The sequence below is a fragment of the Streptomyces sp. Da 82-17 genome, from assembly GCF_046098215.1.
Classification (GTDB): domain Bacteria; phylum Actinomycetota; class Actinomycetes; order Streptomycetales; family Streptomycetaceae; genus Streptomyces.
Genome location: NZ_JBJURH010000007.1, coordinates 56,162 through 280,688, shown reverse-complemented (window position 1 = coordinate 280,688; position 224,527 = coordinate 56,162). Strand labels below are relative to the sequence as shown.

Here is a 224,527-nt window from a genome sequence, read left to right as displayed (position 1 = left end):
CGCGGCGCGCAGGCGTCGAGCGCTTCCCGTACGGATCGCGCCGAGCCCGGGCCGTGGTGCCGCACCCCCAACAGCCAGGGCCCGTCCGGCCGTTCACAACCTTCGTACTGCGGGGCGCCGCCCTCACCCCCGTGTAGGGCGGCGCCCCTGTCCATGGGCCGGGCGGGCGAGCTCGTCTGCTGTTCCGTCGTGGAACTGCTGCTCACGCGCTCACCTCCCGGCACGCGCGGTAGAAGTCCTGCCAGCCGTCGCGCTCGCGGACGACCGCCTCCAGGTACTCCTGCCAGACGACTCGGTCGGCGGCCGGGTCGCGGACGACGGCGCCGAGAATCCCGGCGGCCACGTCGGACGGCCGCAGCACCCCGTCGCCGAAGTGGGCCGACAGCGCGAGGCCGTTGGTCACCACGGAGATCGCCTCGGCCGTGGAGAGCGTGCCGCTGGGCGACTTCACCTTCGTACGTCCGTCGGCCGTGACGCCGTCGCGCAGTTCGCGGAAGACGGTGACGACGCGGCGGATCTCGTCGATGCCGTCCGGCGCCGCCGGCAGGTCGAGCGAGCGGCCGAGCTGGTCGACGCGGCGCGACACGATGTCCACCTCGGCCTCGACGCTCTCGGGCAGGGGCAGCACGACCGTGTTGAAGCGGCGGCGCAGGGCGCTCGACAGCTCGTTCACCCCGCGGTCGCGGTCGTTGGCCGTGGCGATCAGGTTGAAGCCGCGCACGGCCTGCACCTCTTGCCCCAACTCCGGTATCGGCAGGGTCTTCTCGGACAGGATCGTGATCAACGTGTCCTGCACGTCCGCCGGAATGCGGGTGAGTTCCTCGACCCGCGCCGTCATCCCCTCCGCCATCGCGCGCATGACCGGGCTGGGCACGAGCGCGTCCCGGCTGGGGCCGTGGGCGAGGAGCTGCGCGTAGTTCCATCCGTACCGGATCGCTTCCTCCGGCGTGCCTGCCGTGCCCTGCACGAGCAGCGTGGAGTCACCGCTGACCGCGGCCGCCAGGTGCTCGGACACCCAGGTCTTCGCCGTGCCGGGCACACCCAGGAGCAGCAGGGCGCGGTCGGTGGCGAGCGTCGTCACGGCGACCTCGACGATGCGCCTCGGGCCCACGTACTTCGGCGTGATCACCGTGCCGTCGGGCAGCGTGCCGCCGAGCAGGTACGTGGCGACGGCCCAGGGCGAGAGGCGCCAACGCGCGGGCCGAGGGCGGTCGTCGGCGGCCGCGAGCGCCTTCAGCTCGTCGGCGAACGCGTCCTCGGCGTGCGGCCGCAGCACCTCCGCAGCGCCGTTGGAGCCGTTCGAGCCGTTCGAGCCGTTCACGGCGGTGTTGACGGGCACAGTCATGGATCCCCCTCCAAGTGCGCAGGACTGAGCACCTCGACAGATCGCCGGGCCGCGGCCCGAGCTGATCGCCGGTTGTGGTTCCCACCGTGCACCACGCCACTGACAATCGACCGTCTTCGCAGGTCAGGGCCGATTGTCAGTGGCGGGCCCTAACGTCGCAGACATGAATCAGCAGGGGGTGCGCTGGACGGCTGATCAGGTGCTGGCACTGGCTCCTGACGCCGCGTCACGCAAGGCGGGAAGCAAGCTCGGCGCGGCCGGTCCGTGGTCCGAGACGGGGAGTTCGACCGAGGGGGCGGTGTGGGGACTCTGCAAGGGCAGCGGCAGCAAGCCGTACCGGACGGTGGTGGACACCAAGGGCCCGGCGTACCAGTGCAGTTGCCCGAGCCGGAAGTTCCCGTGCAAGCACGCGCTCGGCCTGCTGCTGCTCTGGGCCGGGCCCGACGGGGCGGACGGCACGGTTCCGGAGGGGCGTCCGCCGGAGTGGGCGGAGGAATGGCTGTCCCGCAGACGCGAGCGGGCCGCCGAGAGCGAGGACCAGGCAGGGGGAACTACAGCTGAGGCCAAGGGTGTTGATGCGGAGGCCGCGCGGCGCAGGGCCGAGCGGCGGGCGGAGCGGGCGACGGCGGGCGCGACGGAGTTGGAGCAGCGCCTGACCGACCTGCTGCGCGGCGGCCTCGCAGGCGCCGAGCAGGCCGGGTACGGAATGTGGGAGGAGACGGCCCGCCGGATGGTGGACGCCCAAGTGCCCGGACTGGCCTCGCGTGTACAGGAGTTGGGCGCGATCCCCGGCTCCGGCGCGGGCTGGCCGGTGCGACTGCTGGAGGAGTGTGCCCTCCTCCACCTCCTCGACCAGGCGTGGCTGCGCCGCGAGGAGCTCCCCGCACCTCTGGCGGCCACGGTCCGCACCAGACTCGGACTGCCGACGTCCGCCGAGGGCCCGCCGGTCCGGGACCGCTGGCTGGTGCTCGCGCAGTACGACTCGGCGGAGGCCAAGCTGACCACCCGCCGCATCTGGCTGTACGGCGCCGAGTCGGGGCGGACGGCACTGCTGCTGTCCTTCGGGGCCGCGGGACGCGCACCGGAGCTGTCGCTTCCGGTGGGCCTGGCGCTGGACGCGGAGCTCACCTCCTATCCGGGGGCCGGCCAGCTGCGGGCCGCGCTCGGCGAACGCTTCACCCCGCCCGAGCCGACGCCGTTGCGCCCCCAGGGCACAGGCGTCGCCGACGCGGCGGCGGCGTACGGCATCGCGCTGCGCGACGACCCGTGGCTGGACTCGTGGCCGGTCACGCTCCGGCAGGTCGTTCCCGTACGGGACGAGGCGGGCGGTGACGAGGGGTGGCAACTCGCCGATGAGACCGGCCAGTTGGCTGTGCCGTTGTCGGACAAGGCCGTTTCGCGGCCGGGGCTGTGGAAGCTCGTCGCGATATCGGGCGGCGCGCCCGTGACGGTCTTCGGCGAATGCGGGCACGGCGGCTTCACACCGCTCACGGCCTGGCCCGCGGGGCGCGGGGCCGAGGCGATATCGCTGAGCTGAGGGCGCGGGCCGCAGTCGGCCCTCGCACCCGTACCCGTACCCGTACGCGCGCGTACCCGCCCGTGCGTATACGCGTTCCCGTGCTCGTACGCGTTCCCGAACATCGGCGGTTGCCGACACCCCTCCCTCTCGCCCCTCAACTCCCGTGCCGCTCCCGCGAGATCCCCCTTGTCCTTGGAGAACCGCATGAACGCCAGCACAACCGCCGACGCCGAACCGAAGCCCACCACGAGCCCCACGGCCTGGGAGGACCTCGTCACCTCCGCGCTGCTCGGGACCGATCGCCGCAGGCCGCCGCTGGACGTGCCGCCCGGGAAGGACCTGCCGGGGGCGCTGCTCGACGCGGCGGCCGTGGAGACGGTGCGCCGTCGGGCAGGGCTGCGGCCCGCGCGTGCCGCCGCCCTGCCCGAACGGTCCGCGCCCGACCCGCGGCCGCCGTTGCCCGCGGCCGCGCGGCATCGCCTCGCGCTGCTCCTGGCCGACCGGCCTGGACCGGGAGGTGGTCGGCGCGGCACGGCCCCCGATCTGACCGAGCTGCTGCCGCAGTGGCTGGCGACGGCGAACGACCACGGGTACGCGGCGCCCGCCGAGCTGCTGCCCGCCCTGCTCGACGCCGCCCGGGGCCGCACCGACCTGCGGCCGCAGGCCCTGCGCTTCGCCGGGCCGAGGGCGTTGTGGCTGGCGCGGCTCAACCCGGACTGGAAGTTCGCGCTCCGCGCGGCGCCGGGAGGGGGCTCGCTGCCCGACGTCCGGGATGCGGGCGCGGTCCAACGCCTGTGGGGCGAGGGGCTGTTCGCGGAGCGGGTCGCCCTGCTGGCGGCGGTGCGGGCGGACGATCCGGCGGCGGCACGTGAGCTTCTGGGCGGTACGTGGTCGACGGAGCGGGCCGAGGACCGGCTGATGTTCCTGGACTCGCTGCGCGCCGGGTTGTCCGACGGCGACGAGTCGTTCCTGGAGCGTGCGTTGTCCGACCGCAGCCGGAACGTGCGGGCGACGGCCGCCGAGCTCCTGTCGGCGCTGCCCGGTTCGGCGCTCGCGGCGCGTATGGCGAAGCGCGCGGCGTCCTGCGTGGCGATGGATCCGACACGCAGCGCCATCACGGTGGAGGCGCCGCACACGTGCGACGCGGCGATGGAACGCGACGGAGTCGTCCCGCACGCACCGTCGGGCCGCGGCCAACGCGCCTGGTGGCTCGGCCAGTTGGTGGAGGCGACGCCGCTCGCCACGTGGCCGGCCCGGCTCGGCGGGCGCAGCGCGGAGGAGATCGCGGCGCTTCCCGTGCACGACGACTGGCAGCCTGAGCTGCACGCCGCGTGGTGCCGTGCGGCCGTACGTCAGCGGGACGCCGGGTGGGCGCGGGCGCTGCTGGGCGCGCCGTCCGCGCCCGAGGCGGGCGGGCCCGGCGCGGTGTCACTGGCCGAGCGCGCGAAACTCCTCGCCGTGCTGCCGGCCGCCGAGCGGGCGGACTGGGTCGCCGGTTTCATCGACGCGCACGGACTGTCGGAGGCGTTCCAACTGCTCGGCGTCTGCACGCTGCCCTGGTCGGGCCCGCTGGGCCGGGCGGTCGTGGACGCCCTCAACATCGCGCGGGACGCGGGCAGTTACCCGTGGAGTTTCAGCGGGGTGATGGGCCTGGCGGAGCGCTGCCTAGACCCGGCCGAGACCAGCCGTCTGGAGTCCCTCACGGCGATATCGGACGAACCGGAGGACGGGGCACCGGGCGCGGTGGGCTACTGGGCGGAGGCCTTCCAACGCCTCGTCGGCACGCTGAGGCTACGCGCGGCGATGCTCAGCGAGCTGGCCCCGCCCGGAAACGCGCCACCGCCCGGAAACGCGGCACCGCCCGGAAACCCAGCCCCGCCCGGAAACGCGGCCTCGGCGGACACGACCGCCGAAGTCGACGCGACCTCAACCGCAGCCGCACCCGCCGCCCAGCCCTGACGCGCCCGGCCTCTGCCAGGCCTCGAACCCCAAGCCTCAGACCTCGGCCCCCAAGCCCCAAGCCTCATGCCTCAGACCCCAAGCCTCAGACCTCAGACCTCACGCCTCAGACCTCACGCCTCCGCACCCTGCGTGACGTTCGCCCGTACCCACTCGACGATCGACGCGGTCGTCGCGCCCGGGGTGAAGATCTCCGCGACGCCCTGTTCCTTCAGGGGCGCGATGTCGTCCTCGGGGATGATGCCGCCGCCGAAGACCTTGATGTCCTCCGCGTCGCGCTCCTTGAGGAGCTGGATGACCTTGGCGAAGAGCGTGTTGTGGGCGCCGGAGAGGATCGACAGGCCGATGGCATCGGCGTCCTCCTGGATGGCGGTGTCCACGATCTGCTCGGGCGTCTGGTGCAGACCGGTGTAGATGACCTCCATACCGGCGTCGCGCAGCGCCCGCGCGATCACCTTCGCCCCGCGATCGTGCCCGTCGAGCCCCGGCTTGGCGACCACCACGCGGATCGGACCGGCTGCCACACCCATCACTGCCTCCATGTACCGACTAGCTCCTCAGGAGTCCGCCACCAGCCCTGCGACAGCCCCGAGGCGTCTCGCGAAGGTGAACCAGCAGAGGAACGATGTGAACGAACGTTATCTCCAGGATCCCGTACGCGGCAGTTTCCGGTGTGGAGGGAGGGGGAAATCACATGGTGAGACACGCACACCGGGTGTCGCTCACGGTGACGGCGGGGTGACCGCCGCGCAGCGGGAGCGCGTACGGGGGAGACGGGAGTGGAGGAGCACGCAGAGCTGACATAGGAACGGTCGCCGTCGGCGCCGCCGGGACGCTGCTCCCCAGGGCCGGCACGGCAACCAAAAGGGCACACGGGGGCTCGGAGCCGACCCTCGCGTGCGGTTCGGGAGGTCTGCCGTGAAGGTGCTGCCCGTACTGATGTCGACCCTCGAAACGGCACTGCGCCACCCAGGCCTGCAGCGCCTGACCCAACTCCCCCAGCTCCCCCAGTTCCGGCAACTGCCCCAGCTCCCGCAGCTGCCCCAGGTCCCCCTCCTCCCCTGCTCCCCCTGCCTTCCGCTCTCCGCCGCGCTGCTCAAGGCGTCGGTGCTCGATCTGGCCGTGCTCGCCGGGCATCTGTTCCTCTACCCCACGGGCATCTGGCAGGAGCAGGCCCAGGAGCCCGCGTCGTTACGGAGAGACACGGACGAGGACAAGGGCGAGTACGAGAACGAGCCCGTGCGGTTGCCGGCGAGCGCCACGGCCGAGCGGCCCGTCGTACTGCTGCACGGCTTCATCGACAACCGTTCGGTTTTCGTGCTGCTGCGCCGCGCGCTGGCCAAGGAGGGGCGGCGGCACATCACGTCCCTCAACTACTCGCCGCTGACACTCGACGTCCGCGAGGCCGCCGAGCAGCTCGCCCGGCAGGTGGAGGAGATCTGCGAGCGGACCGGGCAGCCGGACGTCGACGTCGTCGGGCACAGCCTGGGCGGGCTGATCGCTCGTTATTACGTGCAGCGGCTCGGCGGGGACAGCCGGGTGCGGACGCTGGTCACGCTCGGCACGCCGCACAGCGGGACCAGTGTCGCGCCGTGGATGAGCGCGCACCCGATCGTGCGCCAGATGCGCCCGGACTCCGACGTGGTCGAGGAGTTGAGAGAGGCCGCGCCGAACTGCCGTACGCGGTTCGTCTGTTTCTGGAGCGAGCTCGACACGGTGGTGGCCCCGCCGGAGTCGGCCTGCATGGACCATCCCGAACTTGCGGTGCAGAACGTACAGGTGACGGGAATCGGGCATCTTGCCCTGCCGGTGCATCCGGCGGTCGCGGCCGGCATCCGGCAGGCGATCGACGGAGAGGGAGAAGGAGGCGGAGAGGGCGAGGGAGGCCAAGTCGCCGCGTCGGCCGGCGGCGCGCCCGCGGTCGTCGCCTGACCCGACGCCGGCCGAACCCTGCACCCCCGCGCGCACCCCGCGCACCCCGCACGCCCCGCGCACACGCCGCCACACTGCGTTGACCAGCGCAGAAACCCGGTCAACTCCCTTGACGGCGCGTCAGATTCGGCGGCGGAGGCGACCTCGAGGCGTACGAACGTCGAACGCTCCTCGAACGCAGCGCCAAAGCTCTGCCCACAGTCCGCCGAAAGACGGCCGATTGCCCGTTTCCTGAAGGCGGGAAACCCCCCGAAGATTGTCGCCGTCGCGTACCGCCGGGTACAGTCCTCGCACTGCTCTGCCCCCTGCTGTCGAGGCGAAAGAGAAGTTGGTGAACGACCAGCACGGCTATGCCGCCGGTTACGACGGCTACACCACCGGTGCCTTCGACACCACCTCTTTCGACGCCGACCCGCTGTTCGGCGCGATGCCGGGTGAGACCGACGCATACGACGCCGGGCAGAGCGGCCAGTGGGACAACGGCCAGTGGTCGGCCGGCGGCCAGGCCGGGTACGACCCGTACGCGGGCGGCGCCCAGCAGGCCATGACGCAGACCGGTCTGCAGGACACGGCGCTGCACGACAACACCCCCCAGGACGCGGGCAGTTACGCGACCGGCAGCTACGACACGACCGCCATGTGGGCGACGGACGGATACCAGCCGCTCGCCGACATCCCCGCCCAGCCGGGACCGCAGTCCGCCGAGCAGTGGGACGCGACCGGCCAGTGGCAGGCGTCGACCTTCGAGCAGCCGACCGGGCTCGAGCACGGCCAGCAGTTCCTGGAGACGGGCGCGTACGACGCCACCGCATGGAACGTCGACGCGGCCGCGCCCTCCGCTCCGACCACCACGGACGCGTACGACCCGTACGGCACCGGCACGTTCGACGCCCAGGCCTTCGACGTGCAGGGCCTCGACGTACAGGGCCTGGACGCCCAGGGCTTCGAGCCGCAGGCCGCCGCCGCACCCGTCTTCGATCCGCTCGCCTTCGAGACGCACGGGCTCGACCCGCAGAGCCTCGAGGCGCAGCACCTCGAACCGCAGGCGTTCGACACGCAGCACTTCGACCCCCTGGCCTTCGAAACTCAGGCCCAGCCTTTCGACGCCACCGGGTTCGAGACCCAGACCTTCGACGCCCAGGCTTTCGACGCCCAGGCCTTCGAGCAGTCCGGCCAGGACGAGCACGCGGTCGCCGAACACCCCGCCGCGGGGCCCGAGTTCGGCCACACCGACCTCGCCGAGTCCGACGTCACGGAAGCCCCGGACGCCGCGCACCCCACGGACTCCGGCCCCGCCGGTGCCTCCGGCGCCTCCGCCGACGAACCGCTCGTCGCCCCGATCGCCCCGGCCGGCGCCCCGCCCCGTAGCCGCAGTCGGCGCCGCGCCCCCGCGAAGCGTTCCGCGCTGCTGACGGTCGCCGTGCCGTCGGTGTGCGCGCTCGGCGTCGCGGGCATCGCGGCCGCGTCGGTGGCGGGCGGCATGAGCGAGGACCAGGCCGACACGCAGGCGCAGGCCGCGCCCGACCCGACCACGGTCAAACCGTCCACGGCCAACAACAAGCTGGACACCCAGCTCGCCAACCTGTCCGCGGACGCCGACGACTTCGCCGACCGCGCCAGCCGTACGCAGGAACGCATCGACCTCAGGGAGCGCCAGGAGGCCGAGCGGAAGCGGAAGGCCGCCGAGGCTGCACGCAAGGAGGCGATGCGGCCGAAGTTCGCGCTGCCGGTGGAGCAGCGCGGGCTGAGCTCGTACTACGGGCAGTCCGGCATCAACTGGATGTCCACGCACTCGGGCATCGACTTCCCCGTCTCGTACGGCACCCCCGTCATGGCCGCCGCGGACGGCACCGTGCGTACGCAGTGGAATCCCGCGTACGGGAACATGGTGATCGTGACCGCCGCCGACGGCACGGAGCTGTGGTACTGCCACCTCTCCAGCACGAAGATCCGCAGCGGTTCCGTGAAGGCCGGCGACACCATCGCGTACTCCGGCAACTCCGGCAACTCGACCGGCCCGCACCTGCACTTCGAGGTGCGCCCCGGCGGCGGCTCGACGATCGACCCGCTGCCGTGGCTGCGCAGCCACGGACTCGACCCGACCTGATCCCCGCGCCCCGGCCCGACCCCGGCCAGCCCGCCGCGGCCACAAAGACCGGACCGGTGCCTTCAGGGCCGACCGCGGTCGGGACCGGCCCAAGTCGGACCGGCCCCGTTCCGACCGTCAGAGCTTCTCGACCGGCGCGTATCTGAGCAGCAGCACCTTCGGCTTCGGGTCGCCGAAGTCGATCGTCGCGCGGGCCTTGTCCCCCGCGCCCTCCACGCCGACGACCGTGCCGAGGCCGAACTGGTCGTGCGTGACCCGGTCCCCCGCCGCGAGCGAGACCACCGGCTTGTCCCCGGACGTACGCCGCGTCGCGAAACCGGACGGGCCGCTGCGGGAACGGGAGGACGAGAGCGAGGAGACGACCCCGCCGGCCGGGCCGCGCGACGGCGGCGGCGCGGCAGGACCGGTGCGCTTCCAGTCGAGGTGCTGCTCCGGGATCTCCTCCAGGAAGCGGGACGGCGGGTTGTACGACGGCTGGCCCCAGGCCGAGCGCATCGTGGACCGCGTCAGGTAGAGGCGCTCGCGGGCGCGGGTGATGCCCACGTACGCGAGGCGGCGCTCCTCCTCCAGCTCCTTGACCTGGCCGAGCGCGCGCATGTGCGGGAAGACGCCGTCCTCCATGCCGGTCAGGAAGACCACCGGGAACTCGAGGCCCTTCGCGGTGTGCAGCGTCATCAGCGTGATGACGCCGGAGCCGTCCTCCTCCTCGTCCGGGATCTGGTCCGAGTCGGCGACGAGCGCGACCCGCTCCAGGAAGTCCGCGAGCGTGCCCTGCGCCTCGCCGTCCTCGTTCTCCTGCTCGAACTCCAGGGCCACGGCGGCGAGTTCCTGCAGGTTCTCGATGCGGGTCTCGTCCTGCGGGTCCGTCGAGGACTGCAACTCGGCGAGATATCCGGTGCGTTCGAGGACGGCCTCCAGGACCGTGGCCGGGCCGGCGCCGGACTCCACGATCGTACGGAGCTCCTCCATCAGCGTGTTGAAGCGGCGGACCGCGTTGGCGGAGCGGGCGGCCATGCCGTACGCCTCGTCGACGCGTTTCAGGGCCTGCGGGAAGCTGATCTTCTCGCGCAGCGACAGGGCGTCGATCATCGCCTCGGCGCGCTCGCCGATGCCGCGCTTGGGGACGTTGAGGATCCGCCGCAGCGGAACCGAGTCCTCCGGGTTGGCGAGGACGCGGAGGTAGGCCAGGACGTCCCTGACCTCCTTGCGCTCGTAGAAGCGGACGCCGCCGACGACCTTGTAGGGCAGGCCGACGCGGATGAAGATCTCCTCGAAGACACGGGACTGGGCGTTCGTGCGGTAGAACACCGCGACGTCTCCGGCCTTCGCCTCGCCCGCGTCGGTGAGGCGGTCGATCTCCTCGGCGACGAACTGCGCCTCGTCGTGCTCGGTGTCCGCGACATAGCCCGTGATGCGGGCGCCCTCACCGGCGTTGGTCCAGAGGTTCTTGGGGCGGCGGCTCTCGTTCCGCTCGATGACGGCGTTGGCGGCGGAGAGGATCGTCTGCGTGGAGCGGTAGTTCTGCTCCAGGAGGATCGTCGTCGCGTTCGGGTAGTCCTCCTCGAACTGGAGGATGTTGCGGATGGTGGCGCCGCGGAACGCGTAGATCGACTGGTCCGCGTCACCCACCACGCACAGCTCGGCGGGCTCGATCGCGGGGGCGCCGTCGGCCACCGGCTCGCCGTTCCCCACGAGTTCGCGCACCAGGGCGTACTGGGCGTGGTTGGTGTCCTGGTACTCGTCGACCATGACGTGGCGGAAGCGGCGGCGGTAGTGCTCGGCGACGTCCGGGAACGCCTGGAGCAGGTGGACCGTCGTCATGATCAGGTCGTCGAAGTCCAGGGCGTTCGCCTCGCGGAGGCGCTGCTGGTACATCGTGTACGCCTGCGCCAGGTTCTTCTCGAAGCCGTCGGCGGCCTGACCGGCGAAGGTCTCCTCGTCGATGAGCTCGTTCTTGAGGTTGGAGATCTTCGCGCTGAAGGACTTGGGCGGGAAGCGCTTCGGGTCCAGGTCGAGGTCGCGGCAGACCAGGGCCATCAGGCGCTTGGAGTCGGCGGCGTCGTAGATCGAGAACGAGGAAGTGAAGCCGAGGCGCTTGGACTCGCGGCGCAGGATCCGCACGCAGGCGCTGTGGAAGGTCATCACCCACATCGCGTTGGCCCGCGGGCCGACCAGGTCGGAGACGCGTTCCTTCATCTCGCCGGCGGCCTTGTTCGTGAACGTGATCGCGAGGATCTGGCCCGGGTGGACGTCCCGCTCCGCGAGGAGGTGGGCGATGCGGTGGGTGAGGACGCGGGTCTTGCCGGAGCCCGCACCCGCGACGATGAGCAGCGGGGTGCCGGAGTGCACGACGGCCGCGCGCTGGTTGTCGTTCAGCCCCTCCAGCAGGGTCGCCGGATCGACCGCGGGGCGGGGGGCGCCGTCGCGGTAGTACGCGTCCCTGGGCGGGGGCGCGTCGAAGCGGCCGCCGAAGAGGTCGTCCGGAATCTGCTCCGGCGCGGGCTCCTCGGGCGGCGGCGGGGGCCCGTCGTCCTTGGGCTGGAGGTCCGCCAGGAAGCTGTCGTCAAAGAGGCTGCTCATCGCCTACCGAGTCTAGGCGGACGCACTGACAGCCCGACCCCGGTTCCCCGAGCCCACCCCCGCCCTCCCCCGGGCCGCCCCTCTGCCGTACGGCGAACAGGCCCGGTCGAGCCGTGTTCACCCGCTCACACAGAGCGAAAGTCACGAAAATGTATCGGGCCTATCGGACACCAACCTTCACAGCTGGCACACGAGTTGGCTACTTTGCTGGCGGGCCGCACGTCCCCCCGCCGGCGAAAAACGCCGGGAGCGCGCGGCCTGCGCCGAGTCCGGTGCGCCCCACGCGGGCAGCCGGAGCCGGGGACCCACCTTCACATCCGGGGTGAATCGGTCCCGTACAAGAGCACAACGTACGAGACCGTAGGGCAGCCCTTCCGAACCATCCGCCCGAACCCGACAGCTAACCCGGTAGGCGGCCAACGGAAGGAGCGCCTCCTTTGGCGTCGCACCGCAAGCCGCGGTCCAGGCCGGGTCTGATACGGACGTCCCAGGCCGTCGGCATCACCACCGCCGCTCTCACCTCCGTCGCCCTGCTGTCGCAGACCGCGGGCGCCGCACCGGCCGAGCCGAAGCCGTCCCTCGAAGAGGTCCAGAAGAAGGTCGACGACCTGTACCGGCAGGCAGGCGTCGCCACGCAGAAGTACAACGCCGCCAAGGAGCGAACCGACCGGCAGCGCGGCGAGGTCGACGGGCTGCTCGACCAGGTCGCCGAGCGCACCGACAAGGTCAACGAGGCGCGGCGCGAGCTCGGTTCGCTCGCCGCGGCCCAGTACCGCCACGGCGGCACCTCGGAGACCGCGCATCTGCTCCTCGCCGACGACCCGCAGGAGATGTTCGACCAGCGGCAGCTGATGAACCGCCTCAGCGACCGGCAGAAGCGCGCCGTCGACGACTACGAGGCGCTGCAGCGCGAGGCCTCCGCCGAACGCGGCAAGGCCCAGAAGAGCCTGGAGACGCTGACCGAGTCGCAGGCCGACCTCCGGGAGAGCAAGCGGGCCGTGCAGGCCAAGCTCTCCGAGGCACGCGAACTGCTGTCGAAGCTGACCGCAGAGGAGAAGGCGCGGCTCGCCGCGATCGAGCGGGAGAAGGAGGCCGCGGCCAAGCGCAAGGCGGAGGAGCTCGCGCGGCAGCAGGCCGAGGAGGAGCGCAGGCGCCAGGCCGAGGAGGAGGCGCGGCAGGAGCAGGAGGAACAGGAGCAGGACTCCGGCTCGGGCTCCGACTCCGGCTCGGGCTCCGGTTCGGATTCTGGTTCCGGCACGGACACCTCGTACGCCGCCAAGGCGGAGAAGGTGATCGCCTTCGCGGAGGCGCAGATCGGCAAGCCGTACGTGTGGGGCGCGACCGGGCCCGACTCGTACGACTGCTCCGGGCTCACGCAGGACGCCTGGCAGGCGGCAGGGATCTCGCTGCCGCGCACCACCTGGGACCAGGTGAAGGTCGGCACGACCGTGAAGACGGCCGACGCACAACCCGGTGACCTGGTGTTCTTCTACGACGACATCAGCCACGTCGGGATCTACATCGGCGACGGCAAGATGATCCACGCCCCGAAGCCGGGGACGAACGTACGCGTCGAGTCGATCTACTACATGCCGATCCACAGCGTGGTGCGGCCGGCCTGAGCCGGTTCTGCCCGGTACGCGCAAGGGCCCGGACCGTTTTCCGGTCCGGGCCCTTGCGCGTGTGTGCGGAGCCGCTACGTCCAGAGCGTCGCGAGGAAGATGTTGACGGTGGTGAGCGCGCCCACCGTCACGAACATCCCCTTGTCCACCTTCTCCTCGTCGCGCTTCACGTAGACGAGGCCGAGGATCACGATCAGCAGGGCCAGCTTCACGCCGATCTTGATGTTGTTGACCGTCTGGTCGTCGGCCTGGTTGAGGCCGACCAGGGCCACACCGGTGACCAGCATCGTCAGCGCACCGTGCAGCATCGCGGGGGTGAACCGTGCCGTGCCCGCGCCCATCGCCTTCATCTGGGTCAGGAAGCCGCCGAGGAGGGAGGCGATGCCGATGATGTGCAGGGCGACGAACACGTTGATGAGTACGTCCATGGAGCGGAGCCTAGCCGGGCACATATCAGCACTCGGCAGGGAGGTCTCGGCGTACCGCGAAATCGGTCGCAGGAGCGTCAAAAACCGGCACCACGCGCGCGTGCGGCCGGTCAATTGCAGTCGGGCGGCACTCTCTGCGGCCAGTTGCGCACATTCCGTCATCGGCCCGTGACTCCGAGGTTTAGCGTCCTTGGCCAGGTGACCGGCACGCACCAACGCCGCCCCCGCCCCGTAGGGCGGCAGCCGGTCGCCCCCGCCGAGAAGTCCGGCGGCGGCCCGCTCCCCCTGTGCGGGTCGCCGCCGGACGCGTGAGGAAGTGGATCAGTGGCCGCGCAACCCAGGCAACGCAAGCACCGAAAACCCAAGCAGCGCTCGATCAGCGGCCATACGGCCCGCACCGCCGCCACCCTGGCCATCGCCGGAGCGGCCTCCGGTGCGGCGCTCCAGGGCACCGGGCACGCGGAGCCCCGGCTCACCGCGGCGCAGGTGAAGGCCAAGGTCGACAAGCTGTACCACGAGGCGGAGATCGCCACCGAGAAGTACAACGGCGTCAAGGAGCGGGCCGAGGCCGCCGAGGACCGCGTCGACGAGCTGCAGGACGAGGCCGCCCGCAGGACCGAACGCCTCAACTCCGCGCGTACCGCGCTCGGTTCGGCCGCAGCCCAGCAGTACCGCACCGGCGCGATCGCGCCCTCCCTGCAGCTCGCCCTCGCCTCCGACCCGGACGGCTACCTGGACCGGGTGATGCGCGCCGACCGCGCGGGTGCACGGCAGGCCGCCGACGTCCGGCGGGTCCAGGGTCAGCTGCGCGATCTGGACCGGCTGCGCGCCGAGGCCGACCGCGAGAGCGGCGAACTCTCCGCGCACCGGGCGAAGTTGCGCCAGCACAAGAAGGACATCAACGGAAAGCTGGCCTCCGCCAAGCGCCTCCTCGACCGGCTCACCGCCGACGAGCGCCGCCAGGTCACGGAAGGCCTGCACGGCGCCGACTCGGGCGCCCGCGCCTCCCGCGACCTGCCGCGCGGCCCCCTCAAGGCCCCCAACTCGCGTGTCGCGCAGGCCATTTCGTACGCGTACGAGGCGATCGGCAGCCCCTACGTGTGGGGCGCGTCCGGGCCGAACTCCTTCGACTGCTCCGGCCTCACCCAGGCCGCCTACCGTTCGGCGGGCGTCTCGCTGCCCCGGACGACGTACACGCAGATCAACGCCGGGCAGCGCGTCTCACGGTCCGAACTCGCCCCCGGTGACCTGGTGTTCTTCTACTCGGGCATCAGCCACGTCGGCCTCTATGTGGGCAACGGGCAGATGATCCACGCGCCCAACCCGAACGCTCCGGTGCGGCTCGCGCCGGTGGACTCGATGCCGTTCGCCGGGGCTACTCGGGTGGCTTGAGAGGGCTCGCACTCGCCGCGGCGGTGCCGCCCTTGTCGGCTACCGCTCGCCCGGCCTCAAGTCCCCCAGCGGGAGCCACATCTTCACGTCGTCGACCCGCTCGTCGCCCACCGCGATACCGCCCGGCAGGCGCCCCCACTCGCGGAACCCGAGGCGTGAGTACAGCTCGACGGCCGAGTGGTTGTCGCCGCGCACCCCGAGCGTGAGCAGTTCGAGGCCCATCGCGCGCGCGTGCTCCACCAACCCGGAGACCAGGCGCCGGCCGAGCCCGAAGCCGCGCGCCGCGGGGTGCGTCATCAACTGCCGGAGCTCACCGCTGTGCCGGTACGTCGACACGGCGCCGCGGCGCTGCCACAGGCCGCAGCCCGCCACCCGCCCGTCGACCGTGGCGACCGCGAACGCCGCGTCCCCCGCCCGCACATCGGCGAGCACCGCGCCCAGCCAGGCGTCCGTCTCGTCCCGCGGCGGCGGGGCGAGGTAGCCGATGGCGCCGCCGTCCGCGGTGACGTCCCCTATCAACCGGTGGATTCCGACCTGGAGTTGAGCCTCCTCCTCGGTCGGCCAGACAACGGCGAGCTGCGGGCGGGTCCTGGCGGGAGCGCCGGAGGAGATGTTCATGGTCAGCCATGCTAGGGGGCACGACGAACGTTGTCCGAAGCCGTCCACCGGGCCGAACCGGCGGTGGGTGCATGGGCGGTTCGGGGTTGGGCGTGCGGGGCGAGTGCGGGTTGCTCGGCAGCGGGTGTGTGGGCGGTTCGACGGTGGGCACGTGACCGGTTCGACAGTGGCCTTGCGGGCGGTTCGACGGTGGGAGCGCGGGCGGTTCGACGGTGGGCGTGCGGTCGGTTCGACGGTGGGCGTGCGGTCGGTTCGGCGGTGTCCACGGGTCCGGTCGGGCGTTGTCCACAGGCCCGTTTCCGCGTTGTCCACAGGCTCTGCGGATGCGAACGCCCGTGCGGTACGTTCACACCCATGGCCCGTCTGCCCCTGCCTCCGCCGCCCCCGCCGCCGCATCTGCGCGTGTGGCCGGACCGGGCCGCCCTGCTGCGGGATCGCGGTGCGGCGTTGGAGGCGTTGCGGCGCCGTCGCCTCGGCCTCGTCCAGCTCGGCCAGTTGTGGCTGATGGGTCTGCTGGCGCTGTGCGGCTGGTCGGGCGTCGCGGGCGCCGTGCAGCAGGCCTCGACGTCCGGGGGCTCCCCGCTCGACGTGCTGGTGGCCGGGTTCGTCGCGGTGATCGGCCTCGCCATCATCGCCCCGGCCGTGGTCGTCACCGTCATGTGGCACCGCAGACAGCGACGGATGCGTCAACTCCTGGACGCCTGGGCCGAGTTGGGCTCCGACCCGGCCGCCGACCAGCGGCTGCGCTCCCCTGCCCTGAGCCTGGCCTGGATGCTGTTGTCGTTCGTGCTGTGCGGGCTCGGCATCGCGAGCTCCTACGTCTCGGCCGCCACCGCAGCCGGGTCGGACGCGATGTTCCAGGTGTTCCTGGGCATGGGCGGCGGAGTGATCCTCTGGGTGACCGGACTCCTCGGCATACGCCAGGCGTTCGGCCACCGCCAGTGGGTCATCTCCCGCCTGGGGCGCGGGAGTTCGGCGAGACAGAGGCCGAGACCGACTCCGGCTCCGGCTCCGGCTCCGGCTCCGGCTCCGGCACCGTCGGCGCGGCCGCGCTAGACCAGCCGCCTCGCCGTGGCCCAGCGCGTCAGCTCGTGCCGGTTCGACAGCTGCAACTTCCGCAGCACGGCCGACACATGGGACTCGACGGTCTTCACGGAGATGAACAGCTGCTTCGCGATCTCCTTGTACGAGTACCCGCGGGCGATCAGGCGGAGCACCTCGCGCTCGCGCTGGGTGAGGCGGTCCAGGTCCTCGTCGACCGGCGGGGCGTCCGTCGACGCGAAGGCGTCGAGCACGAAGCCGGCCAGCCGCGGCGAGAACACCGCATCGCCCTCCTGCACACGGAAGATCGAGTTCACCAGCGCCGTGCCGGTGATCGTCTTCGTCACGTAGCCCCGCGCCCCGCCGCGGATCACGCCGATCACGTCCTCGGCCGCGTCCGACACGGACAGGGCCAGGAACCGCACCGGGTTCTCCGGGTCCGCCATGAGCGCCGCGCTGCGCCGCAGCACCTCGACACCGCCGCCGCCCGGCAGATGGACGTCGAGCAGCACGACCTCGGGCCGCGTCGCCTCGATGACCGTGACGGCCTGCTCCACGTCGGCCGCCTCGCCGACGACCTCGACGCCCGTGGTCTCCGTACGGCCGATCTCCGCCTGGACTCCGGCGCGGAACATCCGGTGGTCGTCGACGAGGACGACCCGGACCCGGCGTCCGGGCTCACGCTCCGGCTCGCCCTGCGTCTGTTCGGTCGCGTCACTCATGCCGTGGTCGCCCTCTCCATCTCCAACTCCACTTCCGTGCCCCCGCCGGGCACCGCGCGCAGCCGCGCCGTACCGCCGTTGCGCTGCATGCGGCCGATGATCGACTCGCGGACCCCCATACGGTCCGCGGGCACCGCGTCCAGGTCGAAGCCGGGGCCGCGGTCGCGCACCGAGACGAACACCGTGCGCCCCTCGACCTCCGCGAAGACCTGCACGGCGCCGCCCTCGCCACCGTACTTGGCGGCGTTGACCATGGCCTCGCGCGCGGCCTGGAGCTGGGCGGTGAGCTTGTCGTCGAGCTCGCAGTCCCCGACGACGACCACCTCGATCGGCACGCCGTGCTTGTCCTCGACCTCGGCGGCCGCCGTGCGCACCGCGTCGGCGAGGTTCTCCGGCTCGTCCGCGTCCTCCTTGCCGGTGCCCTCCGGCTTGTAGAGCCAGGTGCGCAGGTCACGCTCCTGGGCGCGGGCGAGCCTGCGGACCTCGCCCGGGCTCTCCGCGTTCCGCTGGATCAGGGTCAGGGTGTGCAGCACCGAGTCGTGCACGTGCGCGGCGACTTCGGCGCGCTCCTGCGCCCGGATGCGCATCAGCCGTTCCTCGGACAGGTCCTGGGTCATACGGACGAGGTACGGGCCGGCGAGCAGCGCTATCCCCACCAGGACGGCCAGCGCGGCCTGCAGCACCGCGCCGAGGTCCGACAGCGAGCCCTGCAGCACGAAGATGCCGGTGACTCCGGTGCCGACGAGGACGACTCCGGCCGCGGTGCGCGCCAGGTCGAGGGTGCGTCTGCGACGGCCGACCTCCATCCAGCGGGCCCTGCGGGCGTTGTCCGCCTGCCGCCAGACCAGGGCGACGCCCGCGGCCATGAGCAGGATCGGCCACAGATAGACCTTGCCGGGGCCGCTCACGTCGACGCTGCTCACGAAGATCATCGCGACGACGACCATCGCGAGCAGGGCGATCAACTGCCCCTTGTCGACCTTGCGTACGACCAGTCTGCGGCGGCCGTCCGGGCCGACCTCCGTGGTGACGGCGTGCTGCCGCTCGGCCGCGCCGACCGCGCCGCCGACCCCGCCGACCCCGAGGGGGACGAAGAACCAGAACGCGGCGTACAGCAGCGCCCCCAGGCCGTCGGCGAGGAACAGGCCGACGAACACGAGGCGCACCCACACGACGGGCAGCCCGAGATGGCCCGCGAGCCCGCGCGCGACACCGCCGAGCCAACGCCCCTCGCCGCTGCGGTAGAGCTTGCGCAGCGGCTGCGGGTCCTCGGTGGCGGGAGCGGCGGTCGGCATGTCTTCGATGGTCACACGGTGCGCGGTGGAAGACATCAGGGTCCGTCCCCGAGACGACCCTGATCTCCGACCCGGACGTACGCCCGGGGCTCGCGGCCTCCCGGTCACGCCCCCGAGAGGCTCTCGGGGTCGGATCTCAGGGACGGACCAGGGTCGTCCCGACTGCCGCGGGCCGTCCCGCCCCGGCACCATGGACGCATGAACGATCAGGACCTGGCCGGGACGCATCCCGCCGAGCCGAGCGAGCCGCGCGTACTCCGCCGTGAGCGGGCGCACCGCGTGCTCGGCGGCGTCTGCTCGGGTCTGGGAAGACACTGCGACCTGGACCCGGTGATCTTCCGCATCGGCCTCGCCGTGCTCGCGGTGACGGGCGGCCTCGGCCTGATCTTCTACGGCTTCGCCTGGCTGTTCCTGCCGGTCGACGGGGACGAGGAGACGGAGGGCCGCAAGCTGCTCACCGGCCGCGTCTCCGGCGCCGGGCTGTCCGCTCTGCTCTTCGCGCTCGTCGGCTGCGCCATCTTCCTGTCGATGCTGAACAACGCCGGGGTGCTGACCTTCGCCGCGATGCTCTCGCTGCTCCTGGCGGGCACGGCGTACTGGTCGCAGGCCCGCCGCGCCACCGACCCCGACCCGGTCACCGCCCAGGCGGTCGCCGACGCCCCGCCGGAGGCCCAGGCCCCGCCGATCGCCACGATCGCGTCGTGGTGGCGGGACCCCGTCGACAAGGACGGCAAGCGCGGAGACAGCCCGGGGTACAGATGGGGCCCGATCGACTACGTCTCGGGGGAACGCGACGGCGATCTGTTCCGGTCCGGTGCCCTGGGGCTCGACTGGCGGAGCAAGCACGGCCCGTGGGCGCCACCGCGGCCGCCCGAGCCCAAGCCGCGCGGGCCGCGCTGGATCGGCGGCTGGACGTTCCTGCTCGCCCTGGTCGCGGGAGCGCTCGGCACGGGTCTCACGTGGGACGGGAACGGCGGCGCCGGTTCGCTCGGCCTGAGCCTGCAGGCCGGCCTGGCGTGCGCGCTCGCCGTGTTCGGCCTGGGCATCGCGGTGAGCGCGTTCCTCGGGCGGACGGGCGCGGGCTCGATCGTCCTCGCGGTACTCACGGCGGGCCTGCTCGCGGTGGCGACGGTGCTGCCGGAGAACATCGGCACGACCTGGACGCGTACGGACTGGCGCCCGGCCGGCACGGCGCAGCTGCGGCCGCAGTACGAACTGGGCTCGGGCGTCGGCACGCTCGACCTCAGCGGACTCGAACTGCGCAAGGGCCAGTCCGTGTCGACGTCCGCGCAGGTCGGGGCGGGCCGTGCGGTCGTCCTCGTGCCGAAGGACGTGACGGTGCGGCTGCGGGCCGAAGTGGGCGTCGGCGACATCCGGTTGCCCGGCGAGGCGGCCGACGACGTGGACGTGGCGCCCGGCCAGGACCGCACGACCACGCTCAGACCGCCCGAGGGCACACCGGAGGCGGGCACGGTCGAGCTGAGACTCGAAGTCGGCGTGGGCCAGGCGGAGGTGAGACGTGAGACGACCTGACGAGGAGGACCGCCGACTCGACGGCCCGGACCCGCACGAGGAACAGCGAGGCCACGACGACGTGAACCCGCACGACGAACGGACAGGCCCCGACACGGCGGGCCGGCACGGCGAGCAGGCACGCCCCGACGAGGGACGCCCGCACGACGATCCGAGACCCCCCGCCGAAGTCACCCGGCCCGACGACCGGAGGCGCCTCGACGGCCCCGCCCCGCACGACGACCAGGGAGGCACGGACAGCCCCGCCCCGCACGACGACCAGAGAGGCACGGACAACGTCGACCCGTACGACGACGGCAGCCACGCCGACAGCCTCGACCAGCGAGCCCAGCCCCCGTCCCGCAAGCTGCTGCACGAGTTTCAGCCGGGCAGGTTCGTCGCCGGGATCGTCCTGCTAGCCGCGGGCGTGGCCTACGCGGGGGACGCGACCGGGGCGTGGCACGTCGCCTGGTTCGTGCTGATCCCGCTGGTGTGCGGCGGACTGTTCGTCGCGGCGGTCGTGGCCGCCGTGGCCTACGGGATGCGGCGTCGTCGCTCGCGCAGCAGGGCGTCCAGGGAGAACGTCGGGGCGCCCGCGAGGACGAGCGGCAGCCAGGCCATCAGGTAGGCGAGGTCGTTGCCGTAGTAGTACGGCTCGACGGCCCAGCTCACCGTCAGCCACAGGCTCAGCGAGATCAGCGCGCCGCCGAGTGCGGCGAGCCGGGTGAGGAGGCCGACCAACGTGCCGATGCCGACGGCGAGTTCGCCGATGCCGATGGCGTACCCGAAGCCGAGCGGGCTCTTCAGGGCGAGGTCCACGAGGGCCGGGATCGCCGACGAGTCGCGGACGCCTTCCATGGTCTCGGCGATGGAACCGGAGCCGGAGGCGGACATGAAGGTGGCGTCGGTGAGCTTGTCGAGACCGGCGTAGATGAAGGTGACGCCGAGGAAGATCCGCAGAGGGAGGAGAGCGTGCCGGGTGAGGGTCGCCTTCAGGCTGTTGCCGTCGGCTCGTGCGATGTACGGGTCGCTTCGCATGCCGTGCGCCATGGTGCCCGCCGCCTCTCGTTGATCCGCCAACAGTCCATACGTACGGCAGAAGGGCGCGTGTCACCAGTACCTGGAGCCGAACGGAGCGTTCCGGTGGGGCGACGTCAGTCGGTCACCTCGACGACGCAGCGGTTGCTCTCCACTCCGGCCGCGGTGATGACCTGCACTTCCACGCGGCCGGGCGGGATGTCCACGGGGACCGGAACGGTGAGTACCGAGTCGGTGGGATTGGTGAAGCCGCCCGGAACCGGAACGAGCGGGACGTGGACGTGCACCGGTCCCACGCGGACGACGACGCGGGCGAGCCGGTCCGGGGCGCCCGCGCCGGGCGGTACGAAACCGGCGCCGCGGATCTCGATGTCGTCGCCGGTGCGGACGGGCGCGTCCAGGTCGCCGGGCTCGCGGGCGCGCACCACGGACAGGATCACGGGCCGCCCGCCCTCGGTGAGCTTGCCCGCGAGGTACGTGCCGGCCGAGACGAGCACCAACAGGCCGAGCCCCCACGGCAGATCGGGAAGGCGGCCGGGCTCGCGGGCGAAACGCACGGCGGCGAAGGCGAGGGCGCCGGCGCTGACGAGGACGTAGCTCACGTCGGTGAAGCTGCCGCGGCCCGCGTCGTCGGTGACCAGGTCGGAGATGCGGGGCCGGTCGGCGGGCACCTTCTGGAGCCGCTGCGCCTGGACGCGTACGACGACGATGCGGCGCACCAGGACGGCGATGCCGGAGACGACGGCGACGACGGTCAACAGGCCGCTGCCCGCGCCGAGTTGGAGGCCTTCGAGCAGGGCGGAGCGTTCCCGGGCGGTGTCCGCGAGGGCGAGGCGGAGGGCGAGGACGAGGACGGTGAAGCCGGTCAGGAACAGCCAGGCGGCGGCGACGGCACGGGAGGTGGAGAGCCGGTTGTCCTCGCCGACGAGGGGCGCGAGAACCCCGCCGTGCGCCTGGTGGGCGCGGCCGACGACGAGCAGGGCGCCGCCGGTGAGGGCGGCGGCGAGGGCGCCGGCGGTGCGGGCGGCCGTCCAGCCGGAGCCGATGGCGGTGAGCGTCTGGGCGAGCAGGAACAGCGCGCAGGCGGCCCCGACCGCGATCAGGGTGCGCCGCCACATCTGCCGCAGCCAGGCCCGGCCCTCGGCGCGGCCGCGCTCGGCGACGACGGCCGCGGACTGGGTGAGGGCGTCGGAGGCCCACTGCCGGGAGGCGGCGGGCGAGTGGGCGAGGGCGGCGGGCAGCCCATCGCCGGAGGCCAACTTGTCGCGCTGGGCGAGGAATTCGGCGACGGCGCGTCGATGTCCGGTGCGCGCCCCATGCGGGCAGTCACCGCAGGCGCAGCCGCCGTCGTGCGCCCCCTTCTCCGTCACTTGCACTGCCACGTGCGCTCCCCATCACTCCAACGATCCTCTTGACCGCCAACACCCTTGAATCGATGGGGAATTGTGCCGCACCACGCAGGCCTCGGGGGCGCCTTGTCAGGTCAGAGGGGGTGAGAGACGCGGCGCGATGTTGACTCGATCTTCGCCGAGGCGAAAGACACCGACTGCCGATGAGCTGACACCCACCGCCGACCGCCCACCGCCGACCGACGACCGACGACCGCCGACCGACGACCGCCGACCGCCGACTACGACAGCAGATCCGGCTCGCCCCGGCTGATGTCCTGCCACAGCGGCTGGTAGTTGATCCACGCCACCAGATCCGTACCCAACTGTTCGCGCAGCGCGACCGCGTCCTTGTGGCCGATGAGGACGGGGCGGCCGGCGGCGCGCGCCTCCAGCTGGACCTGGCAGGACCGCTCCATGGAGATGAACCACCAGGCGGCCGCGTCGACCGAGTCGCCCACGGTGAGCAGCCCGTGGTTGCGCAGGACGGCCGCCTTGCGCCCGCCGAGGGCGGCGGCGATCCGGCGGCCCTCGTCCGCGTCGACGGCGGCGAGCGTGGCGGCGTCGTACAGCGCGTGGTCCTCGTAGAACGCGCAGGCCTCCTGCGTGATCGGGTCGAGGAGCTCGCCGAGCGCGGAGAGGGCGCGGCCGCGCAGGGAGTGGCAGTGGGCGACGGCGACGACGTCCGGCCGGGCCTCGTGCACCTGCGCGTGCACGGTGATCGCGGCCTGGTTGACGTGATGGCGGCCGTCGAGCACCTGGCCCGCGCCATCGACCAGGAGGAGGTCGCTGACGGTGATGTGCTTGAAGGGCATGCCGAAGGGGTTGACCCAGTAGCAGTCGGTGAACTCCGGGTCCCGGGCGGTGATATGACCCGATACGCCGTCCTCGTACCCGAAGCGGCCGAAGAGGCGCAGGGCGCCCGCGAGCCGTTCCTTGCGGTGCCTGCGCTCGTCCTCGACGGTCTCGTGCACGGGCGGCAGCGCGAACTGCAGCTGGTCGACGGGTATCGGCGTGGGCGCGGGCATGTCGTCCCTCCATTCCTGGTGTACGGGGCGGAAGTTACCGTCGGTCAACCGAAGTGACCAGGGGCGTCCTGTGAAAAGAGTGCGCAGCCACAGCTCGCCGGGACCGGGCGCACAACCGTGTGGCCCCCTCGGAGGTCTGCCTGGGCAGACCACACGTTCCACAGGAGGATCCGTGCGCCACCGCCCCCACACCCTGGCCGCCGGCTGTGCCCTGGCCGCCGCCCTGCTCACCGCGCCCCTCGCCCTCGCCGCCCCGGCCGCGGCCGCTCCCGCCGCTGCCGCCCCCATAGGCACCCAGCCGCGGGCGGACTTCGACGGCGACGGCCGCACCGACCTCGTCTCCGCCGCCCCGTCCGCCACGGTCGGGGGCCAGGAGCGCGCCGGGTACGTCTCGGTGGTGTACGGCGGGGGCCGCGACCAGACGCTCACCGCGGCCTCCCCGGCGGGCGGCGCGGCGTTCGGCGGGGCCACGGCCGCGCGGGACCTCGACGGCGACGGGCACACCGACCTGGCGGTCCAGGACCGCAGCAGCGTCGTCGTCCACTGGGGCTCGGCGCAGGGGCTCAGCGCACAGGGCACCCCGCTGCCCGCGACCGCCCGCGCCGGCGGATTCCCGCTCACCGAGGGCGACTTCGACGGAGACGGCCACGCCGACCTGGTCGCCCGCGACAGCGACCCGGACGCCGAATGGGGTCAACTGCGGATGCTGTACGGCCCGTTCGAGCGCGACGGCGCCCCGGCACGCACCGCCGGCCTGGCCACCGGCCGCACCTTCGAGCCCACCGGCATGGTCGCGGGCGACATCACCGGCGACGGCCGGGACGACCTGGTGACGACGCACGCCTTCGAGGAGATGTCGGAGTCGAGCCAGTTCTGGGCCGGCACCGCGAGCGGCCTCGCGACCACCGCCAAGTCCCTGCCCGACGCGGCCGCGGCCACCATCGGCGACGTCGACAAGGACGGCCGCGGCGACCTGGTGATCCGTACCGTGCCCGGCGGCGTGGTGGAGAACCTGCCGTACGACGCGGGCACGATCAAGGTCCTGTACGGCACCGCGTCCGGGCCCTCGACGACCCGCACCACGACCCTCACCCAGAACTCGGCGGGCGTGCCCGGCGCGAGCGAGGACGGCGACCAGTTCGGGTACGCGCTGGCCGCGGGCGACGCGAACGGTGACGGCTACGCGGACATCGCGGCCGGCGTGCCGTACGAGGACCTGGCGGGCGCGGCCGGCGGCGGGAAGGACGCGGGGTCCGTGGTGCTGCTCAAGGGCGGCGCCTCCGGCCTGACCGGCTCCGGCGCCAAGGCCTACCACCAGGACACGGCGGGCGTGCCCGGCGTCGCGGAGGCGGGCGACCGCTTCGGCGCCTCGGTCGCGCTGCCCGCGGGCCTCGGCCCGGTCGCGGGCGCCCCGGACGAGGACACGGCGGCGGGCCAGGGCTCGGGTGCGGTCTGGCTGCGCCTGGGGCTCTCCGGCACGTACGCGGTGAACCCGGGCGACATCGGGGCCCCGGCGCCGGGCGCGGCCTTCGGCACGTACCTGCGCTGAACCGCGGCGAGCGACAGCACCTGCGCTGGCGCAGGCGTAAGGCAGAACGGCCGGGATGTCCGACAGAAGGTGTCGGGTATCCCGGCCACACTGGCCGCATGACGCTCACCCCGAACCGCACCTGGGAAGCCTTCGCCACCGCCGAACCCGAGCTCGCCGCGACCGTCGAGGAACGCTTCGGCGCGTTCACCCACCACGTCCTGGCCACGCTCCGCAAGGACGGCTCGCCGCGCACCAGCGGCCTCGAAGTCCGGTTCCTGGACGGCGAGTTGTGGCTCGGCATGATGCCCGGCTCGCTGAAGGCGCACGACCTGCGCCGCGACCCCCGCTTCGCGCTGCAGGCCAACCCGGGCGCGGGCCAGGACATGGGCGGCGGCGACGTACGCGTCGCGGGCCGCGCCGTCGAGGTCCACGAGCCGGAGGACCGCGCCCGCTACACGCGGCAGGTCGAGCCCCCGGACCCGGACGCGTTCCACCTCTTCCGCGCCGAACTGACCGAGGTGGTACGGACGTTCATCGAGGACGAGCGGTATCTGGCCGTACAGATCTGGAAACCCGGAGAGCCCCTCCGTACCGTCAGGCGGACGTGAGGGGCTCTCTGCCGTTCAGGCGGTGGGGGTCACTCCCACTCGATGGTGCCCGGCGGCTTGCTCGTGACGTCGAGGACGACGCGGTTCACATCGGCCACCTCGTTGGTGATCCGGGTGGAGATCCGCGCCAGGACGTCGTACGGCATGCGCGTCCAGTCGGCCGTCATGGCGTCCTCGGACGAGACCGGGCGCAGCACGATCGGGTGGCCGTACGTCCGGCCGTCGCCCTGCACGCCCACCGAGCGGACGTCGGCGAGGAGGACGACCGGGCACTGCCAGATCTCGCTGTCGAGGCCGGCGGCGGTCAGCTCCTCGCGGGCGATGGCGTCGGCCTCGCGCAGCAGGTCGAGCCGGTCCTTGGTGACCTCGCCGACGATGCGGATGCCGAGGCCAGGGCCGGGGAACGGCTGGCGCTGGACGATCTCCTCGGGCAGGCCGAGCTCCTGGCCGACCATCCGGACCTCGTCCTTGAACAGCTTGCGCAGCGGCTCGACGAGCTCGAACTCGATGTCGTCGGGAAGGCCGCCCACGTTGTGGTGGGACTTGATGTTGGCGGTGCCGGTGCCGCCGCCGGACTCGACGACGTCCGGGTAGAGCGTGCCCTGCACGAGGAAGGCGACCTCGGGGCCGTCCTCCTGGAGGATCTCCAGCTGGGCCTGCTCGAAGACGCGGATGAACTCGCGGCCGATGATCTTGCGCTTCTCCTCGGGGTCGCTGACCCCGGCGAGCGCGTTCAGGAACCGCTCGCTCGCGTCGACGACCTTGAGGTTCGCGCCGGTCGCGGCGACGAAGTCCTTCTCGACCTGCTCGGTCTCGCCCTTGCGCATCAGGCCGTGGTCGACGTACACGCAGGTGAGCTGCGAGCCGATGGCCTTCTGCACGAGCGCCGCGGCGACCGCGGAGTCGACGCCGCCGGAGAGGCCGCAGATCGCGCGCTTGTCGCCGACCTGGGCGCGGATCGCCTCGACCTGCTCGTCGATGACGTTGCCCGTGGTCCAGTTCGGCTCGATGCCCGCGCCGCGGTAGAGGAAGTGCTCCAGGACCTGCTGACCGTGCGTGGAGTGCATCACCTCGGGGTGGTACTGCACGCCGTACAGCTTCTTCTCGTCGTTCTCGAAGGCCGCGACCGGCACGACGTCCGTGGACGCCGAGACGGTGAAGCCCTCGGGGGCGGCGGAGCAGGCGTCGCCGTGCGACATCCACACGGACTGCTCGACCGGGGTGCCCTCGAACAGGGTCGAGCCGGCCTTCGAGACGTGCAGCGGCGTGCGGCCGTACTCGCGGGCGCCGTTGTCGTCGACGGTGCCGCCCAGGGTCTGGGCCATCAGCTGGAAGCCGTAGCACATGCCGAAGACGGGGACGCCGGCCTCGAAGAGGGAGCGGTCGAGGCGCGGGGCGCCCTCCGCGTACACCGACGAGGGGCCGCCGGAGAGGATGATCGCCGCGGGCTTCTTGGCGAGCATCTCGGCCACCGGCATGGTGCTCGGGACGATCTCGCTGTAGACCCGGGCCTCCCGCACGCGGCGGGCGATGAGCTGGGCGTACTGCGCACCGAAGTCGACGACCAGGACGGTGTCGGGGGCGGCAGCTGACGAAGGTGAAGACACTGCTGGCACTGCGGGCCTTCCGGCGGTGGGGAGGGGGGCTCTACTTGTCGATTCTAACGGCGCGCGGGAGTGCCTCTTCGTCTCACCATCCGAACCCGGGCCCGGCCCGCCTTGACCGGGTGTGCGTGCGTACGGCAATACTGTCCCCGTGACCCAGCAGACCGCCGCGTACTTCGCGTTTACCTATGGCATCCGGCCCACCGGCTGCCATGGTCGTGCTGCTTGATCCACTGAAGCGACTTCCCAGGCGCCCCGGGCCGACAAGGCTCCGGGGCGTCTGTCGTTTCCGGGGCCTTCTCCCCCGGGGCGCGCCCCCTCGACCACGAGAACCGGAGCCCCGACCATGACGACCCTCACCACCGCCACGACCGCCCCCGCCGTTCCGGCCCCCGCCGCCGCGCAGAACGCCGGACAGAACGCCGGGCAGAACGCCGAGCGGACCGGTGCGCACACCGTGGAGGCCGCCGAGCTGATCGGCAGCGAGCGGGAGCGCATCGACGCGCTCGACGACCGGATCATCGGCCTCGTACGGGAACGCATGGCCGTCTCGGCCGTGATCCAGGAGTCCCGGATCGCGTCGGGCGGCCGGCGCGTGAACCTCTCCCGCGAGATGGAGATCCTCGGCCACTACAGCGACGCCCTCGGCAAGCCCGGCACCGCGCTCGCGATGACGCTCCTCGAACTGTGCCGCGGCCGGGTCTGAGCACACCCCTGGCAGGACCCGCGCGGCGCAACGGCGTTCGGGCGGACCTGAGTTCGGGTGCGACCTCACCCGTACGGCGCGTGACCGGTGCGCGGCGGGCTTCGTTGGTCCCGATGTCCGTGCCAGCCAGGGGCGGGCCCGTAAGAACCACGCGTGGCTCCGCTGGAGCGATGAGACGTACGGATGGTGCCGGCGTCGTGGGACCTCGCTCCAGATGTGACCGGTCGGCAGGGGACAGCAGCCCGGTCACGAGGGAAGATCGGCCGGCTCCGGGGACGCCCGGAGCCGGCCGACGGTCCGACGGCCGTGGCCAGTATTGGCCGAAACGGTTGCGCGGTCCCCGGCTCATCCAGCACGATGCCTCACAGGCGCTCCACCAGGCGCCGAGATCCACAATTGAATTGCCATTGGTCGAGACCACTTGAGCGCCCCCTGTGCGCCGGGTCGCCGACCGGCACCCCGAAACCAGCGGCGCACCCCCCGGCGCCGCCCCACGGCACCGACGCTGCCCTGACGTCGGTGCTGTCAGCGAAGGGCCCCGCAGCTCGCACTCTGCGGGGCCCTTCGTCGTGCGCTCGGCGCCGAGGCTCAGCCCGCGGTCTTCTCCAGCTTGGCGAGCTGCGCGTCCACGACGGCCTTCGGCACCTCGGTCGCGTCATCGCCCTGCATGTTCGCCGTGTAGAAGGTCAGCACGGTCGAGCCGCTGCGGACCACGGTGAACGCGATCGCGCCCGACTCCCCGTCCGACTCCCCGGTCAGCGCGTACGCGACCGACTCGTCGCCCGCCTTCGGGGCCGGCTTGGCCTCGATGCCGCTGTAGCCGGTGTCCGCGGCCTCGAACTTCTCGCAGTCGTCCAGGGCCTCGCGCACGTCGCCGAGGATCTTCTCCGCGTCGGACTGCTCGTGCGCGAACAGCGCCACCGACGACAGCGCGGTGAACTTGGCGTCCATGCCGCCCGCGGCGACCCGGGCCTCGGCCTCCGGCTCGGTGCTGAACGTCACCATCCGCACCAGCGGGTCGCACGGGCCCGCGTCCGGGATCTCCTCCGGCTTCGGGTAGTCCTTCTCCGGGATCTTCTCGAACATCAGGCCCTTGACGTCGTCCCCGGAGAGCAGCGCCTTCTCCAGCTGGGCCGCGGTCAGCGCGGGCGCGCCCTTGTCCTGCGCGCCTTCCGCGCCGCCCTCGCCCCTGCCCTTGCCCTCACCGGACGCCGAGCTGCCGCTGTCCGCCGCGGGCTTGTCGGCCCCCTTGCCGTCGGCCCCGCCCCCGCACGCGGCGGTGAGCCCCAGGACGGCCACGAACGACGCGGCGGCCACCACCCTCGACATACGACTCTTCAACTTTTCCCAGCTTTCGGCTCGTCGGCGGCGATCGAGTTCTCCGCCCGCACACCGTCGACCACTCGGCGACGGCAGACAGATGACCAGCCGAAGGGCCCCCGAGTTGCACGACCCGGACGTGATCCAGGCCACATAAAGATCCTGTGAGTTCGCGTGCAACCATTCCCCCGCTTCACAGGTCATGCATGCGTATCAACGGCCACACCCGCGCCCCACCGCGGAGGCCTCTCCACCTCCGTACCGCACGAGCGGTACGCCGGACTTTCCGAGGTCTTCATGAAGCTTCGCCGTGTCATGGCCACCGCGGCCGCTACGGCAGTCATAGCCCCGCTCGCGCTCCTCTCCGCGCCGGCCGCGTTCGCGACCGACGAGCCCTCCGCCGTCACGGAGACCTCGCCCGGCACCGAGCCGACCGAGACGGCCGAGCCGACCGAGCCGACCGACCCCGAGCCGACCGAGTCGGAGACGACGGCCCCGAGCGAGGAGCCCACCGCGACCACCCCCGGTGAGCCCGAGCCGACCGAGCCGGAGGAGAAGCCGACCGCGACCGCCTCCGAGTCGGCCCCGGAGCCGACCGAGTCGGAGACCGAGGAGCCCACCGACGAGCCGACCGAGCCGTCCGAGTGCGCCGACTCCAAGGTCGACGTCGACATCAAGGGCCTGCCCGGCAAGATCGCCCGCGGCTCCGGCTGGCACAAGTTCAAGATGACGGTCGCGAACAACTCCGACACGACCGTCAAGGACCTCTTCTTCGTCGCCGGTGCGTCCGCCGACAAGGAGGGCGAGAACATCTTCAAGACCCGTCAGGTCGAGCTGCAGGCCCTCAACCCGGAGACGGGCGCCTGGGAGCAGATCGGCACCGACGGCCACACCGCCGGCTTCGTCGGCTGGACGGACTCCCTGGAGCCCGAGTACCAGGTCGACATCCCGCTGCGCCTGAACGTCAAGCAGAGCGCCCCGGTCGGCGTCGGCTTCTCGCTCGGCGGCAGCGTGTACAGCGACGAGGACGCCGAGTGCATCGGCTTCGGCCAGGTCGCGTACAAGTTCCAGATCGTCGGCTCGGGCACCCCGACCGAGGGCACCAAGCCGCAGGAAGGCGGCAAGGTTCCGGTTCCGGCCGAGAAGCCCAGCAAGGACAAGGCCGCCAAGGTCACCGGCAGCCTCGCCGAGACCGGTTCGAGCTCGGCCCTGCCGACCATCGGCATGATCGGCGGCATCACGCTCGTCGCCGGCGCGGGCGTCGTCTTCGCCGTCAAGCGCCGCCGGAGTGAGGGCGCGGTCGCGTAACAGCGCCGAACCCCGCATACGGCAAGGGACCTGCACTCGGAGGGGGGTGCAGGTCCCTTGTCCTTGGTACGTACGCGCCTGCGGGCGGGGTGGTCCGGCTACTTCTTCGGGGGGACCGCCGGTATGTCGAGGAACGGGAGCTTCAGCGCGCCGAAGGCGTCCGCGGGGACCGCCGGGGACTTGGGCTCGACGGCGGCGAGGCGCTCGTACGCGCCGCCCTGGGCCGGGCGTCGGTCCTCCTCGCCCTTGTTCGGCCAGAACGACATGGCGCGCTCGGCCTGCGCGGTGATCGTCAGGGACGGGTTCACGCCGAGGTTCGCGGAGACCGCGGCGCCGTCGACGACGGAGATCCCGGGGTGCCCGTACAGGCGGTGGTACGGGTCGATGACACCGCTCGCCGGGTCCGCGCCGATCGGGCAGCCGCCGAGGAAGTGCGCGGTGAGCGGGGTGCCCATCAACTCGCCGATGTTGGACCCGGCGAAGCCGTTGATCTCCTCGGCAAGCAGCGAGGCCGCCTTCGTCGCCGCCTCGATCTGGTTCGGGTTGGGCGCGCCGTGGCCCTGACGTGCCGTCAACAAGCCCTTGCCGAGGCCCTTTTCCTTGCGGTACGTGGTCAGGGAGTTGTCCAGGGACTGCATGACCAGGCCGATGATGGTCCGCTCCGACCAGCGCCGGTTGGACAGCGAGCGGATCGACTGGATCGGATGCCGGGCCGAGTTGGCGAGCCAGGCCGCCACCCGCCTTGAGCTGTAAGGGACTTGAAGAATCGTCAGGCCGCCCATGGCGTTCGAGCCCTTGCCGTAGCGCACCGGCTCGATGTGGGTGTCGCCGTCCGGGTGGATGGACGACGTGATCGCGACGCCCTTCGTGAAGTCCACCTTGGCGACGCCGTGCCGCTTCTTGTAGCGCCGGTTGTCGGTCAGCGCGCCCACCAGGGCCTCGGAGTTGGTGCGGGTCAGATCGCCGAGCCGGTCCGAGATACGCGGCAGCAGGCCGGTGTCCTTCATGCGGTGCAGCAGCGTCTGCGTGCCGTACGTACCGGCCGCGATGACGACGCGTTCGGCGCGGAACACCCGGCCCTTGCCCTTGCGCTTGTCGTTCGTCGGCAGCGTGGCCACGGCGAAGCCGCCGCGGGAGTCCTCGGTGACCGAGACGACCGAGGTCATCGGGTGGATGGTCGCGCCCGCCTGCTCGGCGAGGTGCAGATAGTTCTCGTTCAGGGTGTTCTTCGCGCCGTGCCGGCAGCCCGTCATGCACTCGCCGCACTCGGTGCAGGCCTTGCGGGACGGGCCCGCGCCGCCGAAGTACGGGTCGGGCACCTCGCCGCCCGGCTCGGCCTTCGCGGCACCGGTGGCGTCCTTGCCGTCGCCGTAGAACACGCCGACCGGCGCCATGTGGAAGGAGTCGCCGACGCCCATCGCCTGGGCCGTCGCCTTCAGGTGGACGTCGGACGGCGTCATCGTCGGGTTGAGCCGCACGCCGAGCATCCGCTGGGCCTGGTCGTAGTACGGCTTCAACTCCTCCTGCCAGTCGGTGATGTCGCGCCACTGCGGGTCGTTGAAGAAGGGCGCGGGCGGCACGTACAGGGTGTTGGCGTAGTTCAGGGAGCCGCCGCCGACGCCCGCGCCGGCGAGCACCATCACGTTGCCGAGCAGATGGATGCGCTGGATGCCGTACAGGCCGAGGGCCGGGGCCCAGAGGTAGTTCTTCAGGTCCCAGGAGCTCTTCGGCAGCTCCTCGCGGGTGAAGCGGCGGCCGGCCTCCAGGACGCCGACGCGGTAGCCCTTCTCGGTCAGGCGCAGCGCGGTGACGCTGCCGCCGAAGCCGGAGCCCACGACGACCACGTCGTAGTCGTAGGGCTCGTCCCGCTCCGCCTGGTTCTGGACAGAGCTCTGGACACACTCGTCCTGTGACACCGGTACCTCCGTAGAAACGTGCGGGTCAGCCGCGGGGCAGACGGGAGATTGAAGACAGGGCCCAGGGGTGGGTCAGCGCAGGCGGAAGGCCTTCATCGCGCGCAGGCTGCGGCTCATGAACGCCGCGTACTTCTCGTCGTCCATGCCGAAGGACGGGGCCATCGGCATGATCCGCTGGGTGGCCACGGTCTGCGCCTCGGTGTACTTGAGGATGCCCTCGGAGCCGTGCCGGCGGCCGAGGCCGGAGTCCTTCATGCCGCCCATCGGCGACTGCACGCTGCCGTACGCCGGGGCGTAGCCCTCGTTGACGTTGACCGTGCCGGTGCGCAGCCGGGCGGCGACGGCGCGGCCACGGCGGCCGTCCTTCGTCCACACCGAGGAATTCAGGCCGTACGACGTGGAGTTGGCGAGCTCGATCGCCTCCTCCTCGTCGCTGAAGCGGTAGATGGAGACGACCGGGCCGAAGGTCTCCTCGTGGCAGACGGCCATCGGGGCCTCGACGCCGTCGAGGATGGTCGGCTCGTAGAAGTACGGGCCGATGTCCGGGCGGGCCTTGCCGCCCGCGACGAGCGTGGCGCCCTTGGCGACGGCCTCCTCGACGTGCCGCTTCACGGTCTCCAGCTGCCGCTCACCGACGAGCGACCCCATGTCGGCGCCGTACGCGAGGGACGTACCGAGGCGCATGGCGCGGGTGCGGGCGGCGAAGCGGGCCACGAACTCGTCGGCGATCGACTCGTGGACGTACAACCGCTCGATGGAGATGCAGAGTTGGCCCGCGGACGAGAAGCAGGCGCGGACGGCGCCGGCGGCGGCCTTGTCGACGTCGGCGTCCTTCAGGACCAGCATGGCGTTCTTGCCGCCGAGTTCGAGCGACACCCCGACGAGGCGGGCGGCGGCGCCCTGGGCGACCTCGCGGCCGGTGCGGGTGGAGCCGGTGAACGAGACGTAGTCGGCGTGCTTGACCAACTCCGGTCCCACGACCGGGCCTTCGCCGAGCACGACCTGGAACACCTCGGCCGGCAGGCCCGCCTCGATCAGCAGGTCGCGGGCCCACAGGGCGGTCAGGCAGGTCTCGGTGTCGGGCTTCATCACGACGGCGTTGCCGGAGACGAACGCGGGCAGGGCGTCGCCGACCGACAGCTCGAACGGGTAGTTCCACGGCGCGATCTGGCCGACGACCCCGCGCGGCACCCGGTTCTCGACGACCTTCGTGAGCGTCGGCACGGCCCCGGTGTGGCTGCGCGGACGCAGGTACGAGGCGGCCTTGCGGCCGTAGTGCCGGGCGGCGACGGCGACGGCCTGCACCTCCTCATGGGCGTGCAGCCGGGCCTTGCCGGTCTCCAGCTGGATCAGGTCGAGGACTTCGGCCTGCCGCTGCAGCACCAGGTCGTGGAAGCGCAGCAGGACCGCGGCGCGCTTGCGGACCGGCGTCGCCTCCCAGGCGCGCTGCGCGGCGCGGGCGGCCTTGAAGGCGAGCTCCACGTCCTCGGGCGTGGACTCCGGCAGGTCCGCCAGCTTCTCGCCGGTGAACGGCGTGTGGTTGGCGGTCCGCCCCGAGCCGACGACGTCACGGGTGAGCTGGGCGACCAGCTCGGGCGTGACCACATCCGCCGCGGTACGCACGCCCGCGGGCGCCGGAGCGATGGGGTTGGTGCCGGTGCCGGTGTCGGTCGTGCCGTGCGTGTCGTTCGTGCCCTGGGCGGGAGCCTGCGAGTCCGTCATGGGCGTGAGCGTACGACCCGCGAAACCTTTTGGGTACCCGTCGGTAACGAGGTTTCACGGAGTACGCACATCGTGCCAGTGGCTGCTGGCAGCAAAGGGGCTGATCAGGGCTGTTGTCGGGGTCGGGCGGGAATTTTCAGAGCTTTTGGATGTCGAGCTTCTCGATCACGGACTTGGCGACCTCACGGCCGCGCTCGGTCAGGTCGCCCTTGCCGGGGTAGTCGATCCGCACGCGGTACATGTCGCCGTTCCTGGCCTTGTAGTAGAAGATCTTCAGCTCGCGCGGCAGCTGCACGTCGCTGCTCGCGGGGGCGTCGGCCGTGTACGTGATGAGGTTCTCGGCGGACTCGCGCTCCTTGTAGGTGGTCTTCTTGACCTTGCTCGTCGGCGCCGGCGCGCCCTCGTCGGACGACTCGTCCACCACGTCGACGGAGTCGCCCTCGGCGTTCTTCTCGTCCTCGTAGGCCGCGCCCGGCGCGGAGCCCGGGATCTCGCCGAGGTTGTCGTCCGCCTTGCGGTCCAGGTCGACCGAGACGTGCAGCGCCGCGCTCGGGTCGCTGAACTCGAAGAGCGTGCCGTCGTCGTTGTTCAGGCTGTCGGCGGGCAGCTTCACGTACGCCGCGGGCAGCGAGACGCTGACGCCGATCGCCTTCAGGTCGTGCGTCTTCCAGTCCTCCTCGTCGGACACGGACCCGGCGAAGGGGTCGGCGACGACGAGGGCGGCCGTGGCGACCGAGGCCAGGACGACGGCCACGCCCGCGAACAGCACCTTGCGGCTGACACGCACACCGTCGACCGGTCCGCGGGCGGTGCCCGAGGGCTGCGTACGGGTCGGCTGCGGCGGGCGGGCGGCCGACTCCAGGAGCCGGCGGATCTCCGCCGCCTGCGGGCGCTGGTTCGGGTCCTTGATGAGGAGCCGGTTGATGGCGTCGGCGAGCGGGCCCTTCGCGGCGTTCGGCGCGGCCGGGGTCGCGTTGATCACCGACTGGAGCGTGGCCGGGGTGTTGTTGCGGCGGAACGGCGAGACGCCCTCCGTCGCCGCGTAGAGCACCACGCCGAGCGACCACAGGTCGGAGGCCGGGCCCGGGCGCTGGCCCAACACCCGCTCGGGCGCGATGAATTCGGGCGAGCCGACGAAGCTGCCGGTGTCCGTCAGGTTGGTCTCGCCCTCGATCTGGGCGATGCCGAAGTCGGTGAGGACGACCCGGTCGTGGCGGCCGAGCATCACGTTGTCCGGCTTCACGTCGCGGTGCAGGACGCCCGCCGCGTGCGCGGCCTCCAGGGCGCCGAGCACCTCCAGGCCGATCCGGGCGGCCTCGCTGCCGCTGAGCGTGCCCTCCTGCAGCACGTCCCCGAGGGAGCGGCCCTGCACGAACTCCATGACGATCCACGGCTGGCCGTCCTCGACCGCCACGTCGTGCACGCTCACCACGGCCGGGTGGTCCAGCTTCGCCGCTGCCCGCGCCTCGCGGCGCATCCGCTCGAAGGCGTTGGCGCGCTCCCGCTCCGGCAGATGGTCCGGAATGCGCGGCTCCTTGACCGCCACCTCACGGTCGACGGTCTCGTCCTTGGCCCGCCACACGGTGCCCATGCCGCCGTGGCCGAGCTTGGAGAGCAGGCGGTAGCGGCCCGCGATCAGCCGCCCGGCGCCCGGGTCGGGCTCCGCCTGCGGCTGGGACTGCGGCGGCTGCGGGGGCTGCTGGGGCGCGACCTGCGTCGGGACGGCGTGCGCCTGCGGCGGCGGAGGCGGGGCCGGCGCGGCCGGGGGCTGCGGCCCGCCGTGCTGCTGCCCGCTGCTCTGCTGCCCGTACGCGGCGGTCTCCTGCTGGGCGTGCTGCTGCTGCGCGTACGGGTCGCCGCCGTACGGGCCCGGGGCGCCCGGCGGGGGCTGCGGCGGCTGCAGGCCGTAGCTCGTCGGGTCGTTCGGTCCGTAGGGCGTTCCCCCGTGGTTGCTCATGGGCCCATCTTTACCGTGGCCCCGGCCCGTCCTTCCACCCGGGAACGGCAGCGGTCACTGACCCGTGACCCGGGCTGCCGGATTGCTTGCTGTACGCGGCATTTGCCCGGCCCTGCCGCGAGGGTTCGGTGCCGCTCTTGTGACGCTTTTCGCACGCCTCGCCCACCCTCCGGGCGACCGCTCTCACCCCGCCGACGAGACCCGTACGAACGTGTCCAGGGCCCGGTCGAGGTGCCGTCGCGCCTCCTGCGTACGGCCGGAAGGGGCCGAGACGGACAGCTCGTACAGCCGGCCCGCCTCCTCCCAGGCGACGTGGACCTCGCGGCGCGCGCCCCAGCCGTCGCCGGGGCCGTCCCAGGTGAACTCCCCGCGCCCGGCGGCCCGTCCGTCGTGCCGAGTCTCCTCCAGCGCGGCCGCGCGGAAGCCGGGGTGCGTGCGCGGGCCCCGCTCGTGCGCCTCGCGGAGCGCGGCGAGCGGGCCGCCCGGCACGGGGTCGGACTGCCGTACGCCGATCCGGAAGGCCCCGCCCGGCGAGCCGTAGAAGACCGACGGCGGCTCGGCCTCGCGCACATACCCCTCCGGGACGGCGAGGGCGAAGCCCGCCGGGTCGCGCACCTGGTGGTAGCCGGCGGGCGCGGAACCCGTGGCGGTCGGCACCCGGGTGACGGTGACCGTCGGCGTGGGCGTCGGCGACCCGGAGGGGTGCGTGCCGGCCGTGTCCGAGGCGGGCGGCGGCCGGTCGTCGCCCCGGTCCGCGTTCCCGCGCAGCAGCAGCGCGGCCGCGGCGGCGCCCGCGCCCGCGACGACCGCGACGAGCACCCCCGCGAGCAGCGCGGCCCGCGCGCGCGGCAGCCTGCGCGCGGGCGCGGGGCCGGAGCCGCCGACGGCGCCCGGTGTGCGCCGCGCGCCCGGCAGCACCTTGACCGCGGTGCGCAGCGGCGCGAGCGCGGGCGGCAGCCCCCCGAGCGCGCCCCGGCGCTCCGGCGCGTACGGGACGACGCCGGTCTGCACATACGCCCGAAGGAGCCGTTCCGCCTCGGCCGCGTCGATCCGCCGCTCCGGGTCGCGCTCCAGCAGCCCGCGTACGACCGGCAGGAGCGGGCCTGCGACGCCCGGCAGGTCGAGCTCGTCCATCAGGACCGCGGCGACGATGCCGCCCAGCGTGTCGCGGTGGAACGGCGAGCGGCCGGTGAGCGCGGCGCAGAGCAGCACGCCCAGGGACCACAGGTCGCACTCGGGTCCGGCCGCGCCGCCCGACATCCGCTCCGGCGCCGTGTACTCGGGCGAGCCGACGAACGAGCCGTGCTCGGTGAGCGTCGAGGCCCCGGCGACCTGCGCGATGCCGAAGTCGGTGAGCACGACGCGGCCGGACTCGGCCTCCATCAGGACGTTGCCCGGCTTGAGGTCGCGGTGCAGCACGCCCCCGCTGTGCGCCGCGCGCAGCGCGCCGAGCAGCGCGAGGCAGAGCCGCGCCGCCTCCTCGGTGCCGAGCGGCCCGTCCCCGTCGAGCCGGTCGGCGAGCGAGCCGCCCTCGATCAGTTCCATCACGATGTACGGCCGGCCGTCCTGGACGAGGACGTCGTACACGACGATCACATGCGGGTGGTGGATCTGCGCTATCGTCCGCGCCTCGCGCAGCGTCCGCTCGCGCAGCTGCCGCGCCTCGTCGAAGGAGAGCGAGGGGTCGAGCACGACCTCCTTGACGGCGACCTGCCGGGCGAGCAGCTCGTCCGTGGCACGCCAGACAACCCCCATGCCGCCCCGGCCCAGTTGCTCCCCCAACCGGTAACGGCCCGCTATCAAGCGGCTGTTGCCCCGCTCGCTCGCGCTCGCCATGACTTCATCATGCCGCACACCCGTACGGTCAACCCCTCACGTCACGACGGACCGTCGCCGAGGCTATGGGTGTCGGCCACTGTGGTTATGGGTCCAGGTCACGCCCGTACGCGGGAGCCGGGGGCGGGGGCTACGGCTGCCAGCCGCGCAGCACGTGCTCGAACTGCTCGCGCGTACGGTCCCAGTCGGCGGCGGGGCCCGCCATGTAGATCGCGTACTCGGTGCCGTCCTCCGCGATGTACAGCTGGTCGATCGCCCGCCGCTCGCCCTTGCCCACGCCGTCGGTCTCGGTCCAGCTGAACTCCCAGATCGCGCCCGGCCGTCCACGGAACGTGTTGGACTCCAGCTGCACCCGCTCGTACGTGGGCAGCCGGCCCATGCCCTGCTTCTCCATGGCTTTGGCGTGGACGTACGAATTCTCCTCCGGCGGCACCTCGTTGACGCCGATGCGCAGCAGGTGGCGGCCGTTGTCCGGGGTGTAGTCGATCTGGTCGCCGAAGGTGCGGCGCTTGAAGTCCGGGGGCAGCAGCAGGCTGAACCCGGCGACGTCGTCCTTGATCCGCACCCAGTCCTTCGGCACGGCGCCCTCGGTGCGCTCCTCGGCGCCACTGCCCTGCGTGCCGCCCTGCGGTCCGCCCCGGTCGGCGAACTCCAGGATGCCGAAGGCCGCGCCGGCGCCGACGAGTCCGGCGGCCACGACCACGGCCAGCGCGTTGCGCCAACGCCGCCGGGGGCGCTGCGGGGCCTGCGGTTCGGCCGTCCCCGTGGGGGTGGTCGGGCCAAGTGGGGTGTGGGAGACGTGCGTTGGGGCCGGGGGGAGGTCGGCGAGCGGGGCGGGCGCGGGCGGGGTGGGGTACTGCGGGGCGGCCGCCGCCTGGGGTGGCGTGGGCGTCGCGGGCGGCGCGCCGAGGCCCTGCGGAACCTCGTACCGCCGCGTCCTGCCCATCTCCTCCGCCACCGAGGCGCTACGGCCCTCCGCCACCTCCGTCAGGAGCCGTTCGGCCAGGTCCGCGTCGGGGCGGACCTCCGGGTCCTTGTTCAGGAGCGCCGCGATGACCGGGGCGAGCGGACCGGCGTGCTCCGGCGTGCCCGGCTCGTCCACGACCACGGCCTGCATGGTGGCCAGCGGCGAGTGCCGCCGGAACGGCGAGTACCCCTCGACCGCCGCGAACAGCAGCGCGCCGACCGCCCACAGGTCGGCGGCCGGGCCGGGGTCGGCGCCGCGCACCCGCTCGGGCGCCAGATAGTCGAGGGAGCCGACGAGTTCACCGGTCTTCGTGATCGTCGAGTCGCCCTCGATGGCCGCGATGCCGAAGTCGGTGAGCAGCACCCGGCCGTCCGCGGCGAGCAGCACATTGGCCGGTTTCACATCCCTGTGGAGCACGCCCGCCGCGTGCGCCGCGCGCAGCGCGCGCACCACCCACGCCCCGATCCGCGCGGCCTCGACCGGCGGGATCCGGGTCCGGTCGCGCAGCGCGTCCGCGAGGGAGCCGCCGTCCACCAGCTCCATGACGATCCAGGGGCGCTCGTCGTACTCGATGACGTCGTGCACCGTCACGACCGCCGAGTGGTTGATCCGCGCGGCGGCCCGCGCCTCCTTCTGCGTACGGGCGAGGAGCACGGCCCGGTCGGCCTCGGAGACGTAGAGCGCGGCCGTCAACTCCTTGACGGCGACGGTGCGGTGGAGCACTTCGTCGTGGGCGCGCCACACCTTGCCCATGCCGCCGCGCCCGAGGCACTCGGCGAGCCGGTAGCGCCCCGCGAGTATGCCGCCCTGTGCCGTGCCTTCGGTCTGATCCACGTTCCCCCGCCCGTCCTTCTCCCCGGCCCAGCGTAAGGAACGAGCCGCGCCGTCCGGAAGGCGGTGGGGCGTTACGGGGCCGCGTGGCGGGGCGACCGACCGCCGCGGGTCCGGTTTCGCCTCACTTGCCCGGGCGGAACAGCGGGCGCACGCGGTCGTTCGGCGGGCGGTACGCGGCCGTTCGGCGGGCGGGCGCGCTCACTTGCCCGGCCGGTACGAGGCGACCGCCTGCTCGTGCAGCCGCGTCACCTCGTCCCGCTCGGACTCGGGGCCCTTGACGAGCACCACGTGGTACCGCCCGTCGATCAGCAGCGCCGCGTTCCGCACGTACACCTCGGCGCCGTCGTCGTCCGTCCACGTGAACTGGCCCTCGGCGCGCACCTGTCCACCGACGTCGACGCGGCGCATGCCCGTGGACGTCGCCCACGTCGAGTCCCGGAAGGGCTGCAGCTCGGCCTCGCGCTCCCGCTGGTAGTAGAGCGGGTCGCTGCTGGCGCCGGTGGCCTTGTCCCGGCCGGGGACGACGAGCAGCTCGAACTTCCCGTCCGCGTACGTCACTTGGCCGCGCCCCGTCACACCCACGCGCTGCCAGCCCTTGGCCACGGCCACCCGGAAGCCCGCCCGGTCCTTGCGCAGCGCGAAACCCTCGGGCACGTCGGGACCCGAGGCCTGCGGGTCGGGCCGCTGCGAGGTCGGCGACTCCTCGTTGCCGTCGCCGGGGCCGCCCTGCCCGCCGCCGGAACCGGGCTCGGCGGGCGCCGAACTGGCCGTCCCCGCCTGCCCGTCGGCGCCGTCGCCCGCCCCTTCGCCGCCGGCCGGCTCGGCCTTCGGCATGAACAGCACGGCGTACGCGACCGCCGCGACGAGCCCGAGCAGGATCAGCGCGAGCAGCACCCGGCCGAGGCGGCGCGGAGCGCCCGACTGCTGCGACCGCGCGCTCCTGCTCGGCTTCGCGTACGCGCCGCGCGCCTTGGCCGACGGGTAGTGCTCCTGCAGGTCCGCCGAGGCGAGCGCGGCCCGGCTCGCGGACGCGGGGGCGGGTGCTGCTGTGGGGCGCGCGTTCCGCTTGTGCTTGCTCTTGTGCGCGCCCTTGTGCCGGTTCTTGCGCTGCCCCGCCTTGCGCTTGCGCACGAGCTCGCCCCTGCGGCGTACGACGGGGAGCTTGGTGTGGTCGAAGGGCGGGGCCTGCACCACGTTCTGCCCGGCCTCGGGCTCCGGCGCGGACCGGACGAGCGAGCGCAGCCAGCCGCGCAGCTCCTCGAACTCCGGCCGCTCGGTGGGGTCCTGGCGCAGCAGCGACTCGACGACCGGCCGCAGCGGCCCGCAGTCCTCGGCGAACGCGGGCGGCTCCCCGCACACCAGCTGCACCAGCTCGTACGCGCTGTCCTCCGGGTACGGGGCGTGCCCCTGCACCGCGCGGAACAGCAGCGCGCCGAGCGCCCACAGGTCGGTGGCGGGGCCGACCGGCGCCGCCAGCTGCCAGTTCTCGTGCACCGCCCCGGCCTGCTCGGGCGCCCAGCGCTCGGTGACCGGCCCGACGACGGTCATCCGCGCCTGCCGCGCCCGCTCGGCGGCCAGGGGCGTGGCGGGGCCCTTGCGGGGGGCGGGCGGCTTGTCCCAACTGGGCGTGCTGTTCGTGGAGTTGGGCTGCGGCTGGGGCTGGGGTTCCGACGGCTGCTCGTTCCCCGACGGCTGCGCGGGAAGGCTTCCCCGCCCCGGCTGGGGCCGCCCGGCGACTCCGTACGGGTCGACTATGCGGCCGGGCGGGGTGGCGGGTTCCGCGGCCTCGGCCCCCCGGCCGTCCGTCAGGCGCGCCGCCGCCCCCGCGCGCGTGCCCGCGCGGTACGCGGCGATCGCCCCGGCGCGTGCGGCGCGGGCATCGGGAGCGTCCGGAGCGCCGGGGGCGTCGGGTGCCGCGGGGCCGGAGCCGTCGGCCTCCCGGCGCTGACCCGGAACGTCCGGTGCGGGCCCGCCCTCGACGCTCTCCGCCGGCACGCCCTCCGTGCCCTCTTCCTCCGGCACCGGGTCGTACCCGCACAGCGCCTCCTCGGCGGCGCCCGCCGCGAGCCCGGTGAGCATGACGCGGCCGTTGTCGCAGACCAGGACCGTGCGCATGGTGATGTTGCGGTGCGCCCAGCCGTGCGCGTGCAGCGCGCGCAGCGCGGTCAGCACCTCGGAGGCGACCTCCGCCGCGCGGTACGGCGACAGCGGCCGCTCCGTCACCAGCGCGGCCAGCGGCAGCGCCGAGACGAGCTCGCTGACGATCCACAGCGAACCGTCCTCCGCGAACACGTCGAAGACCTGGTCCAGGCGCGGGTGGTCGGGGATCCGCGCCGCCGCCTGCGCCGCCTCGATCGCCCGCCGCACGGCAGGATCGGCGGGCCTGCGCGTGGCCCTTCCCGGCCCATGCCCCTCGTACCCGCCGTGCTCGTCGTACGCGCCGTGGCCGCCGTACGCGTCCTCGCGCCGGGTCTCGTCGACCACTTCCGCGTCGACCGTCTCCGGCAACGGCACCTGCCGGACCAGGACTTCCTGCCCGCTGTACGTGTCGAAGGCGCGGGTCTCGGCGAACTCGTACGCATCCGAGGGCGGCAGCGGCAGGCGGTAGCGGCCGGCAAGCACCCGGCCCGCATAGTCGTCCACGTCGCCTCCCCGTCAGCGCGCGCAACTCAACGCCCTTGCGCCGACCGCCATATCGCTCCCCGAACCTTCACGATACGTGGCCCCGGCCCGCCGTGCCGCCGGGTCTCGGCATCCGAAGTCCGGCCGTGTCCTGAAGCGTCCGGGACGCCGTCAGTCCTTCGGCGCGAACGTCTTGAACGCCGTCTCGCGCAGGGTCTTGCACTCCTTGTCGTTCCAGGCGTCGGCCTTGCACGTGATCATGATCGAGTAGCCGCGCGAGGCGTCGACCTTGAAGCCGCGGTTGAGGACCCGCACGCGCTGCCCCTGCTGGTCGCGCTCGAACTCCCAGTCGGCGACGGTCGGGTAGCCGTTGAACTCGACCTCCGCGATGCGGATGTGCCGGTAGTTCGGCATGCTTCCGCTCACGGCCGACCTGAGCTGCCGCCACGCCTTGGCCGCGTCGTCGCCGGGGCTGCGGTTGAAGTCGACCTGGACGCGCGGGAATCCGCCGTTCTCGCTGAATATGGCGCCGGAGTTCTGCCCGGCCGTGCCGGTGCGACGGAAGTCCTCGGGCATCGCCATGTCGAACATGAACTGGCCGTTGGACACCTTCGCGTACCCGGCCGGAATCCCGCCCTCCGCGGGGTCCTCGCCGCCCTCTTCCTTGCCCTTGTCCTTGTCCTCGCCCTGGTCCTTGCCCTGGCCGCCGGCGCCGTCGCCGGTCTTGCCGTCGTTCGCGTCCGGGTCCGGCTTCGGGTCGGCGGACTTGTCCTGCCCGTCCTTGCCCTGGTCGCCCGCGGCGCCGGCCGAGGCGGACGCCTGGCCCTTCCCGCCCGGCGTCTCGTCACCGCTGAACGCCACGGCGAACACCGTGCCGAGCACGGCGAGCGCGACCACCACCGCAAGGACGAGCAGCGTCCGCTTCGGCACCACGTCGGTGAGGGAGGCACGGGTGGACGCGAGCCCGCCCCCGCCGCCCGGGGCCGCGCCGGAGCCCTTGCCGGCGGAGGCTCCGGCCGCCCCCGAACCGGCAGCTCCGGTCCCGGCCACCCCGGTTCCGGCGACTCCGGTCCCGGTGACTCCGGTTCCGGCCGCGCCCTTCGCCCCCGCCGCGCTGTCCGCCCCGGCCTCGGCCTTGGCTCCGCCCCCGGCCGAACCGGCCGACCCCGCACCGGAGTTGGCGACCCCACTCGCCCCCGTACCGGCCTTCGTTCCCGTACCGGCCTTCGCGCTCGCCGCCGCGGCCGACGCCGCCGCCGCGTTGCGCACCGACCGCAGCGCGCCGCGCAGCCGCTCCGCCGCCGCCTCGCCGCGCCGGGCGCCGCTCTGCTCGGGCAGCTCCGGCAGCGGCACGACACGGGTCGCGGCCACCGGGTCGTCGGCCTGCGGCGCCAGGTCGTCGTCGGGCGCGTGGATCACGTCGTTGAGGAGGGCCCGCGCGCCGGTGTCGTCGAGCCGCAGGTCCGGGTCCTTCTCGAGGAGGCCGTAGATGACCTTCTCCAGGCGGCCCGCGTTGCGCGGCGGTTCGAGCGCCTCCGTCATCACCGCGGTGAGCGTCGCGATCGCCGAGCCCTTGTCGTACGGCGGAACGCCCTCCACCGCCGCGTACAGCAGACCGCCGAGCGACCACAGGTCCGCCGCCGGGCCGGGCTTGTGGCCACGGGCCCGCTCCGGCGAGATGTACGACGGCGCGCCCACGAGCATGCCGGTCGACGTGATCGACGGGTCGCCCTCGACCTGCGCGATGCCGAAGTCCGTCAGGACCACCCGGCCGTCGTCCTTCGCGATCAGCACGTTGGACGGCTTCACGTCGCGGTGCAGGATGCCCTCGCGGTGCGCGGCACGCAGCACGTCGAGCACGGCGAGGCCGACCTCGGCGGCGCGGCGCGGCGTCAGATGGCCGTCCTGGCGCACCACTTCGGCGAGGGAACTGCCCTCGATCAGCTCCATCACGATCCAGGGGCGGTCGTCCTCGTTGACCACGTCGTAGACCGTGACGGCGCCGTTGTTGCGGATCCGGGCGATCGCCTTGGCCTCGCGCAGCGTGCGCGTGATCAGCCGGCGCTTCTCGTCCTCGTCGATGGCCGAGGGGAAACGCAGCTCCTTGACGGCGACCGTGCGGCCGAGCGTCTCGTCGACCGCGCGCCAGACCGTGCCCATGCCGCCGCGACCGAGCATCTCCCCCAGCCGGTACCGGCCGGCGAGGAGGCGCCCCTCGTTCTCCTGCGGCTGCTCAGCCTCCGACATGCGTCCCCTCTGCAATCAACCCGCCCTGGCAGAGCGTCCATTGTCTCTCATGCCCGGGGTGGGGGAAGGCCCGGGTCCAGGCCATGATGGCCCTGCACGGATCGAGGGACCGACATGACCGACAAACACTCCCCACACACCCCTCACAACTCGCCCACCCCGGCCCCGCACGAGCCCCACGCCACGCGCACGGCCCCCGGGCGAGCCCGACGCCTGCCCCGAAACTCCCCTGAGGACCCCCGCCACACCCCTGAGGACGCCCGCCGACCTGCACGCGCCCGCCGCCCCCGACTCCGGCTCGCCGCAACGGGAGTTGTGGCCCTGGCCGTGGCCGCCGCCGTCGCCCTGGCCCCCGGCAACGGCCCTCTCCCCTCCGGCCGAGACACCCTCCCGCCCGGCCGAGGCACCCTCGCTCCCCCGACCACCCCCGGCCTCGCCGCCCTCCCCGCGCTCGCCGACCGCACGCACACCCCGGGAGCCGCGGCCCTCTCCCAACTCACCACCCCCGCACACACCGCGAAGCGCTACGAGTCCACCGGAACCGCCGACACCGCCACCAATCGCCCCATCCACCGCACGGACCGCTTCCGCGTCGGCAGCATCACGAAGTCCTTCACCGCCGTGGTCGTCCTCCAGCTCGCCGCCGAGGGCAGGCTGTCCCTGGACGACACCGTCGAGCACCACCTCCCCGGCCTCGTACGCGGCCACGGCAACGACGGACGCGAGCTCACTCTGCGTCAACTCCTGCGTCACACCAGCGGCTTGTTCGCCTACACGGACGCCCCCGGCACCCGCACCACCGAACTGGACCGCCGCTACACCCCCACCGCCCTGCTCCGCACCGCCCTCGCCCACCGCCCCCTCTTCGCCCCCGGCACCGACTGGTCGTACTCCAACACCAACTACACGGTCCTCGGCCTCGTCATAGAGCAGGTCACCGGCCGCGGCTACGCCGAGGAGGCCCGGCGCCGGATCATCGACCCGCTGCGCCTGACCGGCACCTCCTTCCCCGGCACCCGGCACCGCCTGCCCGCCCCGCACGGCCGCGCCTACTCCGGAACTCCCGCCTCCCCCGAGGACGTCACCGAGCTCGACCCCTCCGGCGCGGGCGCCGCCGGCGAGGCCATCAGCACCCTCGACGACCTCAACCGCTTCTACCGCGCCCTCCTCACCGGCCGCCTCCTGCCCGCACCCCAGCTCGCCGCGATGCGCAGCACCCGCGCGTCCGACGGCGCCTACGGCATGGGCCTGATGCCGACCGAGCTGTCCTGCACCACGGTCTGGGGCCACAACGGCCGCATACGCGGTTCGTACGCCGCCACCGCCGCGACCGCCGACGGCCGCCACGTCCTCACGTACCGCCTCAACTCCGACTGGTCCACGGCCCGCAAGCCCGAACGGACGCTCCTGGAGCGCGAGTTCTGCTCCACCGACCGCACGGCGGGGCGGACCTGAAGGCTCGGCGGACCTGAGGCCCGGCGGACCTGAAGGCTCACAGCGGCACGATGTCCGGCGCCCCCAGCCGTGCCGCGTCGGCCGTCAGGTCGTCCGGCTGGAGCTGCGACTCCCGCTCCGCCTCGACCCGCTTCTCGTAGTGCTCGACCTCTCTGTCGATCTGGTCCGCGTCCCAGCCCAGCACCTTCGCCATCAGCTCGGCCGCCTCCCGCGCACTGCGCGTACCGCGGTCGAACGTCTCGATGGAGATGCGCGTACGCCGTGTCAGCACGTCGTCCAGATGCCGGGCGCCCTCGTGCGAAGCCGCGTACACGATCTCCGCCCGCAGGTAGTCGTCCGCGTACTGCAGAGGTTCGCCGAGGGACGGGTCGTCGGCGATCAGGTCGAGCAGTTCCTCCGTCAGCGCTCCGTACCGGTTCAACAGGTGCTCCACGCGGACCACATGGAGCCCCGTCCGCGCGGCGATCCGGGCCCGGGCGTTCCACAACGCCTTGTACCCCTCCGCGCCGATCAGCGGGATGTCCTCCGTGACGCACTCCGCGACCCGCTGGTCCAGGCCGTGCACCGCCTCGTCGACCGCGTCCTTCGCCATCACCCGGTACGTGGTGTATTTGCCGCCGGCCACGACCACGAGCCCGGGCACCGGGTGGGCGACCGTGTGCTCCCGGGACAGCTTGCTGGTGGCGTCCGACTCCCCCGCGAGCAACGGCCTGAGCCCCGCGTAGACGCCCTGCACGTCGTCCCTCGTGAGGGGCACGGCCAGGACCGAGTTCACATGCTCCAGGAGATAGTCGATGTCCGCGCTGGACGCGGCCGGATGCGCCTTGTCGAGGTCCCAGTCGGTGTCGGTCGTCCCGATGATCCAGTGCCGGCCCCACGGGATCACGAACAGCACGGACTTCTCCGTACGCAGGATCAGCCCCGTCGTCGAATTGATCCGGTCCTTGGGGACGACCAGGTGAATGCCCTTGGACGCGCGGACGTGGAACTGGCCGCGCTCGCCGACCATGGCCTGGGTGTCGTCCGTCCAGACTCCGGTGGCGTTGACGATCTGACGGGCCCTGATCTCGTACTCCCCGCCCGCCTCGACGTCCTCCACGCGCGCGCCCACGACGCGTTCGCCCTCGCGCAGGAAGCCCGTGACCCGGGCCCGGTTGGCGACCTTCGCGCCGTACGCCGCGGCGGTGCGGACCATCATCGCCACGTACCGCGCGTCGTCCATCTGCGCGTCGTAGTACTGCATCGCGCCGACCAGGGCGTCCTTCTGCAGACAGGGCGCGACCCGCAGGGCGTGGCGGCGGCTGAGGTGGCGGTGCATCGGCAGGCCGCGGCCGTGTCCGCGCGACATCGACATGGCGTCGTAGAGCGCGACGCCCGATCCGGCGTACAGCCGCTCCCAGCCCTTGTGCTGCAGCGGATAGAGGAACGGGACGGGCTTCACGAGGTGCGGCGCGATGCGTTCGAGCAGCAGGCCGCGCTCCTTCAGCGCCTCCCGCACCAGCGCGAAGTCGAGCATCTCCAGATAGCGCAGGCCGCCGTGGATGAGCTTGCTCGACCGGCTCGACGTGCCCGACGCCCAGTCACGGGCCTCGACCAGGCCCGTGGACAGGCCGCGCGTGACGGAGTCGAGCGCGGTGCCGGCGCCGACCACGCCCGCACCGACCACAAGCACGTCGAGTTCCCGTTCGGCCATGGCCGCGAGTGCTTCCGCGCGCTCGGCCGGTCCCAGTGTCGCTGTCCTCACTGCTGCCTCCCGTCGCCCCCGTGTGGTCGGGCTCACAACGTCGATTCTGTCCGCAGTCACGGACTTCAGCCACCGCCTGTGGACAACACTCCGAAGTCCGTCGGCCCGCAATGCCGCATAACGGTCATATTTACTCCTAACCTGACATTGCGCTGGTCCACTCTGTCCACAGGACTTGCGTTCTCCTCCCGCTCCGGCTACTGGGAAGGACGGCCCACGCCATGCCCGCAGATCTCGCCGTCATCGGACTCGGACATCTCGGCCTGCCCCTCGCCCAGGCCGCCGTCGCGTCCGGGATCGAGACCATCGCCTACGACCCGCGGCACACCGCCGACCTCGCCGCCGGCCGGCTGCCCGCCGACGAGGGCGCCCTGACCGCCGCCGATCTGCGCCGGATGCTCGCGGGCGGCTTCCGGCCGACCTCGAACCCGGCGGAGCTCGGCCGCGTGCGCACGGCCGTCATCTGCGCGCCGACCCCGCTGGGCGCCGACGGCGCGCTCGACCTGAGCCAGGTCGCCGACGCCGCCCGCGAACTCGCCGCCCGGCTGCGCCCGCACACCACCGTCATCCTCGAGTCCCCCGCGTACCCCGGAACGACCGACGAACTCCTCCGCCCGCTCCTCGAAAAGGGCTCAGGGCTGCGCGCGGGCCGCGACTTCCACCTCGCCTACTCGCCCGGCCGCCTCGACCCCGGCAGCCGCACCCACGGCTACGCCAACACCCCCAAGGTCATCGGCGGCCTCACCCCGGCCTGCACCGAGTCCGCCGCCGCGTTCTACGGCCGCCTCACCGACAAGGTCGTACGCGCGCGTGGACCCCGCGAGGCGGAGACGGTGCAGCTCCTGGAGACCAACTACCGGCACGTCAACATCGCCCTGGTCAACGAAATGGCCGTCCTCTGCCACGACTTGGGCGTCGACCTCTGGGACGTCATCCGCTGCGCCGAGACCAAGCCCTTCGGCTTCCAGGCCTTCCGCCCCGGCCCCGGCGTCGGCGGCCACGGCATCCCCCTCGACCCCAACTACCTTCCGCACCACAGCCGTACGCCCGGCCACCCGCTGCGCATGGTCGGCCTCGCCCAGGAGATCAACCACCGCATGCCGCAGTACGTGATCCAGCGCGCGGCCACCCTCCTCAACGAGCACGGCAAGTCCGCCCGCGCCGCGCGTGTGCTGCTCCTCGGCGTCACGTACAAGCCCGACCTCGCCGGCCGACAGGGCTCCCCCGCCAACGAGATCGCCACCCGCCTGATGGAACTCGGCGCCGCCATCAGCTACCACGACCCGTACGTCCCGCACTGGAACGTCCTCGGCCACCCCGTCCCCCGCGCCGACTCCCTGTACGAGGCCGCCGCCGACGCCGACCTGACGATCCTGCTCCAGCCGCACCGCACGTACGACCTGCAGAGCCTCACGGTGAAGGCGCAGTTGCTGCTCGACACCCGCGGCGCGACCCCGGTCGGAGCCGCCCACCGGCTGTGACGAGAACAGTCACTACAAAGGGAGGGCCCTACCGCTCGTGCGCGGTAGGGCCCTCCCTTTGTGGTGCTGCTTTTCAGCGGCGGTGCACCGAGTCCGCCACCGTGACCTCGACCCGCTGGAACTCCTTGAGCTCGCTGTAGCCCGTCGTGGCCATCGAGCGGCGCAGCGCGCCGAAGAAGTTCATCGAACCGTCGGGCGAGTGCGAGGGACCGGTGAGGATCTCCTCGGTCGTGCCGACCGTGCCCAGGTCGACCTTCTTGCCGCGCGGCACGTCCTCGTGGACGGCCTCCATGCCCCAGTGGTGGCCCTTGCCAGGCGAGTCCGTGGCACGGGCGAGGGGCGAGCCCATCATCACCGAGTCCGCACCGCAGGCGATGGCCTTCGGCAGGTCGCCGGACCAGCCCACGCCGCCGTCGGCGATGACGTGCACGTACCGGCCGCCGGACTCGTCGAGGTAGTCCCGGCGCGCGGCCGCGACGTCGGCCACCGCGGTCGCCATCGGGACCTGGATGCCGAGGACGTTGCGCGTCGTGTGCGCGGCGCCGCCGCCGAAGCCGACGAGGACACCCGCGGCACCGGTCCGCATCAGGTGCAGCGCGGCCGTGTACGTGGCGCAGCCGCCGACGATCACCGGGACGTCCAGCTCGTAGATGAACTGCTTGAGGTTCAGCGGCTCGGCGGCGCCCGACACGTGCTCGGCGGACACCGTCGTACCGCGGATCACGAAGATGTCGACGCCCGCGTCCACGACGGCCTTGGAGAACTGGGCCGTGCGCTGCGGCGACAGGGCGGCGGCGGTCACGACGCCGGAGTCGCGGACCTCCTTGATGCGCTGGCCGATCAGCTCTTCCTTGATCGGCGCCGCGTAGATCTCCTGCAGGCGACGGGTCGCCGCCTCCGGGTCCAGCTCGGCGATCTCGTCGAGCAGCGGCTGCGGGTCCTCGTAACGGGTCCAGAGGCCCTCGAGGTTGAGCACGCCGAGGCCGCCCAGCTCGCCGATGCGGATCGCCGTCTGCGGCGAGACGACCGAGTCCATGGGGGCCGCGAGGAACGGCAGCTCGAAACGGTAGGCGTCGATCTGCCAGGCGATCGAGACCTCCTTCGGGTCCCGCGTACGCCGGCTCGGCACGATGGCGATGTCGTCGAACGCGTACGCCCTGCGGCCGCGCTTGCCGCGCCCGATCTCGATCTCAGTCACGTTGTGTGGCCTTTCCACTCTCCGGTCTGCGTCTTCCAGTATCCCCGACACACATGCCGAGGCCCGCGGGCGCAGTACCCACGGGCCTCCAAGCGTGCTCCCCGTACGCGCTCGACGGTCAGCGGCGCGCGTAGTTGGGCGCCTCGACGGTCATCGCGATGTCGTGCGGGTGGCTCTCCTTGAGCCCGGCCGAGGTGATCCGGACGAACCGGCCCTTGGCCTTGAGCTCCGGGATGTCGGCGGAGCCCACGTACCCCATGGAGGCGCGCAGGCCGCCGACGAGCTGGTGCGCGACCGAGGAGAGCGGGCCGCGGTAGGGCACCTGGCCCTCGATGCCCTCGGGCACGAGCTTGTCCTCGGACAGGACGTTGTCCTGGAAGTACCGGTCCTTGGAGAAGGACTTGGCCTGGCCGCGCGACTGCATGGCGCCGAGCGAACCCATGCCGCGGTACGACTTGAACTGCTTGCCGTTGATGAACACCATCTCGCCGGGCGACTCCTCGCAGCCCGCGAGCAGCGAGCCGAGCATCACCGTGTCGGCGCCGGCGGCGATGGCCTTGGCGATGTCGCCGGAGTACTGCAGGCCGCCGTCGCCGATGAGCGGGACGCCCGCCTCGTGGCACGCCTTGGCCGCCTCGTAGATCGCGGTGACCTGCGGGACGCCGATGCCGGCGACGACGCGGGTGGTGCAGATCGAGCCGGGGCCGACGCCGACCTTGACGCCGTCCACGCCGGCGTCGATCAGGGCCTGGGCGCCCTCGCGCGTCGCGACGTTGCCGCCGACGATGTCGACGCGGATGTTGCTCTTCAGCTTGGCGATCATGTCGAGGATGCCGCGGCTGTGGCCGTGCGCGCTGTCCACGACCAGGAAGTCGGCGCCGGCCTCGACGAGCGCCTGCGCCCGGTCGTACGCCTCGTCGCCCACGCCCACCGCGGCGCCGACGACCAGACGGCCCTCGGCGTCCTTCGCGGCGTTGGGGTACTTCTCGGCCTTCACGAAGTCCTTGACCGTGATGAGGCCCTTGAGGATGCCGTTGTCGTCGACGAGCGGCAGCTTCTCGATCTTGTGGCGGCGCAGCAGCTCCATGGCGTCCTCGCCGGAGATGCCGACCTTGCCGGTGACCAGCGGCATCGGCGTCATGACCTCGCGGACCTGGCGCGAGCGGTCCAGCTCGAAGGCCATGTCGCGGTTGGTGACGATGCCGAGGAGCTTGCCGGAGCCGTCGGTGACGGGCACGCCGCTGATGCGGAACTTGGCACACAGCGCGTCGGCCTCGCGCAGCGTCGCGTCCGGCGAGACCGTGATCGGGTCGGTCACCATGCCGGACTCGGAGCGCTTCACCAGGTCGACCTGGTTGGCCTGGTCCTCGATGGAGAGGTTGCGGTGCAGCACGCCGGCGCCGCCCTGACGGGCCATGGCGATGGCCATGCGGGCCTCGGTGACCTTGTCCATCGCGGCGGAGAGCAGCGGGATGTTCACCGACACGTTGCGCGAGACGCGCGAGGCGGTGCTCACCTTGTTCGGCAGTACCTCGGAGGCGCCCGGCAGCAGCAGGACGTCGTCGTATGTCAGCCCGAGCATCGCGAATTTCTCGGGTGCTCCGTCGACGTGGTCACTCATGACACCTTCCCCAATGCTCTTGCCAGGCGCGGACCACCATGCTAACGGCCCGCGGGGCCTCTTCATTCCACGATCCCATCACAGCCGACGGCGATCATTGGACGTTCCTACGACCGGGAGGTGCCGCGCCCCCTGCTCCGCGCTCACTGCTCCGCGAGGGCGCGCAACCGGCTCAGCGCACGGTGCTGCGCGACGCGGACGGCGCCGGGCGACATGCCCAGCATCTGCCCGGTCTCCTCGGCGGTCAGGCCGACGGCGATCCGCAGCAGCAGCAACTCGCGCTGGTTCTCCGGAAGGTTGGCGAGGAGTTTCTTGGCCCACTCGGCGTCACTGCTGAGCAGCGCCCGCTCCTCGGGCCCGAGGGAGTCGTCGGGCCGCTCGGGCATCTCGTCGGACGGCACGGCCGTCGAGCCCGGGTGGCGCATCGCGGCCCGCTGCAGGTCGGCGACCTTGTGCCCGGCGATGGCGAAGACGAAGGCCTCGAAGGGCCGACCCGTGTCGCGATAGCGAGGCAGGGCGAGCAGGACGGCGACGCACACTTCCTGGGCGAGGTCCTCCACGAAGTGCCGTGCGTCACCCGGAAGTCGGGACAGGCGGGTGCGGCAGTAGCGCAGCGCGAGCGGGTGCACGCGGGCCAGGAGATCGTGCGTGGCCTGCTCGTCACCCTCGACCGCGCGTCGTACGAGTGCACCGATGGCCCCTTGGGCAGCAGCAGCCTCGTCGTCACGCATCGGTCCATGGTGCCTCGGCGTCTGCCGATCTGTGGCACCGCGTCCGTAGTTGTGCACCGAAGCGTTATGAGCAGGCGCGCCGGAACTCATCTCCTGCGCCCTCCCCTCCCGCTCGATCGAATCGTCCCCGAGGAACTCCACACCTCAAGGATGCGGCATCGCGCGGGAAACGGGGCACGCCGCGGTCCGAGCGGTCCGAACCGCGAGCCATCCGGCGTCCCGCCCGCACGAGGGCGGACGGGACGCGCTGACGACGAGACGGAACCCGCGCGGCGGCGCACTTCTAGCGGACCAGGCCCCAGCGGAAGCCGAGCGCCACGGCGTGCGCACGGTCCGAGGCGCCGAGCTTCTTGAACAGCCTGCGCGCATGCGTCTTGACCGTGTCCTCGGAGAGGAACAGCTCACGGCCGATCTCGGCGTTGGAGCGGCCGTGGCTCATGCCCTCCAGGACCTGGATCTCACGCGCGGTGAGCGTGGGCGCCGCGCCCATCTCGGCGGAGCGCAGCCGCCGCGGGGCGAGCCGCCAGGTCGGGTCGGCGAGGGCCTGCGTGACGGTCGCGCGCAGCTCGGCACGCGAGGCGTCCTTGTGCAGATAGCCGCGGGCGCCGGCGGCCACGGCGAGCGCGACGCCGTCCAGGTCCTCGGCGACGGTCAGCATGATGATCCGGGCGCCGGGATCGGCCGAGAGCAGCCGGCGCACCGTCTCGACGCCGCCCAGACCGGGCATGCGTACGTCCATCAGAATCAGGTCCGAGCGGTCGGCGCCCCAGCGGCGGAGGACTTCCTCGCCGTTGGCCGCCGTCGTCACACGCTCTACGCCCGGCACGGTCGCCACCGCGCGGCGGAGCGCCTCTCGGGCAAGCGGGGAGTCGTCGCAGACGAGGACGGATGTCATGACTGTCCCCCGCGGCCCTCACAGCTGCTGCGCGTCACCTTGAGCCTCCAGGCTGGTACGAATCGTCACCTGTGCGATTGACGCCCTCGGACACCTGCCCGAGCGCTTCTGTTTTCAACCGCCTCGCACTCTCAACGACGGTCACTCGAAAGAGTTACGGGCCGGTGAGCCATCTTCGGCACTCTACGTGAGGGCTCGGACACGGCACAGCTACCGCAGGTCACCGAAGATTCGCCTTGAGCTATGCCCCATTTAGCGCCTTTTCTTCCCTTTTCCTGGTGTCTGTGACTAGATTCGCCATGAGTCATATTTTCATCTACTCAGACAGTAGATGTACGGTCATGGGTCCAGAATCCGCTCGACAGAGGTTGCAAGGGGACAAGCAATGGCAGATTTCTCCCGCCTTCCCGGACCGAACGCCGATCTGTGGGACTGGCAGCTCCTCGCAGCCTGCCGTGGGGTGGACAGCTCCCTGTTCTTCCACCCGGAGGGCGAACGGGGCGCCGCGCGAAGCGCTCGTGAGAACTCGGCCAAGGAGGTCTGCATGAGGTGCCCGGTGCGCGCCCAGTGCGCCGCGCACGCACTCGCCGTACGAGAGCCCTACGGGGTCTGGGGCGGGCTCACCGAGGACGAGCGTGAGGAGTTGATGGGACGGGCGCGCAACCGGCTGGTCACGGCGTCCGCGACATCGGGTGCGGGCGGCGCGGTGCGCTGAGGCGAGCCCGCGAAACACGCGAAGGAACGTTTCTTCGGAGTCCTTCGCCGGAAGCCGCCTGCGTACGGGCGGCACAGGGACGGGCCGGCGTGGGCGGGCCGGGTGGCCGCCGCGCTCGGGGCGCTCAGCGGGTCGCGGCCCTGGCGAGGTGGTCGAGCGTGGCCGCCACCGCCGGGACCTGCTCCAGGTCGGGCAGGGTGAGCGCGACGATCTCCCGGCGCACGGCGGGCTCCACCGCGACCGCTCGGGCGCCCTTCGGGCGTACCGACTCCAGGGCGAGTTCGGGGAGCACCGCGACGCCGAGGCCCGCGCCGACCAGGCTGATGACCGCCGGATAGTCGTCGGTCGCGAAGTCGATGCGCGGGGTGAAGCCGGCGCCCTCGCAGACCTCGACGAGCTGGCGGCGGCAGCGCGGGCAGCCCGCGATCCAGGGCTCGTCCGCGAGTTCGCCGATGGCCACGGACGACGAGCGGGCGAGGCGGTGCCCCTGCGGGACCAGGCCGACGAGCCGGTCCGCGAGCAGCGGCCGGACGACCAGGTCGCCCCACTCCTCCGCGGCCTGGGCGCCCTCGTACCGGAAGGCGAGGGCCACGTCGCAGTCGCCCTCGCGGAGCATCTCGACCGAGCGCGGCGGCTCGGCGTCGACGAGGGAGACGCGGGTGCCGGGGTGGGCGGCGCGCAGCGCGGCGAGCGCGGTCGGCACGAGCGCGGAGCTGCCGCTGGGGAAGGAGACCAGGCGGACGCGGCCGGCGCGCAGGCCTGCGATCGCGGCGACCTCCTCCTCGGCCGCGGTGAGCCCGGCGAGGATGCCCGCGGCATGCCTGACCAGGGCTTCTCCGGCCTGGGTCAGGCGCATTTCGCGGCCCGTGCGGATCAGCAGCGGGGTGCCGGTGGACTGTTCGAGTGCCTTCATCTGCTGGCTCACGGCGGGCTGGGTGCAGCCGAGCTCGCGGGCCGCGGCCGAGAAGGAGCCGGTGGCGGCCACGGCGCGCAGGACACGGAGATGACGGGCCTCGATCATGACATCGAGCATAAGTCACTCTTGGAGCAGGCGGAGAATAATGCGTCGACGCTTTGGCTTCGGCTCGCCTAGCGTGCCCGTATGAAGCTTCTTTCGGTGAATGTGGGGCGGCTCGCGGCCGTGGAGTACACGGACGCGCCCTCGGGCGCGACCGGGATCGACAAGCGGCCGGTCGAGGGGCCGGTGCGGATCGCGGCGCCGGGCCCGAAGGGCAGCGGCGGCAGCGGGCTCGCCGGTGACGTGGTCGCCGACCTGCGCCACCACGGCGGCGACGACCAGGCGGTGTACGCGTTCGCGCGCGAGGACCTGGACGGCTGGGAGCGCGAGCTCGGCCGGCCGCTCGCGGACGGCGCGTTCGGCGAGAACCTCACGACGTCCGGGCTCGACGTGAGCGGCGCCCGGATCGGCGAGCGCTGGCGGATCGGGCGGGACGTGGTCCTGGAGGTGACGTCCTCGCGGATCCCGTGCCGTACGTTCGCGGGGCATCTGGGCGAGAAGGGCTGGGTGCGGAGGTTCACGCAGGGCGGGGCTCCGGGGGCGTATCTGCGGGTGATCGAGCCGGGCGAGGTGCGGGCCGGGGACGCGATCGAGGTGCTGCACCGGCCCGACCACGAGGTCACCGTCGCATTCCAGTTCCGGGCCGCGACGACCGAGCGCGCGCTGCTGCCCCGACTCCTCGCGGCCGGTGCGGCGCTCCACCCGGAGGCGGCCGCGAGCGCACGGCAGTACGTGGAGAAGTACGCCGACAAGACCCCCGGGTCGAGCCCGGCCGGGGATTCCGCTTAGGCCTGCCGCAGAAGGGAGTTGAGGGCCGGGCGGGTCAACGGGGCCCTTAGCCTTGGCCCATGACTACCGCTCTGATTACGGGATCGACCGCGGGCATCGGCGCCGCCTTCGCCCGGCGCCTCGCCGCCGACGGCCACAACCTCGTCCTCGTCGCGCGCGACATCGCGCGGCTGCGGGAGCAGGCCACCGAGCTGCACGACCGGCACGGCATCGAGGCCGAGGTGCTCTCCGCCGACCTGGCGACCGAGGAGGGCATCGCGGCGGTCGAGAAGCGGCTCGGCGACCGCCGCGACCCGGTGGACCTGCTGATCAACAACGCCGGCTTCGGCAACAAGGGGACCTACCTCGAGGTGCCCATGGCCGACGAGTTGACGATGTTGAAGGTGCACATCGAGGCGGTGCTCCGGCTCACCTCGGCGGCCGTCGAGGGGATGCGGGAGCGCGGCCGGGGCGGTGTGGTCAACGTGGCGTCGGTGGCGGCGTTCGTGCCGCGCGGTACGTACGGCGCGTCCAAGGCGTGGGTCGTGCAGTTCACGCAGGGCGCGGCGAAGGACCTGGCCGGTTCCGGGGTGCGGCTGATGGCGCTGTGCCCCGGTTTCGTGCGTACGGAGTTCCACGAGCGGGCCGGGATGGGCACGGACAACATCCCGAAGTGGATGTGGCTGGACGCCGACAAGCTGGTGGCGGCGGCGCTCGCGGATCTGGCGCGGGGCAAGACGCTGTCGGTCCCGGATCCGCGGTACAAGGTGATGATGGGCGCGGTGAAGGTGGTTCCGCGGAACCTGCTGGGCGGGCTCACGTCGAAGACGGGCCGCAAGTACGGGCCGCAGTAGTTCCCGGTCCGGGGAGAGCGCGGCGGAGCCGCAGGCTCGCAGGGCGCGGGGAACTGCGCGAGCGGCCACGACGGAACCCGCGCCCCGCAACGCACAGAACCCGGCAGACGCAGCGCGGAAAGGCCTGAGGCCCGACACCCAGGACGGGTGTCGGGCCTCAGGTGCAGCTCAACCCAGCGGAGCGTCAGTGCGCGTGGCCGTGACCGTGGCCGTGGCCCGCGTCGGCCTCTTCCTCTTCCTTCTTCTCGACGACCAGGGTCTCGGTCGTGAGGAGCAGGGAGGCGATGGAGGCGGCGTTCTCCAGGGCGGAGCGGGTGACCTTGACCGGGTCGATGACGCCGGCCTTGACCAGGTCGCCGTACTCACCGGTGGCGGCGTTGAAGCCCTCGCCCTTGCCGAGCTCGGCGACCTTCGAGGTGATGACGTAACCCTCGAGGCCGGCGTTCTCGGCGATCCAGCGGAGCGGCTCGACGGCGGCGCGGCGGACGACGGCGACACCGGTGGCCTCGTCACCCTCCTTGCCGAGGTTGCCCTCGAGCACCTTGACGGCGTGGACCAGGGCGGAGCCACCACCGGAGACGATGCCCTCCTCGACCGCGGCGCGGGTCGCGGAGATGGCGTCCTCCAGACGGTGCTTCTTCTCCTTCAGCTCCACCTCGGTGGCGGCGCCGACCTTGATGACGCACACGCCGCCGGCCAGCTTCGCGAGGCGCTCCTGCAGCTTCTCGCGGTCCCAGTCGGAGTCCGTGGCCTCGATCTCGGCCTTGATCTGGTTGACGCGGCCCGCGACGTCCTCGGCGTTGCCGCCGCCGTCGACGATGGTCGTGTCGTCCTTGGTGATCGTGACGCGGCGGGCGGTGCCAAGGACGTCCAGACCGGCCTGGTCGAGCTTGAGGCCGACCTCCTCGGCGATGACGGTGGCACCGGTGAGGGTGGCCATGTCGCCGAGCATCGCCTTGCGGCGGTCACCGAAGCCGGGGGCCTTCACGGCGACGGCGTTGAAGGTGCCGCGGATCTTGTTCACGACCAGGGTCGACAGGGCCTCGCCCTCGACGTCCTCGGCGATGATCAGCAGCGGCTTGGAGCCACCGGCCTGGATGACCTTCTCGAGCAGCGGGAGCAGGTCCTGGATCGAGGAGATCTTGCCCTGGTGGATCAGGATGTACGGGTCGTCGAGGACGGCCTCCATACGCTCCTGGTCGGTGACGAAGTACGGGGACAGGTAGCCCTTGTCGAAGGCCATGCCCTCGGTGAAGTCCAGCTCCAGACCGAAGGTGTTGGACTCCTCGACGGTGATGACACCGTCCTTGCCGACCTTGTCCATCGCCTCGGCGATGAGCTCACCGATCTGCTTGTCCTGGGCGGACAGCGCGGCGACGGCGGCGATGTCCTCCTTGGAGTCGATCGGGCGGGCGGTGGCGATCAGGTCGTCGGAGACGGCCTTGACGGCGGCGTCGATGCCCTTCTTCAGGGCGGCCGGGGAGGCGCCGGCGGCGACGTTGCGCAGACCCTCGCGGACCAGGGCCTGGGCGAGCACGGTGGCGGTGGTCGTACCGTCACCCGCGATGTCGTTGGTCTTGGTCGCCACCTCCTTCACGAGCTGCGCGCCGAGGTTCTCGTACGCGTCCTCGACCTCGACCTCGCGGGCGATGGTCACGCCGTCGTTGGTGATGGTGGGGGCGCCGAACTTCTTGTCGATGACGACGTTGCGGCCCTTGGGGCCGATCGTCACCTTGACCGTGTCGGCAAGCTTGTTGACGCCGCGCTCGAGGGCGCGACGGGCGTCCTCGTCGAACTTCAGGATCTTCGCCATGGAGCTTTGTCAGTCCTCTCGAAAACGAACGGCGCCCCCGGCGCCCGGCTTCTTACGGTCGCGGGGGCCAGGGGCGCAGTTCAAAGCAAAACCGGTGAATTACTTCTCGACGATCGCGAGCACGTCGCGCGCCGAGAGGACGAGGTACTCCTCGCCGTTGTACTTCACCTCGGTGCCGCCGTACTTGCTGTACAGCACGATGTCGCCGGTCTTGACGTCGAGCGGCAGGCGCTCGCCGTTCTCGAAGCGGCCCGGGCCCACGGCGAGGACGACGCCCTCCTGGGGCTTCTCCTTCGCGGTGTCCGGGATGACCAGGCCAGAGGCCGTGGTCTGCTCGGCGTCGAGCGGCTGGACCACGATGCGGTCCTCGAGCGGCTTGATGGCAACCTTGGAGCTGGCGGTCGTCACGATCCGACCTCCCCCTTCGGAGATCTCACGGGGTTAACTGTCTGAGGTGGCGACCAGGTGGATCCGTCGTCGCGGGTGCCGGACCTGCCCGTCGCTGTGTTGGCACTCTCCCACGGGGAGTGCCAGAGCCGACACTATGACCGCGATTAGCACTCGGTCAAGCGGAGTGCCAATCCCGGCGCCGCGCCGTCCCCCGCCGGCGGCCTCCACGCCCGCGTCCGGCGGCGGAACCGCCCGTACGCCGTCCCCGTCTTGGAGCGCGTGACGAACAACGGACCGATAGGCGGACAGACCGGACAGGGTGCCAGGCGCGCGGTCGGGCGCCGGCCCGCGCCCGCGGCGCTGCGGCGCCGGCGCCACGAGGCCCTGCTCCTGCTGTTCACGGTCGCCCTCGCGGTGTTCGGGCACGCCTCGGTCGGCCTGGCCATGGGCGGCCGACTCCCCACCGGGATCGCCCAGTTCACCGCGAGCCTGGTGCTGCTCGCCGGGGTCGGGCATCTCGCGGTGCGCCGCTTCGCGCCGTACGCGGACCCGCTGATCCTGCCGCTCGCGACGCTGCTCACCGGGCTCGGCCTCGTCCTGCTGCACCGGCTCGACATCAGCTACGCGGAGAAGTTCCGGAACTCGGAGCCCACGGCGGGCGGCCAGTTGGTGTGGTCGGTGATCGGGGTGGCGTGCTGCGCGGGGGTGCTCGCGCTGCTGCGCGACCACCGGCGGCTGCAGCGGTACGTGTACCTGACGATGGCCGTCGCGCTCGTGCTGCTGATGGCCCCGGCGTTCTTCCCCGGGGACACGTACGGCGCGAAGCGGTGGATCTATCTGGGCGGGATGTCGTTCCAGCCGGGCGAGTTCGTGAAGATCATGATCGCCGTGTTCTTCGCGGGCTACCTGACGCTCAACCGCGACGCCCTCGCCCTCACCGGCCGCCGCGTGCTCGGCGTGCGCCTCCCGCCGGGGCGGCAGCTCGGGCCGATCCTCACGGTCTGGGTGATCAGCCTGCTCGTCCTGGTCTTCGAGCGGGACCTCGGCACCTCGCTGATCTTCTTCGGCCTGTTCGTGGTGATGCTGTACGCGGCGACGCGGCGGACCGCGTGGGTGGTGTGCGGCGTGACGCTCGCCGCGGTCGGCGCGTTCGTGGTCGGCTCCCTGCAGCCGCACGTGCACGGCCGGGTGCAGGCGTGGCTCGACCCGTTCGCCGCGCTCACCCCCGAGGGCCGGGCGGCGGGCGCGTCCGACCAGCTGGCGCAGGCCCTGTTCGGCTTCGGCAGCGGCGGCCTCACGGGTACGGGGCTCGGCCTCGGGCACCCCGAGCTGATCGGGTTCGCGGGGCGCAGCGACTTCATCCTGACCACCGTCGGCGAGGAGTTGGGCCTCACCGGGGTGATGGCCGTGCTGCTGCTCTACGCCCTGCTCGTGCAGCGCGGCCTGCGGACGGCCGTGCTCGCCCGGGACCCGTTCGGGAAGCTGCTCGCGGCCGGGCTCTCGGCGGCGCTGATGCTGCAGGTGTTCGTGGTCGCGGGCGGGGTGCTCGGGCTGATCCCGCTGACCGGCAAGGCCCTGCCGTTCCTGGCGAAGGGCGGGTCCTCGCTCGTCGCGAACTGGCTGCTGGTCGCCCTGCTGCTGCGGATCAGCGACAGCGCGGGACGGCACCGGGAGGCCGCCGACCCGCCTGCCGCCGCGGCGAGTTGAGTCACAGGTAGTCCTCCAGGCGGGCCACCGTGTACCCCTGGGCCTGGATCGTGCGGAGCAGCCGGGCCGTCGCCTCGGTCAGGGACGCGCCGTCCGGGTCGGCCGGGCCGGGGTGCTGCGCGAGGACGATGTCGCCGGGGGCGAGCTCGGGCCCGTCCGCGTCCGGGTGGCCGTCGAGCCGCAGCGTCGTCCGCCACCGGACCACCGCGGCGATCCCGCAGTCGGCGGCGGCGCGCAGGGTGTCGTCGTCGTACTCCCCGTAGGGCGGGCGGAAGAGGCGGGGGCGGATGCCGAAGCGCTGCTTGAGCTTGTCCTGCTGGCCGCAGATCTCCCAGCGCTGGCCCTCGTAGGAGAGGCCGGGCAGGTACGGGTGGTCGAGGGTGTGGTTCTGGACGGTGGCGCCGACCGCGCGGAGCTCGCCGAAGTGCGCGTAGCCGGGGCCGAGCACGCGGTCGGTGAGGAAGACGCTGACGGGGAGCTTCAACTCCCGGACCATGCGCACGAATCGGGGGTCGCGTTCGACCGCGTCGTCGAAGGTCAGGAACACCACCTTGTCCTTCGTGGGGACGCGGTCGACGACCGGGGGCAGGCCCGGGCCCCCGGGCATCGCGTGCGCGCGCCGGAGCCGGGGCTTCGGGGCGGGGGCGAGCGGTGCGTCGAGGCCCCAGCGGCGGGCGGTGGCCGTACTGACCGCACGCTCCCGGAAGCCGCTCTTCCGCCGCTCGGCCGACTGGTGCGCCCCGGCCTTCCGCCGCTCGGCCGACTGGTGCGCCCCCGGCCCGGCGAGGCCCGGCTCGGCCCGGGCCGCCCTGCGTTCCTCGACCTTCTGTGCCGCCTTCCGGCCGAGCCGTTCGATCGGGTCGACGGACTGGGCGCAGCCGGTGAGTGCCAGCGCACCGGCTGCAAGGAGCCCGGCGAGCAGCCGGTGCGCGCGGCTCACCGGGCGGCCCGGCCGGGTCCGGACTCCGCGGGTCCGGACTGCGCGGGTCCGGACTGCGTGGGCAGGTAGTCCTCCAGGCGCGCGATCGCGTACCCCTTGTCCGTCACCGTCTTCAGGAGGCGGCGGATCATGTCGGGCATCGTGCCCTTCCAGTCCTCCTTGCCGCGGAAGTGGGTGAGGATGATGTCGCCGGGGTGCAGGTCGCGGTCCCACTCGCGCCAGTCCATGCGGTCGGCGAATGCCTCGGCGTTCCACAGCGGCACGGACGTGATGCCGCAGGCCTTGGCGGCCTTCAGGGTGTCGCGGTTGTAGTTGCCGTAGGGCGGGCGGAAGAGCTCGGGGCGCTTGCCGTAGCGCTTCTCGATGACGTCCTGCATGCCGCAGATCTCGCGCTTCTGCTGCTCGTAGGAGAGGCCGGGCATGTACTTGTGGTTGAGCGTGTGGTTGTTCAGGCCGACGCCTCTGGCCTGCATCTTCTTGAAGTAGCCGTAGTCGTCCTCGATCACGTAGTCGCTGAGGAACGCCGTGTACGGGATCTTGAGTTCGCTCATCATCCGGAGGAACCGGGGGTCCTTCTCGGCGCCGTCGTCGATGGTCAGGAAGACCACCTTGTCCTTCGTCGGGACGGTCGTGTAGACGGGCGGCAGGTGCTTCTGGCCCGACACCTCGAAGCCCTTGCGGGTGGTGATCTCCGGCTTCTTCGCGGGCGGTTCGGGCGGGGTCAGCGGCATCTTGGCGACGCCCCACTTCTTCACCGCGGCGACCCGTGCGGCGTGCGCGGCGGCCTGCTGCTTCGCACGCTCGGCCTGCTGCTGGCCGTGGGCCGGCTCGACGGGCTCCTGGCCTCCGCCGCCCGCACAGCCGGAGGCCAGGGCCGCGGCGGTGAGCACGGCCACGCCTGCCCTGATCCGCAGCGAGCGGCTCGACGCGATCCGGAGGGCACGACTCGGCGCCCACTTCGTACCGAACTTTTCGTTTTGTCGTACTAGTTGCATGGCGTCGGATCCTGTCAGCGCGGGTCCGTCCGACTGAGCCGACACCGCCGCCGGGGCGGGCACGATCCACCGCTTGGCCGACAACCACCCGAAGCGGGCCGTGACCGACAATGGCCGGGTGAACGACCTCGACCCGCTCGCCGCCTTCGAAGCCCTGCTCACCGACGAGGGCCAGGCCCTGCTCGACGCACTCCGCGACCACGACCCCACGCAGGAACTCGCCCTCGCCACCCGGCTGCGCCGCGACCACCCCGCCGAGCTGGTGTCGGCGGCGCTGGGCCAGGCGCGGCTGCGGCAGCGGGCGGTCGCGAAGTTCGGGGCGGCGGACGCGGCGCGGATGTACTTCACGCCGGACGGCGTCGAGCAGTCGACCCGCACGGGCGTCGCCGCGTACCGGGCGGAGCGGTTCCGGGCCCTCGGCGTGCGCAGCCTGGCCGACCTGTGCTGCGGGATCGGCGGCGACGCGATCGCGCTCGCCCGCGCGGGGATCTCCGTGCTCGCCGTCGACCGCTCCCCGCTGACCTGCGCGGTGGCCCGGGCGAACGCGGTGGCGCTCGGGCTCGGCGAGCTGATCGAGGTGCGCTGCGCGGATGTCGCCGAGGTGGACACGTCGGCGTACGACGCGGTGTTCGTGGACCCGGCACGGCGCGGTGGCCGCGGCCGGGTCTTCGACCCGGAGGCCTACTCGCCGCCGCTGTCCTGGGCGGTCGAGGCGGCCCGGAAGGCGCCGTACGCCGCGTTGAAGATCGCGCCCGGGGTGCCGCACGAGGCCGTGCCTCAGGACGCCGAGGCGGAGTGGATCTCGGAGCGGGGCGACGTGAAGGAGGCCGTGCTGTGGTTCGGCGGCGGTGTCGTGCCCGGCGCCATGGCCGCGACGCTGCTGCCCGCCGGGGTGACGCTGCGGGCCGAGCCGGCGGCGATGCTCCCGGACCCGGAACCGCGCCCGGTGGGCCGGTATCTGTACGAGCCGGACGGCGCCGTCATCCGCGCCCATCTGGTCGCCGAGGTGGCCCGCGAGGTGGACGGCGGCCTGATCGACCCGATGATCGCGTACGTGACGAGCGACGCCGCGCACGCCAGCCGGTTCGCCGCCGGGTACGAGATCACCGACCAACTGCCGTTCAACGTCAAGAAGTTGCGGGCCCTGCTGCGGGAGCGGCAGGTCGGCGTGCTCACCGTGAAGAAGCGCGGCTCGGCCGTCGAACCCGAGGAGCTGCGCCGGAAGATGAAGCTGTCGGGGCCGAACGCGGCGACGGTGTTCCTGACCCGGGTCGCGGACGCCCCGACGATGCTGGTCGGCCGCCCCCTCACCCCGGACGGCTGATCAACTCCCCAGCTCCGCCGCCTTCTTGAGCAGCAGCTCACGCTCCCGGGCGTTCCGGGCGAGGTCCGCCGCACGCTCGAACTCGGCCCGCGCCTCGGCCGTACGGCCGAGGCGGGCGAGCAGGTCGCCGCGGACGCTCGGCAGCAGGTGGTAGGCGCGCAGGCCGGAGGCCGCGGCGAGCGCGTCGACCAGTTCGAGGGCGCGCTCCGGGCCGTGCGCCATGGACACGGCGACCGCGCGGTTCAGCTCGACGACCGGGGACCGGGTGCGGGCGGCGAGCAGGTCGTAGAGCGCCACGATCTGCGCCCAGTCGGTCTCCTCGTACGTCAGCGCCTCGGCGTGACAGCCCGCGATGGCGGCCTGGAGGGTGTACGGGCCGGGAGCGCCGCCGCAGGCGTGGGCGCGGGCGAGGGCGTCGAGGCCGCGGCGGATCAGCAGCCGGTTCCAGCGGGTGCGGTTCTGGTCGGCGAGCAGCACGGGCTCGCCGTCGGGCCCGGTACGGGTCGTCGCGCGGGACTGCTGGAGCTCCAACAGGGCGGCCAGACCGTGCACTTCGGCCTCGTCGGGCATCAGACCCTGCAGCACGCGCGCGAGCCGGAGCGCGTCCTCGCAGAGCGCGGGCCGCAGCAGGTCGTCCCCGGCGGTGGCCGCGTACCCCTCGTTGAAGATCAGGTAGATCACCTCGAGGACGGAGCCGAGCCGGGCCTCGCGGTCCGGGCCGTACGGCACCTCGAAGGCGACGCCCTGCTTCGCGAGGGTGCGCTTGGCGCGGACGATGCGCTGGGCGAGCGTGGCCTCCGGGGCGAGGAAGGCGCGGGCGATCTCCGGGGTGCTGAGGCCGCCGAGGAGTTTCAGGGTGAGCGCGATCCGGGCCTCGGCGGAGAGCACCGGGTGGCAGGAGATGAAGACGAGCCGCAGCAGGTCGTCGTCGATGTCGTCCGGGTCGGCGGGCTCCTCGGGCGGCGGCACCGACTCCAGGTCGCGGCCCAGCTCGGCGAGCTTCTGCGCGTACCGCTCCTTGCGGCGCACCAGGTCGACGGCGCGGCGGCGGGCGACGGTCAGCAGCCAGGCGCCCGGGTTGTCCGGAACGCCCTGCTCGGGCCACTGTTCGAGGGCGGCCACCAGGGCGTCCTGCGCCAGCTCCTCGGCGAGGCCGACGTCCCGTACGACCCGGGTGACGGCCGCGATGACGCGGGGCGACTCGATCCGGAAGACGGCCTCGACGGCGGCGTCGGCGCTGCGGGATCGGTCTGCTCGGCGGGTGGCCGTGGGGTCTGCGGAAGGTGCGTCGTCCGTCACGGCCACCCATCAAAGCATCAGCGCGCCGCCGGACGTCAGCCTTCCTCGATCTCGCGGACCTCGGCGGTGATGGTCCAGTGGTCCTCGTGGGTCTGCAGGAACCGCTTGGTCCACTCGATCGCCTCGGCCTTGTCCTTGCACTGGGAGATCGAGTAGCCCCCGATGACCTCCTTGGTCTCCGTGAACGGCCCGTCGGTGTACGAGATCCTGCCGCCCTCCCAGTGCACCCGGGTGCCCTCCGAGCTGGGCAGCAGGCCGGCCGTGTCGAGCATGACGCCGGCCTTGGTGATCTCCTCGAAGAGCTTGCCCATCCGCTCCTGCAGCTCGGGGCTCGGGCCGTCGGCCGGGGCGTTCTTCTCGTCGATGCGGATCAGCGTGAGAAAGCGCGGCATGGTGACTCCTCGGTGTACGGGACAGGGGCGGTTCCCCTGCCTCTCACCCAAGCGTCGAACGGGGTGCGCGGGAATCGACACACGCCGCGAAAAAACTTCCCGGAGTCTTCTCCCGTACGGTCTACGGCTCCACGCCCACCGACTCGAACCGCCACCGGTGGACCGGGCGGCGCACCAACTCCGCGTCCGGCTCGGGGAGTTCGGGCAGCTCGGCGTCGGGTGCCGCGTCCCACCAGGTGATGACGAGGACCCGGTCGCCGCTCGCCGCGAAGGTCTCACGGCGCAGCGGGTCGGCGGCCAGCCACTGGGCGCGGGCCCACTCCAGGAGCTCCGCGCCCCGGCCCTCGGCGGCGCGGGCCTCCCACATCAGGGCGACGGTCATGAGTAGAGGTTGTCCTTGCTGATCTCGTGCACGTGGTCGTGATCGTGGGTGTGGGCACGGCCGTGCTCGTGCTCGTGGCCGTCCTCGTGCGACCGGCCCGGCACGTGCGGGTCCGTCACCGGCAGCGACGAGTCCGCCGGCAGGTCCCAGTCGGACGCGGCCCGGTTGCGGGCGACCATCTCGGCGCCGAGGGCCGCGACCATCGCGCCGTTGTCCGTGCACAGCTTGGGCCGCGGCACCCGCAGCCGGATGCCGGCCGCCTCGCAGCGCTCCTGGGCGAGGGCCCGCAGCCGCGAGTTGGCGGCCACGCCGCCGCCGATCATCAGGTGGTCGACGCCCTCGTCCTTGCAGGCGCGGACGGCCTTGCGGGTCAGCACGTCGACCACGGCCTCCTGGAAGGACGCGGCCACGTCCCGTACCGGAACCTCCTCGCCCGCGTTCCGCTTCGCCTCGATCCAGCGGGCCACGGCGGTCTTCAGGCCGGAGAACGAGAAGTCGTACGCCGGGTCGCGGGGGCCGGTCAGGCCGCGCGGGAAGGAGATGGAGTTCGGGTCGCCCTCGCGCGCGTACCGGTCGATGACCGGGCCGCCGGGGAAGCCGAGGTTCAGGACGCGGGCGATCTTGTCGAAGGCCTCGCCGGCCGCGTCGTCGATGGTCGCGCCCATCGGCCGGACGTCCGAGGTGATGTCGGAGGAGAGCAGCAGGGAGGAGTGGCCGCCGGAGACGAGCAGCGCCATCGTCGGCTCGGGCAGCTTGCCGTGCTCCAGCTGGTCGACGCAGATGTGCGAGGCCAGGTGGTTCACGCCGTACAGCGGCTTGCCGAGGGCGTACGCGTACGCCTTCGCCGCCGAGACGCCGACGAGGAGGGCGCCCGCGAGTCCGGGCCCGGCGGTCACGGAGATGCCGTCGAGGTCGCGCGCGCTGACGCCCGCCTCCTTCAGGGCCCGCTCGATGGTCGGCACCATCGCCTCCAGGTGGGCGCGGGAGGCGACCTCGGGGACGACGCCGCCGAAGCGGGCGTGCTCGTCGACGCTGGACGCGACGGCGTCGGCGAGCAGCGTCGTGCCGCGCACGATGCCCACGCCGGTCTCGTCGCAGGAGGTCTCGATGCCGAGAACGAGTGGCTCGTCAGCCATGGGTGTCGCTTCCTTGCACTGGTACGGAGGATGCCGGGTCGGCGTGACGCATCACCAGGGCGTCCACGTTCCCGGGTTGGTAGTAGCCGCGCCGGAAGCCGATCGGCTCGAAGCCGAAGCGCTCGTACAGCTTCTGGGCGCGGGTGTTGTCGACGCGCACTTCGAGGAGCACCTCGGTGCAGTCGAAGGCGGTGGCGGTGCGCAGCAGGTCGGTGAGGAGGGCGGCGCCGAGGCCGCTGCCCCAGTGGTCGCGGGCGACGGCGATGGTCTGCACGTCGCCGAGTCCGCCGGCGGCGGCCAGGCCCGCGTACCCCACGATCCGCTCGTCGCCGTCGACGGCCACGATGAACCTCCGCGTCGCCAACGGGCCGCGGGAGTGGGCGAGTTCGGACCAGAACATGCCGCGGGACCAGGCGTCCTCGGGGAACAGTTCACGTTCGAGCTCCAGCACCGGCTCGATGTCCCACCAGCGCATCTCGCGCAGGACGGGAGTCCGGGCGGCGTCGGATCCGGTGGCTGCGGACGTCACTTCGGGGTGACCACCTTGTAGTTCTTCGGCACCTGGGCGTCGGGCCGGCGCAGGTACAGCGGCCGGGCCGGCTCCAGCTCCCGTCCCGCGGCGAGCCGTTCGGCGGCGAGCGCGGCGAGGGCGCCGGCCGAGACGTGCTCGGGGCCGCGGGCGTCGGGGAACGTGTCCGGGTAGAGCCGCGCGCCGGCGCCGACCGCGGGGAGCCCGGCGACCTGCTCGGCGATCTCCGCGGGCCGGTCGACGGCCGGGTCGGTCAGGCGGGTGCGGGGGTCCGCGTACCGCGCCCAGTAGACCTCCTTGCGGCGGGCGTCCGTGGCGACGACGAAGTCGCCCTCGATCCCGGCCGCGTACGCGAGGCCGTCGAGCGTGCACACACCGTGCACGGGGACGCCGAGGGCCGAGCCGAAGGTCTCCGCGGTCATCAGGCCGACACGCAGGCCGGTGTACGGGCCGGGGCCGACGCCGGTCACGATCGCGGTGACGGCGTCGAGCTTCACGCCGGCCTGGTCGAGCACCCGGTCGACGGCGGGCAGCAGCAACTCTCCGTGTCGGCGCGCGTCCACCTGACTGGACTCGGCGACGACGCCGTCCCCGTCGTGCAGGGCGACGGTGACGGCGGGGGTGGCGGTATCAAGAGCGAGCAAGAGCACGCAAACAGCCTACGGCCCCCGCGCCCCGGGCACGCTGCCCAGGCGAGTGCTTCACCGGCTGCTACCGTCAGCGCACAAGTCCGTATATACGAAGGGTGGAGCACGGTGGCACGCAGCAGCTCGGGAATCGTGGCCGGGCTCACCGCGGCAGCCCTCGCCGCTGTCGGCTTCCTCGCCTACCAGGCCTCGGCGACCGCGCCCGAGACGCTGGGCAAGCCGAAGCAGGACGCTCCGTCCGAGGCCCCGCACAACCCGAAGCCCGAGGCCGACCCGAAGGCGGTCCCGGCGGCCTCGGGCAAGGGCACCCGGGTGGTGTACGCGCTGAAGTCGGACCGGGTCTGGCTGGTCGGCGCGGGCGGCAAGGCCAAGCGCACCTTCGAGGTCACGCCGTCCTCGGTCGACCCGCTGCCCGGCGAGTACTCGGTGACCACCCGCTCCGGCTCGGTCGTCGGCTCGGACGGGGTGCCGATCGAGCACGTCGTGCGGTTCGCGAACGTGGACGGGGTGGCGATCGGCTTCAGCGCCGCCGTCGACGGCTCCGTGCCGAAGCCCGACCCGACGCAGAAGACCGGCGGCATCCGGGAGACCCGCGCCGACGGCAAGGCGATGTGGTCGTTCGCGACGGTCGGCACGAAGGTCGTCGTCGTTCCGTAGCGTCGCCCCGGCCCTGCGGAACGTTCCCCTCAGGCGGCGTCGCGGTGGCCGTGCCGGTCGCGGCCGTCGTCGCGCGTGGGGTCCGGGATGCGGGCCGTCGGGCGGTCCGGGGCGGGCGGCGGCGTCGACACCGTTCTCGCGGCGGCGCAGGACGCGAGCAGGGCGCTCATCGACAGCCCTTGCGGCTTGGTCTCACGGGGGTCCGACGCCGACATGGTGCCTCCCGGTCTCAGAGGGCAACGAAGTTAGGCAACCCTAACCACGTCGTGGTATCCATGTGACCACGCCGGACGCCTCCCGCGCAACATCTTCCCGACAGCCTGTCGGAACGTCTCCCCGAAAGTCTCCGCCCCCGCCCGTCAGGCCGCGAGCGCCGCGAGGTCCGCCGTGCGCCAGCGCTCGCCGATGCCGGTGAGGCGGACCTGCCGGACGTCGTCGTCGGTCTCGCCGGTCGCCCGGTCGATGGCCACGTGCAGCCGGTCCTCGGACAGCTCCTCGACCTTGCCCTCGCCCCACTCGACGACGATCACCGAGTCCGGCAGCGAGACGTCCAGGTCCAGGTCCTCCATCTCGTCGAGCCCGCCGCCCAGGCGGTACGCGTCCACGTGCACCAGCGGCGGGCCGTCGCCGAGGGCCGGGTGGACGCGGGCGATCACGAAGGTCGGCGAGGTCACGGCGCCGCGCACGTCGAGCCCCTCGCCGAGGCCGCGGGTCAGCGTCGTCTTGCCGGCGCCCAGCTCGCCGTTGAGCATGACCAGGTCGCCCGGGCGCAGCAGCTTGGCCAGGCTGCGGCCCAACTCCCGCATCTGCTCGGGGGAGTTGACGGTCAGGCGGACGGTCTCGCCGGGTTCAGCGGTCGGCGGCCGGGTGTGCGGTGCTTCCATAGCAATCCACGGTAGCCCCTGCGGCCCCGTGCCCGGCCCGGCCGCGTACGCAGGACGTACGCAGGACGTAGGCAGGACGCACGCAGGACGCACGCAGGGCGTACGCAGGGGCCGTGCGGCTCAGACCGCCGTGCTGCGGGCCTGTTCGCGGGCGCGGACGAGCAGGTCCGCGAGGCGGTCCGTCACCGTCTCCGGGTGCTCCAGCATCGCCAGGTGCCCGGCGTCCGGCACGATCACCAGCTCCGCGTCGGGCAGCAGGTCCGCCATGGCCTCGCTGTGCTCGCTCGGCGTGACCAGGTCCTTGTCCCCGGCAAGCACGAGCACGGGCAGCGCCGCGAAGTGCCGCAGCGCCTCCGCCTTGTCGTGGGCGGCGAAGGCCGGGTAGAACTCCGCGACCACGTCGATCGGGGTGCCCTCGATCATCCGCTCGGCGAACCGCGCCACGGCCGGGTCCACGTCCCGCGACGCGAACGAGTACCGCTTGATGATCCCGGCGAACAGGTCGGCCGTCGCCCTGCGCCCCTTCTCGACCAGCTCGGCCCGCTGCCCGAGCGCCTTGAGCACCCCAGGAAGGACCCGCCGCACCGCGTTGACGCCCGCCACCGGCAGGCCGTAGTTGACCTCGCCGAGCCGGCCCGACGACGTGCCGACGAGGGCCACGCCGACGACCCGGTCCCGGATCAGCTCCGGGTACTGCTCGGCCAGGGCCATCACCGTCATGCCGCCCATCGAGTGCCCGACGAGGACCAGCGGGCCCTCGGGCGCGGCGGCGTCGATCACGGCCTTCAGGTCGCGGCCGAGGACGTCGATGTCGACCGGCGTCCCGGCCTCCGCCTGGGCCCGGCCGCGGCCCGAGCGGCCGTGGCTGCGCTGGTCCCAGTAGACGGCCCGGACGGTGCCGCGCAGCGCGGCGCGCTGGAAGTGCCAGGAGTCCTGGTTCAGGCAGTAGCCGTGGCTGAACACCACGGTGACCGGGGCCGGGTCGCGGCGGCCGAAGAGGCGGCGCCGCCGGGGCGCGGCGTCCTGCGCGGCCGGGTCGGCCTCGTCCACCTCGTAGTACAGCTCCGTGCCGTCCTCCGCCGTCGCCCGGCCCGGCTCGCCGCGCAGCGAGCCGTACGGCCCGGTGGAGTCCAGGGCGAGCCGGGCCTTCTTGCGCATGCCACGGCCGACGGTGAGCCGCTCGAGCGCGACGCCCGCGGCGGCACCGGCGGCGACCACGCCTATCGCGGCGCCGGCGAACCCCGCCCGCCGCCAGCTCGTGCCCGCCGCGTCCGCCGCCGCGCTCACGGCCGCCCCCGCACTGGTCTCGCTCACCTGCCGCTCCTGCCTGATCGTCTGCTCCTGCGTACGCCCTACTCGTTCACATAGACGCGCGGGACGCGGGATCCGATCCTCGTGACGATCTCGTACGCGATCGTGTCCGCCGCCTGCGCCCAGTCCTCGGCGGTCGGCTCGCCGCGGTCGCCCGGGCCGAAGAGGACCGCCTCGTCGCCGGCCGCGGGCTCGTCCCCGTCCAGGTCGACCACGAACTGGTCCATCGCGATCCGCCCCGCCGCGCGGCGGACCTTGCCGCCGACCAGGACCGGGGCGCGGCCCGACGCGTGCCGGGGCAGGCCGTCGCCGTAGCCGGCGGGGACCAGGCCGAGGGTGGTGTCGGCGGGGGTCGCGTAGTGGTGGCCGTAGCTCACGCCGTGGCCCTCCGGCACGTGCTTGACCAGGGCGAGAGACGCGGCGAGCGTCATCACCGGGCGCAGCCCGAAGTCCGCGGGCACGCCGATCTCGGGGCTCGGGGAGATGCCGTACATGGCGATGCCGGGGCGCACCAGGTCCCAGTGCGACTCGGGCAGCGTGAGCGTGGCCGGGGAGTTCGCGATGTGCCGGACGTCGGGACGCAGGCCCGCGTCCTCGGCGTACGCGACGGCCTGCGCGAAGGCGGCGGACTGCGCGGCGATCGACGGGTGGCCCGGCTCGTCCGCGCAGGCGTAGTGCGACCAGACGCCGGTGACCCGGATCGCGCCCTCGGCCTCGGCCTTCAGGGACTCCTCGACCAGCTCCGGCCAGTCGGCGGGCTGGCAGCCGCCCCGGCCGAGGCCGGTGTCGGCTTTCAGCTGGACGCGGGCGGTGCGGCCGGCCTCACGGGCGGCGGTACGGACCTCGCGCAGCGCCCACATGCCGCTCACCGAGACCTCGACCTCGGCCTCGATCGCCTCCCGCCACGGGCCGCCCGGGGTCCACAGCCAGCACAGGACGCGGGCCTCGTCCGGCGCGATCCCGGCGGCGCGCAGGGCGAGCGCCTCCTGCGGGGTGGCCGTGCCGATCCAGGTCGCGCCCGCTTCGAGGGCGGCGCGGGCGCAGGGCACCATGCCGTGCCCGTACGCGTCGGCCTTCACGACCGCCATGAACTCGGCCTGCGGCGCTCGGGCACGCAGCGCCCGCACGTTGGCCCGCAGAGCGGCCAGATCGATCTCGGCGCGCACGCGCATGGGTGTCTCGTTCATCGTCCGCCCAGTCTCTCGCACGGCCCCGGTGTACGTCGTACGGGGCTCGCCACCGGGGCTCCGCCCCAGGCCCCCGGCTCCTCAATCGCCGGAGGGGCTCCCGGGGGCCGTCGTTCGGCTTCCCCATCGTCGTGGTCGCTCGCGCAGTTCCCCGCGCCCCTGTGGGCAGGGGCGGAGCCCCTGATAAGGGGCGCGGGGAACTGCGCGACCAGCCACGACGGTGCGGCAGACGAAAAACGACTCGGGGCCCGGGGCGCAGCCCCGGAGCTGTCCGCTGAGGACTTTCGGGAAGGGGCGGGTAGGGGAGAACTCAGCCGGACGCCACCTCGCGCCACGCCTCCCCCAGCGCCCCCGCGACCTCCCGCGCCCCCACCGGCGCCCCCCGCGCCGCGAGGCGTCCCGCGAGGCCGTGGAGGTAGGCGCCCGCCGACGCCGCGTCCACCGGAGAGAGCCCCGCCGCGAGCAGCGACCCGGCGAGGCCGGACAGCACGTCCCCGCTCCCGGCCGTGGCCAGCCACGACGTGCCCGTCGGGTTGACCCGCACCGGCCCGCTCCCCGCGGCCGCGACCAGCGTCGTGGACCCCTTCAGCAGCACCGTCGCCCCGTACTCCTCCGCGAGCCGCCGCACCGCCGACAGCCGGGACGCCTCGACCTCCATGCGGTCGGCGCCGAGCAGCGCCGCCGCTTCCCCCGCGTGCGGGGTGAGCAGGGTCGGGGCCGTGCGGGCGCGGACCGTGGCGCGGTCGGCGAGCCGCAGCCCGTCGGCGTCGATCAGGACGGGGACGTCGGCGGCGAGCACGTCCCGTACCCGGTCCGCGTCGTCGCCGAGGCCGGGGCCGACGACCCACGCCTGGACGCGTCCGGCCTTGGACGGCGGCCCGGCGTGCACCAGCGCCTCCGGGAACCGGTCGATGACCGCGTCCGCCGCGGGCCCCACGTACCGCACCGCCCCCGCGCCCCCGTGCAGCGCGCCCGCGACCGCGAGGACCGCCGCGCCGGGGTACCGCTCGGAGCCGGCCGCGATGCCGACGACCCCGCGCCGGTACTTGTCGCTCTCGGCGCCCGGCACCGGCAGGAGCTCCGCCACGTCCGCGTACTGCAGCGCCTCCAGGTCGGCCTCGGCGGGCAGTTCGAGGCCGATGTCGACCAGGCGGACCGCGCCCGCCAGCTCGCGCGCGGGGTCCACCAGCAAACACGGCTTGTACGTGCCGAACGTGACCGTCGCGTCCGCCCGCACCGCGGCCCCGCGCACCTCCCCCGTGTCCGCGTCCACGCCGCTCGGCAGGTCGACGGCGACGACGAACGCCTCGGAGGCGGCGGCGAGTTCGGCGAGGCGGGCCGCGTCCGGGCGGAGTCCGCCCCGGCCGCCGATGCCGACGATCCCGTCGAGGACGAGGCGGGCGGCCGCGATGTCCCGCTCGGGCGCCGCCGACACCCGGCCGCCCGCCGCGAGCAGCGCCCGCAGCCCGCCCGCGTGCGCCTTCTCCGGCGCGAGCAGCACCGCCGCGACCCCGGCGCCCCGGCGCGCGAGCCGGGCGCCCGCGTACAGCGCGTCACCCCCGTTGTCCCCGCTGCCGACGAGGAGCACGACCCGCGAGCCGTACACCTTCCCGAGCAACTCGGCGCAGGCGGCCGCGAGTCCGGCCGCCGCCCGTTGCATCAGCGCGCCCTCCGGCAGCCGCTCCATCAGCTCCCGCTCGGCCGCCCGTACCGTCTCGACCCTGAACGCAGTACGCATACGAGGATGCTCACCCTTCCGCGATCACCACGGCGGAGGCGACCCCCGCGTCATGGCTCAACGACACGTGCCAGCCGCGCACGCCGAGCTCCGCGGCCCGCCGCGCGACCGTTCCCTTGACGCGGAGCCGGGGCTGCCCGCTGTCCTCCACGTACACCTCCGCGTCCGTCCAGTGCAGCCCGGCCGGGGCGCCGAGGGCCTTGGCCAGCGCCTCCTTGGCGGCGAACCGGGCGGCGAGCGAGGCGATGCCGCGCCGCTCGCCGCTGGGCAGCAGCAACTCCCGCTCCACGAAGAGCCGTTCGGCCATGGACGGGGTGCGCTCCAGGGAGGCCCGGAAGCGGTCGATCTCGGCGACGTCGATGCCGACTCCGATGATCATTCGACGGTGACCGACTTCGCGAGGTTGCGCGGCTGGTCCACCTCGTTGCCGCGCGCCGTGGCCAGTTCGCAGGCGAAGACCTGCAACGGCACCGTCGTCACCAGCGGCTGAAGGAGCGTCGGCGTGGCCGGGACGCGGATCAGGTGGTCCGCGTACGGCACGACCGCCTCGTCGCCCTCCTCCGCGATCACGATGGTCCGGGCCCCGCGGGCGCGGATCTCCTGGATGTTGGACACGATCTTGTCGTGCAGGACCGAGCGCCCGCGCGGCGACGGCACGACCACGACCACCGGCACGCCCTCCTCGATCAGCGCGATCGGCCCGTGCTTGAGCTCCCCCGCGGCGAAGCCCTCGGCGTGCATGTACGCCAACTCCTTGAGCTTCAGGGCCCCTTCGAGCGCGACCGGGTACCCGACGTGCCGCCCGAGGAACAGCACCGTGTTCCGGTCGGCGAGCGAGCGCGCCAGCTCCCGCACCGGCTCCATCGTCTCCAGGACCTGCTCGACCTGGCCCGCGATCTGGGACAGCTCCCGGATCACCGCGTGGATCTCGTCGCCCCACTTCGTGCCGCGCACCTGGCCCAGGTAGAGCGCCACCAGATAGCAGGCGACGAGCTGGGTGAGGAACGCCTTGGTGGAGGCGACGGCGACCTCGGGACCGGCGTGCGTGTACAGCACGGCGTCCGACTCGCGCGGGATCGTCGAGCCGTTGGTGTTGCAGATCGCGAGGACCTTCGAGCCCTGCTCGCGGGCGTGCCGCAGCGCCATCAGCGTGTCCATCGTCTCGCCGGACTGCGAGACCGCGACGACGAGCGTACGGGCCGCGAGGATCGGGTCCCGGTACCGGAACTCGCTGGCCAGCTCCACCTCGCAGGGGATCCGCGTCCAGTGCTCGATGGCGTACTTGGCGATCAGGCCCGCGTGGAACGCCGTGCCGCACGCGACGATCACGACCTTGTCGACCTCGCGCAACTCCGCGTCGGAGATCCGCAGTTCGTCGAGGGTGAGCGAGCCGGCCGCGTCGATCCGGCCGAGCAGGGTGTCGGCGACCGCCTTCGGCTGCTCGGCGATCTCCTTCAGCATGAAGTAGTCGTAGCCGCCCTTCTCGGCGGCCGAGGCGTCCCAGTCGATGTGGAACGTGCGTACGTCCGCGGGGTTCCCGGCGAAGTCCGTGACCGTCACGCCGTCCCGGCGCAGCTCGACCACCTGGTCCTGGCCCAGCTCGATCGCCGAGCGGGTGTGCTCGATGAACGCCGAGACGTCCGACGCGAGGAACGCCTCGCCCTCGCCGACGCCCACCACCAGCGGGGAGTTGCGCCGCGCCCCGACGACCACGTCCGGCTCGTCCGCGTGCACGGCGACCAGGGTGAACGCCCCGTCCAGGCGGCGGCACACCAGGCGCATCGACTCGGCGAGGTCGGCGCAGGACGAGTACTCCTCGGCGAGCAGATGCGCGACGACCTCGGTGTCCGTCTCGGAGTCCAGGCGGTGGCCGCGCGCGGCGAGTTCGTCCCGCAGGGCGGCGAAGTTCTCGATGATGCCGTTGTGCACGACGGCCACCCGGCCCGCGTTGTCCAGGTGCGGGTGCGCGTTGGCGTCGGTGGGGCCGCCGTGCGTGGCCCACCGGGTGTGCCCGATCGCGCTGGACCCGGTCGGCAGCGGCCGGTCGACCAGCGCCTTCTCCAGGTTGACCAGCTTCCCGGCCTTCTTCGCGGCCGCCAGAGACCCGTCGGCGGCGACCGCGACGCCCGCCGAGTCGTAGCCCCGGTACTCCAGCCGCTTCAGTCCGGCGAGCACCACGTCAAGCGCCGACTGCGAGCCGACGTACCCCACGATTCCGCACATGGACCGCAGCCTACGACTCCCCGCCCGCCGATCCCCCGTCAGCCGTGGCGCGATATCCGATCTCGGGCATCCCGCAGCAGTTGCAGATACTCCAGCTCCTCGCAGCGCGGCTTGCTGCCCGGCTCGTAGAAGTCGAGGCTGTCCTGCGGGTCCTCGGCGAGGTCCTCGTCGGGCAGGTCGAGCTCCAGCTCGCTGCGGACCGCCTCCGCGTACCCGTCGAGCTCCCCTCCCCGGGATCTGCGACGGACGAAGACACGGCTGCGTACGGACATGACGCCCCCTCGGACCGAGGGCGTGCGGCTCGCCCGCCCCGGAGCCCGGACCGTACTCCCGATCCCCCAGCCGGTCTAGACCTTCACACCGGCGTGCGGGCGCGCACGCGAGCGCACGTGACGCACCCCACCCGCCATCGCGTTCATCCAGCCGCAACAATGTTGTCGTGATCTCTTCGCCGCCCCGAAGCGCCCACCGCAGTGCGCACCGCCGCGCAGAGCCGACGCCGTACGTCGACCTGACGCGCGCCGAGTGGAGTGCCCTGCGCGAGAAGACGCCGCTCCCGCTCACCGCCGACGAGGTCGAACGGCTGCGCGGCCTGGGCGACGTCATCGACCTGGACGAGGTGCGCGACGTCTACCTGCCGCTGTCCCGCCTCCTCAACCTGTACGTCGGCGCGACGGACAACCTGCGCGGCGCCCTCAACACCTTCCTCGGCGACACGGGCGGCGGCCACGGCACGCAGTACGGCACGCCGTTCGTCATAGGCGTCGCCGGTTCGGTGGCCGTCGGCAAGTCCACCGTGGCCCGCCTCCTGCAGGCGCTGCTCGCCCGCTGGCCGGAGCACCCGCGCGTCGAACTCGTCACCACCGACGGCTTCCTGTGGCCGATGAAGGAGCTCAAGGAGCGCGGCCTGCTCGCCCGCAAGGGCTTCCCCGAGTCGTACGACCGCCGCGCCCTGACCCGCTTCGTCGCCGACATCAAGGCCGGCAAGGACGAGGTCACCGCACCCGTCTACTCCCACCTGATCTACGACATCGTCCCCGGCCAGCGCCTCACCGTGCGCCGCCCCGACATCCTGATCGTGGAGGGCCTGAACGTCCTGCAGCCCGCCCTGCCCGGCAAGGACGGCCGCACCCGCGTCGGCCTCGCGGACTACTTCGACTTCAGCGTGTACGTGGACGCCAAGCCGGAGGACATCGAGCAGTGGTACCTCAACCGCTTCAAGAAGCTCCGCCAGACCGCGTTCCAGAACCCGGACTCGTACTTCCACCGGCACACGGCGGTCTCCGAGGAGGAGGCCCTCGACTACGCCCGCAGCATGTGGCAGACCATCAACAAGCCCAACCTGCTGCAGAACGTGGCCCCGACGCGCGGCCGCGCCGACCTGGTGCTGCGCAAGGGCCCGGACCACAAGGTGCAGCGGCTGCGGCTGCGCAAGCTCTGACGGCTACCCTGCGGGCATGCTGCACGTCCGCCTGATCACCCCGTCCGAACGGACCGAAGAGGTCGTCGACCTGATCGAGCACACGGTCGGCACCACGCACCTCGCGGTCCTGAAGGGCGCGGCCCGCTCCCCCGACGGCGATGTCGTCCTGTGCGACGTGGCCCGCGAGGCCTGCGACGGACTCATCGCCGGGCTCAGGAAGTTGGAGATCGACGAGTGCGGTTCGATCGCCGTCGAGAACATCGACCTGTCCCTGTCCGAGAGTGCCGACGAGGCCGAGGAAGCAGCCCCGGGCGACCCCGCGGACGCGGTGATCTGGGACCAGCTGACGGAGGCCACCCACGAGGAGTCCACGCTCTCCGTCAGCTACGTGGCGTTCCTCGCCATCGCGATGATGCTCGCGGCCTGCGGCGTGATCCTGGACAACGCGATCCTGATCGTCGGGGCGATGGCGGTCGGCCCGGAGTTCGGGCCGCTCGCCGGGCTCTCCACCGCCCTGGTGCGCAAGTCGCCCCAGCTCGTGCTGCGTTCACTGAACGCGCTGTTCACCGGCTTCGCCGCGGCCCTCGTCCTCACGTCGGCGTTCGCCTGGCTGATGGACGGCCTGGGCCTGTTCACCCGGGACATGCTGGAGGCGGACCGGCCCAACACCGAGTTCATCTTCCGGCCGGACTGGATGTCCTTCGTGGTGGCCTTCCTGGCCGGCATCGCCGGCACGCTGTCGCTGACCTCCGCCAAGTCCGGCGCCCTGATCGGCGTGGCCATCTCGGTGACCACCGTCCCGGCCGCCGCGAACGCCGCCGTCGCCTTCAGCTACAAGGACTACGGGCAGACGGCGGGCTCCGCCGGCCAGCTCCTGGCGAACCTCGGCGGCATCGTCCTCGCGGGCACGCTCACGCTGCTCACCCAGAAGTGGCTCTGGGCGCGCGAGCGCGAACGTACCCCGACAAAGGCGCGGCTCGACTAGCCCAGCGCCGACTTCACCACGTCCGCGAGGCGCCCGGCGACCGCGCGGGCCTGCTCGATGTCGGCGGCCTCGACCATCACGCGGACCAGCGGCTCCGTGCCCGAGGGGCGCAGCAACACCCGCCCGGTGGCACCCAGTTGACGCTCGGCCTCGGCGACCGCGTTGGCCAGCTCGGCGGACGTGGAGACGCGGGACTTGTCCACGTCCGGGACGTTGATCAGCACCTGCGGAAGGCGCCGCATGACGCCCGCGAGCTCCTTGAGGCTGCGACCGGTCTGGGCGACGCGGGCCGCGAGCATCAGCCCGGTGAGCGTGCCGTCGCCGGTCGTGGCGTGGTCGAGGATGATCACGTGCCCGGACTGCTCGCCGCCGAGCGCGTAGCCGTTCTCCTTCATCGACTCCAGCACGTACCGGTCGCCGACGGCGGTCTGTACGAGCTGGACGCCCGCTTCCTCCATCGCCAGCTTGAAGCCCAGGTTGGACATCACGGTCGCGACGACGGTCTCGCCGCGCAGCGCGTCCCGCTCCCGCATCGCGAGGGCGAGCACGGCGAGGATCTGGTCGCCGTCGACCTCCGCGCCGGTGTGGTCCACGGCCAGGCAGCGGTCGGCGTCGCCGTCGTGCGCGATGCCCAGGTCGGCGCCGTGCTCGACGACGGCGGCGCGCAGCAGCTCCAAGTGGGTCGAGCCGCAGCCGTCGTTGATGTTCAGGCCGTCCGGGTCGGCGCCGATCGTGACGACCTCGGCACCGGCCCGCGCGAACGCCTCGGGCGAGACCCGCGCGGCCGCGCCGTGCGCCTCGTCGAGGACGATCTTCAGCCCGTCGAGCCGGTTCGGCAGCACACCGATGAGGTGCGCCACGTACCGGTCGAAGCCCTCGTCGTACGTCCTGACCCGGCCGACGCCGGCGCCGGTGGGCCGCTCCCAGGGGGCGCCGGTGCGGTGCTCCTCGTAGAGCGCCTCGATCCGGTCCTCCAGGTCGTCGGCGAGTTTGTGGCCGCCGCGCGCGAAGAACTTGATGCCGTTGTCCGGCATGGCGTTGTGGCTGGCGGACAGCATCACGCCGAGGTCCGCGCCGAGCACCCCGGTGAGGTACGCGACCGCCGGGGTCGGCAGCACGCCGACGCGCAGCACGTCGACCCCGGCGCTGGCCAGGCCCGCGACGACGGCGGCCTCCAGGAACTCCCCGGACGCACGCGGATCACGTCCGACCACAGCCGTCGGCCGATGGCCCTCGAACGTGCCCGCCTCGGCGAGTACGTGCGCCGCCGCCACGGAGAGTCCGAGCGCCAGCTCGGCCGTCAGATCCGCGTTGGCGACACCGCGCACACCGTCCGTGCCGAAGAGTCGTCCCACTGGTGTCCTCCGTACTTTCCTGAAGCCTTCGGAACGTTACTGGTGCTCCGAACATTCGCTGTTGAGCGCTTATGTCGTTATACGCCCAACGCGGTTGATAACACGAACGCCCCGGCAGCACAGAGCGTGCCGCCGGGGCGTTCGAGATGCAGTGTGCAGGCAGCGATTAGCGCTTGCTGTACTGCGGGGCCTTACGGGCCTTCTTGAGACCGGCCTTCTTGCGCTCGACCGCACGGTCGTCACGCTTCAGGTAACCGGCCTTCTTCAGGGCGCCGCGGTTGTTCTCCACGTCGGCCTCGTTCAGGGCGCGGGCGACACCGAGACGGAGCGCACCGGCCTGACCGGAGACGCCGCCACCCGCGATACGGGCGATGACGTCGTAACGGCCGTCCAGCTCGAGCACCTTGAAGGGCTCGTTGACTTCCTGCTGGTGGACCTTGTTCGGGAAGTAGTCCTCGAGCGTGCGCCCGTTGACCTTCCACTTGCCGGTGCCCGGGACGATCCGGACGCGGGCGATGGCGTTCTTGCGACGGCCCAGGCCGGCAGCCGGCTGCGGGTCGCCGAAGCGCGCGGCGTTGGACTCCGAGGTGTACTCGCCCTCGACGGGCGCGTCCGACTCGGTCGTGTACTGCTCGGGGGTCTCGATGTCCTCGAGCGGCTGCTCAGCGGTGGTCTCGGCCACGATTCTCCTCAGATCTTTCTTTACGTCTTAGGGGCTGTGGCCGGAATTACTGCGCGACCTGGGTGATCTCGAACGGCACCGGCTGCTGGGCAGCGTGCGGGTGCTGGTCGCCCGAGTAGATCTTCAGCTTCGAGAGCATCTGACGACCCAGGGAGTTCTTGGGGATCATGCCCTTGACGGCCTTCTCGACGGCCTTCTCAGGGTTCTTCTCGAGGAGCTCGTCGTAACGCACGGAGCGCAGACCACCCGGGTAGCCGGAGTGGCGGTACGCCATCTTCTGGGTCTTCTTGTTGCCGGACAGGTGGACCTTGTCGGCGTTGATGATGATGACGAAGTCGCCCATGTCCATGTGCGGGGCATAGGTCGGCTTGTGCTTGCCCCGGAGGAGGTTCGCTGCCGTAGTCGCCAGACGGCCCAGGACGATGTCCTGCGCGTCGATGATGTGCCACTGGCGAGTGACATCGCCGGGCTTGGGGCTGTACGTACGCACGGTCGTAGCCTTCGCTTCTTCTGTGGTTGGGTCCTGTCAAGGCCACCACGGACGATCACGACAGCCATGACCGCACTTCGGTGACGCATTCCGAGTGCTGGTCGCTGGTCATCGGCCCGGTGGACCGGCGTAACGACTGCCCCGTGAGATTGGGCAAGCCAGTACGCATAACGAACTGGCAGAATACCCGCGCTGCCCCGGACGGGTCAAAACGCAGGCCTGGAGACCGGCACCGCCGACTCCCCCGCTGGACGCGGATCTGCCGTATCCACCGTAACCGACGCCCGGCGCGCACAGCGCACGGCCGCCGTGACGGCCAGCAGGCACAGCGTCACCGCGTCCTTGAAGGCCCGCCGCTCCCCCGACTCCAGCCACGGCCACACGAACCCCGGCACCTGCGGGACCAGGGCCAGCCAGAACCACGGCGACCGCGCAGGCGCCCCCGCGACGACCACCCCGGCGAGCAGGAGCGGGACGACGACGAGCAGGTAGTGGTCGTACGACGGCCGTGAGACCAGAAACGCCGACAGCATCAGCAGGACCGCGACCTCCGCGAGCCGAGCGGGCCCGCCGTCCCCGCACCGCCACCGCCGCCAGGCGCACCACACCCCGCCGCCAGCCCCCGCGAGCCCGACCGCGGAGGCCACCGCCTGCGGCACCCCGAGCCGCGGCAGCACGGCCGCGGGCGAGGCCTCGTAGAGCCGTACGAAGGCGTCGTCGCCGGAGAGGAGGAAGGGCAGGGTCCGGGTGAAGAACCCGGCCGGGTCCGGCATCGCGAGCGCGGCCAGCACGGAGGCGACGGCGGGCACGAGGACGGTCACGGCCAGGGCACGCCCCCGCCGGGCCAGGACGAACAGCAGCAGCACCGGCACCAGCAGCGGCTTCACGGCGACCGCCGCACCGACCACCGCCCCCGCGCCCGTCCAGCGCCCGCGGTGCGCGAGGAGCAGCGCGAGCGGCAGCGCCGCGGCCGAGACGACGGTCCAGTTGCCGAGCTGCACCAGGTGCCCGAACGGCGCGAACCCGAGGGCGAGCCCGCCGAGCCCGAGCACCGCGAACCGGCTGCGCCACGGAATCCCGTACAGCCGCAGCGCGCTCGCCCAGCCGACGAGCAGCGCGCCGACGACGACGGCCGGGGCGAGGTACCGCAACACCCCTGCGGGGACGAGGACTTCGGGCACGGCGGCGAGCACGGCGCTCGGCAGATAGAGAAAGTGCGGGTCGGCGTACGGCGATCCCCCATCGAGCCACACCCGCGCGGCCCGCACCACGATCGCGTTGTCCATCCCCCCGCCCCCGGCCGCCCGCCCGACCCGCACGACCATCCCCGCGAGCACGCCCCCGACGGCCACCCACGCCTGCCAGGGAGCAGCCCGCCAAAACCACACCAGAACACCTGATTTGACCGCATACATGCAGCTGAGGCTAGGTCGCGAAGCCCACATCACCCCTGCATAACGCGCGCCCCAACCAGGACCGCTCAGCCCTTAGGATGCGGGCCATGAGCTTTGGGCAAGGGGGGCCGCAGTGGAGCCCCGGCGCACCGCAGGAACCGCAGTCGTCGCAGGCGCCCGACTGGGCTGCGCTGGCGGAGGCCTCTGAGGCCCGCAACAAGCGCAAGAAGTGGCTGATGATCGGCGGCGGCGCGCTGGCGACCGCCGTCATCGCCGGGATCGTCGCGACCGCCGTGGTCTCCGCCAACAGCAAGAACGAGGCGAAGAACCCGGAGGAGCTGCCCGCCTCCGAGGAGATCCCGAACAGCACCTCCTCGGCCGGGCCGACCTTCGCCGAGACGAAGGCGCCCCCGCTGCCCGAGCCGAAGGAGTTCATCTCCGACGCGAAGAAGGACAAGGCGCCGCTGTCCGTCGACTCGCTGTTCCCCGGCACGAAGTTCACCAAGGGCTCCGCGGTCTACAAGAAGGGCGCCACGGCCTCCACCAAGCAGTGCGCGGACGCCACCCAGGGCAAGCTCGGCGCGGTCCTGAACGCCAACGACTGCGAGCGCCTGCTGCGCGTCACGTACTCGCGCGGCGGCGTCGCGGTGACCGTCGGCGTCGCCGTCTTCGAGAACGAGAAGCTGGCCAAGAGCGCCAAGGACCAGGCGGACAAGAACGGCAACGTCATGTCCCTGCCCGGCAAGGGCGTCCCGTCCTTCTGCCGCACGTCGGTCTGCTTCACGACCATCAACTCGTACGGCCGCTACGGCTACTTCACCACCGCCGGCTTCACCGACGGCAAGGCCGTCACGGAGAAGGACGAGAACGTCTTCGCCGTCGCCAAGGATCTGCAGGGCCTCGCGTTCCAGCAGATCCACAAGCGCGGCGAGATGCAGGCCTCAGCAGCAGCCGGTCTCGGCTAGCCCGCCGGAACTCCCGGGCAGCGAACGCTTGTTGCGCGCCTCGCGGTTGCGCGCGGCGAGCAACTCGTCGGCCGGGTAGCCGACTTCCTCCAGGGTCAGGCCGTGCGGTCGTACGACGTGCACGGCCGAGTCCCGCACCCGCGCGGCGAGCACCTTGCCCGGCCAGTCGGTGTCCCGGTGCCCGTCGCCGACGAACAGCAGCGCGCCGATCAGCGAGCGCACCATGTTGTGGCAGAACGCGTCGGCCCGCACGGTCGCGGTGATGATCCCGTCGTCCCCGCGCACCAGGCTCAGCTCCTGCAGCGTGCGGATGGTCGTCGCGCCCTCGCGCCGCTTGCAGTACGCGGCGAAGTCGTGCTCGCCGAGCAGCTGCCGGGCCGCGGTGTTCATGGCGTCGACGTCCAACTCCCAGTCGTGCCACAGCACATGGCCCCGCAGCAGCGGGTCGACCCCGCCGGGGTGGTCGGTCACGCGGTAGGCGTAGCGCCGCCAGATCGCGGAGAACCGCGCGTTGAACCCGGCCGGCGCCTCCTCGGCCTTCCACACCCGCACATCGTGCGGCAGCCGGCCGGCGAGCCGCCGCAGCAGCTTCTCCCGGTGCTCGGCCCACAGCTCCTCGGGCAGGTCGACGTGCGCCACCTGCCCGCGCGCGTGCACCCCGGAGTCGGTACGGCCGGCGACGGTCAGCTCGAAGGTCTCCTTCGACCGCGTCACCGTACGCAGCGCGTCCTCGATCTCGCCCTGAACGGTCCGCTGCCCCTCCCGCTGCTTGGCCCAGCCGGAGAAGTCCCTGCCGTCGTACGACAGGTCGAGCCGTACGCGGACGAACCCGTCGGCCACTTCATCACTCACGCAGAACTCCCTCTCTCACCCCAAGCGAAAGCGGGCCCACCCCCACAGGGGCGGACCCGCTCAAGAAACCGGAACCGAATCGGCTCAGGCCTCCGTGGACTCCGCAGCCTCGGCGTCCTTGGCGGCACGCTTCGTGGCGGCCTCGGCCTCACCGGTGGCCTCCTGGGCCACGGTCAGGGCCTCGACCAGCTCGATGACGGCCATGGGCGCGTTGTCGCCACGGCGGTTACCGATCTTGGTGATGCGGGTGTAGCCACCGGGGCGGTTCTCGTACCGCGGGCCGATCTCGGCGAAGAGCGTGTGGACGACGCTCTTGTCCGTGATGGTCTGCAGCACCTGGCGACGGTTGTGGATGTCGCCCTTCTTCGCCTTGGTGATCAGGCGCTCCGCGACCGGACGCAGACGACGCGCCTTGGCCTCGGTGGTGGTGATGCGGCCGTGCTCGAAGAGGGCCTTGGCGAGGTTCGCCAGAAGCAGCTTCTCGTGCGCGGCGCTGCCGCCGAAACGGGCTCCCTTGGTGGGACGCGGCATGGTTCTTCTCCTAGGTGTCTGCCCCGGCCGTATCAGGTACCGGAGTCAGTGTCCGAGCGAGCAGGTTTGCCCGTCGGAGACCCGGGCCCCGTGAGGGGCGCGGGGAACTGCGCGACCAGCCACAGCGGGCCGGCAGCCGAAAGCGGACCGTCGGTCCCGAGCCCTCAGTACTGCTCGGTCTCCACGAAGCCCGCGTCCGCGTCGTCGTCCGCGCCGAACGCGTCCGCCGCAGCGGTGGGGTCGAAGCCGGGAGGCGAGTCCTTGAGCGCCAGGCCCATACCCGCCAGCTTCGCCTTGACCTCGTCGATCGACTTCGCACCGAAGTTGCGGATGTCGAGCAGGTCGGCCTCGGAGCGCGCAACGAGCTCACCCACGGAGTGGATGCCCTCACGCTTGAGGCAGTTGTACGAGCGGACCGTGAGCTCGAGCTCCTCGATCGGCAGCGCCAGGTCGGCGGCCAGGGCGGCGTCCGTCGGGGACGGGCCCATGTCGATGCCCTCGGCGTCGATGTTCAGCTCGCGGGCGAGACCGAACAGCTCGACCAGGGTCTTGCCGGCGGACGCCATGGCGTCACGCGGGCGCATGGCCTGCTTGGTCTCGACGTCGACGATCAGCTTGTCGAAGTCGGTGCGCTGCTCGACACGCGTGGCCTCGACCTTGTACGTGACCTTCAGCACCGGCGAGTAGATCGAGTCGACCGGGATACGGCCGATCTCCTGGCCCACCTGCTTGTTCTGCACGGCGGAGACGTAGCCGCGACCGCGCTCGACGGTCAGCTCCATCTCCAGCTTGCCCTTGCCGTTGAGCGTGGCGAGGACGAGGTCGGGGTTGTGCACCTCGACACCGGCCGGGGGCGCGATGTCGGCGGCGGTGACCAGACCCGGGCCCTGCTTGCGCAGGTACATCACGACCGGCTCGTCGTGCTCCGAGGAGACGACCAGCTGCTTGATGTTGAGGATCAGGTCGGTGACGTCCTCCTTGACGCCCGGCACGGTGGTGAACTCGTGCAGGACACCGTCGATGCGGATGGACGTGACCGCCGCACCCGGAATCGAGGAGAGGAGCGTGCGGCGGAGGGAGTTGCCAAGGGTGTAACCGAAGCCCGGCTCCAGCGGCTCGATGACGAACCGGGAGCGGAACTCGTCGACGACCTCTTCGGTCAACGAGGGACGCTGAGCAATCAGCATGTTGCGAATCCTTCAGTCAGGGGCGCCCGCTATTTGACGCCCGACTAGTACTGCAAGGGTACGGGCGGCACGACCCGAAGGAGCCGTACCGCCCGAAATCCTCAAGCGAGAACGCGAAGCGTCAGACGCGACGACGCTTCGGCGGACGGCAGCCGTTGTGCGGGGTCGGCGTGACGTCCTGGATGGAGCCGACCTCGAGGCCGGTCGCCTGGAGGGAGCGGATGGCGGTCTCGCGACCGGAACCCGGGCCCTTCACGAAGACGTCGACCTTGCGCATGCCGTGCTCCTGGGCGCGACGGGCAGCCGACTCGGCGGCCATCTGCGCGGCGAACGGCGTGGACTTGCGGGAGCCCTTGAAGCCGACGTGGCCGGCGGAGGCCCACGAGATCACGTTGCCGGTCGGGTCCGTGATGGACACGATCGTGTTGTTGAACGTGCTCTTGATGTGCGCGTGGCCGTGAGCGACGTTCTTCTTTTCCTTGCGGCGCACCTTCTTGGCAGCGCCCTGACGACCCTTGGGGGGCATCTCTTACTCCTACGGGAGGTGGTCGGTCCTACAGCGAAGACCGCTGACTAGCGTCCGCTGCGGACTACTTCTTGCCCGGCTTCTTCTTACCGGCGATGGCGCGACGCGGGCCCTTGCGGGTGCGAGCGTTGGTGCTGGTGCGCTGACCGTGCACGGGCAGGCCACGACGGTGACGCAGACCCTGGTAGCAGCCGATCTCGACCTTGCGGCGGATGTCGGCCTGAACCTCACGACGGAGGTCACCCTCGGTCTTGATGTTGTTGTCCACGTACTCGCGGATCTTGACCAGGTCCTCTTCGGCCAGGTCACGAACGCGGGTGTTCGGGTTCACGCCGGTGGCGGCCAGCGTCTGCTGGGAGAGCGTCCGGCCAATGCCGAACACGTAGGTGAGGGCGACCTCCACGCGCTTTTCGCGCGGGATGTCAACACCGGAAACGCGTGCCATTTAATGGCTCCAGTTGATTATTCGGAGGTCTTCCACAGGGCCGCTCCCGCCCGCCGTCCGCCCCGAGGGGCTTCGGTACGAACCGGGTCCCCGGCCTCCGACCGGGGGTGTCGCCCTCCATCACTGAAGAGAGGCGGGTCCTGCGTATGTACGTATCGCTATGCGTCGCGCGAAGATCTGCGGATGCAGACCTGCGTCAGCCCTGGCGCTGCTTGTGGCGCGGGTTGTCGCAGATGATCATGACTCGGCCGTGACGGCGAATCACCCTGCACTTGTCGCAGATCTTCTTGACGCTCGGCTTGACCTTCATTGGGTGAGGTTCTCCGGGTCAGGTGCCACCACCCCGCGAGGAGCGGGATGCAGGCAAGATCTACTTGTACCGGTAGACGATCCGGCCACGCGTCAGGTCGTACGGAGACAGCTCCACCACGACCCGGTCGTCAGGGAGGATGCGGATGTAGTGCATGCGCATCTTGCCGCTGATGTGTGCCAGGACCTGGTGGCCGTTCTGGAGCTCGACCTTGAACATGGCGTTCGGCAGAGACTCGACGACAGTGCCCTCGATCTCGATGGCACCTTGCTTCTTGGCCACGCTTTGCCCTTCGAATCGACTACCTTGATCGACTTCCTCGCTCCGCCCGTCTGACCTGCACTGAGGCAAGCAGGCATGCGGATACACGAGAGCCGACGAGTCAGTCTACGTCAGAGCACTCGGAAAGACGAATCCAGTGAGAATGCCCCGAACGAGAGATCCTTAAGCGGACCGCTACGCCAACGGGTCCGGAGCCGTCGTGATCCCGTACTCCGCGAGCTTCGCCTTGCCGCCGTCCGGCGCCGTCAGGACCAGCGGGCCCTGCTCGGTCAGCGCGATCGAGTGCTCCCAGTGCGAGGACCAGGTGCCGTCGGTCGTGACCACCGTCCAGTCGTCCGACAGCACGTTGGTGCGCGGTGTGCCGAGGCTCACCATCGGCTCGATCGCGAGGCACATGCCGGGGACCAGCTTCGGGCCGCGGCCGCGCCGGCGCTCCACGTAGTTCAGGACGTGCGGGTCCATGTGCATCTGCGAGCCGATGCCGTGGCCGCCGTAGTCCTCGATGATCCCGTACTTGCCGGTGGCCGGGCGGGGCTGGCGGCGGATGTACGACTCGACGGCCTTGGAGATGTCGACCAGGCGGTTGCCCAGCTTCATCGCCGCGAGGCCGGCCCACATGGACTCCTCGGTGACCCGCGACAGCTCGATCAGTTCGGGCGCGTGCCCGGAACCGACGAACGCCGTGTACGCCGCGTCGCCGTGCCAGCCGTCGACGATCGCGCCGCAGTCGATCGAGATGATGTCGCCGCTCTCCAGGACGACGTCCTCGCTCGGGATGCCGTGGACCACGACCTCGTTCTTCGAGGTGCAGATCGTGGCCGGAAAACCGCCGTAGCCAAGGAAGTTGGACTTCGCGCCGTGCTCGTCGAGCACCTTCCGGGCCACGTCGTCCAGGTCCTTCGTGGTGGCGCCCGGGACGGCCGCCTCACGGGTGGCCGCGTGGATGGCGGCGACGACAAGCCCCGCCTCACGCATCTTCGCGATCTGCTCGGGAGTCTTGATCTCCACCATGACCTGCTGTGCCTTCCGCCGCTGTTCTCGGTACTACCGCTGGATCTCAACAGTACGGCCGCGGGGACCAATCGGTCACCGCGGCCGTACTTCCTGCATGCTGCTGTGTGGTTGTGCCGCTCGTACTAGGCGGACTTCTGCAGCGCCGCCATCGCCCGCTCCGTCACGTCGGCGACCTCGCCGAGCGCGGAGATGGTGACCACCAGGCCCTGGGCGCGGTAGTGGTCGATGATCGGCTCGGTCTCGCGGTGGTAGACCTCGAGACGCTTGCGTACGGTCTCTTCCTTGTCGTCACCGCGCTGGTACAGCTCGCCGCCGCAGACGTCGCAGACGCCCTCGGTCTTCGGCTGCTTGTACTCGACGTGGAACACGTGCGCCGAGTCGTTGCGGCAGATGCGGCGGCCCGCGATGCGCTTGACCACCTCGTCCTCGGAGACCTCGAGGTCCAGGACCGCGTCCAGCTTCACACCGTCGTCCTTGAGCGCCTTGTCGAGCGCCTCGGCCTGGGACACGTTGCGCGGGAAGCCGTCGAGCAGGAAGCCGTTCTCGGCGTCCGGCTGCTCCATGCGGTCCTTGGCCATGCCGATGGTGACCTCGTCCGGAACCAGGTTGCCGGCGTCCATGTAGGACTTGGCCAGCTTGCCCAGCTCCGTCTGCTGGCTGATGTTGGCGCGGAACAGGTCGCCCGTGGAGATGTGCGGGATCGACAGGTTCTTGGCGAGGAACGCGGCCTGCGTTCCCTTGCCCGCACCGGGCGGTCCGACGAGGACGATACGCATCAGCGGAGGAACCCTTCGTAATTACGCTGCTGGAGCTGGCTCTCGATCTGCTTCACGGTCTCCAGACCCACACCCACGATGATCAGGATGCTCGTCCCGCCGAACGGGAAGTTCTGGTTCGCCCCGAAGCCCGCCAACGCCATCGTCGGCACGAGAGCGATAAGGCCCAAGTACAGCGACCCCGGCCAGGTGATCCGGTTGAGCACGTAGCTCAGGTACTCAGCAGTGGGTCGGCCAGCCCGGATGCCCGGGATGAAGCCACCATACTTCTTCATGTTGTCCGCGACTTCCTCGGGGTTGAACGAGATAGCCACGTAGAAGAAGGCGAAAAAGACGATCAGGAGGAAGTAAAGCGTGATGTGTACCGGAGCGTCCGTTGGCTCCAGGTTGTTCCGGATCCACTGGGCCCAACCGGCCTGAGAATTGCCGGAGAACTGCACGATCAGCGCCGGGATGTAGAGCAGCGACGACGCGAAGATGACGGGAATCACACCCGCCTGGTTCACCTTCAGCGGGATGTACGTCGACGTGCCGCCGTAGGAACGACGGCCGATCATGCGCTTCGCGTACTGCACCGGGATGCGGCGCTGGGCCTGCTCGACGAAGACGACCAGGGCGACCATCGCGAGGCCGACCAGGATCACGGTGCCGAACTCGATCCAGCCGCCCGCGAGGTCGCCCTGCTGCTTGATGGCCCACAGGGCGCCGGGGAAGCCGGCGGCGATCGAGATGAACATGAGGATCGACATGCCGTTGCCGATGCCGCGGTCGGTGACGAGCTCACCGAGCCACATCACGACGGCCGTGCCGGCGGTCATCACGATGACCATGGTGATCGTCACGAAGATCGACTGGTCCGGAACGATCTCGCTGGCGACCGGGCACCCCTGGAACAGGGCGCCGCTGCGGGCGGTGGCGACGAGGCCGGTGCCCTGCAGCACGGCGAGGGCGACCGTCAGATAACGCGTGTACTGCGTGATCTTGGCCTGCCCCGACTGCCCTTCCTTCTTCAGCGCTTCCAGACGCGGGATCACCACGGTCAGCAGCTGGAGGATGATGCTTGCCGTGATGTACGGCATGATGCCCAACGCGAAAATGGTGATCTGCAGAAGCGCGCCGCCACTGAACATGTTGACCAGGGACAGCAGCCCCTGCTGGCTCTGATTGGCCTGGTCCATGCAGATCTGAACGTTGGCGTAGCTGACGCCCGGAATCGGGATGTGCGCACCGATCCGGTAGATCACGATCATGCCGAGTGTGAAGAGCAGCTTCTTGCGCAGGTCGGGCGTTTTGAACGCCCGGGCGAACGCGGTGAGCACGGTGCCTCCTGCGACCCCCGCGCTACTGCGTCAGAGGTGACGGTCTTGAGGATCGACAAATACGTATCTGGGCAACGACCGCACGGTTCCGCGTAAGCAGACCGCACGGAAAGTAGCAAGTGCACGCCACCTTACCGGCGTACGTGCCCCCCTTGGAACGACCAACCGGGGATGCCCCTTTTGTGAGGCATCCCCGGTGGGATCGTTCAAGTCATCGAGACCTCGTCGGAGTTACTCAGACGAGCTCGGTGACGGTACCGCCCGCGGCGGTGATCTTCTCCTTGGCGGAGCCGGAGACGGCGTCGACCGTCACCTGCAGCGCCACGGAGACCTCGCCCTGGCCCAGGACCTTGACGAGGCTGTTCTTGCGAACGGCACCCTTGGCCACGAGGCCCTCGACGGTGACCTCTCCACCCTCGGGGTAGAGCGCGGCCAGCTTGTCGAGGTTCACGACCTGGTACTCGGTCTTGAACGGGTTCTTGAAGCCCTTCAGCTTCGGGAGGCGCATGTGGAGCGGCATCTGGCCACCCTCGAAGCGCTCCGGAACCTGGTAACGGGCCTTCGTGCCCTTGGTACCACGACCGGCCGTCTTACCCTTCGACGCCTCACCACGACCGACACGGGTCTTGGCGGTCTTGGCGCCCGGGGCGGGACGGAGGTTGTGGACCTTCAGCGGGTTCTGCTCCGCCATGTCAGTCGACCTCCTCGACCGTCACGAGGTGGCGGACGGTCTGCACCATGCCGCGGAACTCGGGGCGGTCCTCCTTGACGACCTGCGTGTTGATGCCCTTGAGACCAAGGGTGCGCAGGGTGTCACGGTGGTTCTGCTTGCTGCCGATGTACGACTTAACCTGCGTGATCTTGAGCTGAGCCATTACGCACCAGCCCCGGCACGCGCACGCAGCAGAGCCGCGGGGGCGACGTCCTCGAGCGGCAGACCACGGCGAGCCGCGATCTCCTCGGGACGCTGCAGACCCTTCAGGGCCTCCACGGTCGCGTGCACGATGTTGATCGCGTTGTCGGAGCCGAGCGACTTCGACAGGATGTCGTGAACGCCGGCGCACTCGAGCACGGCACGCACCGGGCCACCGGCGATAACACCGGTACCGGGGGAAGCCGGCTTGAGCAGGACGACGCCCGCAGCCTTCTCACCCTGGATCGGGTGCGGGATGGTGCCCTGGATACGGGGGACCTTGAAGAAGTGCTTCTTGGCCTCCTCAACACCCTTGGCGATGGCGGCCGGCACCTCCTTGGCCTTGCCGTAACCGACACCCACGGTGCCGTCACCGTCGCCCACCACGACCAGCGCGGTGAAGCTGAAGCGACGACCACCCTTCACAACCTTGGCGACGCGGTTGATCGCGACAACGCGCTCAACGTACGCGGTCTTCTCGGCGGCAGCAGCGCCACCGTCGCGACCCTTCCGGTCCCGCCGCTCGCCGCCACCGGCACCGCCACCGCGGCGCTGGGGTCCAGCCATTGGAATTACCTCTCTCTGTTTCCGCTAGCTACGGAACCGGCTCAGAACTTCAGGCCGGCTTCGCGGGCGGCGTCCGCCAGGGCGGCGATGCGCCCGGCGTACTGGTTACCACCACGGTCGAACACGACGGTCTCGACACCGGCGGCCTTGGCGCGCTCGGCGACCAGGGCGCCGACGGACTTGGCCTGCGCGGACTTGTCGCCCTCGCCACCGCGGATCGAAGCGTCCAGGGTCGAGGCCGACGCGAGGGTGTGACCCTTCACGTCGTCGATGACCTGGGCGACGATGTTGCGGTTCGAGCGGGTGACGACCAGGCGCGGACGCTCCGCCGTACCGGAGATGTTCTTCCGGATACGGATGTGGCGACGCTTGATGGCAGCACGCTTGTAGGCGTCGCCCTTCAGAATCTTCTGCCCGTATGCCATGGCTTACTTACCCGCCTTTCCGACCTTGCGGCGGATGACTTCGCCCTCGTACTTGACGCCCTTGGCCTTGTACGGGTCGGGCTTGCGCAGCTTGCGGATGTTGGCCGCAACCTCGCCGACCTTCTGCTTGTCGATGCCCTCGACCGAGAACTTGGTCGGCGACTCGACCTTGAACGAGATGCCCTCGGGCGCCTCGATCAGGATCGGGTGGCTGTAGCCGAGCGAGAACTCCAGGTTGGAGCCCTTCGCCAGGACGCGGTAACCGACACCGCTGATCTCGAGCTTCTTCACGTAACCCTGGGTCACGCCGGTGATCATGTTCGCCACCAGCGTGCGGGACAGGCCGTGCAGGGCCTTGTTCTGACGCTCGTCGTTGGGGCGGGTGACGTTCAGGACGCCGTCCTCACCCTTGGCGATCTCGATCGGCGACACGACGGTGTGGGTCAGGGTGCCCTTGGGACCCTTCACCTGGACCGTCTGGCCGTCGATGGTGACGTCCACGCCGGCGGGAACCGTGATGGGGAGCTTGCCAATACGCGACATAGCTGTTTCCTCCGTTCCCTTCCGTTACCAGACGTAGGCGAGAACTTCTCCGCCTACGCCCTTCTTGCCGGCCTGCTTGTCGGTGAGGAGCCCGTGGGAGGTGGAGATGATCGCCACACCCAGGCCGCCCAGGACCTTCGGCAGGTTGGTGGACTTCGCGTAAACCCGGAGACCGGGCTTGGAGATCCGCTTGATGCCCGCGATGGAGCGCTCACGGTTCGGGCCGAACTTCAGCTCGAGAACGAGGTTCTTGCCGACCTCGGCGTCCTCGACCTTCCAGCCCGTGATGAAGCCCTCCTGCTGGAGGATCTCCGCGATGTGCGACTTGATCTTGGAGTGCGGCATCGACACCTGGTCGTGGTATGCCGAGTTCGCGTTCCGCAGACGCGTAAGCATGTCTGCGATCGGATCAGTCATGGTCATGAATTGGCCTTCGGCCTCTCTCGCCGGGGTTTCCTGTATGCGCCATCCCTCTCCCCACTCAGAGGCAGGACGGGTGCGGCGCGGGGACCTACGGCGTAGTAAGTCGGTCAGGGCGGCAGACGCCCAACCCACACAGCCTAAGCCATGCGGGGAAGGGCGATCTGCCGACCCTTTGCTTACCGAGAGATCCGGCTAATCCCAACTAGGGGATTACCAGGAGCTCTTGGTCACGCCCGGCAGCTCGCCACGGTGAGCCATCTCACGGAGGCACACGCGGCACAGGCCGAACTTGCGGTACACGGAGTGCGGGCGGCCGCAGCGCTGGCAGCGGGTGTAGCCACGCACACCGAACTTGGGCTTACGAGCAGCCTTGGCAATCAGAGCCTTCTTCGCCATCTCGCTCACGCCTCCTTGAACGGGAAGCCGAGGTGACGCAGAAGGGCACGGCCCTCGTCGTCGTTGGTCGCCGTGGTGACCACGGTGATGTCCATACCCCGGACGCGGTCGATCTTGTCCTGGTCGATCTCGTGGAACATGACCTGCTCGGTGAGACCGAAGGTGTAGTTGCCACGGCCGTCGAACTGCTTGGGGGACAGGCCGCGGAAGTCGCGGATGCGCGGCAGCGCGAGCGACAGGGTGCGGTCCAGGAACTCCCACATGCGGTCGCCACGGAGCGTGACGTGGGCACCGATCGGCTGACCCTCACGCAGCTTGAACTGCGCGATGGACTTGCGGGCCTTGGTGACGGCCGGCTTCTGACCGGTGATCGTGGTGAGGTCGCGGATGGCGCCCTCGATCAGCTTGGAGTCGCGGGCGGCGTCGCCCACACCCATGTTGACCACGATCTTCACGAGGCCGGGAACCTGCATGACGTTCTCGTACTTGAACTCGTCACGCAGCTTGCCCGCGATCTCCTCGCGGTACTTCGTCTTCAGACGCGGAGTGGTGGTGGTAGCCATCAGATGTCCTCACCCGTCCGCTTGGCAACGCGGATCTTGTTGCCCTCGTCGTCGAAGCGGTAACCGACGCGCGTGACGACCTTGTTGCCGTCCTTCTCAACGACCAGCTGGACGTTGGAGACGTGGATCGGCGCCTCGGTCGTGACGATGCCACCGGCCTGCGAGCCGGAGGCCGTGGGGCCGGCCTTGGTGTGCTTCTTGACCCGGTTGACACCCTCGACCAGGACGCGCTCGTCGCGCGGGTAAGCGGCAATGACCTTGCCCTGCTTGCCCTTGTCCTTGCCGGTGATGACCTGGACCAGGTCGCCCTTCTTGATCTTCATGCTTACAGCACCTCCGGCGCGAGCGAGATGATCTTCATGAACTTCTTCTCGCGCAGCTCACGGCCGACGGGGCCGAAGATACGGGTGCCGCGAGGGTCGCCGTCGTTCTTCAGAATGACGGCGGCGTTCTCGTCGAAGCGGATGTACGAGCCGTCCGGACGGCGGCGCTCCTTGACGGTGCGAACGATGACCGCCTTGACGACGTCACCCTTCTTCACGTTGCCACCGGGGATCGCGTCCTTGACGGTGGCGACGATGACGTCACCGATGCCCGCGTAGCGGCGACCCGAGCCACCGAGAACACGGATGGTGAGAATTTCCTTCGCACCCGTGTTGTCGGCGACCTTGAGCCGCGACTCCTGCTGGATCACGTCTATCTCCTGATTGTCTGCCGGTTCCCCCGGGGCAGTTCAGCGAACTGCCCCGGGAGCCTGGCGGAACGAACTCCGAGGGGGATGCCCCTCGGAGAATTACTTGGCCTTCTCGAGGATCTCGACGACGCGCCAGCGCTTCGTCGCGGACAGCGGCCGGGTCTCCATGAGGAGGACGCGGTCGCCGACACCCGCGGCGTTCTGCTCGTCGTGTGCCTTGAGCTTGTTCGTACGGCGGATGACCTTGCCGTACAGCGCGTGCTTGACGCGGTCCTCGACAGCGACGACGACGGTCTTGTCCATCTTGTCGCTGACGACCAGACCCTCACGGGTCTTGCGGAAGCCGCGGGCGGCAGTCTCTTCAGTCACGTTCTTCTCGCTCATCAGGCGTTCTCCACCGTCTCGATGCCGAGCTCACGCTCACGCATGAGGGTGTAGATCCGGGCGATGTCCTTGCGGACGGCCTTGAGCCGGCCGTGGTTCTCGAGCTGTCCCGTCGCCGCCTGGAAGCGGAGGTTGAACAGCTCTTCCTTGGCCTCGCGAAGCTTGGCGACAAGCTCCTCGTTGCCCAGCTCGCGCAGCTCGGACGCCTTGGTTCCGGCCGACATCACACTTCACCTGCCTCGCGCTTGACGATCCTGCACTTCATCGGCAGCTTGTGCGCCGCACGAGTCAGCGCCTCGCGCGCGATCTTCTCGTTGGGGTACGACAGCTCGAACATCACGCGTCCGGGCTTGACGTTGGCGACCCACCACTCCGGCGAACCCTTACCGGAACCCATGCGGGTCTCGGCAGGCTTCTTGGTGAGGGGGCGGTCCGGGTAGATGTTGATCCAGACCTTGCCGCCACGCTTGATGTGACGCGTCATGGCGATACGAGCGGCCTCGATCTGACGGTTCGTCACATACGCCGGGGTGAGCGCCTGGATGCCGTACTCGCCGAACGCAACCTGCGTGCCACCCTTGGACATACCGCTGCGCTTCGGGTGGTGCTGCTTGCGGTGCTTGACCCTACGGGGGATCAGCATTTCGGTCAGGCCTCCGTTCCGGTGCTCTCAGCCGGAGCAGCGGCGGCAGCCTCGGCCTTGGGGGCCTCGGCGGCGGGAGCCTGCTGCTGCGGCTTGCGGCCGCGACCGCCACGCTCGCCACCACGGCCACGGGCCGGGCGGTCGTTGCCACCACGGGCCGGGCGGTTGCCGGCGCGGGCAGCGGCGTTCTCGGCGCGGACCTCGGCGATGTTCTTGACGTCGCCCTTGTAGATCCAGACCTTCACGCCGATGCGGCCGAAGGTCGTCTTGGCCTCGAAGAAGCCGTAGTCGACGTTCGCGCGGAGCGTGTGCAGGGGCACACGGCCCTCGCGGTAGAACTCCGAGCGCGACATCTCGGCACCGCCGAGACGTCCGCCGCACTGGATCTTGATGCCCTTGGCACCAGCCTTCATCGCCGACTGCATGCTCTTGCGCATGGCGCGACGGAAGGAGACGCGGGAGGACAGCTGCTCGGCAACGGCCTGGGCCACGAGCTGAGCGTCGGTCTCGGGGTTCTTGACCTCGAGGATGTTCAGCTGGACCTGCTTGCCCGTGAGCTTCTCGAGGTCACCGCGGATGCGGTCGGCCTCGGCGCCACGGCGGCCGATGACGATGCCGGGACGGGCGGTGTGGATGTCCACACGCACGCGGTCACGGGTGCGCTCGATCTCCACCTTCGAGATGCCGGCGCGCTCCATGCCGGACGTCATCATCCGACGGATGGCGACGTCTTCCTTGACGTAGTCCTTGTACAGCTTGTCGGCGTACCAACGCGACTTGAAGTCGGTCGTGACACCGAGCCGGAACCCGTGCGGGTTTACCTTCTGGCCCATTACCGGGTTCCTTCCTTGCTGCTGACGACCACGGTGATGTGGCTGGTCCGCTTGCGGATCCGGTAGGCACGGCCCTGGGCACGCGGACGGAACCGCTTCAGGGTCGGGCCCTCGTCGACGTACGCCTCGCTGATGTACAGCGAGGAGGCGTCCGTGTGGTCGTAGTTGTGCGCGGCGTTGGCGATGGCGCTGTCAAGCACCTTGCCCACCGGCACAGACGCGGCCTGCGGGGCGAAACGCAGGACCGCCTGGGCCTCCGTGGCATCCATGCCACGGATGAGGTCCACCACACGGCGGGCCTTCATGGGCGTGACGCGGATGTACCGCGCCTGGGCCCTGGCTTCCATGGTTGTCCCTTCGGTGTTCTTCATCAGTCTTTGCACCCGCCTCGTCAGCGACGCTTCGACTTGCGGTCGTCCTTGACGTGGCCGCGGAAGGTGCGGGTCGGCGCAAACTCGCCGAGCTTGTGGCCGACCATCGACTCGGTGACGAACACCGGGATGTGGGTCTTGCCGTTGTGCACCGCGAGCGTGTGGCCGAGCATGGCCGGCACGATCATGGAGCGTCGGGACCAGGTCTTGATGACGTTCTTGGTGCCGGCTTCGTTCTGGGCGTCCACCTTCTTGATCAGGTGGTCGTCGACGAAGGGCCCCTTCTTCAGGCTACGAGGCATCTCAACCCGTCCTTAGCGCTTCTTGTTCGTCTTGCGGCGGCGGACGATGTACTTGTTCGACGCCTTCTTGGGCGAACGAGTACGGCCTTCCTTCTTGCCCCAGGGCGAGACCGGGTGACGACCACCGGAGGTCTTGCCCTCACCACCACCGTGCGGGTGGTCAACCGGGTTCATCACGACACCGCGAACGGTGGGACGGACGCCCAGCCAGCGCTTACGGCCGGCCTTACCCCAGTTGATGTTCGACTGCTCGGCGTTGCCGACCTCGCCGATGGTGGCGCGGCAGCGGACGTCGACCAGACGGATCTCTCCGGACGGCATGCGGAGGTGGGCCATCGAGCCCTCCTTCGCGAGCAGCTGCACGGAGGCACCCGCGGAGCGGGCGAACTTCGCGCCACCACCGGGACGGAGCTCGATCGCGTGGATCGTGGTACCGACCGGGATGTTGCGGAGCGCCAGGTTGTTACCGGGCTTGATGTCGGCGCCGGGGCCGTTCTCGATCCGGTCGCCCTGGTTCAGGCCACGCGGAGCGATGATGTAGCGCTTCTCGCCGTCTGCGTAGTGCAGCAGCGCGATGCGCGCGGTGCGGTTCGGGTCGTACTCGATGTGCGCGACCTTCGCCGGCACGCCGTCCTTGTCGTGACGACGGAAGTCGATCACGCGGTAGGCGCGCTTGTGGCCACCGCCCTGGTGACGGACGGTCACACGACCGGAATTGTTACGGCCGCCCTTGCTGTGCAGGGGGCGGACCAGCGACTTCTCCGGCGTGGACCGCGTGATCTCGACGAAGTCGGCGACGGAGGAGCCACGGCGGCCCGGCGTCGTCGGCTTGTACTTGCGGATTCCCATTTCTCAGTCCTCGTCCGATATCGGACCAGGGCGCTCCGTTAGGAGGCCTGGCCGAAGATGTCGATACGGTCGCCCTCGGCGAGGGTCACGATGGCGCGCTTGGTGTTGGCGCGCTTGCCGAAACCGGTGCGGGTGCGCTTGCGCTTGCCCTGCCGGTTGATCGTGTTGACCCCGGTGACCTTGACCGAGAAGACCGCCTCGACGGCCTGCTTGATCTGGGTCTTGTTGGCACGCGGGTCGACGATGAACGTGTACTTGTTCTCGTCGAGGAGGGCGTAGCTCTTCTCCGAAACAACCGGCTTGACGAGAACGTCGCGCGGGTCGGTGAAGGTCTTGCTGGTGACGACGGCCTCAGTCATCAGGCCTCGCTCCCTTCGGTCTCAGCGGCCTTGGGGCCAGCGACGAAGGAGTCGAAGGCGGCCTTGGTGAAGACCACGTCGTCCGAGACGAGCACGTCGTACGTGTTCAGCTGGCCCGGCTCCAGGATGTGCACCTGGGGCAGGTTGCGAGCCGACAGCAGGGCCTTCTCGTCCTCACGGGTGACGACCAGGAGCACGTTCTTGCGCTCGCTGACCTTGCCCAGCAGGGACTTGGCGGCCTTGGTGGAGACGTCGCCCGCCACCACGTCGGACACGACGTGGATGCGGTTGTGACGGGCCCGGTCGGTGAGGGCACCGCGCAGGGCGGCGGCCTTCATCTTCTTCGGGGTCCGCTGCGAGTAGTCACGCGGCACGGGGCCGTGGACAACGCCACCGCCGGCGAACTGCGGCGCACGGGTCGAACCCTGGCGCGCGCGGCCGGTGCCCTTCTGGCGGTAAGGCTTCTTGCCACCGCCACGGACTTCGCCGCGGGTCTTGGTCTTGTGCGTGCCCTGACGGGCCGCGGCCAGCTGCGCGACGACGACCTGGTGGATCAGCGGAACGCTGACCTTGGCGTCGAAGATCTCCGCGGGGAGCTCGACGCTACCGGCCTTGTCGCCAGCGGGCGAAAGGATGTCAATGGTGCTCATCGGTTACCTCAGGCCCCCTTGGCCGCGGTACGGACCAGGACGAGGCCGCCGTTCGGACCAGGAACCGCGCCCTTGATGAGCAGCAGACCCTTCTCCGCGTCAACGGCGTGGACGGTCAGGTTCTGGGTGGTGACCCGCTCGTTGCCCATGCGACCGGCCATCCGCATGCCCTTGAAGACACGACCGGGGGTGGCGCAGCCACCGATGGAACCGGGCATACGGTGCACACGGTGGGCACCGTGGGAGGACTTGCCGCCCTTGAAGTTGTGACGCTTCATGACACCGGCGAAGCCCTTGCCCTTGGTCTTGCCCGTGACGTCGACCTTGACGCCGGACTCGAACACATCGGCAGTGATCTCCTGGCCGAGCGTGTACTCGCTGGCGTCGGAGGTGCGGAGCTCCACCAGGTGGCGGCGCGGGGTCACGTCGGCCTTGGCGAAGTGGCCCTTGAGGGGCTTGTTCACCTTGCGCGGGTCGATCTCGCCGAAGGCGATCTGGACCGACTCGTAGCCGTCAGTGTCGTTCGTACGGACCTGGGTCACGACGTTCGGGCCGGCCTTGACGACGGTGACCGGGACAACGCGGTTGTTGTCGTCCCAGACCTGCGTCATGCCGAGCTTCTCGCCCAGGATGCCCTTGATCTGCTTAGCCATTCTCAGATCACCGGCCCTCAGAGCTTGATCTCGATGTCGACACCGGCCGGGAGGTCGAGTCGCATCAGGGAGTCAACGGTCTTGGGCGTCGGGTCGAGAATGTCGATCAGGCGCTTGTGCGTGCGCATCTCGAAGTGCTCGCGCGAGTCCTTGTACTTGTGCGGCGACTTGATGACGCAGTACACGTTCTTCTCAGTGGGCAGCGGCACCGGGCCCGCGACCGACGCACCAGTGCGGGTCACCGTCTCGACGATCTTCTTCGCCGAGCTGTCGATGACCTCGTGGTCGTAGGCCTTGAGCCGGATGCGGATCTTCTGTCCCGCCATGGCTACTGTGTAGTCCTTTGTCTCGTAACGCTCTGGAACCCGGCAGACCTTGCACTCTTCTCCGACCCACGCGGTCGGGCGTGTCGCAACCTCGCTGACACGGATCTCCCTAAGGATTTCCCTGCTAGGGGGTGCGGGCCCGAGGACCGCGGCCGAGGAAAGAAATTCCACCGGGTGCCTGGCCGAGGCACCCCGCTGACGCTTCCCGGAAGATTCCCGTACGTCCGCCTCAGCGCTGCCCGTAGGCAGTTGGGGCGACGAGTACTGTGGGACTCGCTTCCGGTCCTCCCGGCGGGAGGCGCGCAGCATCGGCACTCAACCGAGCAACCTGGACAGTGTGCCATATGGGTCGCACCGGGCGCCAATCGGGGCCCGGAAGCGTACCCCTCAAGGGGGTCTTGTCAAACCCGGCACCCCGCCGAACAGTTGAAGAACGGCCGAAGCCCCCGCACACCAACTGGCGTGCGGGGGCTTCGACTTGAGCTGTAGCTCCAGGGAGCTACCAGGTCAGAGCATCAATTACTTGATGATCTTGGTGACCTGGCCGGCGCCCACGGTCCGGCCACCCTCACGGATGGCGAACTTCAGGCCCTCCTCCATGGCGACGGGCTGGATGAGCTGAACCTTCATCTCAGTGTTGTCGCCGGGCATGACCATCTCGGTGCCCTCGGGGAGCTCCACAACACCGGTCACGTCAGTCGTACGGAAGTAGAACTGCGGACGGTAGTTGTTGAAGAACGGCGTGTGGCGGCCACCCTCGTCCTTGGACAGGATGTAGGCCTGGGCCTCGAACTCGGTGTGCGGGGTGACCGAGCCCGGCTTGATGATGACCTGGCCGCGCTCGACGTCCTCGCGCTTGATGCCGCGGAGGAGCAGACCGACGTTCTCACCGGCCTGGCCCTCGTCGAGGAGCTTCCGGAACATCTCGATGCCGGTGACCGTGGTGGTGGTCTTCTCCTGCTTGATGCCGATGATGTCGACGGTCTCGTTGACCTTCAGGACACCACGCTCGATACGGCCGGTGACGACCGTACCGCGACCGGTGATCGTGAAGACGTCCTCGATCGGCATGAGGAACGGCTTGTCGACGTCGCGCTCCGGCTCCGGAATCGCGGTGTCGACGGCGTTCATGAGCTCGAGGACGGAGTTGCCCCACTCCTTGTCGCCCTCGAGGGCCTTCAGAGCCGAGACCTTGACGACCGGAACGTCGTCGCCCGGGAACTCGTACTCGGAGAGGAGCTCACGGACCTCGAGCTCGACGAGCTCCAGGATCTCCTCGTCGTCCACCATGTCGGCCTTGTTCAGGGCGACCACGATGTACGGAACGCCGACCTGGCGGGCCAGGAGCACGTGCTCCTTGGTCTGCGGCATCGGGCCGTCGGTGGCGGCGACCACGAGGATGGCGCCGTCCATCTGCGCGGCACCCGTGATCATGTTCTTGATGTAGTCCGCGTGACCCGGGCAGTCGACGTGGGCGTAGTGACGCGCCTCGGTCTGGTACTCGACGTGCGCGATGGAGATGGTGATACCGCGCTGGCGCTCCTCAGGAGCCTTGTCGATCTGGTCGAAGGCCGAGGCCTCGTTCAGGTCCGGGTACGCGTCGTGCAGCACCTTGGTAATGGCGGCCGTGAGGGTCGTCTTACCGTGGTCAATGTGACCGATGGTGCCGATGTTGACGTGCGGCTTAGTCCGCTCGAACTTCGCCTTCGCCACTGGGTCCTCCTGTGGAGTGGTTCTGGTACGCCTTACTCATCGGCGCCAGGTGATCTTTGCTGGGATGCCGGGGCCCGGGGCACTCCGTCACGGAATCGGACGGAATGCCCCAGCAGGCTCCGGTGACAAGCCTAAAGCGTGAACTCGGGTGAGTTACTCGCCCTTGGCCTTCGCGATGATCTCCTCGGCGACGTTCCGGGGAACCTCGGCGTAGGAGTCGAACTGCATCGAGTAGCTTGCGCGACCCGAGGTCTTGCTGCGGAGGTCTCCGACGTAGCCGAACATCTCCGAAAGCGGCACGAGGCCCTTCACGACGCGGGCGCCGGCGCGGTCCTCCATGGCCTGGATGTTGCCACGGCGGGAGTTGATGTCGCCGATGACCTCACCCATGTAGTCCTCGGGCGTGGTGACCTCGACGGCCATCATCGGCTCGAGCAGCACAGGGCTGGCCTTGCGCGCGGCCTCCTTGAAGGCCTGCGAACCGGCGATCTTGAACGCCAGCTCGGAGGAGTCGACCTCGTGGTAGGCACCGTCGATGAGCGTGACGCGGACGCCCGTCATCTCGTAGCCCGCCAGGATGCCGAACTGCATGGCCTCCTGCGCACCCGCGTCCACCGAGGGGATGTACTCCTTGGGGATGCGGCCACCGGTGACCTTGTTGACGAACTCGTACGACGAGTCGCCGCCCTCGATGGGCTCGATCGCGATCTGGACCTTCGCGAACTGACCGGTACCACCGGTCTGCTTCTTGTGCGTGAAGTCCACGCGCTCGACGGCCTTGCGGATCGTCTCGCGGTACGCGACCTGCGGCTTGCCGACGTTGGCCTCGACCTTGAACTCCCGCTTCATGCGGTCGACCAGGACGTCGAGGTGGAGCTCGCCCATACCACCGATGATGGTCTGGCCGGTCTCCTCGTCCGAGTGCACCTGGAAGGAGGGGTCCTCCTCCGCGAGACGCTGGATGGCGACACCCAGCTTCTCCTGGTCACCCTTGGACTTGGGCTCGATGGCGACCTGGATCACCGGCGCCGGGAAGTCCATGGACTCCAGGATGACCGGGTTCTTGTCGTCGCACAGCGTCTCACCGGTGGTGGTCTGCTTCAGGCCCATGACGGCGACGATGTCGCCGGCGCCCACCGAGTCGATCTCCTCACGCTTGTTCGCGTGCATGCGGTAGATCTTGCCGATGCGCTCCTTCTTGCCCTTGACGGAGTTCAGCACCGCGGTGCCGGCCTCCAGGCGACCCGAGTAGACCCGGATGAAGGTGAGCTTGCCGAGGTGCGGGTCGCTCGCGATCTTGAACGCGAGGGCGGCCAGCGGCTCGGAGTCGGACGGCTTGCGAGCGATGACCTTCTCGGCGTCCTTGGGGTCCTGGCCCTCGATGGCCTCGACGTCCAGGGGCGACGGCAGGTAACGCACGACGGCGTCGAGCAGGGGCTGAACGCCCTTGTTCTTGAACGCGGTGCCGCAGAACACGGGGGTGACGGTCGTGCCGCCGCCCTTGCCGGAGGCGATGGTGATGCGGCGGATGGCCGCGTACAGCTGCTCCACGGTGGGCTCGGTGCCCTCCAGGTACAGCTCCATCATCTCTTCGTCGTTCTCGGCGACGGTCTCGAGGAGCTTGCCGCGCCACTCGTCGGCGGCCTCGGTGTGCGTGGCCGGGATGTCGATGGTGTCGTAGGCCTCGCCCTTGGCGGCCTCGGCCGACCAGACGTACGCCTTCATCGTCACCAGGTCGACGACGCCCTTGAAGTCCGCCTCAGCGCCGATGGGCAGCTGCATGACGATCGGGGTCGCACCCAGGCGGTCGACGATCATGTCGACGCAGCGGTGGAACTCGGCACCCGTGCGGTCGAGCTTGTTGACGAAGCAGATGCGCGGCACGCCGTAGCGGTCCGCCTGACGCCAGACAGTCTCGGACTGGGGCTCGACACCGGCGACACCGTCGAACACCGTCACGGCACCGTCCAGGACGCGCAGCGAACGCTCCACCTCGACGGTGAAGTCGACGTGCCCGGGGGTGTCGATGATGTTGATGGTGTGGTCGACGTTCTCGAGCGGCCAGTGACAGGTGGTGGCAGCGGAGGTGATGGTGATACCACGCTCCTGCTCCTGCTCCATCCAGTCCATCGTGGCAGCGCCGTCGTGGACCTCACCGATCTTGTACGAAACACCGGTGTAGAACAGGATCCGCTCGGTGGTCGTCGTCTTGCCCGCGTCGATGTGGGCCATGATGCCGATGTTGCGCACCTTGGCCAGGTCAAGCGAAGTGGTAGCCATAAGGCTTCAGTCTTCTCTCGGTCTCGATGTGGGTTGCGACTACCAGCGGTAGTGCGCGAAGGCCTTGTTGGACTCGGCCATCTTGTGCGTGTCCTCGCGCTTCTTCACGGCAGCGCCGAGGCCGTTGGAGGCGTCGAGCAGCTCGTTCATCAGACGCTCGGTCATCGTCTTCTCGCGACGAGCGCGCGAGTAGCCGACGAGCCAGCGGAGGGCGAGGGTGTTGGCGCGGCCGGGCTTGACCTCGATCGGCACCTGGTAGGTCGCACCACCGACACGGCGGGACTTGACCTCGAGGGTGGGCTTGATGTTCTCAAGCGCACGCTTCAGGGTGATGATCGGGTCGTTGCCCGTCTTCTCACGCAGGCCCTCCATGGCGCCGTACACAATGCGTTCGGCGGTGGAGCGCTTGCCGTTCAGCAGCACCTTGTTGATGAGCGACGTCACCAGAGGAGAACCGTAGACCGGGTCGATGATGACCGGGCGCTTCGGGGCGGGGCCCTTACGAGGCATTCTTACTTCTCCTTCTTGGCGCCGTAGCGGCTGCGGGCCTGCTTGCGGTTCTTGACCGCCTGGGTGTCGAGCGCACCACGGATGATCTTGTAGCGAACACCCGGCAGGTCCTTCACACGACCGCCACGCACGAGCACGATGGAGTGCTCCTGCAGGTTGTGCCCCTCACCCGGGATGTAGGCCGTGACCTCGATGCCCGAGGTCAGACGCACACGCGCGACCTTCCGCAGCGCCGAGTTCGGCTTCTTGGGGGTGGTGGTGAACACACGCGTGCAGACGCCACGACGCTGAGGCGAAGCCTCAAGAGCCGGCGTCTTCGTCTTTTCGACCTTGTCCTGCCGGCCCTTACGGACCAGCTGCTGGATCGTAGGCACTACTTCTCCGGTTTCTGTGTGCCGTATGAGTAAAGCTAACCTGGAACTTTGCCGACCCACGCGGTCGGGTGTGTCGAATCCCGCAGACTCCTGCCTTACGGCGAGAGGGGCACGGATTGCGGTGTGACCTTGATCGAAACTCACCGCGCGGACATCGGCACGCGCGGGAGCCCAGGCACACCCCAGGCACAAGGTCTGAGCGTACCTACCTCACGGAGCTGGGTCAAAACAAATGCGATGGCGCGCGACACGCCGGACTTGTCCCTTGCCACGGCTTACCTGAGCGAGCCCTTCCGCTTTTCCTTCACCGCGCCCGTGCCGGCCCTCCTGAACGCGCCTCACGGCGCCCGCGGGCGCGTACGACGGCCGGACCGGCACCCCTCCCCCACGACGCCGAAAGGCGGCCACCCCCAAGGGGTGACCGCCCTTCAACTAGAGCTGCTCGCTCACTGGTTGTACGGACCGTAGTCGTAGTCCTCCAGCGGGACGGCCTGGCCGGAGCCGGTGCCGAACGGCGAGTAGTCGATGTCGTCGTAGCCGACGGCCGAGTACATCGCGGCCTTGGCCTCCTCGGTCGGCTCGACCCGGATGTTGCGGTAGCGGGACAGGCCCGTACCGGCCGGGATGAGCTTACCGATGATGACGTTCTCCTTGAGCCCGATGAGGCTGTCGGACTTGGCGTTGATCGCCGCGTCCGTCAGGACTCGGGTCGTCTCCTGGAAGGAGGCGGCCGACAGCCAGGACTCCGTCGCCAGCGAGGCCTTGGTGATACCCATCAGCTGCGGACGACCGGAGGCCGGGTGGCCGCCCTCCTGGACCACACGACGGTTCTCGTGCTCGAACTTCGAGCGCTCGACCAGCTCGCCGGGCAGGAGCTCGGCGTCGCCCGACTCGATGATCGTCACGCGGCGCAGCATCTGCCGGATGATGATCTCGATGTGCTTGTCGTGGATCGACACACCCTGCGAGTTGTAGACCTTCTGGACCTCGCCGACCAGGTGGACCTGGACCGCGCGCTGACCGAGGATCCGGAGCACGTCGTGCGGGTTGGTGGCACCCACGGTGAGCTTCTGGCCCACCTCGACGTGATCGCCCTCGGCCACCTGGAGCCGGGCGCGCTTCGAGATCGGGTACGCCGTCTCGTCGCTGCCGTCGTCCGGGGTGACGATGATCTTCTTTGTCTTCTCGGTCTCCTCGATGCGGACGCGGCCCGCGGCCTCGGAGATCGGGGCGACACCCTTCGGCGTACGAGCCTCGAAGAGCTCGACGACACGGGGCAGACCCTGGGTGATGTCGTCACCGGCCACACCACCGGTGTGGAAGGTACGCATCGTCAGCTGCGTGCCGGGCTCACCGATGGACTGGGCGGCGATGATGCCGACCGCCTCACCGATGTCGACCAGCTTGCCGGTGGCCAGCGAACGGCCGTAGCAGTACGCACACGTGCCGACCGCGGACTCACAGGTCAGGACCGAGCGGGTCTTGACCTCCTCCACGCCGTTGGCGACCAGCGCGTCGATGAGCACGTCACCGAGGTCGACGTTGGCCGGCGCGATGACCTTGCCGTCGACGACGACGTCCTCGGCGAGCATGCGGGCGTACACCGAGGTCTCGACGTCCTCGGCCTTCCGCAGCACACCGTCGGCGCCCTTCTCGGCGATCCGCAGCTTCAGACCGCGGTCGGTGCCACAGTCCTCCTCGCGGATGATGACGTCCTGGGAGACGTCCACCAGACGACGCGTCAGGTAACCGGAGTCGGCGGTACGAAGGGCGGTGTCCGCCAGACCCTTACGGGCACCGTGCGTGGAGATGAAGTACTCCAGTACGGACAGGCCCTCACGGAACGACGCCTTGATCGGACGCGGGATGGTCTCGTTCTTGGCGTTGGACACCAGACCACGCATACCGGCGATCTGACGCATCTGCATCATGTTTCCGCGAGCACCCGAGTTCACCATCATGTAGATGGGGTTGGTCTTCGGGAAGTTCGCGTTCATCGCCTCGGCGACCTCGTTGGTCGCGCGGGTCCAGATGGTGATGAGCTCGTTGGTGCGCTCGTCCTTGGTGATCAGACCGCGCTCGTACTGCTTCTGGACCTTCTCGTCCTGAGCCTCGTACGAAGCGACGATCTCCTTCTTCGCCTCGGGGACGACGACGTCGGAGATGGCCACGGTGACACCGGAACGGGTCGCCCAGTAGAAGCCGGCCGCCTTCAGGTTGTCGAGCGTCGCCGCCACGATCACCTTGGGGTAGCGCTCCGCCAGGTCGTTGACGATCTCGGAGAGCTGCTTCTTGCCCACCGAGTAGTCGACGAACGGGTAGTCCTCGGGCAGCAGCTCGTTGAAGAGCGCGCGGCCCAGGGTCGTACGCAGCCGGAAGCTGTCGCCCGTCTGGTACTCCGGCTCGCCCTCCTCCGCGGCCGGCGGGGTCCAGCCGCGCGGCGGGATGGTGCCCACCGGGAAGCGGATGTCGACCTTCGCCTGCAGCGAGAGCTCACGGGCGTCGAACGCCATGATCGCCTCGGCCGTGGAGCCGAAGGACCGGCCCTCACCGACGACCTCGCGCTCCTCCTCGTCCGTGGTCAGGAAGAAGAGGCCGAGCACCATGTCCTGGGTCGGCATGGTGACCGGACGGCCGTCGGCCGGCTTGAGGATGTTGTTCGAGGACAGCATCAGGATGCGGGCCTCGGCCTGCGCCTCCGCGGACAGCGGCAGGTGCACGGCCATCTGGTCACCGTCGAAGTCCGCGTTGAACGCGGTGCAGACGAGCGGGTGGATCTGAATGGCCTTGCCCTCGACCAGCTGCGGCTCGAAGGCCTGGATGCCGAGGCGGTGCAGGGTGGGAGCACGGTTCAGCAGAACCGGGTGCTCGGCGATGACCTCTTCGAGGACGTCGTACACGACCGTGCGGCCGCGCTCGACCATCCGCTTGGCGCTCTTGATGTTCTGCGCGTGGTTCAGGTCGACCAGGCGCTTCATCACGAACGGCTTGAAGAGCTCCAGCGCCATGGCCTTCGGCAGACCGCACTGGTGCAGCTTCAGCTGCGGACCGACGACGATGACGGAACGCGCGGAGTAGTCCACACGCTTACCGAGCAGGTTCTGACGGAAACGACCCTGCTTACCCTTCAGCATGTCGCTGAGGGACTTCAGCGGGCGGTTGCCGGGACCGGTGACCGGGCGACCGCGACGACCGTTGTCGAAGAGGGCGTCAACAGCCTCCTGAAGCATGCGCTTCTCGTTGTTGACGATGATCTCCGGAGCGCCCAGGTCGAGCAGACGCTTCAGACGGTTGTTGCGGTTGATCACACGGCGGTACAGGTCGTTCAGGTCGGAGGTCGCGAAGCGGCCACCGTCCAGCTGCACCATCGGACGCAGGTCCGGCGGGATGACCGGCACGCAGTCGAGCACCATGCCCTTGGGGCTGTTGCTGGTCTGCAGGAACGCGGAGACGACCTTGAGGCGCTTGAGCGCACGGGTCTTCTTCTGGCCCTTGCCGGTACGGATGATCTCGCGGAGGCGCTCGGCCTCCTCGTCCAGGTCGAAGGACTCCAGGCGCTTCTGCAGGGCAGCGGCGCCCATGGAGCCGTCGAAGTACGTGCCGAAGCGGTCACGCAGCTCGCGGTAGAGCAGCTCGTCGCCCTCGAGGTCCTGGACCTTGAGGTTCTTGAAGCGGTTCCACACCTCGTCGAGACGGTCGATCTCGCGCTGGGCGCGGTCGCGCAGCTGCTTCATCTCGCGCTCGGCGCCCTCGCGCACCTTGCGGCGCACGTCGGCCTTGGCGCCCTCGGCCTCGAGCTCGGCCAGGTCGGTCTCGAGCTTCTTGGCGCGGGCCTCCAGGTCGGAGTCGCGACGGTTCTCGATCTGCTGACGCTCGACGGAGACGTGCGCCTCCAGGGACGGCAGGTCGCGGGTACGACGCTCCTCGTCCACGAACGTGATCATGTACGCGGCGAAGTAGATGACCTTCTCGAGGTCCTTCGGCGCGAGGTCGAGGAGGTAGCCCAGGCGCGACGGGACGCCCTTGAAGTACCAGATGTGGGTGACGGGAGCGGCCAGCTCGATGTGGCCCATCCGCTCACGGCGCACCTTGGCGCGAGTGACCTCGACGCCGCAGCGCTCACAGATGATGCCCTTGAAGCGGACACGCTTGTACTTGCCGCAGTAGCACTCCCAGTCCCGGGTCGGACCGAAGATCTTCTCGCAGAAGAGTCCGTCCTTCTCGGGCTTGAGGGTGCGGTAGTTGATGGTCTCCGGCTTCTTGACCTCGCCGTGCGACCAGGTCCGGATGTCGTCCGCGGTGGCCAGGCCGATCCGCAGCTCGTCGAAGAAGTTGACGTCGAGCACTGTGCGTCAATCCCTCTTTCGGGGTCGTGTCTCAATCATGGTCTGAACGGTCCCGGGGATGGCGGGGGCTCCCCGGAAGGAGCCCCCGCCAGGCCCGTCAGACCTCTTCGACGCTGCTCGGCTCGCGCCGGGACAGGTCGATACCGAGCTCCTCCGCGGCGCGGAAGACGTCCTCATCCGTGTCGCGCATCTCGATGGACATACCGTCCGACGACAGCACCTCCACGTTCAGGCAGAGCGACTGCATCTCCTTGATGAGCACCTTGAAGGACTCGGGGATGCCGGGCTCGGGGATGTTCTCGCCCTTGACGATGGCCTCGTAGACCTTCACGCGGCCGGTCACGTCGTCGGACTTGATCGTCAGCAGCTCCTGGAGGGCGTAAGCGGCGCCGTAAGCCTCGAGCGCCCACACCTCCATCTCACCGAAGCGCTGACCACCGAACTGGGCCTTACCACCCAGCGGCTGCTGGGTGATCATGCTGTACGGACCGGTCGAGCGGGCGTGCAGCTTGTCGTCGACCAGGTGGTGCAGCTTCAGGATGTACATGTAGCCGACGGAGATCGGGTCCGGGAACGGCTCACCGGAGCGGCCGTCGAACAGCCGCGCCTTGCCGGACGGGAGGACCATGCGGTCGCCGTCGCGGTTCGGGATGGTGTTCTCGATCAGACCCGCCAGCTCGTCCTCACGCGCACCGTCGAACACCGGGGTGGCGACGTTCGTACGCGGGGCGACCTGGTCGGCGCCGATGGCCTGCAGGCGCTGCGCCCACTCGTCGCTGAGGCCGGAGACGTCCCAGCCCTGGCTGGCGAGCCAGCCGAGGTGGATCTCCAGGACCTGTCCCGGGTTCATTCGGGACGGCACACCGAGCGGGTTGAGGATGATGTCGACCGGGGTGCCGTCCTCCAGGAACGGCATGTCCTCGATCGGCAGGATCTTCGAGATGACGCCCTTGTTGCCGTGACGGCCGGCGAGCTTGTCACCGTCGGTGATCTTGCGCTTCTGCGCCACGTACACGCGGACCAGCTGGTTCACGCCCGGGGGCAGCTCGTCGCCCTCTTCGCGGTCGAAGACGCGGACGCCGATGACCTTGCCGGTCTCGCCGTGCGGCACCTTCAGGGAGGTGTCACGGACCTCGCGGGCCTTCTCACCGAAGATCGCACGGAGCAGGCGCTCCTCCGGCGTCAGCTCGGTCTCACCCTTGGGCGTGACCTTGCCGACGAGGATGTCGCCGGCGACGACCTCGGCACCGATCCGGATGATGCCGCGCTCGTCGAGGTCGGCGAGGACCTCCTCGGAGACGTTCGGGATGTCCCGGGTGATCTCCTCCGGGCCGAGCTTGGTGTCACGGGCGTCGACCTCGTGCTCCTCAATGTGGATCGAGGAGAGGACGTCGTCCTGCACGAGGCGCTGCGACAGGATGATCGCGTCCTCGTAGTTGTGACCCTCCCACGGCATGAACGCCACGAGCAGGTTCTTGCCGAGGGCCATCTCGCCCTCTTCGGTCGCCGGACCGTCGGCCAGGACCTGGCCCTCGATCACGCGGGCGCCCTCGTCGACGACGACCTTCTGGTTGACCGACGTGCCCTGGTTCGACCGGGAGAACTTGGCGATGCGGTACGTGGTGTACGTGCCGTCGTCGTTCGCCACCGTCACGTAGTCGGCGGAGACCTCCTGGACGACACCGTCCTTCTCGGCCTTGATGACGTCACCGGCGTCGACCGCGCAGCGGTACTCCATGCCGGTGCCGACGAGCGGGGCCTCGGCGGTGATCAGCGGCACGGCCTGACGCATCATGTTCGCGCCCATGAGGGCACGGTTGGCGTCGTCGTGCTCGAGGAAGGGGATCATCGCGGTCGCGACGGACACCATCTGGCGCGGCGAGACGTCCATGTAGTCGACGTCGCCGCCCGGGACGTAGTCGACCTCACCGCCGCGGCGGCGGACCAGGACGCGGCCCTCGGCGAAGCGGAGGTCGTCCGTCAGCGGGGCGTTGGCCTGCGCGATGACGAAGCGGTCCTCCTCGTCGGCCGTCAGGTAGTCGACGTCGTCGGTGACCTGGCCGTCGATGACCTTGCGGTACGGCGTCTCGACGAAGCCGAACGCGTTGACGCGGCCGTACGAGGCGAGCGAGCCGATCAGACCGATGTTCGGGCCTTCGGGCGTCTCGATCGGGCACATGCGGCCGTAGTGAGACGGGTGCACGTCTCGGACCTCGAAGCCGGCCCGCTCACGGGACAGACCACCCGGGCCGAGCGCGGACAGACGACGCTTGTGCGTCAGCCCGGACAGCGGGTTGTTCTGGTCCATGAACTGCGACAGCTGGCTGGTGCCGAAGAACTCCTTGATGGAGGCGACGACCGGCCGGATGTTGATCAGCGTCTGCGGCGTGATCGCCTCGACGTCCTGGGTCGTCATGCGCTCGCGCACGACGCGCTCCATACGAGCCAGACCCGTGCGGACCTGGTTCTGGATGAGCTCGCCGACGTTGCGCAGACGACGGTTGCCGAAGTGGTCGATGTCGTCGGTCTCGACGACGACCGACTGGCCGTTGTCGCCGACGGTCTCGGTCTCACCGGCGTGCAGCTTCACCAGGTACTTGATCGTCGCGATGATGTCCTCGACGGTCAGGATGCCCGCGTCGAGCGGAGCGTCCGCACCCAGCTTCTTGTTCACCTTGTAGCGGCCGACCTTCGCGAGGTCGTAGCGCTTCGGGTTGAAGTAGAGGTTCTCGAGCAGCGTCTGCGCGGCCTCACGCGTGGGCGGCTCGCCCGGACGCAGCTTGCGGTAGATGTCGAGCAGCGCGTCGTCCTGGCCCTGGGTGTGGTCCTTCTCCAGGGTGGCGCGCATGGACTCGTACTCGCCGAACTCCTCGAGGATCTGCTCGGTGGTCCAGCCGAGCGCCTTCAGGAGGACGGTGACGGACTGCTTGCGCTTGCGGTCGACACGGACGCCGACCATGTCACGCTTGTCGATCTCCATCTCCAGCCAGGCACCCCGGGACGGGATGATCTTGGCCGAGAAGATGTCCTTGTCGGACGTCTTGTCGATGGAGGAGTCGAAGTACACACCCGGCGAACGAACGAGCTGCGACACGACGACACGCTCGGTGCCGTTGATGCAGAAGGTGCCCTTGTTCGTCATGAGCGGGAAGTCGCCCATGAAGACCGTCTGGGACTTGATCTCGCCGGTCTCGTTGTTGGTGAACTCGGCGGTGACGAAGAGCGGCGCCGCGTACGTGAAGTCGCGCTCCTTGCACTCGTCGATCGAGTTCTTCGGGGGCTCGAAGCGGTGGTCGCGGAAGGTCAGCGACATCGACCCGGAGAAGTCCTCGATCGGGGAGATCTCCTCGAAGATCTCCTCCAGACCGGACTTGGTGGGGACGTCCTGACCGGACTCCAGAGCCTCCTCGACCCGACTCTGCCAAGCGGTGTTGCCGAGCAGCCAATCGAAGCTCTCGGTCTGCAGCGCGAGCAGGTTCGGAACCTCGAGGGGCTCCTTGATCTTTGCAAAGGAGATGCGCAGCGGGGCGGTGCTGGCGCCGTTGTTCGTATTGGCAGTCGAGGCGTTGCGCGAGGCGGCCAAGAGGGGGTCCTTCCGAGGGCTCGGACTCACTACGCGCGTACCGGTCCCATACCGAGCGACGAAAGAGAAATCCCAGGTCAGGGAGGTTCAATCGACTCTGCTCAGGTGCGGGCATGCCCCTGGTGACGGGCAGGAGGCAGCTAACAGGCAGCGCAAAGGGTCAGTGTAGCCACTCGGCCCACTGATGTCCAGAGCGGGTTTTATTGAGACCCACGAACACCTCAGAGTCCTACTGTTGTCGGCTCCAGCGGCAGACCCCTCGCCGCTGGGCGCATATCCACACTGCCCTGTTCGCCATCGATCCATGCCTCGGATTCGGATCGATGTGACGACGCGTCCTGAGAATTGCGCGCTGCGTGCGGTTCGTCAAGGCCCCCCTGCCCAAACCGGGCTGCCGCGAACGTCACCCTGGGGGCACCGGAGGCACAACGAAGATCACCATACCCGCGCGTGCTGTCAGTGCAAGGCAGCCGTCACGGGAACGCCGAAGGGCGACCACCCACATGGGTGATCGCCCTTCAGTGTGTGCGCGTTACAGCGCGAGAGCCTCGCGGCTCGAAAGAGTCAGACGACTCGTGAGGTCACTTGACCTCGACGGAGGCGCCGGCGCCCTCGAGGGCCTCCTTGGCCTTGTCCGCGGCGTCCTTGGCGACCTTCTCGAGGACCGGCTTCGGGGTGCCGTCGACGAGGTCCTTGGCCTCCTTCAGGCCCAGGGAGGTCAGCTCACGCACGACCTTGATGACCTGGATCTTCTTGTCGCCGGCGCCGGTGAGGATGACGTCGAACTCGTCCTTCTCCTCGGCGGCAGCGGCACCCTCGCCACCGGCGGCACCGCCGGCGACGACGACCGGCGCGGCAGCGGCGGCGGTGACGTCGAACTTCTCCTCGAAGGCCTTCACGAACTCGGAGAGCTCGATGAGGGTCATCTCCTCGAACTGCGCGAGCAGGTCTTCCTGGCTGAGCTTCGCCATGATGGCGGTCCTTCCACTAATTCGGCTGGTGCCGGATGTACATGTGAGGCGGGCGTACGTTCGGGCCCGCTGCGGCCACCGCGTCTAGGCGTACCTAGACGAGCGCGGCCATGACGCGAGCCGAATTACTCGGCACCGCCCTGCTCGTCCTGCTTGGCGCGAAGAGCGTCCACGGTGCGGACGAGCTTCGACGGCAGAGCCTGGAAGACGGAGGCAGCCTGCGACTGCTTCGCCTTGAAGGCACCGGCCAGCTTGGACAGCAGAACCTCGCGGGACTCGAGGTCCGCAAGCTTCTTGATCTCGTCGGCGGACAGCGCCTTGCCGTCAAGGACACCGCCCTTGATGACGAGATTCGGGTTCTCCTTGGCGAAGTCACGAAGACCCTTCGCCGCCTCGACCGGGTCACCGGTGACGAAGGCGACAGCCGTCGAGCCCTGAAGGTGCTCGTCCAGCTGAATCCCGGCCTCATTGGCCGCGATCTTGGTCAGCGTGTTCTTCACCACTCGGTACTGAGCGTTCTCGCCGAGAGAACGGCGCAGCTGCTTGAGCTGAGCCACGGTCAGTCCGGTGTAAGAGGTGACAACAGCTGCGTTGGAGTCACGCAGCTTCTGCGTGATCTCTTCGACGGCTGCGACCTTGTCGGACGTCGCCATGTGCCTCGGCCTCCTTCCGGGGTGATGATCCTCGACTGACCTTTCGATCAGCCGCGTACGCCGGACCGCCTGAATCAGGCACGTAGAAGGGGGCGTCTGCACAAAACGAAACGCCCCGGCATAGGTGCACGGGGCGTGAGCTCGACCGGACGGAATCCGTCCAGGAGCGCTTCCACTGTCACCTACGCGGGTCGTCCGCAGTCAGCGGATCCTTCGGCCACCGCACCCTCAAACTGAGCGCACAGCAACGACCAGCGGTCTTTGGCTTCTGTAGGAGAGTACGCGAGCAGGGCCTCGACGGGCAAATCCGCCCCCGAGACCCTGCCGCGACTGTCATTCCAAGGCCGTTACTGCTGCGGCTGCTGCTTCATCAGGTCCTTGACGTTGACCGTGTCGTCCGCCGGGGGCTGCTCGGCGGTGACGTCCACGCCGTAGTCGCTGTAGTAGACGGTCTGGGAGAACTCGCCGTTCTTCATCTTGGCCTCTTCGGTCTTCTTGACCAGCAGGTCCTGGTCGTTGACCCAGATGTCGATCTTCTCGGTGGTCATCCCCGCGTCCTGCAGCTGCTTACGCAGATCCGCGGCCGCCTTCTCGTCCATGTTCGCGTTCTTCGCCGTCAGGTCGGCGACGTCGACCGTGCCGGAGTAGTGCGTGGCGTTGACGCCGCGGACCTTCTCCTCGCCGACGCGCTTCACGTCGCCGGAGGCGAGCAGCATCTTCACGGTCTGGTTCGGCGTGGAGCTCTGCATCTGGTTCTTCAGCGCCGCGCCGGCCGCTCCGCCCATCTCGGCGAGCGTCTCGTAGTCGTACTCGATCCAGTGCTTGCCGCCCGAGGCCGCCGCGAACTTGTCCCCCATGTTCGCGTAGTAGCCGTTCTTCAGGTAGCGGTAGTCGATCGTGGTGTCGCCGGCCTGCTGCATCTGGTCGGCCATCGGGCCGTCGGTGAACGTCATGCGCAGGTTGCCGGTGACGCCGTCCGACCAGTCGAGGCCGCCCTTCATCTCCATGCTGCCCTGGGCGCCCATGGTGGTCGTGCCGTCCACCCGGGCGGAGTCGGCGTCCTGCGTCTTGTCGTCGACCGTACGCAGGGCTGCGAGCGGGTTGAGCGCGCCGCCGCCCTCGCTCTCCCCCTCGGCCTGGCCCTTGCCCGCGGAGCCTCCCCCGCAGGCCGCCACACCGGTCAGAGCGGCTGCCGCCGCGATCGAGACACACGCGCGGCGCACGGTGCTGCTCTTCATCTGTCCCACCCCTAGAGAGATCCGATCGTTCGGCCAGCACGGTAGCGGGTGCCACCGACAGACGCGGACGGGCCCCGCACCTCGGAAGGTGCGGGGCCCGTCTGCGAGACACGTACGCGACGCGGCTACCGGGGAGTCACAGGACTCAGACGGCGGCCGGGTCCTCCTCGACGAGGAGGTTGCGGGTGCGGTTCGGGTCGAGCGGAATGCCGGGGCCCATCGTGGTGGTGAGCGCGGCCTTCTTGATGTAGCGGCCCTTGGCGGCGGAGGGCTTCAGACGAAGCACCTCCTCGAGGGCGGCGCCGTAGTTCTCCACCAGCTTGGTGTCGTCGAAGGACACCTTGCCGATGATGAAGTGGAGGTTCGAGTGCTTGTCGACGCGGAACTCGATCTTGCCGCCCTTGATCTCGTTGACCGCCTTGGCGACGTCGGGCGTCACGGTGCCGGTCTTCGGGTTGGGCATGAGACCACGCGGACCGAGCACGCGGCCGAGGCGGCCGACCTTGCCCATGAGGTCCGGGGTGGCGACGACGGCGTCGAACTCGTTGAGGCGGTTGCCCGCCGCGATCTCGGCGATCAGCTCGTCGGAGCCGACGATGTCGGCGCCCGCGGCTTCCGCGGCCGCAGCACGGTCACCGGTCGCGAAGACCAGGACCCGGGCGGTCTTGCCGGTGCCGTGCGGGAGGTTCACGGTGCCACGGACCATCTGGTCGGCCTTGCGCGGGTCAACACCCAGGCGGAAGGCGACCTCGACGGTGCCGTCGAACTTGGTCGCGGAGGTCTCCTTGGCGAGACGGACGGCCTCGAGCGGGGCGTAGAGCTTGTCCCGGTCGATCTTGGCGTCCGCAGCGCGGAGAGTCTTGCTGCGCTTCACTTCTACTCCTGAGGTTCAGGTATGGAGTTCGTGGTCCGGGCCGCGCATGGCCCTGCCACTTGAGGTCAGACGGGGTTGAGGTCAGCCCTCGACCGTGATGCCCATGGAACGGGCGGTGCCGGCGATGATCTTGGACGCGGCGTCCAGGTCATTGGCGTTGAGGTCGGGCATCTTGGTGGTGGCGATCTCGCGGACCTGCGCCTCGGTGATCTTGGCGACCTTGGTCTTGTGCGGCTCGCCGGAGCCCTTCTCGACACCAGCGGCCTTGAGGATCATCTTGGCGGCCGGCGGGGTCTTGGTGATGAAGGTGAAGGAACGGTCCTCGTAGACCGTGATCTCCACCGGGATGACCCAACCGCGCTGCGACTCGGTCGCGGCGTTGTAGGCCTTGCAGAACTCCATGATGTTGACGCCGTGCTGACCCAGCGCGGGGCCGACCGGCGGAGCCGGGTTGGCGGCGCCGGCCTGGATCTGGAGCTTGATGAGCCCCGTGACCTTCTTCTTCTTGGGAGGCATTGCTCTCTCCGGGTCCTAGTGAGAGTGATCCGCCTTCACCCGATCATCCGGATGGAGGCATACCGCACAACGATAACGGGTATAGCAGTGCGGCTAAAAACCGAGCAGGTCAGACCGGCTTCGAGAGCCTGTCTGACCTGGTCGGAAGCGTACGGTCCGGAAGGACTGGATCCGTTCTCTGGATCCGTTCTTCTGGATCAGTTCTTCTGGATCTGGTCGAAGCTCAGCTCGACCGGGGTCTCGCGGCCGAAGATCTCGACGAGGCCCTTGACCTTCTTCGAGTCGGCGTTGATCTCGTTGATCGTCGCCTGCAGCGTCGCGAACGGGCCGTCGGTGACGGTGACCGAGTCACCGACCTCGAAGTCGAGGACCTGGACCTCGACCTTGCGGGCCGGAGCCGGCTTGCCCTCGGCCTCGGCGGCCTCACGCGCGGCCTTCTCCTCGGCCTCCGGGGCGAGCATCTTGACGATCTCGTCCAGGGTCAGCGGGTACGGGTCGTAGGCGTTGCCCACGAAGCCGGTGACGCCGGGGGTGTTGCGGACGACGCCCCAGGACTCGTTCGTCAGGTCCATGCGCACCAGCACGTAGCCGGGGAGCTTGTTCTGACGGATGGTCTTGCGCTCGCCGTTCTTGATCTGCGCGACCTCTTCCTGCGGCACCTCGGCCTGGAAGATGAAGTCCTCGACGTTCAGCGAGACGGCGCGCTGCTCGAGGTTGGTCTTCACGCGGTTCTCGTAACCGGCGTAGGTGTGGATGACGTACCACTCGCCGGGGAGCGTGCGCAGTTCCTCGCGCAGGGCGGCGATCGGGTCGACCGGCTCGGCCTCTTCGACGGTCTCCGCGGCGACCTCGTCCTCGGCGGTCTCCGCCTCGGCCTCGGCCTCGTCCTCGATCTGCACCGCGGCCTCCTCGGCGGGCTCGCCCGCCGCGAGGTCGGCAGCCTCGGCCTCGTCCGGCTCCTCGGCGTCCGCCGCCTCGACGATGTCGAGCTGGTCCTCCACGGACTCCGCCGACTCGATGGCGTCGTTCAGGTTCGGGTCAGACACGGTGGCTGCTTCTTCCTGGATACAGATGGGTGGAACGCGCGAAACGGGCGCCGGGACCGGCGCCCTCCGCTCGGCTGTTAGCCGAAGACGTACTTGACGGCCTGCGAGAAGCCATAGTCAAGCACGGTCACCAAGGCGATCATGATGACAACGAAGACAATCACCACTGTGGTGTATGTCGTGAGCTGGCTGCGAGTGGGCCAGACGACCTTGCGGAGCTCCGCGACGATCTGCCGGTAGAAGAGCGCGAGCCGGCCCAGAGGACCCTTCTTGCCGCGCTTACCGCCCTTGCGGGACTTCTTCTTGGAGTCGGTCGCCTCGTCCGGGGCATCAGGCGTGTCGATGGAGCCCACGGCGTCCGTCACTCTTTCTCACCTGATTCCGGGTCGTGGCCGTGCCGCGCCCGGTGGAGCCGCACGGCGGTGCTTTGCAGTACGTACATGCGCACACATCCTGGCGAAAGGTGTGTGTAGCAGGGCCGGAGGGACTTGAACCCCCAACCGCTGGTTTTGGAGACCAGTGCTCTACCAATTGAGCTACGACCCTTTGGTTTCCCCCAACGTACAGCATCCGTCCCGGTGCACGGAGTGCGCTCGGTGGGCGCCGGCTGTTGAAGGCCAACGAGCGATGAGTGTACGTGGTCCCGGGCCCGGCGTCGAACAGAAAGGGCTGCACCCGTCGGTGAAACCTGTGTACCTCGGTGCTTTCCGGTCTGGAACGATGGGCCTCATGAGCGCTGCAACCTCACCCACCGAACGCCGCATCTCCGCCCGCATCGGCGCGATCTCCGAGTCCGCCACCCTCGCCGTCGACGCCAAGGCCAAGGCCCTCAAGGCCGCCGGGCGCCCGGTGATCGGCTTCGGCGCGGGCGAGCCGGACTTCCCGACGCCGGACTACATCGTCGAGGCGGCCGTCGAGGCCTGCAAGGACCCGAAGTTCCACCGCTACACCCCGGCCGGCGGCCTCCCCGAGCTGAAGGCCGCGATCGCCGCGAAGACGCTGCGCGACTCCGGATACGAGGTCGAGGCCGCGAACGTCCTGGTGACCAACGGCGGCAAGCAGGCCATCTACGAGGCGTTCGCGACGATCCTCGACCCGGGCGACGAGGTCATCGTCCCGACGCCGTACTGGACGACGTACCCCGAGTCGATCCAGCTCGCGGGCGGTGTGCCGGTTTTCGTGACCGCGGACGAGACCACCGGGTACCGGGTGTCGGTCGAGCAGCTGGAAGCAGCCGTCACCGAGAACACCAAGGTGCTGCTTTTCGTCTCCCCGTCGAACCCGACCGGCGCCGTCTACACGCGCGCGCAGGTCGAGGAGATCGGCCGCTGGGGGGCTGAAAAGGGCCTCTGGGTCCTCACGGACGAGATCTACGAGCACCTGGTGTACGGCGAGGCGGAGTTCACGTCGCTGCCGGTGGTCGTGCCGGAGCTGCGCGACAAGTGCATCATCGTGAACGGCGTCGCCAAGACGTACGCGATGACCGGCTGGCGCGTGGGCTGGGTGATCGGCCCGAAGGACGTGGTCAAGGCCGCGACGAACCTGCAGTCGCACGCCACGTCCAACGTGAGCAACGTGGCGCAGGCCGCCGCTATCGCCGCCGTCTCCGGTGACCTGACCGCCGTGGCCGAGATGCGCAAGGCCTTCGACCGGCGCCGCCAGACCATCGTGAAGATGCTCAACGACATCGAAGGCGTGCTGTGCCCGGAGCCGGAGGGCGCCTTCTACGCGTACCCGTCGGTGAAGGGGCTGCTCGGCAAGGAGATCCGCGGCAAGCGTCCGCAGACCTCCGTCGAGCTGGCCGCGCTGATCCTGGACGAGGTCGAGGTCGCCGTGGTGCCGGGCGAGGCCTTCGGCACTCCTGGCTACCTGCGGCTTTCGTACGCACTGGGCGACGAGGACCTGGTCGAGGGCGTCTCCCGGATCCAGAAGCTGCTCGCGGAAGCGCGGTGACAGCGACGGTTCAGGCACGGCGACAGCGAGGGTTTTCCGCGCCGCGGTGACGGTTTTCGCCACGCGTCTCGTCACTCATAGGTGGCCGTTTTTCGATACGGGCCTCCGGCTTCGGCCGGGGGCCCGTTCGTTCGTTCGGGCAAGTGCTCTTTGGTGGTTCGTTGACGGAAAGCGACTATCGGGACGGCAGGTCCGTACGGCAGGATCTTGGGATGGAGCGTGTGCGTGACGTCAGCCTGTTGCCGAAAGCCCATCTGCATCTGCACTTCACCGGGTCGATGCGGCCCACGACGCTGCTCGAGCTCGCGGACAAGTACGGGGTCCATCTCCCCGAGGCGCTGACCACCGGCCAGCCGCCGAAGCTGCGCGCGACGGACGAGCGCGGCTGGTTCCGCTTCCAGCGGCTGTACGACATCGCGCGGTCGTGTCTGCGCGAGCCGGAGGACATCCAGCGCCTGGTCCGTGAGGCCGCGCAGGAGGACCTCGCGGACGGTTCCGGTTGGCTGGAGATCCAGGTCGACCCGACGTCGTACGCGCCTCGGCTCGGCGGGCTGATCCCGGCGCTCGAGATCATCCTGGACGCGGTCGACAGGGCCGCGCGGGAGACCGGGCTCGGGATGCGGGTGCTGGTCGCGGCGAACCGCATGAAGCACCCCCTGGACGCGCGCACGCTGGCCCGGCTCGCGGTGCGGTACGCAGACCGGGGCATCGTCGGCTTCGGGCTCTCCAACGACGAACGGCGCGGTATGGCAAGGGACTTCGACCGGGCCTTCGCGATCGCGCGGGACGGCGGGCTGCTCGCGGCGCCGCACGGCGGGGAGCTGACCGGGCCCGCGTCGGTGCGCGACTGCCTCGACGACCTGCACGCCGCGCGGATCGGGCACGGGGTGCGCGCGGCCGAGGACCCGCGGCTGCTGAAACGACTCGCCGACCGCGGCGTCACCTGCGAGGTGTGCCCGGCGTCCAACGTGGCCCTCGGCGTGTACGAGAAGCCCGAGGACGTCCCGCTGCGGACGCTGTACGACGCCGGCGTCCCGATGGCGCTCGGCGCCGACGACCCGCTGCTCTTCGGCTCACGCCTGGCCGCGCAGTACGAGATCGCGCGGGAGCACCACGGCTTCGACGACTCCCAACTGGCCGAGCTCGCCCGGCAGTCGGTGCGGGGCTCGGCCGCGCCCGCGGAGGTGCGGGAGAAGCTGTTGGCGGGGATCGACGACTGGTTGGGGTGAGGGGGGCGCCGACGTTCGCGCGGGTGGGCGTGAGTGGGTGCTCGCTCACGGCCGGGGCGGGCTGAGTGAGTGCTCACTCAGGCGGACGCCGGGCTGAGTGAGCACTCACTCCCGGCGCCCCGCACCCGCCCCGTGCCGCGCCCACGCGCACGCGCACGCCCGCCAGCGCTCACCGCCCCTGGTCGCTCCCCGGCGCGATCCCCCGCAGCAGCGTGCGGACGAGCGCCTCCGCGAACCCCTGCACGGGAGGCGGCGGCTGGGGCCCGTCCTCGTCGTACGCGAAGGCGCGCTGGGCGCAGGCGCCGAGGAGGAGCGACGCGGCGGCGAAGGTGTCGACACCGGCGGCGATGCGGCCCGCCCGCTGCTCGGCCCTGAGGTAGTCGTCGAGGCCCATGATCGGCATGTGCGGGCCGGTGCCCATGTCGCGCATGGCCGCCACGTGCCGGTCGCGCAGCCGGGTCTCGGCGTACAGCGAGGCCGCGATCGGGAAGCTCTCGTCGTAGAAGCGGGCGGCCGCGTGCGTGATCTCGACGAGGTTCTCCTCCAGGCTGCGCTCCCCCGGGTCCTCGGCGAGGCGGTGGATCAGCGGGGCCAGTTGCGGCAGGCGCTCCTTGAGGACGCCGACGAACAGCTCCTCCTTGCTGGCGAAGTGCTTGTACAGCGCGGCCTCCGAGCAGCCGGCCGCCTTGGCGATCTCCTTGGTGGTGGTGCGGGCGAGGCCGATCGTGCGCATCAACTGGTGCGCCGCGTCGAGGATCCGCTCCCGGGCCGGTTTCTGCATATGGCCTCCCATCGGGCTTGACGAGTGAGTGAGTGCTTACCCACTCTAGGGGTGAGTGAACACTTACCCACCCGGGAGGATGCGACATGAAGCTCACCGTTTTCGGCGCCACCGGAGGGATCGGCCAGGAGGTGGTCAAGCAGGCGCTCGCCGCCGGACACCAGGTCACGGCCGTCGTGCGCGACCCCGCTCGGCTGACGGTCACAGGCGACGCGCTCGACGTGTTCCGCTCGGACCTGCGGGACGCGGAGGCCCTGCGGGAGGCGGTCGAGGGCCGGGACGCGGTGCTGTCCGGACTGGGGGCGCGTTCCAACGCCGACGCCCGCACAGGCATCGCCGCGCGCCTGACCCGCCCGGTGCTGCGCGCGCTCGACGCGACCGGCACGCGCCGCTTCGTCGCCGTGACCGCGGGCCCGCTCGCCCCCGAGCCGGACGACCAGAAGTTCCTGCACCGCAGCGTGGTCGTGCCGCTGATCAACAAGGTCCTGAAGCCGGTGTACGACGACCTGAAGGCGATGGAGGCGGAGGTGCGGAGCAGCGCCACGGACTGGACGTTCGTACGCCCGCCGAAGCTGCTCGACCGCCCGCTCACCGGGACGTACCGCACCGCCCTGAACGTGAATCTGCGGGGCGGCAGCACCATCGGGCGGGCGGACGTGGCGCACGCGATGCTGGCGCTGTCGGACGACCCGGCGACGGTCAAGCAGGGCGTGAGCGTCGCCTACTAGCCGCCCTGCCAGCCGCCCCGCGGAGTGCCGTTACAGGCTGACGCCCACCGTCACCGGCTCGTTGACCAGCGTGATCCCGAAGGCGTCCCGGACGCCGGCGACGACCTCGCGGGCCAGCGCCAGCAGGTCCTCGGTGGTCGCCTCGCCGCGGTTGGTGAGGGCGAGCGTGTGCTTGGTGGAGATGCGAGCCGGGCCCTCGCCGTACCCCTTCACGAAGCCCGCCTTGTCGATGAGCCAGGCCGCCGACGTCTTCACGTGGCCGTTCCCGTCGGGGAAGGCGGGCGGCTGGGCGTCGGCCCCGAGGCGGTCGAGCACGCGCGCGTGGAACGCGGTGAACTCGCCCTCCGTGAGGATCGGGTTGGTGAAGAAGGAGCCGGCCGACCAGGTGTCGTGGTCCTCCGGGTCGAGCACCATGCCCTTGCCCGCGCGGAGCTTGAGGACCGTCTCGCGGGCGCTCGCCAGCGGCACGCGGTCCCCGGCCTCGACGCCCAGGGCGCGGGCCGTCTCCGCGTACTTCAGCGGGGCGCTCAGCCCGTCCGCGTCCTCGAGCTCGAAGCGCACGCGCAGCACCACATAGCGCTCGGGGTCGGCCTTGAAGCGGCTGTGGCGGTACGAGAACGCGCAGTCGGCGTTCCGCAGCGTGACGGTCTCGCCGGCCCGGCGGTCGTACGCCACGACCTCGGTGATCGTCGAGGAGACCTCCTGGCCGTACGCCCCGACGTTCTGGATGGGGGTCGCGCCGGCGGAGCCGGGGATTCCGGCGAGGCACTCGACGCCCGCGAGTCCGGCCTCGACGGTGCGCGCCACGGCGTCGGTCCAGACCTCGCCGGCGGCCAACTCCAGCTTCGTGCCGTCCAGTTCGAAGCCCTTGGTGGCGATACGCAGGGCTGTGCCGTCGAAGCCCTTGTCGCTGATCACGAGGTTGCTGCCGCCGCCGATGACGAGCAGGGGGGTGCCCGAGGCGTCGGCCTCGCGCACTGCGGAGATCACCTCGGCGTCGGACGTCGCGGTGATCAGGCGGGTGGCGGGCCCGCCGAGCCGGAAGGTGGTCAGCGGGGCGAGCGGGGCGTCGTGGAGTTGCTGCACGCGCTCAAGGGTACGGTCCGGGACCGACAACGCCGGTCCCGGACCGCGAGAGGTGCTGCGGTGCGCCTCAGGCGAGGCGTACGACGGCCCGGGACATGCCCAGGACCTTCTGGCCCGCGCTCATGGCGGTGAGGTCGACGCGGACGGTGCGGGCGTCGTCGTCGAGCTTGGCCGCGACCTTGCCGCTGACCTCGATGACCGCGCCCTCGTCGTCGTTCGGGACGACGACCGGCTTGGTGAAGCGGACGCCGTACTCCGCGACCGAGGCGGGGTCGCCGACCCAGTCGGTGACGACGCGGATCGCCTCGGCCATGGTGAACATGCCGTGCGCGATGACGTCGGGGAGGCCGACTTCCTTGGCGAACTTCTCGTTCCAGTGGATGGGGTTGAAGTCGCCGGAGGCGCCCGCGTAGCGCACGAGTGTGGCGCGGTTCACCGGGAAGGTCTGCGCGGGGAGTTCGGTGCCGACCTCGACGTCCTCGTACCGGATCTTCGCCGTGGTGCTCGGTGTGGTCATCGTCACGCCTCCTCTGCCGCGCGGGCGACGAGCTTGGTCCAGGCGGTCACGACGTGCTCACCGGCCTCGTCGTGCACGTCGCCGCGAATGTCCAGGATGTCGTTGCCCGCCATCGACTTGATCGCCTCGATGGTCGTGGTGACGCTGAGCCGGTCGCCGGCGCGCACCGGGCGGGTGTACGCGAACTTCTGGTCGCCGTGCACCACGCGGCTGTAGTCGAGGCCGAGTTGGGGGTCCTCGATGACCTGTCCGGCCGCCTTGAAGGTGATCGCGAAGACGAAGGTCGGCGGGGCGATCACATCGGGGTGGCCGTAGGCCTTGGCCGCCTCGGTGTCGGTGTACGCCGGATTCGCGTCACCGACCGCCTCCGCGAATTCACGGATCTTCTCGCGGCCCACCTCATAGGGGGCGGTGGGCGGGTAGGTCCGCCCCACGAAGGACTGGTCGAGCGCCATGGACTCGGCACCTCCTGTGTTTTTCGCGGTATTCCGCAGTTCCTGCCTCACCCGCGTCGGCGATCGCGGGTGGTAACGACACGAGGCCGCCCCCTGGAAAGGGGGCGGCCTCGCATTCGAGCCTGATTCAGCGCGTTTCGCGGTGCGCCGTGTGCGAGTTGCAGCGCGGGCAGTGCTTCTTCATCTCAAGACGGTCCGGGTTGTTGCGCCGGTTCTTCTTGGTGATGTAGTTCCGCTCCTTGCACTCCACGCAGGCCAGCGTGATCTTCGGGCGGACGTCGGTGGCAGCCACGTGAGTGCTCCTTGACGGACGGATGGACGAATGAAACGGATGAACGCAGAAAAGAGTAGCCGACCGGAGGACCGACCCCACAATCGGCTACTGTCAGTAGCGGTGACCGGACTTGAACCGGTGACACAGCGATTATGAGCCGCTTGCTCTACCGACTGAGCTACACCGCTTTGATGCGAGGCCCTCACCCGAAGGTGAGGGATCCACACCAGAGCCCCAATGCGGAATCGAACCGCAGACCTTCTCCTTACCATGGAGACGCTCTACCGACTGAGCTATTGGGGCGAGCGATGAAGACATTACACGGTCGGCTGCCGTTCGCCCAAATCCGTTCCTGAGCACCCCGGCCAGGCGATCACCACAGGCGTCTCCGTCGTCCCGCCCCTGGTCGTGCACCACACCGGTACGACTATTCCGCTCCTCCGCGAAGCGGCGTGATCGGCGGCCTAGGCTCGGGACACGCCGCGTGATCTTGACCGAACGCCGTCTCGGACGCCGTCCTGGACACGGCCTTGTACGCCGTCTTGATCGAACGCCGCGTCTTCCCCACCGCTCGAAGCCATGCCCGGGAGCGCGATGCCCGACAGCCAGCCGCAGCCACCGCACCACGACGGCGCCGCCGAGGACACGGCCTCCCTCCTGCTCTGCGGAGCCACTCTCGTCGACGGCAGGACCGTGGACGTACGGCTCGGCAGGGGGCGTATCGAGGCGGTCGGCACCGCGGGCAGCCTGACCGCGCACACCGCGCGCGTGGACCTGAACGGCTACCTCCTGCTGCCCGCCCCCGCGGAGCCGCACGCGCACAGCGACACCGCGCTCACCGCGGACTGCGACGGCCCCGCGGGGCAGGAGCCGCAGGACGTGCAGCGGCGCACCACGGAGGCCGCGCTCCTGCAACTCGGCCACGGGGCGACGGCGTTGCGCAGTCATGTGCGGATCGGCGACGTGCAGGGCCTGGGGGCGATGGAGGCGGCACTGCAGTCGCGCAGGTCGCTGCGCGGGCTCACGGACCTGACGACGGTCGCCGTACCGCGGCTGCTGACCGGGGTCGCGGGCGCGGACGGTCTGGCGATGCTGCGGGACGCCCTGAAAATGGGCGCCTCTGTGGTGGGCGGTTGTCCGGACCTGGATCCGGATCCGACGGGGTACGTCGAGGCGGTGCTGGAAGTCGCCGCGGAGCACGGCTGCCCGGTGGACCTGCACACCGACGGCGCCGATCCGGCCCGGCTCGCCCGCCTCGCGGCCATGGCGGGCGGGCTGCGCTCCGGTGTGACCGTCGGGCCGTGCGGCGGGCTCGGCCGGATGCCCGCGCAGGTGGCCGCGCGTACCGCCGAGGCGCTCGCGGCGGCCGATGTCTCCGTGCTGTGCCTGCCGCAGGGCGACTGCGGCGGGCTGGAGCGGCGGGGCTCATCGGTGGCGCCCGTACGGCTGCTCAGGGCGGCCGGGGTGCGGGTCGCGGCGGGGAGCGGGGCGCTGCGGGACGTGGCCAATCCGGTGGGGCGCGGGGACCCGCTGGAGGCGGCGTACCTGCTGGCCGCGCAGCACGGACTGAACGCCGACGAGGCGTACGCGGCGGTGAGTTCGGTGGCCCGGGGGGCGCTGGGGCTGCCGGAGGTGCGCGTGGAGGCCGGTTTCCCCGCGGAGCTGCTGGCGGTGCGCGGTACGCGGCTCTCCGGGGTGCTGTCGCTCGCCTACAGCCGGATCGTGGTGCACCGGGGGCGGGTGGTGGCGCGGACCAGTGCGGTACGGGAGTACTGCGACTCGGCGGTCGCCGTGGCGCTGGACCTGCCGCGGCAGGGGCGGGTGAAGGGCGCGGGCGGGTCCGCTTGAGCGGGAGCCACGCGCGCGTGGTGGCGGTTTTCGCGGCTCGAGAGTCTTGCTTGAGGGTCTTGCTCGGGGGTCTTGCTTCAGGGGGTTGAAGGCGCTGCACGCGCGCGTGGTGGCGGGTTTTGGGGCGGGCGGCCCGGAGCGGGTTTCGCTGCCACGCGCGCGTGCAGGGGGTTTTCGGCGTCAGGAGCCGGCGAAGAGCATGAGGTCGGACGGCTTCAGCTCGGTCGCGTCGGTGGGACGCTCTATCTTCGTCGCCTTGTCGAACTTCAGGGTGAGCGGGAGCTTCGTGCCCTTCTTCAACCCGGCGGACTTGTCCGCGAGTTGGGCCAGGTCGAAGGTGATCTGGCGCAGCTTGCCGTCCTTCAGGACGAAGTCGACCTTGACCGGCTTCTTCGGGACGGACTTGAAGTCGTCGGCCGTCGGCAGGTCGGTACCGGGCGGCAGGTCGCTCGCCATCGGCTCCAGCTTCTCGGCGAGGCGGGTGAGCAGGGAGCGGGCGTTGGCCTTCGCGGTGATCCGGGTCGTGCCGTCGGAGTCGCCGTTGTCCTTGAAGGTGACCTCGCGTGCGAGGACGTGCCGGATGCCCTTCAGGAGCTTGGCCTGCGTCTTGTCGTCGAGGCCGGACTCGTCCCGGGCCGGTCCGGGGAGGGTGCTCGGGTCGATCTTGACCCACTTACCCTCGAGCGCGCTGCGCAGGGCGCCGGCCTCCGCGGGGAGGTCGTCGGGCGAGGGCATCGGGGTGGCGGCGACCTTGCCGAGGGCGGCCAAGTCGGCGCGGTAGTAGGTGTCCTGGCCGAAGGCGCGGTACTCGACGAGCATGCCGTCGGCGCCGGTGATGCGCATCGACGTACCGGTGAGGTCCTTCTCGTCGGCGTCGGCGATGGGCTTCTTCGCCTGCATGGAGAGGTGCAGGCGGGCCTTGCTCAGGAACGTGCCGAAGCCGGGCGGAGGGCCGTCGCTGTTCATGACGTCACTGCCCTTGGCGTCACCGTTCTTGGCGTCGCTCTTGGCGTCGTCGCTCTCCCGGATGAGCTTTTCGAGCGTGGCCGCGTCCGCGTCGAGGCCCAACTCGATGGAGAGCGAACGCTGTTCACCGAGCTGCTCGACGGCGTCGTCGACCTGGCGTGCTGCGGAGACGCTCTCGATCGGGTCGCAGGCCGTGGCGCCCGTGAGGACGACGGCCGCGCAGCCGGTGGCGATCAGGGTCTTGCGTATGGCGCTGATGACTGGCTCCTCTTGAAGATGAACATTCATGTGACTCCCGAGGTGCTGCCGGGGTTGCACGGCGCCTTCGGCCGACGCGGCGTACGGTCGGAAACATGCGGATTGTCATCGCTGGTGGACATGGTCAGATCGCGCTGCGGCTGGAGCGGCTGCTCGCCGCGCGCGGATACGAGGTGGCGGGCCTGATCCGCAACCCCGAGCAAGGCGACGACCTGCGGGACGCGGGCGCCGAGCCGGTGTTGTGCGACCTGGAGTCGGCTTCGGTCGAGGAGGTCGCCGCGCATCTGCAGGGCGCGGGTGCGGCGATCTTCGCCGCGGGTGCGGGCCCGGGCAGCGGCGCGGGCCGCAAGGAGACGGTCGACCGGGCCGCCGCGGTCCTCTTCGCGCAGGCCGCGGAGCGCGCCGGGGTGCGGCGGTACGTGATGGTGTCGGCGATGGGCGCGGATCCGGCGCACGAGGGCGACGAGGTCTTCGACGCGTACCTGCGCGCCAAGGGCGAGGCCGACGCGTACCTGCGCGGGCGCGAGGCGCTGGACTGGACGATCCTGAAGCCCGGCATGCTCACGAACGACGCCGGTACGGGACAGGTCCGCCTGGAGGCCTCGACGGGCCGCGGCCCCGTCCCTCGCGACGACGTGGCGGCGGTCCTGGCAGAGCTGGTGGACACCCCCGGGACGGTCGGCCTGACCCTGGAGCTGGTCAGCGGTTCCACACCGGTCACGGTCGCCGTGAAGGACGTCGCGGGCAACTGAGGGGGCTGGGGCGGGGGTTGGGCGGCTTGGCAGCGCGATGTCGCGGTTCGGGAGCGGTGGGTGCTTCTGAGGCCTACGGTGAAGCGATGACGGTCGTCCAAGCCAATGGGGTCGCCCTGGGCATCGAGTCCTTCGGTGACGACGAAGCGCCCCTGGTCCTGCTCGCGGGCGGGACGACGATGCTCTCCTGGCCCGACGCGCTCTGCACCCGCCTGGCCGCCGCCGGGCGGCGCGTGGTCCGCTACGACCTGCGCGACAGCGGCGCGTCCACGACGGGCGACCCGGAGGCGCCCGCGTACGACTTGCGTGATCTCGCCGCCGACGCCGCCGCCTTGGTGGAGGTGCTGGGTGGCGGGCCGGCGCATCTTGCGGGGATCGGTGTGGGCGGGATGGTCGCGCAGGTGGCGGTGCTCGACCGGCCGGAGGCGTTCTCGGCGCTGACACTCGTCGGCACGCGCGCGGTGGCGCCCGGTCCGCCGGACGACGACCTGCCGGATCACGACGGGCCGACGATGGGCCGGCTGTTCGCACGGCCGATGCCCGACTGGTCCGACCGCGAGGCGGTGGTCGAGTTCGCGGCGTCGGGCGCGGAGATCCTCGGGAACGACCCGGAGTCCGCGCGTACGACCGCTGCGCGGATCTGGGACCGTACGCCCGGCACGGCTCCGGCGGTGCAGATGGCCAACCAGTTGGGGCTGGTGTTCTCGCGGCTCGACTGCACGCCGCGGTGGCGCGAACGGCTGCCGGAGATCGCGGTCCCGACGCTCGTCGTGCACGGCGGCCGCGACCGGTTCTTCCCCGTAGGCAACGGCGAGGCCCTCGCACGCGAGATTCCCGGGGCGCGACTGCTCGTACTGGAGGACGCCGCGAGCGCGATCCCCGAGGGGGCTGTGGAGCGGGTGGCGGGGGCGATGCTGGAGTCGGGGTGAGAGCGCCCTGCGCGGGCGGCCCGCCTGTGGGGCAGCCGTACGACCCCGTTTTTGACCTGTGGACCTCGTGAACGAAGAAACCCCCTCCGCTCTGCGTTTCCGCAGTTCGGAGGGGGTTCCCTCAAGTGTGGCGGCGCCAGGATTCGAACCTGGGAAGGCTGAGCCGGCAGATTTACAGTCTGCTCCCTTTGGCCGCTCGGGCACACCGCCGGGGATGCTGCGTGAAGCGGCCTTGCGGCTGCTCCGTGGCAACGACGTAAACGATACCTGATGCCCGGGGGTGCTTCGCCACCCGATAGATCGCCGACGGGTGCGCAGGTGATGACTAGGCTTGCGGGTGCGGTCCGGGGCCACCGGCCGTATCCCTACGCACCCCGATACAAGGAGCCACAGGACATGGCCGACTCCAGTTTCGACATCGTCTCGAAGGTCGAGCGGCAGGAGGTCGACAACGCCCTCAACCAGGCCGCCAAGGAAATCTCGCAGCGCTACGACTTCAAGGGCACCGGCGCCAAGATCGAGTGGTCCGGCGAGAAGATCCTCATGCAGGCCAACGGCGAGGAGCGCGTCAAGGCCATCCTCGACATCTTCCAGTCCAAGCTGGTGAAGCGCGGCATCTCGCTGAAGTCGCTGGACGCCGGTGAGCCGCAGCTGTCCGGCAAGGAGTTCAAGATCTTCGCCTCCATCGAGGAGGGCATCTCCCAGGAGAACGCGAAGAAGGTCGCGAAGGTCATCCGCGACGAGGGCCCGAAGGGCGTCAAGGCGCAGGTGCAGGGTGACGAGCTGCGGGTGTCCTCGAAGAGCCGTGACGACCTGCAGTCGGTGATCGCCCTTCTGAAGGGCCAGGACTTCGACTTCGCGCTGCAGTTCGTGAACTACCGGTAGGCACGCGCGCGTTGTGCGTGTTTTGAGCGGACGCGAAAGGGCGGACACCGTTGCGGTGTCCGCCCTTTCGCTGTGCGTACGCCTCAGCGCGAGCGGGAGTGGCCGAAGAGCAGGCGGTACGCGATGAGGAGGACCAAGGCGCCGCCGATGGCCGAGACCCAGGTCGTGGCGTCGTAGAAGTCCTTGGCTATGGGGCGGTCGAGGAACTCGGCGGAGAGCCAGCCGCCGATGAAGGCACCCGCGATGCCGATGAGGGTGGTGCCGATCAGGCCGCCCGGGTCGCGGCCGGGCAGCAGGACCTTGGCGACGGCTCCGGCGATGAGCCCGAGAACGATCCAGCTGATGATGCCCATACGGCCGTGACCTGCCTTTCTTGCGTACGCCTGTGAGGCGCCCCTGTGACGTGCTTGTGTGACGTGCTGTCGCTGTTTCAGACGCCGTACGGGGCAGGGGTGGTTGCGAGGCCGGACGACGTGCGGTGCACGACACAACCCGTGCGCAGGCCCCCAGGCTCGGCGCGCGCCGCGTGCGTCAGGCCAGGACGACGTCCACCTGCCGCGCCGTGAGGAACGCGAACAGCTCCTCGAACGTGGCGGGGCGGACGTCCGTACGCGGCTGGACGCCGAGGCAGCGGCGGGCGGTGTCGGCGTCGTGCCAGACGAGGGTGAAGGGGCGGCGGGCGCCGAAGCGGCCGCAGAGGCAGTCGGCGAGGGAGTCGAGGCACCGACCGAAGTACCCGCCGGGCCCGTTGACGGCTTCGCCGAGGGCGCAGTAGAACCCGGCCTCGTCGACGACGTACCGGCCGTCGAGGTGGAACGTGGTGCCGGGCGGGGCGTCCTCGGCGGTGGAGGCGCGGTTGGCGAGGGCCGTGCCGAGCCAGAAGCGGCGGCCCTGTGCGCCGCAGCGGGACCAGAGGTTGGGCAGGGCCGGGCGGCCGTCGGCCCACTGCTCCCACACGTCGTGGGCGGCCGGCGGCGGTCGCTCCGCCAGCGGCTGCAGGGTGAGGTCGACCCTCCCCGGCCCCCGGGCGGACGGGATCCAGGCGGTGACCTCGCCCTCGACGGCGTCCTGGACGGCCTCGCCGGAGCGGTCGAGGCGCCGCAGCACAGCGCTGCCGAGGTCCTCGGCGCCGGACTCCAGCGCCCGGCGGAGGGCGCCTGCCGGCGTGCAGCCGAGGAGGCGCACGGCGATGTCCTGCTGCGTGGGCGGCTCTTCGTACACGCAGGCCAGGTCCTTGGCCGTGCCCCAGGGCAACTCCCTTGCCGTGCCCCAGGGTTCGTCGCCACAGAGGCGGAAGCCCGGGGAGAGCGGCGGGCGTTGCGGGTAGTCGGACTGGTCGGGGAACGGGGTCCCTTCCACGGTCACGTCGAGCAGCGTCAGGTCACGGGCACAGCGGCGCGCGCCGAGGATGCGCACGTCCTGCAGACACCACTCCCCCACTGAACGGCCGGCCTTGTCGAGAAGTTCCAGGGTCAGCAGGCCGAGCGGCGCCGACCCTTCGGACCGCGCCAGGGCGAGCGCCGCGCTCAACTCCCCTTCCGGGGCGCAGCCGAGGAGTTCGTAGCGCTCGCGCGGCGGGGGCGGCGGGTCGGCGAAGAGGCCCTCCACGTCGCCGCAGTGGGCCCAGGTGTCGCCGTACTCCAGCTCCCACGGGTCGTACGCCACCAGGGCGTACCGCGGGCTCTCCACGGGCCTCAGCGGGACGCGAAGGGCTGGTCGGTGGGGACGATCTCGCGGCCGAGGGGCATCAGCGAGACCGGGATCAGCTTGAAGTTGGCGATGCCGAGCGGGATGCCGATGATCGTGACGCACTGGGCGATGCCCGTCACGATGTGCGCCAGGGCCAGCCACCAGCCCGCGAGGACCAGCCACAGGACGTTGCCGACGCAGGAGGGCGCGCCCGCGTCACGGCGCTCGACCGCCATGTACCCGAAGGGCCACAGGGCGTACAGGCCGATGCGGAACGAGGCGATCCCAAAGGGGATGCCGATGATCGTGATGCAGAGGATCAGGCCCGCGGCGAGGTAGCCGAGGAACAGCCAGAAGCCGCTCAGCACGAGCCAGATGATGTTGAGGAGGGTTTTCACTGGTGACGTCCTGCCATCTGCTCGAGTCGGGCGATACGTTCCGCCATCGGCGGGTGGGTGGAGAACAGCTTGGCCATGCCCTGTCCGGGGCGGAACGGGTTCGCGATCATCATGTGGCTGGCCGCTTCGATCTTCGGCTCGGGCGGAAGCGGCAACTGCTGTGTCCCGCGCTCCAGTTTGCGCAGGGCGCTCGCCAGGGCCAAGGGGTCACCGGTGAGTTGGGCGCCGGAGGAGTCCGCCTCGTACTCCCTGGAGCGGCTGATGGCGAGGCGGATCACCGAGGCGGCGATGGGGCCGAGGAGCATGATCAGCAGCATGCCGAAGATGCCCGGCCCTTCACGGTTGCTGTTGCCGCTCGGGATCAGCCAGGCGAAGTTGACCAGGAACATGATCACCGAGGCCAGGGCGCCGGCCACCGAGGAGATCAGGATGTCTCGGTTGTAGACGTGGCTCAGTTCGTGGCCGATGACGCCGCGCAGTTCGCGCTCGTCCAGGATGCGCAGGATTCCTTCGGTGCAGCACACGGCGGCGTTGCGCGGGTTGCGGCCGGTGGCGAACGCGTTGGGCGCCTCGGTGGGCGAGATGTAGAGCCGGGGCATGGGCTGGCGCGCCTGCGTGGAGAGCTCGCGCACCATCCGGTACAGCTCGGGTGCCTCGAACTCGCTCACCGGTCGGGCGCGCATCGCTCTCAGCGCGAGCTTGTCGCTGTTCCAGTACGCGTACGCATTGGTGCCGAGCGCCACGAGGAGGGCGACGAGCAGGCCCGTACGGCCGAAGAAACTGCCGATGACGAGGATGAGCGCGGACAGTCCCCCGAGGAGCACGGCGGTCTTCAGACCGTTGTAGCGGCGGTGCACGGTACGCCCTCCTGGTGGTGCGGCGGGGGAACCCTTTTCTTCCTGGCTTCCACATCCAGTGGACCCTCCCTACCTGGTCAACGCCAGGCGGAGGGTGCTGGTTCCCTGCTCCGCGCGCAGCCGGATTCGGCCGTACGGGTAGTCGGACACGGGTACTGGAAAACGGGCGCCGGAAACGGGTGCTCAGAAGAGAGCGGTCGCCGAGAAGCGGAGGACGAGCTGCGGGGCGCCGGACAGGGCGACGCCGATGAGCGTGGTGAGCACCAGTGCGGCCGCCAGCGGGAACGGCACGGCGTGCTTCCGCTCGGGCTGTGCGGCTTCGGCCGTCTCCCCCTCCGGGGTGCGGAAGAGGACCGCGGTCCACTGCAGGTAGTAGTAGAGGGCGATCACGACGTTCACGGCCATGACGACGGCGAGCCAGCCGAGGCCCGCGTCGACGGCCGCGGAGAACACCGTGACCTTCGCGAACAGGCCGATGACGCCCGGCGGCAGGCCCGCGAGGCACAGCAGGAAGAAGCCGAGGACGAGCGCGGTCAGCGGGCGGCTCGCGTACAGGCCGCGGTAGTCGCTGAGGCGGTTCAGCGGCCGCGTACGGGCGACGAGCGCGGCGACGGCGAACGCGCCGAGGTTCACGGCGGCGTACATCAGGGCGTACGCGACGGTGGCGCCGATGGCCTTCTCCGCCTCGGCGGGGCTGTCGGCGTAGGCGGCAGCGGCGATCGGCACCAGGAGGTAGCCGGCCTGGCCGACGGAGGACCAGGCGAGGAGCCGGATCGCGCTGTACGCGCGCGTGCCGACCTGTCGCAGGGCGGCGACGTTGCCGACCGTCATGGTGAGCGCGGCGAGCACGGCGAGCACGGGGCCCCACACGTCCGCGTACGACGGGAAGGCGACGACGGTGACGAGGATGAGGCCGGTGAAGCCGACCGCCTTGCCGACCACCGACAGGTACGCGGCGACCGGGAGCGGCGCCCCGATGTACGTGTCGGGCACCCAGAAGTGGAAGGGCACCGCGGCCGTCTTGAAGGCGAAGCCGACGAGGGTGAGGGCGACGCCGGTCTGCGCGAGGACGTGCAGCTGTCCGTCGACCTGGCCGAGCTTGTCGGCCACTTCGGTGAGGTGCAGGGTGCCCGTCGCCGCGTACACGAAGCTGACGCCGAGGAGGCTGACGGCGGTGGCGGTGACGGAGGACAGGAAGAACTTCAGGGCGGCCTCGGAGGAGCGGCGGTCGCCGCGGTTGAGGCCGACGAGCGCGAACGCCGGCAGGGAGGCGACTTCGAGGGCAACGATCAGGGTGGCGAGGTCGCGCGATGCGGGCAGCAGGGCGGCGCCGGCCGCGGAGGAGAGCAGCAGGAACCAGAACTCCCCTTCGGGGAGTGCCGAGTTCTCCTTCAGGGGGCTGACGGAAAGCAGCGCGGTCAGCAGGGCGCCGGCGACGACCAGGAACTGGATGACGACGGTGAAGCGGTCCGCGGTGTAGCTGCACACGTCCGCGGCGGGGACGAGGCAGAACGTGGCGCGGTCGCCGTCGAGCAGCGGCAGCAGGGAGAGGCCTGCGGCCACCAGGCCGGCGATGGAGAGCCAGGCCAGGAGCATCTTGTTGCCCTCGCGGACGAACAGGTCGGCGACGAGGACGACCAGGGCGACGACGGCCGCGATGGTGGGCGGCGCGATCGCGACCCAGTCGACGTTCTGGACGAGGCTTGCGGCGGCGGTCATGCCTTTCCTCCTGCGAGGAGCTGCTGCACGGCCGGGTCGGTGAGGCCGAGCAGCAGCGCGGGCCAGAGTCCGGCGAGGACGGTGAGGGCGACGAGCGGGGTCCAGGCGGCGAATTCGTACCCCTGGACGTCGGCGAGCTTCGGGGCGGCCGGGTCGGGGGCGGCGCCCATGCAGACGCGGCGTACGACGACGAGGAGGTACGCGGCGGTCAGGAGGGTGCCCAGGGCGCCGATGGCCGTGAACGTGAGGAAGGCCGGGCGGCTGAGGCCGTCGGCGGGGTCGAAGGCGCCGAACAGGGCGAGCATCTCGCCCCAGAATCCGGCGAGTCCGGGCAGTCCGAGCGAGGCGACGGCGCCGAAGGCGAGCAGTCCGCCGAGGCGGGGCGCGCGGCCGTAGAGGGCGGCGCCGGTCTGTTCGGCGAGGGCGTCGAGGTCGGTGCTGCCGGTGCGGTCCTTGAGCGCGCCGACGAGGAAGAACAGCAGGCCGGTGATGAGGCCGTGGGCGATGTTGGCGAACAGCGCGCCGTTCACGCCGGTCGGGGTCATCGAGGCGATGCCGAGCAGCACGAAGCCCATGTGGCCGACGGAGGAGTACGCGATGAGCCGCTTGAGGTCGCCCTTCGCGCCGCGCTTGGCGAGCGCGAGGCAGGCGAGGGACCCGTAGATGATCCCGACGACCGCGAAGGCCGCGAGGTACGGGGCGAACTCCCGCATTCCGTCAGGGGTGATGGGGAGGAGGATACGGACGAACCCGTACGTTCCCATCTTCAGCAGGACGCCGGCGAGGAGGACCGAGCCGACGGTCGGGGCGGCGGTGTGGGCGTCCGGGAGCCAGCTGTGCAGCGGCCACATCGGGGTCTTGACGGCCAGTCCGATCCCGATCGCCAAAACCGCGATGACCTGCACGGACAGGGTCAGCCCACGGCCGTTGTCAGTGGCGAGTGCGAGCATGTCGAACGTGCCCGAGTCGAGGCCGACGAGGAGCAGCCCGAGCAGCATCACGACCGAACCGAGGAGGGTGAAGAGGATGAACTTCCAGGCGGCCGCCCGCCGTTGATCGCCTCCCCACCGGGCGATCAGGAAGTACATCGGAATGAGGACCATCTCGAACGCGAGGAAGAACAGCAGCAGATCGAGGACGGCGAAGGTCGCGAGGGTGCCGGACTCGAGGACCAGCAGCAGCGCGACAAATGCCTTGGGCGACGGGCCCGTTGCCCGCGGCGCCAGCCGCTGATGTTGCTGCTTGAAGTAGCTGTAGAGCGCGCAGAGGAAGGTCAGCAGCGCGGTCAGGACGAGAAGGGGGAGCGAGATGCCGTCGACACCAAGATGGATCCGCACGTCGAGGGCGGGGATCCAGCTGATGTCGGTCGTGGCCTGCATACGCGCGGGCTCGTCGTGATCGAAGCCGGCGGCGAGCGCGAGCGCGGCGAGGAGCACGGCTCCGGTGACGGTCACGCCGTGCCGCAGGACCGCCTGGTCCGGTGACTTGCCCCGCAGTCCGGGCGGGGCGGGCAGCAGGGCGGCGCCGGCGCCGAGAAGGGGAAGCACCACCACGGCCACGAGGAGGTACTGCATGACGGTGTCGTTGATGTTGATCACGGCTCAGGCTCCCGCTGCGACGAGTACGGCGGCGACGGCCAGGACGACGGACCCGGCGAGCAGCGCGCTCAGATAGGTCTGCACATTGCCGGTCTGCGCGCGGCGCACGGCCGCACCGAGCCAGCGGGGCAGGGCGCCCGCGCCGCGCACGTACGTGTCGACGACTTCGCGGTCGAGGAAACGGACGACGCCGGCGAGGAACTGGGTGGGGCGGACGAACAGCGCGGAGTAGACCGCGTCGAGCCGGAAGCCTGCGGCCGCGTGCCGGTGCAGCGGGCCGAGCAGCAGGCGGCCCGGGTCGGCCGGGTCCGGCGCGGAGGCGATCGAGCCGTACGCGGGGGTGTGCGCGGCGATCGCCTCGGCCTCGGTGACGGCGGGCTCGGCGCCGGGGTGGGCGGCGACGGCGCCCATCGGGACCCGGGCGGCGAGGGCGGTGGTGTGCCGCCAGGCGCCGTAGGTGACGAGTCCGCCGACCAGGGTGAGGCCGGTGGCGAGGACGGAGGTGGTGAGGGTCGGCGTGAGCGGGCGGCCGTCGAACCAGTCGGGGAGCACGCCGACGGTGATACCGAAGGCGAGGGAGGGGACGGCGAGGACCCAGAGGACGACGTTCATGACGACCGGCTGACCGCCGTGGCCGGTCTCCTCGGCCGCGTCGGCTTCCGCGGCGCCGGCGGGCGCGGGGTGGGGTGCGGCGGCCGGCGGGCGGAAGGCGAGCAGCCAGAGGCGCGTCGCGTACGCGGCGGTCAGGACGGCGGTGAGGAGGCCGGCGACGAGGACGATCCAGCCGGCCGAGCCGGGCACGGACTCGGTGTGACCGGTGGCCGCGTGCTCGGCGGCGCCGAGGACGGCCTCCTTGGAGAAGAAGCCGCTGAAGGGCGGGATCGCGGCGAGCGCGAGCAGCGCCACGGTCATCGTCCAGAAGGCGTCGGGGATGCGGGCGCGCAGCCCCGTCATCCGGGACATGGCGGCCAGGGAGTTGGTGCCGGCAGCGTGGATGATCACGCCGGCGGCGAGGAACAGCAGCGCCTTGAAGGCGCCGTGCGAGAGGAGGTGGAAGACGGCGGCGCCACGGTCGCCGACGGCCAGGGCGCCGGTCATGTAGCCGAGTTGGCCGACGGTCGAGTACGCGAGGACGCGCTTGATGTCGTCCTGCGCGAGGGCCGCGAGCGCCGAGCCGACCATCGTGACGGCGGACATCACGGCGAGGACGACGAGCGCCGCGGCGGACGCGGCGAAGACGGGGAGGAGACGGGCCACGAAGTAGACGCCGGCGGCGACCATCGTCGCGGCGTGGATCAGCGCGGAGACCGGGGTGGGGCCGGCCATCGCGTCGGGCAGCCAGGTGTGCAGCGGGAACTGCGCCGACTTGCCCGCCACGCCCGCGAGGAGCAGCAGGGCGATCACCGTGGGGTGGTCGAGCCCGCCGGACGCGACCGCGTCGACGACCTTCGTGATGCGGAAGGACCCGGTGTCGGCGGCGAGGGCGAACAGACCGATCAGGAAGGGGACGTCGCCGAGCTTGGTGACCAGGAACGCCTTGAGGGAGGCGGCACGCGCCTCGGGCGTCTCCCAGTAGTGGCCGACGAGGAAGTACGAGCAGATGCCCATGACTTCCCAGCCGACGAGCAGCACCATCAGGTCGCCGGAGTAGACGACCAGGAACATGGCGGAGGTGAACAGCGAGACGAGGGCGGCGTACGAGGGGTAGCGCGGGTCGTCGCGCAGGTAGCCCGTCGAGTAGATCTGCACGCAGGAGGCGACCAGGCCGACCAGGACGGCGACTAGGGCGGCGAACCCGTCGATGTGCAGGGCGAGTTCGATGGGCACGGAGCCGGTGGGCGTGAGCTCGGTGGCCGTGTCGACGGGGCGGACACCGCCGCCGGTGCCGCCGCCCTGGCGTACGGCGACCAGCACGGCGATGACGGCCGAGGTCAGGGTCGGCAGCACGGCGAGGGGGCGGGCGAAGCCGGGGGCGGCGCGGCCGAGGAGCAGTCCGGCGGCGGCGCCGAGGAACGGCAGGAGGGGGACGAGTACGGCGAGGGTCGGGGTGGTCACGCGGTGGCCTCTGCCTTCTGCGCGGCGGCGGTCACGTCGGCGCCTTCGGGGGCTGCGGCGCCATCAGGGGCTGCGGGGGCGTCGTCGGGGCCGGGGGTCTCGGCGGTGTCGCGGAGGCGGTCGACGTCGGACGTGCCTCGGTTGCGGTACACCATCAGCACGATGGCCAGGCCGATGCCGATCTCGGCGGCGGCGATGGCGATGGTGAAGAGGGTGAGGGCCTGGCCGGCGTGCAGGGCGTCGCGGAGCCAGACGTCGAAGGCGACCAGGTTGAGGTTGACGGCGTTGAGCATCAGCTCGACGGACATCAGGACCAGGATCGCGTTGCGGCGGGCGAGCACTCCGTACAGGCCGGTGCAGAAGAGCAGAACGGCGAGCACTGCGGGATAGGCGAGATGCATCAGCGCTGCTGCTCCTTGTCTGCGGAACCCCCGGGGGCGCCGGCCCCGGCACCGGCACCGGCGTCGGCCTTCGCACTCGTCTGCGCACCCGCCTGCGCATCGGCCTTCGCGTCTGCCTTCGCGTCTGCCTTCGCGTCGGCCTTCGCGTCGGCCTTGCGGGAGAGGACGATCGCGCCGACGAGGGCGGCGAGGAGGAGGACGGAGAGGGCTTCGAACGGCAGGACCCAGTGCTGGAAGAGCATCGCGCCGGTGATGGCGGTGCTGCCCTGCGGGGCGTCGAGGTCGATCCACTGGGTGCGGAACGCGTCCACGACCACCCAGACCAGGGTGGCCGCGGCGGCGACGGCCACGGTGAGCGCGGCCCAGCGGTTGCCCGAATCGGCGTCCGGGGAGCGGCCGATGGGCGCCTTGGTGAGCATCAGCCCGAAGAGGAGGAGGACGACGACGGAACCGACGTAGATCAGCACCTGCACCCAGGCGATGAACTCGGCGGTGAGCAGGAGGTATTCGACGGCGAGGCCGCCGAGGGCGACGACCAGCCACAGGGCGGCGTGCACCAGCTGCCTGGTGGTGACGGTGACGATCGCCGCGGCGAAGGTGACGAGGCCGACGAGGAGGAAGGCGACCTCGACGCCGGTGGGCGAGAGGAAACCGTGCGGGGCGGGGGCGGCGAGGATCACTGCTGGCCCTCCCCGGGCTCGGACTTCGGGGTCTGTCCCTCGGCCGTACCCGCGTCACCTGCGGCCTCTGCTGCGGCTGCGGCCTCGGCTGCCTGCTGGGCTGCGGCGAGTTTGTCGGCGGCCTTGCGGGCGGCGGCGAGTTCCTTGGGCTCCTCGGCGGCGGCGTCGAGGGCGGGCGGGACGGGGACGGTCCACATCCACTCGCGGAGCTTGTCGCGCTCGTGGGTGAGTTCGTGGATGTCGGTCTCCGCGTACTCGAACTCCGGGGACCAGAAGAGCGCGTCGAAGGGGCAGACCTCGATGCAGATACCGCAGTACATGCAGAGGGAGAAGTCGATGGCGAAGCGGTCGAGGACGTTGCGGCTGCGCTCGCGGCCGCCGGGCGTCGCGGCGGGCACCGTCTCCTTGTGGGAGTCGATGTAGATGCACCAGTCGGGGCACTCGCGGGCGCACAGCATGCAGACCGTGCAGTTCTCCTCGAACAGGCCGATGACACCGCGCGTACGGGGCGGCAGTTCGGGCTGGACGTCGGGGTACTGCGCGGTGACGGACTTCCGCGTCATCGTGCGGAGGGTGACGGCGAGGCCCTTGGCCAGGCCGCTGCCAGGGATCGGAGGCATCAGTTGATCGCCACCTTCACGATTCCGGTGAGCGCGATCTGCGCGAGGGCGAGGGGGACGAGCGTGGTCCAGGCGAGCTTCTGCAGCTGGTCCTCGCGCAGCCGCGGGTACGAGACGCGGAGCCAGATGACCAGGAAGGCGAGGACGGCGGTCTTGAGCAGGGTCCACACCCAGCCGAGGCCGTCGGCGCCCCAGGGCCCCTGCCAGCCGCCGAGGAAGAGGACGGTGGTGAGGCCGCAGAGGACGACGATCCCGGCGTACTCGGCGAGGAGGAACAGGGCGAAGCGGAGACCGGTGTACTCGGTGTACGCGCCGAAGATGATCTCCGAGTCGGCGACCGGCATGTCGAACGGCGGGCGCTGCAGCTCGGCGAGGCCGGCCGTGAAGAAGACCAGGGCGCCGACGATCTGCCAGGGCAGCCACCACCACTCGAAGGCCTCGACGATGCCCGGCAGGGAGACGGTCCCGGCGGCCATGGCCACGGATGCGGCGGCGAGCAGCATCGGCAGTTCGTAGGCGAGGAGTTGGGCGGCGGTGCGCAGGCCGCCGAGGAGGGAGAACTTGTTGGCGGAGGCCCAGCCGGCCATGAGCGAGCCGAGCACGCCGACGCCCATGACGGCGAGTACGAAGAACAGCCCCGCGTCGACGACCTCACCGACGGCGCCCTCGCCCGGCCCGATCGGGATGGCGACGAGCACGAGGAGGTACGGGAGGAGGGCGACGGCCGGCGCGAGCTGGAAGATACGGCGGTCGGCGCCCGCGGGCACGACGTCTTCCTTCTGGGCGAACTTGACGCCGTCGGCGACGAGTTGGGCCCAGCCGTGGAAGCCGCCCGCGTACATGGGGCCGAGGCGGCCCTGCATGTGGGCCATCACCTTGTGCTCGGTCTGGCCGATGACGAGGGGCAGGACCAGGAAGACGCCGAAGACGACGAGGAGTCGCAGGGCGACGTCGAGGGCGTCGTTCATGCGGGGTCGCCTCCGGCGGGGGTGTCGTCGTCTGGGTTGCGGTCGTCTGGGTTGCGGTCGTCTGGGGTGCCGTTGTCTGGGGTGCCGTTGTCGGGGGCGCCGTCGTCGGGGGCGCCGTCGTCGGGGGCGCCGTCGTCCGGGGTGGGTTTGTCGGAGGGCTGCTGCTCGGTGGAGGGCGGCTTCTCGGCGGAGGGCCTCTCAGCAGAGGGCTGCTGCTCGGCGGAGGGCTGCTCGGTCTGGCCGGGCTCGTCGAACGTCGGCCGCGGGTTGTGCCACGGGGCGTCGGAACCGCGGGTCGGCTCGGGCCGCTCCGCCGCCTCCGGCTTCGCCGGTGTGGCCGCATCGGAGCGCTGCGAGGCCGAGCCCTGGCTCGCACTGCGGGACCGCCGCGGAGACGCGGGAGCCGCGTCCGCGGCCTGGCTCGCCGACCCCTGCGAGGCGCTCCGCATCCGGCGCGGCGGAGCACCCGAAGCTCCCTCGGCGGAAGCAGAAGCGGAAGCAGAACCCGAAGCCGAACCAGAACCAGCACCCGCACCCGCACCCGCACCCGCACCCGCACCCGAGTCGGCAGCAACCTGGCTCGCCGACCCCGCACTCGCCGAGCGCGTACGCCGAGCCGGCCGCTCCCCGGCACCAGCGGCACCAGCCGCACCCGCCCGAGCCCCCCGCGCAGGACGCGCAGGCGCGGGCGGCAACTGGCCCTTCAGCGGGCCCCATTCGTTCGGGTCCGGTACGCCCGGCGGGAGCATCTGGCGCCGCTTGGGGCCGCCGTGCTCCGACTCCCCCGGCTCCTTCGCGCCCGGCCAGGCCTTCGCGACGCGCGCCGCGAGGACGAAGTCCTTGCGCAGCGGGTGGCCCTCGAAGCCCTCGGGCAGGAGCAGCGGGTCGAGCCCGGGGTGCCCGGTGAAGTCGACGCCGAACATCTCGTGCGTCTCGCGCTCGTGCCAGGCGGCGCCCGCGTACACGTCGACCGCCGAGTCCAGTACGGGCGCCTCGTGCGGCACCGTCGTACGGACGAGGAGGCGGCGCACCGGGTGCAGGGCGACGACGTGGGCGCTGACGCGGAAGCCGGTGCCGGGCTCGTCGACGGCGCTGAGCCAGTCGAAATACGTGCAGCCGAGCCGGGTGCGGGCCGTGCGCAGGGCCGTCGTCCAGGTCTCGGCGGGTACGTCGACGGTGAGCAGGTCGTACGACTCCTCGGCGGTCGCCTCCGGGCCGAAGAGTTCCGTGACGTCCTCGGGAAGCCAGCCGGTCATCGCGAGCCCTCCACGGAACCAGAACCAGAACCAGAACCAGGACCGGAATCAGAACCAGAACCGGAACCAGAACCGGACCCCGACCCCGCCCCCGGCGTCGGAGGCGCGACGAGTCCGCTCTGCAGGGCCGCCGTCGAAGGCCGCCCCGCGGCGGAGTAGCGCTCGTCGAGGGACTCGCGGGCGATCTTCTCCTGGAGTTTGAGGATGCCCTGGAGCAGCGCCTCGGGCCGGGGCGGGCAGCCGGGCACGTACACGTCGACGGGAATGATCTGGTCGACGCCCTTGGTCACCGAGTACGAGTCCCAGTACGGGCCGCCGCAGTTGGAGCAGGCGCCGAAGGAGATGACGTACTTCGGCTCGGGCATCTGCTCGTAGAGGCGCTTCACGGCGGGCGCCATCTTGTCGGTCACGGTCCCGGAGACGACCATCAGGTCGGCCTGGCGCGGGCCCGGGGCGAACGGGATGACGCCGAGGCGGATGAAGTCGTGGCGGGCCATGGACGCGGCGATGAACTCGATGGCGCAGCAGGCGAGTCCGAAGTTGAAGACCCACAGGCTGTAGCGGCGGCCCCAGTTGAGGACCACCTTCATGGGTTCGGGGGCGAGCCGGGCCAGCGGGCCGAGCCGGGAGGAGCCCTTGCCCGGGGTGGGCTCGATGGTCACGTCCATGCGAGGACGCCCTTCTTGTATGCGTACAGCAGGCCCACGGCGAGGAAGCCGAGGAAGATGAACATCTCCACGAGCGTCGTCGCGCCGTACTGCGGGTCGGCGAAGACGGTGGCCCAGGGGAAGAGGAAGATCGAGTCGACGGCGAAGATCACGTACAGGAACGCGTAGACGTAGTAGCGGACCTGGGTGTGGGCCCAGCCCTCGCCGACCGGGTCGACGCCGCACTCGTAGGTGAGGAGTTTCTCCGGGGTCGGTACGACGGGCCGCAGCAGGCGGCCCGCGCCGAAGGCGACGGCCACGAAGAGCACGCCGACGACGGCGAGCAGTCCGACGACGGAGTAGCTCTGGAAGTAGTCCGCGGCGAGAACGGTCGGTCCCGGCACTTCGGCCCCTCGCTCCCTGATCTCGTTGTTCCGGCGGTCTCGTCGAGTTCCGGCCGGTCACGCGTGCACAGGCCTTGTTCGACGATCTGTACGCACGGGAGTCTAGGCCCTGTTAAAGAACTGGTAAGCAGCCCCTTCTCCGACGCCCCTCGACCAGGTGGGGTTTTCCCCCGTGGCTCGTTGCGGCGCACCTCATGGCGCCGGAGGGGCGGGCCGGGCAGGCTGTCCGGCATGACCCCACCGACCGCCCCGCAGGACCGGGGCAGGCGCCCCCTTCCGCCCGCACGCCTCGCGTTCGCCGGGCAGACCTGGAAGGAGGTCGCGCACCTCCTGGCCGATCTGCCGCTCGCGGTGGCCGGGTTCGTGTACACGGTGGTCGTCGTGGCCGTCGGCAGCGCGCTCGCCGTGACCGTGGTCGGGCTGCCGCTGCTGGCCCTCGGCCTGGCCGGCGCGCGCGGGCTCGGCCGGGCGGAGCGGGCGCGGGCGCGTGGGCTGCTCGGCACGTACGTGGACGAGCCGAGCCCGCTGCCGTTCCGCAGGGGCGACGGTTTCCTGGCCCGGATGTGGACCCGGCTCAAGGACCCGGTGGGCTGGCGGAGTCTCCTCTACGGGTTCGTACGGCTGCCGTGGGGCGTGCTGACGTTCACGATCACGCTCGTCTCGCTGCTCGTGCTGTGGCCGGTGCTGCCGTTCATCGCGCGCGGGCTGAGCAACGCCGACCGGGCGATGGTGCGCGGACTGCTGTGCCCCTCCGACGAGTTGGAGCGGCGGATCGCCGAGCTGGAGTCGGACCGCGGCCTGGTCGTGGACACGGCGGCGGCCGACCTGCGCCGGATCGAGCGGGACCTGCACGACGGGGCGCAGGCCCGCCTGGTCAACCTGGCGATGGGGCTCGGCCTCGCCAAGGAGAAGCTGCTCGAAGGGCAGTCCGACGCGGCCGTGGCGGCGATGGTCGACGAGGCGCACGGCGAGGTGAAGCTGGCCCTGCAGGAGCTGCGCGATCTGGCCCGCGGCATCCACCCGGCCGTCCTCACCGACCGCGGCCTCGACGCCGCGCTGTCCTCCCTCGCCGCGCGCTGCACGGTCCCGGTGCGGGTGACGGTCGACCTGCCGGAGCGGCCCGCGCCCGCGATCGAGGGCATCGCGTACTTCACGGTCTCGGAGCTGCTGCAGAACGTCAGCAAGCACAGCAGGGCGGGCTCCGCGTCCGTCGAGGTGTGGCGGGCCGGGGAACGGCTGTTGCTGCAGGTCACGGACGACGGCCGGGGCGGGGCGGCGCTCGACGGCGGTACGGGCATGGCGGGGCTCGCCGAGCGGCTCGGCGCGGTGGACGGCCTGTTCGTCGTGGACTCCCCGGCGGGCGGCCCGACGACGGTCTCGGCGGAACTGCCGTGGCGCGACCGCGCGGGCGCCTGACGGCTGACGGCTGACGGCCCGCGCCCCCGGGGGTGGGGAAAACCCCCGGACGAAGACGGCGATCCGCCTCATGGTGACGGGCCCGCCCGCACAGGAGTCTGGACGGGACCAGTCAGCCTCGCAGAACGGATGACCGCCATGGCCCTGCCGTACGGACAGCGGACCCGACCCGGGTACGCGGAACCGCGCCCCGCACGCCGGCCGCTGCTGCCGCCCGCGCTGGGCGCTCCGATCGCGGCGCGGACCTGGCGCGAGTTCGCGTATCTGCTGGTCAGTCTGCCGCTCAGCATCGTGATGTTCACGTACGCGGTGACGATGACGGCGCTCGGCGCGGGGCTGCTCGTCACCTTCCTCGGGGTCCCCGTGCTGGCCGCGGCGCTCGTGGGGTGCCGCGGTTTCGGCGTACTGGAACGGGCGCGGGCGCGGGCGCTGCTCGGCCTCGACGTGGCGGAGCCGCGGCCGGTGCGGGCGGCGAAGCGCGGGGCGACGGCGTGGATCGGGGCGGCCCTGAAGAGCGGCACGTCCTGGCGGGCCCTGCTGTACGCGGTGCTGCATCTGCCGTGGGCGGTGTTCGGGTTCGCGGTGTCGGTGGTGTTCTGGTCGGTCGGCTGGTCGCTGCTCACGTATCCGCTGTGGCAGTGGGTGTTCCCCACGTATGTGGGCGTGGACGGCATCCAGGTGTACGGCGAGGAGGGCGGGCGCAACAGCTTCTACATGGACACGCCCTTCGAGATCGGGGTCACGGCGGGGCTCGGGCTGCTGATCACGCTGGTCACGCCGTGGCTGATCCGGGGCCTGACGACGGTCGACCGGGTGCTCGTCGCCGGGCTGCTCGGGGCGTCCCGCCTGGACGCGCGGGTGGTCGAGCTGGAGTCGGACCGCGGGGCGGTCGTCGACACGGCGGCGGCCGACCTGCGCCGGATCGAGCGCGAGCTGCGCGACGGGGCCGAGGCGCGCCTGTCCGGCCTGGCCGCGGAGCTGGGCCTCGCCAAGGAGCGGCTGCACGACGACCCGCGGGCGGCGGCCCGGCTGGTCGACGAGGCGCACGGCGAGGTGAAGCTGGCGCTGCGGGAACTGCGCGATCTGGCCCGCGGCATCCACCCGGCGATCCTCACCGACCGGGGCCTGGACGCGGCGCTCTCCGCCCTCGCGGCGCGCTGCCCGGTGCCGGTCCGGGTGACGGTCGACCTGCCGGAGCGGCCGGCGCCCGCGGTGGAGGGCATCGCGTACTTCGCGGTCGCCGAGCTCCTGGAGAACGTCGGCGCGCACAGCGGCGCGCGCTCCGCCGCCGTCGAGGTGTGGCGGGTCGAGGAACGGCTGTTGCTGCAGGTCACGGACGACGGCCGGGGCGGCGCCGGGGCCGGGGTCGGGCGGGGGCTCGCGGATCTCGCGGCGCGCCTGGGCGCGGTCGACGGCGTCCTGGACGTGGACTCCCCGGCCGGCGGCCCGACCCGGGTCACGGCGGAACTCCCTTGGCGCGACTGACAGTTGCCCCACGCCGCGCACGGAGACCCGATACGGAGACCTGCCACGGAGACCCGGTACGGAGACCCGCGGAATCCCCGTACGAACCCCGGCGAGCGCCCCCCGTGTCCGCCCGGATGCTGGGATGCTGATCCCGTCGTCGGGGCGGGTGTCCCCGGGAGTGCGGGAGTGCGGGAGTGGGGGGCGCGGGAATCGTGGAGGCCAGGGTGCGGGTCGTGATCGCCGAGGACTCGGTGCTGCTGCGGGAGGGCCTGACCCGGCTCCTCACCGACCGGGGGCACGAGGTCGTCGCCGGGGTCGGGGACGCGGAAGCGCTGCTCAAGACCGTCGGGGAGCTGGCCGCCGAGGACGCGCTGCCGGACGTGGTGGTCGCGGACGTACGGATGCCGCCGACGCACACGGACGAGGGCGTGCGAGCCGCCGTCGAACTCCGGCGGACCCATCCCGACCTGGGCGTTCTCGTGCTGTCGCAGTACGTGGAGGAGCGGTACGCGACCGAGCTGCTCGCCGCGTCCAGCCGGGGCGTGGGCTATCTGCTGAAGGACCGGGTGGCCGAGGTGCGGGAGTTCGTCGACGCGGTGGTGCGGGTCGCCGGGGGCGGGACGGCCCTGGACCCGGAGGTGGTGGCGCAGCTGCTCGGGCGCAGCCGTAAGCAGGACGTGCTCGCCGGGCTGACGCCACGCGAGCGCGAGGTACTCGGCCTGATGGCGGAGGGGCGGACGAACACGGCGATCGCCCGGCAGCTGGTGGTGAGCGACGGGGCCGTCGAGAAGCACGTCGGCAACATCTTCCTGAAGCTGGGCCTGGACCGGAGTGACGGGGATCACCGCCGGGTCCTGGCGGTGCTCGCCTACCTCGATTCGTAAAGATCTGACACCCTGTCAGCCAGGACGCTCCGCCACACCCGAAGGTCTCAAAGTGACGTCCGCGATGCGAACGACCCCGGGAAGGGCACCCTTACAGACGTAGGGTGGCCCTAGGGAGGACCGGTCGTCCCGGCGCTTCCCGTGCCGCAGCCTCGAGGGAGGTCCAGTTCAGTGACCAGCCAGGTCAGTAGCCATGCCGAGCAGGCCGACTCGGCCGTCGTGGGTGGACAGCGGAAACCGTCCGGTGACAAGGAAGTACGCCGTCTGGACCGGGTGATCATTCGCTTTGCGGGTGACTCGGGTGACGGTATGCAGCTGACGGGTGACCGGTTCACGTCGGAGACGGCGTCGTTCGGGAACGATCTGTCGACGCTGCCGAATTTCCCGGCGGAGATCCGTGCGCCTGCCGGAACGTTGCCGGGGGTGTCGAGTTTCCAGCTGCATTTCGCGGACCACGACATTCTCACGCCGGGTGACGCGCCGAACGTGCTGGTGGCGATGAATCCGGCGGCGCTGAAGGCGAACATCGCGGATGTGCCGCGGGGCGCGGAGATCATCGTGAACACCGACGAGTTCACGAAGCGCGCGATGCAGAAGGTGGGCTACGAGTCGTCGCCGCTGGAGGACGGTTCGCTGGACGGCTTCTCGGTGCATCCGGTGCCGTTGACGACGTTGACGGTGGAGGCGCTGAAGGAGTTCGAGCTGTCCCGCAAGGACGCGGGCCGGTCGAAGAACATGTTCGCGCTCGGGCTGCTGAGCTGGATGTACCACCGGCCGACCGAGGGCACCGAGAATTTCCTGCGGGCGAAGTTCGCGAAGAAGCCGGACATCATGGCGGCGAACATCGCGGCGTTCCGGGCGGGCTGGAATTTCGGCGAGACGACGGAGGATTTCGCGGTCTCGTACGAGGTGGCGCCGGCGGCGAAGGCGTTCCCGACGGGCACGTACCGGAACATCTCCGGCAATCTCGCGCTGTCGTACGGCCTGGTGGCGGCATCGCGGCAGGCGGATCTGCCGCTGTATCTGGGCTCGTATCCGATCACTCCGGCCTCGGACATCCTGCATGAGCTGTCGAAGCACAAGAACTTCGGTGTGCGGACGTTCCAGGCGGAGGACGAGATCGCCGGGATCGGGGCGGCGCTCGGTGCGGCGTTCGGCGGGTCGCTGGCGGTGACGACGACGTCGGGGCCGGGTGTCGCGCTGAAGTCGGAGACGATCGGGCTCGCGGTCTCCCTGGAGCTGCCGCTGCTGGTCGTGGACATTCAGCGGGGCGGCCCGTCGACGGGTCTGCCGACGAAGACGGAGCAGGCGGATCTGCTGCAGGCGATGTACGGGCGGAACGGCGAGGCGCCGGTGCCGATCGTGGCGCCGAAGACGCCGGCCGACTGTTTCGACGCGGCCCTGGAGGCGGCGCGCATCGCGCTGACGTACCGGACGCCGGTGTTCCTGCTGTCGGACGGGTATCTGGCGAACGGCTCGGAGCCGTGGCGGATCCCCGAGGTGGACGAACTGCCGGATCTGCGCACGCAGTTCGCGCACGGCCCGAACCACACCCTGGACGACGGCACGGAGGTGTTCTGGCCGTACAAGCGCGACCCGGAGACCCTCGCGCGGCCGTGGGCGGTGCCGGGGACGCCGGGCCTGGAGCACCGGATCGGCGGCATCGAGAAGCAGGACGGCACGGGCAACATCTCGTACGACCCGGCCAACCACGACCTGATGGTCCGCACCCGGCAGGCCAAGGTCGACGGGATCGACGTCCCGGACCTGACCGTGGACGACCCCTCCGGCGAAGCCGGGCTGCTCGTGCTCGGCTGGGGCTCGACGTACGGGCCGATCACCGCGGCGGTGCGGCGGCTGCGGAACGCCGGGCTGCAGATCGCGCAGGCGCATCTGCGGCACCTCAACCCGCTGCCGGGGAATCTCGGCGAGGTGTTGAGGCGTTATTCCGATGTGGTGGTTCCGGAGATGAACCTGGGGCAGCTCGCCACGCTGATCCGGGCCAAGTACCTGGTGGACGCCCGGAGTTACACGCAGGTCAACGGTATGCCGTTCAAGGCCGAGCAGCTCGCCACGGTTCTCAAGGAGGCCCTCGATGGCTGACACGACGACCACGCACAGCGCCGAGCGGACGCAGGACCGGTCGCAGGACCCGTCGCAGCCGCAGGCTCGGACGCTGCTGTCGCTCGTCCCCAAGGCCGAGGCCAAGCAGTCCATGAAGGACTTCAAGTCCGATCAGGAAGTGCGCTGGTGCCCCGGCTGCGGTGACTACGCGATCCTGGCCGCCGTGCAGGGCTTCATGCCCGAGCTCGGTCTCGCCCGCGAGAACATCGTCTTCGTCTCCGGCATCGGCTGCTCCAGCCGTTTCCCGTACTACATGAACACGTACGGGATGCACTCCATCCACGGCCGTGCCCCGGCCATCGCCACCGGGCTCGCCTCCTCGCGGCGGGACCTGAGCGTCTGGGTGGTCACCGGTGACGGGGACGCGCTGTCGATCGGCGGCAACCACCTGATCCACGCGCTGCGCCGCAACGTGAACCTGAAGATCCTGCTGTTCAACAACCGGATCTACGGCCTCACCAAGGGCCAGTACAGCCCGACCTCCGAGGTCGGCAAGGTCACCAAGTCCACCCCGATGGGTTCCCTGGACGCGCCGTTCAACCCCGTGTCGCTGGCCCTCGGCGCGGAGGCGAGCTTCGTGGCGCGGACCGTGGACTCCGACCGCAAGCACCTCACCGACGTGCTGCGTCAGGCGGCCGCCCACGACGGCACCGCGCTCGTCGAGATCTACCAGAACTGCAACATCTTCAACGACGGCGCCTTCGAGGCCCTCAAGGACAAGCAGCAGGCCGAGGAGGCGGTGATCCGCCTCGAACACGGGCAGCCGATCCTCTTCGGCAGCGACCGGTCCAAGGGCGTCGTACGGGACGCGGCCACCGGTGATCTGCAGGTCGTGGACGTGACCGACGCCAACCGCGGGCAGATCCTCGTGCACGACGCGCACGCCGCGTCCCCGACCACCGCGTTCGCGCTGTCCCGCCTCGCCGACCCGGACACCCTGCACCACACCCCGATCGGCGTGTTCCGCTCCACCGAGCGCCCGGTCTACGACACACAGATGGCCGACCAGCTCGACGCGGCCATCGAGCAGAACGGCAAGGGCGACCTCGCCGCGCTCCTCACCGGCAACGACACCTGGACCGTCGTCGGCTGAGGACGGTCACGGCGGTGCCGCACAAGGCCCGGTCGTCGCGAGCCGCACGGCTCAGGACGACCGGGCCTCGTCGTACTTCTCGCGGTTCTTGAGCACCTGCTCCGTGCGCTGCTCCGTCCACCGGCCGAGCGCCGCGACCTGGGCGGCGGCCTCCTCGCCGAGCTCCGTCAGCGAGTAGTCGACGCGCGGCGGGATCACCGGGCGGGCGTCGCGCAGCACGAAGCCGTCACGCTCCAGGGTCTGCAGGGTCTGGGCGAGCATCTTCTCGCTGACCCCGCCGACGTGCCGGCGCAGCTCGCTGAAGCGGTACGAACGCTCCTTCAGGGCGATCAGGATGAGCACGCCCCAGCGGCTCGTGACGTGTTCGAGGACGCCGCGCGAGGGGCACATCGGGGCGTTGACGTCCATCTTCATGCCCGGCTTCCAGCTAACTTCCATGCCAGTACCTTACTTCAAAGTGGGTACTTCCCTGTGGTTAGTGTCCAGCTTACGGTGGGGGCAACCCCCAGAAAAGACATGCACCCCACCAAGGAGCCCCCATGATCGTCGTCACCGGTGCCACCGGACAGCTCGGCCGCCTCGTCGTGCAGCAGCTGCTCGACGCCGAGGTCCCCGCCGGACAGATCGCCGCCGTCGTCCGCGACAAGGCCAGGGCCGCCGACCTCGCGGAGCGTGGCGTCGAGCTGCGGATCGCGGACTACTCGGCGCCCGAGACCCTCGCCGGCGCGTTCGGCCCCGGCGACCGGGTGCTGCTGATCTCCGGCAGCGAGGTCGGCCGGCGGGAGGCGCAGCACCGGGCGGTGATCGACGCGGCGAAGGCGGCGGGCGTGGGCCTGCTCGCGTACACCGGGATCCTCGGCGGGCCCGAGGCCGACTTCCGGCTCGCCGACGAGCACCGGGCGACCGAGCGGGCGATCCTCGACTCCGGCCTGCCGTACACGTTCCTGCGCAACGGCTGGTACCACGAGAACCACACCGCGCACCTGGCCCCGGTCCTGGCGCACGGCGCGGTCCTGGCGAGCGCGGGCGACGGCCGGACCGCCTCGGCCGCGCGCGCCGACTACGCCGCGGCGGCGGTCGCCGTGCTGACCGGCGAGGGCCACGAGAACCGGACGTACGAGCTGAGCGGCGACGAGGCGTGGAGCTTCGCGGAGTACGCGGCGGAGGTGGCGCGGCAGACCGGGCGGGAGATCGCGTACCGGAACGTGTCCGCCGAGGAGCACCTCGCCGTGCTCACCGGGGCCGGGGTGCCGGAGCCGATGGCGGAGATCCTCGTCGACGTGGACGCGGCGGTGGCGCGCGGGCGGCTCGCCGGGCGCAGCGGCGACCTGGCCCGGCTGATCGGCCGCCCGACGACGCCGCTCGCGGAGGCGATCGCGGCAGGGCTCGCGGCGGTGTGAGGGGCCGCGTCCCTCCGGCCGCCCGCCTGTCATGACCGTATGGAGATACGGGCATGACAGGCGGGCCTGCTCGGCGCTACCTTCGTGGAGTTGTCGCGACAAGGAACATGCCGTCGCGCGGAGCTGAGTGGAGGGGCCTTGAAGCCGTCGGGTGAAGGTCGCGCGGGACTGATATGCGGCTTTGCCGCCTACGGGATGTGGGGCCTCGTCCCCCTCTTCTGGCCGCTCCTCAAACCGGCCGGCGCCGGCGAGATCCTGGCCCACCGGATGGTGTGGTCGCTGGTGCTCGTCGCGCTCGTGCTGCTCGTGGTGCGGCGCTGGGCGTGGGCCGGTGAACTGGTGCGGCAGCCGCGGAAGTTGGGCCTGGTGACGATCGCGGCGGCGGTGATCACCGTCAACTGGGGCCTGTACATCTGGTCCGTGAACTCCGGGCACGTCGTCGAGGCCTCGCTCGGGTACTTCATCAACCCGCTCGTCACCATCGCGATGGGCGTGCTGCTCCTGAAGGAACGGCTGCGCCCGCTGCAGTGGACGGCGGTCGGCGTCGGCGCGGCCGCGGTGCTCGTGCTCGCCGTCGGGTACGGGCGGCCGCCGTGGATCTCGCTGGTCCTCGCGTTCTCGTTCGCGACGTACGGGCTGGTCAAGAAGAAGGTCAACCTCGGCGGGCTCGAATCGCTCGCCGCGGAGACGGCCATCCAGTTCCTGCCCGCGCTCGGCTATCTGATCTGGCTCGGCACGCAGGGCGAGTCGAACTTCGGGCCGCACGGCGTGGGGCACGCGTCGCTGCTCGCCGCGACCGGGCTCGTCACGGCGATCCCGCTGATCCTGTTCGGGGCCGCGGCGATCCGCGTGCCGCTGTCCACGCTGGGGCTGCTGCAGTACCTGGCGCCGGTCTTCCAGTTCGTGCTCGGCATCGCGTACTTCCACGAGGCGATGCCGCCGGAGCGGTGGGCGGGCTTCGCCCTGGTGTGGCTGGCCCTGTCCCTGCTGACGTGGGACGCCCTGCGCAACGCCCGCCGTACGCGCGCGGAGGCGAGCCGCCTCGCGGCACGGGCTCATTCGCCCTCCGGGCAGGCCCTCGAACGCCGGGCGGACTCGAATCTCGTCCGCTAGGACGCGTCTCCCCGATCTTCGTGGATCAGGCCGCGGCGTCGAGGGGGCACCTCCCTGCTCGAGCGGAGCCGAGAGCTCGGGGGAGCCGGGCCAGGCGTCGCGGGCCCACGAAGATCGGGGAGACGGGCCCTAGGCGCCTCGTGCCGCCCGGTGCGAGCGGACCTTGTTGCGGTTGCCGCAGCGTTCCATCGAGCACCAGCGGCGGCGGCCCGCGCGGGACGTGTCGGCGAAGATCAGGGCGCAGTTCTCGGCGCCGCACACCCGGATGCGGTCCGCGTACGGGCCCGTGAACAGGTCGATCGCGTCCCGCGCGACCGTCGAGAGGAGCTCGCTCCCCGTACCGCCCTCGACCCAGCCGCGCGTGCCGTCCGGCAGCAGGCGGGGAGTCAGGGGCGGGGCGGCGGCCGCGGTTGCGTCGACCACCGCGAGCGGCTCCGGCGGGAGCGCACCGGCGCCGTCGACACGCGCTTCGGCCAGCTGCCACAGGGCGCGGCGCAGGGCGTACGCCGCGGACAGCTCGGCCTCGTCGACCGTCACTTCGAGGCCCGGCCCGAGCCTGCTCTCCGCCGCCCAGGCCCGCAGGTCCGCCGGGCCGTGCAGCGACTCGAACTGCGGGTAGCGCTCCGCCCCGCCCGTCGGCAGCAGCTCCAGACACAGGGCGCCGGGGTCGAAGCCGAAGGACCGGCCGTACATCGTCATGTAACCAATGTATGGGGTTACCCCGCGCGGGCCACACCCCTCCTTCCGCACGGGCAATTCGGTGCAAATACGGGCTAACCCTTCAGTACCGTGAGGCAATGCCGCCTCCCTCCGACCGCCCGCTCCGGAAGGCGCACCACGCGCTGCTCGCCGTGTGCGCCGGGTTCGTCGTGGCGCCCGCGCTGGTCGTGCCGCTCGGTCTGCCGCTCGGCTGGGACGAGATCGTCTACGCCGGCCGATTCACCGCGTACGCCCACGGCCTCGACGTCCCCTTCGAGGCGCCCCGCACCCGGGGTGTGCCCACGCTGATGGCGCCGGTGGCCCTCTGGTCGGACCACGTGGTGCTGCTGCGGGTGTGGCTGAGCCTGCTCGCGGGGGTCGCGCTGTACGCCGGGTACGCGCCCTGGCTGCGGGTGCTGCGCGCCCGCCCCTACGTCGTGCCGCTGGCCGCGGCGGGGTACGGGAGCCTCTGGTTCGCGCTGTTCTACGCCGGCTCGGCGATGCCCAACCACTACACGGCGACGGGGGCGACGGCGGCCGTCGGCTGGCTGCTGCGGCACCCCGGCACATGGGCCCGGCGCGGGGAGCCGCTGCGTGCGTCGCTCGGCCTCGCCTCCGGTCTCGCGCTCGCCACGCTGATGCGGCCCAACGACGCGGCCTGGATCGCGGCCCCGCTCGCCGTCGCCGCCCTCGCGCACCGGCCGTGGCGGCGGGCCGCACCGCTTCTCGCGATGGCGGCGGGCGTGCTCGCGGGCCTGGTGCCGTGGGTCGTCGAGTCCGAGCTGCGGTTCGGCGGGGTGGCCGAGCGGCTCGCCCTGGCGAGCGAGCAACAGGGCGGTCTGCGCCCGCGGTTCAACCTCCCCGCCGTCGTCAACGCACTCGACGGCCCGCTCCTCTGCCGCCCCTGCGCCCCGGCCGGCCTGAGCCTGCCGACGGCCGCGTGGTGGTACGTCCTGCCGGTCCTGGTGGGCGTCGGCTTGTGGCTCGCGGTGCGGGGGCGCGGGGGCGGAGCGCCGTCCGCGCTCGTCCTGCCGACCCTCGTCGCCGGGTGCGCCGCCGTCACCTATCTCTTCCTCCTCGACTACTCCGCCGCCCGCTTCCTCCTCACCTCGTACGCCCTGCTCGCGCTGCCCGCCGCCGTCGCCGTCCAGGCCCTGTGGCACGCGGCGCGCAGGCGCGGGCGGCCGGCCGTCGGGGCCGTGGCGGTCCTGCTCGTCGGGCATCTCGCCGTTCAACTGGCCGTCGCGCAGGCGCACGCGGGGATCCAGGCGGAGGCGCGCGGCGACTGGCGGCGGATCGCGGCGGTGCTGCGCGACGAGGGCGCCGTCGGCGGGCCGGGCGGGCGGGGCTGCGTCCTGGCCGGGAACAGCATGCTGATCCCCGTCGCCTACACGGCGGGCTGCCTCCCCGCGACCCAGCGGCCCGGCGTCCCGCCCGATGCGTGGGTGCTGCGCAACGGCGAACCTCCGCCCACGGCACGGAAGTTGCGGGTGGTCCCGGTGCCCGGCACGTACAACCGGGGCTGGCGGATCGCGGTTCCGCGACAGTGAGGGGCAACGGCGCGGGCCGGGCAAGGCCTTGTGCGTCGCCCTTGTGAGCCGCCGTTGCGCGTCGCCCTTGTGCGTCGCCCTTGTGGCCGGGCTCATGTAACCGCTATAACCGGTTACATGGCTCTCCAATGGAAGATCGTCGTCGACTCCGTCGACCCGCACGCGCAGGCCGACTTCTGGGCCGCCGCGCTCGGTTACACCGTCGAGGACAACAGTCCGCTCATCGAGCAACTCCTCGGCGCAGGCGCCATTCCAGCCGACCTCGTCACCGAGCACCACGGCCGCCACTCCTGGCGCGGCGCTGCTGCCGCTCGGCACCCCGACGACCCGTACGACGAGCGGAGCGGGGCCGGGCTCGGGCGGCGGCTGCTCTTCAACCAGGTGCCGGAGCCGAAGACCGGCAAGAACCGCATGCACCTCGACCTGCACGTGGGCGCCGACCGGCGCGCGGCGGAGGTGGCGCGGCTCGAAGGGCTCGGCGCGAGCGTGCAGCGCGCGGTCGACGAGCCGGGCGGCAGCTGGGTGATCATGCAGGACCCGGAGGGCAACGAATTCTGCGTGGCTTGACGGGAGTTGGGGGCCGCCCCCGAGGCGCTCGGGTGAGTGGCGGAGCTCACCCTGCGCCCGGACCGTTATCGCCCGGTATGCGGAACAGGCGGACCGGAATTCGCTCTTGACGTCACGTCAACGTGCGCCCACCATCAGGGCGCACGTACGCGTACCCGTACCACGCGCTTCGCGCGTGCGCCCCAGCGCCACCAGCGTCATTCAGCACGGCACGCACCACCCGCTCACGCGCGACCCGCACGTCTCGTACGCCCCCCACACCTGTTCCCGTACGGACTCCGGAGCCCCCCACATGAAGCTCTCCGCACCGATACGCACCTCCATACTCGGCGCCACCGTCGCCGGGCTCGTCGCCACCGGGCTGCTCGTGATGCCCGCGGCCACCGCGGCGCCCACGTCCGACGGCCCCTCGGCGGCCGCGGCGCCCGACATCCCCGTCGCCTCCGTCCAGGCGCACCTCGGTGAACTGCAGAAGATCGCCGAGGCCAACGGCGGCAACCGGGCGCACGGCGAGCCCGGCTACAAGGCCTCCATCGACTACATCAAGGGCAAGCTGGACGCCGCCGGATTCACCACCTCCGTCAAGGAGTTCACGTCCGGCGGCGCGACCGGCTACAACCTGGTCGCCGACTGGCCCGGCGGCGACGAGGGCCAGACCCTGATGGCCGGCGCCCACCTCGACAGCGTCGACTCCGGGCCCGGCATCAACGACAACGGCTCGGGCTCCGCGGCCGTCTTGGAGACCGCGCTCGCCGTCTCCCGCGAGCAGCTGAAGCCCGCGAAGCATCTGCGCTTCGCCTGGTGGGGCGCCGAGGAGCAGGGCCTGGTCGGATCCCGGAACTACGTCAACTCCCTGCCGGACGCCGACCGTTCGAAGATCAGCGGCTACCTCAACTTCGACATGATCGGCTCGCCGAACCCGGGCTACTTCGTGTACGACGACGACCCGGCCATCGAGAAGGTCTTCAAGGACTACTTCGCCGGGCTGAACGTCGCCACGGAGATCGAGACCGAGGGAGACGGCCGCTCCGACCACGCCTCGTTCCTGGACGCCGGGATTCCGGTGGGCGGTCTGTTCACCGGCGCCGGCCGCGCCAAGTCCGCCGAGCAGGCGCAGAAGTGGGGCGGCACGGCGGGCGAGTCGTTCGACAAGTGCTACCACTCGTCCTGCGACACCACGGAGAACATCGACGAGACCGCCCTCGACCGCAACAGCGACGCGATCGCGCACGCGGTCTGGCAGCTGTCGTCGTAACTCTCCTTCGCGGAGCGGGTGTCGCTCACGCGCTGATGTCCTTGCCCGCGAACCGGGCCCAGGCCGCCGACCCGAACACCAGGGCGTAGAAGCCCTGGAGTCGGAGGTTGGCGTACAGGTTGTCCCAGAGGACCGGTTCGCGCATCAGGTCGGCGAAGGACAGCCAGTGGTGCGAGAAGAGATACGGATGGACCGCGTCCAACTGCGGGATCGTGGTCAGGATCTGCACCGTGACGAGCAGTCCCACGGTGCCGGCCATGGCCGCGATCCCGCTGTTGGTCAGCGTGGACACGAACAGGCCGAGCGCGGCGAAACCGGCGAGTGACGCGGCGACGACGAGCGCGATGAGCAGCGCCCGCCACAGGCCCTCCCCGTACCCGATCCGGGTGCCGGAGATCGTGGTCAGCTCCCCGGCCGGGAACAGCAGCGCGCCCGTGACCAGCCCGGACACGGCCACGGTGAGCGTCGCGACGAGGCAGAACACGAGCGTCGACGCGTACTTCACGAGCAGCAGCCGCGTCCGGCCCGCGGGCGCGACCAGCAGATAGCGCAGCGTGCCCGCGCTCGCCTCGCCCGCCACCGCGTCGCCCGCGACGACGCCGACGGTCAGCGGCAGGAAGAACGGCAGCGTCGCGGCGAGCGCGGTGAACACCAGGAACAGGCCGTTGTTGCTGATCTGCGCCATGAACGCCGGACCGCCACCGTCTCCTGGGCTGCCTCCTGAGCTCCCGTCGCCCGTCTCGATCTCGACGGCGACGCCGATCAGTACGGGTACCGCCGCGAGCACGCCGAGCAGGACGAGGGTGCGCAGCCGACGGAAGGTCAGCCCCAACTCGGAGCGGAAGAGGCCAAGTTCGGCGGCGAGCCGGGTACGTGTGCGCCCCGGCCGCCGGGCGGTCACGTCAGCCCGCGACATCGAAGCCCTCCCCCGTCAGTGCCACGAACGCGTCCTCCAGGGTGCCGCGTTCGAGGCCGAAGCCGCGTACGCGGACGCCCGCGTGGACCAGGGCCGCGTTCAGCTCGGCCGGGTCGCGCTCGCCCGGCGGCGGCTCGCCCGTGACGCGGTCGTCGGTGACGGTGAGGTCGGTGACGCCGTGCTCCTTGAGGACGCGTGCCGCGTCGCCCGGGTCCGGCGTGCCGACCGTGATGCGGCCGTGCGCGCGGGCCGCCAGCTCGGCGACGGGGCCCTGGACGACGAGTCGGCCGCGGGCCATCACGGCGGCGTGCGTGCAGACCTGCTCGATCTCGTCGAGGAGGTGCGAGGAGAGGAAGACGGTGCTGCCGTCCTCGGCCAACTCCCGGATCAGCGCCCGGATTTCACGCATGCCCTGCGGGTCGAGCCCGTTGGTCGGCTCGTCGAGCACGAGCAGCCGGCGCGGTCTGAGCAGGGCCGCGGCCAGGCCGAGCCGCTGCTTCATGCCGAGCGAGTACGCCTTCGCCTTCTTGCCCGCCGCACCGCTCAGGCCGACCCGGTCGAGGGCGGCGTCGACGCGCGCGGCGCGGGTGCGGGGGTCGGCGCTCGGGTCGGCCGCGTCGTACCGCAGAAGGTTGTCCCGGCCGGAGCGGAAGCCGTACGGGGCGGGGCCCTCGATCAGCGCGCCGACCTGCGGCAGCACGGTGCGGGCCGCGCCCGGCATACGGCGGCCGAGGACGTGGGCCGTGCCGGAGGTCGGCTCGATCAGGCCCATGAGCATGCGGATCGTGGTCGTCTTCCCTGAGCCGTTCGGCCCGAGGAACCCGAAGACGGTCCCGGCCGGAACGGTGAGGTCCAGGCGGTCGACGGCGAGTTGTCCGCCGCGGAAGCGCTTGGTCAGGGCGCGGGTCCGTACGGCCGGCGCTTCCGCTGCGTCGTCCGGTTGTGGGTCCATCGCGCCCTCCCCCACGTGACTGGTTCCGCCCCGTACGGCGTCTGCGTACGGGGCGGAACATGTCCTTCTCGGGTCCTACTTCGCCGAGTTGGCGGCCTTCACCAGCGTCGCCTTGTCCACGGCGCCGACGTAGACCTTGCCGTCGTCCGTCATCAGCGCGTTGACCAGGCGGGTCGAGAAGACCGTGCCGGAACCGAACTTCCCGGTCACCTTGTCGCCGAAGGAGTCGAGCAACTTGCCTGCCTCGGGCGGGAGTTCACCGGACTCGGACGACGGGACGCCGCCCTTCGCGCCGGTGTCGATGACGGCGACGGAGCTCCAGCCCTCGCCGATCACCTTCATGTCGCCGTTCTTGCCGTTCTTGCCGTCCTTGCCGCCGCTGCCGAAGTCGCCCTGCGGAATCCCGGGGATCTTCGGACTGCCCGGAGCCTGCGGGATCTTGTGGCCGTCCTTCTCCGCCTGCCGCTCCAGCTCGTCCGCCTCGGTGACCTTCGTGCCCTTGCCGGGCTTGAACTCGAAGGTGGAGGCGGCCGGCTTCGCGAAGTCGACCTTGGTGAAGCCGGCGTCGACCACGGCCTTGCCGCCGCTGCTCGGGGACAGCGTGAACTTCAGCGGCACGCCGTTCTCCGCGTCCACGGCGATCCGGATCGAACCGACCGTGGAACCGGTGCCCTTGGGCTGCACGAGCAGCTGGTACGCGTCCCGCCCGGCGACCTTCGCCGTGCCGTCGACGGTCACGGACGTGGTCGCGTCGGCCGCCTTCAGGACCTCGTCGGCGAGCTCCTTCGGCGTGGCCGGCACGCCCTCGGGCCGCTGCTCGTCCTGGTGCTTGCCGGTGCTGCCCGCGTGCCCGTCCCGCGCGTGGAACGCCTCGTCGGACTTGCTGTCGTACGCCCATACGTCGGCGCCGTTGCGGATGATGCTGTACTCCGCCGCGTCGCCGAGGATCGACAGCTTCTGCTTGTCCGGACCGTCGGCGGCGACGCGCAGGTTGTGCGTGCCGGACGCCAGCTCCATCAGCTTCTCGTCCGGCGCCGCGGCCGAACCGCCGTCCCTGTCACCGCCCTTGGGCGCGAGGGAGGCGGCCGCGTCGCCGAGGTTCGGCAGCCCCAGGTCGGTGCTGATCTTCAGGTTGCCGGACACCTGCTGCACGTCCGACGCGGCGATCTTCTCGATGAGTTCCTGCGCGCTGACCTTCGGCAGCTCCGGATCGCCGGAGTCCGCGAGCGCCGGTACGAGTCCGATGGTCGCCGCCGCGACGCCGGCCACCGCGGCCGGAACCGCGTAACGCGCCACCCTGCGGCGGCCCGTGGGCCGGTCCTCGTCCCCCTCGGTGCGCTGTGCCGATTCGTACGGTGCCATGTGTGCCCTACCTCCGTGTTCGGCGGCGGTCTTCCTGTGCACTCGTCCACCCCGCGCCGCCATTCTCACCCGAATTGGTCAGGAGTGGTGCTGTCTCGTCGACTTCGTGCACCTCTATACGACCAAATCCACGGCCTCGAATCGTCAGCCCCGGGATGCAACCTCGCGTACGCCCAGGGGATGACATACGACGACGGCGCCTCCCCCTGGCCCCTAGGGGCCGCGTGGCTCCTGGGGGCGGCGCGGGAAGGCGCCGTCGTCGTCGGTTCGTCGAGTGCCGTGATGTCCTACGGGCCGTCAGCCCGCGCGGTGGACCACCGCGTCGCACAGCTCCACGAGCGCCGACTTCGCGCCGCACTCCGGGAGCGGGGCGAGCGTCGCGCGCGCGTCCTCCGCGTACCGGATCGTGTCCCGGCGGGCCTGCTCCAGGGCCGGGTGGGCGCGCAGTCCGGCGAGCGCCTCCGCGTGCCGGGCGTCGTCCGTGAGGTCGCCGTCGAGCAGTTCGCACAGGGCGAGGTCCTCGGGGCGGGCGTCCCGCGCGGCCTGGGCGCGCAGGTGCAGCACCGGCAGCGTGGGGATGCCCTCGCGCAGGTCGGTGCCCGGGGTCTTGCCGGACTCGTGCGAGTCGGACGCGATGTCCAGGACGTCGTCCGCGAGCTGGAACGCCGTGCCGAGGCGCTCGCCGTACTGCGTCAGGACGTCCACGACCGTCTCGTCGGCGCCCGACATCATCGCGCCGAAGCGGCCCGCGACCGCGATCAGGGAGCCGGTCTTGCCGCTGATCACGTCGAGGTAGTGCTCGACCGGGTCGCGGCCGTCGCGCGGGCCCGCGGTCTCCAGGATCTGGCCGGTCACCAGACGCTCGAAGGCCTCCGCCTGGATGCGTACGGCCTCGGGGCCGAGGTCGGCCAGGATGTGCGAGGCGCGGGCGAAGAGGAAGTCCCCGGTGAGGACCGCGACCGAGTTGCCCCAGCGGGCGTTGGCGCTGGGGACGCCGCGGCGCACGTCCGCCTCGTCCATCACGTCGTCGTGGTACAGCGTCGCCAGGTGGGTGAGCTCGACGACCACCGCGGACGGCACCACTCCGGGTGCGTACGGGTCGCCGAACTGCGCCGCGAGCATGCCCAGGAGCGGCCTGAACCGCTTGCCGCCCGCCCGGACCAGATGCTGCGCGGCCTCCGTGATGAACGGGACCTCGCTCTTGGTGGCCTCGATGAGACCTTCCTCGACAGCAGCCAATCCGGCCTGGACATCGGCTTCCAGAGCCTGGTCCCGCACGCTCAGCCCGAACGGCCCGACGACGGTCACGAGGGGTTCTCCTGTCTGCTGACGATCACAAGTCGATCCACGGTCGATCACATGCCCGATGACACGGTTTGTCGATGTGTCGCTGTCATCACTCAAGTCAGCGTATCCGGTCGCGTTTCGATCACTGCGGGCCCCCGCCCGACCAGCACGCGATCCCCGCACATCCCCCGAGCCGTCGCGGTCACCCCGCACGTCACCCCGCACGTCACTCCCCCGTCACTTCGTCGTCGCTGTCACCATGGCCGGCTCCGGCACCCGCACCCGGGCTGCCGCCCGTCACCGCCGCCGTCGGCGCCGTCACGCCGGGTGATGATCCGGGGGCGGCTCCGATGGGCCGACGGTATGTTCGTGATCAAGCCATTCAAGCAGTTCCGGCCACCGACCTGCTGCCGCATCCGCTCCCCCGCGGCCGCGCCCGACCAGGCCTCCGAGGTTGATCCGCCATGCACCTCCGCACGCCGCACTCCCCTACGCCGCACATCCGCACGCCGCACATCCGCACAGCCTTCCCGTACGAGACCACGCGCGAGGACGTCCGTATCCCGCAGCCCGGCGGGACCGCCGCCCGCGGCGAGGGCGGGACCCTGCTGCACGCGCGCGTGTGGCGGCCGGTCACCGACGAGCCCGTGCCCGCCCTGCTGGAGTACCTGCCCGACCGGCTCACCGACCGGACCGCCGCCCGCGACCGGCAGCGCCACCCCTGGTACGCGGGCCACGGCTACGCCTCCGTACGCGTCGACATGCGCGGGCACGGCAACTCCGACGGCCTGCCCGGCGACACCTGCCCCTCGACCGGGCCCGCCGACGCGGCCGCCGTCGTCGAGTGGCTCGCCGAACAGCCCTGGTGCACGGGCCGGGTCGGGATGTTCGGCCTCGGCCGCGGCGGCAGCGAGGCCCTGCGGGTCGCGGCCCTCGCACCCGAACCGCTCAAGGCCGTCGTCACCGTCGGCGCCACCGACGACCGCTACGACACCGGCGTGCACTACCTCGGCGGCTCCGTCCTCGCCGCCGACCTGCACGCCCGGGCCGCGAGCACGCTCGCCTCCGCCGCCCTGCCGCCCGACCCGCAGTACGTCGGCGACGCCTGGCGGCCGATGTGGCTGCGCCGCCTGGAGTCCGTCGAACCGCTCGTCCACACCTGGCTGCACCACCAGACCCGCGACGCGTACTGGCAGCACGGCAGCCTCCGCGACGCCTGCTCCTCCGTCACGGCCGCCGTCCTCGCCGTCGGCAGCTGGAACGATCCGTACCGGGATGCGGTCCTGCGCCTCGTCGCCCATCTCCCGGGCCCCGCCCGCGCGTTGATCGGCCCCTGGCCCCACGCCTACCCGGACTGCCCGCTTCCGCCAGGCCCGGCCATCGGCTTCCTCCAGGAAACGCTGGCGTGGTGGGACGCATGGCTCGCTCCCGAGTCAGGCTCCACGTCCGGGGCGACGGCTATGTCCGGGGCCACGTCCGCGTCTGCGTCCGGGGCGACGGCTATGTCCGGGCCCACGTCTGCGTCTGCGTCCGGGCCCACGTCTGCGTCCGTGTCCGCGGGGACGGACGTGGAGGCGGATGCGGGTACGGAGGCGGGAGTGGAGGCGGGGGCGGGCGTCGGCTCGGATGCCGGGCCCCGCCGCAGCCCCGACCCCGGGCGCAGCCCGGACCCCGGCCCCGGTCGCGGTGCGAGCGAGCCCAAGGTGCGGCTCTGGATGACCGACTCGCATCCGCCGGGCGCCGTGCAGGATGTGTTGCCGGGGCGCTGGGTGGGGCTGTCGGAGTGGCCGTCGCCGCAGGTCACGGGCGTGACGTACGGCTTCGCCGGTGCGCCCCGGCTGGTGTGTTCGCCGCAGCAGACCGGTCTCGACGCGGGCCGTCTCGTCCCGCTCGGCGGCGGCGCCGACCTGCCGCCCGACCAGCGGGACGAGGACGCGAAGTCGGTGTGCTTCGAGTTCGAGGTGCCCGAGCGGCTGGAGGTCCTCGGCTCGCCCCGGGTCACGCTCCGGCTGTCCCTCGGCACCCCGCGCGGGCAGGCCGTCGCCCGCCTCTGCGACGTGGCGCCGGACGGGGCGTCCACGCTCGTCACCCGGGGCGCGCTCAACCTGTCGGCGCGGCACGGCACCGACCGGATCGAGCCCTGGCAGCCCGGCACCACCCAGGACGTGTCGTTCGACCTGGGCGCCGTCGGGTACGCCTTCCCTCCCGGCCACCGCATCCGCCTCGCCGTCTCCTCCGCGTACTGGCCGTGGCTCTGGCCGCAGCCCGGCTCCGAGTCCGGCTTCACCCTCGACCCTTCCGGCAGCTCCCTCGAACTCCCCGTACTGAACACCGACTTGAGCACTCCCCCGTACGTCTGCGACCGGCCCGAGCAGTCCGAGGCGCTCGGCGTCGTCCAGCCGGAGACGCTGGAGGAGCCGCGTCCGGAGCGCCTCGTCGTCCGCGACGTGGGCCGCGGCTCCTGGCGCCTGGAGGTCGAGCCGCGCCACGGCGGCACCCGCATCCACCCGGACGGCCTGGAGTTCGGCGAGGACGCCCTGGACACGTACGAGATCGACGAGCGGGACCCGTCGAGCGCCCGCGCCCGCTCCGACTGGTCGATCCGCCTGCACCGGCCCGAACTCGGCTGGGACGTCCGCGTCGAGACGCACTCCACGCTCAGCTGCGACGCCGACGACTTCCTCACCACCGACGAGCTGATCTGCCACGACGGACCCGAGGTCGTCTTCCACCACACCTGGAAGAAACGCATCCCCCGCACAGCCGGCTGAACCGAGCGCCCTCCGGGGGCGGCGGGGCGCTCCTCCGGGTTGCCGAGCCCCGGTCCCCCCGCCTCCTAGGCGTAGAGCCGCTCCAGTACGGCCGCCACCCCGTCCGCCTCGTTGGACGCCGTCACCTCGTCCGCCACCGCCTTCAACTCCTCGTGCGCATTGGCCATCGCCACCCCGTACCCGGACCAGTCGAACATCGGGATGTCGTTGGGCATGTCCCCGAACGTGATCGTCCGCTCCGCCGGAATGCCCGACATCTCCGCGGCGATCGCCAGCCCCGTCGCCTTCGTCACGCCGAGCGGCTGGAGCTCCACGATCCCCGGCCCCGCCATCGTCATCGTGACCAGGCCGTCCGTGACCGCCCGCGCCACCGCCACCAACTCGTCGTCCCCCAGGGAGGGATGGCGCACCAGGACCTTGTTGATCGGCTCGTCCCACAACGCCGCCCGCAGGCCCACCCGGACCGCGGGCAGCCCACGATGCGACGGCTCGTACCCGGGCTCCATCAGCATCAGGCCCTCCATCCCGTCCTGGTTGACCGCCGCGAAGACCTCGCCTACCTCCGCCTCGATCTTCCCCAGCGCCAGCTCCGCGAGCTCCCGGTCCAACGTCAGCGCACTCACCAACCGGCCCGCACCCGCGTCGAAGACCTGCGCCCCCTGGCCACAGACCGCGAGCCCCCCGTACTCCATCTCCATGAGCAGATGCCGGACCTGCGGCGCCGGGCGGCCGGTGACCACGATGTGCTGCGCACCGGCCGCCGAGACCCGCGCGAGCGCGGCCCGCGAGCGCGCGGAGACGGTGTCGCCACGGCGCAACAGCGTGCCGTCGAGGTCGGTGGCGACGAGAGCGAAAGGGGGAGCCGAGACCATGGTCACAGAATACGGAGAACCCAACAAAGCGCACAAAAGAGGACGTTGACCTTTTCCCGCCCCACACATCCCCTCCGTCACAACACCTCAGGCACTGCCGCCGCGGGCATCCTCCGACGTAACGTGTGATCAACCCGACGCAGGAAAGTGAGGCACGCGACCCATGCCCGAGCAGAGCCCGCTCGACCTCCCCGAAGGCGACCCCTTCGGCCCGCACAACCTTCCGTACGGCGTCTTCTCCCTCCCCGGCTCCCCGGACGGCGACGACCAGCGCAGGGTCGGCGTCCGCCTCGGCTCGCACGTGCTCGACGCCGGCGCCGCCGCGCACGCCCTGGGCTCTCCCTACGCCTCGCTGCTCGCCCAGCCGACGCTGAACCCGCTGCTTGCGGCCGGCCCGCAGGCCTGGAGCGACGTGCGCCGCGCGCTCACCGCGTGGGTCACCGTGCCCTCCCACCAGGAGTCCGTGCGGCCCTTCTTCCACCCCCTCTCGGACGTCACCCTGCACCTGCCGTTCGACGTCGCGGACTACGTCGACTTCTACGCCAGCGAGCACCACGCCACGAACCTCGGCCGGCTCTTCCGCCCCGACTCCGAGCCGCTGCTGCCCAACTGGAAGCATCTGCCGGTCGGTTACCACGGCCGGGCCGGCACCGTCGTCGTCTCCGGCACGGACGTGATCCGCCCCAGCGGCCAGCGCAAGGCCCCCACCGCCACGGAGCCCACGTTCGGCCCGTCCGCGAAGCTCGACATCGAGGCCGAGGTCGGCTTCGTCGTCGGCGCCCCCTCCGAGCTCGGCACCCCTGTCCCGCTCTCCTCCTTCCGCGACCACGTCTTCGGTCTCTGCCTGCTCAACGACTGGTCCGCCCGCGACATCCAGCCGTGGGAGTACGTCCCGCTCGGCCCGTTCGTCGCCAAGTCCTTCGCCACCTCCGTCTCCGCGTGGATCACGCCCCTCGAAGCGCTCGACCACGCCCGCGTGCAGCCGCCCGCCCGGGACGTGGCCGTCCTGCCGTACCTGGACGACTCCGGCGAGGACGAGCCCGGCGGCTACGACCTGCGGATCACCGTCTCCCTCAACGGCGAGGTCATCTCCGAGCCGCCGTTCGCCGGGATGTACTGGACGGGCGCGCAGATGCTGACCCACATGACCGTCGGCGGCGCCTCCCTGCGCCCCGGCGACCTCTACGGCTCGGGGACCATCAGCGGCCCCGAGACCCATATGCGCGGCTCCCTGATCGAGCTCACCTGGAACGGCGCCGAGCCGCTCGAACTCCCCACCGGGAAGCGGACGTTCCTCGAGGACGGCGACGAGATCACCCTGACCGCCTGGGCGCCGGGCCCGGACGGCGTCCGCGTGGGCCTCGGCGAGGTCACCGGCCGCATCGCCCCGGCCCGCACCACGGACTGACCGAGCCCCGCCCCCGGTGGGCCGTCCCGTCACCCGACGAACGGCCCACCCCGGCGGCCGGGGGCCACGCGCCTCGGCGGCCGTGTGCCCCGGCGCTTCGGCGTCCCGGCGTCCCGGCTCCCGACGCTCTGGGTTCCGGGCCCTGGGCTCCCGGCAGTCTGGGTTCCGGGCTCCGGGCTCTGGGCTCCCGGCGGCTCTGGGCTCCGGGTTCCGGCGCTCGGTGCTCCGGGCTCCCGGCGCTCTGGGTTCCGGGTTCCGGGCTCCCCAGCGTCCCTGTGCCCTGGCTTCCCTGCTTCCCTGCTCCCCAGCGTCCCTGTCCCCCGGCCTCCCCGCTCCCCAGGCCCCAGCATCTTGGCGCGCCGGGCTCCTCAGCCCTCCGAGCCCGCGAACCCCTCCAGGACCCCCAGCACTCCCTCGCCCCACGTGGCGAGCTTCTTCTCGCCCACCCCGCCGATGCCGCCGAGTTCCGTGACCGAGGCCGGCCGGGCCAGGGCGATCTCCCGCAGCGTCGCGTCGTGGAAGATCACGTACGCGGGCACGCCCTGCTCCCTGGCCTGCTCGGCGCGCCACGCCCGCAGCGCCTCGAACACCGGCAGGGCCTCCTCCGGCAGGTCCACCTGCGGCTTGCTCTTCCGCTCGCCCTTGGCACCGCCCGCCGAGCCTCGCGACGCGAGCTTCTTCGGCTCCTTGCGCAGCAGCACCTCCCGCTGTCTGCCGAGGACCGCGCCGCTCTCCTCGGTCAGCACCAGCGTGCTGTACTCCCCCTCGACCGCCAGCAGGCTCTGCGCCAGCAACTGCCGTACGACGCCCCGCCATTCGGCCTCCGACAGGTCCTGGCCGATGCCGTACACCGAGAGCTGGTCGTGGTCGAAGCGGATCACCTTGGCGGTCTTACGGCCGAGCAGGATGTCGATGATCTGGCCCACGCCGAACTTCTGCCGCCGCTCCCGGTCGAGCCGCACCACCGTCGACAGCACCTTCTGGGCGGCGACCGTGCCGTCCCAGGTCTCCGGCGCCGTCAGACACGTGTCGCAGTTGCCGCAGCCCTCGGCGCCCGGCTTCTGGCCGAAGTACGCGAGGAGTTGGGCCCGCCGGCACTGCACCGTCTCGCACAGCGCCAGCATCGAGTCCAGGTGGGCGGCGGCGCGGCGGCGGAACGCCTCGTCGCCCTCCCCGGACTGGATCAGCTTGCGCTGCTGCACGACGTCGTTCAGCCCGTACGCCATCCAGGCCGTGGACGGGAGGCCGTCGCGGCCCGCGCGGCCCGTCTCCTGGTAGTACCCCTCCACCGACTTGGGCAGGTCGAGGTGGGCGACGAAGCGGACGTCCGGCTTGTCGATGCCCATGCCGAAGGCGATCGTGGCCACCACCACGAGGCCCTCCTCCCGCAGGAAGCGGGCCTGGTGCTCGGCACGCGTCCCCGCGTCGAGCCCCGCGTGGTACGGCACCGCCTCGATGCCGTTGCGGGAGAGGAACTCGGCGGTCTTCTCCACGGAGTTGCGGGACAGGCAGTAGACGATGCCGGCGTCCCCCTGGTGCTCCTCGCGCAGGAAGCGGAGGAGCTGCTTCTTCGGCTCGTCCTTCGCGACGATGCGGTACTGGATGTTGGGGCGGTCGAAGCTCGCCTCGAAGTGGCGGGCCGCGGGCATCGCGAGCCGCTCGGTGATCTCACGGTGCGTGGCCCGCGTCGCCGTCGCCGTCAGGGCGATGCGCGGGACCTCCGGCCAGCGCTGGCCGAGCAGCGACAGCGACAGGTAGTCCGGGCGGAAGTCGTGGCCCCACTGGGCCACGCAGTGCGCCTCGTCGATGGCGAAGACGGAGATCTTGGCGCGCTCGATCAGGTCGAGCGTGGAGTCCAGGCGCAGCCGCTCCGGCGCCAGATAGAGGAGGTCCAGCTCACCGGCGAGCAGCTCGGCCTCGACCAGCCGCCGCTCCTCGAAGTCCTGCGTGGAGTTGATGAAGCCGGCCCGCACACCGAGGGCGCGCAGCGCGTCCACCTGGTCCTGCATCAGCGCGATCAGCGGCGAGACCACGACGCCCGTGCCGGGCCTGACCAGGGCCGGGATCTGGTAGCAGAGCGACTTGCCGCCGCCCGTGGGCATCAGCACGACGGCGTCGCCGCCGCCGATGACGTGCTCGATGATCGCTTCCTGCTCGCCGCGGAAGCTGTCGTACCCGAAGACGCGCTGGAGCGTGCTCAGGGCGTCGCTGCGCGTCACACCCGCCCCGGCCCCGTCCTGCTGCTGCTCGGCCACGTCCATCACCACGGTCCCGTTCATCGTCTGTCCCCCCGCACGCCGTCCTTCGACCACGACAGCCACGATAGGCCGCCCGGCCGACAGTCCCGAAAAGTTATCCACAGGCTGGGGGTACCGGTAGGAAAAGCCGGTGCCCGGTCCCCCCCGAAGAGGGACCGGGCACCGGACCGCAGAGCCACCCGCGCGCCGCGCGGACACCGGCTCAGCGGACGAAGACCCCCGCCTGACCGGCCAGGTCGAGGAAGTACTGCGGGGCAACGCCGAGCACCAGCGTGACCGCCACGCCCACCCCGATCGCCGTCATCGTCAGCGCCGAGGGCACCGCGACCGTCGGCCCCTCGGGCTTCGGCTCGCTGAAGAACATGAGCACGATCACGCGGATGTAGAAGAACGCTGCGATCGCCGACGAGATCACACCGATCACGACGAGCGCGCCCGCCCCGCCCTCGGCCGCCGCCTTGAACACCGCGAACTTGCCGGAGAACCCGGAGGTCAGCGGAATGCCGGCGAAGGCGAGGAGGAACACCGCGAAGACCGCGGCGACCAGCGGCGAACGGCGCCCGAGACCGGCCCACTTGGACAGGTGCGTGGCCTCGCCGCCCGCGTCCCGCACCAGCGTGACCACCGCGAACGCGCCGATCGTCACGAACGAGTACGCGCCCAGGTAGAACAGCACCGACGAGATGCCGTCCGGGGTGGCCGCGATGACACCGGCGAGGATGAAGCCCGCGTGCGCGATCGACGAGTACGCGAGGAGCCGCTTGATGTCGGTCTGGGTGATCGCGACGATCGCGCCGACCAGCATCGTGACGATCGCGACGCCCCACATCACCGGCCGCCAGTCCCAGCGCAGGCCCGGCAGCACCACGTAGAGCAGGCGGAGCAGCGCGCCGAAGGCGGCGACCTTGGTGGCCGCCGCCATGAAGCCGGTGACCGGGGTCGGGGCGCCCTGGTAGACGTCCGGGGTCCACATGTGGAACGGGACCGCGCCGACCTTGAAGAGCAGGCCCATGAGGATCATGGCGCCGCCGACGAGCAGCAGCGCGTCGTTCCCCATGGTGTCGGCGAGGGCCGGGTCGATGGCCTGCACCGTGCCGTCGACGACGTCCGCGATCCCCGCGTACGACACCGTGCCCGCGTAGCCGTAGACGAGGGCGATGCCGAAGAGCAGGAACGCCGAGGAGAAGGCGCCGAGCAGGAAGTACTTGACCGCGGCCTCCTGCGACATGAGGCGCTTGCGGCGGGCCAGGGCGCACAGCAGGTACAGCGGCAGGGAGAGGACCTCGAGGGCGATGAACAGCGTCAGGAGGTCGTTCGCCGCGGGGAAGACCAGCATGCCGCCGATCGCGAACAGGGCTAGCGGGAACACCTCGGTGGTGGTGAACCCGGCCTTCACCGCGGCCTGTTCGCTCTCGCTGCCGGGCACCGACGCGGCCTGCGCCGTGAACGAGTCGACGCGGTTGCCGTGCGCCTCCGGGTCGAGGCGGCGCTCGGCGAACGTGAAGACCGCGACGAGTCCGCTGAGCAGGATCGTGCCCTGCAGGAACAGCGCCGGTCCGTCGACGGCGATGGCGCCCATGGCGGCGATCCGCGCCTCAGTGGACGCGTGCCCGCCGGCCGCGAGTCCGACGACGGCGGCGAACGCGGCCACCAGGGCGACCACGGTCACGAACATCTGCGCGTAATAGCGCGCTTTCCGGCCCACGAAGGCTTCGACGATGATGCCCACGACGGCCGCGCCGATCACGATGAGCGTCGGCATGAGCTGGGCGTACTCGATGGTCGGGGCGTCGATCTTGTCGATCGGCGCCGCCGTTGTCCACAGGCTGTGGACGGCTGATGCGCTCACTTGGCCGCCTCCACCTCGGGCTTGGGGTCCTTCTTCTGTACGTCGGACAAGGTGTGGCCGACCGCCGGGTTCACCAGGTCGGTGACCGGCTTCGGGTAGACACCGAGGAAGATCAGCAGGGCGATCAGCGGTGCGACGACGACGAGTTCACGCACCCGCAGGTCCGGCATCTTCGCCGCCTCGACCTTGACCGGGCCCGTCATCGTCCGCTGGTAGAGGACGAGGGTGTAGAGCGCGGCGAGCACGATGCCGAAGGTGGCGATGATGCCGACCACCGGATAGCGCGCGAACGTGCCGACCAGGACCAGGAATTCACTCACGAACGGCGCGAGCCCCGGGAGCGACAGCGTGGCGAGCGAACCGATCAGGAACGTCCCGGCGAGCACCGGTGCCACCTTCTGCACACCGCCGTAGTCCGCGATGAGCCGCGAGCCGCGCCGGGAGATAAGGAACCCGGCGACGAGCATCAACGCGGCCGTGGACACACCGTGGTTGACCATGTAGAGCGTCGCGCCGCTCTGGCCCTGCGAGGTCATCGCGAAGATGCCCATGATGATGAACCCGAAGTGCGAGATCGACGCGTACGCGATCAGGCGCTTGATGTCGCGCTGGCCGACGGCGAGCAGCGCGCCGTAGACGATCGAGATCAGCGCGAGCACCAGGATCGCCGGCGTCGCCCACTTCGAGGCCTCCGGGAAGAGGCCGAGGCAGAAGCGGAGCATCGCGAACGTGCCGACCTTGTCGACCACCGCGGTGATCAGCACGGCGACCGGTGCGGTGGCCTCGCCCATGGCGTTGGGCAGCCAGGTGTGCAGCGGCCACAGCGGCGCCTTCACCGCGAACGCGAAGAAGAAGCCGAGGAACAGCAGCCGCTCGGTGTTGGTCGCCATGTCGAGTTCGCCACTCGCGCGCGCGGCGGCGATCTCCTGCAGCGAGAAGTTCCCCGCGACCACGTAGAGCCCGATGACCGCGGCCAGCATGATGAGGCCGCCGACCAGGTTGTAGAGCAGGAACTTCACTGCCGCGTACGAGCGTTGGGCGGCGGCCTTCTCGTCGCTGCCCGCGTGTGCACGGTCCCCGAAGCCGCCGATGAGGAAGTACATCGGGATGAGCATGGCTTCGAAGAGGATGTAGAAGAGGAAGACGTCGGTGGCCTCGAAGGAGAGGATCACCATCGCCTCGACCATCAGGATCAGCGCGAAGAAGCCCTGCGTGGGCCGCCACCGCTTGCTACCGGTCTCCTGCGGGTCGGCGTCGTGCCAGCCCGCGAGGATCACGAACGGGATCAGCAGGGCGGTCAGGCCGATGAGGGCCACGCCGATGCCGTCGACGCCCAGTTCGTACCGCACGCCGAAGTCGGCGATCCAGGCGTGGGACTCGGTGAGTTGGTACCGGTCGCCGCCGGGTTCGAAGCGGGCGCCGACCACGCCCGCGAGGACGAGGGTGGCGAGCGAGAAGAGCAGCGCCAGCCACTTGGCGGCCGTGCGCCGGGCGGCGGGCACGGCGGCGGTGACGATCGCACCGATCGCCGGCACCGCGGCCGTCGCTGTCAGCAGAGGAAAGGACATCGTGATCAGACCGCCCTCATCAGCAGGGTCGCGGCGATGAGGATCGCCGTACCGCCGAACATCGAGACCGCGTAGGAACGGGCGAAGCCGTTCTGCAGCTTGCGCATCCGGCCGGAGAGTCCGCCGAAGCCCGCCGCCGTGCCGTTGACGACGCCGTCGACCATGGTGTGGTCGACGTACACGAGGGAGCGGGTGAGGTGCTCGCCGCCGCGGACCAGGACCACATGGTTGAAGTCGTCCTGCAGCAGGTCGCGGCGGGCCGCCCGGGTGAGCAGCGAGCCGCGTGGTGCGACGACCGGGACTTCCTTGCGGCCGTACATCGCCCAGGCGATGGCGACGCCGATCAGCAGGACCACGACCGTGGACGCCGTGATCGCCGGGACGCTGATCACCGGGTGCGGGTGCTCGAACTGCGTGACCGGCTCCAGCCACTTCACGAACGACTCGTTGAGCGAGAAGAGTCCGCCCGCGAAGACCGAGCCGAAGGCGAGCACGATCATCGGGATCGTCATCGACTTGGGCGACTCGTGCGGGTGCGGCATCTCGCCGCCGTGGCCGTCGGCCGCGGGTTCGGCGCTGGGCGCCTTGTCCGGGTCGGGCGTCGGCTGCCAGCGCTTCTCGCCGAAGAACGTCAGGATCATCACGCGCGTCATGTAGAACGCCGTGATGCCGGCGCCGAGCAGGGCCACGCCGCCGAAGATCCAGCCGCGGATCCCGTCGTCGTACGCGAACGCCGCCTCGATGATCTTGTCCTTGGACCAGAACCCGGACAGGCCCGGGAAGCCGATGATCGCGAGGTAGCCGAGGCCGAACGTCACGAACGTGACCGGCATGTACTTGCGGAGGCCGCCGTACTTGCGCATGTCGACCTCGTCGTTCATGCCGTGCATGACCGAGCCGGCGCCGAGGAACAGGCCGGCCTTGAAGAAGCCGTGCGTCACCAGGTGCATGATCGCGAAGGCGTACCCGATCGGGCCGAGGCCCGCGGCCAGGATCATGTACCCGATCTGGGACATCGTCGAGCCGGCGAGGGCCTTCTTGATGTCGTCCTTCGCGCAACCGACGATCGCACCGAACAGGAGCGTGACCGCGCCGACGATCACGACCGCCAGCTGCGCGTCCGGCGCGGCGTTGAAGATCGCGCCGGAGCGGGTGATGAGGTATACGCCCGCGGTGACCATGGTGGCCGCGTGGATCAGGGCCGAAACCGGGGTCGGGCCCTCCATCGCGTCCCCGAGCCAGGACTGCAGCGGGACCTGGGCCGACTTGCCGCACGCGGCGAGCAGCAGCATCAGGCCGATCGCGGTGAGCATGCCCTCGCTGGTCTTCGACGTGGACTCCAGGACCGGGCCGAAGGCGAACGTGCCGAACGTCGTGAACATCAGCATGATCGCGATGGACAGGCCCATGTCGCCGACGCGGTTGACCAGGAAGGCCTTCTTGGCCGCCGTGGCCGCGCTCGGCTTGTGCTGCCAGAAGCCGATGAGCAGGTACGACGCCAGACCGACGCCCTCCCAACCCACGTAGAGCAGCAGGTAGTTGTCGGCGATGACGAGGAGCAGCATCGCCGCGAGGAACAGGTTCAGATAGCCGAAGAAGCGGCGACGGCGTTCGTCGTGCTCCATGTATCCGATCGAGTAGACGTGGATCAGGGAGCCCACGCCGGTGATCAGGAGCACGAACGTCATCGACAGCTGGTCCAGCTGGAAGGCGACGTCCGCCTGGAAGCCCTCGACCGGGATCCAGCTGAACAGCGCCTGGTGCATGGCCCGGTGCTCCGGGTCCTTGCCGAGCATGTCGGTGAAGAGCAGCACGCCCACGGCGAACGAGACGACCGCGAGCAGCGTGCCGATCCAGTGGCCGCCGCGGTCCAACCGCCGCCCGCCGCACAGCAGTACGGCCGCTCCGAGCAGAGGCGCCGCGACGAGCAGCGCAATCAGGTTCTCCACGATTCTTCCTGCCCCTCAGAGCTTCATCAGGCTGGCGTCGTCGACCGAGGCCGAATGACGGGACCGGAACAGGGACACGATGATCGCGAGCCCGACCACGACCTCGGCGGCGGCGACGACCATCGTGAAGAACGCGATGATCTGGCCGTCGAGGTTGCCGTGCATCCGGGAGAAGGTCACCAGCGCGAGGTTGCAGGCGTTGAGCATCAGCTCGATGCACATGAACACCACGATGGCGTTCCGCCTGATCAGCACGCCGGTGGCGCCGATCGCGAACAACAGGGCCGCGAGATACAGGTAGTTGACCGGGTTCACTTCGCGGCCTCCTTCGTGCCCGAGGCGGCGTCGTCGGTCGACGACGCGGTGTCGCCGCTCCTGCCGAGCCGTTCGTCGGCGCGCTGCTCCAGGGCCCGCAGATCGTTCAGCGCCTCACTGGACACGTCCCGGATCTGGCCGCGGTCGCGCAGCGTCCGGTTGACCGTGAGCTCCGACGGGGTGCCGTCGGGCAGCAGGCCTGCGATGTCCACGGCGTTGTGCCGCGCGTACACACCCGGGGCCGGGAGCGGCGGGAGGTGCTTGCCCTCGCGCACGCGCTGCTCGGCCAGCTCGCGCTGGGTCTTGGCGCGCTCGGTGCGCTCCCGGTGCGTGAGCACCATGGCGCCGACCGTGGCCGTGATGAGCAGGGCGCCGGTGATCTCGAACGCGAAGACGTACTTGGTGAAGAGCAGGGCGGCCAAGCCCTCGACGTTCCCCGGGGTGTTGGCCTGGCTCAGGCCGTTGAACTCCTTCAGGGAGGCGTTCCCGATGCCGCCGATCAGGAGGACCGCGAAGCCGAGGCCGCACAGGGCCGCGAGCCAGCGCTGTCCCTTGATCGTCTCCTTCAGGGAGTCCGCCGCGGTGACGCCGACCAGCATGACGACGAACAGGAACAGCATCATGATCGCGCCGGTGTAGACGACGACCTGCACGATGCCCAGGAAATAGGCGCCGTTGGCGAGATAGAACACCGCCAGGACGATCATGGTGCCGGCCAGGCAGAGCGCGCTGTGCACGGCCTTCTTCATGAAGACGGTGCACAGAGCGCCGATCACCGCGACGGTGCCGAGGACCCAGAACTGGAAGGCCTCGCCGGTGGAGGTGGCGTAGGCGGCGAGCGTGCTCATTTGCCGACCACCTTCTTCGACGCCGGTTCCTCGGGGCCGAAGGTCGACTCCGCCTCCTGCACCACCTCGCCCTTGGAGTGGGCGACTTGGGGCTCGGTGCCGGGGGCCGCCTCGGTGACCAGGCCGCGGTAGTAGTCCTGCTCGTCCATGCCCGGGTAGATCGCGTGCGGGCTGTCGACCATGCCCTCTTCGAGGCCGGCGAGCAGCTGCTCCTTGGTGTAGATGAGGTTGGCCCGGCTGGAGTCGGCCAGCTCGAACTCGTTCGTCATCGTGAGCGCGCGCGTGGGGCAGGCCTCGATGCACAGGCCGCACAGGATGCAGCGAGCGTAGTTGATCTGGTACACCCGCCCGTACCGCTCGCCCGGGGAGTAGCGCTCCTCGTCGGTGTTGTCCGCGCCCTCGACGTAGATCGCGTCCGCCGGACAGGCCCAGGCGCACAGCTCGCAGCCGACGCACTTCTCCAGGCCGTCCGGGTGCCGGTTGAGCTGGTGACGGCCGTGGAAGCGCGGGGCTGTGACCTTCTTCTGCTCCGGGTACTGCTCGGTCAGCCGCTTCTTGAACATGGCCTTGAAGGTCACGCCGAAGCCGGCCACGGGGTTGTGGAACCCCTGTGCCGTGTCCTTGCCCTCGCCCTGCCCGGCGGGCGCGCCGGACGCGGGCGACTTCTCGGAAGGGTCGTTCCTGGAGATCTCAGACACCGTCAGCCTCCTTTCCGTCACTTGCAGTATTGGTGCCGCCACTGACAATCAACTCCCGCTCCTGGCGCGAGCGTCGACGCGGCACGGGCGGCAGGGTCTGTCCCGGGAGCGGTGGCACGGGATAGCCGCCGGCCATCGGGTCGAACGCGGGCTCCGGCTCGGCGGTAGCGGCCTGCGCCTCCGCCTTGTCCCGCTTCTCGCGGAAGATGTCGACGACGAAGGAGAGCAGCAGGATGGCGAGCACACCGCCGCCGACGTACAGCACGATCCCGGTGAACGCGACGTTCTCGTTGCGCAGCGTGCGTACGGTCGCGACCAGCATCAGCCAGGCCACCGAGACCGGGATGAGCACCTTCCAGCCGAGCTTCATCAGCTGGTCGTAGCGGACGCGGGGCAGGGTGCCGCGGAGCCAGATGAAGAAGAACAGCAGCAGCTGCACCTTGAGGACGAACCAGAGCATCGGCCACCAGCCCTGGTTGGCGCCCTCCCAGAAGGTGCTGATCGGCCAGGGCGCCCGCCAGCCGCCGAGGAACAGGGTGGTCGCGACGGCCGAGACCGTCACCATGTTCACGTACTCGGCGAGCATGAACAGCGCGAACTTGATCGAGCTGTACTCGGTGTTGAAGCCGCCGACGAGGTCGCCCTCGGACTCCGGCATGTCGAACGGCGCCCGGTTGGTCTCGCCCACCATCGTCACGACGTACAGCAGGAACGACACCGGCAGCAGCAGGATGTACCACCGGTCGCCCTGCGCCTCCACGATCGCCGAGGTCGACATCGAGCCCGAGTAGAGGAAGACGGAGGCGAACGCGGCGCCCATCGCGATCTCGTACGAGATCATCTGCGCGCAGGAGCGCAGGCCGCCGAGGAGCGGGTACGTCGAGCCGGACGACCAGCCGGCGAGGACGATGCCGTAGATGCCGACGGAGGCGACCGCGAGGATGTAGAGCATCGCGATCGGCAGGTCCGTGAGCTGCATCGTCGTACGGTGGCCGAAGATCGAGACCTGGTTGTCGGCCGGGCCGAAGGGAATCACCGCGATCGCCATGAACGCCGGGATGGCGGCGACGACCGGTGCGAGGACGTACACCACCTTGTCGGCGCGCTTGACGACCACGTCCTCCTTGAGCATCAGCTTCACGCCGTCCGCGAGGGACTGCAGCATGCCCCAGGGGCCGTGCCGGTTGGGGCCGATGCGCAACTGCATCCAGGCGACGACCTTGCGCTCCCACACGATGGAGAAGAGCACCGTCACCATCAGGAACGCGAAGCAGAACACCGCCTTGATCCCGACGAGCCACCACGGGTCGCGCCCGAACATGGACAGGTCCTCGACGGCGAGCGGGCTCAGGGCGGCCGCGTCGACCGCCTGATGCATCACTGCGTTCATTCCTGCGCTCATGCCTGCACCTCCTTGGCCGGTGCGGCGGCGGCCACGGCCGGGCCGATGCGGACGAGTTCACCGGGGCGCGCCCCGGTGTCCGAAGTGACGCCTCCTCCGGTCGAGTTGAGCGGCAGCCAGACGACCCGGTCGGGCATCTCGGTGACCTGCAGCGGGAGTCGTACGTCGCCCTCGGGGCCGGTGACCGCGAGGACGTCGCCGTCCTTGACGCCGGCCTCGGCAGCGGTGGCCGCGGAGAGCCTCGCCACGGCCGCGTGCCGGGTGCCGGCGAGGGCCTCGTCGCCCTCCTGCAGGCGGCCCCGGTCGAGCAGCAGCCGGTGCCCGGCGAGCACCGCCTCACCGGCGGCCGGGCGCGGCAACTGCCCGCCGGACTCCAGGGGTTCGGTGGCGCGCGGCCCGTCCCAGGCGCCGAGCCGGTCCAGCTCGCGCCGGACGGTGCGCAGGTCGGGCAGGCCCAGGTGGACATCCATCGCGTCGGCGAGCATGTGCAGCACGCGCGCGTCGGCGGGCGGCAGTTGGCGGGTCATCTGGTCGGGCTTCAGGGCGGCCTCGAACATCCGGGACCGGCCCTCCCAGTTGAGGAACGTGCCGGGCTTCTCGGCGACGGCCGCGACCGGGAGGACCACGTCCGCCCGCTCGGTGACCTCGCCGGGCCGCAGTTCCAGACAGACCACGAAGGCCTCGTCGAGCGCCGCACGCGCGCGTGCCGGGTCCGGCAGGTCCGCGACCTCGACGCCCGCGACGACCAGGGCGCCCAGCTCGCCGCTCGCGGCGGCCTCCACGATCTGGCCGGTGTCCCGCCCGTAGCGGTGCGGGAGTTCGGCCACGCCCCAGACGGCGGCGACCTCGTCACGCGCGCGTGGATCGGTCGCGGGCCGGCCGCCGGGCAGCAGCGCCGGCAGCGCGCCCACCTCGACGGCGCCGCGCTCACCGGCCCGGCGCGGGATCCACACCAGTTCGGCGCCGGTGGCGGTCGCCACGCGGACGGCCGCGGTGAGCCCGCCGGCCACGCCGGCCAGCCGCTCGCCGACGACGATCACCGCGCCCTCGGCCCGCAGCGCCTCCGCGACCGGCGCACCGTCCTCGCCGAGCCCGACGCCGGAGGCGAGCGCGTCCAGCCACTCGGTCTCGGTGCCGGGCGCGGCGGGCAGCAGCGTGCCGCCGGCCTTCTCCAGGCCACGGGTCGCGTACGGGGCGAGCGCGAAGGTCTTCTGGCCGTGCTTGCGCCAGGCCTTGCGCAGCCGCAGGAAGACGCCGGGCGCCTCCTCCTCGGCCTCGATCCCGACGAGCAGCACCGCGGGCGCATTCTCCAGGGCGGTGTACGTGACGCCGCTCCCGTCGAGGTCGCGTCCGCGTCCCGCCACCCGCGCGGCCAGGAAGTCGGCCTCCTCGGAGGAGTGCACGCGCGCGCGGAAGTCGATGTCGTTGGTGCCGAGCGCCACGCGCGCGAACTTGCTGTACGCGTACGCGTCCTCGACGGTGAGCCGCCCGCCCGCGAGCACACCCGCACGCGCGCGTGCCGCCGAAAGTCCTTCGGCCGCGGCGGCCAACGCCTCGGGCCAGCTCGCCGGTTCGAGCACGCCGTCCTCGCCGCGGACGAGCGGGGTGGCGAGCCGGTCGCGCTGCTGGGCGTAGCGGAACGCGAAGCGGCCCTTGTCGCAGATCCACTCCTCGTTGACCTCGGGGTCGTCGGCCGCGAGGCGGCGCATCACCTTGCCGCGCCGGTGGTCGGTGCGGGTCGCGCAGCCGCCGGAGCAGTGCTCGCACACCGACGGCGACGACACCAGGTCGAACGGCCGCGAACGGAACCGGTAGGCGGCCGAGGTCAGCGCGCCCACCGGGCAGATCTGGATGGTGTTCCCGGAGAAGTACGACTCGAAGGGGTCGCCCTCGCCGGTACCGACCTGCTGCAGCGCGCCCCGCTCGATCAGCTCGATCATCGGGTCGCCCGCGACCTGGTTGGAGAACCGGGTGCAGCGCGCGCACAGCACGCACCGCTCACGGTCGAGCAGCACCTGCGTGGAGATCGCGACGGGCTTCTCGTACGTGCGCTTCTTGCCGTCGAAGCGGGAGTCGGCCTGGCCGTGCGAGACGGCCTGGTTCTGCAGCGGGCACTCGCCGCCCTTGTCGCAGACCGGGCAGTCCAGGGGGTGGTTGATGAGCAGGAGCTCCATCACGCCCTTCTGCGCCTTCTCCGCGACCGGCGACGTCAGCTGGGTCTTGACGACCATGCCGTCGGTGCAGGTGATGGTGCAGGACGCCATCGGCTTGCGCTGGCCCTCGACCTCGACGATGCACTGGCGGCAGGCGCCGGCCGGGTCGAGGAGCGGGTGGTCGCAGAAGCGCGGGATCTCGATGCCGAGCTGTTCGGCGGCGCGGATGACGAGCGTGCCCTTGGGGACGCTGATGTCGACGCCGTCGATGGTCAGCGAGACCAGGTCCTCGGGAGGCGGAGCCGCCTCCCCGCCCCCGGAGGGAGCATTTGTCGCGACCGTCATGCGTTCACCTCCGTGTGCTTGTCGGCCCAGAGGGTCGACTTGGCGGGGTCGAAGGGGCAGCCCTTGCCGGTGATGTGCTCCTCGTACTCCTCGCGGAAGTACTTCAGGGAGGAGAAGATCGGCGAGGCCGCGCCGTCGCCGAGGGCGCAGAAGGACTTGCCGTTGATGTTGTCGGCGATGTCGTTCAGCTTGTCGAGGTCGGACATGGTGCCCTTGCCGGCCTCGATGTCGCGGAGCAACTGGACGAGCCAGTACGTGCCTTCGCGGCAGGGGGTGCACTTGCCGCAGGACTCGTGGGCGTAGAACTCGGTCCAGCGGGTGACGGCGCGGACGACGCAGGTGGTCTCGTCGAAGCACTGCAGGGCCTTGGTGCCGAGCATCGATCCGGCGGCGCCGACGCCCTCGTAGTCGAGCGGGACGTCCAGGTGCTCGTCGGTGAACATCGGGGTCGAACTGCCGCCCGGGGTCCAGAACTTGAGGCGGTGGCCGGGCCGCATGCCGCCGCTCATGTCGAGCAGCTGGCGCAGCGTGATGCCGAGCGGGGCCTCGTACTGGCCGGGGGACGCGACGTGGCCGCTGAGCGAGTAGAGCGTGAAGCCCGGGGACTTCTCGCTGCCCATCGACCTGAACCAGTCCTTGCCCTTGTTCAGGATCGCGGGAACCGACGCGATGGACTCGACGTTGTTCACCACAGTGGGGCAGGCGTACAGACCGGCGACAGCGGGGAAGGGGGGTCGCAGCCGGGGCTGGCCACGCCGTCCTTCGAGCGAGTCGAGCAGCGCGGTTTCCTCACCACAGATGTACGCCCCGGCGCCGGCGTGCACCGTGAGTTCCAGATCGAGTCCCGAACCGAGGATGTCGTTCCCCAGATAACCCGCCTCGTACGCCTCGCGTACTGCCTCGTGCAAGCGCCGCAGTACGGGGACGACTTCGCCCCGCAGATAGATGAAGGCGTGGTTCGACCGGATCGCGTAGCAGGCGATCACGATGCCCTCGATGAGGCTGTGCGGGTTCGCGTAGAGGAGCGGGATGTCCTTGCAGGTGCCCGGCTCCGATTCGTCGGCGTTGACAACCAGATAGTGCGGCTTTCCGTCCCCCTGGGGGATGAACTGCCACTTCATCCCGGTGGGGAAGCCCGCGCCGCCGCGGCCGCGCAGACCGGAGTCCTTCACGTACGCGATGAGGTCGTCCGGGGACATCGCGAGGGCCTTGCGGAGGCCTTCGTACCCCTCGTGCCGGCGGTAGGTGTCCAGGGACCAGGGGCGGTCCTCGTCCCAGCACGCGGAGAGGACGGGGGCGAGCAGCTTCTCGGGGCTGTGCTCTCCTCCGGTCTCCGGTCGGGAGCCCCCGTAGGCGGTGGACACGGTCATCACTCCCCCTCCTCGGCGGTGGGACCGGCCGGGTGGTCCGGGTCCGAGGCCGACGTCTGCTGCGGTGCGTCGTGCGAGCTGAGGTGTTCGGCGGGCGACTCGCCCTGCGGGGCCTCGCCGCGGGGGTGGACCACGCGCGCGGGGTGCACCTCGCCCTTGGCAAGGCGCAGCCCGATGAGCGATGCGGGGCCCGCGGCTCCGCCCGCCTCGACGGCGCCCTCGCGCTCGTCCGGGAACCCGGCGAGGATGCGGGCGGTCTCCTTGAACGTGCAGATGGGGGCGCCGCGGGTGGGCTCGACGGTGCGGCCGGAGCGCAGGTCGTCGACGAGCTTCTTGGCGGACTCGGGGGTCTGGTTGTCGAAGAACTCCCAGTTGACCATCACCACGGGCGCGTAGTCGCAGGCGGCGTTGCACTCGATGTGTTCGAGGGTGACCTTGCCGTCCTCGGTGGTCTCCTCGTTGCCGACGCCGAGGTGCTGCTTCAGCTCCTCGAAGATGGCGTCGCCGCCCATGACGGCGCACAACGTGTTGGTGCAGACGCCCACTTGGTAGTCGCCGCTCGGCTTGCGGCGGTACATCGTGTAGAAGGTGGCGACCGCGGTGACCTCGGCGGTGGTGAGGCCGAGCACGTCGGCGCAGAACTGCATGCCGGTCCGGGTGACGTGCCCTTCCTCGGACTGCACCAGGTGCAGCAGCGGAAGCAGCGCCGAGCGGGAGTCCGGGTAGCGGGCGATCACCTCGCGCGCGTCCGCCTCCAGCCGGGCACGGACGTCGGCCGGGTAGTCGGGGGCGGGGAGCTGGGGCATCCCCAGGCTGACGTCTGTCACCGGTCGACGCCTCCCATCACGGGGTCGATGGATGCGACGGCGACGATCACGTCGGCGACCTGGCCGCCTTCGCACATGGCCGCCATGGCCTGCAGATTGGTGAAGGACGGGTCGCGGAAGTGGACCCGGAAGGGGCGGGTGCCGCCGTCCGAGACGACATGCACGCCGAGCTCGCCCTTGGGCGACTCCACCGCTGCGTACGCCTGTCCGGGCGGGACCCGGAAGCCCTCCGTCACCAGCTTGAAGTGGTGGATCAGGGCCTCCATGGAGGTGCCCATGATCTTCTTGATGTGGTCGAGCGAGTTGCCCAACCCGTCCGGGCCGAGCGCGAGTTGGGCGGGCCAGGCGATCTTCTTGTCGCCGACCATCACCGGGCCCGGCTCCAGGCGGTCGAGGCACTGCTCGACGATCCGCAGCGACTGGCGCATCTCCTCCAGGCGGATCAGGAACCGCCCGTAGGAGTCGCAGGTGTCGGCGGTGGGGACGTCGAAGTCGTACGTCTCGTACCCGCAGTACGGGTCGGTCTTGCGCAGGTCGTGCGGCAGGCCGGTGGAGCGGAGGATCGGGCCGGTGGCGCCGAGGGCCATGCAGCCGGCCAGGTCGAGATAGCCGACGTCCTGCATGCGGCCCTTGAAGATGGGGTTCCCGGTGGCGAGCTTGTCGTACTCGGGAAGGTTCTTCTGCATCTTCTTCACGAACTCGCGGATCTGGTCCACCGCGCCGGGCGGCAGGTCCTGGGCGAGTCCGCCGGGGCGGATGTAGGCGTGGTTCATCCGCAGGCCGGTGATCAACTCGTAGATGTCGAGGATGAGTTCACGGTCGCGGAAGCCGTAGATCATGATCGTCGTCGCGCCGAGCTCCATGCCGCCGGTGGCGAGGGCGACGAGGTGCGAGGACATCCGGTTGAGCTCCATCAGGAGCACGCGGATGACCGAGGCGCGGTCCGGGATCTCGTTCTCGATGCCGAGGAGCTTCTCGACGGCCAGACAGTACGCCGTCTCGTTGTAGAACGGCGTCAGATAGTCCATGCGCGTCACGAACGTGGTGCCCTGCGTCCACGTGCGGTACTCGAGGTTCTTCTCGATGCCGGTGTGGAGGTAGCCGATGCCGCAGCGGGCCTCGGTGACCGTCTCGCCGTCGATCTCCAGGATCAGGCGCAACACCCCGTGCGTGGACGGGTGTTGTGGGCCCATGTTGACGATGATGCGCTCGTCGTCGGACTTCGCCGCCTGCTCGACGACCTCGTCCCAGTCGCCGCCGGTGACGGTGTAGACGGTGCCCTCGGTCGTCTCCCGGCCGGAGGCGTGGGACGTTGCGTTGGATGCTGACATCAGCTGTACGACCTCCGCTGGTCGGGAGCCGGGATCTGGGCGCCCTTGTACTCGACGGGAATGCCGCCGAGCGGGTAGTCCTTGCGCTGCGGGAAGCCCTGCCAGTCGTCCGGCATCATGATCCGGGTGAGGGCCGGGTGCCCGTCGAAGACCAGGCCGAAGAAGTCGTAGGTCTCGCGCTCGTGCCAGTCGTTGGTCGGGTAGACCGAGACCAGGGACGGCACGTGCCGGTCGTCGTCCGGGGCGCTCACCTCCAGGCGGATCAGCCGGCCGTGGGTGATCGAGCGCAGGTGGTACACGGCGTGCAGCTCGCGGCCCTTGTCCTCCGGGTAGTGCACGCCGGAGACGCCGGTGCACAGCTCGAAGCGGAGCGCCGGGTCGTCGCGCAGCGTCTTCGCGACGCGTACGAGATGTTCGCGGGCGATGTGGAAGGTGAGCTCGTCGCGGTCGACGACGGTCTTCTCGATGGCGTTCTCGGGGAGCAGGTCCTGCTCCTCCAGGGCGCCCTCCAGCTCGTCGGCCACTTCGTCGAACCAGCCGCCGTACGGCCGGGAGGAGGCGCCGGGCAGGCGTACGGAGCGGACCAGGCCGCCGTAGCCGGAGGTGTCGCCGCCGTTGTTGGCGCCGAACATGCCGCGCTGGACGCGGATCTCCTCGCCGTGGTCGCCGCGCTGGCCGGGGAGGTTCTGCGTGCCGAGGTCCTTCTCGGGGTTCACGCCGTTGCCGTTGGTGCTGTTGTTGCTGTTGTTGCTGTTGTTGCCGTTGTCGCTGTTGTTGCCGTTGGTGCTCTCGCTCACCGCAGCAGCCCCTTCATCTCGATGGTGGGGAGCGCCTTGAGCGCCGCTTCCTCCGCCTCGCGGGCCGCCTCCTCGGCGTTCACGCCGAGCTTGGACGTCTGGATCTTCTGGTGGAGCTTGAGAATCGCGTCCATCAGCATCTCGGGCCGCGGCGGGCATCCGGGCAGATAGATGTCGACGGGGATGACGTGGTCGACGCCCTGGACAATTGCGTAGTTGTTGAACATTCCGCCCGACGACGCACAAACCCCCATGGAAATGACCCACTTGGGATTCGGCATCTGGTCGTAGACCTGCCGCAGCACGGGCGCCATCTTCTGGCTGACGCGGCCGGCCACGATCATCAGGTCGGCCTGGCGCGGCGATCCGCGGAAGACCTCCATGCCGAAGCGCGCGAGGTCGTACCGGCCGGCGCCGGTCGTCATCATCTCGATCGCGCAGCAGGCGAGGCCGAAGGTGGCGGGGAAGACGGATGACTTGCGCACCCAGCCCGCGGCCTGTTCGACGGTGGTCAGCAGAAAGCCGCTCGGCAGCTTCTCTTCGAGTCCCATTGGTCAGCCCCTCAGTCCCATTCCAGGCCGCCGCGCCGCCATACGTACGCGTACGCGACGAAGACGGTGAGCACGAAGAGCAGCATCTCCACGAGCCCGAAAAGCCCCAGGGCGTCGAAGGTGACGGCCCAGGGGTAGAGGAAGACGATCTCGATATCGAAGATGATGAAGAGCATCGCCGTCAGGTAGTACTTGATCGGGAAACGCCCTCCGCCGGCCGGCGTCGGCGTCGGCTCGATGCCGCATTCGTAGGCCTCGAGCTTGGCTCGGTTGTACCGCTTTGGACCGATGAGCGTGGCCATGACCACGGAGAAGATCGCAAAGCCGGCGCCTAGGGCTCCCAATACGAGGATGGGCGCATAAGCGTTCACCGCTCCTCGCTCCTCTCAGTCGACATTGACTGCTTCGGCGGACGGACCTCCGGACCTGCGAGCCCCCCACCGAGACGCTGAAGATCGCGCTTATGTGAGGCAGTTCACAAGCCCAACTGCCCCGCATCCTATGCCCGCCGGTCTGTGATCTGCGACACGGGGTACGCCAACGCCTTTGTGATCTCCACCACCTGACGAAGGATCATGAAGTCGGATGAGCGGTGATCTTCATACGCGAAGCACCGAAGTGATCACCAGAGGTGACATCTGCACTCGTCATGCCTGGTCGGAGGGGGGTCGGCACTATCAAGAGGTGGCTACTGCAAGCAAATTGGCGCTGGACGAGAACGGCTGATATTGGAGCCCCGCCACCCGCCCCGGACAGGGGTTCGGCGTCGACGGCGTTCAAGTGGACGCACTGACAAGGGGAGTTGACGCCCTGGCGGACGCGGGGCTGCGGCCGGGCTGTGCGCACGTCTTCACAAGTGCGCGCGTGCACGCGTTCACGAGCTCACGTACGCGAGCGGACTTCACCGCAGAACGGGGACTACGACGCGTGCACCTCTCCCCCACAACCCGGGCACCCCGCGAGCACGATCGGCGCTGGGCATTCACACGACATAGCGGGCCACATCGGGCATACGCCAACGAACACCCCGTCAACTCCCCTGCGCGGGCCCGGACGTTCGCCCGCGATTACCCGTTCCAGCGGTGACCTTTCCGTGACCTGCGCCACGTCGCCGAGGCGCCGCGAAAGCCGGGCTTGGCCATCGACCGGATCGGATGGTAGGCGCAGGGCAAAAGGGACGTAACCCAGAAACCCAATGATCACAGGCGTGGACCGGGGTGTCCGCATTGCCCGTTACGGCGTCAATAAAGGCCGACACGCCCGGGATTCACGCCACGGGCACGCAACTGTGGCGCAGCACACGTTTGTTGAAGGGAACCCGGAGGCCCTGATAGCGGTTGTTCTCATGTCCCACACCGCTCACATACCCAGCCACCGGAAGCCCCGTCCGCAGCGGGCCACGAAGCTGCGCGCCGGAGTTGCCGGTGGCGTCCTCAGCACCCTCGCGGTGGCCGGCTCCGCCGGTTCGGCGCACGCTGCCGAGCCGGTGACCGAGACCATCGAGATGCCCACGCTCACCACCGAGCTGGCGACCAAGGTCGCCGCGAGCGCGGACGCCACGCAGCAGGCCGCGGACTCCTACAAGCTGCAGGCCGAGCAGGACGCCGCAGCCTCGAAGGCCGCCAAGGAGGCCAAGAAGGCCAAGGCCAAGGCGATCGCCAAGGCCAAGGCCGAGAAGGAGGCGAAGGAGCGCGCCGAGGAGCGTGCCGCCCGCGCCGCCGAGCGCCAGACGCTCAGCGCCGTCTCCGACAGCGCCGAGTCCACCGCTGACGCCGTCGCGCCCGCCAGCGGCAGCATGGGAGCCGTCATCAGCTTCCTGCACGCCCAGGTCGGCGACGCGTACGTCATGGGCGCCTCCGGCCCCGACTCCTGGGACTGCTCCAGCCTGGTCCAGGCCGCGTTCAAGCAGGCCGGCGTCGACCTGCCGCGCGTCTCCCAGGACCAGTCGATGGTCGGCACCGAGGTCGGCACCGGCAACCTCCAGGTCGGCGACATCCTGTACTGGGGCGGCAAGGGCTCCGCGTACCACGTGGGTGTCTACATCGGCAACGGCCAGTACCTGGACGCCGCCAACCCCAGCAAGGGCGTCGTCATCCAGGACCTGTCCGGCTACCCGGCCGACGGTGCTGTCCGCGTCATGTGACGGACCCCGAAACACCCGAAAGGGCCCCACTCCACCCGGAGCGGGGCCCTTTCGCCGTACGCGAGCGGTGAGCGTGGGGACGAACGGCGTGCCGGGGGGGGCGGCCCTTTCGCCGTACGCGAGCGGCGAGCGGACCGCTCAGGCCCTAGGGGCGACCGCCGCCAACACCGGCCCCGGCGCCGCACCTTCGCGCACGGCGCCGTACCGCGTCCGGCACACCGGCACCGCCAACGGCAAGCACTCGCCGCAGTCCGGCGCCGAGAACCTGGCCGGGCCGGAACGAACGGCGGGCGGGTGGCGGCCCTTGCGTCGTGCCCGCGGAAGACCGCCGTACGCGCCGCACCCGCGGAAGGCCACCGCCCGTGCCGTACGCGAGCGGACCTCTCAGGCCTTAGGGGCGACCTTCGAGAGGCCGTTGATGATGCGGTCCATCGCGTCGCCGCCCGTCGGGTCGGTGAGGTTGGCGAGCATCTTCAGCGTGAACTTCATCAGGATCGGGTGCGTCAGGCCCCGCTCCGTCGCGATCTTCATGATCTTCGGGTTGCCGATGAGCTTCACGAACGCGCGGCCCAGCGAGTAGTAGCCGCCGTAGGTGTCCTTGAGGATCTTCGGGTAGCGCTGCAGGGCGAGTTCGCGCTGGGCGTCCGTGGCGCGGGCGTGCGCCTGCACGATCACGTCGGCGGCGAGCTGCCCCGATTCCATGGCGTACGCGATGCCCTCGCCGTTGAACGGGTTGACCAGGCCGCCCGCGTCGCCGACGAGCAACAGGCCCTTGGTGTAGTGCGGTTGCCGGTTGAACGCCATCGGCAGGGCGGCGCCGCGGATCGGCGTCGTCATGTTCTCCGGGGTGTACCCCCAGTCCTCCGGCATCGAGGCGCACCAGGCCTTCAGCACCTCGCGCCAGTCCAACTCCCGGAACGCCTTGGAGGAGTTGAGGATGCCGAGGCCGACGTTGGACGTGCCGTCGCCCATGCCGAAGATCCAGCCGTACCCGGGCAGCAGCCGGTCCTGCGGGCCGCGCCGGTCCCACAGCTCCAGCCACGACTCCAGGTAGTCGTCGTCGTGGCGCGGGGACTCGAAGTACGTACGGACGGCGACGCCCATCGGGCGGTCCTCGCGGCGGTGCAGGCCCATGGCAAGGGAGAGCCGGGTCGAGTTGCCATCGGCGGCGACCACCAGCGGGGCGTGGAAGGTCACTTCGCGCTTCTCGTCGCCGAGCTTGGCGTGCACGCCGGTGATCCGGCCCGTGCGGTCGTCGAGGATCGGGGCGCCGACGTTGCACTGCTCGTAGAGCCGCGCGCCCGCCTTCTGGGCCTGGCGGGCCAGCTGCTCGTCGAAGTCGTCGCGCTTGCGCACCAGTCCGTAGTCCGGGTACGAGGCGAGGTCAGGCCAGTCCAGCTGGAGGCGGACGCCGCCGCCGATGATGCGCAGGCCCTTGTTGCGCAGCCAGCCCGCCTCCTCGGAGATGTCGATGCCCATCGACACGAGCTGCTTGGTCGCGCGCGGCGTGAGGCCGTCGCCGCAGACCTTCTCACGGGGGAACGCGGTCTTCTCCAGGAGCAGGACGTCGAGCCCGGCCTTCGCCAGGTAGTACGCGGTCGTGGAACCGGCTGGACCGGCCCCGACGACGATCACATCTGCACTGTGTTCGGAGAGGGGCAGGGGCTCGGTCACGCGGATCTCCCCGGGCTCGGAGGTACGGAGTTCGGCTGTCGGCAGATTCACGTGCCGAAGCGCACTGGACATGGGCAGTCTATGGGGGCGTACCGATCACGGACCGAAGGGCTGCCTCGTATGACGTCAGCGACGCCGAGCACCGCCGCACCCACGCCCGCCGTCAGGCTGCGCGTCCCCACGGAGGAGGACGCGTACGCCTGGCACCGGGTCTTCGACCACCCCGAGGTCATGGAGTTCCACGGCGGCAGGGCGGCCGAGCTCTCGGTGTACGAGGAGCTGACCGCCCGCCAGCGCCGGCACGACGCGGAGTTGGGCTTCTGCCTGTGGACGCTGCTCGACGAGGAGGAGCAGGTCCTCGGCTTCACCGGCGCGCAGCCCTGGCCGCACGAGTGGGGCCCCAAGGGCGCGATAGAGATCGGCTGGCGGCTCGGCCGGGACGCCTGGGGGCGCGGATACGCGACGGCGGCGGCGCGGACGACCCTTGAGCGGGTCCGGGCGGCCGGGGTGCGCGAGGTGGTCGCGATGGTGGCCGCGGAGAACGAGCGGTCGATCGCCGTGACCCGCCGCCTCGGCATGGAGCTCGCCGAGACGTACACGACGCCGACGGGCCGGCGGGGCCACTGCTTCCACCTGGCGCTCTGACCCCATGAGGGGGTGAAGCGGCGGGTCAGAACACCGAGAGCCCCGTCAGCGTCGTGAAGCGGTCGAGCGCGGCCACGCCCGCAACGGAGTTGCCGCGCTCGTCGAGCCCCGGGCTCCACACGCACAACGTGCCCCGGCCCGGCACGACGGCCACGATCCCGCCGCCCACCCCGCTCTTGCCGGGCAGCCCCACGCGGTACGCGAAGTCCCCCGCGGCGTCGTACGTCCCGCAGGTCATCATCACCGCGTTGATCTGCTTCGCCTCGCTGCGCGACAGCAGCCGGGAGCCGTCGGCGAGCAGCCCGTGCCGGGCCAGAAAGCCCGTGGCCAGGGCGAGATCGGCACAGCTCATCTCGATCGAGCACTGCCGGAAGTAGTGGTCGAGCAGCGTCGGCACGGGATGCCGGATGTTGCCGTACGACGCCATGAAATGCGCGAGGGCCGCGTTGCGGTCGCCGTGCGCGGTCTCGGACGCGGCGACCTCCAGGTCGAAGCCGAGGTCCGGGTTGCCGCTCTCCGCGCGCAGGAAGGCGAGCAGGTCCTCGCTGGCGTCCCCGGTCAGCGACTGCAGCCGGTCGGTGACGACGAGCGCGCCGGCGTTGATGAACGGATTGCGCGGAATGCCGTTCTCGTACTCCAGCTGCACAAGGGAGTTGAACGGATTGCCGGACGGCTCACGGCCCACGCTCTCCCACAGGACGGCGCCGTCCTGCGCGAGGACCAGGGCGAGCGTGAACACCTTGGTGATCGACTGGGCGGAGAACGGAACCTGCCACTCCCCCACGCCGTGCACCCGTCCGTCGACGTCGGCGAAGGCCATCCCGAAGCGGTGCGGGTCGACCCCGGCGAGCGCCGGGATGTAGTCGGCGCTGCGGCCGCGGCCGGGCATGGCCCCGACCTCGTCGGCGATCTGCTCCAGGACGTCCTGCAGGTCGGGGAAGTCCACGTGCCCGTCCCTCTTACCCGTGCTCGTACTCGTACTCAGGCGGAATCGCGGGCGCTCAGGCCGGCTTGAAGCCGCGGTGCAGGGCCACGATGCCGCCGGTCAGGTCGCGCCAGGCCACCTTGGCCCAGCCGGCCGCCTGCAGCCGCGAGGCCAGCGCGGGCTGGTCCGGCCACTCGCGGATCGACTCGGCGAGATAGACGTACGCGTCCGGGTTCGAGGAGACCGCGCGGGCGACGGGCGGCAGGGCACGCATCAGGTACTCGGTGTAGACCGTGCGGAACGGGGCCCAAGTGGGCTGGCTGAACTCGCAGATGACGACCCGGCCGCCGGGCTTCGTCACCCGGTACAGCTCGCGCAGCGCCCGGTCCGTCTCCTGCACGTTGCGCAGGCCGAAGGAGATCGTCACCGCGTCGAACACGTCGTCCGCGAACGGCAGTCGGGTCGCGTCGCCCGCCGTGAACGGCATGTGCGGGTGCCGCTGCTTGCCGACGGAGAGCATGCCGAGGGAGAAGTCGCACGGCACCACGTACGCACCGGCCTGCGCGAACGGCTGCGAGGAGGTGGCGGTGCCGGCGGCGAGGTCCAGGATCTTCTGCGCGGGCCGCGCGTCCACGGCCTTCGCGACCTCCTTGCGCCAGAGGCGGGCCTGGCCGAGGGAGAGCACGTCGTTGGTGAGGTCGTACTTCTCGGCGACGTCGTCGAACATCTCGGCGACTTCGTGCGGCTGCTTGTCCAGGGATGCGCGGGTCACCCGGTCATTGTGGCAGGCGCCCCCATCCCCCCGCGGCCGGGACCCGGCCCTGCGGGCCCGCCCCAGCGTCTGCCCTGTGCCGTTGCATCGGCGGCTGCCACCCGGCGGCCCGTCCTCGCGCCCACGCGGCGCCAGCCGCATATCGACACAGCCCCGCGCCCCTGAAGGCATGCGCTGCGCGCAGCCTTCCCGCCCCCTCTACGCTGTGGCGCGTGAAGCGGTGGATGGTGGGGATCTGGTTGGTGCTCGTGCTCGGGGGGTGGGCGTTCACCGAGTCCATCGACGACCGGATCGAACCAGGCTCGGGCCGTACGGAACCGACGCCGGCCGCGCCCTCCGCGCCCGTCGACCTGGACTGCCCCAGCCGGGCCCCGGACGGGTCGATCCTGGCGTGCGCGTACCGGGTGGCGGACTAGCGTCCCCGGTACACGAGCCGCCCGCCGATCACCGTCGCCACGCAGGTCGACGCGCCCCGGCGGACCAGCTCGGCGCGGTCCGCGACGTCGAAGACCGCGAAGCGGGCCGGGCCGCCCGCCGACAGGGCCGGGAGCAGCACCAGCGGGCGCGGCGAGAGCGAGACGGGCCCGGGAAGCCCCTCGGGGCGGGCGGCGAAGACCAGCCCGGAGCGCTGCGCCACCTCCAGGACCGCCTTGGCGCGCAGCTCACCGGCGATCGCGACCGTGCCGTGCGCGAACAGCCGCTGCACACCGCGGCGTGCGCTCGCGCCGAGCCGCGCGGGCTCGGCGCGGAACAGCTCGCGCGCCCGCTCCCCGCCGATCGGCGCCGTGCCGAACGTGTCGGCCTCGCGCGGATCGGGGTGGTACGTCGACTCCAGGATCTCCGGGCCGTACGGGTTGAGCAGCCCGGGCGTGAGGATGCCGGGCCAGCGCCGCACCCGGGCCGTGGGGTGGGCGGCGGCCAGCTCCTCGTACGGGCCGAGGGCGGCGAGAGTCGCACCGTCGACCAGGACGGCCGACTCCGGGGACGCCTCGGCGACGTGAAGTGTCAGCACGTACGGACCAGTCGGCTCAGTTGGCGGGGAGCAGCTTGAGCTCGGGGTGGGCCGTGCCGCCCTCGATCGCGACGGACGAGATGTGCGAGGCGACGCGCTCGTCGACCGGGTCGTTCGCCGGGTCGTCGTGCACCACCAGGTGCTCGTACGTCGTGGAGCGCTGCGCCGGGACGCGGTCCGCCTTGCGGATCATGTCGATGATCTCGAGGAGGTTGGAGCGGTGCTTGGCGCCGGCGGAGGACACCACGTTCTCCTCCAGCATCACCGAGCCCAGGTCGTCCGCGCCGTAGTGCAGGGAGAGCTGGCCGATCTCCTTGCCGGTGGTCAGCCAGGAGCCCTGGATGTGCGCGACGTTGTCGAGGAAGAGGCGGGCGATGGCGATCATCCGCAGGTACTCGAAGATCGTCGCCTGCGTACGGCCCTTGAGGTGGTTGTTCTCGGGCTGGTACGTGTACGGGATGAAGGCGCGGAAGCCGCCCGTCCGGTCCTGCACGTCGCGGATCATCCGCAGGTGCTCGATGCGCTCGGCGTTGGTCTCGCCCGTGCCCATCAGCATCGTGGAGGTGGACTCCACGCCCAGCTCGTGGGCGAGCTCCATGATCTCCAGCCAGCGCTCGCCGGACTCCTTGAGCGGCGCGATCACCTTGCGCGGTCGGGCCGGCAGCAGCTCGGCGCCGGCACCGGCGAACGAGTCGAGGCCCGCCGCGTGGATCCGGCGGATCGCCTCCTCGGCACTGACCCCGGAGATCCGCGCCATGTGCTCGACCTCGGAGGCGCCGAGGGAGTGGATGACGAGCTGCGGGAACGCCTTCTTGATCGCCGAGAAGTGCTCCTCGTAGTACTCGACGCCGAAGTCCGGGTGGTGGCCGCCCTGGAACATGATCTGGGTGCCGCCCAGTTCGACGGTCTCCGCGCAGCGGCGCAGGATGTCGTCGAGGTCGCGGGTCCAGCCCTTCTTGGTGTCCTTCGGGGCCGCGTAGAACGCGCAGAACTTGCACGCCGTCACGCAGACGTTCGTGTAGTTGATGTTCCGCTCGATGATGTACGTCGCGATGTGCTCCGTGCCCGCGTACTTCAGCTTGCGCGCGGAGTCGGCGGCGCGGCCGAGCGCGTGCAGGGGCGCGGAGCGGTAGAGGTCGAGGGCCTCTTCCGGGGTGATCCGCCCGCCCTCGGCGGCACGGTCGAGAACGGACTGGAGGGAGGCCTTCTCGGTCACCGGGGTCCCTTTCAGGCGGTTTCAGGCGGTCTTACGCGCGGACTGATCCAGCGTACGCCAGGGCTCCGACAGGGCGGCTGCGGCCCCGTGGCGCCCGACCGCTGCCGCTGCGTGGAGCCCGGCTACTTCCGCGAAAGACGCGCCTCCGGGCTCCCGCCGTCCGGGTTCTCCGACACGTACTCGAGGTCGTCGCCGACCGGGGTGAGGCGGACCGGGTGGTCGTTGGACGTGCAGCGGACGTCGCCCTTCCGCTGGGCGCGGCCGGTGGCGAGGATGCCGTCCTCGGTGACCTTCTCGAGGGTCAGCACGTCGGTGCAGGTGCTGAGGCCCAGCTCGTCCGTCATGCTCGCGGTGCCGAACTTCTCGCCGGGGGCGGCCTGTTGGACGACGACCCGGACCGTGCCGGACGGCAGGGACCCGTCGAGCGCCCTGGCCCGGCCCTCCCACGTGCCGAGCAGGCGCTTCGGGATCGCCTGGTCCGGTTTGGCGCCGGGCTGCTGCTCGCCCGTGGCCGGCGGCTTCTTCCCGGCGCTCGCGTCCTGCCCCTCGCCGGGCAGCAGCCCCGACAGGAAGGCGCCGCCCACGGTGGCGACGGCCAGCGCCCCGGCGACCGCGAGTGCCACGGTGCAGCTCATCCGCCGCCCCCGGCCGCCCTCCCCGGGCGTGCTCCCCGCGTCCACGGTGACGGCGAGCCGGCCGCGCTGCGGCGGTACGGAACCGGCCCCGCGGGACGCGTCGTTCGAGGTCGACGTGGCGTGCCGGGCGGCGTCCTCGGCGTACGACGGGTCGGGCGGGCCGAAGCCGGGCACGCCGGGCGGCGGGGGCTCGGGGCTGCGCGGGTCGAAGTGCACGGAGGCGGGCTCGTCGCCGGCCGTCGGCGGGGCGGTCGGGGGCGGGCCCGCCGAAGGCGCGGTGGACGGGTGTCCCGAGGAGGGTGCGACGGTCGACGGGCGGTCCACCGAGGGGCTGCTGAACTCGACCAGCCCCGAAGGCTGTTCGGCCGCCTCCAGGTCGAGGAGGCCGACCGCGCTGCGGCTGACCTGCTCGACCAGCGGGCCCGGCAGCCAGCCGGAGACCGTGAGGGCCGCGGCGCCCTCGGGCGCGAGCCGCCGGGCGACCTCCTCGGGAGCGGGCCGCGCGTCCGGCTCCTTGGCCAGGCAGGCGGCGACCAGGTCCCGCAACTCGCCCTCGGGAAGGGTGAGTTCGGGTTCCTCGTGGACGACCTTGTAGAGCAGCGACGCGGCCGACACGTCCCCGCCGAAGGGCGCCGTGCCCGTCGCCGCGTACGCCAGGACCGCGCCGAGGGAGAAGACGTCGGCGGCGCCGGTGACGCCCTTGCCGAGGATCTGCTCGGGCGCCATGTACCCGGGCGAGCCGATGGAGACGCCGGTCGAGGTGAGGGAGGCCGTGCCGTCGGTGGCGCGGGCGATGCCGAAGTCGATCAGGCGCGGCCCGTCCAGGGTGAGGAGCACGTTGGACGGCTTCACGTCGCGGTGGACCAGGCCGAGGGCGTGCACGGCGGTGAGCGCCTCGGCGAGCCCCGCGCCCAGGACGCGTACCGCCTGGTCGGGAAGGGCCGGCAGGGTGCCGCGCTCGCCGACGGCGCGGGAGAGCGGCGGCCCGGCGACGTACCCGGTGGCGACCCAGGGCACCACGGCCTCCGGGTCGGCGTCGAGGACGGGCGCGGTCCAGGCGCCGCCGACCCGGCGCGCGGCGTCGACCTCGCGGCGGAAGCGGGCGCGGAATTCCTCGTCGAGCGCGAAGTGGGGGTGCACGACCTTGACGGCGACGGTGCGGCCGCCGGCGCTGCGCCCCAGGTAGACGCGGCCCATGCCGCCCGCGCCGAGCCGGCCGAGCAGCCGGTACGGCCCGACGGCGGTCGGCTCTCCGGCTTCCAGCGGCTGCATGAAGTCCCTCCCCCGTCGTCCCGCCCGTCCCCCAGCAGCCTACGGGGAGAGGGGGCGGGGCCCGCCAGGGGTGCGCCGGCGGACCAGGGCGCCGAGGGAGGGGCCGTACGGGTCAGGTCTCCAGCAGGTCGACCCGTACGTCCGCGTCGAAGCCGGTGCTCGGGCCGACGCGGCGGGCGAACTCGCGCACTCCGGCGAGCTGGTCGGCGCCGAAGCGGAAGTCGAGCGTCGTGAAGTACCGCTCCAGGACCTCGGCGTCGAACCGCTCCCAGCGCGCGGCCTGCTCGGCGACCTTGGTGACCTCCTCCAGGGACACGTCACGGGAGGCGAGGAAGGCCTCGTGCACCTTCCGTACGACCTCGGGCTCGCGCTCCAGGTAGTCGCGCCGGGCCGCCCACACGGCGAAGACGAACGGCAGGCCCGTCCAGTCCTTCCACATCTGGCCGAGGTCGTGGACCTCCAGGCCGAGCTGCGGCCCGTCGTGCAGGTTGGCGCGCAGGGCCGCGTCCCCGATGAGCACGGCGGCGTCCGCCTCGCGCATCATCAGGCCGAGGTCGGGCGGGCACGTGTAGTAGTCGGGCCGGACGCCGACGCTCTCGGCGAGCAGCAGCTGCGCGAGCCGGACGGACGTGCGGGACGTGGAGCCGAGGGCGACGCGGGCGCCGTCGAGCCGGTCGAGCGGCAGCTGCGAGACGATCACGCAGGACATCACGGGGCCGTCGCAGCCCACCGCGATGTCGGGCATGGCCACGAGCTGGTCGGAGTTCTTGAGGAATTCCACGAGGGTGATCGGGGCGATGTCCAGGTCACCGCGTACCAGCCGCTCGCTGAGCTTCTCCGGGGTGTCCTTCGTGAGCTCCAGGTCGAGCAGGGTTCCGGTCCGTGCGAGGCCCCAGTACAGAGGCAGGCAGTTCAGGAACTGGATGTGCCCGACGCGCGGGCGGTTGCGAGGAGAATTGTCCACATCGCGAGGCTAGCCCCCGTGCGATACGGTGCCTCGCCTGGGTCCACCACAAGAACCCCATGAGACGCCCGGATGCACGGCTGTCAACGACTTCGCGCCGTTTCTCAGACATCCGGGTGACGTGATCTTGCCCTCTATCGCTTGCGGCTTGCTGCGTGCTAGGCTCGCCGCAAGTTGCAGTTTGGTTTCCCTTGCAGTACAGAGCCTGCGGAGCATGTGACCGCGGGCTCTCGTCGTTTTCAGACTTTTGCGGTTGTGCTTGACACGCGTGGGGTTCTGGAGCAGGGACACCCTTTGGCCCATAGGAGGGCTTTATGGCTACCGGAACCGTGAAGTGGTTCAACGCTGAAAAGGGCTTTGGCTTCATCGCCCAGGAAGGCGGCGGCCCGGATGTCTTCGTCCACTACTCCGCGATCAACGCGTCTGGCTTCCGCTCCCTCGAGGAGAACCAGGCCGTGACGTTCGACGTCACGCAGGGCCCCAAGGGCCCGCAGGCCGAGAACGTCACCCCGGCCTAATCAGGCCAGGAACCTCTCGGTTCTGATCCGGTTCGGATAGCAGTACCCAAGGAGCCTCGCCCCCGCTTCGTGCGGTGGAGCGGGGCTCCTGCCTTTTGCGCGACCCATGCCCCCGGATTGCGTACGGGCGACTTCGACGGCGGAATGGAAGCGGAACCGCTGCGGAACGCACCGCTCGACCGACCGCCGTACCGCAGCGAAACTTCTCGGGGCCGAGATGTTCAAGAATTGATCATCTTTGTTCGTGGGGCTTCGCGGGCTTAGCGGCTTCGCGGCTTTCCCTCGCGATTTCACAGACTTCTCGTGCATGCTTCCCGGCAATCCGGCGAGAGGAGTCGTACATGCCGCAGCGGCTGCGGGCGGTACTCGCGGCGGGCGCCCTGGTTTCCTGCGTCGTACTGCAGGACGCGAACGCGCTGCCGCGCGCGCCGCACGCCGAGGTGGGCGCGCTCTTCGCCGGTGACGCCGATGAGCTCACCGGCGGGCACTTCTGCACGGCCTCCGTGGTGCACAGCCCCGGCCGGAACCTGATCGTCACCGCCGGGCACTGCCTCGCCGAGGGCGACGACGTGTCCTTCGCTCCCGGCTACCGCGACGGCACGGCCCCGTACGGCCTCTGGCGGGTGGACCGGGTGTTCGCCGACGCGGCCTGGACCGACGCGGAGGACGAGGACCACGACCTGGCCTTCGCCACCGTCGAGCCGCGCGAAGGCCGCCGGATCGAGGACGTCACGGGCGCCAACACCCTTGCCGCCGACGGGCGTACGGGCCGCGAGGTCACGCTCACCGGCTACCCCTCGGCCGAGGAGGCGCCCCGCACCTGCACCGCCACGCCGGCCGCGTTCCGCCGCACCCAGCAGCGCATCGCCTGCCCGGACTTCTCCACCGGCACCAGCGGCAGCCCCTGGGTGGACTCCGGCGGGCGGATCACGGGCGTGCTCGGCGGGTATCTCGGCGGCGGCGACAGCCCCGACGTGTCGTACAGCGTGCTGCTCGACGGGCGGGCGGCGGCGCTGTACCGGGAGGCGACCCGCCCGTCCCCGTGAGGCCCCTCGCGGGGGCTACTCCTCGCCGCAGTAGAGGCTGCCCGCGCCCAGCTCGCCGTAGAGCAGGTAGGCGTCGGCCTTCTCGGCGACGCACTTGGACGAGAAGTAGCCGGTGTGGCCGTCGCCCCGGTTGTCGAGGAGGACGGCCCGGTCGCCGAGGCGGGCGGCGGTCTCGACGGCCCAGCGGTACGGCGTGGCCGGGTCGCCGCGGGTGCCGACGAGGAGGATGCGCGGGGTGTCGACGTCGTGGATCTTGCGGATGAAGTCCGTGCCCTTGGGCTGGCCCGCGCAGAGCAGGACCTGCTCGATCCGGGCCGGGCCGAAGATCGGGGACGCCTCGGTGTAGTCGTCGACCAGGCTCTGGACCAGCTTCTCGTCGGAGAGCTGGGCGGCGGTGAGGCGGTCGGGGTCGTCGGCGCAGTTCACCATGGCGAGGGCGACGCCGAAGTTGTCGGGCGGCACGTCCTCCTGCGCGACGATCCGGCCCGCGCCCCTCACCGCCGGGCCCGGCGTGACGTGCTCGTCCGGGGGCGGGATCGGTACGCCGGTGAGGCGGAGCAGGGCGCGCGGGTCGCGGTCGGCGACGACGTTGGTGAGGGCCTGGGAGAGGTACGGCCAGGCGTCGCGGTGGTACAGGGCCTGGCCGAGCACGTTGACCAGGTCCTCGCCGCTGTACTCGACGTCTTCGCCGAGCGGGATGGGGCGTTCGTTCAGCCGGTCCACGAGCTGGGCCATGTTCTGCTTGGCGTCCCGCGAGTTGTCGCCGAGGACGCAGCCGGCGTTGCCCGCGCACCAGGTGACGAAGTTGTCGAGGGCGGTCTGCTGGCCCTCGACGGCCACCCGGGTCTGCTCGACCATCGGCTCGGTCAGCGTGTCCACGCCGTCGAGGACCATACGGCCGACCTTGTGCGGGAACTGGCCGGTGTAGACGGCGCCGAGGCGGGTGCCGTACGAGAAGCCGAAGTAGTTGAGCTTGTCGTCGCCGAGGGCCGCGCGCATCACGTCCAGGTCGCGGGAGACATTGATGGTGCCGATGTGGTCGGCGACCTGGCCGGAGTGCCTGCGGCAGACCTGCCACTGCTTCGCCGCCTGGCCGAGGACGGCGCTCGCGTCGTCGGCGAGCTGCTCGTCCGGCATGTCGCTGCCGTCGCCGCAGGTCACGGGGGAGCTGGTGCCGACGCCGCGGGGGTCGAAGCCGACGATGTCGTAGCCCTTGGCCAGGTCCTCGAACTGCTTCGCCGAGCCGACGAGTCCGGAGACGCCGGGGCCGCCCGGGCCGCCGAAGTTCACGAGGAGCGAGCCGCGCTTCTCGCCGGTGGCGGGGATGCGGTTCATCGCCAGGTCGACGGTGCCCTTCTCCGGGGCGGCGTAGTCGAGGGGGACGGTGACCTTGCCGCACCGCATGCCTTCGGGGGCGCCGTCGAGGTCCTTGCAGTCGGACCAGGTGAGCTTCTGGGCGTAGAAGCGGGTCAGGTCCGGCTCGGCGGGGCGGGTGGCGGTTCCTGGCGTGGCGGCGCCGAGCAGGGCTACGACGGCGAGTCCGGCCGTCACACAGCGTGTACGCATCCGAGCACCCTCCGTTAGAGGCTCGCCCCAGCGTAGGCACGCGAGCCTGGGGCCGCCTCCCGAAGACACCCCCAGGGTGCTCCGCCCCCGGCCCCCGCTCCTCAATCGCCGGAGCGGCTCCCGGGGTCCGAGATCGGCTCCCCCGCCGTCGTGGCTGGTCGCGCAGTTCCCCGCGCCCCTATCGGGGCCCGTACAACCCCTCGATCTCCCGCTCGAAATCCGCCTCGATCGCCGCGCGGCGCAGCTTCAGGGACGGGGTCAGGTGGCCCGAGTCCTCCGTGAACTCCTCGGGGAGGACCGTGAACCGGCGGATGGACTCGGCCCGGGAGACCAGCTTGTTGGCCTCGTCGACCGCCTTCTGCAGGGTCTCCAGGAGGTCCGGGTCATGGACCAGGTCAGCGATCGGCACGTCCTGCTTCTTCCGCATCCGGCACCAGTGCGCGACCCCGTCCGCCTCAAGGGTGAGCAGGGCCGCGACGTACGGGCGGTTGTCGCCCACGACCATGCACTGGCCGACCAGCGGGTGCGCGCGCAGCCAGTCCTCCAGGGGCGCGGGCGCGACGTTCTTGCCGCCGGTGGTGATGAGGATGTCCTTCTTGCGGCCGGTGATGGAGAGGTAGCCGTCCTCGTCCAGGGCCCCCACGTCCCCCGTGCCGAACCACCCGTCGTGCGCGGGCCGCACCTCGCCGGACTGCCCGTCCCAGTACCCGCCGAAGACCTGCCCGCCGGAGAGCAGCACCTCGCCGTCGTCCGCGATCCGCACCGCCGTACCGGGAAGCGGCCACCCCACCGTGCCCAGGCGGGACTTGAGGGGCGGGGTGACGGTGGCGGCGGCCGTGGTCTCCGTGAGGCCGTACCCCTCGTAGACCTGGATCCCGGCGCCCGCGTAGAACGCCGCGAGCCGGCGGCCGAGCGGGGAGCCGCCGCAGATCGCGTACCGCACGCGCCCGCCGAGGGCCGCGCGGATGCGCCGGTAGACGAGCGGGTCGTAGAGCGCGCGGGCCGCCTTCAGGGCGAGGCCGGGGCCGGGGCCGGTGCCGTGTTCGGCGGCCTCGACCGCCTCGCCGTAGCGCCGGGCGATGCGTGCCGCGCGGTCGAAGGACGCGGCCCTGCCCAGCTTCTCGGCGGTGGCGCGGCCGGTGTTGAAGACCTTCTCCAGGACGTACGGGATGGCCAGGAGGAACGTCGGCCGGAACCCGGCGAGGTCGGCGAGCAGGTCCTCGGTGCGGATGCTGGGCGCGTGCCCGAGCCGCACCCGGGCGCGCAGGCAGCCGATCGCGACCATCCGGCCGAACACGTGCGAGAGGGGCAGGAAGAGCAGCGTGGACGCCGGGTCCTTGCTGATCGACTTGAAGACCGGGTGCAGCAGCTCGATGGCGTTGTGGACCTCGGCGAAGAAGTTGCCGTGCGTGAGGACGCAGCCCTTGGGGCGGCCGGTGGTGCCCGAGGTGTAGATGAGCGTGGCGGGCGAGGCGGGGCCGAGGGCCGCGCGCCGCCCGTCCACGTCCGCGTCCGGCACGTCCCGGCCCGCCTCGGCGACCGCCGTCAGGTCGGCGAAGGTCCACACGTGCGCGAGGTCGGGGATGCGGTCGCGTTCCGGGCCGAGCGCGGCGGCCTGCTGCCCGGTCTCGACGGCGAGGGCCACGGCCCCGGAGTCCTGGAGGATCCACCGGGTCTGGAAGGCGGACGAGGTCGGGTACACGGGCACGGTGACGAGCCCCGCCGACCAGGCCGCGAAGTCGAGCAGCGTCCACTCGTACGTGGTCCGCGCCATGATCGCGAGCCGGTCGCCGGGCCGCAGACCGTGGGCGACCAGGCCCTTCGCCAGCGCCCGCACCTCGTCGGCGAACTCCTGCGCGCCGACGTCCCGCCACACCCCGTCCGCGCCCTTGCGGCTCAACACGGCCTCGGCGGGGGCCTGTTCGGCGTTGTCGTACGGGATGTCCGCGAGCGAGCCCTCGGTCACGGCGGGTGCGAGCGGCGGCACGGACACCTCGCGGACGACGCCGTCGGTGATCGTCTTGCTCGGCTCCACGAGCGGGGGCGGCGCGGCGGCCGGGGTCTTGCGGGGCACTGGGCTCCTTACGGAAGTCCTGGAGGGGGAAGGGGAGTTGGGGGCGGCGGCGCGGTCAGGCGCGTTCGAGCACCGCCGTGACGCCCTGGCCGCCCGCAGCGCAGATGGAGATCAGCCCCCGTGCGGGCGCGTCCTGTTCGGACAGCAGCTTGGCCAGGGTCGCGACGATGCGGGCGCCCGTCGCGGCGAACGGGTGGCCCGTGGCGAGCGACGAGCCCGCGACGTTCAGGCGGGACCGGTCGACGGGCGCGAGCCCCGCCTTCTCCCAGGCCGCGAGCGTCGCGAGGACCTGCGAGGCGAAGGCCTCGTGCACCTCGACCAGGTCGAAGTCCTCCAGACCGAGCCCGGCCCGCTCCAGCATCCGCGGCACCGCGTACGCCGGGGCCATGAGCAGCCCGTCGCCGCCCTCGCCGGTCACGTCCCCGGCGACGAAGTCGACGGCGGCGGTCTCGTACGCGGTGAGGTACGCGAGCGGGGTGAGGCCGCGCGCGGCCGCCCACTCCTCGTCGGCGAGCAGCACGGTGGCCGCGCCGTCGGTCAGCGGCGTCGAATTGCCCGCCGTCATCGTCGGGTCGGGCCCCTTCGTGCCGAACACCGGCTTGAGCGCGGCGAGTTTCTCCACGGTCGACCCGGGCCGCAGGTTCTGGTCCCGCTCCAGGCCCCGGAACGGCACGACGAGGTCGTCGAGGAAGCCCCGCTCGTACGCCGCGGCGAGCCGCTGGTGGCTGGTGGCGGCGAGCTCGTCCTGGGCCTCGCGGCTCACGCCCCACTCCCGGGCCGTGACCGCCGCGTGCTCGCCCATCGACAGCCGGGTGCGCGGCTCGGCGTTGCGCGGGATGTCGGGGACGAGGTGGCCGGGGCGGATCTGCGCGAGGGCCTTGGCGCGGGCGCCGACCGTCTTGGCCCGCCGCGCTTCGAGCAGGATCCTGCGCAGCCGGTCGTTGACGCCGAGGGGCGCGTCGCTCGCCGTGTCCGCGCCGCCCGCGATCGCGCTGTCGATCTGCCCGAGCGCGATCTTGTTGGCGGCGGCGATCACGGCCTGAAGCCCGGTGCCGCAGGCCTGTTGGACGTCGTACGCGGGGGTGCGCGGGTCGAGGGCGGAGCCGAGGACCGTCTCGCGGGCGAGGTTGAAGTCCCGGCTGTGCTTGAGGACGGCGCCGGCGACGAACTCCCCGACCCGCTCGCCGCGCAGCCCGAACCGGTCGACGAGCCCGTCGAGCGCGGCCGTCAGCATCTCCTGGTTGGAGGCGGTGGCGTACGGCCCGTCGGAACGCGCGAACGGGATGCGGCTGCCGCCCACGACGGCGACCCGGCGGACGGTTCCGCCGCCGACAACTCCGGCTGTGGCCCGACCACTTGGCGCGACTTCTTCGGTGCTCATCTCGACCAGCTCCTGACCCTTGAGTAACCTTACTCACAGGTAAATTTACGTCTGCGCTGGGAGTTGGACAATGGCCGACCGCTATCTGAACTTCACCGGCACCGCGCCCGGCCGCTTCCTGACGAGCAGGCTGGGGTTGCCGCAGCCGGCCCCGCTGCGGCGCTGGTCGGCCGAACACCCGGCCCTGGACGGCCCGTTGCTCCAGCTGACGGCGGGCACGTCGACGCTGAAGGGCCTCGACGAGGTGCTGTCCCGCACCGGCCTCACGACGGCGACCACGACGACAGGCGCCGAGAGGCCCGCCGCCGTCGTGCTCGACGCGACCGGCGTCGCGGACGTCGACGGGCTCGCCGAGGTGCACGCCGCCCTGCACCCCGTGGTGCGGTCCGTCGCGTCCGGCGGCCGGATCGTGGTGCTCGGCGCGGAACCCTCCGCCGAGGACCACCACCAGGCGGCCGTCCAGCAGGGCCTCGAAGGGTTCGTGCGCTCCCTCGGCAAGGAGGCGGGCCGCGGCCGCACGGTCACGCTCGTACGCCTCGTCCGTACCGAGTCCGCCGCGGCCGCCGAGTCGACGCTGCGGTTCCTGCTGTCGCCGAAGTCGGCGTACGTCAGCGGCCAGGTCGTCGAGGTCACCGACGCCGCCGTCGAGCCGGGCGCCGTCGACCGGGAGCGGCCGCTCGCGGGGCGTACCGCGCTGGTCACGGGGGCGGCGCGCGGCATCGGGGCCTCGGTCGCCGAGACGCTGGCGCGGGACGGCGCGCACGTCGTCGCGCTCGACGTCCCGTCCGCCGAGGACGAGTTGACACGGCTCGCCGAGCGGCTCGGCGGTACGGCGCTGCCGCTCGACATCACCGCCGACGACGCGGGCGAGCGGATCGCCGCGGCCGTCTCCGGCGACCTGGGCGGCCTGGACGTGCTGGTGCACAACGCGGGCATCACCCGGGACCGCAAGCTCGCCAACATGCCCGCCGAGCGCTGGAGTCCGGTCCTGGAGGTGAACCTCGCCGCGGTGCTCCGCACCACCGACGCGCTGCTCGCTGCAGGCGCCCTGAACCGGAACGGCCGGATCGTCGCCACCGCGTCCATCGCCGGGATCGCGGGCAACGTCGGCCAGACCAACTACGCGGCGAGCAAGGCCGGGATCATCGGCCTGGTCCGCTCGCTCGCGCCGCGGGCGCTCGCCGAGCACGGCGTCACCGTGAACGCGGTCGCGCCCGGCTTCATCGAGACGAAGATGACGGCGGCCGTCCCGCTGTTCATCCGCGAGGCCGGCCGCCGCATGAACTCCCTTGCGCAGGGCGGCCTTCCGGTCGACGTCGCGGAGACCACCGCCTGGTTCGCCGACCCGGGCTCGGGCGGCGTCAACGGCCAGGTCGTCCGCGTCTGCGGCCAGAGCCTCCTGGGGGCCTGACCATGACCGTCGTACGGCTCACCGCTCCCCCGAGCCTGCCCCCGCTGCTCGCGCGGGGTGCGCTGCTCTCGCCGCTGAAGCGGGTGAAGGCGGGCGCGGTCGCCCCGCCGACCCGGCTGGTCCTGGCGGACGCGCCGGTCGACGCGCGGCGGCTCGCGGCGTACCGGGAAGTGTGCGGTTTCCCCGCGTCGGACGCCGCCCTTCCGGTGACGTACCCGCACGTCCTGGCCTTCCCGCTCGCCATGCGGCTGATGGCCGCGCAGGAGTTCCCGCTGCCGCTGCTCGGCCTGGTCCACACGACGTTCACGGTCGACCAGCACCGTCCCCTCCCACCCGCCGAACGGCCCGAACTCACCGTGTACGCCGAGAAGTTGAGCCCCCACCGGCGCGGCACGGAAGCTCTCCTCGTGACCGAGGCGCGGCTCGCGGGCGAGCTGGTCTGGGAGTCCCGCAGCACGTATCTGGCACGGCACGCCACGTCGTACGAGGACCCGGCCCCCGACACGCGTGCGGAGCCGGACGAACCGCTTCCGGTGAGCGCTGAGTGGGACCTGCCGGGCGACCTGGGCCGGCGGTACGGCGCGGCCTCCGGCGACCGCAACCCCATCCACCTGCACCCGCTCACCGCCCGGCTGTTCGGCTTCCCCCGCGCGATCGCCCACGGCATGTGGACGATCGCCCGCTGCCTCGCGGAACACGGCACGCCGGACACGGCACGGGTACGCGCCGAGTTCAAGGCCCCCGTACTGCTGCCGGGCCGGGTGGCGTACGGGGCGGACGGCGAGCGGTTCGAACTGCGGGGCCGGGGCGGGCGGCTGCACGTCAGCGGGGCCGTCCGGGGCTGAGGGCGTTCACCCTCAGCGGGGCGGGGACCAGGGCTCGCCCCGCATGAGGTTGCCGAGGCCCGCCCAGGCGAAGTTCATCAGGGTCGTGGCGGCCTCCTTCGCGGAGACGCCCTCCGTGGTGTTCGCCCACACGGCGAGCGCCTCGGCCGCCCCGACCAGCGCCTCCGCGAGCCCCGCGACCTCGCGCTCCGGAAGCGAGGGGTTGCGGTGCGCCTCGCGGGCCGCCTCCGCGATGAGCAGCGTCACGAACGCGACGATCTCCTCGCGCATCCCGGCGACCTCGCGCGCGAACGGCTCACCCTGCGTACGGGCCTGGGTGTGCAGGACCGCCCAGCCGTCCGGGTGCTCGGCCGTGTGCGTGAAGAACGCCCGCAGCCCGGACCAGAGCTGGGCGTCGGCGGGCTCCCCCGGCGTGACCGACGACCGCACCGCCTCGACGAGCCGCGCGGACTCCCGGCGGATGCAGACCGTGAACAGCTCTTCCTTGGAGTTCAGGTACAGGTAGACGAGCGGCTTGGACACCCCGGCGAGCTCGGCGATCTCGTCCATGGAGGCGGCCCGGTACCCACGCTGGGCGAAGGTCCGCACGGCGGCATCCATCATCTGCTGTTCCCGCACGGCACGCGGCATCCGCTTGCCCTTCACAGCGCCCACGCCGGCCGCCCTCCCCGATCCACGATTACTCCTCGGTAAGCCTACGACCCCGGGTTCCCGCACCCCACTCACAACGGCAGCAGATCCGGCCACCACGCAGGCACGTTGCCCGGCCCGCAGAAAGGCGAGGGATACCCGTCGGGCGCGTGCAGCCACGCCATCACGCCCCACACGAGCAGCGCCGACCCGAGCAGCGCGACGACGGTTCCGACGGCTCCGAGCCGCGCCAGTACGAGCCACCACCAGAGCCCGGCGACCAGGCTCAGGCCGAGGAACACGAAGGCCAACCCGAACGAGTTCGCGGCCGCGTTGATCCCGATGTCACAGTCCCGCCAGGCCCGCCCCAGCAACAGCACCCCGACGACACCGGTGCCCACCCCGCCGACGCCCACACCGACAGCCCGAACCATGCGCCCCCCAACATTGGACTTTCCCCACCCCGCCCCCTCCCGAAATCCTGCAAAGCTTCGGGGGCTCCGCCCCGGACCCCCGCTCCTCAAACGCCGGAGGGGCTGGATTGCCAGGGACCAGCGAGGGACTGGCCTCAGGTGCCGCGGAGAGGCCGCCCCTCAGGGGCGCGGGGCTGTGACATCAGCGGCTCCGCCGCGGGGCGCGACCAGCCACGACGAACCCGCACCGGGCCACCGAGAGATCGCCCCACGGCGAGACGCACAAGGCCACCCGCAACCCGCGCAGAACGAACCGCGCCCCGGACCCAAGTATCCAGGTCCGGGGCGCGGTTCAGGCGCGTGATGTCAGGCGGGAACCGGAACCGCCTGAGGCTCCTCCGCCGGCTCGGCGTCCGGCTCGTCGATCGGCGACGCCGACGCGCTGTCGTACGCCTTGCGGTCCAGGATGTTCTCCCGGGCCGCGACCAGGATCGGGATGACCGACTGGCCGGCGACGTTGGTCGCGGTGCGCATCATGTCGACGATCGGGTCGATGGCGAGCAGCAGGCCGACGCCCTCCATCGGCAGGCCGAGGGTGGACAGGGTCAGGGTCAGCATGACCGTGGCGCCCGTCAGACCGGCGGTGGCGGCGGAGCCGACGACGGAGACGAAGGCGATGAGGATGTACTCCTTGATGCCCATCTGCACGTCGAAGATCTGCGCGACGAAGATCGCGGCGATCGCCGGGTAGATCGCGGCGCAGCCGTCCATCTTGGTGGTGGCGCCGAACGGGACGGCGAAGGAGGTGTAGTCCTTCGGGACGCCGAGCCGCTCGGTGACCTTCTGGGTGACCGGCATGGTGCCGACCGAGGAGCGGGAGACGAAGGCCAGCTGGATCGCGGGCCAGGCGCCCTTGAAGAACTGCAGCGGGTTGACCTTCGCGACGGTCGCGAGCAGCAGCGGGTAGACGCCGAACAGGACGATGGCGCAGCCGATGTAGATGTCCGCGGTGAACGTCGCGTACTTGCCGATCAGGTCCCAGCCGTAGGTGGCGATGGCGAAGCCGATGAGGCCGACGGTGCCGATCGGGGACAGCTTGATGACCCACCACAGGGCCTTCTGCAGCAGCGTCAGAATCGACTCGCTGAGGCCCAGGATCGGCTTGGCCTTCTCGCCGACCTTCAGGATGGCGACGCCGGCGACGGCGGCCATGAAGACGATCTGCAGCACGTTCAGCTCGGTGAACGGCGTGACGACGTCGGTCGGGACGATGCCGGTGAGGAAGTCGATCCAGGTGCCGGCGCTCTCCGGCTTCGCGCCGTCCTTCGGGGTGAGGCCGGTGCCGGCACCCGGGTTGGTGAGCAGGCCGATCGCGAGGCCGATGACCACCGCGATCAGCGAGGTGATCATGAACCAGAGCAGGGTGCGCGTCGCCAGGCGCGCGGCGTTGTTGACCTTACGCAGGTTGGTGATCGACACCAGGATGGCGAAGAAGACCAGCGGCGCCACGGCCAGCTTCAGCAGCTGGACGAAGATCGCGCCGACCTTGTCGAGGGTGGTGACGAGCCAGGAGACGTCTTGGCTCCGGGCCAGCCAGCCGAGCAGGACGCCGAGGACGAGACCGGTGACGATCTGCGCCCAGAACGGGACCTTGGGTATTCGGAAGCCGGACGGCTTCTCGGCGGCGGCGGGGGAGTTCGCGGACACGGACACACTCCGGTGAAGACGCGTGGGCAGGGACGTACGTACGTGGACTTGCACGTGACTTGCGTGGAGCGGCGGCCGCTGAGAACGGCGCGGCGCCGCTGCATTTCGATGTCGCTCAGACGCGGCAACAGGCCGCGGACATGCAGCGGCAGAGATCGACGTGCAGCCGCGCGACGAGCGGAACGCTCGCCGAGCCCACGAGCGGACCGCTCAGGGCGTTGCGGGGCGCGACTGCTGTCTTCATGGCGATTACATTAACACCGGAACTTTGAGTACATCAAAGGGCTCCTTTGGGGAGGATTTCCGGCCACCACCCCGTGAAGAGGCCTGAACATGCAGGCACCCCGGCCTCCGAGCGGATGCTCGGACACCGGGGTGCCGCTGTGTCTGTGACGAGAGTTACAGCTCGCGCACGCCGTCCTCCATGCTGCGGTTGTCCGCGAGCCGGGACTTGGCGCGGTCGACCTTGCCGGCGATCTGCTCGGACATCTCCTCGCGCTGGCCGCGGAGCAGCACGAAGCTGAGCGGCGCGGAGACGACGATGGCGAGCACGAGGACCCACAGCAGGTTCGAGTCGCCGAGGCCGCGCGGCAGCACGCCGATGTAGACGAGGCCCCAGATCGCGAAGAAGCAGGCGGCGAAAATACCCAGCCGCATCGCGGTGTACCGGACGGTGGCGCTCGGCTTCGGTGCCACGGCTCGCCTTCTTCCTTCTCGTACGTGTGGGGGTGTCCGACTAGTGAAGCACGCCCGCAAATGGATCAGACGAGCGGGAGCCACATCGTGACGTCCTCGCGGTCGTCGCCCGGCGCCACCCTGATCGCGGACGGCACCCGGCCGACCTCCTTGTAGCCGCAGGACTCGTAGAACCGCTCCAGGCCCTCGCCGCCGCGGCAGGTGAGGCGGATGCCCTCGATCCCGTCGAGCGAGCGGGCGGCGTCCGCGGCGGCGGCCATCAGGTCGCGGCCGTACCCCGCGCCCTGGTGGGCGGGGTGCACCATCACCGTGTAGAGCCAGAGCCAGTGCCGCATCAGGCGGTGCGTGTTGAGGGCGAGGAACGCCGTCGCCGCGACGGCGCCGTCCTCGTCGTACCCCACGAGGAGTTTCGTGCGGCCGTCCGCCATGGCCTGCAGGTGCTTCAGCCACTCGGGCCGCACGGTCTCCTCGGTCACCGGCGGTACGAAGCCGACGGCGCCGCCCGCGTTGGTGACGTCCGCCCACAGCCGGAGGACGCCCTGGGCCAGCTCGGGGCCGACCCGGGGCTCGAACTCGAAACGCAGTGCCATGACTTGAGCCTCAGAAGCGCATCGGCTGCGGTGCCTCGCGGCGCTCCGGGTCCGGGCCCTCGTACTCGCGGATGATCTCGTACCGGGTGTTGCGCTCGACCGGGCGGAAGCCGGCGTCGCGGATCAGGTCGAGGAGGTCCTCGCGGGTGAGCTTGTTGGGCGTGCCGTAGTTGTCGGCGTCGTGCGTGATCTTGTACTCCACGACCGAGCCGTCCATGTCGTCCGCGCCGTGCTGCAGGGCGAGTTGGGCGGTCTGGACGCCGTGCATCACCCAGAAGACCTTGACGTGCGGGACGTTGTCGAAGAGCAGCCGGGAGACCGCGAAGGTCTTCAGGGCCTCGGCGCCGGTCGCCATCTGCGTGCGCGCCTGCAGCTTGTTGCGGACCTTGCCGTCCTGCATGTCGACGAAGTCGTGCTGGTAGCGCAGCGGGATGAAGACCTGGAAACCGCCGGTCTCGTCCTGCAGTTCACGCAGCCGCAGGACGTGGTCGACGCGGTGCCGGGGCTCCTCGATGTGCCCGTACAGCATCGTGCTCGGGGTCTTCAGGCCCTTCTCGTGCGCGAGGCGGTGGATGCGCGACCAGTCCTCCCAGTGGGTGCGGTGGTCGACGATGTGCTGCCGGACCTCCCAGTCGAAGATCTCGGCGCCGCCGCCGGTCAGCGACTCCAGGCCGGCGTCGATCAGCTCGTCGAGGATCTCCGAGGCGGGCATGCCGGAGATGGTCTCGAAGTGGTGGATCTCGGTGGCGGTGAAGGCCTTCAGCGAGACGTTCGGCAGGGCTTCCTTGAGGGCGCTCAGCGAACGCGGGTAGTACCGCCACGGCAGGTTGGGGTGCAGGCCGTTGACGATGTGCAGCTCGGTGAGGTTCTCGCCCTCCATCTCCTTGGCGAGCTTCACCGCCTCCTCGATGCGCATCGTGTACGCGTCCTTCTCGCCCGGCTTGCGCTGGAACGAGCAGTACGCGCAGGACGCGGTGCACACGTTCGTCATGTTGAGGTGCCGGTTGACGTTGAAGTGCACCACGTCACCGTTCTTGCGGGTGCGCACCTCGTGGGCGAGGCTGCCGAGCCAGGCCAGGTCGTCCGAGTCGTAGAGGGCGATGCCGTCCTCGCGGGTCAACCGCTCGCCGGCCAGAACCTTCTGCTCAAGTTCCCGCTTGAGTCCCGCGTCCATGCCTCAACAACCTCTCTACGACAGCTCCGCCCACGTTACTGCTAGACCTCTTCGGGCAGTTCCCCGACCCGGTTCTCCCACTTGGTGGAGAGCACGATCGTGGTCCGCGTGCGCGAGACGCCCTTCGTGCCGCTCAGCCTGCGGATGGTCTTCTCCAGGCCGTCGACGTCGCTCACCCGGACCTTGAGCATGTACGAGTCGTCACCCGCGATGAACCAGCAGTCCTCGATCTCGCTGAGGTCCTTGAGCCGCTGCGCCACGTCCTCGTGGTCGGCGGCGTCGGACAGGGAGATGCCGACCAGGGCCGTGACGCCGAGGCCGAGCGTGGCGGAGTCGACGGTCGCCCGGTACCCGGTGATCACACCCGCCGCCTCCAGGCGGTTGATGCGGTCGGTGACGGAGGGGCCGGAGAGGCCGACGAGCCGGCCGAGTTCGGCGTACGAGGCCCTGCCGTTCTCCCGCAGGGCCTGGATGAGCTGCCTGTCCACCGCGTCCATATGCCTGGCGCCTTCCATTGTTCAGCGATGCCACGAGTCATAGATCCGTAGGTCAAATCTAAGGCACACAGGATCCCATTCCTGTGATTCTTTTACCAGACCCCCGAGGATCTTTCAGATTCCAGGAGAAAATCCAAGATTCGAGATCAGCTCCGCTGCGAGCCGCCCCCACCGAGCTCCCCCTCCCAGCGGCGGTACAGCCCGTGCGACACCCCCGCCGCGTCGAGCGCCCGCCCGGCGACGAAGTCCACCAGGTCCTGGATGTGCGTCGCCCCCGCGTAGAACGCCGGCGAGGCGGGCAGCACCGTGGCGCCCGCCTCGTCGAGCGCCACCAGGTGCTTCAGCGTCTGGCCGTTCAGCGGCGTCTCCCGCACCGCGACGACCAGCTTGCGGCCCTCCTTGAGGGTCACGCTCGCCGTCCGCTGCAGCAGGTCCTTCGACAGTCCGAGCGCGACTCCGGCGACACAGGCCGTGGAGGCGGGCACGATCAGCATCCCGCGCGTCGGGTACGAGCCGGACGACGGGCCCGCGGCGAGGTCGCCCGCCGCCCAGTACCGCACGTCCGACACGTCCGCCGGGGCGAACGCGTCCGGCTTGCCGTCCGCCCCGCGCGCCAGCCACTCGCGGAGGTCGTCCTGCCAGTGGGCGTCGCGGAACGAGATGCCGGTCTCGTCGAGCAGCGTCAGCCGCGAGGCCCGGCTGACGACCAGGTCCACGCTCTCGCCCGCGGCGAGCAGCGCACGCAGCACGGACGCGGCGTACGGCGTGCCGGACGCGCCGGAGACACCGACCACCCAGGGTCGGCGCTGCGGGGTGTGTTCGGGTACGGGCTGCACGCCACGAGCCTATCCGCAGGGCCGGAACCGGGCAGACCCCGCCGGGCGTTGAGCGGACAGGAGGCGTTTGTCATGGCGTACGCACACCCCGTACCGCAACGACCGCAGCGTCCGGGTCCGCCGTCCGGCCGGCGGCGGGCGGTGCTCGCCGGCTGCGTGCTGGCGGCCTGGGTCGCCCTGCTGTGGCTGCTCGAAGCCGTCGACGCGCTGAGCGGCCACGCCCTCGACGAGCACGGCATCACGCCGCGCGTCGCCGGCGAGCTGTGGGACGTGGTGCCGGCGGCGTTCCTGCACTTCGGGTTCGACCATGTCGCCGCGAACAGCGTGCCGCTGCTGGTGCTCGGCTTCCTGGCGGCGCTGTCGGGGCTGCGCCGATTCGCGGCGGTGGTCGCCGTGATCATCCTTGCCAGCGGGCTCGGCGTCTGGTTCTTCGCGCCCGCCCACTCGCTGACGGCGGGCGCGTCCGGGGTGGTCTTCGGCCTCTTCGGCTACCTGCTGGTCCGCGGCTTCGTGGACCGCCGCGCGGTGGACGTCCTGATCGGCGTCCTCGTCCTCGCGGCCTACGGATCACTCCTGTGGGGCGCGCTGCCGACAGCGCAGGGCGTGAGCTGGCAGGGCCACTTGTTCGGACTGCTGGGCGGGGTGCTTGCGGCGGTGGTGTTCCGACGCGGACGGCCCACGTAGGCCCTCCCAGGGGGGCTCCGCGCCCCCGGCCCCGACAGGGGCGCGGGGAACTGCGCGACCAGCCACGACGGCGCGGCAGACGAAGAACGACCGTGGTCCGGGGGCGGAGCCCTCGGCTCAGAGAGTCAGCCCGCGCACCAGCAGATCCAGCAGCGCGCACACGAACAGTGCGATCCCGATGAACCCGTTGACCTGGAAGAACGCCCGGTTCAGGCGGGACAGGTCGTGCGGCCGGACGATCGTGTGCTCGTACAGGAACGCCGCCGCGACGATCAGCAGGCCGAGCCAGAAAAACGCCCCCGCGCCCGTGGCCACCCCGTACCAGACGAACAGACCCGTCGTCACCGCGTGGCACCCGCGCGCACCCCGGATCGCCGCCGGGATGCCGAACCGCGCCGGCACGGACATCACGCCGACCTCGCGGTCCGTCTCCACGTCCTGGCAGGCGTAGATCAGGTCGAACCCGCCGATCCAGACGCCGACGGCGAGGCCGAGGATCACCGCGTCCCAGGACCACGTGCCCGTGACCGCGAGCCACGCGCCGACCGGACCCATCGCCTGCGCGAGCCCCAGAATGGCCTGCGGGAAGTTCGTGAACCGCTTCCCGTACGGATAGACCACCATCGGCACCACCGCGACCGGCGCGAGCGCCAGGCACAGCGGGTTGAGCAGCGCGGCCGCGCCGAGGAAGACGACGAGGGCGATCAGCGCGCCGGTCCACGCCGACTTCACCGAGACCGCGCCGGTGACCAGCTCGCGGTGGGCGGTGCGCGGGTTACGGGCGTCGATCTCGCGGTCGATGATCCGGTTCGCGGCCATCGCGAACGTGCGCAGGCCGACCATCGCGATCGTCACCAGGAGCAGCCGGCCCCAGTGGATGTTCTTGTCCCACTGGTACATCGCGGTCAGCGAGGCGATGTACGCGAAGGGCAGGGCGAACACGGAGTGCTCGATCATGACGAGGCGCAGGAACGCCTTCGTGCGCCCCGGCTGCGGGACGGCTGCTGCGGCACTGCTCACTTGAGTCCGTACTCCTTCCAGCGGCGGTCCACCAGGGCCGCCGTGCTCGGGTCGGACTCGACCATCTCGGGCCAGCCGCCGTCGCGCGTGTAGCCCTCCTCGGGCAGCTTCCTCGTGGCGTCGATGCCGGCCTTGCCGCCCCAGAACTGCTGGTACGAGGCGTGGTCGAGGTGGTCGACGGGGCCTTCCACGACGGTGAGGTCGCGGGCGTAGTCGGTGTTGCCGAGGGCGCGCCAGGACACTTCGTGCAGGTCGTGCACGTCGCAGTCCTTGTCCACGACGACGATCAGCTTCGTCAGGGACATCATGTGCGCGCCCCAGATGGCGTGCATCACCTTCTGGGCGTGCTTCGGGTACTTCTTGTCGATCGAGACGATCGCGCAGTTGTGGAAACCGCCGGACTCCGGCAGGTGGTAGTCGACGATGTCCGGGACGATCACCTTGAGCAGCGGCAGGAAGAAGCGCTCGGTGGCGCGGCCGAGCGGGCCGTCCTCCGTCGGCGGGCGGCCCACGACGATCGACTGCAGGAGCGGGCGCTTCCGCATCGTCACGCAGTCGATCTTCAGGGCGGGGAAGGGCTCCTGCGGCGTGTAGAACCCGGTGTGGTCGCCGAACGGGCCCTCCGGGAGCATCTCGCCGGGCTCCAGCCAGCCTTCGAGGACGACCTCCGCGTTGGCCGGGACCTGCAGCGGCACCGTCTTGCAGTCGACCATCTCGACGCGCTTGCCCTGGATGAACCCGGCCAGCATGTACTCGTCCATGTCGCCGGGGAGCGGGGCCGTGGACGCGTACGTGACGGCGGGCGGGCAGCCGAAGGCGATCGCGATCGGCAGCTTCTCGCCGCGCTGGGCCGCCACCTGGTAGTGGTTGCGGCTGTCCTTGTGGATCTGCCAGTGCATGCCGATGGTGCGCTTGTCGTGGCGCTGCAGCCGGTACAGGCCGAGGTTGCGCACGCCCGTCTCCGGGTGCTTGGTGTGCGTCAGGCCCAGGTTGAAGAACGAACCGCCGTCCTCGGGCCAGGTGAAGAGCGCCGGGAGGCTGTTCAGGTCCACGTCGTCGCCGGTGAGGACGACCTCCTGCACGGGGGCGTTCTCCGACTTCACCTTCTTCGGCGGTACGTGGGTCATCGCGCCGAGCTTGCCGAAGGCCTCGCGGATGCCGACGAAGCCCTGCGGCAGCTCGGGCTTGAGGAGGCCGCCGATCTTCTCGCTGATCTCCGCGTACGACTTGAGGCCGAGGGCCTTCAGGAGGCGGCGGTCGGTGCCGTAGACGTTCATCGCGAGGGGCATCGAGGAGCCCTTCACGTTCTCGAAGAGCAGCGCCGGGCCGCCGGCCTTGTTGACCCGGTCGACGATCTCGCCGACCTCCAGATGCGGGTCGACCTCGGCCTTGATGCGCTTCAGGTCGCCGTCGCGCTCCAGCGCGCGGAGCAGGGAGCGAAGATCGTCATAAGCCATAGGGACCAGTATCGGCTACTCGTTACGCTTGACCCGTCACGGGGGCCGTCCACACGGCTCCGGCACTCCACACGCAGGGGGACGGCTTCATGTTCCGGGTGCTGCTGATCCTGGTGCCGCTGGCACTCAGCATCTACGCGTTCATCGACTGCATCACCACCGATGAGCAGGAGGTCCGCTACATCCCCAAGCCGATCTGGGCGATTCTGGTCCTGCTGTTCCCGCTGGTCGGCTCGATCTCCTGGCTGATCGTCGGCCGCGACCGCAGCCTCCGCCGCCCGGCACGCACGCGCTGGGTCGCCCCGGACGACAATCCGGAGTTCCTCGACTCCCTGAAGAAGGACGAGCCGGAGGAGGACGACTCCGAGGGCCCACCGTCGCGCTAGCGGGGCTCCTCGGACGCCGGAGAGGCTTTCCGGCACGTCTACGGCTTTCCCGCCGTCGTGGGCTGTGAGGGACGTGCCCCGACAGGGGCGCGGGGAACTGCGCGACCAGCCACGGCGGCGCCGCAGACGAAATGCGACCCCCGGAAGGGACACCTCAGCCGCGCGACGCGTAAACGTCCCGGAACCGGTGCCACCGTTCAGGGGTCCACGTCGACCAGTCCGCGGGATGCCCCGACAACGCCTCCGCGAGGAACTCGAAGTGGTCGTGCCAGCCGGCCAGGCAGTCCAGGCGGAGCTGGTCGTCCCCGGGGAACTCGTTCGTGAAGCGCAGGGTCGTGCCTGCCGGACCGTCCGGTTCCAGGTGGAAGCGGATCCGCCCGTGGAACGAGTCCAGGGTGTACTCGGCGATCCGCTCCACGTCCCACGCGGTGATCCGCCCCTCGTGCACCCCCGCCTCCCCCTCCTGGTTGAGCCAGCGCAGAACGACCGCGCCGCCGAGCCTCGGCTGGAGGACATCGGCGGCGGCGAGCCACTGCGGCAGCCCCCGCGCGGTGGCCACGGCGAGCCACACGTGCTCGACGGGATGCGGAAGGTGCAGCTCGAAGTGGAGGTGCTGAATTCCGTTCTCGGTCCGGCTGGAGCCCTGTCCGATCGTGGCGGTCATGGCTCCAGCCTGGCGCGGTTGCGGGTCATCCGCACCCGTGCAGGTCGAGGGCGGATCAGACCCCGGCGTACGAGTGCTTGCCGGAGATGAAGATGTTGACCCCGTAGTAGTTCCAGAGCCAGGTGGCGAAGGCGAAGAGGGCCAGGTAGGCGGCCTTGCGGCCCTTCCAGCCGGCGGTGGCGCGGGCGTGCAGGTAGCAGGCGTACGCGATCCACGTGACGAAGGACCAGACCTCCTTGGGGTCCCAGCCCCAGTAGCGGCCCCACGCGTCGCCCGCCCAGATCGCGCCCGCGATGATCGTGAACGTCCACAGCGGGAAGACCGCGGCGTTGATGCGGTACGAGAACTTGTCCAGGGACGCCGCCGAGGGCAGCCGGGACAGGACCGAGGTCGCGAACGTGCCGGGCTCGGCGCCGCCCTGCAGCTTGCTCTCGTACGAGTCGCGGAACAGGTACAGGACCGTGCCGACCGCGCCGAGGTAGAAGACCGCGCCGCAGAAGATGGCGGTGGAGACGTGGATCCACAGCCAGTACGAGTCGAGGGCGGGGACGAGCTGGTCGCTGTCGGTGTACAGCCACTTGGTGGCGATGCCCAGGTCGAGCAGGACCGTGGTGACCAGGATCAGGCCGATCCAGCGGACGTTCTTCTTCAGCGCGAGGAGCAGCAGGTACGCGCCGACGGCCACCGTGGAGAAGGTGATCGAGAACTCGTACATGTTGCCCCAGGGGGCGCGCATGACGGAGAGCGCGCGGGCCGCGACGCCGCCCGCCTCGACGAGGAAGCCGAGCACGGTGAGCGACACGGCGATCCGGCCGTACATGTCGCCCTTCTCGGTGCCGCCGTGCGCGCCGGGCCCGTCCGGCACGTCACGGCTGCCGGCGGCGCCCCGCGTGACGACCTTGGGGCGCTCCAGTACGGCCGTGCCCCCGGCCTTCTTGACGGTGACCGCGGGCCCGGCGGCGGGCTTCGCGGCGGTCTCGGCGGTGAGCGCGGCGGCGGTGCGGCCGACCTTGCTGCGGCTGCCGAAGGTCCATTCGGCGATGTGGGCGAGGAAGGCCAGCGTGTAGACGGCCATCGACGAATAGATCAGGACGTTGCTGATGTTCGCCAGGTTTTCGTTGGTGGCGGCGGCGAGATTCACTTCTCAGCCCCTTCGGCAGGAACAGCTTCGGGCTCGTCGGACCCCCGGGGTTCGGCGGGCTCCGCGGATTCTGGGGACGGCTCGGGCTCGGGTACGCCCGGCGCCTTGTCGTAGAGCAGCCCGGCCAGGTCGCCGAGCTCCTCGGGCAGCTTGGCGGACTCACTGCGGCCGAGGCCCGCCATCTCGACGACGGTCGTGCCGTCCGCGTGCCGCTCGGCCCGGACCCAGACGCGGCGGCGCTGGATGAACAGCGAGCCGACCAGGCCGACGAGCGCGGCGCCCGCGCCGATCAGCGCCCAGCCGTTGCCGGGCTGCTGGGAGATCTGGAAGGACGCCCATTCCTTGAGGTCCTTCTCGAACGTGATCGAGCCGGCGCCGTTCGGGAGCGTCATGGTCTCGCCCGGCCGGATGCGCTGCTTGAACAGCTGGCCGTTCTCGTCCTTGAACTCCTTCAGCTTCTTGGTGTCGAGCTGGTACACGTTCTGCGGCAGCCCGGAGTCCACGCCGAGGCTGCCGTGGTACGCGGAGAGCGCGAGCACCGGGTACTCGGGCGCCGGGAACTGGGAGAACATCTGGCCCTTGCCCGCGCCCGCGAAGGTCGGCACGAAGAAGGCGTTGAAGCCGAGCTGTTCCTTCTTGCCGTTCTTGTCGCGGTAGCCGTCGGCGACCTTGATCGCGCCGGTCGACGTGATGTTGGAGTCGATCGGCAGCATGGGCACGGCGCCGTGGTAGACGGTCTCGCCGCGGCCGTCCTTGACGGTGACGACGGGTGCGTAGCCGTGGCCGATGAGGTGGACCTTCGCGCCGTTCACCTCGAGCGGCGAGTTGACCTCGACGGCCTTCTTCTTCTCCGGCCCGTCGGCGCCCTCGGAGTAGGTGACGTGCGCCCGGTAGATCCGCGGCGTCCCCTTCTCGGGCCCGCTCTTCTCGTACGTGTCCTCGAAGCGGTCGAGCGTGAAGCTGAACGGTTCCAGGCTGTCGTTGTCGAAGAGGTTGCCGGACTTGAAGTCGTCGTACTGCGTGAGGGTGTTGGCGAATCCGTCGCCCTCGGTGATCAGCTTGCCGCCCTCGGACTTGAAGAGCGTGCCGGCGGCGAAGGCGACCAGCATCACGATCAGCGAGAGGTGGAACAGCAGGTTGCCGGCCTCGCGGAGATAGCCCTTCTCGGCGCTGACGGCGTCCCCGTCGGCGTCCGCACGGAAACGCCGCTTCCGCAGCAGCGCGAGGGCCTGGTCCCGCACGTCCTCGGGCGCCGCGTCCGTCCGCCACGTCGTGTACGCCGGCAACCGGTCGAGCCGCCGCGGAGCGCGCGGGGGCCGGCCGCGGAGCTGGCCGACGAACTGCCAGGTGCGCGGAACGATGCAGCCGATCAGCGAGACGAACAGCAGGATGTAGATCGCGGAGAACCACACCGAGCTGTAGACGTCGAAGAGTTGGAGCTTCTCGTAGATCGGGGTGAGCGTGGTGTGGGCTTCCTTGAAGTCCTGCACCTTGAGCTCGTCGACGCTGTTCTGCGGGATCAGCGAGCCGGGGATGGCGCCGAGCGACAGCATGAAGAGCAGGATCAGGGCGACCCGCATCGAGGTGAGCTGCCGCCAGAACCAGCGGGCCCAGCCGATGACGCCGAGCGCCGGCAGGTTCGGGGCGTCGCCGCCCGTGTCCTCCTGGGGCGCGGTGCTGAGCTGCGAGCCGGCGCTGCCGAGTTCCTTCTCGTCCACGCTGTCGGCTGCGGTGCCGGTGCCTTCGGCTGCGGTGTCGGTGCCCTCGGCTGCGGTGTCGGTCTTGCGCACGATCAGATCCCCACGGTGAAGCCGGAAGTCCAGGACTGCATCTGGGACACCAGGTGGTCCCAGACGCCGGTGACGAGCAGCAGACCGGTGACGACGAGCATGCCGCCGCCGATCCGCATCACCCAGACGTAGTGCCGCTTGACCCAGTCGAAGGCGCCGAGCGCCCGCCGGAACGCGATCGCCGCCAGGATGAACGGCAGCCCGAGGCCCAGGCAGTAGGCCACGGTCAGTATGGCTCCGCGGCCCGCGCTGGCCTCGCTGATGGAGAGCGCGCTGACGGCGGAGAGGGTCGGGCCGATGCAGGGCGTCCAGCCGATGCCGAAGAGCACGCCGAGCATGGGCGCGCCCGCGAGACCGGACACCGGCCGCTTGTGGAAGCGGAATTCGCGCTGTGTCAGGAACGGCATGGCGCCCATGAAGAACAGCCCGAGCAGGATGGTCAGCGCGCCCAGCACCTTGGAGATGACGTCCCGGTGCTCCTGCAGCGTCGCCCCGAATCCGCCGAACAGCGCGCCGCCGGAGACGAAGACCGCGGTGAAGCCGAGCACGAACAGCCCCGCCCCGGCGGCCATCCGGCCCCGCTTGGCCTCGGCGAGGTCGGTGCCGCTGACGCCGGTGACGTACGACAGGTAGCCGGGGACGAGGGGCAGGACGCAGGGCGAGAAGAAGGAGACGAGGCCGGCGAGGAGCGCGATCGGCAGGGCGAGGACGAGGGCGCCGGTGAGGACGGTCTCGTTGGGGCCTTCGATCGCGGCGGCGAGGGCGGGTGCGTGGGCGGCGTAGGTGCTGTGCGCGCCGTCGAGGGTCGCGGCGAGCGGGGACCCGGGGGTGCCGGCGAGGGGGTGCGCGTGCATCAGGTCGCGCTCACTTCTCCGCGAGCAGCGGGTCGATCATCTGGTGCAGCTGCTTGTCGTTGACGGCCTGCAGGGCGCGGGCCGCCATCTTGCCGTCCTTGTCGATCACGATCGTCGACGGGATCTGCTGCGGGGCGAGGCTGCCCTTCGGGAAGCGGAGGATGAGCTTCCCGGAGGGGTCGTAGAAGCTCGGGTACTCGACGCCGTGCTCCTCCTCGAACTTGACCGCCGGGCCCTTGTTGAAGTCACGGGTGTTGATGCCGACGAACTCGACGCCCTTCGGCTTGAGCTCCTTCGCGACCTTCACGAGGTACGGCGTCTCCACCCGGCAGGGGCCGCACCAGGAGCCCCAGACGTTCAGGACGACGATCTTGCCCTGGTAGTCGTCGAGGTTCAGCGGCTTGCCGTCGAGGCCCTCGCCCTCCAGCTTCGGGGCGGCGACGCGCTCGGCCTTCTCGACCTTCGCGATGCCGTTCTTGCCGGTCACGAAGTTGGTGTTCCCGGAGCCGCCCTGGGTGCCGCCGTCGCCGCACGCGCTCAGGGTGAGCGCGGCGACCGCGGCCCCGGCTGCGTACAGGGAGGCACGTCGGAAGGCAGGACGGCGGTAGCTCATGTGAAAAGTTTCGCATGACCGTTTCGAGGATCTTGGGCACCCCCCGGCGCATCCGGAAACGGGCACGAACCCCCAGTTCAGGCGGCGTTCGCGAGCCCCTTCCAGCCGCCTGCAGGGGCCTGTCCGACCTCCAGGCCCTGCAGGCGGCGGAGCACCTTCGGATCCTGCGCGTCGAGCCAGTCGACGAACTGCCGGAAGGAGACGACGCGTACGTCCTTCTTGCCCGCGACGGTCTTCAGGGTCTCCTCGACGGCGTCCATGTAGATGCCGCCGTTCCACTCCTCGAAGTGGTTGCCGATGAAGAAGGGCGCCCGGTTCGTCTCGTATGCCCGGTTGAATCCGGCGAGGTAGGAGTCCGTCGCCTGCCTGCGCCAGGCCGGGTAGTTGTGGGGCGGGGCCTTCGTGGAGTTCTGGGACTGGTTGGCGAGGATGTTGTAGTCCATCGACAGGACCTCGAAGGTGTGGCCGGGGAACGGCATCGCCTGGAGCGGAAGGTCCCATATGCCCTGCTTCTTGACGGGCCAGCGCTGGTGGCCGCCGGGCGAGGAGGCGTCGTACCGCCAGCCGAGTTCACGGGCGACGGGGAGCAGGTTCTCCTGGCCGAGGAGGCAGGGAGTGCGGCCGCCGACGAGCTCCTTCTCGTAGTCGAAGGGCAGCGAGGGGACGTCCGTCCAGCCGGTGTTGGTGCGCCACTGCTTGACGAAGGACTTGGCCTGGTCGATCTCGTCGCGCCACTGCCGGGGCGTCCAGTGGGCGACCGATCCGGTGCCCGCGCAGAAGTGGCCGTTGAAGTGCGTGCCTATCTCGTGGCCTTCGAGCCAGGCCCGGCGCACGTACTTCAGGGTCTGCTTGATGTGGTCGTCGGTGAGGTAGCCGATGTCGGAGGCGCCGACGGTGTTGTTCGGCGGGCGGTACAGGCGCTTCTTCGCCTCGGGCAGGAGGTAGAGGCCCGAGAGGAAGAACGTCATGCGCGCGTCGTGCTCCTCGGCGAGCTTCAGGAACCGCGGGAACAGGCCATTGCCGACCTCGCCCGCGCCGTCCCAGGAGAAGACGACGAACTGCGGGGGCGTCTCGCCCGGCTCCAGCGGAACGGGCCGCTCCGGCTGGCGCGGCTGCTTTCCCGTGAAGGACGTGGAACCGTCGCCTATCGCCCGCCCCTCTACGGGAGTGTCCTTGCCGCGCGCCCGGCTCGCCGGCTTCGCGTCGTCGACGCCGGTGCCGCATCCGGCGAGTCCCGCGGCGGCTGCCCCGAGACCAACTCCCAGTCCCAGTAGTCCCCTTCGGCTGTAGTCGCGCATTCCGTCCCCGATTCTCCGTACTGTTCCCCACTGGTCCCCCACGAATGTGGGCACACCGGTAGATAGCGGATCGGAGGGAAAGGTTGCGGCGAGTGGCGTGATTCTTGTGGTGAGTACGACAGCGAAGGGGTCGGGCGCCCGGTGGGCACCCGACCCCTTCGTACCAACTTGCCTGTTACGCCCCGAACGCCTTGTCCTTGCCCTTGACCGGCTTCGCGCCCGCGAGCAGATGCGCGGGGACCAGGTCACGGGCCGGCTCGGAGTACCCCACCGAGACGATCTTGTCGCCGCGGTACGTGAACGACGTCAGCGAGGCCAGCGTGCACTGCCGCTTGCGCGGGTCGTGCCACAGTCGGCGCTTCTCCACGAAGCTGCGCACGATCCAGATCGGCAGCTGGTGGCTGACGCACACCGCCTCGTGCCCCCGCGCCGCGTCCTTCGCCGCGTCCAGCGCGCCCATCATCCGGACGACCTGCTCGACATACGGCTCGCCCCAGGACGGCTTGAACGGGTTGACCAGGTGCTTCCAGTTCTCCGGGCGCTTCAGGGCGCCGTCGCCGACGCCGAAGGTCTTGCCCTGGAAGACGTTGTCCGCCTCGATCAGGCGCTCGTCCGCCGCCACGTCCAGGCCGTGCACCTTGGCGATCGGCGCGGCCGTCTCCTGCGCGCGCTCCAGGGGCGAGGCCACGACATGCGTGACGTCCCGCCCGGCCAGGTGCTCGGCAACCCGGTCGGCCATCCGGCGGCCCAGCTCGGACAGGTGGTACTCGGGCAGGCGGCCGTAGAGGATGCCCTCCGGGTTGTGCACCTCGCCGTGGCGCATCAGGTGGACGACGGTGATCTCGCTGTCGTCGCGCAGGGAGCCGTTCATGCCGTGCCCTCCGTGGCTTCCGTCGCTTCCGCGGCGGCGCGGGCGGCGGCGGGCAGGGCGTCCGCGATGCGCTGGACCGCGCGCTCGTCGTGGGCCGTCGAGACGAACCAGGACTCGAAGGCGGACGGCGGCAGGTACACGCCGTCGGCGAGCATCGAGTGGAAGAACGCGGTGAAGCGGAACGACTGCTGCGCCTTCGCGTCGTCGTAGTTCCGCACCTCGCCGTCGGTGAAGAACACCGAGAACATGTTGGACGCGGTCTGCAGCCGGTGCGCCACACCCTCCTTGGTGAGCGCCTCGGTGACCAGGCCCTGGATCTCCTTCGAGACCGCGTTCACCTTGTCGTACGCCGCGTCGTCCAGGAGGCGGAGCTGGGCGAGGCCCGCCGCCGTCGCGATCGGGTTACCGGAGAGCGTGCCCGCCTGGTAGACCGGGCCGGACGGGGCGAGGTGCGCCATCACGTCGGCGCGACCGCCGAACGCCGC

At 70.9% G+C, this 224,527-nt stretch carries 215 protein-coding genes, 4 tRNA genes and 1 riboswitch (2 of these 220 cut by a window edge); of the genes, 52 read left to right on the top strand and 167 right to left on the bottom strand.

Annotation, left to right across the window (positions count from 1 at the left end):
- Window positions 1–155, bottom strand: partial view of a DUF5682 family protein gene (locus ACIDOF_RS14985; protein ID WP_409006435.1) — the start only. Its footprint begins 2,956 nt before the window's first position; the window shows 155 of its 3,111 coding nt (coding positions 1–155); the start codon lies at window positions 153–155; its stop codon lies off the left edge, out of view.
- Between the two features lie 47 nt (window positions 156–202).
- Entirely contained in the window at window positions 203–1,345 is a 1,143-nt protein-coding gene (locus ACIDOF_RS14980) for an ATP-binding protein (protein WP_409006322.1), read from the bottom strand.
- 163 nt (window positions 1,346–1,508) lie between these two features.
- Between ACIDOF_RS14980 and ACIDOF_RS14975 the strand changes: the two genes are divergently transcribed.
- Window positions 1,509–2,882, top strand: coding sequence for an SWIM zinc finger family protein (locus ACIDOF_RS14975; protein ID WP_409006321.1), 1,374 nt, complete (start codon window positions 1,509–1,511; stop codon window positions 2,880–2,882).
- Window positions 2,883–3,068: 186 nt separating this feature from the next.
- The gene (locus ACIDOF_RS14970; protein WP_409006320.1) at window positions 3,069–4,823 is read left to right on the top strand and encodes a DUF5691 domain-containing protein; all 1,755 of its coding nucleotides are present in this window, start codon (window positions 3,069–3,071) and stop codon (window positions 4,821–4,823) included.
- A 113-nt stretch (window positions 4,824–4,936) separates the two neighbouring features.
- Here the strand turns inward: ACIDOF_RS14970 and ACIDOF_RS14965 are convergent, their stop codons facing one another.
- Window positions 4,937–5,353: a cobalamin B12-binding domain-containing protein gene (locus ACIDOF_RS14965; protein ID WP_409006319.1), complete on the bottom strand. Its 417-nt coding sequence runs from the start codon at window positions 5,351–5,353 to the stop codon at window positions 4,937–4,939.
- A gap of 409 nt (window positions 5,354–5,762) precedes the next feature.
- On the opposite strand from ACIDOF_RS14965, the gene ACIDOF_RS14960 reads away from it, so the two are divergent.
- Together ACIDOF_RS14960 and ACIDOF_RS14955 are read left to right on the top strand one after the other, a co-directional pair.
- A complete protein-coding gene (locus tag ACIDOF_RS14960) occupies window positions 5,763–6,755 on the top strand; it encodes an esterase/lipase family protein (protein WP_409006318.1) in 993 nt (330 codons plus the stop codon).
- A 331-nt stretch (window positions 6,756–7,086) separates the two neighbouring features.
- Entirely contained in the window at window positions 7,087–8,862 is a 1,776-nt protein-coding gene (locus tag ACIDOF_RS14955) for a M23 family metallopeptidase (protein WP_409006317.1), read from the top strand.
- Window positions 8,863–8,979: 117 nt separating this feature from the next.
- Here the strand turns inward: ACIDOF_RS14955 and pcrA are convergent, their stop codons facing one another.
- Window positions 8,980–11,442 (bottom strand): DNA helicase PcrA, encoded by a 2,463-nt coding sequence (gene pcrA / locus ACIDOF_RS14950; RefSeq protein WP_409006316.1) that lies wholly within the window; start codon window positions 11,440–11,442, stop codon window positions 8,980–8,982.
- A 251-nt stretch (window positions 11,443–11,693) separates the two neighbouring features.
- A riboswitch (cyclic di-AMP (ydaO/yuaA leader) is annotated at window positions 11,694–11,873 on the top strand.
- A 6-nt stretch (window positions 11,874–11,879) separates the two neighbouring features.
- Here pcrA and ACIDOF_RS14945 point away from each other — a divergent pair.
- Window positions 11,880–13,064, top strand: a complete 1,185-nt coding sequence (locus tag ACIDOF_RS14945) for an NlpC/P60 family protein (RefSeq protein ID WP_409006315.1) — start codon at window positions 11,880–11,882, stop codon at window positions 13,062–13,064.
- A gap of 74 nt (window positions 13,065–13,138) precedes the next feature.
- Here ACIDOF_RS14945 and ACIDOF_RS14940 read toward each other — a convergent pair whose 3' ends face one another.
- On the bottom strand, window positions 13,139–13,492 hold the full coding sequence (locus ACIDOF_RS14940; RefSeq protein ID WP_409006314.1) for a hypothetical protein: 354 nt from the start codon (window positions 13,490–13,492) through the stop codon (window positions 13,139–13,141).
- 324 nt (window positions 13,493–13,816) lie between these two features.
- On the opposite strand from ACIDOF_RS14940, the gene ACIDOF_RS14935 reads away from it, so the two are divergent.
- Window positions 13,817–14,884: an NlpC/P60 family protein gene (locus ACIDOF_RS14935; protein ID WP_409006313.1), complete on the top strand. Its 1,068-nt coding sequence runs from the start codon at window positions 13,817–13,819 to the stop codon at window positions 14,882–14,884.
- Window positions 14,885–14,923: 39 nt separating this feature from the next.
- Here the strand turns inward: ACIDOF_RS14935 and ACIDOF_RS14930 are convergent, their stop codons facing one another.
- Window positions 14,924–15,502 carry a GNAT family N-acetyltransferase gene (locus ACIDOF_RS14930; RefSeq protein ID WP_409006312.1) on the bottom strand — a complete coding sequence of 193 codons (579 nt, stop codon included), beginning with the start codon at window positions 15,500–15,502 and terminating at the stop codon, window positions 14,924–14,926.
- Between the two features lie 354 nt (window positions 15,503–15,856).
- Between ACIDOF_RS14930 and ACIDOF_RS14925 the strand changes: the two genes are divergently transcribed.
- Complete coding sequence (locus tag ACIDOF_RS14925) at window positions 15,857–16,558, top strand: hypothetical protein (protein WP_409006311.1); 702 nt, start codon at window positions 15,857–15,859, stop codon at window positions 16,556–16,558.
- Here ACIDOF_RS14925 and ACIDOF_RS14920 read toward each other — a convergent pair.
- Entirely contained in the window at window positions 16,555–17,265 is a 711-nt protein-coding gene (locus ACIDOF_RS14920) for a LuxR C-terminal-related transcriptional regulator (RefSeq protein WP_409006310.1), read from the bottom strand. The genes ACIDOF_RS14925 and ACIDOF_RS14920 overlap by 4 nt on opposite strands.
- Complete coding sequence (locus tag ACIDOF_RS14915; RefSeq protein WP_409006309.1) at window positions 17,262–18,596, bottom strand: PspC domain-containing protein; 1,335 nt, start codon at window positions 18,594–18,596, stop codon at window positions 17,262–17,264. Before ACIDOF_RS14915 ends, ACIDOF_RS14920 begins: the two co-directional genes overlap by 4 nt.
- A 162-nt stretch (window positions 18,597–18,758) precedes the next feature.
- On the opposite strand from ACIDOF_RS14915, the gene ACIDOF_RS14910 reads away from it, so the two are divergent.
- Together ACIDOF_RS14910 and ACIDOF_RS14905 are read left to right on the top strand one after the other, a co-directional pair.
- Complete coding sequence (locus ACIDOF_RS14910; RefSeq protein ID WP_409006308.1) at window positions 18,759–20,093, top strand: PspC domain-containing protein; 1,335 nt, start codon at window positions 18,759–18,761, stop codon at window positions 20,091–20,093.
- Entirely contained in the window at window positions 20,080–20,700 is a 621-nt protein-coding gene (locus ACIDOF_RS14905; RefSeq protein WP_409006307.1) for a hypothetical protein, read from the top strand. Before ACIDOF_RS14910 ends, ACIDOF_RS14905 begins: the two co-directional genes overlap by 14 nt.
- On the opposite strand, the gene ACIDOF_RS14900 is transcribed toward ACIDOF_RS14905, so the two are convergent.
- From ACIDOF_RS14900 to ACIDOF_RS14890, 3 genes are all read right to left on the bottom strand, one after another.
- Window positions 20,607–21,110: a DoxX family protein gene (locus ACIDOF_RS14900; RefSeq protein WP_409006434.1), complete on the bottom strand. Its 504-nt coding sequence runs from the start codon at window positions 21,108–21,110 to the stop codon at window positions 20,607–20,609. The two genes, ACIDOF_RS14905 and ACIDOF_RS14900, sit on opposite strands and share 94 nt — an antisense overlap.
- A gap of 116 nt (window positions 21,111–21,226) precedes the next feature.
- Window positions 21,227–22,492, bottom strand: coding sequence for a hypothetical protein (locus ACIDOF_RS14895; protein ID WP_409006306.1), 1,266 nt, complete (start codon window positions 22,490–22,492; stop codon window positions 21,227–21,229).
- Window positions 22,493–22,740: 248 nt separating this feature from the next.
- Entirely contained in the window at window positions 22,741–23,526 is a 786-nt protein-coding gene (locus tag ACIDOF_RS14890; protein ID WP_409006305.1) for a class II aldolase/adducin family protein, read from the bottom strand.
- 172 nt (window positions 23,527–23,698) lie between these two features.
- On the opposite strand from ACIDOF_RS14890, the gene ACIDOF_RS14885 reads away from it, so the two are divergent.
- Window positions 23,699–25,075, top strand: a complete 1,377-nt coding sequence (locus tag ACIDOF_RS14885) for an FG-GAP and VCBS repeat-containing protein (RefSeq protein WP_409006304.1) — start codon at window positions 23,699–23,701, stop codon at window positions 25,073–25,075.
- Window positions 25,076–25,173: 98 nt separating this feature from the next.
- A complete protein-coding gene (locus ACIDOF_RS14880; RefSeq protein ID WP_409006303.1) occupies window positions 25,174–25,665 on the top strand; it encodes a pyridoxamine 5'-phosphate oxidase family protein in 492 nt (163 codons plus the stop codon).
- 29 nt (window positions 25,666–25,694) lie between these two features.
- On the opposite strand, the gene guaA is transcribed toward ACIDOF_RS14880, so the two are convergent.
- On the bottom strand, window positions 25,695–27,272 hold the full coding sequence (guaA, locus tag ACIDOF_RS14875; RefSeq protein ID WP_409006302.1) for a glutamine-hydrolyzing GMP synthase: 1,578 nt from the start codon (window positions 27,270–27,272) through the stop codon (window positions 25,695–25,697).
- Window positions 27,273–27,615: 343 nt separating this feature from the next.
- On the opposite strand from guaA, the gene ACIDOF_RS14870 reads away from it, so the two are divergent.
- Window positions 27,616–27,975, top strand: coding sequence for a chorismate mutase (locus ACIDOF_RS14870; protein WP_409006301.1), 360 nt, complete (start codon window positions 27,616–27,618; stop codon window positions 27,973–27,975).
- A gap of 588 nt (window positions 27,976–28,563) precedes the next feature.
- Here the strand turns inward: ACIDOF_RS14870 and ACIDOF_RS14865 are convergent.
- The gene (locus ACIDOF_RS14865) at window positions 28,564–29,304 is read right to left on the bottom strand and encodes a hypothetical protein (RefSeq protein WP_409006300.1); all 741 of its coding nucleotides are present in this window, start codon (window positions 29,302–29,304) and stop codon (window positions 28,564–28,566) included.
- Between the two features lie 288 nt (window positions 29,305–29,592).
- On the opposite strand from ACIDOF_RS14865, the gene ACIDOF_RS14860 reads away from it, so the two are divergent.
- A complete protein-coding gene (locus ACIDOF_RS14860) occupies window positions 29,593–30,603 on the top strand; it encodes an LPXTG cell wall anchor domain-containing protein (RefSeq protein ID WP_409006299.1) in 1,011 nt (336 codons plus the stop codon).
- A gap of 98 nt (window positions 30,604–30,701) precedes the next feature.
- Here ACIDOF_RS14860 and ACIDOF_RS14855 read toward each other — a convergent pair whose 3' ends face one another.
- The 7 genes from ACIDOF_RS14855 to ACIDOF_RS14825 all read right to left on the bottom strand — a co-directional run bounded on the left by ACIDOF_RS14855 (window position 30,702) and on the right by ACIDOF_RS14825 (window position 44,704).
- Window positions 30,702–32,519, bottom strand: a complete 1,818-nt coding sequence (locus tag ACIDOF_RS14855) for a GMC oxidoreductase (protein ID WP_409006298.1) — start codon at window positions 32,517–32,519, stop codon at window positions 30,702–30,704.
- A 72-nt stretch (window positions 32,520–32,591) separates the two neighbouring features.
- A complete protein-coding gene (locus tag ACIDOF_RS14850) occupies window positions 32,592–34,241 on the bottom strand; it encodes a succinic semialdehyde dehydrogenase (RefSeq protein WP_409006297.1) in 1,650 nt (549 codons plus the stop codon).
- A gap of 136 nt (window positions 34,242–34,377) precedes the next feature.
- The gene (locus ACIDOF_RS14845) at window positions 34,378–36,198 is read right to left on the bottom strand and encodes a serine/threonine-protein kinase (protein ID WP_409006296.1); all 1,821 of its coding nucleotides are present in this window, start codon (window positions 36,196–36,198) and stop codon (window positions 34,378–34,380) included.
- A 183-nt stretch (window positions 36,199–36,381) separates the two neighbouring features.
- Entirely contained in the window at window positions 36,382–38,034 is a 1,653-nt protein-coding gene (locus ACIDOF_RS14840) for a serine/threonine-protein kinase (RefSeq protein ID WP_409006295.1), read from the bottom strand.
- A 130-nt stretch (window positions 38,035–38,164) separates the two neighbouring features.
- Window positions 38,165–39,754 carry a serine/threonine-protein kinase gene (locus ACIDOF_RS14835; protein WP_409006433.1) on the bottom strand — a complete coding sequence of 530 codons (1,590 nt, stop codon included), beginning with the start codon at window positions 39,752–39,754 and terminating at the stop codon, window positions 38,165–38,167.
- A gap of 279 nt (window positions 39,755–40,033) precedes the next feature.
- Window positions 40,034–42,478 (bottom strand): serine/threonine protein kinase, encoded by a 2,445-nt coding sequence (locus tag ACIDOF_RS14830; protein ID WP_409006294.1) that lies wholly within the window; start codon window positions 42,476–42,478, stop codon window positions 40,034–40,036.
- 150 nt (window positions 42,479–42,628) lie between these two features.
- Window positions 42,629–44,704, bottom strand: coding sequence for a serine/threonine-protein kinase (locus ACIDOF_RS14825; protein WP_409006293.1), 2,076 nt, complete (start codon window positions 44,702–44,704; stop codon window positions 42,629–42,631).
- A gap of 315 nt (window positions 44,705–45,019) precedes the next feature.
- Between ACIDOF_RS14825 and ACIDOF_RS14820 the strand changes: the two genes are divergently transcribed.
- A complete protein-coding gene (locus tag ACIDOF_RS14820; protein ID WP_409006292.1) occupies window positions 45,020–46,159 on the top strand; it encodes a serine hydrolase domain-containing protein in 1,140 nt (379 codons plus the stop codon).
- Between the two features lie 37 nt (window positions 46,160–46,196).
- Here the strand turns inward: ACIDOF_RS14820 and ACIDOF_RS14815 are convergent, their stop codons facing one another.
- Window positions 46,197–47,903 carry a glycerol-3-phosphate dehydrogenase/oxidase gene (locus ACIDOF_RS14815; protein ID WP_409006291.1) on the bottom strand — a complete coding sequence of 569 codons (1,707 nt, stop codon included), beginning with the start codon at window positions 47,901–47,903 and terminating at the stop codon, window positions 46,197–46,199.
- Window positions 47,904–48,124: 221 nt separating this feature from the next.
- On the opposite strand from ACIDOF_RS14815, the gene ACIDOF_RS14810 reads away from it, so the two are divergent.
- Window positions 48,125–49,384, top strand: coding sequence for a nucleotide sugar dehydrogenase (locus ACIDOF_RS14810; protein WP_409006290.1), 1,260 nt, complete (start codon window positions 48,125–48,127; stop codon window positions 49,382–49,384).
- 73 nt (window positions 49,385–49,457) lie between these two features.
- On the opposite strand, the gene ACIDOF_RS14805 is transcribed toward ACIDOF_RS14810, so the two are convergent.
- From ACIDOF_RS14805 to ACIDOF_RS14790, 4 genes are all read right to left on the bottom strand, one after another.
- A complete protein-coding gene (locus ACIDOF_RS14805) occupies window positions 49,458–50,582 on the bottom strand; it encodes a GuaB3 family IMP dehydrogenase-related protein (protein WP_409006289.1) in 1,125 nt (374 codons plus the stop codon).
- A 118-nt stretch (window positions 50,583–50,700) separates the two neighbouring features.
- A complete protein-coding gene (guaB, locus tag ACIDOF_RS14800) occupies window positions 50,701–52,203 on the bottom strand; it encodes an IMP dehydrogenase (protein ID WP_409006288.1) in 1,503 nt (500 codons plus the stop codon).
- A gap of 143 nt (window positions 52,204–52,346) precedes the next feature.
- Window positions 52,347–52,934 (bottom strand): sigma-70 family RNA polymerase sigma factor, encoded by a 588-nt coding sequence (locus tag ACIDOF_RS14795; protein WP_409006287.1) that lies wholly within the window; start codon window positions 52,932–52,934, stop codon window positions 52,347–52,349.
- A 283-nt stretch (window positions 52,935–53,217) separates the two neighbouring features.
- A complete protein-coding gene (locus ACIDOF_RS14790; protein WP_003948568.1) occupies window positions 53,218–53,829 on the bottom strand; it encodes a response regulator transcription factor in 612 nt (203 codons plus the stop codon).
- A gap of 385 nt (window positions 53,830–54,214) precedes the next feature.
- On the opposite strand from ACIDOF_RS14790, the gene ACIDOF_RS14785 reads away from it, so the two are divergent.
- On the top strand, window positions 54,215–54,544 hold the full coding sequence (locus tag ACIDOF_RS14785) for a WhiB family transcriptional regulator (RefSeq protein WP_409006286.1): 330 nt from the start codon (window positions 54,215–54,217) through the stop codon (window positions 54,542–54,544).
- A 124-nt stretch (window positions 54,545–54,668) separates the two neighbouring features.
- Here the strand turns inward: ACIDOF_RS14785 and ACIDOF_RS14780 are convergent, their stop codons facing one another.
- On the bottom strand, window positions 54,669–55,565 hold the full coding sequence (locus ACIDOF_RS14780) for a LysR family transcriptional regulator (protein WP_409006285.1): 897 nt from the start codon (window positions 55,563–55,565) through the stop codon (window positions 54,669–54,671).
- A gap of 81 nt (window positions 55,566–55,646) precedes the next feature.
- Here ACIDOF_RS14780 and ACIDOF_RS14775 point away from each other — a divergent pair, with 81 nt between their 5' ends.
- Entirely contained in the window at window positions 55,647–56,351 is a 705-nt protein-coding gene (locus ACIDOF_RS14775) for an MOSC domain-containing protein (protein WP_409006284.1), read from the top strand.
- Window positions 56,352–56,410: 59 nt separating this feature from the next.
- Window positions 56,411–57,184 carry an SDR family NAD(P)-dependent oxidoreductase gene (locus tag ACIDOF_RS14770; RefSeq protein WP_409006283.1) on the top strand — a complete coding sequence of 258 codons (774 nt, stop codon included), beginning with the start codon at window positions 56,411–56,413 and terminating at the stop codon, window positions 57,182–57,184.
- Between the two features lie 184 nt (window positions 57,185–57,368).
- Here the strand turns inward: ACIDOF_RS14770 and groL are convergent, their stop codons facing one another.
- The gene (gene groL, locus ACIDOF_RS14765) at window positions 57,369–58,997 is read right to left on the bottom strand and encodes a chaperonin GroEL (RefSeq protein ID WP_409006282.1); all 1,629 of its coding nucleotides are present in this window, start codon (window positions 58,995–58,997) and stop codon (window positions 57,369–57,371) included.
- A 99-nt stretch (window positions 58,998–59,096) separates the two neighbouring features.
- Window positions 59,097–59,405, bottom strand: a complete 309-nt coding sequence (groES, locus tag ACIDOF_RS14760; protein ID WP_016434667.1) for a co-chaperone GroES — start codon at window positions 59,403–59,405, stop codon at window positions 59,097–59,099.
- 342 nt (window positions 59,406–59,747) lie between these two features.
- Here groES and ACIDOF_RS14755 point away from each other — a divergent pair, with 342 nt between their 5' ends.
- On the top strand, window positions 59,748–61,094 hold the full coding sequence (locus tag ACIDOF_RS14755) for an FtsW/RodA/SpoVE family cell cycle protein (RefSeq protein ID WP_409006432.1): 1,347 nt from the start codon (window positions 59,748–59,750) through the stop codon (window positions 61,092–61,094).
- Window position 61,095: 1 nt separating this feature from the next.
- On the opposite strand, the gene ACIDOF_RS14750 is transcribed toward ACIDOF_RS14755, so the two are convergent.
- Both ACIDOF_RS14750 and ACIDOF_RS14745 read right to left on the bottom strand, forming a co-directional pair.
- Entirely contained in the window at window positions 61,096–62,034 is a 939-nt protein-coding gene (locus ACIDOF_RS14750; RefSeq protein ID WP_409006281.1) for a polysaccharide deacetylase family protein, read from the bottom strand.
- The gene (locus tag ACIDOF_RS14745; protein ID WP_409006280.1) at window positions 62,031–63,029 is read right to left on the bottom strand and encodes a polysaccharide deacetylase family protein; all 999 of its coding nucleotides are present in this window, start codon (window positions 63,027–63,029) and stop codon (window positions 62,031–62,033) included. Before ACIDOF_RS14745 ends, ACIDOF_RS14750 begins: the two co-directional genes overlap by 4 nt.
- A 118-nt stretch (window positions 63,030–63,147) precedes the next feature.
- On the opposite strand from ACIDOF_RS14745, the gene ACIDOF_RS14740 reads away from it, so the two are divergent.
- Entirely contained in the window at window positions 63,148–64,353 is a 1,206-nt protein-coding gene (locus ACIDOF_RS14740) for a THUMP-like domain-containing protein (protein WP_409006431.1), read from the top strand.
- On the opposite strand, the gene ACIDOF_RS14735 is transcribed toward ACIDOF_RS14740, so the two are convergent.
- The 6 genes from ACIDOF_RS14735 to tsaB all read right to left on the bottom strand — a co-directional run bounded on the left by ACIDOF_RS14735 (window position 64,354) and on the right by tsaB (window position 68,741).
- Window positions 64,354–65,658, bottom strand: a complete 1,305-nt coding sequence (locus tag ACIDOF_RS14735; protein WP_409006279.1) for an RNA polymerase sigma factor — start codon at window positions 65,656–65,658, stop codon at window positions 64,354–64,356.
- Between the two features lie 29 nt (window positions 65,659–65,687).
- Window positions 65,688–66,044 (bottom strand): YciI family protein, encoded by a 357-nt coding sequence (locus ACIDOF_RS14730; protein WP_409006278.1) that lies wholly within the window; start codon window positions 66,042–66,044, stop codon window positions 65,688–65,690.
- Between the two features lie 121 nt (window positions 66,045–66,165).
- Window positions 66,166–66,426: a hypothetical protein gene (locus ACIDOF_RS14725; protein ID WP_409006277.1), complete on the bottom strand. Its 261-nt coding sequence runs from the start codon at window positions 66,424–66,426 to the stop codon at window positions 66,166–66,168.
- Window positions 66,423–67,562 carry a tRNA (adenosine(37)-N6)-threonylcarbamoyltransferase complex transferase subunit TsaD gene (gene tsaD / locus ACIDOF_RS14720; RefSeq protein WP_409006276.1) on the bottom strand — a complete coding sequence of 380 codons (1,140 nt, stop codon included), beginning with the start codon at window positions 67,560–67,562 and terminating at the stop codon, window positions 66,423–66,425. The genes ACIDOF_RS14725 and tsaD overlap by 4 nt, the downstream gene beginning before the upstream one ends.
- Window positions 67,555–68,037, bottom strand: a complete 483-nt coding sequence (gene rimI, locus ACIDOF_RS14715) for a ribosomal protein S18-alanine N-acetyltransferase (protein WP_409006430.1) — start codon at window positions 68,035–68,037, stop codon at window positions 67,555–67,557. Before rimI ends, tsaD begins: the two co-directional genes overlap by 8 nt.
- A 50-nt stretch (window positions 68,038–68,087) precedes the next feature.
- Window positions 68,088–68,741, bottom strand: a complete 654-nt coding sequence (gene tsaB / locus ACIDOF_RS14710) for a tRNA (adenosine(37)-N6)-threonylcarbamoyltransferase complex dimerization subunit type 1 TsaB (RefSeq protein WP_409006275.1) — start codon at window positions 68,739–68,741, stop codon at window positions 68,088–68,090.
- Between the two features lie 105 nt (window positions 68,742–68,846).
- Between tsaB and ACIDOF_RS14705 the strand changes: the two genes are divergently transcribed.
- A complete protein-coding gene (locus tag ACIDOF_RS14705; RefSeq protein WP_409006274.1) occupies window positions 68,847–69,395 on the top strand; it encodes a hypothetical protein in 549 nt (182 codons plus the stop codon).
- A gap of 29 nt (window positions 69,396–69,424) precedes the next feature.
- Here ACIDOF_RS14705 and ACIDOF_RS14700 read toward each other — a convergent pair whose 3' ends face one another.
- From ACIDOF_RS14700 to ACIDOF_RS14665, 8 genes are all read right to left on the bottom strand, one after another.
- Window positions 69,425–69,610, bottom strand: coding sequence for a hypothetical protein (locus tag ACIDOF_RS14700; protein WP_409006273.1), 186 nt, complete (start codon window positions 69,608–69,610; stop codon window positions 69,425–69,427).
- A gap of 144 nt (window positions 69,611–69,754) precedes the next feature.
- Window positions 69,755–70,279, bottom strand: coding sequence for a tRNA (adenosine(37)-N6)-threonylcarbamoyltransferase complex ATPase subunit type 1 TsaE (tsaE, locus tag ACIDOF_RS14695; protein ID WP_409006272.1), 525 nt, complete (start codon window positions 70,277–70,279; stop codon window positions 69,755–69,757).
- Window positions 70,280–70,399: 120 nt separating this feature from the next.
- Window positions 70,400–71,593, bottom strand: coding sequence for an alpha/beta fold hydrolase (locus ACIDOF_RS14690; protein ID WP_409006271.1), 1,194 nt, complete (start codon window positions 71,591–71,593; stop codon window positions 70,400–70,402).
- Between the two features lie 38 nt (window positions 71,594–71,631).
- A complete protein-coding gene (gene alr, locus ACIDOF_RS14685; protein ID WP_409006270.1) occupies window positions 71,632–72,777 on the bottom strand; it encodes an alanine racemase in 1,146 nt (381 codons plus the stop codon).
- Between the two features lie 310 nt (window positions 72,778–73,087).
- A complete protein-coding gene (locus ACIDOF_RS14680; protein ID WP_409006269.1) occupies window positions 73,088–74,515 on the bottom strand; it encodes an NAD(P)H-hydrate dehydratase in 1,428 nt (475 codons plus the stop codon).
- A 10-nt stretch (window positions 74,516–74,525) separates the two neighbouring features.
- Window positions 74,526–74,894, bottom strand: a complete 369-nt coding sequence (locus ACIDOF_RS14675) for a holo-ACP synthase (RefSeq protein ID WP_409006268.1) — start codon at window positions 74,892–74,894, stop codon at window positions 74,526–74,528.
- Entirely contained in the window at window positions 74,891–76,738 is a 1,848-nt protein-coding gene (gene glmS, locus ACIDOF_RS14670; RefSeq protein ID WP_409006267.1) for a glutamine--fructose-6-phosphate transaminase (isomerizing), read from the bottom strand. The genes ACIDOF_RS14675 and glmS overlap by 4 nt, the downstream gene beginning before the upstream one ends.
- 38 nt (window positions 76,739–76,776) lie before the next feature.
- Entirely contained in the window at window positions 76,777–77,010 is a 234-nt protein-coding gene (locus ACIDOF_RS14665) for a hypothetical protein (RefSeq protein WP_409006266.1), read from the bottom strand.
- Between the two features lie 167 nt (window positions 77,011–77,177).
- Here ACIDOF_RS14665 and coaA point away from each other — a divergent pair, with 167 nt between their 5' ends.
- On the top strand, window positions 77,178–78,179 hold the full coding sequence (coaA, locus tag ACIDOF_RS14660; protein ID WP_409006265.1) for a type I pantothenate kinase: 1,002 nt from the start codon (window positions 77,178–77,180) through the stop codon (window positions 78,177–78,179).
- A gap of 16 nt (window positions 78,180–78,195) precedes the next feature.
- Window positions 78,196–79,146, top strand: a complete 951-nt coding sequence (locus ACIDOF_RS14655; RefSeq protein ID WP_409006264.1) for a DUF389 domain-containing protein — start codon at window positions 78,196–78,198, stop codon at window positions 79,144–79,146.
- Here the strand turns inward: ACIDOF_RS14655 and glmM are convergent.
- The 4 genes from glmM to ACIDOF_RS14635 form a co-directional block, all read right to left on the bottom strand.
- Window positions 79,143–80,501, bottom strand: coding sequence for a phosphoglucosamine mutase (glmM, locus tag ACIDOF_RS14650; protein ID WP_409006263.1), 1,359 nt, complete (start codon window positions 80,499–80,501; stop codon window positions 79,143–79,145). The genes ACIDOF_RS14655 and glmM overlap by 4 nt on opposite strands.
- Before the next feature lie 166 nt (window positions 80,502–80,667).
- Window positions 80,668–81,183 carry a 30S ribosomal protein S9 gene (rpsI, locus tag ACIDOF_RS14645; RefSeq protein ID WP_409006262.1) on the bottom strand — a complete coding sequence of 172 codons (516 nt, stop codon included), beginning with the start codon at window positions 81,181–81,183 and terminating at the stop codon, window positions 80,668–80,670.
- A gap of 46 nt (window positions 81,184–81,229) precedes the next feature.
- On the bottom strand, window positions 81,230–81,673 hold the full coding sequence (gene rplM, locus ACIDOF_RS14640) for a 50S ribosomal protein L13 (RefSeq protein ID WP_409006261.1): 444 nt from the start codon (window positions 81,671–81,673) through the stop codon (window positions 81,230–81,232).
- A 206-nt stretch (window positions 81,674–81,879) separates the two neighbouring features.
- Window positions 81,880–83,088 (bottom strand): glycosyltransferase 87 family protein, encoded by a 1,209-nt coding sequence (locus ACIDOF_RS14635; RefSeq protein ID WP_409006260.1) that lies wholly within the window; start codon window positions 83,086–83,088, stop codon window positions 81,880–81,882.
- Between the two features lie 86 nt (window positions 83,089–83,174).
- Between ACIDOF_RS14635 and ACIDOF_RS14630 the strand changes: the two genes are divergently transcribed.
- Complete coding sequence (locus ACIDOF_RS14630; RefSeq protein ID WP_409006259.1) at window positions 83,175–84,032, top strand: hypothetical protein; 858 nt, start codon at window positions 83,175–83,177, stop codon at window positions 84,030–84,032.
- Here ACIDOF_RS14630 and truA read toward each other — a convergent pair.
- The 45 genes from truA to ACIDOF_RS14405 all read right to left on the bottom strand — a co-directional run bounded on the left by truA (window position 84,009) and on the right by ACIDOF_RS14405 (window position 119,818).
- Window positions 84,009–84,884 carry a tRNA pseudouridine(38-40) synthase TruA gene (gene truA / locus ACIDOF_RS14625; RefSeq protein ID WP_409006258.1) on the bottom strand — a complete coding sequence of 292 codons (876 nt, stop codon included), beginning with the start codon at window positions 84,882–84,884 and terminating at the stop codon, window positions 84,009–84,011. The genes ACIDOF_RS14630 and truA overlap by 24 nt on opposite strands.
- A gap of 84 nt (window positions 84,885–84,968) precedes the next feature.
- A complete protein-coding gene (rplQ, locus tag ACIDOF_RS14620) occupies window positions 84,969–85,415 on the bottom strand; it encodes a 50S ribosomal protein L17 (protein ID WP_409006257.1) in 447 nt (148 codons plus the stop codon).
- A 164-nt stretch (window positions 85,416–85,579) separates the two neighbouring features.
- Window positions 85,580–86,602, bottom strand: coding sequence for a DNA-directed RNA polymerase subunit alpha (locus ACIDOF_RS14615; protein WP_003966937.1), 1,023 nt, complete (start codon window positions 86,600–86,602; stop codon window positions 85,580–85,582).
- A gap of 121 nt (window positions 86,603–86,723) precedes the next feature.
- On the bottom strand, window positions 86,724–87,128 hold the full coding sequence (rpsK, locus tag ACIDOF_RS14610) for a 30S ribosomal protein S11 (protein ID WP_003948617.1): 405 nt from the start codon (window positions 87,126–87,128) through the stop codon (window positions 86,724–86,726).
- Between the two features lie 64 nt (window positions 87,129–87,192).
- Window positions 87,193–87,573, bottom strand: a complete 381-nt coding sequence (rpsM, locus tag ACIDOF_RS14605; RefSeq protein ID WP_409006256.1) for a 30S ribosomal protein S13 — start codon at window positions 87,571–87,573, stop codon at window positions 87,193–87,195.
- Window positions 87,574–87,769: 196 nt separating this feature from the next.
- A complete protein-coding gene (gene rpmJ, locus ACIDOF_RS14600) occupies window positions 87,770–87,883 on the bottom strand; it encodes a 50S ribosomal protein L36 (protein ID WP_003948619.1) in 114 nt (37 codons plus the stop codon).
- 60 nt (window positions 87,884–87,943) lie between these two features.
- Entirely contained in the window at window positions 87,944–88,165 is a 222-nt protein-coding gene (infA, locus tag ACIDOF_RS14595; RefSeq protein ID WP_003948620.1) for a translation initiation factor IF-1, read from the bottom strand.
- Window positions 88,166–88,339: 174 nt separating this feature from the next.
- Window positions 88,340–89,176 carry a type I methionyl aminopeptidase gene (gene map / locus ACIDOF_RS14590; protein WP_409006255.1) on the bottom strand — a complete coding sequence of 279 codons (837 nt, stop codon included), beginning with the start codon at window positions 89,174–89,176 and terminating at the stop codon, window positions 88,340–88,342.
- A gap of 125 nt (window positions 89,177–89,301) precedes the next feature.
- Window positions 89,302–89,955, bottom strand: coding sequence for an adenylate kinase (locus tag ACIDOF_RS14585; protein WP_409006254.1), 654 nt, complete (start codon window positions 89,953–89,955; stop codon window positions 89,302–89,304).
- The gene (secY, locus tag ACIDOF_RS14580; protein ID WP_409006253.1) at window positions 89,955–91,274 is read right to left on the bottom strand and encodes a preprotein translocase subunit SecY; all 1,320 of its coding nucleotides are present in this window, start codon (window positions 91,272–91,274) and stop codon (window positions 89,955–89,957) included. The genes ACIDOF_RS14585 and secY overlap by 1 nt, the downstream gene beginning before the upstream one ends.
- Window positions 91,275–91,509: 235 nt before the next feature.
- Complete coding sequence (gene rplO / locus ACIDOF_RS14575; RefSeq protein ID WP_409006252.1) at window positions 91,510–91,965, bottom strand: 50S ribosomal protein L15; 456 nt, start codon at window positions 91,963–91,965, stop codon at window positions 91,510–91,512.
- A 1-nt stretch (window position 91,966) separates the two neighbouring features.
- A complete protein-coding gene (gene rpmD, locus ACIDOF_RS14570) occupies window positions 91,967–92,149 on the bottom strand; it encodes a 50S ribosomal protein L30 (RefSeq protein ID WP_345596905.1) in 183 nt (60 codons plus the stop codon).
- Window positions 92,149–92,754, bottom strand: a complete 606-nt coding sequence (gene rpsE / locus ACIDOF_RS14565; protein ID WP_030788249.1) for a 30S ribosomal protein S5 — start codon at window positions 92,752–92,754, stop codon at window positions 92,149–92,151. Before rpsE ends, rpmD begins: the two co-directional genes overlap by 1 nt.
- Before the next feature lie 41 nt (window positions 92,755–92,795).
- Window positions 92,796–93,179, bottom strand: coding sequence for a 50S ribosomal protein L18 (gene rplR / locus ACIDOF_RS14560; protein ID WP_409006251.1), 384 nt, complete (start codon window positions 93,177–93,179; stop codon window positions 92,796–92,798).
- 3 nt (window positions 93,180–93,182) lie between these two features.
- Entirely contained in the window at window positions 93,183–93,722 is a 540-nt protein-coding gene (gene rplF / locus ACIDOF_RS14555; protein ID WP_409006250.1) for a 50S ribosomal protein L6, read from the bottom strand.
- 24 nt (window positions 93,723–93,746) lie between these two features.
- Entirely contained in the window at window positions 93,747–94,145 is a 399-nt protein-coding gene (rpsH, locus tag ACIDOF_RS14550) for a 30S ribosomal protein S8 (RefSeq protein WP_282511156.1), read from the bottom strand.
- Window positions 94,146–94,355: 210 nt separating this feature from the next.
- Window positions 94,356–94,541: a type Z 30S ribosomal protein S14 gene (locus tag ACIDOF_RS14545; RefSeq protein WP_003948630.1), complete on the bottom strand. Its 186-nt coding sequence runs from the start codon at window positions 94,539–94,541 to the stop codon at window positions 94,356–94,358.
- 5 nt (window positions 94,542–94,546) lie between these two features.
- Window positions 94,547–95,104 carry a 50S ribosomal protein L5 gene (gene rplE, locus ACIDOF_RS14540; RefSeq protein WP_079308657.1) on the bottom strand — a complete coding sequence of 186 codons (558 nt, stop codon included), beginning with the start codon at window positions 95,102–95,104 and terminating at the stop codon, window positions 94,547–94,549.
- Window positions 95,104–95,427: a 50S ribosomal protein L24 gene (gene rplX, locus ACIDOF_RS14535; protein WP_018543913.1), complete on the bottom strand. Its 324-nt coding sequence runs from the start codon at window positions 95,425–95,427 to the stop codon at window positions 95,104–95,106. The genes rplE and rplX overlap by 1 nt, the downstream gene beginning before the upstream one ends.
- Window positions 95,428–95,429: 2 nt before the next feature.
- The gene (rplN, locus tag ACIDOF_RS14530) at window positions 95,430–95,798 is read right to left on the bottom strand and encodes a 50S ribosomal protein L14 (protein ID WP_409006249.1); all 369 of its coding nucleotides are present in this window, start codon (window positions 95,796–95,798) and stop codon (window positions 95,430–95,432) included.
- Between the two features lie 99 nt (window positions 95,799–95,897).
- Complete coding sequence (gene rpsQ, locus ACIDOF_RS14525; protein WP_282546404.1) at window positions 95,898–96,182, bottom strand: 30S ribosomal protein S17; 285 nt, start codon at window positions 96,180–96,182, stop codon at window positions 95,898–95,900.
- Complete coding sequence (gene rpmC / locus ACIDOF_RS14520; RefSeq protein WP_030759371.1) at window positions 96,182–96,406, bottom strand: 50S ribosomal protein L29; 225 nt, start codon at window positions 96,404–96,406, stop codon at window positions 96,182–96,184. Before rpmC ends, rpsQ begins: the two co-directional genes overlap by 1 nt.
- Complete coding sequence (gene rplP / locus ACIDOF_RS14515; RefSeq protein WP_282535570.1) at window positions 96,406–96,825, bottom strand: 50S ribosomal protein L16; 420 nt, start codon at window positions 96,823–96,825, stop codon at window positions 96,406–96,408. Before rplP ends, rpmC begins: the two co-directional genes overlap by 1 nt.
- Before the next feature lie 5 nt (window positions 96,826–96,830).
- Window positions 96,831–97,658 (bottom strand): 30S ribosomal protein S3, encoded by an 828-nt coding sequence (rpsC, locus tag ACIDOF_RS14510; protein ID WP_409006248.1) that lies wholly within the window; start codon window positions 97,656–97,658, stop codon window positions 96,831–96,833.
- Window positions 97,658–98,005 (bottom strand): 50S ribosomal protein L22, encoded by a 348-nt coding sequence (rplV, locus tag ACIDOF_RS14505; protein WP_030685471.1) that lies wholly within the window; start codon window positions 98,003–98,005, stop codon window positions 97,658–97,660. Before rplV ends, rpsC begins: the two co-directional genes overlap by 1 nt.
- Window positions 98,006–98,049: 44 nt before the next feature.
- Window positions 98,050–98,331, bottom strand: a complete 282-nt coding sequence (gene rpsS, locus ACIDOF_RS14500; protein WP_409006247.1) for a 30S ribosomal protein S19 — start codon at window positions 98,329–98,331, stop codon at window positions 98,050–98,052.
- 12 nt (window positions 98,332–98,343) lie between these two features.
- Entirely contained in the window at window positions 98,344–99,180 is an 837-nt protein-coding gene (gene rplB, locus ACIDOF_RS14495; RefSeq protein WP_282546407.1) for a 50S ribosomal protein L2, read from the bottom strand.
- A 38-nt stretch (window positions 99,181–99,218) separates the two neighbouring features.
- The gene (gene rplW / locus ACIDOF_RS14490) at window positions 99,219–99,539 is read right to left on the bottom strand and encodes a 50S ribosomal protein L23 (protein WP_409006246.1); all 321 of its coding nucleotides are present in this window, start codon (window positions 99,537–99,539) and stop codon (window positions 99,219–99,221) included.
- A complete protein-coding gene (gene rplD / locus ACIDOF_RS14485; RefSeq protein ID WP_409006245.1) occupies window positions 99,539–100,189 on the bottom strand; it encodes a 50S ribosomal protein L4 in 651 nt (216 codons plus the stop codon). The genes rplW and rplD overlap by 1 nt, the downstream gene beginning before the upstream one ends.
- 8 nt (window positions 100,190–100,197) lie before the next feature.
- Window positions 100,198–100,842, bottom strand: coding sequence for a 50S ribosomal protein L3 (rplC, locus tag ACIDOF_RS14480; protein ID WP_409006244.1), 645 nt, complete (start codon window positions 100,840–100,842; stop codon window positions 100,198–100,200).
- A gap of 17 nt (window positions 100,843–100,859) precedes the next feature.
- Complete coding sequence (gene rpsJ, locus ACIDOF_RS14475) at window positions 100,860–101,168, bottom strand: 30S ribosomal protein S10 (protein WP_003948644.1); 309 nt, start codon at window positions 101,166–101,168, stop codon at window positions 100,860–100,862.
- Window positions 101,169–101,687: 519 nt separating this feature from the next.
- Window positions 101,688–102,881 (bottom strand): elongation factor Tu, encoded by a 1,194-nt coding sequence (gene tuf / locus ACIDOF_RS14470; RefSeq protein WP_409006243.1) that lies wholly within the window; start codon window positions 102,879–102,881, stop codon window positions 101,688–101,690.
- Window positions 102,882–103,034: 153 nt separating this feature from the next.
- Window positions 103,035–105,161, bottom strand: a complete 2,127-nt coding sequence (gene fusA / locus ACIDOF_RS14465; protein ID WP_409006242.1) for an elongation factor G — start codon at window positions 105,159–105,161, stop codon at window positions 103,035–103,037.
- Between the two features lie 39 nt (window positions 105,162–105,200).
- On the bottom strand, window positions 105,201–105,671 hold the full coding sequence (rpsG, locus tag ACIDOF_RS14460) for a 30S ribosomal protein S7 (protein WP_003948651.1): 471 nt from the start codon (window positions 105,669–105,671) through the stop codon (window positions 105,201–105,203).
- A gap of 2 nt (window positions 105,672–105,673) precedes the next feature.
- A complete protein-coding gene (gene rpsL / locus ACIDOF_RS14455; RefSeq protein WP_007265893.1) occupies window positions 105,674–106,045 on the bottom strand; it encodes a 30S ribosomal protein S12 in 372 nt (123 codons plus the stop codon).
- A gap of 446 nt (window positions 106,046–106,491) precedes the next feature.
- A complete protein-coding gene (locus tag ACIDOF_RS14450; protein ID WP_409006241.1) occupies window positions 106,492–110,391 on the bottom strand; it encodes a DNA-directed RNA polymerase subunit beta' in 3,900 nt (1,299 codons plus the stop codon).
- 97 nt (window positions 110,392–110,488) lie between these two features.
- Complete coding sequence (rpoB, locus tag ACIDOF_RS14445; protein WP_409006240.1) at window positions 110,489–113,974, bottom strand: DNA-directed RNA polymerase subunit beta; 3,486 nt, start codon at window positions 113,972–113,974, stop codon at window positions 110,489–110,491.
- A 581-nt stretch (window positions 113,975–114,555) separates the two neighbouring features.
- The gene (gene rplL / locus ACIDOF_RS14440) at window positions 114,556–114,945 is read right to left on the bottom strand and encodes a 50S ribosomal protein L7/L12 (RefSeq protein ID WP_409006239.1); all 390 of its coding nucleotides are present in this window, start codon (window positions 114,943–114,945) and stop codon (window positions 114,556–114,558) included.
- A 125-nt stretch (window positions 114,946–115,070) separates the two neighbouring features.
- A complete protein-coding gene (rplJ, locus tag ACIDOF_RS14435; protein ID WP_409006238.1) occupies window positions 115,071–115,598 on the bottom strand; it encodes a 50S ribosomal protein L10 in 528 nt (175 codons plus the stop codon).
- 347 nt (window positions 115,599–115,945) lie between these two features.
- Window positions 115,946–116,836 carry a hypothetical protein gene (locus tag ACIDOF_RS14430; RefSeq protein ID WP_409006237.1) on the bottom strand — a complete coding sequence of 297 codons (891 nt, stop codon included), beginning with the start codon at window positions 116,834–116,836 and terminating at the stop codon, window positions 115,946–115,948.
- A gap of 145 nt (window positions 116,837–116,981) precedes the next feature.
- Window positions 116,982–117,710, bottom strand: a complete 729-nt coding sequence (gene rplA, locus ACIDOF_RS14425; protein ID WP_409006236.1) for a 50S ribosomal protein L1 — start codon at window positions 117,708–117,710, stop codon at window positions 116,982–116,984.
- Window positions 117,711–117,791: 81 nt separating this feature from the next.
- Window positions 117,792–118,226 (bottom strand): 50S ribosomal protein L11, encoded by a 435-nt coding sequence (gene rplK, locus ACIDOF_RS14420; protein WP_016645192.1) that lies wholly within the window; start codon window positions 118,224–118,226, stop codon window positions 117,792–117,794.
- Between the two features lie 197 nt (window positions 118,227–118,423).
- Window positions 118,424–119,272: a transcription termination/antitermination protein NusG gene (nusG, locus tag ACIDOF_RS14415; RefSeq protein ID WP_409006235.1), complete on the bottom strand. Its 849-nt coding sequence runs from the start codon at window positions 119,270–119,272 to the stop codon at window positions 118,424–118,426.
- A 77-nt stretch (window positions 119,273–119,349) separates the two neighbouring features.
- Window positions 119,350–119,637, bottom strand: coding sequence for a preprotein translocase subunit SecE (gene secE, locus ACIDOF_RS14410; protein WP_409006234.1), 288 nt, complete (start codon window positions 119,635–119,637; stop codon window positions 119,350–119,352).
- Window positions 119,638–119,745: 108 nt separating this feature from the next.
- Window positions 119,746–119,818: transfer RNA gene (locus ACIDOF_RS14405), tRNA-Trp, on the bottom strand.
- 183 nt (window positions 119,819–120,001) lie between these two features.
- Here ACIDOF_RS14405 and ACIDOF_RS14400 point away from each other — a divergent pair.
- Complete coding sequence (locus tag ACIDOF_RS14400) at window positions 120,002–121,225, top strand: pyridoxal phosphate-dependent aminotransferase (RefSeq protein WP_409006233.1); 1,224 nt, start codon at window positions 120,002–120,004, stop codon at window positions 121,223–121,225.
- Window positions 121,226–121,437: 212 nt separating this feature from the next.
- On the top strand, window positions 121,438–122,454 hold the full coding sequence (locus ACIDOF_RS14395; RefSeq protein ID WP_409006232.1) for an adenosine deaminase: 1,017 nt from the start codon (window positions 121,438–121,440) through the stop codon (window positions 122,452–122,454).
- A gap of 169 nt (window positions 122,455–122,623) precedes the next feature.
- Here the strand turns inward: ACIDOF_RS14395 and ACIDOF_RS14390 are convergent, their stop codons facing one another.
- Window positions 122,624–123,235: a TetR/AcrR family transcriptional regulator gene (locus ACIDOF_RS14390; protein ID WP_409006231.1), complete on the bottom strand. Its 612-nt coding sequence runs from the start codon at window positions 123,233–123,235 to the stop codon at window positions 122,624–122,626.
- Between the two features lie 86 nt (window positions 123,236–123,321).
- Here ACIDOF_RS14390 and ACIDOF_RS14385 point away from each other — a divergent pair, with 86 nt between their 5' ends.
- Complete coding sequence (locus ACIDOF_RS14385; RefSeq protein WP_409006230.1) at window positions 123,322–123,963, top strand: NAD(P)-dependent oxidoreductase; 642 nt, start codon at window positions 123,322–123,324, stop codon at window positions 123,961–123,963.
- A gap of 30 nt (window positions 123,964–123,993) precedes the next feature.
- Here the strand turns inward: ACIDOF_RS14385 and ACIDOF_RS14380 are convergent, their stop codons facing one another.
- The 6 genes from ACIDOF_RS14380 to ACIDOF_RS14355 form a co-directional block, all read right to left on the bottom strand.
- Entirely contained in the window at window positions 123,994–125,049 is a 1,056-nt protein-coding gene (locus tag ACIDOF_RS14380) for a UDP-N-acetylmuramate dehydrogenase (protein ID WP_409006229.1), read from the bottom strand.
- Window positions 125,050–125,116: 67 nt separating this feature from the next.
- On the bottom strand, window positions 125,117–125,566 hold the full coding sequence (locus tag ACIDOF_RS14375) for a MaoC family dehydratase (RefSeq protein WP_409006228.1): 450 nt from the start codon (window positions 125,564–125,566) through the stop codon (window positions 125,117–125,119).
- 2 nt (window positions 125,567–125,568) lie between these two features.
- Window positions 125,569–126,021 (bottom strand): MaoC family dehydratase N-terminal domain-containing protein, encoded by a 453-nt coding sequence (locus tag ACIDOF_RS14370; protein WP_409006227.1) that lies wholly within the window; start codon window positions 126,019–126,021, stop codon window positions 125,569–125,571.
- A 127-nt stretch (window positions 126,022–126,148) separates the two neighbouring features.
- Window positions 126,149–126,313 carry a 50S ribosomal protein L33 gene (rpmG, locus tag ACIDOF_RS14365; protein ID WP_003956487.1) on the bottom strand — a complete coding sequence of 55 codons (165 nt, stop codon included), beginning with the start codon at window positions 126,311–126,313 and terminating at the stop codon, window positions 126,149–126,151.
- A gap of 97 nt (window positions 126,314–126,410) precedes the next feature.
- Window positions 126,411–126,483: transfer RNA gene (locus ACIDOF_RS14360), tRNA-Met, on the bottom strand.
- Between the two features lie 42 nt (window positions 126,484–126,525).
- Window positions 126,526–126,598, bottom strand: a tRNA-Thr gene (locus ACIDOF_RS14355).
- Between the two features lie 291 nt (window positions 126,599–126,889).
- On the opposite strand from ACIDOF_RS14355, the gene ACIDOF_RS14350 reads away from it, so the two are divergent.
- Window positions 126,890–128,143, top strand: a complete 1,254-nt coding sequence (locus tag ACIDOF_RS14350; RefSeq protein WP_409006226.1) for an amidohydrolase family protein — start codon at window positions 126,890–126,892, stop codon at window positions 128,141–128,143.
- Between the two features lie 180 nt (window positions 128,144–128,323).
- On the opposite strand, the gene ACIDOF_RS14345 is transcribed toward ACIDOF_RS14350, so the two are convergent.
- Window positions 128,324–129,397 (bottom strand): hypothetical protein, encoded by a 1,074-nt coding sequence (locus ACIDOF_RS14345; RefSeq protein ID WP_409006225.1) that lies wholly within the window; start codon window positions 129,395–129,397, stop codon window positions 128,324–128,326.
- Window positions 129,398–129,462: 65 nt separating this feature from the next.
- Between ACIDOF_RS14345 and ACIDOF_RS14340 the strand changes: the two genes are divergently transcribed.
- Together ACIDOF_RS14340 and ACIDOF_RS14335 are read left to right on the top strand one after the other, a co-directional pair.
- A complete protein-coding gene (locus ACIDOF_RS14340; RefSeq protein WP_409006224.1) occupies window positions 129,463–130,119 on the top strand; it encodes an SDR family oxidoreductase in 657 nt (218 codons plus the stop codon).
- A gap of 86 nt (window positions 130,120–130,205) precedes the next feature.
- Window positions 130,206–131,048, top strand: coding sequence for an alpha/beta fold hydrolase (locus tag ACIDOF_RS14335; protein WP_409006223.1), 843 nt, complete (start codon window positions 130,206–130,208; stop codon window positions 131,046–131,048).
- A gap of 128 nt (window positions 131,049–131,176) precedes the next feature.
- On the opposite strand, the gene ACIDOF_RS14330 is transcribed toward ACIDOF_RS14335, so the two are convergent.
- A tRNA-Tyr gene (locus ACIDOF_RS14330) sits at window positions 131,177–131,258 on the bottom strand.
- Between the two features lie 186 nt (window positions 131,259–131,444).
- Here ACIDOF_RS14330 and ACIDOF_RS14325 point away from each other — a divergent pair.
- Window positions 131,445–131,933, top strand: a complete 489-nt coding sequence (locus tag ACIDOF_RS14325) for a YajQ family cyclic di-GMP-binding protein (protein WP_409006222.1) — start codon at window positions 131,445–131,447, stop codon at window positions 131,931–131,933.
- An 83-nt stretch (window positions 131,934–132,016) separates the two neighbouring features.
- Here ACIDOF_RS14325 and ACIDOF_RS14320 read toward each other — a convergent pair whose 3' ends face one another.
- From ACIDOF_RS14320 to ACIDOF_RS14255, 14 genes are all read right to left on the bottom strand, one after another.
- A complete protein-coding gene (locus tag ACIDOF_RS14320; protein ID WP_409006221.1) occupies window positions 132,017–132,286 on the bottom strand; it encodes a GlsB/YeaQ/YmgE family stress response membrane protein in 270 nt (89 codons plus the stop codon).
- Window positions 132,287–132,464: 178 nt separating this feature from the next.
- Window positions 132,465–133,622 carry a barstar family protein gene (locus ACIDOF_RS14315; RefSeq protein WP_409006220.1) on the bottom strand — a complete coding sequence of 386 codons (1,158 nt, stop codon included), beginning with the start codon at window positions 133,620–133,622 and terminating at the stop codon, window positions 132,465–132,467.
- A gap of 5 nt (window positions 133,623–133,627) precedes the next feature.
- Complete coding sequence (locus ACIDOF_RS14310) at window positions 133,628–134,020, bottom strand: YccF domain-containing protein (protein WP_409006219.1); 393 nt, start codon at window positions 134,018–134,020, stop codon at window positions 133,628–133,630.
- A complete protein-coding gene (htpX, locus tag ACIDOF_RS14305; RefSeq protein ID WP_409006218.1) occupies window positions 134,017–134,877 on the bottom strand; it encodes a zinc metalloprotease HtpX in 861 nt (286 codons plus the stop codon). The genes ACIDOF_RS14310 and htpX overlap by 4 nt, the downstream gene beginning before the upstream one ends.
- A gap of 183 nt (window positions 134,878–135,060) precedes the next feature.
- Window positions 135,061–136,596: an NADH-quinone oxidoreductase subunit N gene (locus ACIDOF_RS14300; RefSeq protein WP_409006217.1), complete on the bottom strand. Its 1,536-nt coding sequence runs from the start codon at window positions 136,594–136,596 to the stop codon at window positions 135,061–135,063.
- Window positions 136,593–138,194: an NADH-quinone oxidoreductase subunit M gene (locus tag ACIDOF_RS14295; protein WP_409006216.1), complete on the bottom strand. Its 1,602-nt coding sequence runs from the start codon at window positions 138,192–138,194 to the stop codon at window positions 136,593–136,595. The genes ACIDOF_RS14300 and ACIDOF_RS14295 overlap by 4 nt, the downstream gene beginning before the upstream one ends.
- Window positions 138,195–138,197: 3 nt before the next feature.
- On the bottom strand, window positions 138,198–140,249 hold the full coding sequence (locus tag ACIDOF_RS14290) for an NADH-quinone oxidoreductase subunit L (RefSeq protein WP_409006215.1): 2,052 nt from the start codon (window positions 140,247–140,249) through the stop codon (window positions 138,198–138,200).
- Entirely contained in the window at window positions 140,246–140,650 is a 405-nt protein-coding gene (nuoK, locus tag ACIDOF_RS14285) for an NADH-quinone oxidoreductase subunit NuoK (RefSeq protein ID WP_409006214.1), read from the bottom strand. Before nuoK (ACIDOF_RS14285) ends, ACIDOF_RS14290 begins: the two co-directional genes overlap by 4 nt.
- Window positions 140,650–141,327: an NADH-quinone oxidoreductase subunit J gene (locus tag ACIDOF_RS14280; RefSeq protein WP_409006429.1), complete on the bottom strand. Its 678-nt coding sequence runs from the start codon at window positions 141,325–141,327 to the stop codon at window positions 140,650–140,652. The genes nuoK (ACIDOF_RS14285) and ACIDOF_RS14280 overlap by 1 nt, the downstream gene beginning before the upstream one ends.
- Window positions 141,327–141,950 (bottom strand): NuoI/complex I 23 kDa subunit family protein, encoded by a 624-nt coding sequence (locus ACIDOF_RS14275; RefSeq protein ID WP_409006213.1) that lies wholly within the window; start codon window positions 141,948–141,950, stop codon window positions 141,327–141,329. Before ACIDOF_RS14275 ends, ACIDOF_RS14280 begins: the two co-directional genes overlap by 1 nt.
- The gene (locus tag ACIDOF_RS14270) at window positions 141,950–142,918 is read right to left on the bottom strand and encodes a complex I subunit 1/NuoH family protein (protein WP_409006212.1); all 969 of its coding nucleotides are present in this window, start codon (window positions 142,916–142,918) and stop codon (window positions 141,950–141,952) included. The genes ACIDOF_RS14275 and ACIDOF_RS14270 overlap by 1 nt, the downstream gene beginning before the upstream one ends.
- Window positions 142,915–144,174, bottom strand: a complete 1,260-nt coding sequence (locus ACIDOF_RS14265; protein WP_409006211.1) for an NADH-quinone oxidoreductase subunit C — start codon at window positions 144,172–144,174, stop codon at window positions 142,915–142,917. The genes ACIDOF_RS14270 and ACIDOF_RS14265 overlap by 4 nt, the downstream gene beginning before the upstream one ends.
- Complete coding sequence (locus tag ACIDOF_RS14260) at window positions 144,171–144,842, bottom strand: NADH-quinone oxidoreductase subunit B (protein WP_409006210.1); 672 nt, start codon at window positions 144,840–144,842, stop codon at window positions 144,171–144,173. The genes ACIDOF_RS14265 and ACIDOF_RS14260 overlap by 4 nt, the downstream gene beginning before the upstream one ends.
- The gene (locus tag ACIDOF_RS14255) at window positions 144,833–145,225 is read right to left on the bottom strand and encodes an NADH-quinone oxidoreductase subunit A (protein WP_409006209.1); all 393 of its coding nucleotides are present in this window, start codon (window positions 145,223–145,225) and stop codon (window positions 144,833–144,835) included. The genes ACIDOF_RS14260 and ACIDOF_RS14255 overlap by 10 nt, the downstream gene beginning before the upstream one ends.
- Window positions 145,226–145,456: 231 nt before the next feature.
- Here ACIDOF_RS14255 and ACIDOF_RS14250 point away from each other — a divergent pair, with 231 nt between their 5' ends.
- The 5 genes from ACIDOF_RS14250 to ACIDOF_RS14230 all read left to right on the top strand — a co-directional run bounded on the left by ACIDOF_RS14250 (window position 145,457) and on the right by ACIDOF_RS14230 (window position 152,209).
- Window positions 145,457–146,641: a sensor histidine kinase gene (locus ACIDOF_RS14250; protein WP_409006208.1), complete on the top strand. Its 1,185-nt coding sequence runs from the start codon at window positions 145,457–145,459 to the stop codon at window positions 146,639–146,641.
- Between the two features lie 138 nt (window positions 146,642–146,779).
- The gene (locus tag ACIDOF_RS14245) at window positions 146,780–148,126 is read left to right on the top strand and encodes a sensor histidine kinase (RefSeq protein WP_409006428.1); all 1,347 of its coding nucleotides are present in this window, start codon (window positions 146,780–146,782) and stop codon (window positions 148,124–148,126) included.
- Between the two features lie 206 nt (window positions 148,127–148,332).
- The gene (locus ACIDOF_RS14240; protein WP_409006427.1) at window positions 148,333–148,992 is read left to right on the top strand and encodes a response regulator; all 660 of its coding nucleotides are present in this window, start codon (window positions 148,333–148,335) and stop codon (window positions 148,990–148,992) included.
- A 171-nt stretch (window positions 148,993–149,163) separates the two neighbouring features.
- Window positions 149,164–151,095 (top strand): 2-oxoacid:acceptor oxidoreductase subunit alpha, encoded by a 1,932-nt coding sequence (locus tag ACIDOF_RS14235; RefSeq protein WP_409006207.1) that lies wholly within the window; start codon window positions 149,164–149,166, stop codon window positions 151,093–151,095.
- 112 nt (window positions 151,096–151,207) lie between these two features.
- Window positions 151,208–152,209: a 2-oxoacid:ferredoxin oxidoreductase subunit beta gene (locus tag ACIDOF_RS14230; RefSeq protein WP_409006426.1), complete on the top strand. Its 1,002-nt coding sequence runs from the start codon at window positions 151,208–151,210 to the stop codon at window positions 152,207–152,209.
- 51 nt (window positions 152,210–152,260) lie between these two features.
- Here the strand turns inward: ACIDOF_RS14230 and ACIDOF_RS14225 are convergent, their stop codons facing one another.
- Window positions 152,261–152,647: a winged helix-turn-helix transcriptional regulator gene (locus ACIDOF_RS14225; protein ID WP_409006206.1), complete on the bottom strand. Its 387-nt coding sequence runs from the start codon at window positions 152,645–152,647 to the stop codon at window positions 152,261–152,263.
- Window positions 152,648–152,748: 101 nt separating this feature from the next.
- Between ACIDOF_RS14225 and ACIDOF_RS14220 the strand changes: the two genes are divergently transcribed.
- On the top strand, window positions 152,749–153,609 hold the full coding sequence (locus ACIDOF_RS14220) for an SDR family oxidoreductase (RefSeq protein WP_409006205.1): 861 nt from the start codon (window positions 152,749–152,751) through the stop codon (window positions 153,607–153,609).
- A gap of 195 nt (window positions 153,610–153,804) precedes the next feature.
- Entirely contained in the window at window positions 153,805–154,722 is a 918-nt protein-coding gene (rarD, locus tag ACIDOF_RS14215; protein WP_409006204.1) for an EamA family transporter RarD, read from the top strand.
- Between the two features lie 129 nt (window positions 154,723–154,851).
- Here the strand turns inward: rarD and ACIDOF_RS14210 are convergent, their stop codons facing one another.
- Window positions 154,852–155,421, bottom strand: a complete 570-nt coding sequence (locus tag ACIDOF_RS14210) for a CGNR zinc finger domain-containing protein (RefSeq protein WP_409006203.1) — start codon at window positions 155,419–155,421, stop codon at window positions 154,852–154,854.
- 98 nt (window positions 155,422–155,519) lie between these two features.
- On the opposite strand from ACIDOF_RS14210, the gene ACIDOF_RS14205 reads away from it, so the two are divergent.
- The 3 genes from ACIDOF_RS14205 (at window position 155,520) to ACIDOF_RS14195 (ending at window position 158,793) form a co-directional block, all read left to right on the top strand.
- Complete coding sequence (locus ACIDOF_RS14205) at window positions 155,520–156,971, top strand: hypothetical protein (RefSeq protein ID WP_409006202.1); 1,452 nt, start codon at window positions 155,520–155,522, stop codon at window positions 156,969–156,971.
- A 117-nt stretch (window positions 156,972–157,088) separates the two neighbouring features.
- Window positions 157,089–157,538 (top strand): VOC family protein, encoded by a 450-nt coding sequence (locus tag ACIDOF_RS14200; protein WP_409006201.1) that lies wholly within the window; start codon window positions 157,089–157,091, stop codon window positions 157,536–157,538.
- Between the two features lie 292 nt (window positions 157,539–157,830).
- Complete coding sequence (locus ACIDOF_RS14195; protein ID WP_409006200.1) at window positions 157,831–158,793, top strand: M28 family metallopeptidase; 963 nt, start codon at window positions 157,831–157,833, stop codon at window positions 158,791–158,793.
- A gap of 25 nt (window positions 158,794–158,818) precedes the next feature.
- Here the strand turns inward: ACIDOF_RS14195 and ACIDOF_RS14190 are convergent, their stop codons facing one another.
- From ACIDOF_RS14190 to ACIDOF_RS14175, 4 genes are all read right to left on the bottom strand, one after another.
- On the bottom strand, window positions 158,819–159,709 hold the full coding sequence (locus ACIDOF_RS14190) for an ABC transporter permease (protein WP_409006199.1): 891 nt from the start codon (window positions 159,707–159,709) through the stop codon (window positions 158,819–158,821).
- Entirely contained in the window at window positions 159,696–160,661 is a 966-nt protein-coding gene (locus tag ACIDOF_RS14185) for an ABC transporter ATP-binding protein (RefSeq protein ID WP_409006198.1), read from the bottom strand. The genes ACIDOF_RS14190 and ACIDOF_RS14185 overlap by 14 nt, the downstream gene beginning before the upstream one ends.
- A 75-nt stretch (window positions 160,662–160,736) precedes the next feature.
- On the bottom strand, window positions 160,737–162,023 hold the full coding sequence (locus tag ACIDOF_RS14180) for a LolA family protein (protein ID WP_409006197.1): 1,287 nt from the start codon (window positions 162,021–162,023) through the stop codon (window positions 160,737–160,739).
- 297 nt (window positions 162,024–162,320) lie between these two features.
- Window positions 162,321–163,331: a polyprenyl synthetase family protein gene (locus ACIDOF_RS14175; RefSeq protein WP_409006196.1), complete on the bottom strand. Its 1,011-nt coding sequence runs from the start codon at window positions 163,329–163,331 to the stop codon at window positions 162,321–162,323.
- 443 nt (window positions 163,332–163,774) lie between these two features.
- On the opposite strand from ACIDOF_RS14175, the gene ACIDOF_RS14170 reads away from it, so the two are divergent.
- A complete protein-coding gene (locus ACIDOF_RS14170; RefSeq protein ID WP_409006195.1) occupies window positions 163,775–166,081 on the top strand; it encodes a CocE/NonD family hydrolase in 2,307 nt (768 codons plus the stop codon).
- A 65-nt stretch (window positions 166,082–166,146) separates the two neighbouring features.
- Here the strand turns inward: ACIDOF_RS14170 and ACIDOF_RS14165 are convergent, their stop codons facing one another.
- On the bottom strand, window positions 166,147–166,953 hold the full coding sequence (locus ACIDOF_RS14165; protein WP_409006194.1) for an HAD family hydrolase: 807 nt from the start codon (window positions 166,951–166,953) through the stop codon (window positions 166,147–166,149).
- A gap of 163 nt (window positions 166,954–167,116) precedes the next feature.
- On the opposite strand from ACIDOF_RS14165, the gene fahA reads away from it, so the two are divergent.
- The gene (fahA, locus tag ACIDOF_RS14160) at window positions 167,117–168,361 is read left to right on the top strand and encodes a fumarylacetoacetase (protein ID WP_409006193.1); all 1,245 of its coding nucleotides are present in this window, start codon (window positions 167,117–167,119) and stop codon (window positions 168,359–168,361) included.
- 368 nt (window positions 168,362–168,729) lie between these two features.
- Here the strand turns inward: fahA and recQ are convergent, their stop codons facing one another.
- From recQ to ACIDOF_RS14085, 15 genes are all read right to left on the bottom strand, one after another.
- Window positions 168,730–170,640 (bottom strand): DNA helicase RecQ, encoded by a 1,911-nt coding sequence (gene recQ, locus ACIDOF_RS14155; RefSeq protein ID WP_409006192.1) that lies wholly within the window; start codon window positions 170,638–170,640, stop codon window positions 168,730–168,732.
- 181 nt (window positions 170,641–170,821) lie between these two features.
- Window positions 170,822–172,468, bottom strand: a complete 1,647-nt coding sequence (nuoN, locus tag ACIDOF_RS14150; protein WP_409006191.1) for an NADH-quinone oxidoreductase subunit NuoN — start codon at window positions 172,466–172,468, stop codon at window positions 170,822–170,824.
- The gene (locus ACIDOF_RS14145; protein ID WP_409006190.1) at window positions 172,465–174,036 is read right to left on the bottom strand and encodes an NADH-quinone oxidoreductase subunit M; all 1,572 of its coding nucleotides are present in this window, start codon (window positions 174,034–174,036) and stop codon (window positions 172,465–172,467) included. The genes nuoN and ACIDOF_RS14145 overlap by 4 nt, the downstream gene beginning before the upstream one ends.
- A 5-nt stretch (window positions 174,037–174,041) precedes the next feature.
- Window positions 174,042–175,985, bottom strand: a complete 1,944-nt coding sequence (gene nuoL / locus ACIDOF_RS14140; RefSeq protein WP_409006189.1) for an NADH-quinone oxidoreductase subunit L — start codon at window positions 175,983–175,985, stop codon at window positions 174,042–174,044.
- A 15-nt stretch (window positions 175,986–176,000) separates the two neighbouring features.
- Window positions 176,001–176,300, bottom strand: coding sequence for an NADH-quinone oxidoreductase subunit NuoK (nuoK, locus tag ACIDOF_RS14135; protein ID WP_409006188.1), 300 nt, complete (start codon window positions 176,298–176,300; stop codon window positions 176,001–176,003).
- On the bottom strand, window positions 176,297–177,148 hold the full coding sequence (locus tag ACIDOF_RS14130; protein ID WP_409006187.1) for an NADH-quinone oxidoreductase subunit J: 852 nt from the start codon (window positions 177,146–177,148) through the stop codon (window positions 176,297–176,299). The genes nuoK (ACIDOF_RS14135) and ACIDOF_RS14130 overlap by 4 nt, the downstream gene beginning before the upstream one ends.
- Complete coding sequence (nuoI, locus tag ACIDOF_RS14125) at window positions 177,145–177,837, bottom strand: NADH-quinone oxidoreductase subunit NuoI (protein WP_409006425.1); 693 nt, start codon at window positions 177,835–177,837, stop codon at window positions 177,145–177,147. Before nuoI ends, ACIDOF_RS14130 begins: the two co-directional genes overlap by 4 nt.
- A gap of 1 nt (window position 177,838) precedes the next feature.
- Window positions 177,839–179,224 carry an NADH-quinone oxidoreductase subunit NuoH gene (gene nuoH, locus ACIDOF_RS14120; protein ID WP_409006424.1) on the bottom strand — a complete coding sequence of 462 codons (1,386 nt, stop codon included), beginning with the start codon at window positions 179,222–179,224 and terminating at the stop codon, window positions 177,839–177,841.
- A 20-nt stretch (window positions 179,225–179,244) separates the two neighbouring features.
- On the bottom strand, window positions 179,245–181,746 hold the full coding sequence (locus ACIDOF_RS14115; RefSeq protein WP_409006186.1) for an NADH-quinone oxidoreductase subunit G: 2,502 nt from the start codon (window positions 181,744–181,746) through the stop codon (window positions 179,245–179,247).
- Window positions 181,743–183,116 carry an NADH-quinone oxidoreductase subunit NuoF gene (gene nuoF, locus ACIDOF_RS14110; protein ID WP_409006185.1) on the bottom strand — a complete coding sequence of 458 codons (1,374 nt, stop codon included), beginning with the start codon at window positions 183,114–183,116 and terminating at the stop codon, window positions 181,743–181,745. The genes ACIDOF_RS14115 and nuoF overlap by 4 nt, the downstream gene beginning before the upstream one ends.
- On the bottom strand, window positions 183,116–183,922 hold the full coding sequence (nuoE, locus tag ACIDOF_RS14105) for an NADH-quinone oxidoreductase subunit NuoE (protein WP_409006423.1): 807 nt from the start codon (window positions 183,920–183,922) through the stop codon (window positions 183,116–183,118). The genes nuoF and nuoE overlap by 1 nt, the downstream gene beginning before the upstream one ends.
- 17 nt (window positions 183,923–183,939) lie before the next feature.
- Window positions 183,940–185,274, bottom strand: a complete 1,335-nt coding sequence (locus ACIDOF_RS14100) for an NADH-quinone oxidoreductase subunit D (RefSeq protein WP_409006184.1) — start codon at window positions 185,272–185,274, stop codon at window positions 183,940–183,942.
- On the bottom strand, window positions 185,274–185,990 hold the full coding sequence (locus tag ACIDOF_RS14095; protein WP_409006422.1) for an NADH-quinone oxidoreductase subunit C: 717 nt from the start codon (window positions 185,988–185,990) through the stop codon (window positions 185,274–185,276). The genes ACIDOF_RS14100 and ACIDOF_RS14095 overlap by 1 nt, the downstream gene beginning before the upstream one ends.
- Before the next feature lie 77 nt (window positions 185,991–186,067).
- The gene (locus ACIDOF_RS14090; protein ID WP_128554793.1) at window positions 186,068–186,622 is read right to left on the bottom strand and encodes an NADH-quinone oxidoreductase subunit B family protein; all 555 of its coding nucleotides are present in this window, start codon (window positions 186,620–186,622) and stop codon (window positions 186,068–186,070) included.
- A gap of 11 nt (window positions 186,623–186,633) precedes the next feature.
- Window positions 186,634–186,993 (bottom strand): NADH-quinone oxidoreductase subunit A, encoded by a 360-nt coding sequence (locus ACIDOF_RS14085; RefSeq protein WP_007490928.1) that lies wholly within the window; start codon window positions 186,991–186,993, stop codon window positions 186,634–186,636.
- A 974-nt stretch (window positions 186,994–187,967) separates the two neighbouring features.
- Between ACIDOF_RS14085 and ACIDOF_RS14080 the strand changes: the two genes are divergently transcribed.
- Window positions 187,968–188,765 carry a C40 family peptidase gene (locus ACIDOF_RS14080; protein WP_409006183.1) on the top strand — a complete coding sequence of 266 codons (798 nt, stop codon included), beginning with the start codon at window positions 187,968–187,970 and terminating at the stop codon, window positions 188,763–188,765.
- 384 nt (window positions 188,766–189,149) lie between these two features.
- Here ACIDOF_RS14080 and ACIDOF_RS14075 read toward each other — a convergent pair whose 3' ends face one another.
- On the bottom strand, window positions 189,150–190,439 hold the full coding sequence (locus tag ACIDOF_RS14075; RefSeq protein WP_409006421.1) for a geranylgeranyl reductase family protein: 1,290 nt from the start codon (window positions 190,437–190,439) through the stop codon (window positions 189,150–189,152).
- A 120-nt stretch (window positions 190,440–190,559) separates the two neighbouring features.
- Here ACIDOF_RS14075 and ACIDOF_RS14070 point away from each other — a divergent pair, with 120 nt between their 5' ends.
- Window positions 190,560–191,084 (top strand): GNAT family N-acetyltransferase, encoded by a 525-nt coding sequence (locus ACIDOF_RS14070; RefSeq protein ID WP_409006182.1) that lies wholly within the window; start codon window positions 190,560–190,562, stop codon window positions 191,082–191,084.
- A 25-nt stretch (window positions 191,085–191,109) separates the two neighbouring features.
- Here the strand turns inward: ACIDOF_RS14070 and ACIDOF_RS14065 are convergent, their stop codons facing one another.
- Both ACIDOF_RS14065 and ACIDOF_RS14060 read right to left on the bottom strand, forming a co-directional pair.
- Window positions 191,110–192,030 (bottom strand): glutaminase, encoded by a 921-nt coding sequence (locus ACIDOF_RS14065; protein WP_409006181.1) that lies wholly within the window; start codon window positions 192,028–192,030, stop codon window positions 191,110–191,112.
- Between the two features lie 55 nt (window positions 192,031–192,085).
- Entirely contained in the window at window positions 192,086–192,781 is a 696-nt protein-coding gene (locus ACIDOF_RS14060) for a demethylmenaquinone methyltransferase (RefSeq protein ID WP_409006180.1), read from the bottom strand.
- A gap of 212 nt (window positions 192,782–192,993) precedes the next feature.
- Between ACIDOF_RS14060 and ACIDOF_RS14055 the strand changes: the two genes are divergently transcribed.
- A complete protein-coding gene (locus ACIDOF_RS14055) occupies window positions 192,994–193,197 on the top strand; it encodes a hypothetical protein (RefSeq protein WP_409006179.1) in 204 nt (67 codons plus the stop codon).
- On the opposite strand, the gene ACIDOF_RS14050 is transcribed toward ACIDOF_RS14055, so the two are convergent.
- The 4 genes from ACIDOF_RS14050 to ACIDOF_RS14035 form a co-directional block, all read right to left on the bottom strand.
- On the bottom strand, window positions 193,194–193,793 hold the full coding sequence (locus tag ACIDOF_RS14050; RefSeq protein ID WP_409006178.1) for an imidazolonepropionase-like domain-containing protein: 600 nt from the start codon (window positions 193,791–193,793) through the stop codon (window positions 193,194–193,196). The two genes, ACIDOF_RS14055 and ACIDOF_RS14050, sit on opposite strands and share 4 nt — an antisense overlap.
- Before the next feature lie 16 nt (window positions 193,794–193,809).
- On the bottom strand, window positions 193,810–195,009 hold the full coding sequence (gene mqnC / locus ACIDOF_RS14045; protein ID WP_409006177.1) for a cyclic dehypoxanthinyl futalosine synthase: 1,200 nt from the start codon (window positions 195,007–195,009) through the stop codon (window positions 193,810–193,812).
- Window positions 195,010–195,131: 122 nt separating this feature from the next.
- The gene (locus ACIDOF_RS14040; RefSeq protein WP_409006176.1) at window positions 195,132–196,916 is read right to left on the bottom strand and encodes a serine/threonine-protein kinase; all 1,785 of its coding nucleotides are present in this window, start codon (window positions 196,914–196,916) and stop codon (window positions 195,132–195,134) included.
- Between the two features lie 112 nt (window positions 196,917–197,028).
- The gene (locus ACIDOF_RS14035) at window positions 197,029–197,880 is read right to left on the bottom strand and encodes a menaquinone biosynthetic enzyme MqnA/MqnD family protein (RefSeq protein ID WP_409006175.1); all 852 of its coding nucleotides are present in this window, start codon (window positions 197,878–197,880) and stop codon (window positions 197,029–197,031) included.
- Between the two features lie 314 nt (window positions 197,881–198,194).
- Here ACIDOF_RS14035 and ACIDOF_RS14030 point away from each other — a divergent pair, with 314 nt between their 5' ends.
- The gene (locus ACIDOF_RS14030; RefSeq protein WP_016645643.1) at window positions 198,195–198,398 is read left to right on the top strand and encodes a cold-shock protein; all 204 of its coding nucleotides are present in this window, start codon (window positions 198,195–198,197) and stop codon (window positions 198,396–198,398) included.
- A gap of 341 nt (window positions 198,399–198,739) precedes the next feature.
- The gene (locus tag ACIDOF_RS14025; RefSeq protein WP_409006174.1) at window positions 198,740–199,444 is read left to right on the top strand and encodes a trypsin-like serine peptidase; all 705 of its coding nucleotides are present in this window, start codon (window positions 198,740–198,742) and stop codon (window positions 199,442–199,444) included.
- Window positions 199,445–199,459: 15 nt separating this feature from the next.
- On the opposite strand, the gene ACIDOF_RS14020 is transcribed toward ACIDOF_RS14025, so the two are convergent.
- From ACIDOF_RS14020 to ACIDOF_RS14010, 3 genes are all read right to left on the bottom strand, one after another.
- Window positions 199,460–201,010 carry an alpha/beta hydrolase gene (locus ACIDOF_RS14020; protein ID WP_409006173.1) on the bottom strand — a complete coding sequence of 517 codons (1,551 nt, stop codon included), beginning with the start codon at window positions 201,008–201,010 and terminating at the stop codon, window positions 199,460–199,462.
- A gap of 178 nt (window positions 201,011–201,188) precedes the next feature.
- Window positions 201,189–203,084, bottom strand: coding sequence for an AMP-dependent synthetase/ligase (locus ACIDOF_RS14015; RefSeq protein WP_409006172.1), 1,896 nt, complete (start codon window positions 203,082–203,084; stop codon window positions 201,189–201,191).
- Between the two features lie 55 nt (window positions 203,085–203,139).
- Complete coding sequence (locus ACIDOF_RS14010) at window positions 203,140–204,465, bottom strand: acetyl-CoA C-acetyltransferase (protein ID WP_409006171.1); 1,326 nt, start codon at window positions 204,463–204,465, stop codon at window positions 203,140–203,142.
- Window positions 204,466–204,535: 70 nt separating this feature from the next.
- On the opposite strand from ACIDOF_RS14010, the gene ACIDOF_RS14005 reads away from it, so the two are divergent.
- Together ACIDOF_RS14005 and ACIDOF_RS14000 are read left to right on the top strand one after the other, a co-directional pair.
- Window positions 204,536–205,876 carry a 3-oxoacyl-ACP reductase gene (locus ACIDOF_RS14005; protein WP_409006170.1) on the top strand — a complete coding sequence of 447 codons (1,341 nt, stop codon included), beginning with the start codon at window positions 204,536–204,538 and terminating at the stop codon, window positions 205,874–205,876.
- Window positions 205,877–205,878: 2 nt separating this feature from the next.
- Window positions 205,879–206,721 carry a MaoC/PaaZ C-terminal domain-containing protein gene (locus ACIDOF_RS14000; protein ID WP_409006169.1) on the top strand — a complete coding sequence of 281 codons (843 nt, stop codon included), beginning with the start codon at window positions 205,879–205,881 and terminating at the stop codon, window positions 206,719–206,721.
- Between the two features lie 12 nt (window positions 206,722–206,733).
- On the opposite strand, the gene ACIDOF_RS13995 is transcribed toward ACIDOF_RS14000, so the two are convergent.
- From ACIDOF_RS13995 to ACIDOF_RS13955, 9 genes are all read right to left on the bottom strand, one after another.
- The gene (locus ACIDOF_RS13995) at window positions 206,734–207,375 is read right to left on the bottom strand and encodes a TetR/AcrR family transcriptional regulator (protein ID WP_409006168.1); all 642 of its coding nucleotides are present in this window, start codon (window positions 207,373–207,375) and stop codon (window positions 206,734–206,736) included.
- Between the two features lie 68 nt (window positions 207,376–207,443).
- Entirely contained in the window at window positions 207,444–207,785 is a 342-nt protein-coding gene (locus tag ACIDOF_RS13990; protein ID WP_409006167.1) for a hypothetical protein, read from the bottom strand.
- A gap of 345 nt (window positions 207,786–208,130) precedes the next feature.
- A complete protein-coding gene (locus ACIDOF_RS13985) occupies window positions 208,131–209,471 on the bottom strand; it encodes a dicarboxylate/amino acid:cation symporter (RefSeq protein ID WP_409006166.1) in 1,341 nt (446 codons plus the stop codon).
- Between the two features lie 115 nt (window positions 209,472–209,586).
- Window positions 209,587–209,715, bottom strand: coding sequence for a hypothetical protein (locus tag ACIDOF_RS13980; RefSeq protein ID WP_409006165.1), 129 nt, complete (start codon window positions 209,713–209,715; stop codon window positions 209,587–209,589).
- 155 nt (window positions 209,716–209,870) lie between these two features.
- Window positions 209,871–210,167 carry a DUF4229 domain-containing protein gene (locus ACIDOF_RS13975; protein WP_409006164.1) on the bottom strand — a complete coding sequence of 99 codons (297 nt, stop codon included), beginning with the start codon at window positions 210,165–210,167 and terminating at the stop codon, window positions 209,871–209,873.
- 65 nt (window positions 210,168–210,232) lie between these two features.
- Complete coding sequence (locus tag ACIDOF_RS13970) at window positions 210,233–210,757, bottom strand: GNAT family N-acetyltransferase (protein ID WP_409006163.1); 525 nt, start codon at window positions 210,755–210,757, stop codon at window positions 210,233–210,235.
- A 10-nt stretch (window positions 210,758–210,767) separates the two neighbouring features.
- The gene (mqnE, locus tag ACIDOF_RS13965) at window positions 210,768–211,931 is read right to left on the bottom strand and encodes an aminofutalosine synthase MqnE (protein WP_409006162.1); all 1,164 of its coding nucleotides are present in this window, start codon (window positions 211,929–211,931) and stop codon (window positions 210,768–210,770) included.
- A gap of 41 nt (window positions 211,932–211,972) precedes the next feature.
- Entirely contained in the window at window positions 211,973–212,428 is a 456-nt protein-coding gene (locus ACIDOF_RS13960) for an Lrp/AsnC family transcriptional regulator (protein ID WP_409006161.1), read from the bottom strand.
- A 146-nt stretch (window positions 212,429–212,574) separates the two neighbouring features.
- Complete coding sequence (locus ACIDOF_RS13955) at window positions 212,575–213,264, bottom strand: UbiX family flavin prenyltransferase (RefSeq protein WP_409006160.1); 690 nt, start codon at window positions 213,262–213,264, stop codon at window positions 212,575–212,577.
- 72 nt (window positions 213,265–213,336) lie between these two features.
- Between ACIDOF_RS13955 and ACIDOF_RS13950 the strand changes: the two genes are divergently transcribed.
- On the top strand, window positions 213,337–213,948 hold the full coding sequence (locus ACIDOF_RS13950; protein WP_409006159.1) for a rhomboid family intramembrane serine protease: 612 nt from the start codon (window positions 213,337–213,339) through the stop codon (window positions 213,946–213,948).
- 117 nt (window positions 213,949–214,065) lie between these two features.
- Here ACIDOF_RS13950 and mqnP read toward each other — a convergent pair whose 3' ends face one another.
- The gene (mqnP, locus tag ACIDOF_RS13945) at window positions 214,066–214,968 is read right to left on the bottom strand and encodes a menaquinone biosynthesis prenyltransferase MqnP (protein WP_409006158.1); all 903 of its coding nucleotides are present in this window, start codon (window positions 214,966–214,968) and stop codon (window positions 214,066–214,068) included.
- The gene (locus tag ACIDOF_RS13940) at window positions 214,965–216,425 is read right to left on the bottom strand and encodes a menaquinone biosynthesis decarboxylase (protein WP_409006157.1); all 1,461 of its coding nucleotides are present in this window, start codon (window positions 216,423–216,425) and stop codon (window positions 214,965–214,967) included. Before ACIDOF_RS13940 ends, mqnP begins: the two co-directional genes overlap by 4 nt.
- An 89-nt stretch (window positions 216,426–216,514) precedes the next feature.
- Here ACIDOF_RS13940 and ACIDOF_RS13935 point away from each other — a divergent pair, with 89 nt between their 5' ends.
- Window positions 216,515–216,811 (top strand): PLD nuclease N-terminal domain-containing protein, encoded by a 297-nt coding sequence (locus ACIDOF_RS13935; protein WP_409006156.1) that lies wholly within the window; start codon window positions 216,515–216,517, stop codon window positions 216,809–216,811.
- Between the two features lie 154 nt (window positions 216,812–216,965).
- Here ACIDOF_RS13935 and ACIDOF_RS13930 read toward each other — a convergent pair whose 3' ends face one another.
- From ACIDOF_RS13930 to hemL, 8 genes are all read right to left on the bottom strand, one after another.
- Window positions 216,966–217,475: an SRPBCC domain-containing protein gene (locus tag ACIDOF_RS13930; protein ID WP_409006155.1), complete on the bottom strand. Its 510-nt coding sequence runs from the start codon at window positions 217,473–217,475 to the stop codon at window positions 216,966–216,968.
- Between the two features lie 55 nt (window positions 217,476–217,530).
- Entirely contained in the window at window positions 217,531–218,616 is a 1,086-nt protein-coding gene (gene ccsB / locus ACIDOF_RS13925; protein ID WP_409006154.1) for a c-type cytochrome biogenesis protein CcsB, read from the bottom strand.
- Complete coding sequence (locus ACIDOF_RS13920) at window positions 218,613–220,406, bottom strand: cytochrome c biogenesis protein ResB (protein ID WP_409006153.1); 1,794 nt, start codon at window positions 220,404–220,406, stop codon at window positions 218,613–218,615. The genes ccsB and ACIDOF_RS13920 overlap by 4 nt, the downstream gene beginning before the upstream one ends.
- A gap of 2 nt (window positions 220,407–220,408) precedes the next feature.
- Window positions 220,409–221,260, bottom strand: coding sequence for a cytochrome c biogenesis CcdA family protein (locus ACIDOF_RS13915; RefSeq protein WP_409006152.1), 852 nt, complete (start codon window positions 221,258–221,260; stop codon window positions 220,409–220,411).
- 10 nt (window positions 221,261–221,270) lie between these two features.
- The gene (locus ACIDOF_RS13910) at window positions 221,271–221,873 is read right to left on the bottom strand and encodes a TlpA family protein disulfide reductase (protein WP_409006151.1); all 603 of its coding nucleotides are present in this window, start codon (window positions 221,871–221,873) and stop codon (window positions 221,271–221,273) included.
- Between the two features lie 77 nt (window positions 221,874–221,950).
- Complete coding sequence (locus ACIDOF_RS13905; RefSeq protein ID WP_409006150.1) at window positions 221,951–223,171, bottom strand: hypothetical protein; 1,221 nt, start codon at window positions 223,169–223,171, stop codon at window positions 221,951–221,953.
- Between the two features lie 175 nt (window positions 223,172–223,346).
- Complete coding sequence (locus ACIDOF_RS13900; protein ID WP_409006149.1) at window positions 223,347–224,042, bottom strand: histidine phosphatase family protein; 696 nt, start codon at window positions 224,040–224,042, stop codon at window positions 223,347–223,349.
- Window positions 224,039–224,527: the 3' end of a glutamate-1-semialdehyde 2,1-aminomutase gene (gene hemL, locus ACIDOF_RS13895; RefSeq protein WP_409006420.1), read on the bottom strand. It continues 849 nt past the right edge of the window; 489 of the gene's 1,338 nt are visible here — the last part of the coding sequence; its start codon lies off the right edge, out of view; its stop codon occupies window positions 224,039–224,041. Before hemL ends, ACIDOF_RS13900 begins: the two co-directional genes overlap by 4 nt.

Excerpts from the sequence above, each read along its gene's own strand:
- ACIDOF_RS14980 (WP_409006322.1), bottom strand. The coding sequence starts at position 1,345 with ATGACTGTGCCCGTCAACACCGCCGTGAACGGCTCGAACGGCTCGAAC.
- ACIDOF_RS14975 (WP_409006321.1), top strand. The coding sequence starts at position 1,509 with ATGAATCAGCAGGGGGTGCGCTGGACGGCTGATCAGGTGCTGGCACTG.
- ACIDOF_RS14970 (WP_409006320.1), top strand. The coding sequence starts at position 3,069 with ATGAACGCCAGCACAACCGCCGACGCCGAACCGAAGCCCACCACGAGC.
- ACIDOF_RS14965 (WP_409006319.1), bottom strand. The coding sequence starts at position 5,353 with ATGGGTGTGGCAGCCGGTCCGATCCGCGTGGTGGTCGCCAAGCCGGGG.
- ACIDOF_RS14960 (WP_409006318.1), top strand. The coding sequence starts at position 5,763 with ATGTCGACCCTCGAAACGGCACTGCGCCACCCAGGCCTGCAGCGCCTG.
- pcrA (WP_409006316.1), bottom strand. The coding sequence starts at position 11,442 with ATGAGCAGCCTCTTTGACGACAGCTTCCTGGCGGACCTCCAGCCCAAG.
- ACIDOF_RS14940 (WP_409006314.1), bottom strand. The coding sequence starts at position 13,492 with ATGGACGTACTCATCAACGTGTTCGTCGCCCTGCACATCATCGGCATC.
- ACIDOF_RS14930 (WP_409006312.1), bottom strand. The coding sequence starts at position 15,502 with ATGAACATCTCCTCCGGCGCTCCCGCCAGGACCCGCCCGCAGCTCGCC.
- ACIDOF_RS14925 (WP_409006311.1), top strand. The coding sequence starts at position 15,857 with ATGGCCCGTCTGCCCCTGCCTCCGCCGCCCCCGCCGCCGCATCTGCGC.
- ACIDOF_RS14920 (WP_409006310.1), bottom strand. The coding sequence starts at position 17,265 with ATGAGTGACGCGACCGAACAGACGCAGGGCGAGCCGGAGCGTGAGCCC.
- ACIDOF_RS14915 (WP_409006309.1), bottom strand. The coding sequence starts at position 18,596 with ATGTCTTCCACCGCGCACCGTGTGACCATCGAAGACATGCCGACCGCC.
- ACIDOF_RS14910 (WP_409006308.1), top strand. The coding sequence starts at position 18,759 with ATGAACGATCAGGACCTGGCCGGGACGCATCCCGCCGAGCCGAGCGAG.
- ACIDOF_RS14900 (WP_409006434.1), bottom strand. The coding sequence starts at position 21,110 with ATGCGAAGCGACCCGTACATCGCACGAGCCGACGGCAACAGCCTGAAG.
- ACIDOF_RS14890 (WP_409006305.1), bottom strand. The coding sequence starts at position 23,526 with ATGCCCGCGCCCACGCCGATACCCGTCGACCAGCTGCAGTTCGCGCTG.
- ACIDOF_RS14880 (WP_409006303.1), top strand. The coding sequence starts at position 25,174 with ATGACGCTCACCCCGAACCGCACCTGGGAAGCCTTCGCCACCGCCGAA.
- ACIDOF_RS14870 (WP_409006301.1), top strand. The coding sequence starts at position 27,616 with ATGACGACCCTCACCACCGCCACGACCGCCCCCGCCGTTCCGGCCCCC.
- ACIDOF_RS14865 (WP_409006300.1), bottom strand. The coding sequence starts at position 29,304 with ATGTCGAGGGTGGTGGCCGCCGCGTCGTTCGTGGCCGTCCTGGGGCTC.
- ACIDOF_RS14860 (WP_409006299.1), top strand. The coding sequence starts at position 29,593 with ATGAAGCTTCGCCGTGTCATGGCCACCGCGGCCGCTACGGCAGTCATA.
- ACIDOF_RS14850 (WP_409006297.1), bottom strand. The coding sequence starts at position 34,241 with ATGACGGACTCGCAGGCTCCCGCCCAGGGCACGAACGACACGCACGGC.
- ACIDOF_RS14845 (WP_409006296.1), bottom strand. The coding sequence starts at position 36,198 with ATGAGCAACCACGGGGGAACGCCCTACGGACCGAACGACCCGACGAGC.
- ACIDOF_RS14840 (WP_409006295.1), bottom strand. The coding sequence starts at position 38,034 with ATGGCGAGCGCGAGCGAGCGGGGCAACAGCCGCTTGATAGCGGGCCGT.
- ACIDOF_RS14835 (WP_409006433.1), bottom strand. The coding sequence starts at position 39,754 with ATGGGCAAGGTGTGGCGCGCCCACGACGAAGTGCTCCACCGCACCGTC.
- ACIDOF_RS14825 (WP_409006293.1), bottom strand. The coding sequence starts at position 44,704 with ATGTCGGAGGCTGAGCAGCCGCAGGAGAACGAGGGGCGCCTCCTCGCC.
- ACIDOF_RS14810 (WP_409006290.1), top strand. The coding sequence starts at position 48,125 with ATGCCCGCAGATCTCGCCGTCATCGGACTCGGACATCTCGGCCTGCCC.
- guaB (WP_409006288.1), bottom strand. The coding sequence starts at position 52,203 with ATGAGTGACCACGTCGACGGAGCACCCGAGAAATTCGCGATGCTCGGG.
- ACIDOF_RS14795 (WP_409006287.1), bottom strand. The coding sequence starts at position 52,934 with ATGCGTGACGACGAGGCTGCTGCTGCCCAAGGGGCCATCGGTGCACTC.
- ACIDOF_RS14790 (WP_003948568.1), bottom strand. The coding sequence starts at position 53,829 with ATGACATCCGTCCTCGTCTGCGACGACTCCCCGCTTGCCCGAGAGGCG.
- ACIDOF_RS14785 (WP_409006286.1), top strand. The coding sequence starts at position 54,215 with ATGGCAGATTTCTCCCGCCTTCCCGGACCGAACGCCGATCTGTGGGAC.
- ACIDOF_RS14780 (WP_409006285.1), bottom strand. The coding sequence starts at position 55,565 with ATGATCGAGGCCCGTCATCTCCGTGTCCTGCGCGCCGTGGCCGCCACC.
- ACIDOF_RS14775 (WP_409006284.1), top strand. The coding sequence starts at position 55,647 with ATGAAGCTTCTTTCGGTGAATGTGGGGCGGCTCGCGGCCGTGGAGTAC.
- ACIDOF_RS14770 (WP_409006283.1), top strand. The coding sequence starts at position 56,411 with ATGACTACCGCTCTGATTACGGGATCGACCGCGGGCATCGGCGCCGCC.
- groL (WP_409006282.1), bottom strand. The coding sequence starts at position 58,997 with ATGGCGAAGATCCTGAAGTTCGACGAGGACGCCCGTCGCGCCCTCGAG.
- ACIDOF_RS14745 (WP_409006280.1), bottom strand. The coding sequence starts at position 63,029 with ATGCAACTAGTACGACAAAACGAAAAGTTCGGTACGAAGTGGGCGCCG.
- ACIDOF_RS14730 (WP_409006278.1), bottom strand. The coding sequence starts at position 66,044 with ATGCCGCGCTTTCTCACGCTGATCCGCATCGACGAGAAGAACGCCCCG.
- ACIDOF_RS14725 (WP_409006277.1), bottom strand. The coding sequence starts at position 66,426 with ATGACCGTCGCCCTGATGTGGGAGGCCCGCGCCGCCGAGGGCCGGGGC.
- tsaD (WP_409006276.1), bottom strand. The coding sequence starts at position 67,562 with ATGGCTGACGAGCCACTCGTTCTCGGCATCGAGACCTCCTGCGACGAG.
- rimI (WP_409006430.1), bottom strand. The coding sequence starts at position 68,037 with ATGCGCTGGTGGGACATCGAGCCGGTGCTGGAGCTCGAACGTGAACTG.
- ACIDOF_RS14700 (WP_409006273.1), bottom strand. The coding sequence starts at position 69,610 with ATGTCGGCGTCGGACCCCCGTGAGACCAAGCCGCAAGGGCTGTCGATG.
- tsaE (WP_409006272.1), bottom strand. The coding sequence starts at position 70,279 with ATGGAAGCACCGCACACCCGGCCGCCGACCGCTGAACCCGGCGAGACC.
- alr (WP_409006270.1), bottom strand. The coding sequence starts at position 72,777 with ATGAACGAGACACCCATGCGCGTGCGCGCCGAGATCGATCTGGCCGCT.
- ACIDOF_RS14680 (WP_409006269.1), bottom strand. The coding sequence starts at position 74,515 with ATGCGTACTGCGTTCAGGGTCGAGACGGTACGGGCGGCCGAGCGGGAG.
- ACIDOF_RS14675 (WP_409006268.1), bottom strand. The coding sequence starts at position 74,894 with ATGATCATCGGAGTCGGCATCGACGTCGCCGAGATCGACCGCTTCCGG.
- glmS (WP_409006267.1), bottom strand. The coding sequence starts at position 76,738 with ATGTGCGGAATCGTGGGGTACGTCGGCTCGCAGTCGGCGCTTGACGTG.
- ACIDOF_RS14665 (WP_409006266.1), bottom strand. The coding sequence starts at position 77,010 with ATGTCCGTACGCAGCCGTGTCTTCGTCCGTCGCAGATCCCGGGGAGGG.
- ACIDOF_RS14655 (WP_409006264.1), top strand. The coding sequence starts at position 78,196 with ATGCTGCACGTCCGCCTGATCACCCCGTCCGAACGGACCGAAGAGGTC.
- ACIDOF_RS14635 (WP_409006260.1), bottom strand. The coding sequence starts at position 83,088 with ATGTATGCGGTCAAATCAGGTGTTCTGGTGTGGTTTTGGCGGGCTGCT.
- ACIDOF_RS14630 (WP_409006259.1), top strand. The coding sequence starts at position 83,175 with ATGAGCTTTGGGCAAGGGGGGCCGCAGTGGAGCCCCGGCGCACCGCAG.
- rplQ (WP_409006257.1), bottom strand. The coding sequence starts at position 85,415 with ATGCCGCGTCCCACCAAGGGAGCCCGTTTCGGCGGCAGCGCCGCGCAC.
- ACIDOF_RS14615 (WP_003966937.1), bottom strand. The coding sequence starts at position 86,602 with ATGCTGATTGCTCAGCGTCCCTCGTTGACCGAAGAGGTCGTCGACGAG.
- rpsK (WP_003948617.1), bottom strand. The coding sequence starts at position 87,128 with ATGCCCCCCAAGGGTCGTCAGGGCGCTGCCAAGAAGGTGCGCCGCAAG.
- rpsM (WP_409006256.1), bottom strand. The coding sequence starts at position 87,573 with ATGGCACGCGTTTCCGGTGTTGACATCCCGCGCGAAAAGCGCGTGGAG.
- rpmJ (WP_003948619.1), bottom strand. The coding sequence starts at position 87,883 with ATGAAGGTCAAGCCGAGCGTCAAGAAGATCTGCGACAAGTGCAGGGTG.
- map (WP_409006255.1), bottom strand. The coding sequence starts at position 89,176 with ATGGTGGAGATCAAGACTCCCGAGCAGATCGCGAAGATGCGTGAGGCG.
- ACIDOF_RS14585 (WP_409006254.1), bottom strand. The coding sequence starts at position 89,955 with ATGCGTATCGTCCTCGTCGGACCGCCCGGTGCGGGCAAGGGAACGCAG.
- rplO (WP_409006252.1), bottom strand. The coding sequence starts at position 91,965 with ATGGCGGAGCAGAACCCGCTGAAGGTCCACAACCTCCGTCCCGCCCCG.
- rpmD (WP_345596905.1), bottom strand. The coding sequence starts at position 92,149 with ATGGCTCAGCTCAAGATCACGCAGGTTAAGTCGTACATCGGCAGCAAG.
- rpsE (WP_030788249.1), bottom strand. The coding sequence starts at position 92,754 with ATGGCTGGACCCCAGCGCCGCGGTGGCGGTGCCGGTGGCGGCGAGCGG.
- rplR (WP_409006251.1), bottom strand. The coding sequence starts at position 93,179 with ATGGCATACGGGCAGAAGATTCTGAAGGGCGACGCCTACAAGCGTGCT.
- rplF (WP_409006250.1), bottom strand. The coding sequence starts at position 93,722 with ATGTCGCGTATTGGCAAGCTCCCCATCACGGTTCCCGCCGGCGTGGAC.
- rpsH (WP_282511156.1), bottom strand. The coding sequence starts at position 94,145 with ATGACCATGACTGATCCGATCGCAGACATGCTTACGCGTCTGCGGAAC.
- ACIDOF_RS14545 (WP_003948630.1), bottom strand. The coding sequence starts at position 94,541 with ATGGCGAAGAAGGCTCTGATTGCCAAGGCTGCTCGTAAGCCCAAGTTC.
- rplE (WP_079308657.1), bottom strand. The coding sequence starts at position 95,104 with ATGGCTACCACCACCACTCCGCGTCTGAAGACGAAGTACCGCGAGGAG.
- rplX (WP_018543913.1), bottom strand. The coding sequence starts at position 95,427 with ATGAAGATCAAGAAGGGCGACCTGGTCCAGGTCATCACCGGCAAGGAC.
- rpsQ (WP_282546404.1), bottom strand. The coding sequence starts at position 96,182 with ATGAGCGAGAAGAACGTGACTGAAGAGACTGCCGCCCGCGGCTTCCGC.
- rpmC (WP_030759371.1), bottom strand. The coding sequence starts at position 96,406 with ATGTCGGCCGGAACCAAGGCGTCCGAGCTGCGCGAGCTGGGCAACGAG.
- rplP (WP_282535570.1), bottom strand. The coding sequence starts at position 96,825 with ATGCTGATCCCCCGTAGGGTCAAGCACCGCAAGCAGCACCACCCGAAG.
- rpsC (WP_409006248.1), bottom strand. The coding sequence starts at position 97,658 with ATGGGCCAGAAGGTAAACCCGCACGGGTTCCGGCTCGGTGTCACGACC.
- rplV (WP_030685471.1), bottom strand. The coding sequence starts at position 98,005 with ATGGAAGCCAGGGCCCAGGCGCGGTACATCCGCGTCACGCCCATGAAG.
- rpsS (WP_409006247.1), bottom strand. The coding sequence starts at position 98,331 with ATGCCTCGTAGCCTGAAGAAGGGGCCCTTCGTCGACGACCACCTGATC.
- rplB (WP_282546407.1), bottom strand. The coding sequence starts at position 99,180 with ATGGGAATCCGCAAGTACAAGCCGACGACGCCGGGCCGCCGTGGCTCC.
- rplW (WP_409006246.1), bottom strand. The coding sequence starts at position 99,539 with ATGACTGAGGCCGTCGTCACCAGCAAGACCTTCACCGACCCGCGCGAC.
- rplD (WP_409006245.1), bottom strand. The coding sequence starts at position 100,189 with ATGAGCACCATTGACATCCTTTCGCCCGCTGGCGACAAGGCCGGTAGC.
- rplC (WP_409006244.1), bottom strand. The coding sequence starts at position 100,842 with ATGGCTAAGCAGATCAAGGGCATCCTGGGCGAGAAGCTCGGCATGACG.
- rpsJ (WP_003948644.1), bottom strand. The coding sequence starts at position 101,168 with ATGGCGGGACAGAAGATCCGCATCCGGCTCAAGGCCTACGACCACGAG.
- fusA (WP_409006242.1), bottom strand. The coding sequence starts at position 105,161 with ATGGCTACCACTTCGCTTGACCTGGCCAAGGTGCGCAACATCGGCATC.
- rpsG (WP_003948651.1), bottom strand. The coding sequence starts at position 105,671 with ATGCCTCGTAAGGGCCCCGCCCCGAAGCGCCCGGTCATCATCGACCCG.
- rplL (WP_409006239.1), bottom strand. The coding sequence starts at position 114,945 with ATGGCGAAGCTCAGCCAGGAAGACCTGCTCGCGCAGTTCGAGGAGATG.
- rplJ (WP_409006238.1), bottom strand. The coding sequence starts at position 115,598 with ATGGCGACGTCCGACAAGGTCGCAGCCGTCGAAGAGATCACGCAGAAG.
- ACIDOF_RS14430 (WP_409006237.1), bottom strand. The coding sequence starts at position 116,836 with ATGAAGAGCAGCACCGTGCGCCGCGCGTGTGTCTCGATCGCGGCGGCA.
- rplK (WP_016645192.1), bottom strand. The coding sequence starts at position 118,226 with ATGCCTCCCAAGAAGAAGAAGGTCACGGGGCTCATCAAGCTCCAGATC.
- ACIDOF_RS14400 (WP_409006233.1), top strand. The coding sequence starts at position 120,002 with ATGAGCGCTGCAACCTCACCCACCGAACGCCGCATCTCCGCCCGCATC.
- ACIDOF_RS14395 (WP_409006232.1), top strand. The coding sequence starts at position 121,438 with ATGGAGCGTGTGCGTGACGTCAGCCTGTTGCCGAAAGCCCATCTGCAT.
- ACIDOF_RS14390 (WP_409006231.1), bottom strand. The coding sequence starts at position 123,235 with ATGCAGAAACCGGCCCGGGAGCGGATCCTCGACGCGGCGCACCAGTTG.
- ACIDOF_RS14385 (WP_409006230.1), top strand. The coding sequence starts at position 123,322 with ATGAAGCTCACCGTTTTCGGCGCCACCGGAGGGATCGGCCAGGAGGTG.
- ACIDOF_RS14375 (WP_409006228.1), bottom strand. The coding sequence starts at position 125,566 with ATGACCACACCGAGCACCACGGCGAAGATCCGGTACGAGGACGTCGAG.
- ACIDOF_RS14370 (WP_409006227.1), bottom strand. The coding sequence starts at position 126,021 with ATGGCGCTCGACCAGTCCTTCGTGGGGCGGACCTACCCGCCCACCGCC.
- ACIDOF_RS14350 (WP_409006226.1), top strand. The coding sequence starts at position 126,890 with ATGCCCGACAGCCAGCCGCAGCCACCGCACCACGACGGCGCCGCCGAG.
- ACIDOF_RS14345 (WP_409006225.1), bottom strand. The coding sequence starts at position 129,397 with ATGAATGTTCATCTTCAAGAGGAGCCAGTCATCAGCGCCATACGCAAG.
- ACIDOF_RS14340 (WP_409006224.1), top strand. The coding sequence starts at position 129,463 with ATGCGGATTGTCATCGCTGGTGGACATGGTCAGATCGCGCTGCGGCTG.
- ACIDOF_RS14335 (WP_409006223.1), top strand. The coding sequence starts at position 130,206 with ATGACGGTCGTCCAAGCCAATGGGGTCGCCCTGGGCATCGAGTCCTTC.
- ACIDOF_RS14325 (WP_409006222.1), top strand. The coding sequence starts at position 131,445 with ATGGCCGACTCCAGTTTCGACATCGTCTCGAAGGTCGAGCGGCAGGAG.
- ACIDOF_RS14320 (WP_409006221.1), bottom strand. The coding sequence starts at position 132,286 with ATGGGCATCATCAGCTGGATCGTTCTCGGGCTCATCGCCGGAGCCGTC.
- ACIDOF_RS14300 (WP_409006217.1), bottom strand. The coding sequence starts at position 136,596 with ATGACCGCCGCCGCAAGCCTCGTCCAGAACGTCGACTGGGTCGCGATC.
- nuoK (WP_409006214.1), bottom strand. The coding sequence starts at position 140,650 with ATGCATCTCGCCTATCCCGCAGTGCTCGCCGTTCTGCTCTTCTGCACC.
- ACIDOF_RS14275 (WP_409006213.1), bottom strand. The coding sequence starts at position 141,950 with ATGCCTCCGATCCCTGGCAGCGGCCTGGCCAAGGGCCTCGCCGTCACC.
- ACIDOF_RS14270 (WP_409006212.1), bottom strand. The coding sequence starts at position 142,918 with ATGAACGACGCCCTCGACGTCGCCCTGCGACTCCTCGTCGTCTTCGGC.
- ACIDOF_RS14265 (WP_409006211.1), bottom strand. The coding sequence starts at position 144,174 with ATGACCGGCTGGCTTCCCGAGGACGTCACGGAACTCTTCGGCCCGGAG.
- ACIDOF_RS14260 (WP_409006210.1), bottom strand. The coding sequence starts at position 144,842 with ATGGACGTGACCATCGAGCCCACCCCGGGCAAGGGCTCCTCCCGGCTC.
- ACIDOF_RS14250 (WP_409006208.1), top strand. The coding sequence starts at position 145,457 with ATGACCCCACCGACCGCCCCGCAGGACCGGGGCAGGCGCCCCCTTCCG.
- ACIDOF_RS14245 (WP_409006428.1), top strand. The coding sequence starts at position 146,780 with ATGGCCCTGCCGTACGGACAGCGGACCCGACCCGGGTACGCGGAACCG.
- ACIDOF_RS14230 (WP_409006426.1), top strand. The coding sequence starts at position 151,208 with ATGAAGGACTTCAAGTCCGATCAGGAAGTGCGCTGGTGCCCCGGCTGC.
- ACIDOF_RS14225 (WP_409006206.1), bottom strand. The coding sequence starts at position 152,647 with ATGGAAGTTAGCTGGAAGCCGGGCATGAAGATGGACGTCAACGCCCCG.
- ACIDOF_RS14220 (WP_409006205.1), top strand. The coding sequence starts at position 152,749 with ATGATCGTCGTCACCGGTGCCACCGGACAGCTCGGCCGCCTCGTCGTG.
- rarD (WP_409006204.1), top strand. The coding sequence starts at position 153,805 with ATGTGGGGCCTCGTCCCCCTCTTCTGGCCGCTCCTCAAACCGGCCGGC.
- ACIDOF_RS14210 (WP_409006203.1), bottom strand. The coding sequence starts at position 155,421 with ATGACGATGTACGGCCGGTCCTTCGGCTTCGACCCCGGCGCCCTGTGT.
- ACIDOF_RS14205 (WP_409006202.1), top strand. The coding sequence starts at position 155,520 with ATGCCGCCTCCCTCCGACCGCCCGCTCCGGAAGGCGCACCACGCGCTG.
- ACIDOF_RS14200 (WP_409006201.1), top strand. The coding sequence starts at position 157,089 with ATGGCTCTCCAATGGAAGATCGTCGTCGACTCCGTCGACCCGCACGCG.
- ACIDOF_RS14195 (WP_409006200.1), top strand. The coding sequence starts at position 157,831 with ATGAAGCTCTCCGCACCGATACGCACCTCCATACTCGGCGCCACCGTC.
- ACIDOF_RS14190 (WP_409006199.1), bottom strand. The coding sequence starts at position 159,709 with ATGTCGCGGGCTGACGTGACCGCCCGGCGGCCGGGGCGCACACGTACC.
- ACIDOF_RS14185 (WP_409006198.1), bottom strand. The coding sequence starts at position 160,661 with ATGGACCCACAACCGGACGACGCAGCGGAAGCGCCGGCCGTACGGACC.
- ACIDOF_RS14180 (WP_409006197.1), bottom strand. The coding sequence starts at position 162,023 with ATGGCACCGTACGAATCGGCACAGCGCACCGAGGGGGACGAGGACCGG.
- ACIDOF_RS14170 (WP_409006195.1), top strand. The coding sequence starts at position 163,775 with ATGCACCTCCGCACGCCGCACTCCCCTACGCCGCACATCCGCACGCCG.
- ACIDOF_RS14165 (WP_409006194.1), bottom strand. The coding sequence starts at position 166,953 with ATGGTCTCGGCTCCCCCTTTCGCTCTCGTCGCCACCGACCTCGACGGC.
- fahA (WP_409006193.1), top strand. The coding sequence starts at position 167,117 with ATGCCCGAGCAGAGCCCGCTCGACCTCCCCGAAGGCGACCCCTTCGGC.
- recQ (WP_409006192.1), bottom strand. The coding sequence starts at position 170,640 with ATGAACGGGACCGTGGTGATGGACGTGGCCGAGCAGCAGCAGGACGGG.
- ACIDOF_RS14145 (WP_409006190.1), bottom strand. The coding sequence starts at position 174,036 with ATGTCCTTTCCTCTGCTGACAGCGACGGCCGCGGTGCCGGCGATCGGT.
- ACIDOF_RS14130 (WP_409006187.1), bottom strand. The coding sequence starts at position 177,148 with ATGAGCACGCTCGCCGCCTACGCCACCTCCACCGGCGAGGCCTTCCAG.
- nuoH (WP_409006424.1), bottom strand. The coding sequence starts at position 179,224 with ATGCATCAGGCGGTCGACGCGGCCGCCCTGAGCCCGCTCGCCGTCGAG.
- ACIDOF_RS14115 (WP_409006186.1), bottom strand. The coding sequence starts at position 181,746 with ATGACGGTCGCGACAAATGCTCCCTCCGGGGGCGGGGAGGCGGCTCCG.
- nuoF (WP_409006185.1), bottom strand. The coding sequence starts at position 183,116 with ATGACCGTGTCCACCGCCTACGGGGGCTCCCGACCGGAGACCGGAGGA.
- nuoE (WP_409006423.1), bottom strand. The coding sequence starts at position 183,922 with ATGCCCCAGCTCCCCGCCCCCGACTACCCGGCCGACGTCCGTGCCCGG.
- ACIDOF_RS14100 (WP_409006184.1), bottom strand. The coding sequence starts at position 185,274 with ATGTCAGCATCCAACGCAACGTCCCACGCCTCCGGCCGGGAGACGACC.
- ACIDOF_RS14090 (WP_128554793.1), bottom strand. The coding sequence starts at position 186,622 with ATGGGACTCGAAGAGAAGCTGCCGAGCGGCTTTCTGCTGACCACCGTC.
- ACIDOF_RS14080 (WP_409006183.1), top strand. The coding sequence starts at position 187,968 with ATGTCCCACACCGCTCACATACCCAGCCACCGGAAGCCCCGTCCGCAG.
- ACIDOF_RS14070 (WP_409006182.1), top strand. The coding sequence starts at position 190,560 with ATGACGTCAGCGACGCCGAGCACCGCCGCACCCACGCCCGCCGTCAGG.
- ACIDOF_RS14040 (WP_409006176.1), bottom strand. The coding sequence starts at position 196,916 with ATGCAGCCGCTGGAAGCCGGAGAGCCGACCGCCGTCGGGCCGTACCGG.
- ACIDOF_RS14030 (WP_016645643.1), top strand. The coding sequence starts at position 198,195 with ATGGCTACCGGAACCGTGAAGTGGTTCAACGCTGAAAAGGGCTTTGGC.
- ACIDOF_RS14025 (WP_409006174.1), top strand. The coding sequence starts at position 198,740 with ATGCCGCAGCGGCTGCGGGCGGTACTCGCGGCGGGCGCCCTGGTTTCC.
- ACIDOF_RS14020 (WP_409006173.1), bottom strand. The coding sequence starts at position 201,010 with ATGCGTACACGCTGTGTGACGGCCGGACTCGCCGTCGTAGCCCTGCTC.
- ACIDOF_RS14010 (WP_409006171.1), bottom strand. The coding sequence starts at position 204,465 with ATGAGCACCGAAGAAGTCGCGCCAAGTGGTCGGGCCACAGCCGGAGTT.
- ACIDOF_RS14005 (WP_409006170.1), top strand. The coding sequence starts at position 204,536 with ATGGCCGACCGCTATCTGAACTTCACCGGCACCGCGCCCGGCCGCTTC.
- ACIDOF_RS14000 (WP_409006169.1), top strand. The coding sequence starts at position 205,879 with ATGACCGTCGTACGGCTCACCGCTCCCCCGAGCCTGCCCCCGCTGCTC.
- ACIDOF_RS13990 (WP_409006167.1), bottom strand. The coding sequence starts at position 207,785 with ATGGTTCGGGCTGTCGGTGTGGGCGTCGGCGGGGTGGGCACCGGTGTC.
- ACIDOF_RS13980 (WP_409006165.1), bottom strand. The coding sequence starts at position 209,715 with ATGAAGACAGCAGTCGCGCCCCGCAACGCCCTGAGCGGTCCGCTCGTG.
- ACIDOF_RS13970 (WP_409006163.1), bottom strand. The coding sequence starts at position 210,757 with ATGGCACTGCGTTTCGAGTTCGAGCCCCGGGTCGGCCCCGAGCTGGCC.
- mqnE (WP_409006162.1), bottom strand. The coding sequence starts at position 211,931 with ATGGACGCGGGACTCAAGCGGGAACTTGAGCAGAAGGTTCTGGCCGGC.
- ACIDOF_RS13960 (WP_409006161.1), bottom strand. The coding sequence starts at position 212,428 with ATGGACGCGGTGGACAGGCAGCTCATCCAGGCCCTGCGGGAGAACGGC.
- ACIDOF_RS13950 (WP_409006159.1), top strand. The coding sequence starts at position 213,337 with ATGGCGTACGCACACCCCGTACCGCAACGACCGCAGCGTCCGGGTCCG.
- ACIDOF_RS13940 (WP_409006157.1), bottom strand. The coding sequence starts at position 216,425 with ATGGCTTATGACGATCTTCGCTCCCTGCTCCGCGCGCTGGAGCGCGAC.
- ACIDOF_RS13935 (WP_409006156.1), top strand. The coding sequence starts at position 216,515 with ATGTTCCGGGTGCTGCTGATCCTGGTGCCGCTGGCACTCAGCATCTAC.
- ACIDOF_RS13930 (WP_409006155.1), bottom strand. The coding sequence starts at position 217,475 with ATGACCGCCACGATCGGACAGGGCTCCAGCCGGACCGAGAACGGAATT.
- ACIDOF_RS13915 (WP_409006152.1), bottom strand. The coding sequence starts at position 221,260 with ATGCACGCGCACCCCCTCGCCGGCACCCCCGGGTCCCCGCTCGCCGCG.
- ACIDOF_RS13910 (WP_409006151.1), bottom strand. The coding sequence starts at position 221,873 with ATGAGCTACCGCCGTCCTGCCTTCCGACGTGCCTCCCTGTACGCAGCC.
- ACIDOF_RS13905 (WP_409006150.1), bottom strand. The coding sequence starts at position 223,171 with ATGCGCGACTACAGCCGAAGGGGACTACTGGGACTGGGAGTTGGTCTC.
- ACIDOF_RS13900 (WP_409006149.1), bottom strand. The coding sequence starts at position 224,042 with ATGAACGGCTCCCTGCGCGACGACAGCGAGATCACCGTCGTCCACCTG.